At 64.2% G+C, this 225,250-nt stretch carries 209 protein-coding genes, 5 tRNA genes, 1 pseudogene and 1 riboswitch (1 of these 216 running past the window's edge); of the genes and pseudogenes, 56 read left to right on the plus strand and 159 right to left on the minus strand.

All coding sequences use genetic code 11. The features are described from left to right. Positions 1-486, plus strand: the 3' portion of a protein-coding gene (gene prmB, locus AC3RCJ_RS20800; protein WP_492960599.1) for a 50S ribosomal protein L3 N(5)-glutamine methyltransferase. Its footprint begins 405 nt before the window's first position; 486 of the gene's 891 nt are visible here — the last part of the coding sequence; its start codon lies off the left edge, out of view; its stop codon occupies positions 484-486. Between the two features lie 138 nt (positions 487-624). Continuing rightward, positions 625-2,619 (plus strand): ATP-binding cassette domain-containing protein, encoded by a 1,995-nt coding sequence (locus AC3RCJ_RS20805; RefSeq protein ID WP_492960601.1) that lies wholly within the window; start codon positions 625-627, stop codon positions 2,617-2,619. Positions 2,620-2,800: 181 nt separating this feature from the next. Here the strand turns inward: AC3RCJ_RS20805 and AC3RCJ_RS20810 are convergent, their stop codons facing one another. Continuing rightward, a complete protein-coding gene (locus AC3RCJ_RS20810; RefSeq protein ID WP_492960603.1) occupies positions 2,801-3,301 on the minus strand; it encodes a chemotaxis protein CheW in 501 nt (166 codons plus the stop codon). 202 nt (positions 3,302-3,503) lie between these two features. Here AC3RCJ_RS20810 and arfB point away from each other — a divergent pair, with 202 nt between their 5' ends. After that, positions 3,504-3,902 (plus strand): alternative ribosome rescue aminoacyl-tRNA hydrolase ArfB, encoded by a 399-nt coding sequence (arfB, locus tag AC3RCJ_RS20815; protein WP_034749850.1) that lies wholly within the window; start codon positions 3,504-3,506, stop codon positions 3,900-3,902. Here the strand turns inward: arfB and AC3RCJ_RS20820 are convergent, their stop codons facing one another. Further along, positions 3,903-5,762 carry a flagellar assembly protein A gene (locus AC3RCJ_RS20820; RefSeq protein WP_492960605.1) on the minus strand — a complete coding sequence of 620 codons (1,860 nt, stop codon included), beginning with the start codon at positions 5,760-5,762 and terminating at the stop codon, positions 3,903-3,905. It lies immediately after the preceding gene. Positions 5,763-5,921: 159 nt separating this feature from the next. Beyond that, positions 5,922-6,308, minus strand: a complete 387-nt coding sequence (locus tag AC3RCJ_RS20825; protein WP_492960607.1) for a hypothetical protein — start codon at positions 6,306-6,308, stop codon at positions 5,922-5,924. Positions 6,309-6,572: 264 nt separating this feature from the next. Here AC3RCJ_RS20825 and ompR point away from each other — a divergent pair, with 264 nt between their 5' ends. Continuing rightward, complete coding sequence (gene ompR / locus AC3RCJ_RS20830) at positions 6,573-7,274, plus strand: osmolarity response regulator transcription factor OmpR (RefSeq protein ID WP_223278807.1); 702 nt, start codon at positions 6,573-6,575, stop codon at positions 7,272-7,274. A gap of 10 nt (positions 7,275-7,284) precedes the next feature. After that, complete coding sequence (locus tag AC3RCJ_RS20835; RefSeq protein ID WP_492960609.1) at positions 7,285-8,640, plus strand: sensor histidine kinase; 1,356 nt, start codon at positions 7,285-7,287, stop codon at positions 8,638-8,640. Between the two features lie 127 nt (positions 8,641-8,767). On the opposite strand, the gene AC3RCJ_RS20840 is transcribed toward AC3RCJ_RS20835, so the two are convergent. Both AC3RCJ_RS20840 and AC3RCJ_RS20845 read right to left on the minus strand, forming a co-directional pair. Beyond that, on the minus strand, positions 8,768-9,247 hold the full coding sequence (locus AC3RCJ_RS20840; RefSeq protein WP_492960611.1) for an Imm26 family immunity protein: 480 nt from the start codon (positions 9,245-9,247) through the stop codon (positions 8,768-8,770). Positions 9,248-9,340: 93 nt separating this feature from the next. Beyond that, positions 9,341-9,646: a ferritin family protein gene (locus AC3RCJ_RS20845; protein WP_492960613.1), complete on the minus strand. Its 306-nt coding sequence runs from the start codon at positions 9,644-9,646 to the stop codon at positions 9,341-9,343. 152 nt (positions 9,647-9,798) lie between these two features. Between AC3RCJ_RS20845 and AC3RCJ_RS20850 the strand changes: the two genes are divergently transcribed. Further along, complete coding sequence (locus AC3RCJ_RS20850) at positions 9,799-10,956, plus strand: iron-containing alcohol dehydrogenase (protein WP_492960615.1); 1,158 nt, start codon at positions 9,799-9,801, stop codon at positions 10,954-10,956. Positions 10,957-11,034: 78 nt separating this feature from the next. Further along, a riboswitch (TPP riboswitch) is annotated at positions 11,035-11,132 on the plus strand. Between the two features lie 85 nt (positions 11,133-11,217). Then, on the plus strand, positions 11,218-13,395 hold the full coding sequence (locus AC3RCJ_RS20855) for a TonB-dependent siderophore receptor (protein WP_492960617.1): 2,178 nt from the start codon (positions 11,218-11,220) through the stop codon (positions 13,393-13,395). A 110-nt stretch (positions 13,396-13,505) separates the two neighbouring features. On the opposite strand, the gene AC3RCJ_RS20860 is transcribed toward AC3RCJ_RS20855, so the two are convergent. The 3 genes from AC3RCJ_RS20860 to AC3RCJ_RS20870 all read right to left on the minus strand — a co-directional run bounded on the left by AC3RCJ_RS20860 (position 13,506) and on the right by AC3RCJ_RS20870 (position 15,293). Then, positions 13,506-14,063 (minus strand): AAA family ATPase, encoded by a 558-nt coding sequence (locus tag AC3RCJ_RS20860; RefSeq protein WP_492960732.1) that lies wholly within the window; start codon positions 14,061-14,063, stop codon positions 13,506-13,508. Further along, positions 14,063-14,674, minus strand: coding sequence for a nicotinamide riboside transporter PnuC (pnuC, locus tag AC3RCJ_RS20865; protein ID WP_492960619.1), 612 nt, complete (start codon positions 14,672-14,674; stop codon positions 14,063-14,065). The genes AC3RCJ_RS20860 and pnuC overlap by 1 nt, the downstream gene beginning before the upstream one ends. Before the next feature lie 100 nt (positions 14,675-14,774). Further along, entirely contained in the window at positions 14,775-15,293 is a 519-nt protein-coding gene (locus AC3RCJ_RS20870; protein ID WP_492960621.1) for a DUF2867 domain-containing protein, read from the minus strand. A gap of 67 nt (positions 15,294-15,360) precedes the next feature. Between AC3RCJ_RS20870 and AC3RCJ_RS20875 the strand changes: the two genes are divergently transcribed. Beyond that, on the plus strand, positions 15,361-15,993 hold the full coding sequence (locus AC3RCJ_RS20875) for a TetR/AcrR family transcriptional regulator (RefSeq protein WP_492960623.1): 633 nt from the start codon (positions 15,361-15,363) through the stop codon (positions 15,991-15,993). A 154-nt stretch (positions 15,994-16,147) separates the two neighbouring features. Then, the gene (locus AC3RCJ_RS20880; RefSeq protein WP_492960625.1) at positions 16,148-16,900 is read left to right on the plus strand and encodes a substrate-binding periplasmic protein; all 753 of its coding nucleotides are present in this window, start codon (positions 16,148-16,150) and stop codon (positions 16,898-16,900) included. Positions 16,901-17,011: 111 nt separating this feature from the next. Here the strand turns inward: AC3RCJ_RS20880 and AC3RCJ_RS20885 are convergent, their stop codons facing one another. The 12 genes from AC3RCJ_RS20885 to AC3RCJ_RS20940 all read right to left on the minus strand — a co-directional run bounded on the left by AC3RCJ_RS20885 (position 17,012) and on the right by AC3RCJ_RS20940 (position 40,303). Continuing rightward, positions 17,012-19,168 (minus strand): S46 family peptidase, encoded by a 2,157-nt coding sequence (locus tag AC3RCJ_RS20885; RefSeq protein ID WP_492960627.1) that lies wholly within the window; start codon positions 19,166-19,168, stop codon positions 17,012-17,014. 87 nt (positions 19,169-19,255) lie between these two features. Further along, positions 19,256-21,388, minus strand: a complete 2,133-nt coding sequence (locus tag AC3RCJ_RS20890) for a sensor histidine kinase (protein WP_492960629.1) — start codon at positions 21,386-21,388, stop codon at positions 19,256-19,258. Beyond that, the gene (locus AC3RCJ_RS20895; RefSeq protein WP_492960631.1) at positions 21,385-23,979 is read right to left on the minus strand and encodes a chemotaxis protein CheB; all 2,595 of its coding nucleotides are present in this window, start codon (positions 23,977-23,979) and stop codon (positions 21,385-21,387) included. Before AC3RCJ_RS20895 ends, AC3RCJ_RS20890 begins: the two co-directional genes overlap by 4 nt. A 127-nt stretch (positions 23,980-24,106) precedes the next feature. Then, positions 24,107-25,537 (minus strand): efflux transporter outer membrane subunit, encoded by a 1,431-nt coding sequence (locus AC3RCJ_RS20900; protein WP_492960633.1) that lies wholly within the window; start codon positions 25,535-25,537, stop codon positions 24,107-24,109. Continuing rightward, positions 25,534-28,791, minus strand: a complete 3,258-nt coding sequence (locus AC3RCJ_RS20905; protein WP_492960635.1) for an efflux RND transporter permease subunit — start codon at positions 28,789-28,791, stop codon at positions 25,534-25,536. The genes AC3RCJ_RS20900 and AC3RCJ_RS20905 overlap by 4 nt, the downstream gene beginning before the upstream one ends. Next, the gene (locus AC3RCJ_RS20910; RefSeq protein WP_492960637.1) at positions 28,788-31,904 is read right to left on the minus strand and encodes an efflux RND transporter permease subunit; all 3,117 of its coding nucleotides are present in this window, start codon (positions 31,902-31,904) and stop codon (positions 28,788-28,790) included. Before AC3RCJ_RS20910 ends, AC3RCJ_RS20905 begins: the two co-directional genes overlap by 4 nt. Next, positions 31,901-33,256, minus strand: coding sequence for an efflux RND transporter periplasmic adaptor subunit (locus AC3RCJ_RS20915; protein WP_492960639.1), 1,356 nt, complete (start codon positions 33,254-33,256; stop codon positions 31,901-31,903). Before AC3RCJ_RS20915 ends, AC3RCJ_RS20910 begins: the two co-directional genes overlap by 4 nt. 438 nt (positions 33,257-33,694) lie before the next feature. After that, on the minus strand, positions 33,695-34,246 hold the full coding sequence (locus AC3RCJ_RS20920) for a GNAT family N-acetyltransferase (RefSeq protein ID WP_492960641.1): 552 nt from the start codon (positions 34,244-34,246) through the stop codon (positions 33,695-33,697). Positions 34,247-34,302: 56 nt separating this feature from the next. After that, positions 34,303-36,177, minus strand: a complete 1,875-nt coding sequence (sppA, locus tag AC3RCJ_RS20925) for a signal peptide peptidase SppA (protein ID WP_492960643.1) — start codon at positions 36,175-36,177, stop codon at positions 34,303-34,305. Between the two features lie 32 nt (positions 36,178-36,209). Next, complete coding sequence (locus tag AC3RCJ_RS20930; RefSeq protein ID WP_492960645.1) at positions 36,210-37,718, minus strand: sodium:solute symporter; 1,509 nt, start codon at positions 37,716-37,718, stop codon at positions 36,210-36,212. An 81-nt stretch (positions 37,719-37,799) separates the two neighbouring features. After that, positions 37,800-39,017 carry a YeeE/YedE family protein gene (locus AC3RCJ_RS20935; protein WP_492960647.1) on the minus strand — a complete coding sequence of 406 codons (1,218 nt, stop codon included), beginning with the start codon at positions 39,015-39,017 and terminating at the stop codon, positions 37,800-37,802. A 74-nt stretch (positions 39,018-39,091) separates the two neighbouring features. Continuing rightward, a complete protein-coding gene (locus AC3RCJ_RS20940; RefSeq protein WP_492960649.1) occupies positions 39,092-40,303 on the minus strand; it encodes an MFS transporter in 1,212 nt (403 codons plus the stop codon). 144 nt (positions 40,304-40,447) lie between these two features. On the opposite strand from AC3RCJ_RS20940, the gene AC3RCJ_RS20945 reads away from it, so the two are divergent. Further along, a complete protein-coding gene (locus tag AC3RCJ_RS20945) occupies positions 40,448-40,684 on the plus strand; it encodes a DUF3820 family protein (RefSeq protein WP_034749909.1) in 237 nt (78 codons plus the stop codon). Between the two features lie 8 nt (positions 40,685-40,692). Here AC3RCJ_RS20945 and AC3RCJ_RS20950 read toward each other — a convergent pair whose 3' ends face one another. After that, positions 40,693-41,076, minus strand: coding sequence for a glutaredoxin domain-containing protein (locus AC3RCJ_RS20950; RefSeq protein WP_492960651.1), 384 nt, complete (start codon positions 41,074-41,076; stop codon positions 40,693-40,695). A 136-nt stretch (positions 41,077-41,212) separates the two neighbouring features. Here AC3RCJ_RS20950 and AC3RCJ_RS20955 point away from each other — a divergent pair, with 136 nt between their 5' ends. Beyond that, positions 41,213-41,752, plus strand: a complete 540-nt coding sequence (locus AC3RCJ_RS20955; RefSeq protein WP_492960653.1) for a hypothetical protein — start codon at positions 41,213-41,215, stop codon at positions 41,750-41,752. 13 nt (positions 41,753-41,765) lie between these two features. Here AC3RCJ_RS20955 and AC3RCJ_RS20960 read toward each other — a convergent pair whose 3' ends face one another. Together AC3RCJ_RS20960 and AC3RCJ_RS20965 are read right to left on the minus strand one after the other, a co-directional pair. After that, positions 41,766-42,587, minus strand: a complete 822-nt coding sequence (locus AC3RCJ_RS20960; protein ID WP_492960655.1) for an APH(3') family aminoglycoside O-phosphotransferase — start codon at positions 42,585-42,587, stop codon at positions 41,766-41,768. Positions 42,588-42,591: 4 nt separating this feature from the next. Further along, on the minus strand, positions 42,592-43,080 hold the full coding sequence (locus tag AC3RCJ_RS20965; protein WP_492960657.1) for an Lrp/AsnC family transcriptional regulator: 489 nt from the start codon (positions 43,078-43,080) through the stop codon (positions 42,592-42,594). A gap of 77 nt (positions 43,081-43,157) precedes the next feature. On the opposite strand from AC3RCJ_RS20965, the gene AC3RCJ_RS20970 reads away from it, so the two are divergent. Continuing rightward, positions 43,158-44,051, plus strand: a complete 894-nt coding sequence (locus AC3RCJ_RS20970) for an EamA family transporter (RefSeq protein WP_492960659.1) — start codon at positions 43,158-43,160, stop codon at positions 44,049-44,051. Here the strand turns inward: AC3RCJ_RS20970 and AC3RCJ_RS20975 are convergent. Together AC3RCJ_RS20975 and AC3RCJ_RS20980 are read right to left on the minus strand one after the other, a co-directional pair. Beyond that, the gene (locus tag AC3RCJ_RS20975; RefSeq protein WP_492960661.1) at positions 44,032-45,333 is read right to left on the minus strand and encodes an ATP-binding protein; all 1,302 of its coding nucleotides are present in this window, start codon (positions 45,331-45,333) and stop codon (positions 44,032-44,034) included. The genes AC3RCJ_RS20970 and AC3RCJ_RS20975 overlap by 20 nt on opposite strands. Continuing rightward, complete coding sequence (locus AC3RCJ_RS20980; RefSeq protein WP_492960663.1) at positions 45,330-46,007, minus strand: response regulator; 678 nt, start codon at positions 46,005-46,007, stop codon at positions 45,330-45,332. Before AC3RCJ_RS20980 ends, AC3RCJ_RS20975 begins: the two co-directional genes overlap by 4 nt. A 202-nt stretch (positions 46,008-46,209) precedes the next feature. Between AC3RCJ_RS20980 and AC3RCJ_RS20985 the strand changes: the two genes are divergently transcribed. The 3 genes from AC3RCJ_RS20985 to AC3RCJ_RS20995 are packed head-to-tail and all read left to right on the plus strand — an operon-like array spanning position 46,210 to position 48,274. Further along, positions 46,210-46,788 (plus strand): porin family protein, encoded by a 579-nt coding sequence (locus AC3RCJ_RS20985; RefSeq protein WP_492960665.1) that lies wholly within the window; start codon positions 46,210-46,212, stop codon positions 46,786-46,788. 8 nt (positions 46,789-46,796) lie between these two features. Further along, positions 46,797-47,588, plus strand: coding sequence for a MipA/OmpV family protein (locus AC3RCJ_RS20990; protein ID WP_492960667.1), 792 nt, complete (start codon positions 46,797-46,799; stop codon positions 47,586-47,588). Between the two features lie 5 nt (positions 47,589-47,593). Continuing rightward, positions 47,594-48,274: a hypothetical protein gene (locus tag AC3RCJ_RS20995; protein WP_492960669.1), complete on the plus strand. Its 681-nt coding sequence runs from the start codon at positions 47,594-47,596 to the stop codon at positions 48,272-48,274. 12 nt (positions 48,275-48,286) lie between these two features. On the opposite strand, the gene AC3RCJ_RS21000 is transcribed toward AC3RCJ_RS20995, so the two are convergent. Further along, on the minus strand, positions 48,287-49,510 hold the full coding sequence (locus AC3RCJ_RS21000; protein WP_492960670.1) for an MFS transporter: 1,224 nt from the start codon (positions 49,508-49,510) through the stop codon (positions 48,287-48,289). Between the two features lie 98 nt (positions 49,511-49,608). Between AC3RCJ_RS21000 and AC3RCJ_RS21005 the strand changes: the two genes are divergently transcribed. Further along, entirely contained in the window at positions 49,609-50,523 is a 915-nt protein-coding gene (locus AC3RCJ_RS21005) for a LysR family transcriptional regulator (protein WP_492960671.1), read from the plus strand. Here the strand turns inward: AC3RCJ_RS21005 and AC3RCJ_RS21010 are convergent. Together AC3RCJ_RS21010 and AC3RCJ_RS21015 are read right to left on the minus strand one after the other, a co-directional pair. Further along, a complete protein-coding gene (locus AC3RCJ_RS21010) occupies positions 50,520-52,679 on the minus strand; it encodes a putative bifunctional diguanylate cyclase/phosphodiesterase (protein ID WP_492960673.1) in 2,160 nt (719 codons plus the stop codon). The two genes, AC3RCJ_RS21005 and AC3RCJ_RS21010, sit on opposite strands and share 4 nt — an antisense overlap. Before the next feature lie 203 nt (positions 52,680-52,882). Then, positions 52,883-53,806 (minus strand): LysR substrate-binding domain-containing protein, encoded by a 924-nt coding sequence (locus AC3RCJ_RS21015; RefSeq protein ID WP_492960675.1) that lies wholly within the window; start codon positions 53,804-53,806, stop codon positions 52,883-52,885. A 167-nt stretch (positions 53,807-53,973) separates the two neighbouring features. Between AC3RCJ_RS21015 and AC3RCJ_RS21020 the strand changes: the two genes are divergently transcribed. The 4 genes from AC3RCJ_RS21020 to AC3RCJ_RS21035 all read left to right on the plus strand — a co-directional run bounded on the left by AC3RCJ_RS21020 (position 53,974) and on the right by AC3RCJ_RS21035 (position 58,020). Further along, the gene (locus AC3RCJ_RS21020; protein WP_492960677.1) at positions 53,974-54,675 is read left to right on the plus strand and encodes a pirin family protein; all 702 of its coding nucleotides are present in this window, start codon (positions 53,974-53,976) and stop codon (positions 54,673-54,675) included. Positions 54,676-54,918: 243 nt separating this feature from the next. Further along, a complete protein-coding gene (gene ribA / locus AC3RCJ_RS21025) occupies positions 54,919-55,572 on the plus strand; it encodes a GTP cyclohydrolase II (protein ID WP_492960679.1) in 654 nt (217 codons plus the stop codon). A 70-nt stretch (positions 55,573-55,642) separates the two neighbouring features. Continuing rightward, on the plus strand, positions 55,643-57,046 hold the full coding sequence (locus AC3RCJ_RS21030) for a S1 family peptidase (protein ID WP_492960681.1): 1,404 nt from the start codon (positions 55,643-55,645) through the stop codon (positions 57,044-57,046). After that, positions 57,043-58,020 (plus strand): FHA domain-containing protein, encoded by a 978-nt coding sequence (locus AC3RCJ_RS21035; protein WP_492960683.1) that lies wholly within the window; start codon positions 57,043-57,045, stop codon positions 58,018-58,020. The genes AC3RCJ_RS21030 and AC3RCJ_RS21035 overlap by 4 nt, the downstream gene beginning before the upstream one ends. Positions 58,021-58,126: 106 nt before the next feature. Here the strand turns inward: AC3RCJ_RS21035 and AC3RCJ_RS21040 are convergent, their stop codons facing one another. Further along, entirely contained in the window at positions 58,127-58,783 is a 657-nt protein-coding gene (locus AC3RCJ_RS21040; protein WP_492960684.1) for a CCXG family PEP-CTERM protein, read from the minus strand. 503 nt (positions 58,784-59,286) lie between these two features. Between AC3RCJ_RS21040 and AC3RCJ_RS21045 the strand changes: the two genes are divergently transcribed. Continuing rightward, a complete protein-coding gene (locus AC3RCJ_RS21045) occupies positions 59,287-59,616 on the plus strand; it encodes an MmcQ/YjbR family DNA-binding protein (RefSeq protein ID WP_492960686.1) in 330 nt (109 codons plus the stop codon). 17 nt (positions 59,617-59,633) lie between these two features. On the opposite strand, the gene AC3RCJ_RS21050 is transcribed toward AC3RCJ_RS21045, so the two are convergent. After that, the gene (locus AC3RCJ_RS21050) at positions 59,634-60,254 is read right to left on the minus strand and encodes a TetR/AcrR family transcriptional regulator (RefSeq protein WP_492960688.1); all 621 of its coding nucleotides are present in this window, start codon (positions 60,252-60,254) and stop codon (positions 59,634-59,636) included. Positions 60,255-60,344: 90 nt separating this feature from the next. On the opposite strand from AC3RCJ_RS21050, the gene AC3RCJ_RS21055 reads away from it, so the two are divergent. Continuing rightward, positions 60,345-61,559 carry an MFS transporter gene (locus AC3RCJ_RS21055; RefSeq protein ID WP_492960690.1) on the plus strand — a complete coding sequence of 405 codons (1,215 nt, stop codon included), beginning with the start codon at positions 60,345-60,347 and terminating at the stop codon, positions 61,557-61,559. 10 nt (positions 61,560-61,569) lie between these two features. Here AC3RCJ_RS21055 and AC3RCJ_RS21060 read toward each other — a convergent pair whose 3' ends face one another. From AC3RCJ_RS21060 to rpsO, 33 genes are all read right to left on the minus strand, one after another. Beyond that, the gene (locus AC3RCJ_RS21060) at positions 61,570-61,872 is read right to left on the minus strand and encodes a hypothetical protein (RefSeq protein WP_492960692.1); all 303 of its coding nucleotides are present in this window, start codon (positions 61,870-61,872) and stop codon (positions 61,570-61,572) included. 57 nt (positions 61,873-61,929) lie between these two features. Beyond that, a complete protein-coding gene (locus tag AC3RCJ_RS21065; RefSeq protein ID WP_492960694.1) occupies positions 61,930-63,093 on the minus strand; it encodes a PQQ-dependent sugar dehydrogenase in 1,164 nt (387 codons plus the stop codon). Between the two features lie 37 nt (positions 63,094-63,130). Next, positions 63,131-63,631 carry a 2-C-methyl-D-erythritol 2,4-cyclodiphosphate synthase gene (ispF, locus tag AC3RCJ_RS21070; protein ID WP_492960696.1) on the minus strand — a complete coding sequence of 167 codons (501 nt, stop codon included), beginning with the start codon at positions 63,629-63,631 and terminating at the stop codon, positions 63,131-63,133. 16 nt (positions 63,632-63,647) lie between these two features. Continuing rightward, a complete protein-coding gene (gene ispD / locus AC3RCJ_RS21075) occupies positions 63,648-64,361 on the minus strand; it encodes a 2-C-methyl-D-erythritol 4-phosphate cytidylyltransferase (RefSeq protein WP_492960698.1) in 714 nt (237 codons plus the stop codon). A 12-nt stretch (positions 64,362-64,373) separates the two neighbouring features. After that, the gene (locus AC3RCJ_RS21080; protein ID WP_492960700.1) at positions 64,374-65,090 is read right to left on the minus strand and encodes a hypothetical protein; all 717 of its coding nucleotides are present in this window, start codon (positions 65,088-65,090) and stop codon (positions 64,374-64,376) included. Beyond that, positions 65,087-65,644: an NUDIX domain-containing protein gene (locus tag AC3RCJ_RS21085; RefSeq protein ID WP_492960702.1), complete on the minus strand. Its 558-nt coding sequence runs from the start codon at positions 65,642-65,644 to the stop codon at positions 65,087-65,089. The genes AC3RCJ_RS21080 and AC3RCJ_RS21085 overlap by 4 nt, the downstream gene beginning before the upstream one ends. A 75-nt stretch (positions 65,645-65,719) precedes the next feature. Then, a complete protein-coding gene (locus tag AC3RCJ_RS21090) occupies positions 65,720-66,043 on the minus strand; it encodes a DUF2818 family protein (RefSeq protein WP_492960704.1) in 324 nt (107 codons plus the stop codon). A gap of 3 nt (positions 66,044-66,046) precedes the next feature. Continuing rightward, positions 66,047-67,549 (minus strand): NADH-quinone oxidoreductase subunit NuoN, encoded by a 1,503-nt coding sequence (gene nuoN, locus AC3RCJ_RS21095; protein ID WP_492960706.1) that lies wholly within the window; start codon positions 67,547-67,549, stop codon positions 66,047-66,049. Between the two features lie 16 nt (positions 67,550-67,565). After that, entirely contained in the window at positions 67,566-69,065 is a 1,500-nt protein-coding gene (locus AC3RCJ_RS21100; protein WP_492960708.1) for an NADH-quinone oxidoreductase subunit M, read from the minus strand. A gap of 29 nt (positions 69,066-69,094) precedes the next feature. Beyond that, positions 69,095-71,194 carry an NADH-quinone oxidoreductase subunit L gene (gene nuoL, locus AC3RCJ_RS21105; protein WP_034749978.1) on the minus strand — a complete coding sequence of 700 codons (2,100 nt, stop codon included), beginning with the start codon at positions 71,192-71,194 and terminating at the stop codon, positions 69,095-69,097. Positions 71,195-71,240: 46 nt separating this feature from the next. After that, positions 71,241-71,549 carry an NADH-quinone oxidoreductase subunit NuoK gene (nuoK, locus tag AC3RCJ_RS21110; RefSeq protein ID WP_071322789.1) on the minus strand — a complete coding sequence of 103 codons (309 nt, stop codon included), beginning with the start codon at positions 71,547-71,549 and terminating at the stop codon, positions 71,241-71,243. Continuing rightward, complete coding sequence (locus tag AC3RCJ_RS21115) at positions 71,546-72,178, minus strand: NADH-quinone oxidoreductase subunit J (protein WP_071322788.1); 633 nt, start codon at positions 72,176-72,178, stop codon at positions 71,546-71,548. The genes nuoK and AC3RCJ_RS21115 overlap by 4 nt, the downstream gene beginning before the upstream one ends. A 65-nt stretch (positions 72,179-72,243) precedes the next feature. Next, on the minus strand, positions 72,244-72,732 hold the full coding sequence (gene nuoI, locus AC3RCJ_RS21120) for an NADH-quinone oxidoreductase subunit NuoI (protein ID WP_010399726.1): 489 nt from the start codon (positions 72,730-72,732) through the stop codon (positions 72,244-72,246). 14 nt (positions 72,733-72,746) lie between these two features. Beyond that, positions 72,747-73,829, minus strand: a complete 1,083-nt coding sequence (gene nuoH, locus AC3RCJ_RS21125) for an NADH-quinone oxidoreductase subunit NuoH (protein WP_492960711.1) — start codon at positions 73,827-73,829, stop codon at positions 72,747-72,749. Beyond that, on the minus strand, positions 73,829-76,162 hold the full coding sequence (gene nuoG, locus AC3RCJ_RS21130) for an NADH-quinone oxidoreductase subunit NuoG (protein WP_492960713.1): 2,334 nt from the start codon (positions 76,160-76,162) through the stop codon (positions 73,829-73,831). The genes nuoH and nuoG overlap by 1 nt, the downstream gene beginning before the upstream one ends. Positions 76,163-76,184: 22 nt before the next feature. Continuing rightward, positions 76,185-77,480, minus strand: coding sequence for an NADH-quinone oxidoreductase subunit NuoF (nuoF, locus tag AC3RCJ_RS21135; protein WP_010399729.1), 1,296 nt, complete (start codon positions 77,478-77,480; stop codon positions 76,185-76,187). Further along, positions 77,477-77,956: an NADH-quinone oxidoreductase subunit NuoE gene (gene nuoE / locus AC3RCJ_RS21140; protein WP_492960716.1), complete on the minus strand. Its 480-nt coding sequence runs from the start codon at positions 77,954-77,956 to the stop codon at positions 77,477-77,479. The genes nuoF and nuoE overlap by 4 nt, the downstream gene beginning before the upstream one ends. A 12-nt stretch (positions 77,957-77,968) precedes the next feature. Continuing rightward, the gene (locus AC3RCJ_RS21145; RefSeq protein ID WP_010399731.1) at positions 77,969-79,222 is read right to left on the minus strand and encodes an NADH-quinone oxidoreductase subunit D; all 1,254 of its coding nucleotides are present in this window, start codon (positions 79,220-79,222) and stop codon (positions 77,969-77,971) included. After that, positions 79,222-79,815 carry an NADH-quinone oxidoreductase subunit C gene (locus AC3RCJ_RS21150; protein ID WP_492960718.1) on the minus strand — a complete coding sequence of 198 codons (594 nt, stop codon included), beginning with the start codon at positions 79,813-79,815 and terminating at the stop codon, positions 79,222-79,224. Before AC3RCJ_RS21150 ends, AC3RCJ_RS21145 begins: the two co-directional genes overlap by 1 nt. A 17-nt stretch (positions 79,816-79,832) precedes the next feature. Beyond that, positions 79,833-80,309: a NuoB/complex I 20 kDa subunit family protein gene (locus AC3RCJ_RS21155; RefSeq protein ID WP_010399733.1), complete on the minus strand. Its 477-nt coding sequence runs from the start codon at positions 80,307-80,309 to the stop codon at positions 79,833-79,835. 3 nt (positions 80,310-80,312) lie between these two features. Continuing rightward, a complete protein-coding gene (locus tag AC3RCJ_RS21160) occupies positions 80,313-80,672 on the minus strand; it encodes an NADH-quinone oxidoreductase subunit A (protein WP_010399734.1) in 360 nt (119 codons plus the stop codon). A 177-nt stretch (positions 80,673-80,849) separates the two neighbouring features. Further along, positions 80,850-80,934 (minus strand) — tRNA-Leu (locus tag AC3RCJ_RS21165). Between the two features lie 202 nt (positions 80,935-81,136). Next, positions 81,137-81,541, minus strand: coding sequence for a preprotein translocase subunit SecG (gene secG, locus AC3RCJ_RS21170; protein WP_034749996.1), 405 nt, complete (start codon positions 81,539-81,541; stop codon positions 81,137-81,139). A gap of 28 nt (positions 81,542-81,569) precedes the next feature. Further along, positions 81,570-82,319, minus strand: a complete 750-nt coding sequence (gene tpiA, locus AC3RCJ_RS21175; RefSeq protein WP_492960721.1) for a triose-phosphate isomerase — start codon at positions 82,317-82,319, stop codon at positions 81,570-81,572. A 73-nt stretch (positions 82,320-82,392) separates the two neighbouring features. Then, positions 82,393-83,373 carry an NAD(P)H-quinone oxidoreductase gene (locus AC3RCJ_RS21180; protein WP_492960723.1) on the minus strand — a complete coding sequence of 327 codons (981 nt, stop codon included), beginning with the start codon at positions 83,371-83,373 and terminating at the stop codon, positions 82,393-82,395. Between the two features lie 81 nt (positions 83,374-83,454). Further along, complete coding sequence (locus AC3RCJ_RS21185) at positions 83,455-84,063, minus strand: tetratricopeptide repeat protein (RefSeq protein WP_492960733.1); 609 nt, start codon at positions 84,061-84,063, stop codon at positions 83,455-83,457. Positions 84,064-84,132: 69 nt separating this feature from the next. Beyond that, complete coding sequence (locus AC3RCJ_RS21190; RefSeq protein WP_492960725.1) at positions 84,133-84,894, minus strand: GIN domain-containing protein; 762 nt, start codon at positions 84,892-84,894, stop codon at positions 84,133-84,135. Between the two features lie 109 nt (positions 84,895-85,003). Then, positions 85,004-85,213 (minus strand): hypothetical protein, encoded by a 210-nt coding sequence (locus AC3RCJ_RS21195; protein WP_492960727.1) that lies wholly within the window; start codon positions 85,211-85,213, stop codon positions 85,004-85,006. 154 nt (positions 85,214-85,367) lie between these two features. Next, positions 85,368-87,326, minus strand: a complete 1,959-nt coding sequence (locus AC3RCJ_RS21200) for a methyl-accepting chemotaxis protein (RefSeq protein WP_492965116.1) — start codon at positions 87,324-87,326, stop codon at positions 85,368-85,370. A 142-nt stretch (positions 87,327-87,468) separates the two neighbouring features. Next, on the minus strand, positions 87,469-87,765 hold the full coding sequence (locus tag AC3RCJ_RS21205) for a hypothetical protein (RefSeq protein WP_492964977.1): 297 nt from the start codon (positions 87,763-87,765) through the stop codon (positions 87,469-87,471). A 10-nt stretch (positions 87,766-87,775) separates the two neighbouring features. Beyond that, the gene (locus AC3RCJ_RS21210; RefSeq protein ID WP_492964978.1) at positions 87,776-88,471 is read right to left on the minus strand and encodes a hypothetical protein; all 696 of its coding nucleotides are present in this window, start codon (positions 88,469-88,471) and stop codon (positions 87,776-87,778) included. A gap of 223 nt (positions 88,472-88,694) precedes the next feature. Continuing rightward, the gene (pnp, locus tag AC3RCJ_RS21215; protein ID WP_010399742.1) at positions 88,695-90,812 is read right to left on the minus strand and encodes a polyribonucleotide nucleotidyltransferase; all 2,118 of its coding nucleotides are present in this window, start codon (positions 90,810-90,812) and stop codon (positions 88,695-88,697) included. Positions 90,813-91,045: 233 nt separating this feature from the next. After that, entirely contained in the window at positions 91,046-91,315 is a 270-nt protein-coding gene (gene rpsO, locus AC3RCJ_RS21220; RefSeq protein ID WP_010399743.1) for a 30S ribosomal protein S15, read from the minus strand. 186 nt (positions 91,316-91,501) lie between these two features. Between rpsO and bamE the strand changes: the two genes are divergently transcribed. Continuing rightward, positions 91,502-91,999 (plus strand): outer membrane protein assembly factor BamE domain-containing protein, encoded by a 498-nt coding sequence (gene bamE / locus AC3RCJ_RS21225; protein WP_492964979.1) that lies wholly within the window; start codon positions 91,502-91,504, stop codon positions 91,997-91,999. A 142-nt stretch (positions 92,000-92,141) separates the two neighbouring features. On the opposite strand, the gene AC3RCJ_RS21230 is transcribed toward bamE, so the two are convergent. The 9 genes from AC3RCJ_RS21230 to AC3RCJ_RS21270 all read right to left on the minus strand — a co-directional run bounded on the left by AC3RCJ_RS21230 (position 92,142) and on the right by AC3RCJ_RS21270 (position 101,887). Beyond that, positions 92,142-93,686 carry a 2-isopropylmalate synthase gene (locus AC3RCJ_RS21230; RefSeq protein WP_492964980.1) on the minus strand — a complete coding sequence of 515 codons (1,545 nt, stop codon included), beginning with the start codon at positions 93,684-93,686 and terminating at the stop codon, positions 92,142-92,144. A 48-nt stretch (positions 93,687-93,734) separates the two neighbouring features. After that, positions 93,735-94,586 (minus strand): CDP-diacylglycerol--serine O-phosphatidyltransferase, encoded by an 852-nt coding sequence (pssA, locus tag AC3RCJ_RS21235; RefSeq protein ID WP_492964981.1) that lies wholly within the window; start codon positions 94,584-94,586, stop codon positions 93,735-93,737. 158 nt (positions 94,587-94,744) lie between these two features. Further along, on the minus strand, positions 94,745-95,500 hold the full coding sequence (locus AC3RCJ_RS21240) for an SIMPL domain-containing protein (protein ID WP_492964982.1): 756 nt from the start codon (positions 95,498-95,500) through the stop codon (positions 94,745-94,747). A gap of 113 nt (positions 95,501-95,613) precedes the next feature. After that, a complete protein-coding gene (locus AC3RCJ_RS21245; RefSeq protein ID WP_492964983.1) occupies positions 95,614-96,369 on the minus strand; it encodes an SIMPL domain-containing protein in 756 nt (251 codons plus the stop codon). A 205-nt stretch (positions 96,370-96,574) separates the two neighbouring features. Further along, the gene (locus AC3RCJ_RS21250; protein WP_492964984.1) at positions 96,575-97,801 is read right to left on the minus strand and encodes an MFS transporter; all 1,227 of its coding nucleotides are present in this window, start codon (positions 97,799-97,801) and stop codon (positions 96,575-96,577) included. A 191-nt stretch (positions 97,802-97,992) separates the two neighbouring features. Then, entirely contained in the window at positions 97,993-98,403 is a 411-nt protein-coding gene (locus AC3RCJ_RS21255; RefSeq protein WP_492964985.1) for a hypothetical protein, read from the minus strand. Positions 98,404-98,556: 153 nt separating this feature from the next. Then, the gene (ilvC, locus tag AC3RCJ_RS21260) at positions 98,557-99,573 is read right to left on the minus strand and encodes a ketol-acid reductoisomerase (RefSeq protein ID WP_034750044.1); all 1,017 of its coding nucleotides are present in this window, start codon (positions 99,571-99,573) and stop codon (positions 98,557-98,559) included. 68 nt (positions 99,574-99,641) lie between these two features. Further along, the gene (ilvN, locus tag AC3RCJ_RS21265; RefSeq protein ID WP_071076341.1) at positions 99,642-100,133 is read right to left on the minus strand and encodes an acetolactate synthase small subunit; all 492 of its coding nucleotides are present in this window, start codon (positions 100,131-100,133) and stop codon (positions 99,642-99,644) included. A 2-nt stretch (positions 100,134-100,135) separates the two neighbouring features. Then, complete coding sequence (locus AC3RCJ_RS21270) at positions 100,136-101,887, minus strand: acetolactate synthase 3 catalytic subunit (protein ID WP_492964986.1); 1,752 nt, start codon at positions 101,885-101,887, stop codon at positions 100,136-100,138. 497 nt (positions 101,888-102,384) lie between these two features. Between AC3RCJ_RS21270 and AC3RCJ_RS21275 the strand changes: the two genes are divergently transcribed. The 5 genes from AC3RCJ_RS21275 to AC3RCJ_RS21295 all read left to right on the plus strand — a co-directional run bounded on the left by AC3RCJ_RS21275 (position 102,385) and on the right by AC3RCJ_RS21295 (position 105,158). Next, positions 102,385-102,954: an RNA polymerase sigma factor gene (locus AC3RCJ_RS21275; RefSeq protein WP_492964987.1), complete on the plus strand. Its 570-nt coding sequence runs from the start codon at positions 102,385-102,387 to the stop codon at positions 102,952-102,954. Continuing rightward, positions 102,951-103,355, plus strand: coding sequence for a DUF3619 family protein (locus AC3RCJ_RS21280; RefSeq protein ID WP_492964988.1), 405 nt, complete (start codon positions 102,951-102,953; stop codon positions 103,353-103,355). The genes AC3RCJ_RS21275 and AC3RCJ_RS21280 overlap by 4 nt, the downstream gene beginning before the upstream one ends. A gap of 2 nt (positions 103,356-103,357) precedes the next feature. Then, on the plus strand, positions 103,358-104,140 hold the full coding sequence (locus AC3RCJ_RS21285) for a DUF3106 domain-containing protein (RefSeq protein ID WP_492965121.1): 783 nt from the start codon (positions 103,358-103,360) through the stop codon (positions 104,138-104,140). Further along, on the plus strand, positions 104,130-104,666 hold the full coding sequence (locus tag AC3RCJ_RS21290; RefSeq protein WP_492964393.1) for an RDD family protein: 537 nt from the start codon (positions 104,130-104,132) through the stop codon (positions 104,664-104,666). The genes AC3RCJ_RS21285 and AC3RCJ_RS21290 overlap by 11 nt, the downstream gene beginning before the upstream one ends. A 63-nt stretch (positions 104,667-104,729) precedes the next feature. Beyond that, the gene (locus AC3RCJ_RS21295; protein WP_492964394.1) at positions 104,730-105,158 is read left to right on the plus strand and encodes a group III truncated hemoglobin; all 429 of its coding nucleotides are present in this window, start codon (positions 104,730-104,732) and stop codon (positions 105,156-105,158) included. Here AC3RCJ_RS21295 and AC3RCJ_RS21300 read toward each other — a convergent pair. The 12 genes from AC3RCJ_RS21300 to AC3RCJ_RS21355 all read right to left on the minus strand — a co-directional run bounded on the left by AC3RCJ_RS21300 (position 105,155) and on the right by AC3RCJ_RS21355 (position 114,538). Next, the gene (locus AC3RCJ_RS21300) at positions 105,155-105,913 is read right to left on the minus strand and encodes an rRNA pseudouridine synthase (protein WP_492964395.1); all 759 of its coding nucleotides are present in this window, start codon (positions 105,911-105,913) and stop codon (positions 105,155-105,157) included. The genes AC3RCJ_RS21295 and AC3RCJ_RS21300 overlap by 4 nt on opposite strands. Positions 105,914-106,188: 275 nt before the next feature. Then, entirely contained in the window at positions 106,189-107,106 is a 918-nt protein-coding gene (locus AC3RCJ_RS21305; protein ID WP_492964396.1) for a class I SAM-dependent methyltransferase, read from the minus strand. Then, complete coding sequence (gene iscX, locus AC3RCJ_RS21310; protein ID WP_070288776.1) at positions 107,093-107,287, minus strand: Fe-S cluster assembly protein IscX; 195 nt, start codon at positions 107,285-107,287, stop codon at positions 107,093-107,095. The genes AC3RCJ_RS21305 and iscX overlap by 14 nt, the downstream gene beginning before the upstream one ends. A gap of 1 nt (position 107,288) precedes the next feature. Next, positions 107,289-107,630 carry an ISC system 2Fe-2S type ferredoxin gene (gene fdx / locus AC3RCJ_RS21315; protein ID WP_034750070.1) on the minus strand — a complete coding sequence of 114 codons (342 nt, stop codon included), beginning with the start codon at positions 107,628-107,630 and terminating at the stop codon, positions 107,289-107,291. Between the two features lie 67 nt (positions 107,631-107,697). Further along, the gene (hscA, locus tag AC3RCJ_RS21320; RefSeq protein ID WP_492964397.1) at positions 107,698-109,578 is read right to left on the minus strand and encodes a Fe-S protein assembly chaperone HscA; all 1,881 of its coding nucleotides are present in this window, start codon (positions 109,576-109,578) and stop codon (positions 107,698-107,700) included. A 108-nt stretch (positions 109,579-109,686) separates the two neighbouring features. Then, positions 109,687-110,202 carry a Fe-S protein assembly co-chaperone HscB gene (gene hscB / locus AC3RCJ_RS21325; RefSeq protein ID WP_492964398.1) on the minus strand — a complete coding sequence of 172 codons (516 nt, stop codon included), beginning with the start codon at positions 110,200-110,202 and terminating at the stop codon, positions 109,687-109,689. A gap of 64 nt (positions 110,203-110,266) precedes the next feature. Continuing rightward, positions 110,267-110,587, minus strand: a complete 321-nt coding sequence (gene iscA, locus AC3RCJ_RS21330; protein WP_071322760.1) for an iron-sulfur cluster assembly protein IscA — start codon at positions 110,585-110,587, stop codon at positions 110,267-110,269. 51 nt (positions 110,588-110,638) lie between these two features. Beyond that, complete coding sequence (iscU, locus tag AC3RCJ_RS21335) at positions 110,639-111,028, minus strand: Fe-S cluster assembly scaffold IscU (protein ID WP_010399775.1); 390 nt, start codon at positions 111,026-111,028, stop codon at positions 110,639-110,641. Between the two features lie 172 nt (positions 111,029-111,200). Continuing rightward, a complete protein-coding gene (locus AC3RCJ_RS21340) occupies positions 111,201-112,457 on the minus strand; it encodes an IscS subfamily cysteine desulfurase (RefSeq protein WP_492964399.1) in 1,257 nt (418 codons plus the stop codon). Positions 112,458-112,497: 40 nt separating this feature from the next. After that, a complete protein-coding gene (gene iscR, locus AC3RCJ_RS21345; protein WP_034779566.1) occupies positions 112,498-112,974 on the minus strand; it encodes a Fe-S cluster assembly transcriptional regulator IscR in 477 nt (158 codons plus the stop codon). Positions 112,975-113,177: 203 nt separating this feature from the next. Beyond that, positions 113,178-113,729 (minus strand): riboflavin biosynthesis intermediates N-glycosidase, encoded by a 552-nt coding sequence (ybiA, locus tag AC3RCJ_RS21350; protein WP_492964400.1) that lies wholly within the window; start codon positions 113,727-113,729, stop codon positions 113,178-113,180. 32 nt (positions 113,730-113,761) lie between these two features. After that, positions 113,762-114,538, minus strand: a complete 777-nt coding sequence (locus tag AC3RCJ_RS21355) for a uracil-DNA glycosylase family protein (protein ID WP_492964422.1) — start codon at positions 114,536-114,538, stop codon at positions 113,762-113,764. Between the two features lie 297 nt (positions 114,539-114,835). Between AC3RCJ_RS21355 and AC3RCJ_RS21360 the strand changes: the two genes are divergently transcribed. Continuing rightward, complete coding sequence (locus AC3RCJ_RS21360) at positions 114,836-116,557, plus strand: diguanylate cyclase (protein WP_492964401.1); 1,722 nt, start codon at positions 114,836-114,838, stop codon at positions 116,555-116,557. Position 116,558: 1 nt separating this feature from the next. Here AC3RCJ_RS21360 and maiA read toward each other — a convergent pair whose 3' ends face one another. The 3 genes from maiA to AC3RCJ_RS21375 all read right to left on the minus strand — a co-directional run bounded on the left by maiA (position 116,559) and on the right by AC3RCJ_RS21375 (position 118,845). Next, on the minus strand, positions 116,559-117,209 hold the full coding sequence (maiA, locus tag AC3RCJ_RS21365) for a maleylacetoacetate isomerase (protein WP_492964402.1): 651 nt from the start codon (positions 117,207-117,209) through the stop codon (positions 116,559-116,561). A 14-nt stretch (positions 117,210-117,223) separates the two neighbouring features. Further along, a complete protein-coding gene (locus tag AC3RCJ_RS21370) occupies positions 117,224-118,246 on the minus strand; it encodes a fumarylacetoacetate hydrolase family protein (protein WP_492964403.1) in 1,023 nt (340 codons plus the stop codon). A gap of 65 nt (positions 118,247-118,311) precedes the next feature. Beyond that, a complete protein-coding gene (locus tag AC3RCJ_RS21375; RefSeq protein ID WP_492964404.1) occupies positions 118,312-118,845 on the minus strand; it encodes a VOC family protein in 534 nt (177 codons plus the stop codon). Between the two features lie 118 nt (positions 118,846-118,963). On the opposite strand from AC3RCJ_RS21375, the gene AC3RCJ_RS21380 reads away from it, so the two are divergent. Together AC3RCJ_RS21380 and AC3RCJ_RS21385 are read left to right on the plus strand one after the other, a co-directional pair. Next, a complete protein-coding gene (locus AC3RCJ_RS21380; RefSeq protein WP_492964405.1) occupies positions 118,964-119,932 on the plus strand; it encodes a LysR family transcriptional regulator in 969 nt (322 codons plus the stop codon). A 61-nt stretch (positions 119,933-119,993) separates the two neighbouring features. Continuing rightward, positions 119,994-120,596 carry a gamma-glutamylcyclotransferase gene (locus AC3RCJ_RS21385; protein ID WP_492964423.1) on the plus strand — a complete coding sequence of 201 codons (603 nt, stop codon included), beginning with the start codon at positions 119,994-119,996 and terminating at the stop codon, positions 120,594-120,596. 155 nt (positions 120,597-120,751) lie between these two features. Here AC3RCJ_RS21385 and AC3RCJ_RS21390 read toward each other — a convergent pair whose 3' ends face one another. The 12 genes from AC3RCJ_RS21390 to AC3RCJ_RS21445 all read right to left on the minus strand — a co-directional run bounded on the left by AC3RCJ_RS21390 (position 120,752) and on the right by AC3RCJ_RS21445 (position 133,519). Further along, entirely contained in the window at positions 120,752-121,891 is a 1,140-nt protein-coding gene (locus AC3RCJ_RS21390; RefSeq protein ID WP_492964424.1) for a PA0069 family radical SAM protein, read from the minus strand. A gap of 128 nt (positions 121,892-122,019) precedes the next feature. Then, the gene (locus tag AC3RCJ_RS21395; RefSeq protein ID WP_492964406.1) at positions 122,020-122,661 is read right to left on the minus strand and encodes a tRNA-uridine aminocarboxypropyltransferase; all 642 of its coding nucleotides are present in this window, start codon (positions 122,659-122,661) and stop codon (positions 122,020-122,022) included. A 71-nt stretch (positions 122,662-122,732) separates the two neighbouring features. Next, on the minus strand, positions 122,733-124,445 hold the full coding sequence (locus AC3RCJ_RS21400; protein ID WP_492964407.1) for a methyl-accepting chemotaxis protein: 1,713 nt from the start codon (positions 124,443-124,445) through the stop codon (positions 122,733-122,735). 264 nt (positions 124,446-124,709) lie between these two features. Next, on the minus strand, positions 124,710-125,222 hold the full coding sequence (locus AC3RCJ_RS21405) for a lipocalin family protein (RefSeq protein WP_492964408.1): 513 nt from the start codon (positions 125,220-125,222) through the stop codon (positions 124,710-124,712). 21 nt (positions 125,223-125,243) lie between these two features. Further along, entirely contained in the window at positions 125,244-126,050 is an 807-nt protein-coding gene (locus AC3RCJ_RS21410) for a substrate-binding periplasmic protein (RefSeq protein WP_492964409.1), read from the minus strand. A gap of 34 nt (positions 126,051-126,084) precedes the next feature. Then, positions 126,085-127,113 (minus strand): type VI secretion system protein TssA, encoded by a 1,029-nt coding sequence (gene tssA / locus AC3RCJ_RS21415; protein ID WP_492964410.1) that lies wholly within the window; start codon positions 127,111-127,113, stop codon positions 126,085-126,087. Positions 127,114-127,134: 21 nt separating this feature from the next. After that, positions 127,135-129,786 (minus strand): type VI secretion system ATPase TssH, encoded by a 2,652-nt coding sequence (gene tssH, locus AC3RCJ_RS21420; RefSeq protein WP_492964411.1) that lies wholly within the window; start codon positions 129,784-129,786, stop codon positions 127,135-127,137. Continuing rightward, the gene (tssE, locus tag AC3RCJ_RS21425; RefSeq protein WP_492964412.1) at positions 129,783-130,259 is read right to left on the minus strand and encodes a type VI secretion system baseplate subunit TssE; all 477 of its coding nucleotides are present in this window, start codon (positions 130,257-130,259) and stop codon (positions 129,783-129,785) included. The genes tssH and tssE overlap by 4 nt, the downstream gene beginning before the upstream one ends. 64 nt (positions 130,260-130,323) lie before the next feature. Beyond that, complete coding sequence (locus tag AC3RCJ_RS21430; protein ID WP_492964413.1) at positions 130,324-130,815, minus strand: Hcp family type VI secretion system effector; 492 nt, start codon at positions 130,813-130,815, stop codon at positions 130,324-130,326. 35 nt (positions 130,816-130,850) lie between these two features. After that, entirely contained in the window at positions 130,851-132,335 is a 1,485-nt protein-coding gene (gene tssC, locus AC3RCJ_RS21435) for a type VI secretion system contractile sheath large subunit (RefSeq protein WP_492964414.1), read from the minus strand. A 1-nt stretch (position 132,336) separates the two neighbouring features. Continuing rightward, positions 132,337-132,846, minus strand: a complete 510-nt coding sequence (tssB, locus tag AC3RCJ_RS21440; protein WP_492964415.1) for a type VI secretion system contractile sheath small subunit — start codon at positions 132,844-132,846, stop codon at positions 132,337-132,339. A 61-nt stretch (positions 132,847-132,907) separates the two neighbouring features. Continuing rightward, positions 132,908-133,519: a hypothetical protein gene (locus AC3RCJ_RS21445; protein ID WP_492964416.1), complete on the minus strand. Its 612-nt coding sequence runs from the start codon at positions 133,517-133,519 to the stop codon at positions 132,908-132,910. Positions 133,520-133,801: 282 nt separating this feature from the next. Here AC3RCJ_RS21445 and tssJ point away from each other — a divergent pair, with 282 nt between their 5' ends. Genes tssJ through icmH form a run of 3 tightly spaced genes read left to right on the plus strand, consistent with a single transcriptional unit; the run spans position 133,802 to position 136,615 of the window. Then, a complete protein-coding gene (tssJ, locus tag AC3RCJ_RS21450) occupies positions 133,802-134,395 on the plus strand; it encodes a type VI secretion system lipoprotein TssJ (RefSeq protein WP_492964417.1) in 594 nt (197 codons plus the stop codon). Between the two features lie 58 nt (positions 134,396-134,453). Beyond that, positions 134,454-135,836 (plus strand): type VI secretion system baseplate subunit TssK, encoded by a 1,383-nt coding sequence (gene tssK / locus AC3RCJ_RS21455; RefSeq protein ID WP_492964418.1) that lies wholly within the window; start codon positions 134,454-134,456, stop codon positions 135,834-135,836. After that, entirely contained in the window at positions 135,833-136,615 is a 783-nt protein-coding gene (icmH, locus tag AC3RCJ_RS21460) for a type IVB secretion system protein IcmH/DotU (RefSeq protein ID WP_492964419.1), read from the plus strand. The genes tssK and icmH overlap by 4 nt, the downstream gene beginning before the upstream one ends. Positions 136,616-136,629: 14 nt before the next feature. Here icmH and AC3RCJ_RS21465 read toward each other — a convergent pair whose 3' ends face one another. From AC3RCJ_RS21465 to AC3RCJ_RS21480, 4 genes are all read right to left on the minus strand, one after another. Continuing rightward, entirely contained in the window at positions 136,630-137,424 is a 795-nt protein-coding gene (locus AC3RCJ_RS21465; RefSeq protein ID WP_492964420.1) for an OmpA family protein, read from the minus strand. Between the two features lie 9 nt (positions 137,425-137,433). Then, positions 137,434-138,411 (minus strand): type VI secretion system-associated protein TagF, encoded by a 978-nt coding sequence (gene tagF, locus AC3RCJ_RS21470; protein ID WP_492965132.1) that lies wholly within the window; start codon positions 138,409-138,411, stop codon positions 137,434-137,436. Next, positions 138,408-142,199 carry a type VI secretion system membrane subunit TssM gene (gene tssM, locus AC3RCJ_RS21475; protein WP_492965134.1) on the minus strand — a complete coding sequence of 1,264 codons (3,792 nt, stop codon included), beginning with the start codon at positions 142,197-142,199 and terminating at the stop codon, positions 138,408-138,410. The genes tagF and tssM overlap by 4 nt, the downstream gene beginning before the upstream one ends. Positions 142,200-142,436: 237 nt before the next feature. Then, on the minus strand, positions 142,437-143,276 hold the full coding sequence (locus AC3RCJ_RS21480) for a M15 family metallopeptidase (protein WP_492965136.1): 840 nt from the start codon (positions 143,274-143,276) through the stop codon (positions 142,437-142,439). Between the two features lie 136 nt (positions 143,277-143,412). Between AC3RCJ_RS21480 and AC3RCJ_RS21485 the strand changes: the two genes are divergently transcribed. Further along, the gene (locus tag AC3RCJ_RS21485; RefSeq protein ID WP_492965138.1) at positions 143,413-144,087 is read left to right on the plus strand and encodes a hypothetical protein; all 675 of its coding nucleotides are present in this window, start codon (positions 143,413-143,415) and stop codon (positions 144,085-144,087) included. A 54-nt stretch (positions 144,088-144,141) separates the two neighbouring features. Here the strand turns inward: AC3RCJ_RS21485 and AC3RCJ_RS21490 are convergent, their stop codons facing one another. Next, complete coding sequence (locus tag AC3RCJ_RS21490) at positions 144,142-144,933, minus strand: alpha/beta fold hydrolase (RefSeq protein WP_492965028.1); 792 nt, start codon at positions 144,931-144,933, stop codon at positions 144,142-144,144. A gap of 205 nt (positions 144,934-145,138) precedes the next feature. On the opposite strand from AC3RCJ_RS21490, the gene AC3RCJ_RS21495 reads away from it, so the two are divergent. Beyond that, a complete protein-coding gene (locus tag AC3RCJ_RS21495) occupies positions 145,139-145,654 on the plus strand; it encodes a hypothetical protein (protein WP_492965029.1) in 516 nt (171 codons plus the stop codon). Positions 145,655-145,835: 181 nt separating this feature from the next. Here the strand turns inward: AC3RCJ_RS21495 and AC3RCJ_RS21500 are convergent. Together AC3RCJ_RS21500 and AC3RCJ_RS21505 are read right to left on the minus strand one after the other, a co-directional pair. After that, positions 145,836-145,911: transfer RNA gene (locus tag AC3RCJ_RS21500), tRNA-Asn, on the minus strand. A 98-nt stretch (positions 145,912-146,009) separates the two neighbouring features. Further along, on the minus strand, positions 146,010-146,918 hold the full coding sequence (locus AC3RCJ_RS21505; RefSeq protein WP_492965030.1) for a LysR family transcriptional regulator: 909 nt from the start codon (positions 146,916-146,918) through the stop codon (positions 146,010-146,012). A gap of 121 nt (positions 146,919-147,039) precedes the next feature. Here AC3RCJ_RS21505 and gcl point away from each other — a divergent pair, with 121 nt between their 5' ends. From gcl to pyk, 5 genes are all read left to right on the plus strand, one after another. Next, positions 147,040-148,815, plus strand: coding sequence for a glyoxylate carboligase (gene gcl / locus AC3RCJ_RS21510; RefSeq protein ID WP_492965031.1), 1,776 nt, complete (start codon positions 147,040-147,042; stop codon positions 148,813-148,815). A gap of 73 nt (positions 148,816-148,888) precedes the next feature. Next, positions 148,889-149,668 (plus strand): hydroxypyruvate isomerase, encoded by a 780-nt coding sequence (hyi, locus tag AC3RCJ_RS21515; protein WP_492965032.1) that lies wholly within the window; start codon positions 148,889-148,891, stop codon positions 149,666-149,668. 42 nt (positions 149,669-149,710) lie between these two features. Further along, positions 149,711-150,598: a 2-hydroxy-3-oxopropionate reductase gene (glxR, locus tag AC3RCJ_RS21520; protein WP_492965033.1), complete on the plus strand. Its 888-nt coding sequence runs from the start codon at positions 149,711-149,713 to the stop codon at positions 150,596-150,598. A gap of 73 nt (positions 150,599-150,671) precedes the next feature. Next, positions 150,672-151,937 (plus strand): glycerate kinase type-2 family protein, encoded by a 1,266-nt coding sequence (locus tag AC3RCJ_RS21525; RefSeq protein ID WP_492965034.1) that lies wholly within the window; start codon positions 150,672-150,674, stop codon positions 151,935-151,937. 42 nt (positions 151,938-151,979) lie between these two features. Beyond that, positions 151,980-153,419: a pyruvate kinase gene (gene pyk / locus AC3RCJ_RS21530; RefSeq protein ID WP_492965035.1), complete on the plus strand. Its 1,440-nt coding sequence runs from the start codon at positions 151,980-151,982 to the stop codon at positions 153,417-153,419. Between the two features lie 307 nt (positions 153,420-153,726). On the opposite strand, the gene uraD is transcribed toward pyk, so the two are convergent. Continuing rightward, positions 153,727-154,242, minus strand: coding sequence for a 2-oxo-4-hydroxy-4-carboxy-5-ureidoimidazoline decarboxylase (gene uraD / locus AC3RCJ_RS21535; protein ID WP_492965037.1), 516 nt, complete (start codon positions 154,240-154,242; stop codon positions 153,727-153,729). Beyond that, positions 154,239-155,186 (minus strand): allantoinase PuuE, encoded by a 948-nt coding sequence (puuE, locus tag AC3RCJ_RS21540; RefSeq protein WP_492965038.1) that lies wholly within the window; start codon positions 155,184-155,186, stop codon positions 154,239-154,241. The genes uraD and puuE overlap by 4 nt, the downstream gene beginning before the upstream one ends. A 241-nt stretch (positions 155,187-155,427) precedes the next feature. On the opposite strand from puuE, the gene uraH reads away from it, so the two are divergent. The 3 genes from uraH (at position 155,428) to AC3RCJ_RS21555 (ending at position 158,087) form a co-directional block, all read left to right on the plus strand. Beyond that, positions 155,428-155,781 carry a hydroxyisourate hydrolase gene (gene uraH, locus AC3RCJ_RS21545; protein ID WP_492965039.1) on the plus strand — a complete coding sequence of 118 codons (354 nt, stop codon included), beginning with the start codon at positions 155,428-155,430 and terminating at the stop codon, positions 155,779-155,781. A 64-nt stretch (positions 155,782-155,845) separates the two neighbouring features. Next, positions 155,846-157,120 carry a urate hydroxylase PuuD gene (locus AC3RCJ_RS21550; protein ID WP_492965144.1) on the plus strand — a complete coding sequence of 425 codons (1,275 nt, stop codon included), beginning with the start codon at positions 155,846-155,848 and terminating at the stop codon, positions 157,118-157,120. Between the two features lie 259 nt (positions 157,121-157,379). Beyond that, on the plus strand, positions 157,380-158,087 hold the full coding sequence (locus AC3RCJ_RS21555) for a GntR family transcriptional regulator (RefSeq protein WP_492958911.1): 708 nt from the start codon (positions 157,380-157,382) through the stop codon (positions 158,085-158,087). 57 nt (positions 158,088-158,144) lie between these two features. Here the strand turns inward: AC3RCJ_RS21555 and AC3RCJ_RS21560 are convergent, their stop codons facing one another. Together AC3RCJ_RS21560 and AC3RCJ_RS21565 are read right to left on the minus strand one after the other, a co-directional pair. Next, positions 158,145-159,500, minus strand: coding sequence for a nucleobase:cation symporter-2 family protein (locus AC3RCJ_RS21560; protein WP_492958913.1), 1,356 nt, complete (start codon positions 159,498-159,500; stop codon positions 158,145-158,147). Between the two features lie 549 nt (positions 159,501-160,049). Then, positions 160,050-161,351 (minus strand): NCS2 family permease, encoded by a 1,302-nt coding sequence (locus AC3RCJ_RS21565; RefSeq protein ID WP_492958915.1) that lies wholly within the window; start codon positions 161,349-161,351, stop codon positions 160,050-160,052. Positions 161,352-161,587: 236 nt separating this feature from the next. Between AC3RCJ_RS21565 and AC3RCJ_RS21570 the strand changes: the two genes are divergently transcribed. The 3 genes from AC3RCJ_RS21570 (at position 161,588) to AC3RCJ_RS21580 (ending at position 165,016) form a co-directional block, all read left to right on the plus strand. Then, a complete protein-coding gene (locus AC3RCJ_RS21570) occupies positions 161,588-162,862 on the plus strand; it encodes an allantoate amidohydrolase (protein ID WP_492958917.1) in 1,275 nt (424 codons plus the stop codon). Between the two features lie 59 nt (positions 162,863-162,921). Then, positions 162,922-164,559: an HAL/PAL/TAL family ammonia-lyase gene (locus AC3RCJ_RS21575; protein WP_492958919.1), complete on the plus strand. Its 1,638-nt coding sequence runs from the start codon at positions 162,922-162,924 to the stop codon at positions 164,557-164,559. 64 nt (positions 164,560-164,623) lie between these two features. Beyond that, the gene (locus AC3RCJ_RS21580) at positions 164,624-165,016 is read left to right on the plus strand and encodes a nuclear transport factor 2 family protein (RefSeq protein WP_492958921.1); all 393 of its coding nucleotides are present in this window, start codon (positions 164,624-164,626) and stop codon (positions 165,014-165,016) included. A gap of 19 nt (positions 165,017-165,035) precedes the next feature. Here AC3RCJ_RS21580 and AC3RCJ_RS21585 read toward each other — a convergent pair whose 3' ends face one another. The 4 genes from AC3RCJ_RS21585 to AC3RCJ_RS21600 form a co-directional block, all read right to left on the minus strand. Beyond that, positions 165,036-165,434: a GtrA family protein gene (locus tag AC3RCJ_RS21585; protein ID WP_492958923.1), complete on the minus strand. Its 399-nt coding sequence runs from the start codon at positions 165,432-165,434 to the stop codon at positions 165,036-165,038. 151 nt (positions 165,435-165,585) lie between these two features. Continuing rightward, complete coding sequence (locus AC3RCJ_RS21590; RefSeq protein ID WP_492958925.1) at positions 165,586-167,070, minus strand: c-type cytochrome; 1,485 nt, start codon at positions 167,068-167,070, stop codon at positions 165,586-165,588. Beyond that, on the minus strand, positions 167,067-168,725 hold the full coding sequence (locus tag AC3RCJ_RS21595; RefSeq protein WP_492958927.1) for a GMC family oxidoreductase: 1,659 nt from the start codon (positions 168,723-168,725) through the stop codon (positions 167,067-167,069). The genes AC3RCJ_RS21590 and AC3RCJ_RS21595 overlap by 4 nt, the downstream gene beginning before the upstream one ends. Continuing rightward, complete coding sequence (locus AC3RCJ_RS21600; protein ID WP_492958929.1) at positions 168,722-169,372, minus strand: sugar dehydrogenase complex small subunit; 651 nt, start codon at positions 169,370-169,372, stop codon at positions 168,722-168,724. Before AC3RCJ_RS21600 ends, AC3RCJ_RS21595 begins: the two co-directional genes overlap by 4 nt. Before the next feature lie 396 nt (positions 169,373-169,768). Between AC3RCJ_RS21600 and AC3RCJ_RS21605 the strand changes: the two genes are divergently transcribed. Beyond that, positions 169,769-170,464 (plus strand): phage tail protein, encoded by a 696-nt coding sequence (locus AC3RCJ_RS21605; RefSeq protein ID WP_492958931.1) that lies wholly within the window; start codon positions 169,769-169,771, stop codon positions 170,462-170,464. Between the two features lie 340 nt (positions 170,465-170,804). On the opposite strand, the gene AC3RCJ_RS21610 is transcribed toward AC3RCJ_RS21605, so the two are convergent. Next, complete coding sequence (locus AC3RCJ_RS21610) at positions 170,805-171,806, minus strand: SAM-dependent methyltransferase (protein ID WP_492958933.1); 1,002 nt, start codon at positions 171,804-171,806, stop codon at positions 170,805-170,807. Further along, entirely contained in the window at positions 171,803-172,126 is a 324-nt protein-coding gene (locus AC3RCJ_RS21615) for a DUF6916 family protein (RefSeq protein ID WP_492958935.1), read from the minus strand. The genes AC3RCJ_RS21610 and AC3RCJ_RS21615 overlap by 4 nt, the downstream gene beginning before the upstream one ends. Before the next feature lie 107 nt (positions 172,127-172,233). On the opposite strand from AC3RCJ_RS21615, the gene AC3RCJ_RS21620 reads away from it, so the two are divergent. From AC3RCJ_RS21620 to AC3RCJ_RS21630, 3 genes are read left to right on the plus strand one after another with little or no spacing between them, the layout of a single operon-like run. After that, positions 172,234-172,758 carry a GNAT family N-acetyltransferase gene (locus AC3RCJ_RS21620; RefSeq protein WP_492958937.1) on the plus strand — a complete coding sequence of 175 codons (525 nt, stop codon included), beginning with the start codon at positions 172,234-172,236 and terminating at the stop codon, positions 172,756-172,758. Beyond that, the gene (locus AC3RCJ_RS21625) at positions 172,755-173,492 is read left to right on the plus strand and encodes an aspartyl/asparaginyl beta-hydroxylase domain-containing protein (RefSeq protein WP_492958939.1); all 738 of its coding nucleotides are present in this window, start codon (positions 172,755-172,757) and stop codon (positions 173,490-173,492) included. Before AC3RCJ_RS21620 ends, AC3RCJ_RS21625 begins: the two co-directional genes overlap by 4 nt. Further along, on the plus strand, positions 173,489-174,502 hold the full coding sequence (locus AC3RCJ_RS21630) for a hypothetical protein (RefSeq protein ID WP_492958941.1): 1,014 nt from the start codon (positions 173,489-173,491) through the stop codon (positions 174,500-174,502). Before AC3RCJ_RS21625 ends, AC3RCJ_RS21630 begins: the two co-directional genes overlap by 4 nt. Positions 174,503-174,628: 126 nt before the next feature. Here the strand turns inward: AC3RCJ_RS21630 and AC3RCJ_RS21635 are convergent. The 5 genes from AC3RCJ_RS21635 to AC3RCJ_RS21655 form a co-directional block, all read right to left on the minus strand. Next, positions 174,629-174,704, minus strand: a tRNA-Asn gene (locus AC3RCJ_RS21635). Between the two features lie 86 nt (positions 174,705-174,790). Further along, positions 174,791-175,117 carry a Dabb family protein gene (locus tag AC3RCJ_RS21640; RefSeq protein WP_492958943.1) on the minus strand — a complete coding sequence of 109 codons (327 nt, stop codon included), beginning with the start codon at positions 175,115-175,117 and terminating at the stop codon, positions 174,791-174,793. A gap of 123 nt (positions 175,118-175,240) precedes the next feature. Beyond that, positions 175,241-175,316, minus strand: a tRNA-Asn gene (locus AC3RCJ_RS21645). Positions 175,317-175,463: 147 nt separating this feature from the next. Continuing rightward, positions 175,464-175,539 (minus strand) — tRNA-Asn (locus AC3RCJ_RS21650). A gap of 131 nt (positions 175,540-175,670) precedes the next feature. After that, entirely contained in the window at positions 175,671-176,885 is a 1,215-nt protein-coding gene (locus AC3RCJ_RS21655) for an amino acid aminotransferase (RefSeq protein WP_492958945.1), read from the minus strand. 112 nt (positions 176,886-176,997) lie between these two features. Here AC3RCJ_RS21655 and uvrB point away from each other — a divergent pair, with 112 nt between their 5' ends. Then, complete coding sequence (gene uvrB, locus AC3RCJ_RS21660; protein ID WP_492958947.1) at positions 176,998-179,085, plus strand: excinuclease ABC subunit UvrB; 2,088 nt, start codon at positions 176,998-177,000, stop codon at positions 179,083-179,085. Between the two features lie 50 nt (positions 179,086-179,135). Continuing rightward, positions 179,136-179,213 (plus strand): annotated as a pseudogene (locus AC3RCJ_RS21665) (hypothetical protein); the annotation flags it as partial. A 118-nt stretch (positions 179,214-179,331) separates the two neighbouring features. On the opposite strand, the gene AC3RCJ_RS21670 reads toward AC3RCJ_RS21665, so the two are convergent. Then, entirely contained in the window at positions 179,332-179,946 is a 615-nt protein-coding gene (locus AC3RCJ_RS21670; RefSeq protein WP_492959178.1) for a flavin reductase family protein, read from the minus strand. A gap of 203 nt (positions 179,947-180,149) precedes the next feature. Between AC3RCJ_RS21670 and AC3RCJ_RS21675 the strand changes: the two genes are divergently transcribed. Beyond that, on the plus strand, positions 180,150-181,211 hold the full coding sequence (locus tag AC3RCJ_RS21675) for an AI-2E family transporter (RefSeq protein ID WP_492958949.1): 1,062 nt from the start codon (positions 180,150-180,152) through the stop codon (positions 181,209-181,211). 17 nt (positions 181,212-181,228) lie between these two features. On the opposite strand, the gene AC3RCJ_RS21680 is transcribed toward AC3RCJ_RS21675, so the two are convergent. The 19 genes from AC3RCJ_RS21680 to ndk all read right to left on the minus strand — a co-directional run bounded on the left by AC3RCJ_RS21680 (position 181,229) and on the right by ndk (position 199,967). Then, positions 181,229-181,534, minus strand: coding sequence for an NIPSNAP family protein (locus tag AC3RCJ_RS21680; RefSeq protein WP_034789018.1), 306 nt, complete (start codon positions 181,532-181,534; stop codon positions 181,229-181,231). Continuing rightward, complete coding sequence (locus AC3RCJ_RS21685; RefSeq protein WP_492958951.1) at positions 181,531-182,457, minus strand: WD40 repeat domain-containing protein; 927 nt, start codon at positions 182,455-182,457, stop codon at positions 181,531-181,533. The genes AC3RCJ_RS21680 and AC3RCJ_RS21685 overlap by 4 nt, the downstream gene beginning before the upstream one ends. Next, entirely contained in the window at positions 182,454-182,963 is a 510-nt protein-coding gene (locus AC3RCJ_RS21690) for a GNAT family N-acetyltransferase (protein WP_492958953.1), read from the minus strand. The genes AC3RCJ_RS21685 and AC3RCJ_RS21690 overlap by 4 nt, the downstream gene beginning before the upstream one ends. Before the next feature lie 130 nt (positions 182,964-183,093). After that, on the minus strand, positions 183,094-183,639 hold the full coding sequence (locus AC3RCJ_RS21695; RefSeq protein WP_492958955.1) for a phosphoribosyltransferase: 546 nt from the start codon (positions 183,637-183,639) through the stop codon (positions 183,094-183,096). A 66-nt stretch (positions 183,640-183,705) separates the two neighbouring features. Continuing rightward, a complete protein-coding gene (locus AC3RCJ_RS21700) occupies positions 183,706-185,019 on the minus strand; it encodes an adenylosuccinate synthase (RefSeq protein ID WP_492958957.1) in 1,314 nt (437 codons plus the stop codon). Positions 185,020-185,022: 3 nt separating this feature from the next. Next, positions 185,023-186,183, minus strand: coding sequence for an ATP phosphoribosyltransferase regulatory subunit (locus AC3RCJ_RS21705; protein WP_492958959.1), 1,161 nt, complete (start codon positions 186,181-186,183; stop codon positions 185,023-185,025). Between the two features lie 272 nt (positions 186,184-186,455). Next, complete coding sequence (gene hflC / locus AC3RCJ_RS21710) at positions 186,456-187,343, minus strand: protease modulator HflC (RefSeq protein ID WP_492958961.1); 888 nt, start codon at positions 187,341-187,343, stop codon at positions 186,456-186,458. After that, on the minus strand, positions 187,343-188,638 hold the full coding sequence (gene hflK, locus AC3RCJ_RS21715) for an FtsH protease activity modulator HflK (protein ID WP_492958963.1): 1,296 nt from the start codon (positions 188,636-188,638) through the stop codon (positions 187,343-187,345). The genes hflC and hflK overlap by 1 nt, the downstream gene beginning before the upstream one ends. 2 nt (positions 188,639-188,640) lie before the next feature. Next, the gene (hflX, locus tag AC3RCJ_RS21720) at positions 188,641-189,870 is read right to left on the minus strand and encodes a GTPase HflX (RefSeq protein ID WP_492959180.1); all 1,230 of its coding nucleotides are present in this window, start codon (positions 189,868-189,870) and stop codon (positions 188,641-188,643) included. 105 nt (positions 189,871-189,975) lie between these two features. Then, positions 189,976-190,212, minus strand: a complete 237-nt coding sequence (gene hfq, locus AC3RCJ_RS21725; RefSeq protein WP_008450615.1) for an RNA chaperone Hfq — start codon at positions 190,210-190,212, stop codon at positions 189,976-189,978. A gap of 235 nt (positions 190,213-190,447) precedes the next feature. Next, entirely contained in the window at positions 190,448-191,794 is a 1,347-nt protein-coding gene (gene der / locus AC3RCJ_RS21730) for a ribosome biogenesis GTPase Der (protein ID WP_492958965.1), read from the minus strand. A 4-nt stretch (positions 191,795-191,798) separates the two neighbouring features. After that, on the minus strand, positions 191,799-192,944 hold the full coding sequence (gene bamB, locus AC3RCJ_RS21735; RefSeq protein WP_492958967.1) for an outer membrane protein assembly factor BamB: 1,146 nt from the start codon (positions 192,942-192,944) through the stop codon (positions 191,799-191,801). An 81-nt stretch (positions 192,945-193,025) separates the two neighbouring features. Continuing rightward, positions 193,026-193,694, minus strand: coding sequence for a YfgM family protein (locus AC3RCJ_RS21740; protein WP_492958969.1), 669 nt, complete (start codon positions 193,692-193,694; stop codon positions 193,026-193,028). A 54-nt stretch (positions 193,695-193,748) separates the two neighbouring features. Next, positions 193,749-195,110: a histidine--tRNA ligase gene (hisS, locus tag AC3RCJ_RS21745; RefSeq protein ID WP_492958971.1), complete on the minus strand. Its 1,362-nt coding sequence runs from the start codon at positions 195,108-195,110 to the stop codon at positions 193,749-193,751. Positions 195,111-195,161: 51 nt separating this feature from the next. Then, entirely contained in the window at positions 195,162-196,424 is a 1,263-nt protein-coding gene (ispG, locus tag AC3RCJ_RS21750) for a flavodoxin-dependent (E)-4-hydroxy-3-methylbut-2-enyl-diphosphate synthase (protein ID WP_492958973.1), read from the minus strand. A 44-nt stretch (positions 196,425-196,468) separates the two neighbouring features. Continuing rightward, on the minus strand, positions 196,469-197,449 hold the full coding sequence (locus tag AC3RCJ_RS21755) for a helix-turn-helix domain-containing protein (RefSeq protein ID WP_492958975.1): 981 nt from the start codon (positions 197,447-197,449) through the stop codon (positions 196,469-196,471). A gap of 13 nt (positions 197,450-197,462) precedes the next feature. Further along, a complete protein-coding gene (gene pilW / locus AC3RCJ_RS21760) occupies positions 197,463-198,239 on the minus strand; it encodes a type IV pilus biogenesis/stability protein PilW (RefSeq protein WP_492958977.1) in 777 nt (258 codons plus the stop codon). Positions 198,240-198,250: 11 nt separating this feature from the next. After that, positions 198,251-199,426, minus strand: coding sequence for a dual-specificity RNA methyltransferase RlmN (gene rlmN / locus AC3RCJ_RS21765; protein WP_492958979.1), 1,176 nt, complete (start codon positions 199,424-199,426; stop codon positions 198,251-198,253). Positions 199,427-199,550: 124 nt separating this feature from the next. Continuing rightward, positions 199,551-199,967, minus strand: coding sequence for a nucleoside-diphosphate kinase (ndk, locus tag AC3RCJ_RS21770; RefSeq protein ID WP_070223377.1), 417 nt, complete (start codon positions 199,965-199,967; stop codon positions 199,551-199,553). A gap of 221 nt (positions 199,968-200,188) precedes the next feature. Between ndk and AC3RCJ_RS21775 the strand changes: the two genes are divergently transcribed. Beyond that, complete coding sequence (locus tag AC3RCJ_RS21775; protein ID WP_034752039.1) at positions 200,189-200,875, plus strand: Bax inhibitor-1/YccA family protein; 687 nt, start codon at positions 200,189-200,191, stop codon at positions 200,873-200,875. A gap of 165 nt (positions 200,876-201,040) precedes the next feature. Here the strand turns inward: AC3RCJ_RS21775 and AC3RCJ_RS21780 are convergent, their stop codons facing one another. Next, entirely contained in the window at positions 201,041-201,886 is an 846-nt protein-coding gene (locus tag AC3RCJ_RS21780) for a LysR family transcriptional regulator (protein WP_492958982.1), read from the minus strand. Positions 201,887-201,914: 28 nt separating this feature from the next. Beyond that, positions 201,915-203,072, minus strand: coding sequence for a cyclopropane fatty acyl phospholipid synthase (cfa, locus tag AC3RCJ_RS21785; protein WP_492958984.1), 1,158 nt, complete (start codon positions 203,070-203,072; stop codon positions 201,915-201,917). Positions 203,073-203,596: 524 nt separating this feature from the next. Here cfa and AC3RCJ_RS21790 point away from each other — a divergent pair. After that, on the plus strand, positions 203,597-205,057 hold the full coding sequence (locus AC3RCJ_RS21790) for a sigma 54-interacting transcriptional regulator (protein WP_492958986.1): 1,461 nt from the start codon (positions 203,597-203,599) through the stop codon (positions 205,055-205,057). Between the two features lie 10 nt (positions 205,058-205,067). Here AC3RCJ_RS21790 and AC3RCJ_RS21795 read toward each other — a convergent pair whose 3' ends face one another. The 16 genes from AC3RCJ_RS21795 to zapE form a co-directional block, all read right to left on the minus strand. Further along, a complete protein-coding gene (locus AC3RCJ_RS21795) occupies positions 205,068-205,466 on the minus strand; it encodes a hypothetical protein (protein WP_492958988.1) in 399 nt (132 codons plus the stop codon). Between the two features lie 104 nt (positions 205,467-205,570). Next, a complete protein-coding gene (locus AC3RCJ_RS21800) occupies positions 205,571-207,724 on the minus strand; it encodes a protein kinase domain-containing protein (RefSeq protein WP_492958990.1) in 2,154 nt (717 codons plus the stop codon). A 313-nt stretch (positions 207,725-208,037) separates the two neighbouring features. Next, a complete protein-coding gene (locus AC3RCJ_RS21805) occupies positions 208,038-208,409 on the minus strand; it encodes a hypothetical protein (protein ID WP_492958992.1) in 372 nt (123 codons plus the stop codon). Positions 208,410-208,904: 495 nt separating this feature from the next. Further along, a complete protein-coding gene (locus AC3RCJ_RS21810) occupies positions 208,905-209,954 on the minus strand; it encodes a cupin-like domain-containing protein (protein ID WP_492958994.1) in 1,050 nt (349 codons plus the stop codon). A gap of 78 nt (positions 209,955-210,032) precedes the next feature. Further along, positions 210,033-211,973 carry a glycosyl hydrolase family 18 protein gene (locus tag AC3RCJ_RS21815; protein WP_492958996.1) on the minus strand — a complete coding sequence of 647 codons (1,941 nt, stop codon included), beginning with the start codon at positions 211,971-211,973 and terminating at the stop codon, positions 210,033-210,035. A gap of 399 nt (positions 211,974-212,372) precedes the next feature. Further along, positions 212,373-213,716, minus strand: a complete 1,344-nt coding sequence (gene rlmD / locus AC3RCJ_RS21820; RefSeq protein ID WP_492958998.1) for a 23S rRNA (uracil(1939)-C(5))-methyltransferase RlmD — start codon at positions 213,714-213,716, stop codon at positions 212,373-212,375. A gap of 146 nt (positions 213,717-213,862) precedes the next feature. Beyond that, the gene (gene rpoS, locus AC3RCJ_RS21825; protein WP_492959000.1) at positions 213,863-214,894 is read right to left on the minus strand and encodes an RNA polymerase sigma factor RpoS; all 1,032 of its coding nucleotides are present in this window, start codon (positions 214,892-214,894) and stop codon (positions 213,863-213,865) included. 8 nt (positions 214,895-214,902) lie between these two features. Beyond that, positions 214,903-215,820: a peptidoglycan DD-metalloendopeptidase family protein gene (locus tag AC3RCJ_RS21830; protein WP_492959182.1), complete on the minus strand. Its 918-nt coding sequence runs from the start codon at positions 215,818-215,820 to the stop codon at positions 214,903-214,905. A 42-nt stretch (positions 215,821-215,862) separates the two neighbouring features. After that, positions 215,863-216,753, minus strand: a complete 891-nt coding sequence (locus tag AC3RCJ_RS21835) for a protein-L-isoaspartate(D-aspartate) O-methyltransferase (RefSeq protein WP_492959002.1) — start codon at positions 216,751-216,753, stop codon at positions 215,863-215,865. Positions 216,754-216,762: 9 nt separating this feature from the next. Continuing rightward, entirely contained in the window at positions 216,763-217,500 is a 738-nt protein-coding gene (gene surE / locus AC3RCJ_RS21840) for a 5'/3'-nucleotidase SurE (protein WP_492959004.1), read from the minus strand. An 83-nt stretch (positions 217,501-217,583) separates the two neighbouring features. After that, positions 217,584-220,025, minus strand: coding sequence for a tetratricopeptide repeat protein (locus tag AC3RCJ_RS21845; RefSeq protein ID WP_492959006.1), 2,442 nt, complete (start codon positions 220,023-220,025; stop codon positions 217,584-217,586). A 35-nt stretch (positions 220,026-220,060) separates the two neighbouring features. After that, positions 220,061-220,666 carry a toll/interleukin-1 receptor domain-containing protein gene (locus tag AC3RCJ_RS21850; RefSeq protein WP_492959008.1) on the minus strand — a complete coding sequence of 202 codons (606 nt, stop codon included), beginning with the start codon at positions 220,664-220,666 and terminating at the stop codon, positions 220,061-220,063. Between the two features lie 270 nt (positions 220,667-220,936). Continuing rightward, positions 220,937-222,979 (minus strand): DNA repair helicase YoaA, encoded by a 2,043-nt coding sequence (gene yoaA, locus AC3RCJ_RS21855; RefSeq protein ID WP_492959010.1) that lies wholly within the window; start codon positions 222,977-222,979, stop codon positions 220,937-220,939. A 49-nt stretch (positions 222,980-223,028) separates the two neighbouring features. Beyond that, positions 223,029-223,229, minus strand: a complete 201-nt coding sequence (locus AC3RCJ_RS21860) for a YdcH family protein (RefSeq protein WP_492959012.1) — start codon at positions 223,227-223,229, stop codon at positions 223,029-223,031. Positions 223,230-223,377: 148 nt separating this feature from the next. Beyond that, positions 223,378-224,109 (minus strand): hypothetical protein, encoded by a 732-nt coding sequence (locus tag AC3RCJ_RS21865; RefSeq protein WP_492959014.1) that lies wholly within the window; start codon positions 224,107-224,109, stop codon positions 223,378-223,380. 10 nt (positions 224,110-224,119) lie between these two features. Continuing rightward, positions 224,120-225,217, minus strand: coding sequence for a cell division protein ZapE (gene zapE / locus AC3RCJ_RS21870; protein ID WP_492959016.1), 1,098 nt, complete (start codon positions 225,215-225,217; stop codon positions 224,120-224,122). Positions 225,218-225,250 lie beyond the last annotated feature (33 nt).

Consider the following 225,250-nt stretch of genomic DNA (forward strand, 5'->3'; position numbering starts at 1 on the left):
ACCGGTTCGGGCTGCCTTTCCATCATGATGGCCGACGCCTTCCCGAACGCCGCCGTCGACGCCGTGGACATTTCCGCCGACGCCCTGGCCGTGGCCAAGCGCAACGTCGACACGTACAAATTGCAGGACCGCGTGACCCTGATCGAATCGGACCTGTACACCAATGTGCCGGCCAAGAAATATGATTTGATCATCAGCAACCCGCCATACGTGAATTCCGCCTCGATGGGCGCCCTGCCCCAGGAATACCTGGCCGAACCGCAAATCGCCCTCGACGGCGGCAGCGACGGCATGGACCTGGTGCGCAAGATCATCGCCGGCGCGGCCGAGCGCCTGACGGACGACGGCATCCTGATGATTGAAATCGGCAACGAGCGCGCCTATGCGGAAGCGGCCTTCGGCGAGCTGGGCCTGACCTGGCTGACGACGAGCGCCGGCGACGACATGGTATTCCTGCTGACGGCCGAGCAGTTGAAGCTGGTTTGATCGACTTGGTAGGTCGGATTAGCGTAGCGTAATCCGACATGCCTGTGCGGCACCCGTCGGATTACACCCTTCGGGCTAATCCGACCTACACGATGTTTTTACGGCGAGGGGTAAAGCCCAGCCTTCACAAAGAAAAAAATGATACGTTTCCTACAAGTAAGCCTGATGCGCGGCATCAAACCGTTGCTCGAACAAGTCGATGTCACGCTCAATCCGGGCGACAAGATCGGCCTGATCGGCGCCAATGGCGCGGGCAAATCGAGCCTGTTCGCCATGATGCGCGGCGAATTGCACCCTGACCAGGGCGAGATCGATTTCCCGGCCAAGTGGCGCGTGGCTTACGTGGCGCAGGAAACGCCGCCGCTGGACCGTGCCGCGCTCGACTACGCCATCGATGGCGATATCACCCTGCGCAAGCTGGAAGCGGAACTGGCGCGCCTGGAGTCCGAGCCGGCCACGTCGGAAAACGGCATCGCCATCGGCGAGATCTACAGCGCGCTGGCCGATGCCGACGCGTATACCGTGCAGTCGCGCGGCGAGCAATTGCTGCTGGGCCTGGGCTTCACCCTGGACCAGATGCAGCAGCCCGTCGCCAGCTTCTCCGGCGGCTGGCGCATGCGTTTGAACCTGGCGCAAGCGCTGATGTGCCCGTCCGACCTGCTGCTGCTCGATGAACCGACCAACCACTTGGACCTGGACGCCATCATCTGGCTGGAAGACTGGCTCAAGCGCTACGCCGGCACCTTGCTGATCATTTCCCATGACCGCGACTTCCTCGACGAAGTGGTCAACGTGGTCGTGCATATCGACGAGCGCAAGCTGAAGCGCTATTCGGGCAACTATTCGAGCTTCGAGCGCCAGCGCGCGGCGCAGATGATACTGGCCGCCGGCGCGCTGGAAAAGCAGCAGCGCAAGCGTGCCCATCTGGAATCGTTCGTGAACCGCTTCAAGGCGCAAGCCTCGAAGGCGCGCCAGGCGCAAAGCCGCATGAAGGCGCTGGCGAAGATGGAAGAGCTGGCGCCGCTGCGCGCCGCCGCCGAATTCTCGTTCGAATTCCGCGAGCCTTTGAGCGCGCCGAATCCGCTGCTGGTGATGGAAGACGTCGATGCGGGCTACAAGATCGAGAACGACGCCACGGGCGAAATCACGCACAAGACCATCGTCAACGGCATCAAGTTTTCGCTGCAGATCGGCCAGCGCATCGGCTTGCTGGGCCAGAACGGCGCCGGCAAGTCGACCCTGATCAAGACCATCGCGGGCGAACTGATGCCCTTGAGCGGCGACGCCACCATGGGCAAGGGCCTCAACATCGGCTACTTCGCCCAGCACCAGGTGGAAATGCTGCGCCATGACGAATCGCCGCTGTGGCATCTGGCCAAGATCGCCCCGACCGTGCGCGAGCAGGAACTGCGCAACTTCCTGGGCGGCTTCAACTTCCCCGGCAACATGGTCACCGCTTCCATCGCCCCGTTCTCGGGCGGCGAAAAAGCCCGCCTGGCGCTGGCGCTGATCGTCTGGCAGCGTCCGAACCTGCTGCTGCTCGATGAACCGACCAACCACCTGGACCTGGAAACGCGCGAAGCGCTGACGGAAGCGCTGGCCCAGTTCGAAGGCACCTTGGTCGTCGTGTCCCATGATCGCCACTTGCTGCGCGCCACCACGGACGAATTCATCATCGTCGCCGACGGCAAGCTGCAGCCGTTCGACGGCGACCTGGACGACTACAAGGATTGGCTCTTCAAGACCAAGCTGGGCAAGGGCACCGATGTGCTGCCGGCCGCCGGCAAGGCCAACAAGACCGACTTCCCCGTGACATCGTCCGTCCCTGCGCCGGTAGCCGCCCCTGCCGCGCCCGTGCGCGACAAGCGCCAGGAGGCGGAAGACCGCCAGAAGGCGGCCGTCCTGCGCAAGCCGATCGAAAACAAGATCAAGCGCCAGGAAGAGCAGATCGCCAAGCGCAACGCGCAAAAGGCGGAAACGGAAGAAAAGCTGGGCGAACCGACCATCTACGACGCCGCCAACAAGGCCAAGCTCAAGCAATTGCTGGCCGACCAGACCTTCTTCACCAAGGACCTGGCGCAGCTGGAAGCGGAATGGCTCGATCTGCAGGATCAATTAGAGAAGCTCGGCTGATGAAGACACCTGACCACGCCTGCCGCGCGTCGGGATTTGCCGCCTGCGATACTCGCTGACCCGGCGTCCCGCTAGCTTCGTACAGATGCGCTTCTCAGCGACGACGTCCTTCCGCTCGCGACGGTTTTGTCAGGCGTCGGAACTGCAGTGAACAAAAAAACGGCTCGAATGAGCCGTTTTTTTATGCCGCCTGCATGGGGCTGGGGCTGCGGATGGCCATCAGCCGGTCGATGTCGACGAGGATCAGGCGGCGTCCGGCCAGCGTGCCCAGGCCCAGCAGGTAGTCGGCCTCGGCTGGCCCCAGGCCGGGCACGGGCGCGATGTCGCCGGGGGCCAGGCTGACGATATCGGTGACGCCGTCGACCACCATGCCCATCACGCCGCTGCTCAGCTGCAGGATGATCACGTCGGTGGCCGGATCGCTCGCGCCGCGGGCACTGCCGAACGCGGCGCGCATGTCGACGATGGGAATGATCACGCCGCGCGAGACGGCCACGCTTTGCAGCACTTCCCCGTCAGAGGAAAAACGGTCGAGTTCCTTGAGCGGGCGCAACTCGCGCACGCGCGCATAGTCGAGGCCGTATTCGAGGCCGCCCAGCCGGAAGCTCAAGTACGGCGTCAGGGATGGTGCGGTGCCGCGTTCCGCCGTTGCTGCGGCGCCAGGCGTCGTCGTGGACTGCATGATGATCCTTTCATCCGGTAAGCGCTGCCAGGATGCGCAGTGGCGCAAGACTGGAGCCATGCTAACCAGCATCCCCCAGGTGGACGTTGAGGAACATCAATTTTCCCGAAAGACCAGGCCGGCCACGCAACAGCCGCTTGCGCCAGCACAGCGGCGCGCGTCTTCCCTTACAATATCAGCATTGTTTTTCATCAGGCAGGCCATGCAACACCTCGTCAATCCCGCCGAAGTCGAATTCTCCGCCATCCGCGCCCAGGGGCCGGGCGGACAGAACGTCAACAAGGTGTCCAGCGCCATCCACTTGCGCTTCCCCATCGCCGCCTCGTCGCTGCCGGAAGCATACAAGGAGCGCCTGCTGGCCCTGCGCGACAGCCGCATCAGCAAGGATGGCGTGCTGGTGCTCAAGGCGCAGCAATCGCGCAGCCAGGAGCAGAACAAGGAAGAAGCCTTGCGCCGGCTGCAGGAAATCATCGACAGCGTGACCTTCCTGCCCGCCGTGCGCCGCGCCACCAAGCCCACGCGCAGCTCGCAGCGGCGGCGCCTCGACAGCAAGAGCACGCACAGCGTGCTGAAACAGTCGCGCGGCAAGGTCACCGACTGATTACGGTGGCGGCTGGTAGGTCCAGTCCAGGCTGCCCGTGCTGTCCGCAAACACGGGCTGCGTGGCCGGCGTGGCGCTGCGCAGCAGGGCCTTGATCTCCTTGGGCGGCCGGTCGTAGGCCTTGGCCGGTCCCGGCGGCGCCACCATGGCGCGCACCGTCGTCTCGCCATCGACCAGGCGCACCACGCAGCGCGACTGGCCCGCCGTGGCTTGCCGCTCCTGCCGCAGCTGCGCCTCCAGCGCCAGCATCTGCGCCTGCAGGACTTCCGCCTGCTTCACTTCCAGCCGCAGGCGCGCCACTTCCTTGAGCACGGACGCGATGCGCGCGGCCAGCTTGTCGTACGGCGCCTGCTGGAGCGGCTGCAGCACCCGCTCGCCGCGGCGCAGCTGGCCGGCCAGGGTCAGGTAATTGCGCACCTCGGGCAGCTGCGCAATGGTGTCGACTTCCTGCTGCCGCTTGTCCTGCATGCGCGCGTACTGCCTGGCCCGCTCCTGGCAGTCGGCGATCCGCTGCTCCAGGACGCTCAAGTCCGGCACCAGCGCAAACAGCAGCATCTCCACCTGCTTGCGCGGCCCGGCGCTGCCGATGTGGATGTGGCGCGCCGCCACGGCGCAGCCCTCGGCCAGTTCGATGACGAGCTCGTCGGCGATGATTTCACAATTGCTGGCATGCTCGATCACCACGCGCGTGCCGGCGATGACGCAGTTTTCGGCGCGCTGCAGGCGCACTTCGCCGCTGCGCGCCTGCAGCACGGAACCGGATGCCACGCCGGCGACGCGCACGTCGCCGTGCTCGTTGAAGGCGGTGCCGCCGACCAGGTTGCGCTGCAAGCATATCAGCCCGCCATGCGAGTGCAGATGGCCGTACACGTCGCCATGGATGGTGATATCGCTGCCGTCGAGCTGGCGCTGCTCCTGCACGTCGCCATATTCCTCGTACGCGGCGCGCAGCTTCAAATTGCCCGTGGTGCGGCTGCTGACGCCTTCGCGGCTGACGATCTTGTTGCCGATGGAAATCTGGCCCTGCGCGTCGACGTTGACATAGCCATCCTGCGCGGCCACCAGGTAGTCGCCGTCGCTGAAACGCTCGACCAGCGTGCCCGCCCCCGCCACTGTGGCCAGGTCCACGTCCTGCGGCGCGGGCGGCGCCAGCACCGCGCCGCCCAGGTCATGGCCCGGCAAGCCGGGCACGCCAGGCAGCTTGCGCAGCAGGCGCGCATGTTTTTTCACCTGCGGAAAACGGTTCTTAAAGCTCAGCAAGTCAAGCCGGCCATCGGGCCGTTCGCGCGGCGCATCGTCGCGGTGGATGCCCTGCGCAAGCTCGACCAACTGCGCAGCGCGCCCCGGCTGCGGCGCCAGCGCCCGCGCCACCGTGATGCGCTCGGCCTTGCCGCTATCGATGATGGCGCGCACGGCCGTGCTATCGATGCCGTAGCGTACGCCCTTGCCCCACAGGTCGGCCACCAGCTCATCGAAATCGCGGCGGGCCGGCACGCGGCTCTGCGCATCGGCAGGAATGGTTTCAAAGTAAAACTCAGCCACCTCGCCACGGATCTTGACTTGCTTGTACAGCGCGCGCCGCGGCGCCAGGAAAGGGGCGATGCGCGCGGCGATGCGCAGCAGCGCCTCGCCCTTGGGCATGGCCCGGGGCGGCGGCGCATGATACAGGGTCAGCAGGAAGAGAGGGTAGTCGAGGCCGGCAAGCAGCAGGCCCGCCTGGAACAGCTGATCGACGGCCGCGCGCAGTTGCGCGGGCGCCAGGGACAGATCGAAAAACACGCCCTCCTTGCGCTGGACGAGGCCGTGCGGCAAGCCGCCAGCCGGGGCCGCATCAGGAACGGCTGTGTCGTCGTCGCTCACCACTTGCCTCCCCAAGCAAGAAATTCAGAGAATTGCCTCATTGCACCAGAACAATATCACGGGGCGTGGCGGCGTGCCTGATTCGGCAACAAAGTGCCTGCCAAATGCAGACAGGGCCATATCTTGCGAGATGGCCCTGTCCGATGGCGCGCGCGATGCCTAGCGGCGCGGGGGATTCGAGTAAATATCTTGTCCCACTTCATTAATCTGGCGGCGCAGGTCGCGGCGCTCGTCGGGCGTCATGCGGCCCGTGCGGCGCGAGGAATCGGCCCCTTCATTGGCGCGGCGCTGCTCTTCGGCGCGCGTATCGAAACTGCGTGCGTCACGTTGTTCGCGCAGTCGCGTATCATTGCTATTGCTGCGCTGCACCTGTTCATAACGCTGGGTTTGCATTTGCTGCTGCTCGTCGCGGCGCGGCGGCGGCTGGTTTTGACCATATGCCACGCCAGCGGCAAACACGGAGCAAACGGCGAATGCGGACAGCACGGCACGTGCGGATGCTGATGCGCTGGGAGCGGCGTGAATTTTTTGGATAACGATATTCATTGAGTTCCTCTTCCGCGATGCCGTATAAACTTAAAGCTGAATTCCACTGTGGCCCCAGTGTATGATGCTTTACACGGTGCAGTAAGAGTAATTGGGTAAAGTTTGTAACAGTTTGTAATGGGTCGCCATAGCCACTTGCCGACGCCGTGCCAGGCGTTACTATAGCAACTAATATACGATAACACGACACCCTAAATGACCACAACCTCCACCTCCGGCAGCAATACGACAACGCAATCGATCCATGGCCACCAGGCGAAAATCATGGTGGTCGATGACGATGTGCGCCTGCGCGACCTGCTGCGCCGCTACCTGACCGAACAGGGCTTCAATGTGTTTACGGCAGAGAGCGCCACAGCCATGAACAAGCTGTGGCTGCGCGAGCGCTACGACCTGCTGGTGCTCGACCTGATGCTGCCGGGCGAAGACGGCCTGTCCATCTGCCGCCGCCTGCGCGGCGCGGGCGACCAGACGCCGATCATCATGCTGACGGCCAAGGGCGAGGACGTGGACCGCATCGTCGGCCTGGAAATGGGCGCCGACGATTACCTGCCGAAACCGTTCAACCCGCGCGAACTGGTGGCCCGCATCGGCGCCGTGCTGCGCCGCAAGGGCCCCGATGAAATCCCGGGCGCGCCGTCGGAAACGCCGCAAACCTTCGAGTTCGGCGACTTCGTGCTGGACCTGGGCACGCGCACCCTGAAAAAGAATGGCGAGACAGTGCCGCTGACCACGGGCGAGTTTTCCGTGCTGAAAGTGTTTGCCCGCCATGCACGCCAGCCCCTGTCGCGCGAAAAGCTCATGGAACTGGCGCGCGGCCGCGAATACGAAGTCTTCGACCGCAGCCTGGACGTGCAGATTTCGCGCCTGCGCAAGCTGATCGAACCCGACCCGTCGAGCCCGCTGTTCATCCAGACCGTGTGGGGCCTGGGCTACGTCTTCATCCCGGACGGACAGCCGCGCTGATCGCAGCACCATGAAGCTTGTTCCCGATATCAGCCTGGCACGGCTGAAAAGCGGCCTGTTCTGGCGCACCTTTTTGCTGCTCGGCACCTTGACCACGGTCAGCATGATCGCCTGGATCGGCATGATTTCCGTCATCCAGCGCGAACCGCAGGCGCAGCAGATTTCCGCCCAGGTCATTTCCGTCGTCACCATCACGCATGCGGCGCTCACGCATTCGGCGCCCGAACTGCGCCGCGAGCTGCTGTTCGACCTGGTCAGCAACGAAGGCATCCGCATCTTCCCGCTGGAAGAGGATGACCGCATCGAGCCGCCGCCCGACAATTACCTGATGCCCGACATCGAAGCGCTGGTGAAGGCCAAGCTGGGCGAGGACACGCGCTTTTCCGCGCGCGTCAACGGCGTGGCCGGCTTCTGGGTCAGCTTCAAGATCGACGACGACGAATACTGGCTGATGCTGGAACGCGAGCGCCTGCGCGGCCTGACGGGCTTCCAGTGGCTGGGCTGGGCCAGCCTGGTGTCCCTGCTGTCGCTGCTGGGCGCGGCCATCATTTCCAGCCTGATCAATTTACCGCTGTCGCGCCTGACGGCGGCCGCGCGCGACATCGCCAAGGGCAAGCAGCCGGCGCCGCTGCCGGAAAAGGGCCCGATCGAAATCATCGAGGCCAACCGCAGCTTCAACCAGATGGTCGATGACTTGAAACAGGTGGAATCGGACCGCGCCGTGATCCTCGCCGGCATCTCGCACGACTTGCGCACGCCGCTGGCGCGCATGCAGCTGGAAGTGGAAATGGCCAACCTGTCGGACGAGGCGCGTATCGGCATCCAGTCCGATATCGGGCAAATGGACGCCATCATCGGCCAGTTCCTCGACTATGCCAAGCCGACGGAAGCGTCAAGCTTTACCAACGTGGACTTGAGCGGCTTGTTGGCCGACATGGCACGCGAAGCGATGCGCTTGCCGGACGTCAAGCTCAACGCCAGCATCGCCGAAGGCGCGCACGCCATGGGCAACGCCACCGACCTGCGCCGCGTGCTGAACAACCTGATCGAGAATGCGCGCCGCTACGGCAAGACGCCCGGCAGCGACATCACGGAAATCGATATCGCCTGCCAGATCAGGACCAGCCACGGCGCGAAAAAAGTCATCATCGAAGTGCAGGACCATGGCCCCGGCGTGCCGGCGGAAAAGATCGAGCAGATGCTCAAGCCGTTTACCCGGCTCGACACGGCACGCGGCCAGGCCAACGGGGCCGGCCTCGGCCTGGCCATCGTCGACCGCGTGCTGCTGCGCCATGGCGCCGAGCTGCAGGTGCGCAACCGCGAAGGCGGCGGCCTGGCGTTCCAGATCAGCTTGCCGGCAGCCTAGGTCGGAGCGGCGTAGGTCGGCTTAGCGCAAAGCGCGTAAGCCGACACCACCAGCGGCCTTGGCCAACAATGTGTCGGATTACGCGAGGCAAGGCCTCGCTAATCCGACCTACGCCGCCCTACCGCGCTCACGCCGACGCCTGCTCCGACGCCAGCAACTTATTCATCAGCAATTCCGTTGCGCCGTAGCCGTACAGGGAATCGCTTTCCATGCCCGGCGTATCGAAGGGGATCGATTCTTCGCGGTCCAGCTTGGCAGGGTCCGCATCCGCATAGCTGGCGCGCCAGGCACGCTGCAAGGATTCATTGCGGCGGATAAAGGCCGGCATGGGCCACGCGTCGCGGTTCCAGTGGCGGCTGTCGCCCAGCAGCGGCCAGCGCTCGTTGAGCAGGGCCATGTCGCCCGTGCGCAGGCGGCGCACGGCCTGTTCCGGCCGCAGCGCTTCCAGCTCGTCCAGCGTGGGCAGGCTGTCGCGCTTGGGCCCGAACATATACGCCAGCATGATGCGTCCGGCGGGCGCCGTGCGCGCCACCACGCCGACGGCATAGCCGCCGCCCGGCAGGGGCACGGCAAACCAGCTGCCTTCTCGGTATGGTAATGATTTCATTTCTGCAAACTCCCCCAAAATCGTGTTCGGGGCACAGTCTACGCGAAGCAAGGGCCATGTGGCGCATGGTACGCCACAGCAACAAACCAAAAGTTACAATATTTTCTCGTCATAATGATACTGGGCAACAATCGGCCCGGCCTTGAACAGCGCTTCCTTCATTTCCTTGTCCAGGCGCGCATCGCGGCGGCGCATCCATTCGAGCAGCATCGCCACTTCCTTGCGGCTCGTGTCGCCCGCGTGGGCCAGCACGCGGCGCAGTTCCGGGTCCGTGCACGCCTCGAAGCGCTGGCTGTTCAAGTCCAGTGCCTGCAGCGCCGCGATGGCGGCGCCGATGGCGCGGTGCATGTCGAGCGCGGTGGCGGGCAGGTCGGCTTCTTCCAGGGGGAGGTGGGTCATGCGTTTTCCTTCAAGGGGGAGGTAAGAGGTGACAGCGTTGCGCTGCATTCTCCACCGCGCGGACGAAAAGCTCAAGCGTCCACGACACGTTTCCACCCGTTCGGCCATAATCATGGCTCAGCAACAGCCTCAACCTTGGCAGCGGGAGCCCCATGTTCAATTTCGACTTTTACAATCCGACGCAAATCCTCTTCGGCCAGGGCCAGATCGCCGCCATCGCCGGCCTGATCCCGCCGCAGGCGCGGGTCCTGATGACCTACGGCGGCGGCAGCATCAAGCAGAACGGCGTCTACGATGAAGTCCGGGCGGCGCTGGCCGGCCACACGGTGCTGGAATTTGCCGGCATCGAGCCCAATCCCAGCTATGAAACCCTGATGCAGGCCGTGGCCATGGTGAAAAGCGAGCGCATCGATTTCCTGCTGGCCGTCGGCGGCGGCTCCGTGGTCGATGGCACCAAGTTCATCGCCGCCGCCGCCCTGCATGAGGGCGAAGCGTGGGACATCCTGGCGAAAGGCGGCAAGATCATTGACGCCGCCCTGCCCTTCGGCACCGTCCTGACATTGCCGGCCACGGGTTCCGAAATGAATGGCTCGGCCGTGATCACGCGCAAGGCCACGCAGGAAAAGCGCTCGTTCATGAGCCGCAAGGTGTATCCTCAATTTTCCGTGCTGGACCCGTCGAAGACCTTCACCTTGCCGCTGCGCCAGGTGGGCAATGGCGTCGTCGACGCGTTTGCGCATGTGATGGAGCAATATCTGACCTACCCCGTGAACGCCTCCGTGCAGGACCGCTTCGCCGAAGGCATTTTATTGACCTTGATCGAGGAAGGCCCGAAAGCCCTGTCGCAGCCGGACGACTACGACGTGCGCGCCAACGTGATGTGGAGCGCCACCCTGGCCTTGAACGGCCTGATCGGCGTGGGCGTGCCGCAAGACTGGTCCACGCACGCCATCGGCCACGAATTGACGGCCTTGTACGAGCTCGATCATGCGCAGACGCTGGCCATCATCCTGCCCAGCATGCTGCGCGTGCGCAAGCAGGCCAAGCGCGCCAAGCTGCTGCAATATGCGGCCCGCGTGTGGGGCCTCGATGGCGGCGACGAAGACGGCCGCATCGAGGCGGCCATCGCGCGCACGGAATTCTTCTTCCGCCACATGGGCGTCAAGACGCGCCTGGCCGACTACGGCCTGAACCACGCCAGCGTGGACGCCGTCGTGGCCGCCCTGGAAGCGCACGGCATGACGGCGCTGGGCGAACAGCGCGACGTCACGCCCGCCGTCAGCCGCAAGGTGCTGGAACTGAGCCTGTAGCGCAGTTTGCAAATTCGCGCCACAGTGTTGTAAAACGGTCGGCCAGCGGGACAGCTGGCCGTGCTTCATGCTAAGCTGTCATTTCGCTAGGGGTCCTGGAGCAGTCATCCGGGTGAGAGATACCCTTCGTACCTGATCTGGATAATGCCAGCGAAGGAAAGCGCAAAGTACCTCCCTCCTTTGATAGCTCCTGCGTTGGCGCCAGCCGAACAAGCAGCCTGCCGTGCTCTTTCCCGAGACGGCTTGAACCACGAGCAATCTATGTCCACACCGAATTTATCCGCGCATTTTTCCCGTCCTGTATTGACCCTGGCCATCCTGCACGCGTTTGCCGCGCCTGCCCTGGCCGCGCATGACAGCACCGAAGCCGCCGAGCCGCAGGCGCAAAGCATGGCCGAAGTCGTCGTCACGGCCAGCAAGGCGCCGGCTGCCAAGCGCGCCTCCGTGGGCGGTTTTTCCGACGCGCCGCTGCTGCAAACGCCCGCGTCCGTCACCGTCATTTCGCAAAAAGACATGCAGGACTTGCAGATCCGCAATCTCAGCGATGCCGTCAAGCTCGACGCCAGCATCAACGACGCCTACAACGCCGTCGGCTATGCGGAACAGTTTTCCATCCGCGGCTTCAAGCTCGACAACAATTCCAGCTACCGCAAGGATGGCGTGGCCATTCCCGGCGACACACAAATTCCGCTGGAAAACAAGGAACGCATCGAAGTGCTGAAAGGCCTGGCGGGCCTGCAGGCGGGCGTGGCCGCACCGGGCGGCGTGATCGACTTCATCGTCAAGCGCCCGACCAATACGCCATTGCGCACGGTCACCGTGGAAGCGCGCGAGCGGGGCACCCTGTATGGCGCCATCGACCTGGGCGGCCGCCTGGAAGACACGCGCTTCGGCTACCGTGTCAACGTGGCGGCCGAGCGCCTGCGCTCCTACATCAAGGGCGCGGACGGCAACCGCAAGTTCATTTCCGGCGCCTTCGACTGGCAGATTTCGCCGCAGGCGCTGCTGCAGCTCGATGCCGACTACCAGGACAAGGCGCAGGCGACGGCGCCCGGCTTCCAGCTGCTGAACAATAAAACCTTGCCGACCGGCATCAGCGCCGACGCCATGCTCAACCTGCAGCCATGGACGCGCCCCGTGGAAACCGTCACCAGCAATATCGGCCTGCGCTTCCAGTACGCCTTCAATGAGGACTGGCACGCTACCGTGTCGGCCAACCAGCACTCGTTCAAGCGCGACGACTACACGGCCTTCCCGTATGGCTGCAGCGGACAGGACCTGTACCCCGGTTTCTGCGGCAATGGCGACTACGACGTGTATGACTACCGCAGCCTGGGCGAGACGAAAAAACCGCTGAGCGCGCAAGCCATGATCCAGGGCAAGTTCGCCACCGGTTCCCTGCGCCATGACTTCACGGCCGGCGTCTCGACCTTCCGCCGCAAGGACCGCGCCGGCCTGTACGTGTACGACTGGGTGGGCGTGAGCAATATCTACCAGCCACAGATCGTCGGCACGTCGCCCGGCGTCACGGGCCCCGTGCGCCTGGTGCGCAAGGATACGGAAAACTCCGTCTTCGTGCAGGATATCGTCAGCCTGGCGCCGAACTGGAAACTGCATGGCGGCTTGCGCCATATCAATGTCGATGGCTACCAGTATGTGCTCAAGGCCGACACGGAAATCCGCGCCAAGCACGATTTCCTGCTGCCCAACGTCTCGCTCGTCTATACCCCGCTCGACAATGTGTCCGTGTATGCGGCCTATTCGCAGGGCATGGAACATGGCGGCACGGCCGACCGCAAGGCGATGAATGCCAACGAAGAACTGTCGCCGAGCCGCTCGAAGCAGATCGAACTCGGCGCCAAGATGGATGTGACGCCGGACTTCATGCTGGCGGCCAGCCTGTTCCAGATCCGCAAGGGCCTGGAATTCAACCAGCCGCTGGAATTGCAGCCCCAAAAATACAACTTCGTGCGCGAAGGCCAGGCCCAGCACCGTGGCCTGGAATTGTCGGCCCAGGGCAAGGCAACAGCCAACCTGGGCCTGGGCGCCTCCTTGACGGCCCTGAACAGCCAGCAGTCGGGCACGGGCAATGCGGACCTCGACGGCAAGCGCGTGCCCAACGTGCCCGCCTTCAAGGCGGCCGTGCATGCGGACTACGCCGTGCAGCAAGTGGCGGGCCTGAGCGTCAATGGCAGCTGGGAATATGCGGGCAAGAAAGCGTTCGAGTACAACAACACGACCTTCGTGCCGTCCTACCACGTGTTCAACCTGGGCGCCGCCTGGGCCACGCGCATCGCCGGCACGCGCGCCGTGTTGCGCGCCGCCGTCAACAACGTGGCCGACAAGTTCTACTGGCGCGACGTGACGCCGGAGTCCGACGGTTACCTGTATCCGGGCGCCAGCCGCACGTTCAAAGTCTCGGCGCAGTTCGACTTTTAAACACCTAACCAAACCTACTGCGCGTCGCGATTTGCGGCTTCCGATGCTCACTGTGCATTCGCACAGCTCCGCTTCTCGGCCACAACTCGCTACCGCTCGCTACGGTTTTGTTAGGCGTTGTAGGGAAAGGAAATGGCAGGCGCTGCAGCAAGCGCCTGTTGCAGCAAGGGCGCCGCCTGTTCCAGGCGCGCCTCCAGGCTGTCGCGCAGCACGTGGTAGGCGATGCCGCGCGCGTCGAGCGCGTCGAGCAGGTAGCGGTAGATCAGCTGGCGCACGGCTTCTGACTCGCGCTGCAAGCCATCGGCCACCCACGGGCTGTCGGGCGCCGTCACCAGGGTCAAATCATAGTGCGTGGCATCGGCCAGCGCCGCCAGCGGCGCGTCGGCGCCGTGAAAGTAATGACGGCTGTAGACGGCCGTCATCAAGGGCGTCGTGTCGCAAAATAGAAATTGACGGGCCTGCGCGGCAGCCGCGTCTTCACGCTCGACTTGCGTTCGCGCAATACCAAACTGGTCTTCCGCCACGGGCACCCTGCCCTGCGTCTCGACGAATTCCCGTAAATACTCGGGCACCCAGACGGTGCCGTAGCGCTCGGCCAGGGCGGCCGCCAGGGTCGACTTGCCCGACGATTCCGCGCCCAGTATCGCCACGCGCACGCAGCGGCCCATCACTTGAGGACCATCGCATCGGGCGCGGCCGGCGCCGACTTTTTCCACGCCAGCAAGCCGATCGTGGCCATGACGACAAACACGGCATACAGGATGGCCGTCAGGGTCAGGTCCTTGTGCAGGTACAGCCACACATAGAGCACGTCGACGATGATCCAGACGATCCAGTTTTCCAGCTTCTTGCGCGATAACAAAAACTGTCCGACCAGGCTGCCCGCCGTGAGGAAACCGTCCGCATGGGGCACGTCCGTGTCGGTGGAGGTCAGCAGCCAGGCCAGCAGCACGAAGCCCGCCAGCCACGCCAGGGCGCTGCCCAGCCAGCCGCGCATGCCCAGCCGCGTCACGGGCAGGGTGGTGCCGCCGCTGGCCGGATGCAGCCACTGGTACCAGCCCCAGAACGAGACGCTGATGAACAGCAGCTGCAAGGCCATGTCGCCATACAGGCGCGACTCGAAGAAGACGAAACCATAGGCGGCCGAGGAAATGATGGCGAACAGCCAGGCCCAGTGATTCTGGCGGATGTTGAGCGCAACGGTCATCAGTGCCAGGACAAAGGAAATCAGTTCAAGCGGCGTGGTGGCAAAACCCAGCAGGGGAAACGTATCGTTCATGAGATCGGAAAGGGAGGCGGGGGATGAGGCTGGTGGCGCAGTATGCAATACCGGGCATGAATAAGCAAGATTGCCCCTGCCGTCCGCCGCCCTCCCCGCCTCAGGCGAAGCCCGCCCGGGCCGCGCGCGCCAGCGAATGGCGCACGATCAGCTTGTGAAACGGGCGGATCAGCATGATGTAGGCACGCCCCACCCAATTGTGGCAATGCACGACGCTGGAGACGGTCACGCTGCCATGCCGGCCCGCGTCGCGGTTGCGCAGCACGGACAGGCGGAAGTCCAGGTGGCTGTCGTCCTCGCCCAGGATGATCTCGTCGTCGCTGACGGCATAGATGCGGAAGATGCCGATGCGCTTGCCTGGCCGCGCTTCCATCTGCTTTGCCGTCCGGATGCCGAAGCGCGCCACGATGGCGTCGCGCAGCACCATCAGCTTGTGCGCCCAGCCCGGCTGCCTGCCCAGCAGCTGGCGCGCCAGGCTCTGCATGTCCATCTGGCGTGCCTGCGCCGTCGGCAAGTCGACGGCGTAGGCGTCGGCCAGGTTGCTGCCCGGGTACAAGGGGGCGATGCTGGCGCCTGGCGGCAAGTCCACGCTGCGGACGGCAATGTTCATCTCATGCATGTGCTCTCCATGTTTTCAGTGATAACATGCGCATCATACACGACAATGTGAACAGCGATAACATCGAATGACAACAACGAGCACCTATCATCACGGCAACTTGCGCGACACCCTGGTCACCACCGTCATCGCGCAACTGGCGCAGCAGCACGACGCCGCCCTGTCGCTGCGCGAACTGGCGCGCACGGTGGGCGTCTCGGTCGCCGCCGTGTACCGCCACTTCCCCAGCAAGGAAGCCCTGCTGGCCGAGGTGGCGGCGGCCGGCTTCGCCAGCCTGATCGCCAAATGGGAAACGCAGCTGCCACCGCCGGGCAGCTTGCCGGCCGAACAGCGCTTTCAGCTGCTGGGCCAGCAATACATCGAATTCGCCCTGGCCGCGCCCGCCCACTACCGGCTGATGTTCGAGCACCAGGACGTGCGCCAGTTCCCCGCCCTGCAGGAAGCGGCGCAAGCGTGCTTCCAGTACGTGCTGCAGACGGCAGGCGCGGCCGTGCGCGAGGCGGGCCTCGATCCCCGCTGGGACAAGGCCGCCGCCAGCGCCGGCTGGTCGCTGGGCCACGGCTACGTGATGCTGCTGCTCAGTGGCCGCCTGGCCATGGCCGACGGCGGCGACGCGCTGTCGCCAGCCATGGTGCCGCGCTTCTTCCAGTTGCCGGTGGAGGCGCTGCGGCAGGCGCACCAGCAAGCGGAGCGGAATTGATAAAGTCTGGCGGAAGCGGTAAGCGGCCCTTATGCGGCCGCGCGCCGATATCACAAAGATGCTGGGGAATTGATCATCGTGTAAGGCATGAAGGCCGATCGGACATAAAATAGCGGCGGGATCAATTGAATTCAGACATTTAAAAATGATGCACATGAAAGCTGTGAGCCTGTTTGCAGTTGTTGTGACCTGCTTGGCGCTGCCTTGCTACGCCAACAACAATGTGCTCAGGATTGAAACAATTCACGGGCCACCATGGGGATTCATTGGTGGCGACGGCCGCCCCACTGGCATGATGTACGAAATCGGCAATCGCATCGCGGAAGTCGCCGGGCTCAACTACACCAATTCCCTGGTGCCCTACCCCAGAACCGCCGCCGATATGGAAAACGGGAGCGCCGACGTGACCATACGCTTCGGCAACGACCAGATGACGCGCGCCGCCTTGCCGGTAGGCATCGTCGTGTCCATGCCTATCATCCTCGTAGGCCCATCCGGCAAGAACTACGGCAAGCTGAGCGAATTGCACGGCAAGACCGTTGGCGTGGTACGCACCAGCAACTATGTCGAGCAATTCGACACGGACAATTCGATCCGGAAGTATGCCGTCAATGACTATGTCACCATGGCAAAAATGTTGGCGATGCGACGTCTGGACGCGGGAATAGGCTCCAGCCTGGGCCTGTATTACGGCGCCTATATGGCCGGGCTCAAACCGGCAGACATTGGCGTGCCGCTCGTCTTGGGCAGCAACGATTTCATCTTGTTTTTGTCCAAGAAAAATGCAAGGCCGGAAACGATGCAGGCACTCAAGGAAGCGATCAGGAAACTCTCCGCCAGCGGCGAGATTCATCAAATCATGAGCAAGTACAGCAAGTCCTTCAGCATCAATCTGCCAGAGAAATAAACGGCGCCCTTACGGCAGCGCGCCTGGCCCACCGCCCAGGCCCCAGGGCGCACAAAAAAAGCCGCACCGCCAGCGGGGCGGATGCGGCTTTGCGCCAGCGCAAATGGATGCTTACTTCTTCGCGGCTTTGACGACCTTCGGATACTTGATCGTCATTTCCTTGAGCAAATTATCCGCGTGGTCCACTTCCTGCATCACCCACAGCATGTAGCGGATGTCGAGGTGGATGGCGCGCGTGATGGCCGTGTCGAAGTACCAGTCCTTGGTGATCGATTCATACGTGGAATCGAAGTTCAGGCCGATCAGTTCGCCACGCTTGTTCATCACGGCCGAGCCGGAATTGCCGCCCGTGGTGTCCGCGCTGGTCAAAAAGTTGACGGGCACCGTGCCCAGCACCGGATCGCGGAACTGGCCGTAGCGTTTTTCCTTGACGGCATCGAGCAACGCTTGCGGCGCCTCGAACGGGGCCTTGCCCGTGACTTTCTCGACGATGCCTTCCACGGTCGTGAACGGTCCCTTGGTGAGCCCGTCGCGCGGCGAGTACGGCGAGACCGTGCCGTAGGTGACGCGCAAGGTCGAGTTGGCGTCAGGATACACCGGCTTGCCTTGTGTTTTCTTCCAGGCAATCACGGCTTGCATGTATTGCGGAATCACGCGCTCGAGGTTGCCGTCGATTTCCTTGCGGCGCTCTTCCAGCGCCAGCTCCACCGGATGCAGCTTGACGGCCAGTTGCATGAAGGCGTCGTCGGAGCGGGCCACGGCAGCCTGGTCCTTTTCCAGCCAGGCCAGGCGCTTGGCCGTGTCAGCCAGTTGCGTCTGCTGGTACAGGGTCGCCACGGCGCCGGGTGCCGGCAGCAGCGCGTCCAGGCCTTGCGGATGGCTCTTCGCCGCCAGCTGGGCATAACGCTTCAGGCCGGCTTCAAAACGCGCCTGGTCGACCTTGTTGACATACGACTGTTCCAGGCGCGCCAGGCGGGCCTTGATGAAGGCCAGGTCGCGCTGCTGGAAGCCCGATTCGCGCTCGGCATCGGCTTTCTGGCGCTCCAGCGACAGGCGGTAGACGGTGCGCGCGCTTTTCAGCAGATCGCTGTTGGTGGCCACGCTCCAGGCGAACTCTTCTTCGCTGAGGGCCATGTCGCTGGCGATCGCCGCGTCCAGTTCGGCCAGCAGGGTAGGCGACACGTTCGGCTGCTTCGCGTACCAGGCGCGGAACTCGGCATCCTGCACGTCCTTGATGGCGGCGATGTCCTTGCGGGCGAAACCGTCGAGCAGGCCCTGGGTTTTCTTCAGCACGTTGTTGATGCTTTTCACCACGCTGGCGTAGCGCACGGCGGCGGCCGCATCGCCCAGCGTCGCCTCGGCCATCACGGCCAGGTCGGCTTGCAGTTCGGATACTTTCAGCGGGAAGGCCGTATCGCGCGCGAAGCGGATTTCCGCCGGCAGCTTGTAGCGGCTGGTGCGGCCGGGGTAGCCCGCCAGCAAGATGCCGTCGCCGGCTTTCAAGCCTTCGGCCGAGACCACCAGGAAGTCCTTCGATTTATATGGCACGTTGTCGGGCGACGGGTCGGCCGGACGGCCATCCTTGCCCACGTAGGCGCGCAGGAACGAGTAATCGCCCGTGTGGCGCGGCCATTCGTAGTTGTCGATATCGCCGCCGAAGTTGCCGATCTTGTCCGATGGCGCATACACGAGGCGCACGTCGCGTATCATCATCTGGCGGATGCGGTAGTACTCGAGGCCGCGGTGGAAGGCGGGCACGGAGCAGCGGTACATCTTGTCCGTCTCGCATTCGGCGATCAGGTCCTTGATGCGCTTTTCCACGGCTTCGTGGCGCGCGCGGCCGCTCATGTCGGCCGTCAAGCCTTTCAAGACGCGCTCGCTGACGTTTTCCACCTTGTCCGTCACATACACGAGGCTGTTCGGACCGCCCGGCAGCTCTGCAGCGCGCGCCTTGGCCAGGAAGCCGTTGGTGATGTAATTATGTTCCGGCGTGGAATTGCGCTGGATGGCGCCGTAGGCGCAGTGGTGGTTCGTCACCACCAGGCCCGCGTCGGAGACAAAGGCGGCCGAGCAGCCGCCCAGCGACACGATGGCGCTCATCGGGTGCTTGCTCAGGTCGGCCAGTTTTTCCGCGGGGATTTCGATGCCGACCCGTTTCAGTTCGGCTTTCAGCTGTGGCAGCTGGTGTGGTTGCCACTGCCCTTCGTCAGCGTGTGCGCCGGCGAACGCGCCCATCAAGGCGACTGGTAAAACGATTGTCTTGAACAAGATTTGCTCCTCCATAAAAAGCAGGCGAAAGTATAGCCTGTTCAGGAGAGCCGGGTCGGCAAAAATTAACCCATTGCAATTTCCGTATCAGGCGGCCGGCCGCCCCGCCCCCTGCAGGGGAATGTGCAGGGCCAGCCGGCAGCCGGCGCCGGAGGCCGGCAAGCCCACCTCGAACTGCCCGCCCAGCGCCGTCACCCGTTCGGCAATGCCGATCAGGCCAAAGCACTGCTTCTTGCGCTGCTGCAGCGGCGTGATGCCGATGCCATTGTCGCTGATGGCCAGGTACACGGCGCAGGCGTCCGAACTGAGCTCGATCTCGACCGCGCTGGCCTGGGCATGGCGCATGACATTGCTGAGCGCTTCCTGCACGATGCGGAACAGCACGATCTCGACCTGGCTGGCGATGGCGGCGAACAGCGCCTCGTCGCGTATCAGCAGGCGGCAGGCGACGCCGCTGCGCTTGCGGAAGTCGCCCACCTGCCATTCGATGGCCGCCTGCAAGCCCAGGTCGAGCGCCATCGGGCGCAGCTCGTTCATGATGCCGCGCACGCTCTTGATCGTCGTGTCTACATTGCTGAGCACGGCCCCTACCCTGCTGTGCAGGCGCGGGTGGCTGCCTTCCGTGCGCGCGCTGAGCATGGAAATGTCGATGCGCAGCGCCAGCAGGTTTTGCCCCAGCTCGTCGTGGATATCGCGCGAGATGCGCTTGCGCTCGTCTTCCTTGGCCGTCTCCAGGTGCAAGGCCAGCTGGCGCAGCTGGGCGTGCGACTGGCGCAGCGCGCCATCCATCAGCTTGCGTTCCGTGATGTCCGTATGCGCCACCACCACGCGCAGCGGGCCTTCTCCCAGGAAACGGCTGACCCTGGCCTGCGACCAGCGGGAGCCCGAGCGCGTGGCAAATTCATACTCGAGCGCGTAGGCATCGGCATTGCCGGCGATGACGGCACGGATGCCGGCGGCCAGTTCGCGCCCGGCGCTGCGCTGCCAGCGCGGGTCCGTTTCACAAAAATGCAGGTAGTGCACCTGGCTGAGCGCATGGCCGGAAAAGGCCAGGCAAGCCTGGTTCGCATGCACGAGGTGGCCAGCCTGGTCCAGCACCAGCACCCGGTCCGTCAGCGAATCGATGGTGGCGTGGAAAAAGCGTTCCGCGTCGCGCAAGGCTTCCTGCGCCCGCTCGCGCTGCTGCACTTCCAGCTGCAGGTGCTGGTTGGCCCGTACCAGCTCGGCGGTGCGGTCGCTGACGCGCTGGTCCAGCTCGCGATGCAGTTCGCGCAGGGCCGCCTCGGCCAGCTTGCGCTCGGTAATATCGGAAAACACGCCGACGAAATGGCTGGTGGCGCCATCGGGCGTGCGCATGGGCGTGATCGACAGCGATTCGACGAAGCGCTCGCCATTCTTGCGCCGGTTCACCAGTTCGCCATACCAGCTGCCGTCCTGCCGCAGGCTGCGCCACATGGCTTCATAAAACTGCGGCAAGTGCGTGCCGCCGCCGAGGAAGGACGGATCGCGGCCGATCGCCTCTTCCGCCTGGTAGCCGGTAATCGTGGTGAAGGCGGGATTGACGGAAATGATGCGGTTGTCGCTGTCGGTCACCAGCACGCCTTCGCGGATGGTGTCGAGGATGACGAAGGCGCGCCGCAGGGCCGATTCGCGCGCATGCTCGTCGCCCAGGTCCGTCACCAGCATGCGCACGCTGGCACTGCTGGCGTCGACATTGGCTTCGATGCGCACGGCGCCGCCCATGCCGCCGGGCTGCACGCCATGGAACAGCTGCGCCTCGAGCACTTGCCGCGCGCCGCTGGCGAACACGGCATCGAGGAAGCGGCGGAAGCCCGGCTGCGCCTGCGGCGCGATGAACTGCTCGAAACGCCGGCCCAGCAACTGGTCCTTGTCGCGTTGCAGCAAGCCGCAGGCGGCCACGTTGGCGCGCGTGATCACGCCCTCGCGCGCCAGCGAAAAATAGCTGACGGGCGCCTGTTCGTACAACTGCGCGTAACGGTCGCGGCTGCTTTCAAACTCATTCTTCAACTGCTCCAGCTCGGCCAATGCGGCATTCTGCATTTCCAGCTCGATCTGGCTCACCTGCAATTCATGCAGATGGCGCATCACTTCTTCATTCGACAGCGTGGACGCCGCTGGCTGTGCCTGGCCCGCCGCCAGCTGCTCGGCCTGCTCGCGCAAGGTCGCGGACGCGGCGGCGCTGTCGAATGGTTCGTTCATGATGCGCTCTCGCCGGTTTTCCCGTCGTCCAAGGCGCCCGACTGGATCTGGCGCAGCTGGGCTTCGAGCAGCTTCGATTCCGTGATGTTGATGAAGGTCACCACCACGCCATCGATCACGTTTTCAATCGTGCGGTAAGGCATGATGCGCACGTTGTACCAGCGTCCCGTCTTGGTCGGCACTTGCCGCTCGCAAAACACCAGGCTGCGGATCACTTCCAGCGCATCCGTTTCCAGGCCAGGGTAGTCGAGGTCGTTGACGATGTCGCTGAGCGGACGGCGCAAGTCCGTCTGGATCAGCTTATAGATTTGCGTGGCCGGCGCCGTGAAGCGGCGGATGCGCAAGTCGCTGTCGAGGAAGATGGTGGCGATATCGGTGCTGTTGAGCAAATTCTTCATGTCGCTATTGACCAGCGACAAATCATCGACCTTCGATTGCAGCTCGGCATTGACCGTGTACAACTCCTCGTTGAGCGACTGCATCTCTTCCTTCGACGTGGTCAATTCCTCGTTCGTCGATTGCAGCTCTTCATTGGTCGATTGCAGCTCCTCGTTGGCCGACTTCAATTCCTCGCGCGAGGTCTGCATTTCGTCGCGCACGGCCTGGATCTCATTGCGCGCCTGCGCCAGCTGCTGTTCCAGCTCCAGCACCTTGGGGTTCGGCGAACGGCCGCGGCGCGCCTCGGCCACCAGCGGCACGCTGGAAAACGTGACAAACACCATGCCGCGCAAGGATTCCGGCTGGCTCAGGGCTTCGGCGCTCAAGTCCACGCCCAGTGATTGTCCCAGGTGATCCTTGACCACCAGGCCCTTCAGGCGCACCACGCTTTCGCTTTGCAGCGCCTGCTTGATCAGGCCGGCCAGCTCGTAGCGCAAGCCTTCGCGCGCCATGGCGTGGATATTCCAGTTGGCCTTGCCGGCCGCCGGTTCCAGGAAGGCGCCCGTGCGGCCATTGATGTACAGGATGTCGCCATCCTGGTTCAGCAGCGCGGCGGCTGGCGAATATTTTTGGAGCAATAACTGCTCGACATGGGATTGTATCTTTCCGGTCATGCTGACTTCTCTCGTGTCGCTGGGTGTGGGGGGGGATGCCAACGATACCTTGGTAGGAAAATACGTGGGCAGGCGCTGGCGCGCCAGGTTGTCGAGGCGGCGGTACAGCCGGGTCGACGTGGTCAGCGGCGAAAACAGCTCGGAAAAATGACCGGGCGTATCGGCGCTGCCCAGCAGTAAAATGCCATCGCGGTTCAAGGCATAATGAAACAGCGGAATCAGCCGCTGCTGCAGCTTGGCGTTGAGATAGATCAACAGGTTGCGGCAGCACAGGATGTCGAGCTTGGTGAACGGCGGGTCCGAAATGATGTTTTGCTGGGCAAAGATGATGGTGTTGCGGATTTCTTTTTTGACGTAATAGTCATTCTTGTCCGTCAAAAAGAAGCGCTCGAGACGCTCGGCCGACACATCGCTGCTGATGCTGTGAGGAAAGCGCCCCTGGCGCGCGCGGTCGATGGCGTCGGCCGACAGGTCGGTGGCGAAGATCTGCAGGCTGTATTTCGACGGCGGGTTGATGCCGGCCACCACTTCATGGAACACCATGGCCAGCGAATACGCTTCCTCGCCCGTCGAGCAAGCCGGTATCCAGGCCTTGAAGGCGCGGCCTTCGGGATGGGCCGCCAGCATTTGCGGCAAGACCACCATCTTCAGGTACTCCCACACCTTCTGGTCGCGGAAAAAGCTCGTCACGCCGATCAGCAATTCCTTGAACAGCAAGTCGATTTCCGCGGGATTCTGGCGCAGGTAGGGTACATACTCTTCCATCGACGTCATCTGGTACAAGCTCATGCGCCGCTCGATGCGGCGCAGCACCGTGTTGATCTTGTAATCGGTAAAACTGTTGCCCGTGTGCTCGGACAGCAAGGCGACGATTTCCTGCAGGGAATTGCGGCCGTTCGGTTCATGCCCCGGCAAGCTGAGGAAACTGCTGCGGAACAGATAGGTGATGATCTTGTCCGGCATCTTGTCGGGAAAATCGACGAGGTCCACCGCCTCGGCGGAAATCGCGCTTTGCGGCATCATGTCGAACTTGGCCGTATCGGGATGCTGGGCCAGGGTCAGGCCGCCCGCCTGCTTGATCGCCTGCAAGCCGCGCGTGCCATCGCTGCCCATGCCGGAAAAGATCACGCCCACGGCCAGCTCGCCCAGCTCGGCGGCCAGGCTCTCGAAGAAGGCATTGATGGGCAGGCGGTGGCCGCGCTGCTGCATCGGTTCGCTGAGCACGAAGCGGCCCCTGGACAGTCCCAGGTCCGCATTCGACGGGATCACGTAGATATGGTTGGGGCGCAACTCCGACTGATGCGTGATTTCCGCGACGGGAATGCTGGTGGCGCGCTGCAGCAGCTCCGGCAGCATGGCCTTTTGCGTGGGATCAAGGTGCTGGATCACCACGTAGGCGATGCCGCTTTCCTGCGGCACGTTGGCCAGGAAGGCGACGATGGGATCGAGCCCGCCGGCGGAAGCGCCGATGGCCACCACGGGAAAGGCGATGGCGGCCACCTCGGGCACGGAAGCGTTGCTGTGTTTGCTGCGTGTCATCGTTGGCAAGAAAGCAGCCACGGCAAGGCCGTCAGGCTGGAAATTGATAATCTTGCATTCTAGCACTCAAGCTGCGGCTGAAAACCCGAATTTGGCGCAGGTTTTTCAAGCTGCGCCAAGCCGCCCCTTACTGCGCCTGCGGCACATGCCAGCCGCCGCCCAGCGACTGGATCAGGGCCACGGCCGTCGTCTGGCGATCCGCCTGCGCCTGCACCAGCGAACGGCGGGCCGACAGGGCCGTCACCTGCGCCGTCACCACGTCCGTGTAGCCGACCTGGCCCGCGTTGTAGCGGTTCAGCATCTGCTGCTCGACCTGGTCTGCGGCCGACGACGCCTGCTGGCGCAAGGCCAGCTGCTCGGCCAGCGCGCGCGTGGCCGACAACTGGTCTTCCACGGCGCCAAAGGCACTCAATACCGTCTGGCGGTAGCGCGCCACAGCCGCCTCATGCCCCGCCCTGGCCGCGTCCACGCTGGCCGTGGTGGCGCCCGCGTTGAACAGCGTTTGCGCGGCCGACACGCCCAGGGACCACAGGCTCGACGAAGCATTGAACAGGTCGCCCACACGGCTGGCGCCGGAACCATACGATCCCGTCAGGTTCAGGCTCGGGTAATAGGCGGAGCGGGCGATGCCGATCTGCTCGTTGGCCACGGCCACCCTGCGCTCGGCGGCGGCGATGTCGGGGCGGCGCTGCAGCAGGGTCGACGGCACGCCCAGCGGCACCTCGGGCACAGTCAGGGTCCACGGCGCCACGGCCAGGCTGAAGTCGGATGGCGCCTTCCCCAGCAGGATGGCGATCGCGTGTTCGAGCTGGGCGCGCGCGCGCACCTGGCTCGACAAATCGATCTGCGCATTGGCCAGCTGCGTCTGCGCCTGCAGCAGGTCGGACTTGGCGGCGATGCCGGAGTTGAAGCGGTTGCCGGTGATGTCGAGCACGCGCTTGTAGCCGTCGATCGTAGAATTGAGCAGCGCGATCTGCGCATCGCTCTGGCGCAGCGCAAAGTAATTGGTGGCCAGCTCGCCCTGCGCCGACAGGCGCGCCGCGGCCAGGTCGGCCGCGCTGGCGGCCGCGCTGGCGTCGGCACCCGTCACGCCGGCGCGCAGCTTGCCCCACACGTCCGGCTCCCACGAGGCGCCGATGGCGGCCTTGAAGTTGTTGTTCGTCTGCTGCTCGCCGCCGCCACCGGAGCGGGCGCCGCTGCCCGTCAGGTTCACCGTGGGGAACAGCGAGGCGCGCTGTTCGCGCACCAGCGCGCGCGCCTGCTCGTACGAGGCGATGGCGGCGGCCACGTTCTGGTTCGATATGTCGATGCCTTCGGCCAGCTGGTTCAGCTGCGCGTCGCCGAACAGGGTCCACCAGGGACCGCGCTCCAGGGTGTCGGCCGGCGCGGCAGGCTGCCAGCCGGCCGCCTCCTTGAACGCTTGCGGCGCGGCGGCCGTGGGCGTTTCATAGGCGGGGCTGACGGCGCAGCCGGCCAGCAGGAGGAAGGCAGTGGCGGTGGTCAGCGACAGGAGGCGACGTGCCGGAACGGTGGAGGAAATAGCTTGTACTTGCTTCATGATTGTGTGCTCGGGTTATCTGGCCCAGGAATGCGGCTCAATTGCTGCTCGTCGGCGCTGCGCGTGCGCAGCTTGTCGAGCAGGATATAGACCACCGGGGTGGTCAGCAATGTGAGTAACTGGCTGGCAATCAGGCCGCCGATGATGGCGACCCCCAAGGGCTGGCGTAGCTCCGACCCCTCGCCGAAACCGATCGCCAGCGGCAAGGCGCCAAGCGCCGCCGCCAGGGTGGTCATCAGGATGGGGCGGAAACGCAGCAAACATGCCTCGCGCACCGCCTCCACCGCTGTCAGGCCGCGCGAACGCTCGGCCTCCAGCGCGAAGTCGATGATCAATATAGCATTTTTCTTGACGATACCGATCAATAGGAACACGCCGATCAGGGCGATAATGGAAAACTCCATGCGGAACAGCAGCAACGCCAGCACGGCGCCCACCCCCGCCGACGGCAAAGTCGACAGCACGGTGACCGGGTGCACCAGGCTTTCGTACAGAATGCCCAGCACGATATAGATCACCACGATGGCCGCCAGGATCAACAGCGGCTGCTCCTTGTTGCTGTCCTGCGCGCTCTTTGCCGACCCCTGGAAGCTGCCGCGCACATTGACCGGCATGCCGATTTCCGACTCCGCCTGGGCCACGGCCGCCTGCCCGTCGCTGAGCGGATAGCCGTCGGCCAGGTTGAACGACACGGTGGTGGCCAGTTCGCCGCCCTGGTGGTTGATCGAAGTGGCCGTCGCGCTTTCGGCAAAGCTGCTGAACGAGGACAGCGGCACCATGGTCGCCAGGGTGGTGCTCAAGGCCGTGCCGCTGGACGGGTCGCGCGCCGCCGTCGTGTTCGACGTCGCCGCGCCCGTCGCAGCGGTGGTGCTGGCGGTGGTGCTGGCCATCGTGCCGCTCGTGGCGGCGACGGCCGCCGCATTCGACGCCGGCACGTACACGGAGCGCAGCGCTTCCGGGCTTTGCGCATAGCGGGGCGCCACTTCCATGATCACGTGGTACTGGTTCAGCTCATCGTAGATGGTCGCCACCTGGCGCTGGCCGAAGCTGTTGTACAGCGCGTTGTCGATATCCTTGACCTGCACGCCCAGCTGCGTGGCGCGGTCCTTGTCGATGGTGACAAAGGTTTCCACGCCGTTTTCCGCCTGGTCCGTGTCGACGTCGATCAGGGCCGGCTGCAGCTTCATCTGGTCAGCCAGCTTCGCTGCCCATTTTTTCAAATCGGCCTGGTTGTCGCTGATCAGGGTGTACTGGTAGGTCGAATTGCTCGAGCGCCCGCCCATGCGCAAATCCTGCACCGGGTTGAGGAACAGCGAGATGCCCGTCACCTTGGCCAGTTGCGGGCGCAAACGGGCGATCACGGCCTGTCCCTTGTCGGTGCGCTGCGACGCGGGTTTGAGGTCGATGAACATGAAGCCGCCCCCTGCCCTGCCGCCTCCCGTGAAACCCACGACGGTGGCGACGGCGGGATCATCCTTGATGATGTCGACCAGCTGGCGCAACTTGCCCTGCATGGCCTGGAACGAAATGCTCTGGTCGGCGCGCATGCCGCCATTGATCTGGCCCGTGTCCTGCTGCGGGAAGAAGCCCTTGGGGGCGGCCGCGAACAGGTACACGTTCAAGCCGACGACGAAGACGAGGATGGCCATCACCAGCGCGGCGCTGGACAGCGCCCAGTCCAGGCAGTGTTCATACACTTTCAGCATGCGCTCGAAGCCGCGCTCGAACCAGCGCGCCACCGCACCCGGCTTTTTATGCTGCCCGCCGCTTTTCAGCAGCCAGGCGCACATCATCGGCGTGGTGGTCAGTGAAATGACCAGCGAAATCATCACGGCGGCCGACAGGGTGACGGCAAACTCGCGGAACAGCCGCCCCACCTGCCCGCCCATGAACAGCAGCGGGATGAAGACGGCCACCAGCGACAGGCTGATCGACAGCACCGTGAAACCCACTTCGCGCGCGCCCAGCAGGGCCGCCTTGAAGCGGTCCATGCCGGCCTCGATGTGGCGCTGCGTGTTTTCCAGCACCACGATGGCATCATCGACGACAAATCCCGTGGCCACCGTGAGCGCCATCAAGGAAAGGTTATTCAGGCTGAAACCCAGCATGTACATCACGCCGAAGGTGCCCAGCAGCGAGACGATGGTGGCCACGGCCGGGATGATGGTGGCGCGCACGCTGCGCAGGAAGGCGCTGACCACCAGCACGACGAGCACGATGGACAGGATCAGCGTGAATTCGATCTCGTGCAGCGAGGAGCGGATGGAATTGGTGCTGTCGGACGCCACCTGCAGCTTGATGTCGCCGGGCAGCTGCGCCTGCAGTTGCGGCAGCAGCGCGCGCACGCCGTCCACCGTGGCGATGACATTGGCGCCCGGCTGGCGCGTGATCAGCACGATGACGGCCGGGTCGCCGTTGAACAGGCCCAGGGTATTGTTGTTCTCCACCCCGTCCTGCACTTCGGCCACGTCGTCGAGGCGGATGGCGGCGCCGTCGCGCCAGGCCACCACCAGGCTGCGATAGTCGGCGGCGCTGCGCCCGCCCGAGGCCGTGCTGGCGCCCGAATAGATCTGCAGGCTGCGCTCGTCGCCGGAAATCGCCCCCTTGGGCCGGTTGGCGTTGCTGGCCTGGATGGCCGCGCGCACGTCTTCCATCGACACGGCATAGTGATTGAGCTGATACGGCAGCAGTTCCACGCGCACGGCCGGCAGCGAGCCGCCGCCCAGTTCCACGTCGCCCACGCCCTTCACCTGCGCCACCTTTTGCTGCACCAGGTTCGACACGGCATCGTAGATCTGGCCCGGCGTGCGCGTCTTTGACGTCAGCGCCAGGATGATCACGGGCGCGTCGGACGGATTGGCCTTGCGGTAGGTCGGGTTGCTGCGCAGGGTGGCCGGCAAGTCCACGCGCGCGGCGGCAATCGCGGCCTGCACTTCGCGCGCGGCCGAATCGATCTTGCGGTTCAGGTCAAACTGCAGGTTGATGCGCGCCGAGCCCGTGCCCGACGACGACGTCATCTCGTTGACGCCCGAGATCACGCCCAGGCGCCGCTCCAGCGGCGTGGCCACCGAGGTGGCCATGGTCGCGGGGCTGGCGCCGGGCAGGCTGGCGCTGACGGAAATGGTCGGATAATCGACCTGCGGCAGCGGCGAGACGGGCAGCACGAAGAAGGCGCCGATGCCCGCCAGCGCGATGCCGATGGTCAGCAGCACGGTGGCGATGGGCCGCTTGACGAACGGTTCGGACAGGTTCACGCGGCGCTCCCCGCACCGGGTTTATCCAGGCTGACAGCGTTCTTCCCTTTGCCCGCAAAGCGCCGGCCCAGGCGGTCGAAGCCCAGGTAGATGACGGGCGTGGTAAACAGGGTCAGCACCTGGCTGACGATCAGGCCGCCGAAGATGGCCAGGCCCAGCGGACGGCGCAGCTCGGCGCCCTCGCCCCAGCCCAGCATCAGCGGCACGGCCGCGAACAGGGCCGCCAGGGTGGTCATCAGGATCGGGCGGAAACGCAGCAGCGCCGCCTGGTGGATGGCGTCCTGCGGGCTTTTTCCTTCATCGCGCTCGGCCTCGATGGCGAAGTCGATCATCATGATGGCGTTCTTCTTGACGATGCCGATCAAGAGGATGATGCCGATGATGCCGATCACGCCCAGGTCCTGCCCGGAAAGCATCAGCGCCAGCAAGGCGCCCACGCCGGCCGACGGCAGGGTCGACAAAATCGTCAGCGGGTGGATGTAGCTTTCGTACAGCACGCCGAGCACGATGTACACGCAGACGACGGCGGCCAGAATGAGCCACAGCTGGTTCGACAGCGAGTTTTCATACGCACCGGCCGCGCCGAGGAAGGTCAATGTCACCGAAGGCGGCAAGGCGATGTCCTTCGCCGCCTGGCGGATGGCGTCGACGGCGCTGCCCAGGGCCACGCCTTGCGTCGTATCAAAGCCGAGCGTGGTGGCCGGATACTGCGCCACGTGCGTGATCTGCAGCGGCGCCTGTTTTTCGCTGACGCTGGCAAAGGCGGACAACGGCGTCGACTTGCCGGAACCCGTGCGCACCTGCAGGTCCGACAAGTCGGACGGCGTGGTGACGATGCCCGGCTGCGCTTCGAGGATCACGCGGTACTGGTTGGTTTCCGTGAAAATCGTCGAGATGATGCGCTGGCCGAAGGCGTTGTACAGCGCGTCGTCGACGGTGGCCGTGGTGACCGACATGCGCGCGGCGCTGTCGCGGTCGATGGCCACGGTGACGGCGGCGCCCGTGGCGCCCGCATCCGTGACGACGTTGCGCAGCTGCGATTGCTCGCGCATGCGCGCGGCCAGCTTGCCGGCCCACTCGGTGACGGTGGCCGTGTCGGCCCCTTCGAGCGAGACGCGGTACTGCGTCGGGCCCGATTCCGCATCGATGGTCAAGTCCTGCGTCGGCTGCAGATACAGGGTCACGCCGGCCACCCGGGCTACGCGGCCGCGCAGGCGTTCCATGATGTCTTCCTGGCTGTCGCTGCGCGAACGCTTGAGATTGATCAGCATGCTGCCCGTGTGCAGCATGGTATTGTTGGCCGCATCGACGCCGACGAGGGAACTCAAGGTATCGACGTCGGGGTCTTCCAGCAGCGCGCTGGCGGCCGCCTGCTGCAAGGTGGCCATGCGTTCGTACGACACGGCTTGCGAGGTTTCGATACGCGCCTGCAGCTGGCCCGTGTCCTGCGTGGGGAACAGGCCCTTCGGAATCGTGATGTACAAAATCACCGTCAACACCAAGGTGGCCAGGGCGACGAGCAGGGTCAGGCCCTGGCGTTTCAGCACCCACACGAGCGCCAGGTCGTACTGGTGGATCACGCGGTCGAGGAAAGCCTGGATGCGCTGGCCCGTAGCGCTGATTTTTTCATCGGCATGGCTTTTCAGCCAGCGCGCCGACATCATCGGCACCAGGGTCAGCGACACCACGGCGGAAATCAAAATCGTGATGGTCAGGGTCATGGCAAATTCGCGGAACAGGCGGCCCACCACGTCGCCCATGAACAGCAGGGGAATCAGCACGGCGATCAGGGAGACCGTCAGCGAGATGATGGTAAAGCCGATCTGCGAGGCGCCCTTCAGGGCGGCGGCCATCGGCGTTTCGCCCTCCTCGATGTAGCGGGCGATGTTTTCGATCATGACGATGGCGTCATCGACGACAAAGCCGGTGGCAATCGTCAAGGCCATCAAGGAGAGGTTGTTCAGGCTGTAGCCGAGCAGATACATGACGCCGCAGGCGCCGATCAGCGAAATCGGCACGGACAGGCTGGCGATCACGGTGGCGCGCAGGCTGTGCAAAAAGGCGAAGATCACCAGCACCACCAGCAGCACGGACAATAATAGTTCCATTTCCACGTGCTCGACGGAAGCGCGGATGCCCGTGGTGCGGTCGCTCAGTACGTCGAGCTTCATGGCCGCCGGCAGGCTGGCCTGCAGGTCGGGCAGCAGGGCCTTGATGGCGTCCACCGTCTTGATGACGTTGGCGCCAGGCTGGCGCTGCACGTTCAGGATGATGGCCGGCTGCTTGCCCGACCAGGCACCGAGGCGCGTGTTTTCCGCGCTGTCGACGACGTTGGCCACGTCAGCCAGGCGCACGGGCGCGCCGTTTTTATACGTGATGATCAGGCGCTTGTAGTCTTCCGCCGTCACCAGCTGGTCGTTGGCGTTGATCGTAAACGAGCGCGTGGGACCGTCGAAACTGCCCTTGGCGCTGTTGACGTTGGCCCCTGCGATGGCCGTGCGCAGGCTGTCGAGGCCCAGGCCGTACGAGGCCAGCAATTTGGTGTCGCCCTGGATGCGCACGGCGGGACGCTGGCCGCCCGACAGCGAGACCAGGCCCACGCCGTTGACCTGGCTGATCTTCAGCGCCAGGCGCGTGTTGACGATGTTCTGCACCTGCGTCAGCGGCATCGTCTCCGAGGTGATCGCCAGGGTCAGCACGGGCGCGTCGGCCGGGTTGATCTTCGCGTACACGGGCGGCGCCGGCAAGTCGGTCGGCAGCAAGGAACCGCCCGCGTTGATGGCGGCCTGCACTTCCTGCTCGGCCACGTCCAGGGTCTGGCCCAGGGTGAACTGCAGGGTGATGAGGGAAACGCCGGCCGCGCTGGTGGAGCTCATGCGCTGCAAGCCCGACATCTGCCCGAACTGGCGCTCCAGCGGCGCCGTCACGGTCTGCCCCATGACGTCAGGGCTGGCACCCGGGTACAGGGTCTGCACCTGGATGGTGGGGAAATCCACCTGCGGCAAGGCGGCCAGCGGCAGGAACTTGAAGCCGACCAGCCCCGCCAGCACGATGGCCAGCATCAGCAGCGCCGTGGCGACGGGGCGCTGGATGAACGGCGTCGATGGACTCATTGCGCCGCGCCCTTCGCTGGCGCCGTGGCGGGCGCACTGGCCGGCGCGGAGGCCGGTGCGCTGGCCGCGCCGCCACTGCCATCAGGGTGCTGGCGGCGGTGGCGGCGTTCGCCACCGCCGCCAGCGGCGCCGCCAGCGGCCGGCTTGTCGCCCGCCAGCATGACTTTCGCGCCTTCCTTCAGGCGGTCGGCGCCTTCCGTGATGACTTGCTCGCCCGCTTCCAGGCCGGCGCGGATTTCCACCATGTCGGTGGTGGCCTGGCCCCGCGTGACCATGCGCACGGTGACGGTTTTATCGGCCTTGAGCACGTAGACAAAGTCGCCGTTGTTGCTGTGGCGCAGGGCCGTCACGGGCACCAGCACGGCGCCCGTGATATTGCCCAGCTCCAGGCGCACGTTGACGAACTGGCTGGGGAACAGGGCCATCTTGTCATTCGTGTAGCGGGCCTTGGCGCGCACGGTGCCTGTCTGCACGTCGACCTGGTTGTCGAGCGCCGTCAAGCTGCCCTGGTCCAGCGTATGCGTGCGCGTGCGGTCCAGCGCCAGCGCCGCCAGGGCCGTACCGCCATTCAGGCGCTCCTGGATGGTCTGCACCTTATCCTGCGGCACGGAAAACTGCACATCGATGGGCGAGAGCTGCGTCACCACCACCACGCCGCCCGCATCGCTGGTGCTCACCAGGTTGCCGATATCGACCACCTTCAGGCCCGCCCGGCCGCTGATCGGCGACACCACCTTGGTGTAGCCGAGGTTCAGCCGGGCCGTGCCTTCGGCCGCGCGGTCCGTCATGACGGTGCCTTCCAGCTGTTTCACCAGGGCGGCCTGCGTGTCGACGTCCTGGCGCGCGATGGAATCCTGGCCCAGCAGGGTTTGATAGCGCTTCAGGGTCAGGCGCGCGTTTTCCAGCTGCGCCTCGTCGCGCTGGCGCTGGCCCGTGGCCTGCATCAGCGCCATCTCGAACTGCGCCGGGTCGATCTGCGCCACCACCTGGCCCGCCTTGACCATGCCGCCTTCCTTGAATTTCAGCTCCTTCAAGATACCCGACACTTGCGGGCGCACCGTCACGGTCGATGCGGCCGTCACCGTGCCCAGCGCGTCGAGCACCACGGGCAGGTCGGACTTGACGGCCGTGGCCACGCCGACGGTGGTCGACGGCGCGCCGCGGCGCCCGCCAGGCCCGCCCGGGCCACCGGGGCCGCCCGCGCCAGCGCCTCCCTGCGCGCTGGCGCCCGAGTGGGTCAGGTACCAGGCACCGCCGCCCAGCGCGGCCATCACGGCCAGCGCGATGACCGTGCCGACGATTTTCGAGCGGCGGCTGCGCCGGGGGGTATGGGGTGCTGTCTGCGAATCCATCGCTTATCCTTGTAGTGGCCGCTGGCACGGCGAGTGTGTGGCGCCGGCCGAGGTGGAGCACACTCAGGCCGGACGACCGTTTGTCGGGGTTGTTTCGGTACACAGCCGGGGGAGTCAAGAGCTGAAAATCAGCTGAAAAAACATCGCTCCCTGGCGTGAAACGACTCTAGCATAGTCATGTAACTGTTTCATTTCCACTTGAAACAATTACACACAGCCAGACGGACATGGGAGGATCGGGCGGGCCGGCAGGCACGCCGCGCCTGTGATGGAACGGTGGAAAAATCAGGCTTGCGGGGCGTCGCGCCCCGGCGTGCGCCCGGCAGGGGCGACACGCATGCGGATACAAACTCGCTACAAATCTCCCGCCTGCCGCCTTGACCTGGCGCCACGCGGGTGCTCGGGCGGCGCCGCACGGCGGCGATTCTTTACCTGGATTTACAAGGTCATGCCGAGGATGACATCCTGATAGTCGGTGCGGCCCACGCGGAAGGTGCGCCGTCCCACCTGGACAAAGCCGCAGCGCGCATAGAACGCCAGCGCATCGCGGTTTTCCGCATACACGCCCAGCAGCACCCTTCCCGCCCCGCTGGCGCGCGCCTGGCTCAGCGCCGCCTGCATCAGGCGCTGGCCCACGCGCAGGCCCTGGAAACGGTGCAGCAGGTAGATGCGCTTGATTTCCAGGTCGTCCGGGCGCGGGTCCGCCACCGGCAGGCTGGCGGGGCTGAGCACCAGGTAGCCGACGGGCGCGCCGCCGGGCGTGGCTTCGGCCAGCCACAGGCGCATGGCCGGCAGCGCCAGCCAGTCGCGGTACAGCTGCGCGTCGTGCTGGCGCTGGCAATGGGCGAGGATATCGGCGCCATCGAGGATGCCGGCGAACGCTTCAAGAAAAGTCGATTGCCCCACCAGGGCCAGCGCCTGCTCGTCGCCCCTGGCGCAGGGGCGGATGGCGATCGCCGTGTCAGTGCCTGTATTGATGTCGCTTGCCATGCCTTACCCCTTTTGCATGGGGTCGGACCCGGCGGGTCCGACCCCGGCCCTCTGCCTTACTTGCCGCCCAAAGGCACCTCGCACAGGCAGTGCGTGAGCGCCATGAACGGCTTGTGCTCGCGCGTGATGCCCGACAGCCAGGAGAGGTCCTGCGCCATGCCCAGCGCCGCATCGGCCGGCAAGCCCGTCGTGGCCAGGCCCAGTTTCACGTGCTCGCCCAGGCCCAGCGAGGCCATGGCCTTGGAGCCGAACATGCCGATCAGGCGGTCCACATTCGAGGTTTCCTGTTCCATGTAGGTCACGCGGTAGTCGCTGCCCAGCTTGGCGCGCTTGGCGGCCGACGCCAGCGCATCGCCGTAACTGCCGATGCGGTCGACCAGGTTGCGCTCCTTCGCCTGCAAGCCCGTCCAGACGCGGCCCTGCGCCACTGCATCGATCTTTTCCGGCGTGGTCTTGCGCGCCTTGGCGGCCAGGCTGAGGAAATTGCCATACACGTGGTTGATCGAACCCTGGATCACTTGCGCGAAGCGGGGGTCGAGCGGACGCAGGGGGTTGCCCGCGTCGGCCAGCCAGGTGGTCGGCGAGCCGGCCGTGTGGATGCCCAGCTTTTCCACCACCTTGTCGGCCGTCGGCAAAATGGCGAACACGCCGATGGAACCGGTGATGGTGGCCGCGTCGGCGATCACCTCATCGGACGAAGTGCTGATCCAGTAGCCGCCCGAAGCGGCCACGTTGCCCATCGAGACGACCACCGGCTTGCCGGCGGCGCGCGTCAGTTCCAGTTCGCGGCGTATCAGTTCCGAGCCGAAGGCGCTGCCGCCCGGGGAATCGACGCGCAGCACGACGGCCTTGATCGACTTGTCTTCGCGTGCCTGGCGGATCAGGCGCGAGGTGGACAGGCCGCCGATGGCGCCCGGTGGAGCGATGCCGTCGCCGATCTCGCCCGAGGCAATGACCACGCCGATGGCGTCGCCCGTGTGGCTGGGACGCAGGCGCGCCAGGTAGTCGGTGTAGTTAATCTGGCGGAAGTTCGTGCCTTCCGTATTCTTCGCGCCGCGCGCCATCATGAACTGGCGCAGCTCGTCGCGCGTTTTCAGGCCGTCGACCAGCTTGCCATTGAGCGACAGCTTGGCAATGTCGCCGCCGGCGGCCGTCATCAGCGCGGGAAGGTTGTCGATCGTTTGCATGATGGCGCCGGCCGGCAGCTTGCGCGCTTTTTCCACGTCGCCCGTGTAGGTGGCCCACAGGCCGCTGTTCAGGTAGCGGTCCGCCTCGGCCGCCGCTTCGGACGGGCCGTTGGCGATGAAGGGCTCGGCCGCGCTTTTATACGTGCCCACTTTCAGCAGGTTGACCGTCACGCCCACCTTGTCGAGCGCGTCGCGGTAGTAATTGCGGTAGCGGCCAAAGCCTTCCAGCATCACGCCGCCCATCGGGTGCAGGAATACCTCGTCGGCCCTGGCCGCCACCAGGTACTGGCGCTGGTTGTAGCTCGAACCCCAGGCCGTCACCTTCTTGCCCGTGGCGCGGAAACGCTCGACGCCGGCCGCCACTTCGCGCAGCGACGCCAGGCCGCCGCCCTGCAGCTCGTCGAGCAGGATGACCATGGAACCGACATTGCTGTCCTTGGACGCCATGTCAAGCACCGCCAGCACCTCGCGCAGCTGCACGCTTTTCTTGGCTTCGCCGCTGACATTGGCCAGCACCGCTTCGCGCACGCCGCCCGGCGTCTCTTCCACCAGCGGGCCTTGCAGGTCCAGCACCAGGGTGGTCTTTTCCTGCAGCGGCTTGATGCCGCCGCCAAACAGCGCCACCAGGATGGCGATCAGGATCAGCAGGAAAATCAGGTTGAAGACCACGCGGCGCGTGGCATCCAGCGTGCGCCAGAATACGCCAAAACCGCGGCGCAGGGCCGGGAACGGGTTGAGTGACATTGATGCTCCATGAGGTTATTTACCTAAAGAAATCAATATAACTGAAAACGGCCCGTATCGTCTTGTTTTGACAACTGTGCCGCGCCATTGCCGCCCTGCCCTGGCGGCGTGGAAATGAGGAACAGGCCAGCCAGCACCAGGCCACCATTGAGGATCAGCAATTCCAGGCCGATGCGGTAGTGTTCGAACAGCCGCGCCTGCTCCTGCTCGATCAGCGCGCACAGCAGCGGCCCCGCCACGGCCACCAGGGGCACCCAGCGGTCGCGCACGCCGCGCCGGCTGAGCAGGCCGAAGGCGAACAAGCCCAGCAGCGGGCCATAGGTATAGCTGGCCAGTTTCAGGATGACGACGATCATGCTGGGACTATCGATCCACTTGAAGACCATGATCAGGATCAAGAACAGTGCGGAAAAACCGAGGTGCACCTTGCGGCGCCAGCGCACCTGCGCGGCCGCACTCAAGTCCTGCCTGCGCTGCAGACCCAAAATGTCGATGCAAAAGGTGGACGTCAAGGCAGTGAGCGCCCCGTCCACGCTGGGAAACAGGGCGGAAATGAGGGCGATGAAGAAAATCAGCTGTACCACGGCGGGAAAGTGCCCGAGCACCACGGCGGGGAACAATTTATCGCCTGTCGCCGTCACGCCGGCCAGCGGCGCATACAGGTGCAGCAGGCCGCCGAGGAAGAGGAACAGCAGCAGCACGCCGGTCAGCACCACGGTGAGACTCAGCATGTTCTTTTGCGAGTCGCGCAAGGTCCGCACGGAAATGTTCTTTTGCATCATTTCCTGGTCCATGCCCGTCATGGCAATCGTGATGAACATGCCGGCAAGAATGTGCTTCCACACATAGGCGGGGCTGTCCGGGTCGACGGTGAAGATGCGCGTGAGGCCTTGCGCGCGCATGCGCTCGAGGCTGTCGACGAGGGACAGGTCCATGGCGCGTAATAAAAACACGCTGCAGATGACGAGGCCGGCCAGCATGCACGCCGTTTGCAGGGTGTCGGTCCAGACGATGGTCTTCACGCCGCCTTCATACGTGTAGAGCAGGATCAGCAGCAGCACGACGCACGCCGTCAGCCAGAACGGCACGCCCAGGCTGTCGAGGATGGTGGCTTGCAGGATATTGACCACCAGATACAGCCGCGCCGTGGCGCCCAGCAGCCGCGAGACGATGAAAAACGCCGCCCCGCTCTGGTAGGAACGCCGGCCCAGGCGCACTTCCAGGTAGCGGTAGATGGAGGTGAGCTGCAGCCGGTAGTACAGCGGCAGCAAGATGAAGGTGATGGCCAGGTAGCCGAGCACATAGCCGAGCATCAGCTGGATGTAGCCGAAACCGTTGCTGCCCACGGCGCCGGGCACGCTGATGAAGGTCACGCCCGTGAGCGTGGTGCCCACCATGCCGAAGGCCACCAGCATCCAGTTGCTGTCCTTGTTGCCAATAAAAAAACTGTCGTTGGTGGCATGGCGCGAGGTGCGCCATGCCACGCCCAGCAGGATCAAAAAATACGCGAGGACGACGGCAAACAGGATGGCTGGGGACATGGGTATTGCGCTGGCGGCAAAGGGGGACAGGGGCTGCAATATACAACAAAGCGTACAGCAATGCCCCTGGTCAATCAGGCCTCAGCAGCCGGTCGGTTTCACGCGTTCCACTTCCAGGCCGAACCACGGACGCAAGCGCGTGCCGATGACGTTGCCGACGAAAGCGCAGACCAGCCACAGCCAGCCGTGCAGGCTGCCCGAGACGATGCCGCTGAAATAGGCGCCGATATTGCAGCCGTAGGCCAGGCGCGCGCCGTAGCCGAGCAGCAAGCCGCCGACGACGGCGGCGATGATCGAACGGCGCGGGATGCGCCACACGGGCGCGTAGCGGCCGGCCAGGGCCGCGGCCAGCATGGCACCGAGCACGATGCCGATGTCCATCACGGAAGTCTTGTCCTGCGTCAAAGGCGCGGCCAGCGCGGCCGCGTTGGCCTTGGTCGACCAGTAGGCCCAGCTAGCCGTATCGATGCCGACCACGGACGCCGCTTTCGCGCCCCACAGGGCAAACGCGGACGTCACGCCCCACGGCTTGCCCGACAGCGCCAGGGTGATGAAATTGAGCACGACGAGCGCGATGGCGCCCGCCACCAGCGGCCACGGGCCGTGCAGCCAGAGCGACGCCTGCGCCGGGCGCAGGGGCGTGGCGACGAGCTTGCCGTGGCGGCGCTTTTCCACCAGCACCGTGAGGCCGGCGATCAGCGCGAAGACCAGCCAGTTCAGCGCCAGCGCCGGTACCAGGCCCAGCGTCGTGACGAGGGAAATGGGTTGCAGTTGCGGCAACGCCGTCCAGAACGGCATGTGCGCCGTACCGATCACGGAGCCGACGATGAAGGCGGCCAGGGTGATGAGCATGCGCGTGCTGCCCCCGCCGACCGTATATAAGGTGCCGGACGCGCAGCCGCCGCCCAGCTGCATGCCGATGCCGAAGATGAAGGCGCCGAAGATGACGGACGTGCCGGCGGGCGACACCAGCCCGGCGACGGGCGTGCCGAACAGGGTGCCGGCGGACAATGCCGGGAAAAACAGCGCCACGCCCACGGCCAGCATCAGCATTTGCGCGCGCAAGCCGTCGCCGCGGCCATCGGCGATGAAGACGCGCCAGGCGGACGTGAAACCGAAGGCCGCGTGATACAGGGTGATGCCGAGCAAGGCGCCCACCACGTACAGCGCGGACTGCGTGGCGCCCACGGTGTGCGCCAGATACCAGGCGCCCAGCACGATGAGCAGCAGGGCGACGCCCAGCGGTTTCGGATTGATGGCGGCGCGCAGGCGCAGCGGTGACATTGCGGTATCGGACATGGAAGTATGGGCGAGAGAAAGGTAAGCACCATTGTAAGCCCTGCTCTCGTCCGTGCCGGCAACCTGCTTGCAGATTAATGCCCCACCGCATGCATCGATTTCTCGCCACCGCTGCGCGCGGCGATGGGATGCAGGCGGTCCAGCCGGCCGCTCAGGGCTGTCAAGCCGAAGGCGCCCAGCACGACAATGGCGCCGATCCAGCCCGTGTGTACAAGGCCCAGGTGTTCCACGATCAAGCCGCCGCCCCAGGCGCCGCCGGCGATGCCCAGATTAAACGCGGCGATATTCAGGCCCGAGGCCACGTCGACGGCGCGGGGCGTAAAGTGCTCCGCCTGCTGCACCACATACACTTGCAGGCCGGCAACATTGCCGAAGGCCACGGCGCCCCACAGCAGCACGGTGAGGACGACAAGCACCGGGTGCGGTGCCGTGAAGGTCAACAGCAGCAAGACGGCTGCCAGCAGCAAAAAGATCCGTTTCAGGGCGCGCACCGGTCCCATCGTGTCGGCCAGCTTGCCGCCCCAGATATTGCCGAAGGCCACGGACACGCCATACACGAGCATCACCGCGCCCACGGCGCCGGCGCCAAAGCCCGACACTTGCTGCAAGATCGGCGCCAAATAGGTAAAGGCGATGAAGGAGCCGCCATAGCCGACGGCCGTCATCGCGTACACCAGCAGCAGCCGGGGCTGGCCCAGCACCTGCACTTGCTGCAGCAGCGACGCCGGTTTGCCGTGCTTGATGGTCGACGGCACGTACAGCAGGCTGCCGACGAAGGCGACCAGGCCCAGGGCCGAGACGGCCAGGAAGGTTTCGCGCCAGCCGACATGCTGGCCGATGAAGGTACCCAGCGGCACGCCCGTCACCAGGGCCACGGTCAGGCCCGTAAACATGATGGCGATCGCGCTGGCGGCCTTGTCCTTCGGCACCAATGACGTGGCGATGGTCGAGCCGATGGAAAAGAACACGCCGTGCGCCAGCCCCGTCAGGATGCGGGCGATGACGAGGGTTGCGTAGCCGGGCGACTTCCAGGCCAGCAAATTGCCCAGGGTGAACAAGACCATCAGGGACAATAACAAGGTCTTGCGCGGAATCTTGCCCGTCAGGGCAGTGAGCACGGGCGCGCCGACGGCCACGCCCAGCGCATACAGGCTGACCAGCAGGCCGGCCGAGGGCAGGTTGACGCCCAGGTCGGCGGCGATGGTGGGCAGCAGCCCGACGATGACAAACTCGGTGGTTCCGATGGCAAACGCGCTGAGGGTCAGCGCGAGCAAGGCAATGGGCATGGCAAACTCCGATCAATGAGGTTGGCATGCAGTATCGGGGTTTTCTTTGTTCCGAAAAATACGTCATTCGGCAGAAGATAGTTGCGCCAAACTCAACAATTCAGAGGTCTGCTACACTGGCCGCATCAACACGGGATCACCACCATGAATTCAGAAAAACTGGCGCTGCTGGTCACGCGCGAAATGCCATACGGTAAATATCAGGGACGGCTGCTGGCCGACTTGCCGGGCCATTACCTGGGCTGGTTCGCGCGCGAGGGCTTTCCCTCGGGCGAACTGGGCAGTTTAATCGCGCTGATGTACGAACTCGACCACAACGATTTACGCAGCTTGCTCGACCCCTTGCGCACGCGCAAGTCGCCGTGGCGGCCGGGCGAATAAGCCACAGCTTAAATCACGCGCAGCTTCTTCGCCAGCATGGCGCTGAACTCGCCATTTTCCACGATCTTTTGCAGCTCGCTGGCGCCACCGATGAGCACGCCATTGACAAAGACCATGGGGAACGTGGGCCAGCCCGTCCACATTTTCAGCGCATTGCGCCGGTGCCACTGGTTCAGATAACTGCCGTACTGCAGGTACTGGTAGGGCGTGCCCAGCACGTCGAGGATCTTGCGCGCCTTGCGCGGGAACGGGTTGAGCGCCATGCCAACGACGACCACCTGGTGCGCGGCGATGGCTCGCTGCACTTCGCGCACGATGTCCTGGTGCTTGCTGCCGATCAAGGGCCGGGCGGCGGGATGGATCTGGGCTTCGTCGAGGATGGCGCGGGTCATGAAAGTCCTGGGGTCAGTGGCACGTGGCGTGCGGATCACGCATTGTGCCATGCACTTGTGCCACGTGCCATGGCTGGCGTGGGCTACACTGCGCTTCTTCTCCCCTACACGTCAATATATGCAAGCAATCCCTCCCATGGCTGAGTGGCGCCGCACCCGCCGCCTGCTCGGCGCCCTTCTGCTCGCCGCCTGCTCCTGCGGCGCCCTGACCGCCGCCGTTACCGTTACCGATGAGGGGCTTGAAAGCGGCCTGGTCCAGGCGCTGCACCTGAAAAAGGGCACGACGGACAGAGTGGGCACCTCGGGCAAGGCCATCGCCGCCTACGCGCGCGAAGGCTACATCGGCAAGCGCCCCGACCAGCGCTTCGATTACACCGATTACTACCTGCTGAAAAAGCCGGCCAGCTTCATGGGGCATGCACTGGTGCTGATCGAGGAAGAATACATCACGCAATACATCGGCTGCTGCGTCAGCCCCGGCGCGGGCGTCACGCTCAAGGTGCAGGGCAGCACGCAGAAGCTGCAGGCGTTCGCCCGCGCCCAGCGCTGCACCTTGAGCGACCCCGTCGATATCGGGCATGCCCTGAGCGAGGTGGCCATCAAGACCAGGATGCCCAAGGGCCATTACGCGTCCCTGAGCTGCCGCGAGCGCGATGCGCAGAGTGAAGAGCCTTGATGGCGGGCGGCGCTCAAAACAGCTCGTCGAGCAGCAAATGCCATTGCAGCTTGCCTTGATCGATATCAAGGAGCCCATATTGCACAGCAAACCTTTGCTGTAGCGCGGCGTCCAACTCACCGAGAGCACGCCAGGCGATGGCCAGGTCCTGGTAACGGTCGGCAACGCCGGCCCGTCCCACGTCGAGGCAGCCGACGACGGCGCCTTCGTGCAGCAGGATATTTTCCAGCGAGAAGTCGCCATGCGTGACGACGAGGTCGGGCGTGAGCGGCTGGCAATCCTGCAGCGCCGCCCACACCTGTTCCGCCGTCCAGCCTTGGCGCCCGGCATCGAAATCGTCGGCGTCGACGAGGCCCGCATCGATGCGCTGGCGCGCCTGGACCAGCCGCACGGCAGGGCCGGCGTCGAACGGGCAGGCGCTCACGGGCAGCGCATGCAGGCGGCGCAAGAAGGCCGCCAGCGCATCGGCCACGGCGGGGCCCAGCCCGGGATCGGCTTCCAGCACCTCGGACGCCGTCGTGCCCGGCAGCGCCGCCGTCAGCAGCCATGCCCGGTCCGGGTCCGCCACGCTGGCGAACTGGACCACGGCCGGCACGGGCAGCTGCGGCGCCAGCCAGCGCAGGCGCGCCGCTTCATCGGCAAGGTCGGCGGCGGCAGGCCCCCTGCCGTGCTTCAGGAACAGGTCCGGCGCACCGTTCCTGCCCCGCAGGCGGTAGACGGCAGCGTCCGATTCGCCGATGCTGTCGCGCGCCCATCGATATCCGGCCACGGCGGCGCGCAGGCTGGCGGGCATGGCCGCCGTCACGGAGGTTGGCATCTTGTCGGAGGGTCTCATCGCTCTAGCCCAGCGGCACGTGCAAGCCCATCTTGAGGCAGGTCAAGGCCACCGAAGTGCGGTAGCGCCGGATATTGTCGTCGCCGCCGAACAGGCGCTCCGACAGCGCCTCGTATTCGGCCATGCTGCTGGCCGTGATGACCAGCAGGTAATCGGCCTCGCCCGTGATGCCGTAGCACTGCTGGATGGCAGGCTCGGCCATGATACGCGCGCGCATGCCGGCCGTGCGCAGCGGGTGCTCGTCGTGCAGATGCACTTCCACCGTCAGTATCAAAGGACGGCCCAGGCGGCTGGCGTCGAGCACGGCCACCTCGCTGCGGATCACGCCGCTCTCGCGCAGGCGGCGGATGCGCCGCTGCACGGCCGGCGCCGACAAATGCACGGCCTGGGCGATTTCGCGCTGCGAAGTCGTGTTGTCGCGCTGCAAGATATCGAGGATGGCCAGGTCGAAGGCATCGAGATCGGGGGAAGGCGTGAGCGAAAGTTGCGTCATGGAGGTCAAAATGCAGTGCAAATATCGGAGCAGACACAATAAACTTTCACCATTCCGATATCAAGCCTTTTATCTCCATGCCATTACGCCGCTATTCCTCGTTTATTCCCCTGCTGGCCATCCTCGGTTCCGTCACCGCGCTGGGGCTGGGCACCTCGTGGGCCAAGCACAGCCTGTTCCCGCTGGTCGGCGCGCAAGGCACGACGGCCGTGCGCGTGGGCTTTTCCGCCCTGCTGCTGTTGCTGTTCTGGCGCCCGTGGCGCTGGCAGCTGAGCCGCGCGGACGCCCGCACGGTGGCCCTGTATGGCGCGGCGCTGGGCTTGACCAACCTGTGCTTCTACATGGCCTTGCGCACGATCCCCTTCGGCATTGCCGTGGCCATCGAGTTTTCCGGCCCGCTGGCCGTGGCCCTGCTGGCCTCGCGCCGCCCGCTCGACTTCGTCTGGGTGGCCCTGGCCGTGGCGGGACTGGCGCTGCTGCTGCCGCTCGGCCACGACGTCAGCAATCTCGACCCGACGGGCGTGCTGTTCGCGCTGGGCGCCGCCGTCTGCTGGGCCTCGTATATCGTCTTCGGCAAGCGCGCCAGCCACTTGCATGCGGGCCATTCCGTCGCTCTGGGCCTGGCCATGGCCGCGCTGGTGGTCGTGCCCGTGGGCGTGATGCACAGCGGCGCCGCCCTGCTCTCGCCCGTCGTGCTGGGCGTGGGATTAGGGGTCGCGCTCATTTCCAGCGCCATCCCGATCTCGCTGGAAATGGTCGCCCTGAAACGGCTGACGCCGCAAGCCTTCGGCATCATGAGCAGCATGGAACCGGCCGTGGCCGCCATGCTGGCCTATATCCTGCTCGACGAGCGCCTGGGTAGCGGGCAATGGCTGGCGATTGCCATGATCATGGCCGCCTCCATGGGCAGTTCCTATATGGCGCAGCGGCAGAAGCGCGATGCGCGGGCGCTCATGGCCGAATGCAGATAGTGAAGCGGGCGCCGCCCAGCGGCGCATCGTCGACGGCGATGGTGCCGCCGTGCAGCGCGACAGCCCTGGCGGCGATGGCCAGCCCCAAGCCGTGGCCCGCGGCCGCATGGTCCTGCTCGCGCTCCAGGCGGTAGAACGGGGCAAACACCCGTTCGCGCTGGTCGGCGGGAATGCCGGGACCGTCATCCTCGATGACGATGCGCAGCGCCTCGCCGTCGCGCACGGCCGACAGCGCCACGCGCGCGACGGCATATTTGGCCGCATTGCCGAGCAGGTTGCCGACGGCGCGCGCCAGCAGGCGGGGCTCGCCGCGCAGCTCGCCCAGGTCGGCGGCGATGCAAGCGTCCACCTGGCGCGGCAAGGCCGCCGCCAGGCAGCCATGCAGCAGCGGCGCCAGGGGGAAGGACTGGCGCGGCAGCGCCTGCGCATGATCAAGCTGCATCAGGCCCAGCAGCTCATTGACGAGGGTTTTCAATTCCCCGACGTCGGCGCCCATGGCGTCGACGCGCCGCCGCAGGTCGGGCTGGCCGTCCGCATGCCGCGCGGCCAGCAGTTCCAGGCCGAATTCCAGCCGCGCGATCGGCGTGCGCAGCTCGTGCGACACCGACAGCAGCAAATGCTTGCGCGCCTCCAGCAGGGAGCCGATGCGCCCGGCCATGTCGTTGATGCGGCCGGCCAGCGGCGCGATGCTGGAGCCGGGCCGGACCCGCGCCCGCGCGGCCAGGTCGCCCTGTCCGAAATCGTCGGCCATGCGCGACAGCGCCGCCAGGCTGCGGCCGTGCACGCGCGTCCACCAGCCCAGCGGCAGCAGCAGGCACAGGGCGATGACGGCGAAACGGATCGCCTCCATGCGCAGCGCCTGGCCCACGTCGATGGGCAGCTTCTGCGCGTGGAGCACATCGTCCTCGCTGCCGGCATAGCGCGCGCCCGTGGCGTCGACGCGGCGGTAAAAACCCTTGCCGCCCACGTCCATCACCACGGCGCCATGCAGCAGCGGCGCGCGCTGCGCGGCCGGCAGCGCCGCCAGCACGGCGGCCAGCGGCTGCAGCTCCAGCGTGACGTCGGACACTTCGCGCACCTTGTTCAGGCGCGGCAGCCATTCGTCGGCGGGCGCCTGGTCGATGTACTGCTCCAGCAGGAAGATCTGGCCGGCCGCCTGGTCGCGCGCGATATGCTCGAGCGGATCGCCGAACAAGCGGCTGAAGGTGACGTAAATGAGGCCGCTGCCCAGCGCGACGGCCAGCAGCACCAGCAGCGCGAAACGCCAGAACAGGCGGTTCATTCCCAGGCGGAGGGCGTGAGCAGGTAGCCTTCGCCCCACACCGTCTTGATGCGCTCGGCGGCGGCGTCGTCGAACTTGCGGCGCAGGCGCGAGATGCAGTTGTCGATGCTGCGGTCGAGGCCATCGAATTCGATGCCGCGCATCTTGACGAGGATATCGTTGCGCGACATGACCTTGCCCGCGGCGTCGGCCAGGATGGCGAACAGCTTGAATTCGGCGCTGTTCATGGCGATTTCCTGCCCGCGCCAGTGCACGGCGCGGTTCTCGCGCGACACGCGCAGCTGGCCGATGACGATATCGCTGCCGGCAGCCGCGCTGCCGCGCCGCTGCAGCGCGCGCAAACGGGCCAGCAGCACGCGCGGCTGGATCGGCTTGTTCACGTAGTCGTCGGCGCCCTGCTCCAGGCCCGAGACTTCGTCGAAGGTGTCTTCGCGCGCCGTCAGTATCAGGATGGGCACAGCGCTGAGCTGGCGCAGCTGGCGGCACACCACCAGGCCGTCGACGCCGGGCAGGGTCAGGTCGAGTATCACCAGCTCGGGCCGGGTATCGCGAAAGCGCGCCAGGGCCTGGTCGCCGCGCGTGACGACGTCGACCGCATAGTCGTACTGCTCCAGGTATTCCTTGACCAGCGCGGCCAGCCGCGCATCGTCTTCCACCAGCATGACACCTTGCATCGCTCCTCCGCGCCGCCATTTTTGTGGCGTATTGTAGTGGAGCGCGGCGCGCCTGTGGCAAATTCGACAATCCGGTACACATTGCTACACTTTTCATACAAATGCGCCCTACAAATTGCGGACAATTCAAGGACAAACACGGGCGGATTCCGGGACGCGGCTTGCCTAACATGGAAGCTCTTACCTCAACCGGAATCCGAACATGAAAAAATTTGCATGCAGCACCCTGCTCGCCATCGCCGCCACCTCGCTCGTCCACGCCGAAGGCCTGTACGTGGGCGCCAACGTCAGCCCGTCCAGCGACGGCAAGGTCCGGTATGCGGCTGGCGGCGCGACCAGCCAGCGCGACGCCAGCGGCAAGGCGCTGCCGTTCGGCGTCTTCGCCGGCTATGAACTGACGCCGGCCTGGGCGCTGGAAGGCGGCTACCGCGCCAGCGGCGGCGCGACCCGCTTCGACCTCGACCCCGGCTACCAGCTCAGGGTGCGCGCCAGCGCCGCTTATGTGGCGGCGCGCGGCACCTGGCGCCTGGACGAGGACTGGTCGCTGTTCGCCAAGGCCGGCCTGGCGCGCAGCCGCGTCGAATTCACCATCGACGGCAGGAATGCGCCGCCCGCTGAATCGACGAACAAGACGGGCCTGTACGCGAGCGTGGGAGCGGCTTATCAGATCAACAAGGACGTGGCGCTGCAGCTCGAATGGGAGCACGCCCCGACCGTCAGATACGAAGGACTCGACAGCACGATGAACCGCATCGCGCTCGGTGTCCGTTTCGGTTTTTAAAGGATGGCATGCACAAGTTCGCGCCCCGTTTTTCTCCCCGTTGTTCTCCCCGGCTGTTGCTGCCGGCGTTGCTGCCGGCGCTGCTGCTGGCCGGCGGCGCCGACGCGCAGATGATGCCCGACGGGAGCCGGGACATGTACGTGGGCGCGGCTGTCACGGGCAGCTCCGCGACGGACGACGGCGCGCCGCGCGCCGCCGTCCTGCGGCCGCTGCTGCAGGTCCAGTGGAGCAATGGCGTATTCGTCTCGGCCAGCGGCGTGGCGGGCATGCACCTGTCGGCCACGCCGGGCGTGGAATACGGCCCGCTGCTGGCCGCCAGCAATGCGCGCGATCCGGAAGATGGCTGGCGCCTGCGCGGCACGCGGCGCATCAAGGGATCGCCCGACGTGGGCGGCTTCTATGGCTACTACCTGGGCGAGCAGGCGCGCGTCACGTCGAACCTGGTGTACGACACGAGCGCGCGCGGCTGGCGCGCCCAGCTCGCCGTGCAAAAGACCCTGCCATCGCTGGCCGCCCATCATGCGGTGACCGTGTCGGCCGGCGTCTCGCTGGCCAGCGGCGCCGTGATGGAAGAGCGCTACGCCGTCAGCGTTGCCGCCGGGGGCGCGCGCGACTACCGCCCGGCCGGCGGCGTCACCGCCATCGAGGCGGGCGTCAACTGGAACTGGGCCCTGAGCAGCCAGTGGCTGCTCAACAGCGCCGTGACGGGCACGCGGCTGGGCAGCGGGCCGGCCGGCAGTCCCGTCATCGAACGGCGCAACGTCATCACCTGGTCCAGCGGCCTCGGTTACCGGTTTTAAGCGGCATGCGCAAATCCCTGCTACTCGGCCTGGCACTGCTGCCCGCGTTCGCCGGCGCCCAGGAAGGCGGCGACTGGATCGCGTATCGCGACGCCTACCGCCACATGATCTGGTTCGAGAAGTACGGCAAGCCCAAGCAATTGCTGCAGCAGCATCTGCGCCTGCGCGCGCGCGACGCCAGCGTGTCCACGGAGGGCTTGCGCCTGGCCTTGCACGGCAAGGACGCGCAGCTGGCGCTGCCGCTCGATGCGCTGGGCCGCGCCGTGTTCCCGTTTTCCAAGGCCGCCTATGACGACAACGCGGAACTAATTTGGAACCGCAAGCCGGGGCAGATCACGTCAAGCGCCTGGGTCTCCATCGTCACGCGGCCCGACGGCGTGTATGCGGCGGCCGACCTGCGCGCCGCCTGCGAACAATTCCTCGCCTATGCGCGCCACATTGGCGGCGCTGGCGGGAAGCGCTGCGCCGGCGTGCAGTTTGCGTATGCGAGGACGGATGCGGCGCAAGTGCGCTACCAGGGCGGCGATGGCGCGGCAACACCGCTGGCGGCGCAGGAGGGTCCCGCCTTTCCCGGCGACGCCGTGGCCGGTTTCCGTATCTACGCCTACCGTTTCCATGCGCATCCGGACGGCGGCCAGGTCCTCACCGGCGGCACGCCGCTGGCGATTGCCGCCCTGCTCGAATAAGGCAGGCCGCGTTCAGTGCGCGGCCGCCCCCGCCACGTGGGACGCCAGCTTCCTGCGCGCCAGCCAGGCCAGCGGCAGCAGGGCCAGCAACGCTGCCGCCACGCCGGCCCATGGCGACGACGCCATCAGCTGGCGCGAGACCATCAGCGCACCGAGCATGGAGCCGAAGGAAATGCCGAGGTTGAACGAGGAAATGTTCAGGCCCGAGGCGAAATCGACGGCTTGCGGCGTGTAGCGCTCGGCCGTGGCCAGCATGCCCGCCTGCAGGGCGGGCGACAGGCCGAAGGCGAACACGCCCCAGACGAACAGCATCGCCGTCATCAGCCACTGGGACGTGATGGCCAGGGCCACGCCCACTTGCGTCACGGCCAGCAACAGCAGCATCGATCGCAAGGCCTTTTGCCAGCCCAGGTGGCTGGTCAGGTAGCCGCCCGCCAGGTTGCCGGCAAAGGTGGCGACGCCGAACACGATCAGCAAGGCGCTGGCCATGGTGGCGGAAAAACCCGTCACATCCGTCAAGATGGGCGTAATGAACGTGAAGGCGGCAAAGCTGCTGCCAAAGCCGAACGTGGTGACGGCCATCATGGTCAGGATGGGGCCGCTGCCCAGGGCCGCCAGCTGCGTCACGGCCTTGCCGCCCTGGCCTTGCGCTAAACCGGCCGGCAGCCAGCGCGCCATGGCTGCCAGGCCCAGCGCGGCCAGCACGACCACGGCAAAGAACGGCAAGCGCCAGCCCATCAGGTTGCCAAGAAAACTGCCGAGCGGCACGCCGATCACCATGGCCAGCGTCAATCCCGCGAACATCACGGAAATCGCCCTGCCCGCCTGTGCCTTGCTGACCAGGCTGGCGGCCACGGTGGCGCCGATGGCAAAGAAGGTGCCGTGCGCCACGGCCGTGATGACCCGCCCCGCCAGCAACAGTTCGAACGTGTGGGAAAACGCGGCCAGCAAGTTACCGGCGAGAAAAACGCTCATCAACCCCAGCAGGGCCGCCTTGCGCGGCAGGCGCGACATCAATAACACGAGCAGCGGCGTGCCGATGGCCAGCGCCAGCGCATACAGGCTCACGAGCGAGCCGGCCGATTCGATGGAAATGTGCAAATCCTTGGCGATGGCCGGCAGGATGCCGACGACGATGAATTCGGTGACGCCGATGGCAAAGGCGCCGACGGCCAGCGCCAGCACGCCGGGTGGCATCTTGCTGGCGGGCGGGGAAACAGGGGCTGCGGTGGTCATGATTACTCCGGCAAATGGTTCAAGCGGGCCAGTCTATCGGGATAAATACTTTTGATATAGACTCTAATAATCGAAACACCTGTGAAATGGATTCAATAATGGCCAGGCAAGACATCAACCGCGCATTCGAGATGGCCGTGTTCGTGGCCGTGGTGGAAACGGGGGCTTTTTCCGCCGCCGCGCGCCGCCTGGCCTTGACGCCGTCGGCCGTCAGCAAGCTCGTCAATCGTCTGGAAGCGCGGCTCGGCGCCCGCCTGCTGCAGCGCAGCACGCGCCAGCTGCACACGACGCCCGAGGGCGACGCCTTTTTTATCCAGTGCAAGCGCATCCTCGACGATATCGACGGCGCCGAGCGCGAAGCGGCGCAGGGGGCGGCGCCGCGCGGGCGCCTGCGCATCAACTGTTTCGTACCGTTCGGCGTGCGCCATCTGCTGCCCATCCTGCCCGAGTTCGCGCAGCGCTATCCCGACATCGTGCTCGACGTCGTCGTCAGCGACGCCATCGTCGACTTGCTGGAAGACCGCACCGACATCGCCATCCGCACGGGCCAGCTGAAGGCATCGAACCTGGTGGCGCGCAAACTGGGCGAAGACGCGATGGTCGTGGTGGCGTCGCCCGCGTATGCGGCGCGCCACGGCTTGCCCCGTACGCCGCAGGACTTATCCGGGCACAATCTGCTGGCCTTCAACTTCCGCTGCCAGAACGAAACCTGGCCCTTCCTCGACGGGAGCGGAGGAACGTTGCAGGTGGCGCCGCAAGGCAATACCTGCGTCAGCGATGGCGAAAGCATGCGCCAGCTGGTGCTGGCGGGCATGGGCCTGGGACGCTTTTCGCGCCAGCACGTGCAGCGCGACATTGCGCAAGGTCAATTGGTGGAGCTGCTGCAGGACTACAATCCGGGCGACAAGGAGCTCGTGCACGCCGTCTTCGTGGGACCGGGCCTGCAAGTGCCGGCCCGGGTCAGGGTGATGCTCGATTACCTGCTGGAAAAGGTCAAGCTGGGCCTGCCTTAAACGATGGCCTCTTCCAGGCGCAGCCGGCGGCCTTCGCCCAGCATCAGTTCGAACTCGGCCGCCGGCACGGCCGGGCTGAACAGATAGCCTTGCAGCTGGTCGCAGCCCAGTTCGCGCAGGAAGCGCATCTGCTCGGCCGTTTCCACGCCTTCGGCGACGATTTCCTGGCGCAGCTGCTGCGCCATGGTGACGATGGCGCGGGCGATGGCGCAATCGTTTTCCTCGAAGGGCAAGCCGATGACGAAGGAGCGGTCGATTTTCAAGGTGCTGATGGGGAATTTCTTCAGGTAGGCCAGGCTGGAATAGCCGGTGCCGAAGTCGTCCAGCGCCAGCGCCAGGCCCATGGCCACCAGCTCATTCATGATGTCGATCACCTTGTCGGCACCGCGCATCAACAGGCTTTCCGTGATTTCCAGCATGATCTGCTCGGGCCGCACCTGGTAGCGTTCGAGCACGGCCGCTATGCGCGCCGGCAACTGCTCGTCGAACTGGCGCGCCGACAGGTTGACGGCGATGGCCGGCATGTGCAGGCCCCGGTCTTCCCAGCTGCGGATCTGGCGGCAGGCCTCGTCCAGCACCCAGGTGCCCAGCTCTAAAATTAAACTGGTTTCCTCGGCGACAGGGATGAAGACGCCGGGCGAGACCATGCCGCGCATCGGATGCTTCCAGCGCAGCAGGGCTTCCGCGCCCACGATGCGGCCGCTGGCCAGGCTCACTTTCGGCTGGTAATGCAATTCCAGCTCCTTGTCGCCCAAGGCCAAGCGCATTTCGCTTTCCAGGCGCAAATGTTCCTTGGCCCGCCGGTTCATGTCTTCGCGGTAGAACAGGAAGGCCGATTCGATCGTCTGCCCCGCCTTGGCCACGGCCACGTCGGCAAAGCGGAACAGGGCCGGCGCTTCCAGCCCGTCTTCCGGATACACGGTGATGCCGATGCTGGCGCCCACGTGCAGCGCGTGCGCATCGATGGTGATCGGCGCTTCGAGCAGGTTGAGCAGCTTTTGCGCCACGTTCGCCGCATGTTCGCGCTTTTCGATGTGCAGCAGGGCCACGACGAACTTGCTGTTGTCGACGCGCGCCAGGATGTCGGCGTCGCGCAGGGCGCCGCGGAACAGCTGGCCGATGGCGATCACCAGCTGGTCGCCCACTTCATGGCCCAGGGTGTCGCTGATGGAACCGATGCGGCTGATGTCGATGACCATCAGCGCGCCATGCGTGCCCTGCCGCTTCGCTTCGGCCAGGCCCTGGTCCACCAGTTGATTCAGCAGGCAGCGGTTGGGCAAGCCCGTCAGGCTGTCGTAGTTGGCCATGCGCTGCATGCGCGCCTCGGCATCCTTGTGCACGGAAATATCGGAAAACAGGGAAAACACGTGGCTGATTTCGCCAAATTCGTCGCGCACGACGCTGATGGTGACGTCTTGCGGAAACAGTTCGCCATTCTTGCGCTTGCCGATGATCTCGCCGCGCCAGGAGCCGTGGCCACGCATGGCGGCGCGCACCTTGGCGCGGAAATCGGGGTCGTGCACGCCCGAGCGCAGCAGGTCCGGCGTGCGGCCAATGGCTTCGGCCGGCGAATAGCCGGTGATGCGGCTAAACGAGCTGTTGATCGAGACGATGCGCTCTTCCGCATCCGTGATCAGCACGCCCTGCTCGCTGTCTTCGATGATGCGCGCGTGCAACCTCACCTTGTCCACGTCGGACAGCGGTTCGCTCAGCGCGGACAGGCGCACGGCCATGCCGCAGCCCTTGCCCGCCTGGTCATGGATCACGTGGCGGTGCATGCGCAGCCACGTCACCATGCCCGACTTCTTGCGCCGGCGCACATCGGTGGCCACGTCGCCCTGCACGAAATGCAACTCCAGCACGCTCGCCTCGGCGTCGTCTTCCGGGTACAGGAACAGGATGTGCTGGCCCAGCGCCTCGATTTCGGAATAGCCGAACATCTGTTCGGCGCCATGGTTCCAGCCGATCAGGTAGCCGTCAGGGTCGATCTCCAGCAGGGCATCGGCCGGCGCCACGCGCACCACGGGCCGGCTGGCGCCGCGCAGGCGTTCCAGCTCGTCCTGCAGGCGCGCCAGCGTGGCGGCCTGCTGCGGACCGGCCTGTTCACGGGCATCCTGGGCCAGGCGCAGGCACAGCGCGACTTTCGCCTCAAGCACGGAACCCCCGCGCAGTGGCCGGGTCGGTTGGAAATATCAGGGACGCTACAGTCTGTGTAATCATCAAAATCCCGCGATCGGGCATGGAAGTCGGGCCGGAAATACGCTAGCAATACTGTGAATATGGTAACTTAAAAATGTTGGCGTATGTCAACATTTTAAGGCTTGCGCCGAATGGCGGCCCGCCCCGCACCGGGCTGGCGTCAGGCGCGCCCCGGCAGGTGCTGCGCCAGCCGCGCAAACACCGCGGGATCGCGCATGCGCGCCAGCCACCAGCGCAAGGCGGCGCCATCCTCGCCCACCCGCCAGGCCAGGTAGAAGGTTTCCGACGGCTTCGGCTCTTCCACGGCCTTTTCCACCAGCTGGCCGCGGGCGATGGCGGCGCGCGCGCATGGCCCCGGCAGGAAACCGAAGCCCAGCCCCAGCACCTGGTAGTCGAACTTGACCTGCATGTTCGGCACCGTCAGCGCATCCTGTCCCAGCAGCAAGCCCACCGTGCGCGGCGCCATCTGGCGCGCCGAATCGGCCACCACCACGGCGCGGTGCTGCTGCAGGTCGCCGCGCGACAGCGGACCGGGCAGCTGCGCCAGCGGGTGTGCGGGCGCCACGGCAAAGACGAAGTCGAGCATGCCGATCGGCTGCGCGATATAGCCGCCGCCGGCCGGACCGTCGCCGGGCGCGCCGACCAGCAGGTCAACCCTGCGGTCCATCAGCGCTTCCCACGTGCCCGACAGGGTATCCTGCGCCAGCCGCAGCCGCGTCTGCTGCGCCACCTCGTAGAACGCGCACACGTCGCCGGCCAGGGCCACGGCGGAAAACATGGAGTCGATGCCGATGGCCAGCTCCGTTTCCCAGCCCGACGCCACCCGGCGCACGCGGTGCTCGAGGTCCTGCGCCGCCTTCAGCAAATAGCGCCCTTCCTTCAGCAATTCCTGTCCCGCCGCCGTCAGCACGACTTTCGGCCCGTTGCGCTGGAACACCTGCACGCCCAGGTCGTCCTCCAGCTTGGCCACCGTGTAGGAGATGGTCGACGGGACTTTATGCAGCTCCTTGCCGGCCGACGAGAACGAGCCGCGGCGGTCGATGGCGTCGACGATTTGCAAGGCATCCAGGCTCAGTCTTAACATTCGATTTTTTCGATCATAGTGCGGTAGATTTTCCGTTTTTCTTTCTCGCCTGGGCGGCCTATACTTTCTTCATCGTACAGCGCGGGGCGGAAGAGAAGCCAAGGCATAGCGCCAGGCAACGGTCCTTCGAAATTATCGCACATTAACCTTTAGAAACGGAGTCCACCATGTTACAGATTCGTCATAGCGAAGAACGCGGCGCCGCCAACCACGGCTGGCTCAATTCCCACCACAGCTTTTCCTTCGGCAGCTATCACGATGCCAATCACATGGGTTTTGGCCCCTTGCTGGTGATCAATGAAGACCGGGTCACGCCAGGCCAGGGTTTCGGCACGCACGGCCACCGCGACATGGAAATCATTTCCTACGTGCTCGATGGCGCGCTCGAGCACAAGGACAGCATGGGCACCGGTTCCGTGCTGCACTACGGCGACGTGCAGCGCATGAGCGCCGGCAGCGGCGTGCGCCACAGCGAGTTCAACCACTCGAACACGGATGGCTTGCACTTCCTGCAGATCTGGATACAGCCGAACGTGACGGGCATTGCCCCCAGCTATGAAGAGAAGCATTTCTCGCCGGAAAGCAAACGGGGCAAGCTGCGGTTGATCGCCTCGGGCGACGGGCGCCAGGGTTCTGTGCTGATCCACCAGGACGCGGCCCTCTACGCCAGCATCCTGCAGGAAGGCGAGCAAGCCGAACATGCGCTGGACGAGGGCCGCCTCGCCTACGTCCACCTGATCCGCGGCAGCCTGGTGGTCAACGGCACGCCCTTGAAAGCGGGCGACGCGCTGAAATTGACCCAGGAGGCCACGGTGACGCTGACGCAGGCCGAAGATGCCGAAGTGCTGGTCTTCGATCTGCCTCGATAAGGGTCGCTGGCCCTAGCCTTGCACGGCTTGCCGTTGCTGGCGCAACGGGGCTGCGGCAAGGCCAGCCATCTTGTAAAAGACGCATACGGCCGCAATTAGAGCAATAGCACCAGGCATTCCAGCCTTCCAATATCAAGCAGGGGAAATGGTTTCCCCTGCTTTTTGGTATGATGACAGGGCGCGCCGGCACCGGAGTGGTACGGCGCGCCTTTATTTTTGACAATTACCTATATGAGCACAACCATGCAAAGCGGCGCGGACATCCTGGCGACAGGCGAATTGGATTACACGACTTCCTGCGCACTGCCGACGCCGTGGGCCCAGTTCACCCTGCACGCCTTTGTCGAGCACGCCACAGGCAAGGAACACCTGGCCATGGTGCTGGGCGACGTCGGCAACGGCGAACCGGTGCTGGCGCGCGTGCATTCCGAATGCCTGACGGGCGACGTGCTGTTTTCCCAGCGCTGCGACTGCGGCGCCCAGCTCGAAGGCGCGCTCAAGCGCATCGCCGAGGAAGGCCGGGGCATCCTGCTGTATTTGCGCCAGGAAGGGCGCGGCATCGGCCTGATCAACAAGATCCGCGCCTACCGCCTGCAGGAAGCGGGCGCCGACACGGTACAGGCGAACGAGCAACTGGGCTTCAAGGCCGATGCGCGCAACTACAGCTTGTGCAAGCCCATGTTCGCCCAGTTCGGCATCGACAGCCTGCGCTTGATGACGAACAACCCGCGCAAGATCGCGGCCATGGAAGCGCTGGGCATCGCGGTGGCCGAACGCGTGCCGCTGCTGGTCAACCGCAACGCCTTCAACCAGCACTACCTGAATACCAAGCAAAGCAAGCTGGGCCATATGATGACGCCGGTGACGGCGCCCGCGCTGGAAGACGGCGCCCTGTAGTTCCCGGGCGGGCGCGCAGTCGCGCGTCGCCTGGGCGCCAGCGTCGTTCCTGCTCACGCACAAAGGATGCATGAAATTATCTAACTACGCCTGCTTGCTGGCCAGCCTGTGCGCTGCCGCAGGCGCCCACGCGGCCCCGGCCCCTGCGCCCGCCGTGGCCACCACCGCTTCGCCTCCCCCCGCCAAACCGCCGCCGGCCACCGCCGCGCCCGCCGCCACCGACCATGCGGCCCTGCCGCCCCCCTCGTCGGCCGCGCAAAAACTGTACACGGCCGCGCGCGCCGACATCCTGCAAGTGCGCGTGCTGCTGAAAAACGGCCGCACGCAGTCGTCGGTCGGCTCCGGCTTTTTGATCGGCACGGGCGACCTGGTGGTCAGCAACTACCACGTGGTATCGCAATTCGCGCTCGACCCCGACACCTACGTGGGCGAATGGGTCGACACCAGCGGCCAGCGCGGCAATGTCGAATTGCTGGCCGTCGACGTGCTGCACGACCTGGCCGTGCTGCGCGTCAATCGCCACGGCACGGGCTTTTTCAAGATGCCGGAGCAGCTGGCGCCGCTGACCCAGGGCCAGTACCTGTACTCGATGGGCAATCCGCTGGACCTGGGCTTCGCCATTTCCGAAGGCTCGTACAACGGCGTCGTCACGCGCAGCTTTTACGACCAGCTGATGTTCACCGGACCGATCAATTCCGGCATGAGCGGCGGCCCCAGCGTCACGGCGAATGGCGACGTCGCGGGCGTGAACGTGTCGAAACGCCTCGACGGCGAACTCGTCAGTTTTCTCGTGCCGGCCCGCTATGCGCAGCAATTGCTGGCCAAGGTGGCGCAGCAAGGCAAGGCGCCGAAGGACTTCAAGCCGCTGGTGACGGCGCAGCTGCTGGCGCACCAGGAAGTGATGCTGGCGCGCCTGCTCGACACGCCCCTGAGCCTGAAAGCCATGGGCCCGTACCGCGTGCCCGTGCGCGAGTCGGACCAGATGCGCTGCTGGGGCCGTTCCAACGTGAAGGCCGACAAGCCCTACATGATCGACAACACCAGTTGTGCCATGGAATCGGCCATCTTCATTTCCGGCGCCCTGCAGACGGGGCAAGTGTCGATGCGCCATGAATTCCTGCGCAGCAGCGAACTGGGCGCCCTGCGCTTTTCCGGGCTGGCCAGCGCCTCGTTCAAGAATGAAAGCTTCGGCAACTACAAGAGCGCGCACCTGACGGGCCCCCATTGCAGCGAACAGTTCATCAAGAACCAGACCCTGCCGCTGCGCGCCGTGCTGTGCGTGCGCGCCTACCGAAAATTTCCCGGCCTGTACGATTTTGCCCTGCTGGCCGCCAGCACCGATGAGCCACTGATGAACTTGCAAAGCCGCATAGACGCGCGCGGCGTGTCCTACGCCAACGGCATGCGCGCCACGCGCACCTTCCTCGAAGCGCTGTCGCGCGCCCCCTCCGCCAGCGGCGCGCGCCAGCCATGAAAGCGCCCTACTCCATCGAGATCCTCGCCGCCAACGGCGACGTGCAGCAGCGCCAGCGCATCGCCGCCTTGCCGATCCGCCTGGGCCGCGGCTATGACAACGACTTCATCCTCGACGATGCGCATACGGCCGCCGAGCACGCCATCATCGAAGACGATGGCGAAGGCGGCCTGCTGCTGCGCGACCTGGGCAGCCATAACGGCGTGATCCACCGGGGCCGGCGCCAGCTGCAGGTGGCATTGAGCGGCAACAGCATCGTGCGCCTCGGCCACACGCGCCTGCGCGTGCGCGGCGCCGACCATCCCGTGGCGCCCGAGCAGAGCGACACCACCATGCACAACTGGGAAGGCTTGCGCCCCGCCATGGCGGGCCTGGCCATGATCGGCGCCTCGGCCGCCTTCAGCAACTGGCTGGGTGACGCGGAAAGCTTCGACCCGATTTCCTACCTGATGATCGTCGCCTACGCGCTGGCCGGCGGCCTCGTGTGGGCTTCGATCTGGGCCGTGGCAAACCGGCTGTTTGGCCATGTGGCGCGCTTCGGCCGCCACCTGTTCATCATCGGCTGCGGCTTGCTGGCCATGGAGGCATGGGAACTGGCCAGCAGCGTGGTCGCCTACGCGCTGTCGCTGGAAGTGCTGACCCGCTACGGGCGGCACATGTTCATCGTCATTGTATGCTGCATGATCTACTACCATCTGTGCACGATCAACCCCCAGCATCGGCGCCGCTTTGCGCTGGCCAGCGTGGTGCTGGCCATCGTCGGTTCGACCTTGATCCTGCTGAGCAACCTGCAAATCAATGGCCGCCTGTCCGACGAGCTGTACATGTCCGTGATCTATCCGCCCGCCGTGCGCCTGAGCCCGGACCATGCGACGGACGCCTTCTTCAACGATGCCGCCGGCCTGAAGAATGCCGTCGATGCCGAACGGGGCAAGGCCGCCAAGGGCGGCGACGAAGACGACGGCGACGATTAAATCGCGCCCGCAAGCAAAAAGCCCGCCGTGTCTGCAAGGACACGGCGGGCTTTTTGCTTGCTCCGCATTGCGGCGGAGCGCACAGGCGGGAGCTGAAAAACAGGACTTAGAACTTGGCTTCCTGCTTGCGGCGGGCCGTAAAGCCCAGCAAGCCCAGGCCGACCAGCAGCATGGCATAGGTGCTTGGCTCAGGCACGGCCGAGACCAGGCCGTCGCCGGCGCTGAAGCTGGTGAAGTTCTTGCTGCCGATCTTGAACTGGGCTTGCTGGCCGCCGTCGCAGCAGCCTTCCAGGCCATAGATGCTCAGGGTGTGGTTGCCGGCTGCGAGGGAGCTCGAACCGCTGAAGAACTGGCTGCCGTTATTGTAGTTGCCGGCCCACCACATGTCATTGGTCTTGAAATCGAGCGCGACGCCGTCGAGGAACAGCGCGCCGCCCTTGCCGAAGTCGACGCCGCTACGGAAGCTCCAGGTACCCGCGTCGGCCGCGCTGACGCCGAAGTTGATGACCGATTTGAAGGCGATGTTCGAACCGCTGCCGAACAGGCTGCTGTTATTGATATTGTCGTAGCTGGCGATGCTCGTCGAGCCATAGCCGGCGCCCGGCGCGGCCACGGCGGCATTGACGACGGACTGGTAGGCGGCGGCCGAAGTTTGCACGGCGGCGTCGGAAAAGCCGGTCGACAGGGTAATGGTGCTGGCGTTCGCGTGGGCAAAGGCACCGACAGCGATCAGGGACAGGGCGAGTTTAGACAGGTTTTTCATGATGGTATCCAGTAGTTATTCAGGAGGCGTACGGGCGCTTGGGCTGAATCCACGCTGCATTGAGGCGTGTCGGCGAGGCGCTAGAGACTGCGGGAATGAGCGGTCGGTGGCTGGGACTCCCGCGCAGGAGCGCGGACTTGCGGCACAGGCTGTGCGCTGCAAGCATCCTGGAAAGGGGTCGGGTTTCCGGGACAGGGTCAGACGGTTGACGGGTCAGGTAAGACGATGAATCTATTTTAGCCTAATTTTCCTTTAAGAAAAGTATTTTTCTTTTTACCATTAAAGATATTCTTATGGCAATCACGCGCCAGCCTCCCTGTCTACGGCGCGCCACGGGCACATCACGCGGCGCTTGCCCTATGGCATGTCGCAGCGGCGCCACAAGCAGACACGGCAGTGTCGCATGGCGCGCATTTCTTTTCGCATGCCGCCACACCACGCGGCGGGCCAGCATGGCAAAATGCATACATGCTGTTATCCGTCCAATGAGGGAGAAAGAGGAAATGGTCGATCTGGAAGAACTACGCTATCTGGCACTGTCGTTTCCCGATACTACCGAGGAAGAACACCACGACCGTCCAGCGTTCCGCGTGGGCGGAAAGATCTTTGCCACCCTGCCCGATGACGAACACATCAACGTGCTGCTCGATGCGGAAGCGGCGCATATCGCCACCGTCATCACGCCCGCCGGCTGCGAAAAGCTGTGGTGGGGGGAACGGCTGGCGGGCATCACCGTGCGCCTGGCGGACGCCGAACTGGACATGCTGGCGGCGGCCCTGACGGCCGCCTGGCGACGCAAGGCCCCGGACGACCTGGCCAGGACCATCGACTGAGACGGCCGGACGGACCGCTACAGCGGCCAGTTGCGCAGCAGCAGCGCCACCATCTGGTGCAATTGCTCGCGCGAGACGCCGGCCGCGGCCTGGATCGCCATGCCCTGCGACAGGGTCACGACAAAGCGCGCCTGCTGCTCGGGACAGGAATCGGGCGGCAAATCCCCCTCTTCCCTGGCACGCCTTAAACGGTCGCGCAGCTTGATCTCGCCGCGCAGGCGGCGCGCAAACAATTCATCGCGGATGGGCAGCGCATCGTCGCTGCACGCCAGCGCCGCATTGACGCCCATGCAGCCGTGCGGGCCGTCCGGCGTCGTCTGCGCATCGACATATTGCGTCAGCAGCGCCTCGACCACCTGGCGCGCCGTGGGCTGCTCCAGCGCCGCGTCAAAGAACTGCATGCGCGTATCGCTGTAGCGTTCCAGCGCCTTGTGGAACAGTTGCTCCTTGTTGCCGAAGACGGCATACAGGCTGGGCCGGTTCATGCCCATGGCTTTCGTCAATTCCGGCAAGGAACTGCCTTCATAGCCTTTTTCCCAGAAGACCTTCATGGCGCAATCGAGCGCCTCGTCCGCGTCAAAGGTGCGCGGGCGGCCCGTTTTCGCCCTGGCCGTTTCCTCTTTTTTATCTTGTTTCATACCGTTCGGTAAAAAATTATTGACAACACTGTCTGCCTGCCCTGATTATATACCGACCGGTTAAAAACCTCCCGGCTTTTCAGGAACCCTATGCACACACCTTCCAACACCTCTGCCGACGATACCACCGTGGCGCCGTGGCTGGCCGTCTTATCCGTCGGCATCGGCGCCTTCGCCCTCGTCACGTCCGAATTCCTGCCCGTCGGCCTGCTGCCCGCCATGGCGGCCGAGCTGGCCATCAGCAAGGGCCAGGCCGGCCTGATGATCACCACGCCCGGCATCGTGGCCGCGTTTGCCGCCATCTTCGTCACCGTCGGCTCCGGCCGCCTGGACCGCCGCATCGTGCTGCTGTGCCTGACCGCGCTGCTGGTCGTTTCGAACCTGCTGGTGGCGCTGGCGCCCTCCTACGGCTGGGTCCTGCTGGGACGCGCCCTGCTGGGCGTGGGCGTGGGCGGCTTCTGGGCCATCGGCAGCGCCATCGGACCGCGCCTGGTGTCGCTGCGGCATGCGTCGCGCGCCATGTCCATCATCTTCGCCGGCGTGTCGCTGGGCACGGTGGCGGGCGTGCCGGCCGGCGCCCTGGTCGGCGAGCTCGTCGGCTGGCGGGTGGCCTTCGGCGCGGCCAGCGCCATTGCCGTGCTGGTCTTTATCGGCCAGCTCTTGCTGCTGCCCAAGCTGCCGCCGACACAGGCCATCCGCCTGCGCCAGTTGCCGATGATCTTCGGCATCCGCAAGGCCAGGCTGGGCCTGATCGCCACGGCCATGCTGTTCACGGGCCAGTTCGCCGCCTACACGTATATCGCGCCCTTCCTCACGCAAATCTCGCACCTGGCGGCCGGCACGGTCAGCGCCATGCTGCTCGTGTATGGCGCTGCCGGCTTCATCGGCAACCTGGTGGGCGGCTGGGCCGCCGGTCGCTACGAAAGGGCCGCGCTGATGGTGACGGGCGCCGTGCTGGGCCTGTCCACCCTGGCGCTGGCCGCGCTGGGCAGCCATGCGGTGACGGCGATGCTGCTGGTGGCGGTCTGGGGTTTCGGTTTCGGCGCCATGCCGATCTCCGTGCAGACGTGGATGTTCAAGGCGGCACCAGAGCTGATGGAAGGCAGCAGCGCGCTGTTTGTCGCCATCGTGCAAGTGTCGCTGGCGTCGGGCGCCTTGCTCGGCGGCATGGCCGTCGACCGGCTGGGCGTACCGAGCGCGATGGTGGTCGGCGGCGCGTTCGCCCTCGGCTGCGCGCTGACGATCGCGCTGTTCGGCAAGCCGCAGCTTGCCGCCAAGGCCAACGCGCCTTGCGCAGCGTCGTAGCAAACTGCCTTCAGATGCGGCCGCGCCGGAATTCGCCGAGGAATTTTTTGACTTCGGCCGGCGTCATGGGCACATCCGCATCGCCATGATAGGCATATAAAAAGGGCGTGCCGCCCAGGCGGTCCGTCAGCTTGGCAAAGAGTAAAAAGCGGCTGCCCAGCGGATAGCGCTGCAGGTCCACCAGGCGGCGCGAGCACTGCACGGCCAGTTCCGGCGAAAAAGCCTGGCCCGGCACGGGACGGATTTCCACGCGGCCATCGATCGCGCGCGATTCGACGGCAACGTGCCGGTATGCATAAGTATCACGGGCCATGGCGCCACCTTGAATGAAATAAAGGCGCCATCTTAAGCGAAGTGGGCGCCTCGCGTGCTACTGCGCCACGATGCGCAGCAAGCGGCCGTCGTCTTCATCCGTCAGCGCGTACAGGTAGCCGTCCGGCCCCTGGCGCACGTCGCGCACGCGCGCGCCGATGGCCAGGCGGTCCTGCCCCGTCACCTTGCCGTTCGCATCGACGGCGATGCGGCGGATATCCTTGGCCGCCAGGCCGCCGCTGAAGATGCTGCCGCGCCAGGCGGCGATCTTGTCGCCCGTGTAGACGGCCAGCCCCGACGGCGCCGGCGACGGCACCCAGGCCACGCTCGGGTTGAGCATGCCAGGTACTTCATGCTTGCCGACCGGTTCATGCGTCTTGTAGTCGGCGCCATAGCTTTGCAGCGGCCAGCCGTAGTTGCCGCCGGCCACCACCAGGTTCAGCTCGTCGCCGCCGTACGGGCCGTGTTCCGTCGCCCATACGCGGCCGGAAACGGGGTCGAGCGCCAGGCCCTGCACATTGCGGTGGCCGTACGACCAGATTTCCGGCAAGGCCCCCTTGGCAGCGAGCGGATTGCCGGGCGCCGGTTTGCCCTCGTCCGTCAGGCGCAGGATGGAACCCTGGTGCGTGGCCAGGTTTTGCGCCTGTTCGCGCGCCAGGCGGTCGCCTATGCGCAGCGGCGGATTGCCGCCGTCGGCCACACTCATCAGCAAGCTGCCGTCCGGCAGCCACAGCAGGCGCGAACCGAAATGCTGGCCGCCGCTCTTGTCGGTGGCGACCTTGAACAAGGTCACGATGCCCGCCACCTTCTTGCCATCGAACACGCCGCGCACCAGGGTCGTGCGGTTGGCGTCATTCGTGCCCGTCGACACCGTCATGTAGACGCGCTGCTGCGCCTTGCCCGCATCCTGCGGGTGCAGCACGATATCGAGCAAGCCGCCCTGCCCGCCCGTGAATACCTTGGGCATGCCTTCCAGCGCCACGTCGCTGAACGTCTTTCCATTGAGCAAATGCAAGGTGCCCAGCTTGCTGGTGACCAGCGCGCGGCCCTCGCCCAGCCAGGCGATGCCCCACGGCTGGCGCACGCCCTGCGCGACGGTCTCGGCCTTCCAGCCCTGTTTCGCGGCGGGCGGCTCGCCCGTGGCTGGCAGTTCGGCCCAGGCCGATGGCGCGGCGGCACATGCCAGTGCAAGCAAGATCGTGGTGCGGCGTAGCGGTAACATGGTCTCTCCTGTCTAGGGGTGATGCGACGGTGGCTCGTCAGGCGCGCAGCAGCAAGGCGACGGCTTCGGCCGCGATGCCCTCTTCGCGGCCCAGGTAGCCCAGTTTTTCATTCGTCTTGGCCTTGATGTTGACCTGGCCCACGCTCACGCCCAGGTCTGCGGCCACGTTGGCGCACATGGCGCCGATGTGCGGCGCCATCTTCGGGCGCTGGGCGATGATGGTGGCGTCGATATTGCCGATGATATAACCGGTCGCCTGCACGCGGCGCACGGCTTCGCGCAGCAGGGTGCGCGAATCGGCGCCCTTGAATTGCGCGTCCGTGTCGGGGAAATGGCGGCCGATGTCGCCCAGGGCGGCGGCGCCGAAGATGGCGTCCGTAATCGCGTGCAGCAGCACGTCCGCGTCGGAATGGCCAAGCAAGCCCAGGTGATGAGGGATTTTCACGCCGCCGATGATCAGGTCGCGGTGCTCCACCAGCGCGTGGCAGTCATAGCCCTGGCCGATGCGGAATGGGAGGTCGGGAGTCGTTGTGTGCATGCAGTTCTTTCTGGAGTCAAGGATGGGCCAAATACAGTTCGGCCGTGTGTATGTCGCGCGGCAGGGTCACCTTCAGGTTGCGCGGGTGGCCCTCGACCAGTTTCGGCGCCAGGCCCAGCGCTTCGACGGCGCTGGCGTCGTCCGTGATCGCCTGCGGGTCGGGCGCTTCGGACAAGGCCCGGTGCAGCAAGGCATAGCTGAACATTTGCGGCGTCTGCGCCAGCCACAGGCCGTCGCGCGGCACCGTCTGCGCCGACACATGGGCGGGGCCGGCCCGCTTGACGGTATCGACCACGGGCAAGGCCAGCAAGCCGCCGGCCGGATGGTCGCCGACTTCGGTAATCAGCTTGGCGATCAGCGCCGGCGTCAGGCCGGGACGGGCCGCATCGTGCACTAGTACCTGGTCATGGGCGTCTATGCTGTCGTGCAAGGCGTGCAAGCCGTTCAGGATGCTTTCCATGCGCGTGGCGCCGCCGCAGCGCAGCACCGATATACCAAACCCTGCGCCCTGCTCCGGCACGACCGTGTCGATGACGCCATCGTCGGCGCTGACGACGACATAGGTATGCGCGATCAGGGGGCTGGCGAGAAAGGCGTCAAGCGCGTGGCGCAGCATGGGCTTGCCGGCGATGGTTAAATATTGCTTGGGACTGCCCGCCTCCATGCGCGCGCCCACGCCGGCGGCGGGGATCAGCGCAACATAGCGGGGGCGATTCGGTGCTGCTGTCATGCCATTCCTTGTCTAGTTGGTCGGCGCGGCCTTGCCGGCCAGGATATTCTGGATTTCGCCCTTGCACGCCTTGCCCAGGCGCGCATATTCTTGCGGAGAATCAATGGCGGCCTGCAAGGTTTCCACCTTGCGCATTTCCGCCTTGATGTAGGGCAACCAGCCCGTATCGATTTCGCGCGCCAGCGCCGCCTTGGCCGTGCCGCCGGGCGCATACAGGGGCCGCGCCTCGAAGCGTTTGGCCAGCGCCGCGCGCACGGTCTTTTCCACGCGCGGCAAGTGTTCCATATAGGTTTTCATGTGCCGCAGCTCGTGCGCGAGTATCTCATCATACGCGCACGTGCCGGGCGCAAACTCGCTGCCGATATAGATCACCACGGGCGCATACGTGAGGGTCACGGTAATCTGCGGCGCCACGCATTCATAGCCGCTGGCCGGGTCTTGCAGCATGGGGCCGGCCAGGGCGATGGCCACGCGCGAATCGGTCTTCGTCAGGCCCAGCACCCAGGTGTTCGGGCGCGCCATGCCCTTCATCACCGTCAGCGCCTTGTACGGCAGGTGCGTGTCGATGCTGTAGCCATTCTGCTGCGCCGTCAGCACGGACACCGTCTTGCTGATCGTGTCTTCGCAGCGCACCTGGAACGGCGTGCGCGCCTGCGCCTGCGCATCCAGGCTGGCGCAGGCGAGCAGCAGGAGCGGCAGGAAGACGGGCAGGCGCATGCGCAGGATCAAGCCGGTTGCCAGGCGCCGCTGGTAATCTTGTCGAGCCAGAAGATGCCGATGACGGTCTTCACGTCCGTGATCGTGCCATCCCTGACCCAGTCGAGCAGTTGCGGCACGGTGGCCGTAAACGTTTCCAGGAATTCACCCTCGTCGAGCTGGCGTTCGCCGGCCACGAGTCCGCGCGCCAAAAACAGTTCCAGGTGCTCGTCCGAATAGGCGATGGCGTTGTGGATGGTGGAGACGAATTGCCAGTCGCTGGCCGTGTAGCCCGTCTCTTCCAGCAGTTCGCGCTTGGCGCAAGCCAGGTGCGATTCGCCCGCATCGATCTTGCCGGCCGGAAATTCAATGAAGACCCGGTCCAGCGGATAGCGGTACTGGCGCTCCATCAGCACGGTGCCGTCGTCGAGCAGCGGCAGGATGACGACGGCGCCCGGATGCAAAATGAATTCGCGCGCCGTGATCTTGCCGTCCGGCAGCGCAACACGGTCGCGCTGCACGCGCAGGAAGCCGCCCTGGTAGACGAGCTCGCCGTCCACCTTGGTCTCAGTTAAATTCGTATCCATGCGTTCTGTATCCATACGTTGATTATGCTCAATAAAAAAAAACGGCGCCAGAGGCGCCGCTTTCGGTCGATGGGGCTAGCGCCGCTTGCGCAGGTAGCGTCCGACAAAGCCCGGAAAAGCCAGCACCAGGAACAGACAGCCGGTGATGGCATAGAACTCCCACGTCTGAGGAAAACCGTTGCCGATGCGCGCTTCGAGCGCGAACGCCACGGCGCCGACGACGAAGTACAGGATCACCATCTCCAGCAGGCGCAGCGCCAGCGGCTTGCGCCAGCCCTGCTCCGCCTGCGCCGCCTTTTTCAGCGGCACGGCGGCAAACAGTTTCTCGTTCAGGAAAGGCAGGTTGGCGCCCAGGATGCCCAGGGCGATCACCAGCCAGCTCGAGGCGGTGACATCCATCGGTCAGGACGCCAGGGTCTTGGTGATGGCCGTCGCGCAGGCAGCCAGGATACTGTTAGGCATCACACCGAGGGCCAGGACGAACACGCCGTTCAGGGCCAGCACGACGCGCATGTCGCCATGCACGACCAGCGCGTTGCTGTCGCTCGGCTCGTCGAACCACATCATCTTGACGACGCGCAGGTAGTAGAAGGCACCGATCAGCGAGAACAGCACGGCGGCGATGGTCAGCCACAGCTGGCCCGTGGCCAGCACGGAAGCGAGCACCGAGTACTTGGCCATGAAGCCCATCAGCGGCGGCACGCCGGCCAGCGAGAACATGAACAGGGTCATCACCAGCGCGAAGATCGGGCTGCGTTTGCCCAGGCCCTTGAAGTCGGCCAGTTCGTCCGCTTCAAAACCATTACGTGCCAACAACATGATCACGCCGAAAGTGCCCAAGGTGGTGAACACGTAGGTGATGACGTAGTACATCGAGGCGCCGTAGGCGGTGGCTGCGCCAGCCGCGTTCAGGGTGTTGTTCGGCGCATCGACGGTACCGGACAGCAAGCCCAGCAGAACGAAGCCCATTTGCGCGATGGTCGAGTACGCCAGCATGCGCTTCAAATTGGTTTGCGCGATGGCGGTGAAGTTACCGATGGCCAGCGACATCACGGCCAGCACCAGCAGCATTTGCTGCCAGTCATGGGCCATCGGCAGCAAGCCTTCGGCCAGCAAGCGCAGGGTGATGGCGAACGCGGCCAGTTTCGGCGCCGCGCCCAGCAGCAGGGTCACGGCCGTCGGCGAACCTTGATACACGTCAGGCACCCACATGTGGAATGGCACGACGCCCAGTTTGAAGGCCAGGCCGGCTACCAGGAACACCAGGCCGAAGACCATGATGGTGCCGTTGGTCTTGCCGTTTTCCAGCGCCACGCGCAGTTCGCCCAGGTCCAGCGTGCCGGAGGCGCCGTACAGCATCGAGATACCGTACAACATGAAACCGGAAGCCAGTGCGCCCAGGATGAAGTATTTCATGGCCGCTTCCGTGGCCTTGGCATTGTCACGGCGCAGAGCGATCAGCGCGTACAGCGACAGCGACATCAGTTCCAGACCCAGGTAGATGATCAGGAAGTTGTTGGCCGAGATCATGATCATCTGGCCCAGCAGTGCAAACAGGGCCAGCACGTAGAACTCGCCGCCCAGGTTACCCGACAGCATGTTGCGGTCGGTGGCATAGGCACGCGAATAGATCAGGGTCAGCGCCACGGCGCCGTACGAGAACAGCTTCAACAACTGCGACATCGGGTCCGACACGAACATGTTGTGGAAGGTGTAGACGGTGGTGCCCGCGTTGAAGTCGCCCACGGTCAGCAAGGCGCAGCCGGCCAGGGTCAGCAAGGCCAGCGCATAGGTGATCGAACGCTTCGCCGCAGGCAAGAACATATCGATCAGCAAGAGCGCCGACGTGGCGATCAGCAGAAAGATTTCCGCATACAGCGGTACCAGGTTAGGTGCATTAGTCATGTTATCGGTCTTCTATTTAAGGCAACTTGCTGGTGGCGACATGCTGCAGCAGGTCGGCAACCGAAGTTTGCATCGTGTCGGTGAACGGGGCTGGGTACAGACCCATTACGAGCACGGCGATGGCCAGCACGGCAAGCATGAAGAATTCACGTTTGTTGATGTCGGTCAATTCGGCCACGTGCTTGTTCTTGATCTTGCCGAACACCACGCGCTTGGCCATCCACAGCGAGTATGCCGCGCCCCAGATCAGTGCCGTCGCAGCCAGCAGGCCGATCCAGAAGTTGTATTGCACCGCGCCCAGGATCACCATGAACTCGCCGACGAAGCCGGACGTCGCTGGCAGACCGCAGTTGGCCATCGAGAACAGCACGAAGAAAGCGGCAAATTTCGGCATGCGGTTCACGACGCCGCCGTAGTCGGCGATGTTGCGGGTATGCATGCGGTCATACAGCACGCCGATGCACAGGAACATCGCGCCGGAGATGAAGCCGTGCGAGACCATCTGCACGATACCGCCCTGTACCGAGATGTCGTTGAACATGAAGAAGCCCAGGGTGACGAAGCCCATGTGCGCGATCGACGAATAGGCGACCAGTTTTTTCATGTCGGTTTGCACCAGGGCAACCAGACCGATGTAGATGACGGCGATCAGCGACAAGGCGATCATGAAACCCGACAGGTAGTGGCTGGCGTCCGGCGTGATCGGCAGCGAAAAACGCAGGAAGCCGTAGGCGCCCAGTTTCAGCATGATGGCGGCCAGCACGGCGGAACCGCCGGTAGGCGCTTCCACGTGGACGTCCGGCAACCACGTGTGGACCGGGAACATCGGCACCTTGACGGCAAACGCCATCAGGAAGGCCAGGAAGATGAAGATCTGTTCGTTCATCGTCAGCTTGAACGCGTGCCAGGCCAGGATGTCGAAGGTACCCGTCACATTGCGCAGGTAGATGATGGCAACGAGGGTCAGCAGCGAACCGAAGAAGGTGTACAGGAAGAACTTGAACGACGCGTACACGCGGTTCGAACCGCCCCAGATACCGATGATGATGAACATCGGGATCAGGGTTGCTTCAAAGAAGAAGTAGAACAGCAAGCCGTCCAGCGCGCAGAACACGCCGATCATCAGGCCCGACAGGATCAGGAAGGCACCCATGTACTGGGCGATGCGCTTCTCGATCACTTGCCAAGCGGAAATGACGACGATGACCGTGATGAAGGCCGTCAGTGGAATGAACCACAGCGACAGGCCGTCGATACCCAGCGAGTACCAGATATTGAAAGTTTCAATCCACGGTGCTTTTTCGACGAATTGCATGCCGTGTGCGGCGTTGTCGAAATGCTGGATCAGCGGCAAGGTGCACAGCATGCTGAGCACGGCGCCAGCCAGCGACAGCCAGCGGGTAAAGCCCGCTTTGCTGTCACGGCCGAGAGCCAGGACCAGGACGCCGCAAATGATCGGCACCCAGATCGACAGACTCAGGTAAGGAGGTAGTGTAGAAATCGTAGACTGCATCATGGTTCTCAGTATTCTTTTATCAGGTCAGCTTACTTAGCGGGCCAGAATGGCAGGAAATAGATCAGGAAGCCCAGCACGCCCAGGATCATCACGAATGCATAGTGATAGATGTAGCCGGTCTGCAACACTCGCGACAGCGAGGACAGCCAGGCGACGACCTTGGCGCTACCGTTGACCAGCAGGCCATCGATCAGCTTCTTGTCACCGAAGTTCCACAGGCCATTACCCAGCAAGCGGGCACCGCCGGCGAACACGACTTCATTGAACTTGTCCATGTAGTACTTGTTGTCCAGCAGGGTGTGGATCGCGTGGAACTTGGCAAAGAACCAGGCCGGTACGCGCGGGTTGACCATGTAGCAGTAGTAGGCTGCCACCACGCCGGACAATGCCAGCCAGAACGGTGCCGTCGACAGGCCGTGGATGGCCATCGCCATTGCGCCGTGGAATTCATGCGACAACTCTTCCATCGCCGGATGGTTTTCGCCGACGAAGATCACGCCCTTGAAGAAATCGCCATGCAGCATCGGGCCGATCGTCAGGTAACCGATGATCAAGGAAGGAATCGCCAGCATCACCAGCGGGAACCACACGACGAACGGGGATTCATGCGGCTTCTGGCCGGGTTCCAGGCCGTGGTGCGCGTGGTCGTCTTCCTCTTCTTCATGGTGGTCGTCATGTGCATCGCCGTGCGCGCCATGGGCCGCTTTCGGTGCGTGGTGGTCGTCATGACCGTGCGCATGCGCCTGGCCGAAACGTTCCTTGCCGTGGAAGACGAGGAAATACATGCGGAACGAGTAGAAGGCGGTGACGAACACGCCAGCCAGCACGGCGAACTGGGCAAAGCCAGCGCCCCAGATGTGCGTCGCTTCGACGGCTTCGATGATGCTGTCTTTCGAATAGAAACCGGAGAACAGCGGCGTGCCGATCAGGGCCAGCGAACCGACCAGTGAGGTGATCCAGGTGATCGGCATGTACTTGCGCAGGCCGCCCATGTTGCGGATGTCCTGGTCATGGTGCATGCCGATGATGACGGAACCGGCGCCCAGGAACAGCAGTGCCTTGAAGAAGGCGTGCGTCATCAGGTGGAACACGGCCACGGAATACGCGGACGAACCCAGCGCCACGGTCATGTAGCCGAGCTGCGACAGGGTCGAGTAGGCAACGACGCGCTTGATGTCGTTCTGGATGATGCCCAAAAAGCCCATGAACAGCGCCGTGATGGAGCCGATCACCAGGATGAAGGACAGTGCCGTGTCGGACAGTTCGAACAGCGGCGACATGCGCGAGACCATGAAGATACCGGCCGTCACCATCGTCGCGGCGTGGATCAGTGCCGAGATCGGGGTAGGACCTTCCATCGAGTCAGGCAGCCACACGTGCAGCGGGAACTGTGCCGATTTGCCCATCGCGCCGATGAAGAGGCAGATGCAGGCCACGGTCAGCAGGGCCCAGTCGGTACCTGGCAGGCTCAACAGCGCCAGTTCGTCTTTCTTGGCGAACACTTCCTGGTAGTTCATGGTGCCGGCGTAGGCCAGCAGCAAGCCGATACCGAGGATGAAGCCGAAGTCGCCCACGCGGTTGACGAGGAAAGCCTTCATGTTGGCCACGATGGCCGTCGGACGCTGGTACCAGAAACCGATCAAGAGGTAGGAGACCAGGCCCACGGCTTCCCAACCGAAGAACAGTTGCAGGAAGTTGTTGGCCATGACCAGCATCAACATCGAGAACGTGAACAGCGAGATGTAGGCGAAGAAGCGGTTGTAGCCTTCGTCGTCCTTCATGTAGCCGATCGTGTAGATATGCACCATCAGCGAGACGAAGGTGACCACGCACATCATCATCGCCGACAGCGAATCGATCTGGAAGCCCACTTCCATCTTCAGGGTGCCGATCGTCATCCAGTTATAGATCGTGCCATTGAATGTCGCGCCATCCATCACTGCCAGCAATGTCTGCACGGACAGGATGAACGCAATCAGTACGCCCAGGATCGTCGCGGTATGCGACGTCTTGCGTCCGACCAAATTACCCAGGAACTGGGTGCCAAGCAAGCCTGCAATCGCGGCACCGGCCAGCGGCGCCAGCGGTACGGCAAGAAGGAGGTTAGGGTTGAGGAGTTGCCCCGCCATGATGAACCTTAATCGTTATTATTCGAGAGATCGAGTCTGAAAAACATCAGCCTTTGAGGCTGTCCAGGTCTTCGACGTTGATGGTATCCAGATTACGGAACATCACCACCAGAATAGCCAGACCGATAGCCGACTCAGCGGCGGCAACCGTCAGGATGAAGAAAACGAAGATCTGACCGGCCGCGTCACCCAGGTAATGGGAAAACGCGATGAAATTCATATTCACCGCCAGCAGCATCAATTCGATTGCCATCAGCAATACGATGATGTTCTTGCGGTTCAGGAAAATCCCGACGATCGAGATTGCGAACAGGATCGCGCCCAGGACCAAAAAATGTGTGAGCGATAATGTCATGGTGCCTCCTTAACTTCCGGCTCAGCCGCAGGACGCTCGACGACCGCGTCCATCTTGATGATCTTCAGGCGGTCGTTGCGCTTGACGCGCACGGCATCGCCCGGAGCAAAATGCTTGGTATCCTTGCGTTTGCGCAGGGTCAATGCGACTGCGGCAACGATGGCCACCAGCAGCACGACGGCGGCGATCTCGAAGGCAAACACATACTTGGTGTAGATCAGCATGCCCAGTTCCTTGGTGCCGCCCAGGTTGGCGCCAGCCAGCGCCACGCGCGGTTCGAACTCCAGGAAACCGCGCCACAGCACGGCAGCCATTTCCAGCACGATGATCACGCCGACCGTGGCCGCCAATGGCAGGTAACCCCAGAAACCTTCGCGCATGCGGTCGATATTGATATCGAGCATCATGACCACGAAGAGGAACAGCACCATCACGGCGCCGACATACACCAATACCAGCACGATGGCCAGGAATTCAGCTTGCAGCAGCATCCAGATGCCGGCTGCGGAAAAGAAGGACAGTACCAGGAACAGCACTGCGTGGACCGGATTACGGGCCGTGATGACGCGCGTCGCCGCTATGATCAGAATCAGCGAGAAGGCGTAAAACAAAATTGTTTTAAAGTCCATAAAAAACCCAATAGACGTACAGATGAACGAGGGGCGCGCCGCAGCCTGGGGCTACGGCGCATCCATCAGCGATAAGGTGCGTCGGCGGCACGCGCAGCGGCGATGTCATTTTCATAACGATCACCTACGGCCAGCAACATCTCTTTCGTGTAATACAAATCCCCGCGTTTCTCGCCGTGGTATTCCAGGATTTGCGTCTCGACGATCGAATCGACCGGGCAGGACTCTTCGCAGAAACCGCAGAAGATGCACTTGGTCAAGTCAATATCGTAACGCGTGGTGCGGCGCGAACCGTCGTCACGCTGTTCCGATTCGATCGTGATGGCCATCGCCGGGCAAACCGCTTCGCACAGTTTGCAGGCGATGCAACGTTCCTCGCCGTTCGGGTAGCGGCGCAGCGCGTGCAAGCCACGGAAGCGCGGCGAGATCGGTGTCTTCTCTTCCGGGAATTGCACCGTGATCTTGCGCGAAAACATGTACTTGCCTGTCAGCGCCATGCCCTTGATCAGCTCGCCTAACAGGAGGCTGCTGAAAAAATCTTTTACCTTATCCATTCGTATGCACTCTCTTACTTCCAAATATTCCAGGATGTCTGCATCCAGGCAGCGACGAAGACCAGGTAGACCAGCGTCAACGGGATAAACACTTTCCAACCGAGGCGCATGATCTGGTCATAACGGTAGCGTGGGAAAGTACCGCGCACCCAGATGAACACCGACACGATGAAGAAGGTTTTTGCAAACAGCCAGAAGAAGCCGCCGAAACCGCCCCAGAATTCAAGGAAGGCAAACGGTGCGGACCAGCCGCCGAGGAACATGATCGAAGCCAGGGCGCCGATCAGGATCATGTTGGCGTATTCGGCCAGCATGAACATGGCGTAGGCCATGCCCGAGTACTCGACCATGTGGCCGGCCACGATTTCCGACTCGCCTTCGACCACGTCGAACGGATGGCGGTTGGCTTCGGCCAGGCCCGACACCAGGTAGATGACGAACATCGGCAGCAGCGGCAGCCAGTTCCACGACATGAAATTGACGCCCTTGTCGGCGAAGAAGCCGATCTGCTGGCCGCCGACGATGTCGATGAAGTTCAGGCTGCCCGAGACCATCAGCACGATGACCATCACGAAGCCCATCGGGATTTCATACGAAATCATCTGTGCCGAAGCGCGCATGGCGCCCATGAACGAGTACTTCGAGTTCGAGGCCCAGCCGGCGATGATGATGCCGTAGACTTCCATCGAGGTAATCGCCAGCAGCAGCAGCAAGCCCGCGTTGACGTTGGCCAGCACGGCTTCCGGACCGAAAGGCACGACCACCCAGGCGGCCAGGGCCGGCATGATGGTCATGATCGGGCCGATCACGAACAGGCCCTTGGCGGCCTTGGACGGGATGATGATCTCTTTGAACAAGAGTTTCAGCGCATCGGCGATCGGTTGCAGCAAGCCCAAGGGGCCGACGCGGTTCGGGCCGACGCGGATCTGGATCCAGCCGATCAGCTTGCGTTCCCACAAGGTCAGGTAGGCAACCAGGCCCATCAGCGGCAGCAGCACGCACAGGATCTTGATCAGGGTCCAGAAGAACGGCCACGAGCCGCCCAGCAAATCCTGGCCGCTGCTGTTGATGACGTTTACAAATTCAGGCAGAGCCATCAGATTTTCCCCTCTGCTGTTTCAACTGTGATGTCACCGAACATGCCGCCCAGGCCAGCCGTCGAGGCATGCGCCGCCGACACCTTGACCACGTTGGCTGGCAGGCCGGCGTGAATTGCCGCCACCAGGATGGCGCTGCCGGAGCCTTGCGCCACTTTGACCTTGTCGCCTGCCTTGATGCCCAGCTTCTCGGCCAATGCCGGCGACAGGTGCGCTTGCGGCGCGGCGCCATCGACCGTGCGCAGCAGCGGTTCGGAGCGGCGTACCAGCGCGTCGGCGAAGTAGATCGGCACGTCGGCGATGCGTTGCAGCGCTGGCGAAGCCGGTGCATAGCTTGCCGCTTCCGGTGCGTTCTTGGCGATATTGTTCAGCTGTGCCGACAGGTCGGTCACGCCGGCGCCGAACGCTTCGTCGCGGATCGCTTCCGAGGTGTCGTAGTCGAAACCGGCCAGGCCCAGGATGTTGCCCAGCACGCGCAGCACTTTCCAGGCTGGACGGGTTTCCGCCAGCGGTTTCACGGTGCCGTTGAAGCTTTGCGCGCGGCCTTCGCAGTTGACGAAGGTGCCCGAGGTTTCAGCGAACGGGGCGATCGGCAGCAAGACATCGGCGTAATCCATGCCGTGCTTGAAGGCCGACATCGCCACGACCATGTCGGCGCCATCGAGGGCGGCGCGGGCCGCCTGTGGATTGGCGGCATCGAGTTCCGGCTCGGCGTGCAGCAGCACATAGGCTTTCTTCGGCACGGCAAAGGCGGCTTGCACATTGGCGCGCGGCTTGGCGACCAGGTGCGCGCCGACCGTGTTGGCCGCTTCCGTCAGGTAACCAAGCTTGGCGCCCGTCTGTTCGGCGATCCATTGCGCGGCAGCATGCAGTTGCGACGCTTGCGGGTGTTGCGTTGCCGCATTCCCCAGCAGCACGGCGCCATGGTCGCCGGCCATCAGGCTGGCGGCAATCGCCACGGCCACGTCCGAAGCAACAATGGCTTCAAAACCGGCAGGCGCGGCGATTTCTTTCGCTTTAGCAACAGCGACGACCACTTCCGACAAGGCCGCCAGCCAATCGCTCGGTGCGGCGATCATCTTGTTGGCGATGGTGATCAGTTGATCATCGTCGGACGCGTGCAGGATAGCCAGCTTGGCGCCGCCCTTGACGGACGCGCGCAAACGCGTGGCCAGCAATGGGTGATCCTTGCGCAGGAAGGAGCCGATGACGAAGGCGCGCTTGATCTGGCCAAATTCGCTGATCGGCATGCCCAGCCATGGTTTCACGCTCGCGTCGAGCGCGAAGTCGGTCTGGCGCAGGCGGAAGTCGACGTGCTCGGAACCGAGGCCGTGGGCGACTTTTTGCAGCAAGACCAGCTCTTCGACAGTCGAATGCGGCGTTGCCAGCGCGGCAATGGCGTCAGCGCCATGCTCGTGCTTGATATTTTTTAAACCGTGCGCCACGTATTCGAGCGCGGTTTGCCAATCGACTTCTTTCCACTCGTTGCCTTGTTTCAGCATCGGGGAAGTCAGGCGTTCAGCGCTGTCCAGCGCTTCGTACGAGAAACGGTCCTTGTCCGAGATCCAGCACTCGTTGACGGCTTCGTTTTCCAGCGGCAATACGCGCTTGACCTTGCCGGCTTTCACTTGCACGATCAGGTTCGCGCCCAGGCCGTCATGCGGGCTGACCGATTTGCGGCGCGACAGTTCCCACGTACGGGCGCTGTAGCGGAACGGCTTCGAGGTCAGTGCGCCGACCGGGCACAGGTCGATCATGTTGCCCGACAGTTCGGAGTCGACCGTCTGGCCGACAAAGGACACGATTTCCGAGTGTTCGCCGCGGCCGATCATGCCCAGCTCCATCACGCCGGCCACTTCCTGGCCAAAGCGCACGCAGCGGGTGCACTGGATGCAGCGCGACATCTCTTGCATGGAGACCAGCGGACCGGCTTCCTTCGGCGTGACGACGCGCTTGTCTTCCTTGTAGCGCGATTCGCTCTTGCCGTAACCGACGGCCAAGTCTTGCAACTGGCATTCGCCGCCCTGATCGCAGATAGGGCAATCGAGCGGGTGGTTAATCAGCAAGAATTCCATGACCGACTTTTGCGCCTGCACAGCCTTGTCGCTGGCGGAGCGCACGATCATGCCGGCACTGACCGGGGTCGCGCAAGCGGGCAAAGGCTTGGGCGCCTTTTCCACTTCGACCAGGCACATGCGGCAGTTCGCTGCGATCGACAATTTCTTGTGATAGCAGAAGTGCGGAATGTAGGTTCCCAATTTGTTGGCGGCGTCCATCACCATGCTACCAGCAGGGACTTCGACTTTTTTGCCGTCTATTTCGATTTCAACCATGGTGATCGTTACCTGACGCAGCTTAGATATATGCGGGCACTAGGCAATGCTTGTGCTCGATATGATATTCAAATTCTTCACGGAAATTCTTAATGAAGGCCCGTACCGGCATGGCAGCCGCATCGCCCAGCGCGCAAATGGTGCGGCCCTGGATGTTGTCGGCGATCGAGTTGAGCATGTCCAGGTCGTCTGGACGACCCTGCCCCTGCTCGATGCGGTGCACCATGCGGTACATCCAGCCTGTGCCTTCACGGCAAGGCGTACACTGGCCGCACGATTCTTCAAAATAGAAGTAGGACAGGCGCTCCAGCGCCTTCACCATGCAGCGTGTTTCGTCCATCACTATGACGGCGCCCGAACCCAACATCGAACCGGCTTTCGCGATCGAGTCGTAGTCCAGGTCGGTCTGCATCATGATGTCGCCGCGGATCACCGGCGCGGACGAGCCGCCAGGAATCACGGCCTTGATCTTTTTGCCACCGCGCATGCCGCCTGCCAGTTCCAGCAGGGTCGCAAACGGGGTGCCGAGCGGCACTTCGTAGTTGCCCGGTTTTTCCACGTCGCCCGAGATCGAGAAGATCTTCGAACCGCCGTTGTTCGGCTTGCCCATCGCCAGGTATTTCTCTGGACCAATGTTCAGCACGAAAGGCACGGCCGCGAAGGTTTCCGTGTTGTTGATCGTCGTCGGTTTGCCGTACAGGCCGAACGAGGCGGGGAAAGGCGGCTTGAAGCGCGGCTGGCCTTTCTTGCCTTCCAGCGATTCGAGCAGGGCCGTTTCTTCGCCGCAGATGTAGGCGCCATAACCATGGTGCGCATGCAACTGGAACGAGAACTCGCTGCCCATGATCTTGTCACCGAGGAAACCGGCGGCGCGCGCCTCTTCCAGCGCTTCTTCGAAACGCAGGTATTCCTGAAAGATTTCACCGTGAATATAGTTATAACCGACGGTGATGCCCATCGCATAAGCGCCAATGGCCATGCCTTCGATCAGGGCATGGGGATTGTAACGAATGATGTCGCGGTCCTTGAAAGTGCCCGGTTCGCCTTCATCTGTATTGCAGACGAGGTATTTCTGGCCCGGGAACTGGCGCGGCATGAAGCTCCACTTCAAGCCCGTAGGGAAACCCGCGCCGCCACGGCCGCGCAAGGACGAGGCCTTGAGGTCGGCGATGATCTGTTCCGGCGTGATTTTCTCTTCCAGGATACGCCGCAGGGCCGAATAGCCGCCGCGGTTCACATAATCTTGCAAATGCCAGTTCTTGCCATCCAGATCCTTCAGGATCAATGGATCGATATGGCGGTTGTGGAGTGACGTCATTTCTTGAGTTCCTCCAGCATGGCGTCGATTTTCTCGTTCGACATCCAGCTGCACATGGTTTTATTACTGACCAGCAAGACAGGCGCATCGCCGCAAGCACCCATGCACTCGCCTTCAACCAGGGTGAACTGGCCATCAGCGGTGGTTTCGCGGAAATCGATCCCCAGCTTCTGCTTCAGGTACTCGGCTGCGCGCACGCCGCCCGACAGGGCGCATGGCAGGTTGGTGCACACGGTGATCTTGTGCTTGCCCACGGGCTTGACGTTGTACATATTGTAGAACGTGGCAACTTCCTGCACGGCAATGGCCGGCATGCCGATGTAATCGGCCAGTTCCTTCATGGTTTCCGGCGCCAGCCAGCCCAGTTCATCCTGGGCGTGGGCCAGCGCGGCCATGACGGCGGATTGACGCTGGTCGGCCGGGTACTTGGCCAGCTCGCGGTCAACTTTCTTATAACATTGCTCTGATAACAACATACTTTTTGCCTCTTAGCGGTCAATACTGCCGAACACGATATCTTGCGTCCCGATGATGGTCACGGCGTCGGCAAGCATGTGCCCACGCGCCATTTCATCGAGCGACTGCAAGTGGGCGTAGTCTGGCGCGCGCAGTTTCATGCGGTACGGCTTGTTGGCGCCATCGGACACCAGGTACACGCCGAACTCGCCCTTCGGATGTTCCACGGCGCTGTAGGCCTCGCCTGGCGGCACGTGGAAACCTTCCGTGAACAGCTTGAAGTGGTGAATCAAGGACTCCATGTTGGTCTTCATGTCGACGCGGCCCGGAGGCGCCACCTTGCGGTTGCTGGTCATGACAGGACCTTCATTGTTGCGCAGCCACTCCACGCATTGCTTGATGATGCGGTTCGACTGGCGCAGCTCTTCCACGCGGACCAGGTAGCGGTCGTAGCAATCGCCGTTGGTGCCGATAGGAATGTCGAAATCCATCAGGTCGTACACTTCGTACGGCTGTTTCTTGCGCAAGTCCCACTGCACGCCCGAGCCGCGCAGCATGGCGCCCGTAAAGCCCATGGCCAGCGCATCTTCCGGCGAGACCACGCCGATGCCGACGGTCCGTTGCTTCCAGATACGGTTGTCGGTCAGCAACGTTTCGTACTCGTCCACCGAGTTCGGGAAACGGCGCGCGAAGTCTTCGATGAAGTCCAGCAGCGAACCCTGGCGGTTTTCATTCAGCTTGGAAATCGCCTTGGCGTTGCGGATGATCGACGCCTTGTGCTGCGGCATCGCGTCCGGCAGGTCGCGGTACACGCCGCCCGGACGGTAGTAGGCCGCGTGCATGCGCGCGCCCGACACTGCCTCGTAGGCGTCGAACAAGTCTTCGCGGTCGCGGAAGCAATACAGGAACGGGCCCATGGCGCCGACGTCCAGCGCGTGGGTGCCGAGCCACATCAGGTGGTTCAGGATGCGCGTCATCTCGTCGAACATGACGCGGATGTATTGCGCGCGCAGCGGCACTTCCAGGCCCAGCATCTTTTCGATGGCCATCACGTACGCATGTTCATTGCACATCATCGACACATAGTCGAGACGGTCCATGTACGGCACGGATTGCAGGTAGGTCTTCTGTTCGGCCAGCTTTTCGGTGGCGCGGTGCAGCAGGCCGATATGCGGGTCGGCGCGCTGGATGACTTCGCCATCCATCTCCAGCACCAGGCGCAGCACACCGTGCGCGGCCGGATGCTGTGGCCCAAAGTTCAGGGTGTAGTTCTTAATCTCAGCCATTATTTCATCCCGTAATGTTCTTCGCGGATCACGCGCGGCACGTTTTCCCGCGGCTCGATCGTCACGGGCTGGTAAATCACGCGCTTTTGTTCCGGATCGTAACGCATCTCGACATAGCCGGAGACGGGGAAATCCTTGCGGAACGGATGGCCGATGAAACCGTAGTCGGTCAGCAGGCGGCGCAAGTCATTGTGGCCTTCGAAGAGGATGCCCAGCAGGTCGAACGCTTCGCGCTCGTACCAGTTGACGGCGCGCCAGATGCCGACCACGGAGGGCAGCAGCGGCATGTCGTCGTCGGGCGCGAACACGCGCACGCGCACGCGCCAGTTGTGCTTGACCGACAGCAAGTGCGAAACGGCCGCGTAACGCAGGCCATCCCAGCTGCCGTCGCCATAGGTCGAGTAGTCGACGCCGCACAGGTCGAGTAATTGCTCGAAATGCAGGCTCGGATCGTCGCGCAAGGTCTGCATCACGGCCAGGTAGTCCTCGGCCTTGACCTGCAAGGTGACTTCGCCCAGCGCAACCGTCGTGCTAACGCGATCGCCCAGGGCAGTGCCTAGGGCGTTTTGCAATACTTCTAAATGTGTAGTCATAATCTGAAGCGGCCCGGTTAGCGTGCGATCGTGCTGGTACGCTTGATCTTGTTCTGCAACTGCATGATGCCGTACAGCAAGGCTTCAGCGGTCGGTGGACAGCCAGGCACATACACGTCGACGGGCACGATGCGGTCGCAACCGCGCACCACGGAATAGGAGTAATGGTAGTACCCGCCGCCATTGGCGCAGGAACCCATCGAGATGACCCAGCGTGGCTCTGCCATCTGGTCGTAGACCTTGCGCAGGGCCGGCGCCATCTTGTTGCACAGGGTACCGGCAACGATCATGACGTCGGACTGACGCGGCGACGGACGGAACACGACGCCGAAACGGTCCATATCGTAGCGGGCTGCGCCCACATGCATCATTTCGACCGCACAGCAGGCCAGACCGAACGTCATCGGGAACATAGACCCGGTGCGCGCCCAGTTGATCAGCTTGTCGGCCGAGGTGGTGATGAAACCTTCGCTTAATACGCCTTCAATAGCCATGGCTTATTCCCAGTCAAGGGCACCTTTCTTCCAAATGTACCAAAATCCGACCACGAATTCAGCGATGAACACCATCATCGTGACGAAACCGGCCCAGCCCAGGTCGCGCATTGCAACGCCCCACGGGAAAAAGAATGCGGTTTCCAGATCGAACAAAATAAACAGGATTGCGACCAGATAGTAGCGCACATCGAATTTCATGCGCGCGTCTTCGAATGCTTCAAAGCCACATTCGTACGGGGAGAGTTTTGCTGCGTCAGGCTTGTTAGGGCCTAACAGGCGCCCCAGGAGCTGGGGAGCGATACCGACACCGAGGCCGATAATAATGAACAGCAGGACGGGGAAGTAATTTTCGAGGTTCACGATTGATAAGCTTATATTGAACGATCGGTTAAATGAGGACGCTGCGATCATTTGCAGCGTATCTAACGCACGACCCCAATCAAAGCTAAGACCAGGATCGAACGACACATCCTCGTAAAAAAAGCCAGCAACTTTGTACGAGCCATGGCTCGTGCGCCGTTGCTGGCTTCTGATTTCTGGTGCCGACGACGAGACTCGAACTCGTACAGCTTGCGCCACTACCCCCTCAAGATAGCGTGTCTACCAATTTCACCACGTCGGCGGTAAGGCCCGTATTCTACTCTGCTTTGCCGCTAAAGTTAATGCACAAATGCATCAAAACACAGATAAAAACGATAAATTTTTACATCTTCCAGCGCGTCACGATTTTTTCCTGCCGCGCTGCTGAAACATTGAGCAATAATCTGCCCGTAATGAGAATTACTCTCGATGAGGTATCGAGTTACTACTCAGTCAATACCAAATTACTTCGGAATCGCGCCGGCCGGGGTGCTGGCAACCGGTGCCGCCGCCGCCGGAGCGCTGGCTGCCGGGGCTGCCGCAGGCACCGTCGTCGGGATCGCGCCCGCGCCGGTGACCGGCACCGGCTTGACGACCTTGTCCATCACGCCGCCGCCCACCGTGGTGGCGCGCTGGTTGGCCATCAGCGACAGGGCCAGGGTGGCGCCGAAGAAGATCGCGGCGGCGACGCCCGTCGACTTCGACATGAAGTTCGACGAACCCGTCGCACCGAACAGGCTGCCCGAGGCGCCCGAACCGAAGGCGGCACCCATGTCGGCGCCCTTGCCGTGCTGCAGCAACACCAGCGCGATAATCGACAATGCCGAAATAACCTGTACTACCACTACCAGATTGAACATCATGTTCATTGCAATTCCATTCTCAGTTTAAATTAATTCAATCGGCGGCGTGAATAATCGCCAGGAAATCCGCCGCCTTCAATGCCGCTCCACCGATCAGACCGCCATCGATATCCGGCATCGCCATCAATTCTTTTGCGTTCTCCGGCTTCATGCTGCCGCCGTACAGGATCTGCACGCCGGCCGCCGCTACCGCATTCTTTGCCGCCAGCTGGGCGCGCAATACCTGATGCACGTCCTGCGCCATTTGCGGCGTGGCCGTCTTGCCCGTGCCGATGGCCCAGACCGGTTCATAGGCCAGCACCAGCTTCGCCACGTCGTCGGCGGCAATCGCCGCCAGCACGGCGCCCAGCTGCTGCTCCACCACGGCGTTGGTCTGGCCCGCTTCGCGCTGTGCCAGCGTCTCGCCGATGCAGACGATAGGCGTGATGCCGGCCGCCAGCGCGGCCACCGTCTTGGCCGCCACCTGCGCATCGGTCTCGCCATGGTAGGCGCGGCGCTCGGAATGCCCGATCACCACATAGCCGCAGCCGAAATCCTGCAGCATCGCGGCCGAGATTTCGCCCGTGTACGCACCGCTGGCGTGCGCGGAGACATCCTGCGCGCCCCAGCCAAGAGCCGAGCCTGCCAATTGCGCCTGGCACTGCGCCAGATACGGCGCAGGCACGCAGACGGCGCTGGCGGCGCCAGAAGCAGCCAGGCCAGCAACTATTTCAGACAATAACACCGCGTTCGAGGTGCGACTGCCGTTCATTTTCCAATTTCCGACGACGAGTTTGCGACGCATAGTAGCCTAAATTCTTAATAACCCGTCATTCTAACTCCGGCACCGATGCCGGTCAAACAGGCAGTGCCCCGTTTCAGGCAACTTGCAACATGATCTTGCCCACGTGCGTGCTCGCCTCCATCAAGGCATGCGCCTCGCTGGCCTGTTCCAACGGGAAAGTTTGATAGATCACGGGCTTGATCTTGCCCGCCTCGATCAGCGGCCAGACGGTCGTGCGCAGGTGGTGCGCGATGGCCGCCTTGAAGGCCACGGAACGGGGGCGCAAGGTGGAACCGGTCACCGTCAGGCGGCGGCGCAGCAAGGCACCCAGGTCCAGCTCCGCCTTGGTGCCGCCCTGCACGGCGATCAGGCCGATGCGGCCGTCGTCGGCCAGGCAGGCGATTTCGCGCGGCAGGTAGTCGCCGCCCACCATGTCGAGGATGACGTCGACGCCTTTGCCAGCGGTCAATTCCTTGATGACGGCAACGAAATCTTCCGTGCGGTAATTGATGCCCCGTTCGGCGCCGAGCGCCTCGCAGGCGCGCGCCTTCTCGTCGCTGCCGGCCGTGGCGAACACGCGGTGGCCGAGCGCGGCCGCCAATTGAATGGCCGCCACGCCGATGCCGGACGTGCCGCCCTGCACCAATAAGGTTTCGCCGTCGGCCAGCGCGCAGCGGTCAAAGACATTGCTCCACACGGTAAAGAAGTTTTCCGGCAGGGACGCGCCTTCGAGCGCCGTCAAGCCCTTGGGCAAGGGTAGGCACTGGCCGCTCGGAGCCGCGCAGTACTCGGCATAGCCGCCGCCCTGCACCAGCGCGCAGACCAGGTCGCCTTTTTTAAATTCAGTGTTGCTGAAATCGCCGTCGACGACTTCGCCCGCCACTTCCAGGCCCGGCAAGTCGGAGGCGCCGGCCGGCGGCGCATATTTTCCCAGGCGCTGCAGCACGTCGGGGCGATTGATGCCGGCCGCATGCACCTTGATCAGCAGTTCACCCGCCTTGAAGGCGGGAACGGGACGCTCGGCGATCTGCAAAACGTCGGCGGGACCTGGCTGGCTGATGGCAACTGCACGCATGGCGGGACTCTTTCAAGGGAAAACGGCGATTGTACGCCAAGCCGCCGCCCCTTGCAGGCCGTCACGCGAGCCCCGCCCCTGTCAGCCCGCGCCCGTCTTCGACTGGCGCGGCAAGGGCGTGCCGGGCTTCCACTTGGCCGACAGCGCCTGCCCTTCCTCGACCTGCTCATGCGTCATCTTGCGCACCAGGGCGGCGCGCTGGTCGGCCGCATTCGCGTTGCCATTCGCGGCGGCCAGGTTCCACAGCATGTAGGCGATGACCACATCCTGCGGCATGCCGCCCATGTGATAGCGGTACATCAGGCCCAGCACCTGCTGCGCCTCGGCGTGGTTCTGCTCGGCCGCCTTGCGGAACCAGGCGACGGCCTGCTTGTGGTCCTGCAACACGGCATTGCCCGTGTAATACATGGCGCCCACCACGTACTGGGCATCGGCCTTGCCCTGTTCGGCCGCCTTGCGGTGCCAGAACATGGCTTGCTTGTAATCCTGCGGCAAGCCGCGCCCCATGTAGTACATCAGGCCTAGCAAATGCTGGGCATCGGCGTTGCCGGTCTTAGCAAGAGGCAATATTTCCTTGTAGGCCAGCGCATAATTCTTGTTGTTGTAGGCGCTGGCGCCCTCGCTGAAGCCGGCCCGCGCGGGCAGCTGTATGGCGCACAGCATGAGTAGTGTAATGATCAGTTTTTTCATCGGAATGGGATGTAGTCTCACTGCTTTTTCTTATCCAGCCTGGAGAAAGCCAGGCCTGGCTGCGCTTGCTTACTTCCAGCTCACCTTGCCCAGGCCCTCGACGCTGACGTCGCGGTTGGCCGGCTTGCCGTACACCACCACCGAACCGAGTCCGCTCAGGTTCAGCCTCGCATTCGTGTGCGCATTCACCGTAGCATTGCCCAGGCCGCTCAATTCCAGGTTCACGGCATCGGCTTCGAACTGCTGCGCATTGAGGCTGCCCAGGCCGCCCAAGGTGGCTTTCAAGATACGCCCGCGTCCGCCCAGCACCACCGAGCCGGCACCCTGCAGGTCCAGCTCCGCGCGCTCATTGTTGCCGATCCAGAGCTGCATGCTGCCCACGCCGCCCAGGCTGGCATTGAGCTTGCGGTAGTCGCCCACCAGCTTGATGCTGCCCGCCCCTTCCAGCGACAGGGTCAGCTCCTCGCCCGTGAAACCGGTGATATCGGTGCTGCCGAAGCCTTCGGAACTCAATTCGCGCAAGTTCGGCAAGACCAGGTCGGCGCGTATCGATGCCGGGTTGATTTTAAACCCGCGCACCTCGGTTTCGATATGCAGGGTGTCGCCGCTTTGCGCCGTGCTCACGTCGGCGATATAGCGCTTGTCGGCCGTGATGCTCAACGAGGGCACATTGCCCTGGCGGATGCGCACTTCCATCACGCCATCGAGCTTGACCCTCACCACGCGGGCATCGATGGTGCGCATTTCCAGCAAGCGCGTCTCGGCGGCCACGCCGCGCACGAATCCCAGTGTGACCAGCAACAACAGCGCCAGTTCCAGTGTCTTTTTCATGTAGTGCATCCTCGGTATCTTGTTTTTATGTGTCGCGGCGCCCTCGTGGGACTTCCGCGCATTGCTGCTGGCCGCCACTGTAGCAGCGCCGAAAATTGCTGACAATCAATTAAGCGAAACGGGCTTTTTCGGCGGCGCTCAGGCGCTTGGCCTTGACTACCACCACCTGCATGGCGGCCTTGCCGCCTGGTGCGGCCAGGGTGGCCGTGGAGCTGGCCACCTGCAGGGCCGGGGCGGCCGGGGCGATGGCGTAGCAGCCCGTGCCGAGCAGGATGGCGGCGGCAACGGCGATGATTTCCATGTTTTTGGCAACGTTCATTTGAATCTCCTCGGGTGTCTGGCAGTGGGCTTGCGGTATGGTGTCACTATAGCCATACCGCCCCCGGCAGACACGCCGATTGCGACGAACTGCGTTTTTGGCAGGCTGGCCTGACAAAAACGCGGATAAACGCGCAGATCGCTACGCTTGCAGCCTAAAACTCTTCCCATTCGTCGGCGCCGGACTTCGCCGCCTTGACGGGCTTGACGGGCGATAGCGATGGCGGCAGCGCGCGGGCCGGCGCGCGCGGCGCCGGAGCCGCTGGCCGCGCCTGCGGGCGCGCCACCGGCGCGGGCGCGGCGGCAGGGCCGGCATCGCCGAGGCGGAACATGCCGACGGCCTGCGCCAGGTCAACGGCCTGTTCCTGCAGGCTTTCCGCGGCGGCCGCCGCCTGCTCGACCAGGGCGGCGTTCTGCTGCGTCATCGTATCCATGTGCGTGACGGCCGTATTGATCTCGCCGATGCCGGCGCTCTGTTCGCGGCTGGCCACCGTGATCTCGCTCATGATGGCCGTCAGTTGCTGCACCGAGGCCACGACCTGATCCATGGTCTGGCCCGCTTCATTGACCAGGCGACCGCCGGCATCGACTTTTTCCACCGAGTCGCCGATCAATTCCTTGATTTCCTTGGCCGCGCCGGCCGACCTTTGCGCCAGGTTGCGCACCTCGGATGCGACCACGGCAAAGCCCCTGCCCTGCTCGCCCGCGCGCGCCGCTTCCACGGCCGCATTCAGGGCCAGGATATTCGTCTGGAAGGCGATGCCGTCGATCACGCCGATGATGTCGACGATCTTGCGCGAGCTTTCCTGGATGCCGGCCATGGTGCCCACCACCTGCTGCACCACGCGGCCGCCCTTGGCCGCCACTTCCGAGGCGGACACGGCCAGCTCGTTGGCCGCATGCGCGTTTTCCGCATTCTGTTTCACTGTCGAGGTCAGCTCATCCATCGAACTGGCCGTTTCTTCCAGCGCGCCCGCCTGCGCTTCCGTGCGCGACGACAGGTCGGCATTGCCGGCGGCGATGTCGGCCGATTCGCTGCGCACCAGGGTGCTGATGCTGCGGATCTGCACCAGCACGGTGGCGATCTTTTCGACGAACAAGTTAAACGCCTTGGCGATTTGCGCCAGCTCGTCCGTGCCTTCCGCATCGAGGCGGCTGGTCAGGTCGCCGTCGCCGGTGGCGATCGCTTCCATCGCGTCGCGCACCAGGCCCAGGCGGCGCAAGGCGCGCGCCACCAGCACGCTCAAGACTGTGGCGGCCAGAGCCAGCACCAGCAAGGCCGTCAGGGCCGAGGCGCGCAGCATGGAACTCAAGGCCTGCGTCGCTTCCGCGCGGTCCAGCACGGTGGCCAGCAGCCAGTCGCTGCCCGGCACCTTGCTGACGTGCAGGATGCCATCGCGCCCGTCCAGGCGGATGACCGCGCCATCGCCGCTCTTTTCGATATCCACCAGCGCCTGCGGGCTCAGGCCTGGATCGAGTTCGGCCAGCGGCTTCAGGGTCAGCTTGGCGTCGGGGTGGGCGATGATCTTGCCGCCGCCATCGACGAGGAAGGCATAGCTGGCCGCCGTCGGCTTGATCGAGGCGACGTTCTGCACCACCGCGTCCATCATCACGTCGGCCGCCATCACGCCCGTCACGCTGCCCTTGCCGCCCAGCGGCTCGGCGAACGTCACCACCAGCTTGCCCGTGCTGGCGCCGATATACGGCGCCGTGATGATGGGGCCGCCCACTTCGGACGCCAGCTTGTACCACGGGCGGGCCGTGGGATCGTAGTCGGCGGCCCGCTTGCGTTCCTGCGAGAACACGGCGTGCTTGTCGGCAAAGCCGATGTACGCCATGTCGAAGGTGCCCGCCTGCTCGGCCGCCTTCAGGGCCGGCAAGGGATCGGCCGCCGTGGCGCCCTGCTTGAGCGACGCCACCACAGCCTGCTTGGAACGCAGCCATTCGGCAATCGCGGCCGCATGGCTGTGCGACAGCTGCAGCATCTGCGTATCGAGCGCGGCCAGGGTGCTCGAGCGCGTGGTATAGAAATTGGCGATGGCCACGGCCAGCATGGCCAGCACGACGGTGGAAACGGCGATGGCGATCAGCCGCGCCTTAAGGGAGGACAACATGGTGCATCCAATAAAAAAGGGAAATGAAAGGGATGCGCCATCGTCCGGGAATAAGATTTTGTCGTCAAGCAATACTGATAGTTAATTACCGGGAAACAACAATCGTTACATGCAGGCCTGCCAGGCAGGACACAGGAGTATCTTAATTTTCGCCACGCAGCTGACGCAGCACGGGCGAGGCGCCGCCTGTGGCCTCGATCTTGAAACGCGCATACGCCTGCTCCAGCCCGGGAAAGCGGCGCAGGCCGCCCTCGCTGAAGTAGCGCCCGCCCGGTACCTCGCCCCACTCGAGCGGCGCGGCCAGGGTGCCGGCCAGCGCTTGCGCCAGCAGGGGCTGCAGCGCCTGCCGCAGGCCGGCAAGCTCCGCCTCCGCTGGCGCATGGCGCGCCAGCAGCTGCTCGAGCTCGGCGGCCGATGCCTGCAGGCGTTGCTGGTCCATGCTCATGTCCTCAATTCCTGATGGTGCCGATCAGCACGGGGGCCGACCACAGCTTGCGATTCGGCAGCAGATGCTGCAGCGCCCCGCCCTTGCGCCGCACCAGGCCGCCCAATTCCTCGGTGGGCGCGACCTGGCTGACGAATACCTTCACCGTTCCCTGCGGTACGATCTGGTACACATCATACAGCGGCGCCTCGCTTTTCAAGGGCAGGCCGAAACAGTCGGCCAGGCTGGCGCAGTCATTGGGTGTCGCCTGCAATTGCAGGCTGGTGGTGAAATACGGCGAATACGGCGACACGCTCTGGCCGTGCGGCACGATTTTCACCAGCGGCGTGGACGTGGCCTGCAAGGCGGGCACGGTGGCGCCCGAGGCGAGCTGCTCGGCGGCCCGTGCATAGATCGTCTCGGCCGGCGCGCCGGGGTCGGCGGCGCCCAGCTCGCGCAGGAACTGCTGCCCTTCGTCGCCGGCCAGGTAGGCATCGATCGCCTGGCGCTGCAAGCCCACCGTCCTGAAGGTGCTGAGATCATTGATTTCGCGCGCATGCACGGCGCGCAAGGCGTCGAGGTCTTGCGCCGGCATGGCCGTAGAGGCGGCGGCTATCGGAATTGGCAGCGGTACCGGCAGCGGATTGTCGTCGGCCTGCGCCCGGGCGCCGGGGGCAAGCGCGATCAGGAAGGCGGCGGCCAGCCAGTAGGGTTTCAGCATGCTGCATCTCCTTGGAAGTGACGAACGGGGAAGGAACCCGTACGAATCTACAAGGAGGCGCCGACGCGGATGCGAGCTGCATCAAGGTCCGCGCAGACAGGGGCGCGGGCAGGCGCCGGCCTTCGACGCAGCGCAAACAAGACGCAAAAAAACCGCCAGGGCTTGCGCGCTGGCGGTTGGTGAAGATGCGGACCAAGCCGCACTCAGGCTAACTTAGCTCAACTTAAGCGGCTGGCGCTTCGTTGCCTTCGGCAGCTTTCATCGACAGTTTCAGGCGGCCGCGGTCGTCCGTTTCCAGCACCTTGACGCGCACCAGCTGGCCTTCTTTCAGGTAGTCGGCCACGGCGTTGACGCGCTCGTTGGCGATCTGCGAGATGTGCAGCAAGCCGTCCTTGCCTGGCATGACTTGCACGATGGCGCCGAAGTCCAGCAGTTTCAGCACGGTGCCTTCGTAGGTCTTGCCCACTTCGACGGAGGCCGTCAGTTCTTCGATGCGGCGCTTGGCTTCCTGGCCGGCGGCAGCGTCGACGGAAGCGATGGTGACCACGCCTTCGTCGCTGATGTCGATCTGGGTGCCCGTCTCTTCGGTCAGCGCGCGGATCACGGCGCCGCCCTTGCCGATCACGTCACGGATTTTTTCCGGGTTGATCTTGATGGTGATCAGACGCGGTGCGAAATCGGACAGTTCGGTTTTGACGTGCGGCATGGCTTTTTGCATTTCGCCCAGGATGTGCTCGCGGCCTTCCTTGGCTTGCGCCAGTGCCACTTGCATGATTTCCTTGGTGATGCCCATGATCTTGATGTCCATCTGCAGCGCCGTGATACCGTTGCGGGTACCGGCTACCTTGAAGTCCATGTCGCCCAGGTGATCTTCGTCGCCCAGGATGTCGGACAACACGGCAAACTTGCCGCCTTCCTTGATCAGGCCCATGGCGATGCCGGCCACGTGTTCTTTCATCGGCACGCCGGCGTCCATCAGTGCCAGGCAGCCGCCGCACACCGATGCCATCGACGAGGAACCGTTCGATTCCGTGATTTCCGATACCAGGCGCACCGAGTAGCTGAACTCTTCGGCTGCTGGCAGGGCGGCGATCAGCGCGCGCTTGGCCAGGCGGCCGTGGCCGATTTCGCGGCGCTTCGGCGTACCGACGCGGCCCGTTTCGCCGGTGGCGAACGGAGGCATGTTGTAATGCAGCATGAACGAATCGGTGAATTCGCCCATCAGCGCATCGATCTTCTGGCTGTCGCGGGCGGTGCCCAGGGTAGCGACGACCAGCGCCTGCGTTTCGCCGCGCGTAAACAGGGCCGAACCGTGGGTGCGTGGCAGCACGCTGGTGCGGATCGAGATCGGACGCACGGTGCGCGTGTCGCGGCCGTCGATGCGTGGCTCGCCGTCCAGGATCTGCGTGCGCACGATCTTCGCTTCGATGTCGAACAGGATGTTGTTGACTTCAGCGCTGTCGATCGACGCGCCGCCGGCGGCAGCCGCTTCGGCCGACAGGTCGGCGATCACTTCCGACGTTGCCGCCTTCAGCTTGGCCGTGCGCTCTTGCTTGTCCTTGGTTTGATACGCGTCATTGATCTTGGCGTTGGCGAAATGCGCGACGCGGGCGATCAGTGCTTCGTTCTTCGGCGCAGGCGCCCATTCCACTTCCGGCTTGCCGCCGTCGCGCACCAGGTCGTGAATCGCGTCGATGACGACTTTCATCTGGTCGTGGCCGAAGACCACGGCGCCCAGCATGATTTCTTCGGACAGCTGTTTCGCTTCCGATTCGACCATCAGCACGGCCGTTTCGGTACCGGCGACCACCAGGTCCATTTCCGACGTTTTCAGCTGCTGGACGGTCGGGTTCAGGATGTACTGGCCGTTGGCGTAACCGACGCGCGCGGCGCCGATAGGGCCGTTGAAAGGCACGCCCGATACGCACAGGGCGGCCGAGGCGCCGATCATGGCGGCGATGTCCGGATCGATTTCCGGGTTGACCGACAGCACGTGAATGATGACTTGCACTTCATTCAGGTAGCCTTCCGGGAACAGCGGACGGATAGGACGGTCGATCAGACGCGATGTCAGTGTTTCTTTTTCGGAAGGACGGCCTTCGCGCTTGAAAAAACCGCCCGGGATTTTACCGGCAGCATAGGTTTTCTCGACATAATCAACCGTCAAAGGGAAGAAATCCTGGCCTGGCTTGGCATCTTTGCGTGCCACCACCGTTGCCAGAACGACGGTATCTTCGATCGACACCAGCACTGCGCCGGATGCCTGACGTGCGATTTCGCCGGTTTCCAGGGTCACCTGATGTTGACCGTACTGGAAGGTTTTCGTAACTTTGTTAAACATGGGGTATCCCTTTTCTAATTGCCGACAGATTTTCAGGGGCTGTCGTTCACCTCACCACAGGCGGCGTAAAAATGCTGCCTTTACTTATTACCACCTTTACTACATTGCTTCTAAATCAAGTCATCGCCAGAAGGATACGTTACTTAGCGACATAAATCCGGAATTCAAATGACAAAATGCCCGCGTCAGCGAACTGGCGCAGGCATTTCTGTATAAACCTTGTACGGCAAAAATTACTTGCGCAGACCAAGTTTAGCGATCAGGTCGCGATAACGGGTAGCGTCTTTAGCCTTCAGGTAGGACAACAGGCTCTTACGACGGTTGACCATCATGATCAGGCCGCGGCGGGAGTGGTGATCTTTCGAGTGGGCTTTGAAGTGGCCGTTCAGTTCGTTGATGCGAGCTGTCAGCAGTGCAACTTGCACTTCAGGGGAGCCGGTGTCGTTTTGACCACGTGCGTTGTCCGCGATGATAGCGGCTTTGTTGATGTTTTCTACTGTCATGATAAACCTTTCACATGCGGTGCACAGAGTCTGAACCCTATCCACCGTGAACTACGATTATTAAAATACTGGCCCTTAGCTACAAACCAGACGCGCAAGTATATCGGAAAAATGCCCGCCTGTATCCTGTCGTGCGGGCTTTTCTCGGCGCATGATAGGATTTTCCTGCAAATCAGGAGGACAAACATGAAAAACCTGCTCAAATTAGCAACGCCGCTGCTGTTTGCCGTGCTGGCCGGCTGCGCCAGCTGGAACGCTCCGCCGCCGCAGCCGGGCGAGGCCCGCGCCGCCGTGGAAGCGCGCCTGGGCCGTCCGACGAATATCTACCAGCTGCCCACGGGACCGGAACTGGAATACGCGACGGGGCCGTACGGCCAGTACACGTATATGGCCCGCTTCGGCCCCGACGACAGGTTGATTTCTTACGAGCAAGTACTCGACACGCCGGGCTTTGCCCGCATCAAGGTGGGCGTGTCGACACGGCAAGACGTGCTGCAGACGCTGGGCCGTCCGACGGAAACCTCTTACCTGGCCATCCCGAAACTGACCGTCTGGTCCTACCGCTACAAGGAAGCGGGCGTGTGGGATTCCATGATGCATGTGCACTTCGACCACGACGGCATCGTGCGCATGATGATGAACGGCCCCGATCCGGCCAAGGAAGAGCGCCGCTTCTTCTGGTAATACATTACCGGCGCAACAACGCCTGATAAAACCGTAGCGAGCGGAAGAGAGAGGTGGCTAAGAAGCGCAACCGTACTCTAGTACAGTAAGCATCGCAGGCCACCTATATCGACGCGTAGTAGGTTTAATCAGGCGTCCTTCACTAAGGCTGCGGGTCGATACGCTCATCCTTGGCGTGCAGCTTGTTCAGCGCCGACAAATACGCCTTGGCCGAGGCGACGATGATGTCCGGGTCGGCGCCCACGCCGTTGACGATGCGTCCGTCGCGCGACAATCGCATGGTGACTTCGCCCTGCGACTGCGTGCCCGTGCTGATGGCATTGACGGAGAACAAGACCAGTTCCGCGCCGCTGGCGGCCGCGCTTTCGATGGCGTTGACGGTGGCGTCGACCGGGCCGTCGCCGCGCCCTTCGCAGCTGCGCTTTTCTTTGCCGACGAGAAACTCCACGCGCGCATGGGGCACGGCGCCCGTCGTCGATTGCTGCGTCAGCGAAATGAAACGGTAGTGCTCACTCTCCTGCGCCTGCTGTTCCTCGCTGACGAGGGCCATGATATCTTCGTCGAAAATCTCGGATTTCCGGTCGGCCAGCTCCTTGAAGCGGATGAAGGCGGCGTTGACTTCCGCCTCCGAGTCCAGGGCGATGCCCAGCTCCTGCAGGCGCTGCTTGAAGGCGTTGCGGCCCGATAATTTGCCAAGGACGATCTTGTTGGCGGTCCAGCCCACGTCTTCGGCGCGCATGATTTCATAGGTCTCGCGCGCCTTTAAAATGCCGTCCTGGTGGATGCCGGACGCGTGCGCAAAGGCGTTCGCGCCGACGACGGCCTTGTTCGGCTGCACGGCAAAGCCCGTGATCTGCGACACCATTTTCGAGGCGGCCACGATTTGCGTCGTATCAATGCCCACCGTCAAGTTGTAGTACGCGGCGCGCGTGCGCAGCGCCATCACCACCTCTTCCAGCGCCGTATTGCCGGCCCGTTCGCCGAGGCCGTTGACGGTGCACTCGATCTGCCGCGCGCCACCGATCATGACGCCGGCCAGCGAATTGGCCACGGCCAGGCCCAGGTCGTTATGGCAATGCACGGACCAGATGGCCTTATCGGCATTCGGGATGCGTTCGCGCAAGCGCTTGATGGTCGCGCCGAAGATTTCAGGCACGGCGTAGCCCACCGTATCGGGGAAATTGATCGTGGTGGCGCCCTCGGCGATCACGGCTTCGAGCACGCGGCAGAGGAAATCCTCGTCGGAGCGGCTGCCGTCCTCGGGACTGAATTCGATATCGTCCGTGAACTGGCGCGCAAAGCGCACGGCATTCTGCGCCTGCAGCAGCACTTGCTCGGGCGTCATGCGCAGCTTCATCTGCATGTGCAGGGGCGACGTGGCGATGAAGGTGTGGATGCGCTTGCGCTCGGTGGGCGCCAGCGCTTCGGCGGCGCGGGCGATGTCGCGGTCGTTGGCGCGCGACAGCGAGCAGATGGTCGATTCGCGCACGGCGCCGGCAATCGCCCGTATCGACTCGAAATCGCCCTGCGAGGCGGCGGCGAAGCCCGCCTCGATCACGTCGACCTTCATGCGCTCGAGCTGCCTGGCGATGCGCAGCTTTTCCTCGCGCGTCATGGACGCGCCCGGCGACTGCTCGCCGTCGCGCAAGGTGGTGTCAAAGATGATGAGTCGGTTGCTGGCATTCATGGCTGCTCCTCGCTGAGGGAAAGAAGTGGCTGCCGACCCAGGCCGCTGTCAGTGCTCCGGGTCCGTCTGGACTATGCTAACAGGCTTTCCCTTCGCCATGCGCCAGAAAAACACGGCATAGCCCGACAGGCCATAGGCGACAAAGATGGGAAACAGCACTTTCGGCGGGTCGATGGAAATGAGCGCGAAGAACAGTGCCAGCAGGAAGACGACGATGAAAGGCACGGACTTGCGGAAATTCACATCCTTGAAGCTGTAGAACGGCACGTTGGTGACCATCGTCAAGCCGGCGAACAGGGCGATCGTCCACGAGACCCAGGCCAGCTGGTTGCCGGCAAATTCCAGGTCGTTCATCAGCAGGATGAAGCCGGCCACCATGGCGGCGGCGGCAGGGCTGGGCAAGCCCTGGAAGAAGCGCTTGTCGACCACGGCGATATTCGTGTTGAAACGGGCCAGGCGCAGGGCGGCGCCGGCGCAATACACGAAGGCGGCCAGCCAGCCCAGCTTGCCCATGCCGCGCAGCGACCATTCGTAGATCACCAGCGCCGGCGCGGCGCCGAACGACACCATGTCGGACAGGCTGTCGTACTGGGCGCCGAACTCGCTTTGCGTATTCGTCAGGCGCGCGATGCGGCCGTCGAGGCCATCGAGGATCATGGCGATGAAGATGGCCCAGGCCGCGTGTTCGAATTTCTGGTTCATGGCCATGACGATGGCATAGAAGCCGCAAAACAGGGCCGCCGTCGTGAAGGCGTTCGGCAACAGATAGATACCGCGGCGGCGCAAGGTTTTCTTGCCCGTGCCATCGGCCACCGGCTGGCGCACGAATTTGCTGAAGCGGGAAGCTTTGGATGCTGCGGGTGTGCCGTTCTTGCCTCTACGACGGGGGAAGTTTGCCATGTTGTTCCATATCTTGTGTACTGCCGGGTAATCGGTGCCAGGTGGCGCGCGCACGGCCATTACACCATGCGCGCGCCGATCTTGCCATTATAGAGGAGCCGCCGCTAAAGAAAAGTGCGATGGAGCAAGCTTGGCAAGATTGACGGCCATTCACATGATCACTTGAACTTGATTTTGGCAACCAGCCCCATGTTCAAGGTGGTTTCGCCCGGCTCGAAGCTCGGCTCGGCCACCTGGCTGCCGCCATATCCGGCCGCATCGGCGCTCATGGCGCGCGCGCCGGCCAGGTTGGCGCGCTGCGCATAGTTGCCCGAACCTTCGAAATCGATGGTGTCGATCACGGCGTCATTGACGTTGCGGCCCATGGCGCCGGCGATGGCGGCCACGCGCTCATTGAGATTCTTGTAGGCGGCGGCGATGCGCTGGTCGTCGAGCTTGCGGATGGTGGCGGGCGCCAGGCCGAAGTTCAGGCGGTTCAGGGTCAGCACGCCTTGCGCGGCGGAAACGGTTTTCGGCAAGGCGGCCAGGTTGGTCGTCGTTACCTGCAGGTACTGGCCTACGCGCCAGCCGGTCGGCACGCGGGCCTTGGCGATGGCTCCTGGCGGCAGGGGCGCCGTTTCCGGGTACACGGCATACGTGTAGTAGCCCTGGGTCTTCAGCACGGCTTGCGGGTCGGCTTTCTTGACGATGGCCGCGCCCTGGTTCATCTTCTGGTTCACGCGCGAGGCGGCGGCGGCCTTGTCCTTGTCCTGCTCTTCGATGGCCAGGGTGACGGTCACCTGGTCGTTCGCATGCACCACCTCGCCATTCGCGGGCACCACCACGAGGGTGCCGGCGGTGGGCAAGGTCTGGGCGTGTGCGCCCAGGGCAACGGTAGCGGCGGCAGCGGCCAACAGCGATTTCATGACGGTCATGGTGTTCTCCTGAAAAATAATGGGGCAAAAACGACCATGGGGCCAGCAGCCCCATGATTGTTTTAAAACATGCTAACGCGGAAATATTTTCACGCCGGCGAGCTTACTTGGATTTACTTGAACTTGACCTTGCCGACGACGCGCATGTCGAGCGTGGTTTCGCCCGGCTCGAAGCTCGGTTCGGCAACGACGCTGTCTTCGGCCATCTTGGCGCTGCGCATCATCATCGGCGCGGCGGCGGGACGGCTTTCGGTGGCGTAATTGCCGGAACCTTCGAAGTCCACCGTATCGAGCACGGCGTCGGAGACGTTGCGGCCCATGGCGCGGGCGATGGCGGCCACGCGCTCGTTCAGGTTCTTGTACGTGGCGGCGATGCGCTCATCGTCGAGCTTGCGGATGGTTTCCGGCTTCAGGCCGAAATTCAAGCCATTCAGGGTCAGCACGCCTTGCGCCGCCGACACTGTTTTTGGCAAAGTCGCCAGGTTGGCCGTCGTCACTTCCAGGTACTGGCCCACGCGCCAGGCCGTCGGCAAACGCGGCTTGGCCACGGCGCCGGCCGGCAATGGGCGCTCTTCCGGATACACGGGATAGGTGTAGTAGCCATACGATTTCAGGGCGGCGGAAGGGTCGGCCTGCTTGACGATGGCGATGCCCTTGTTCATCTTCTGGTTCACGCGCGAGGCCGCGGCGGCCTTGTCCTTGTCCTGCTCTTCGATGGCCAGGGTGGCAACCACCTGGTCGTTGACATGCTTGACTTCGCCGAATGCGGGTACGACCACCAGGGTGCCGTTGGTCGGCAAAGATTGGGCTTGCGCGCTCAGGGCAACGGTGGCTGCGGCGGCAACAAGGACGGATTTCATCACGGTCATGGGGTACTCCTAGGTAGTTAATATGGCTGACAGCCCGCGAAAGGGGTGCTTTTGCCACCTCTTTCGCCTGAGAAACTTGTCAAACTGTGTAGATTCTAACGCCTCGTTCATTCCTGTGGCGCAAATTAACAAATCGTCACAAAATGCGCTTTCCAGTCACATCTGCTCACATTTCAATACACTGCTATTGAAAATAACAATGTTATTAATGGCCCAGCACCGCGCCGCCGCTGCGCCGGCCCGGCTTGAAACTGTGGCGGTGGGCGCGCCAGGCGATAGTCAATGCCACCAGCAGCAAGGCCAGCATGGCCCACGGGAACGAGGCCGCGCCATAGCCGTCGAGCAGCATGCCGCCCGCCAGGCCGCCGCCCGCGATGGCCACGTTCCAGATGGTCGCCACCATCGCCTGCGCCACATCCATGCCGTCGCCGGCCGCGTCCGCCGACGCCGTCTGCAGCAGGGTGCCCGCGCCGCCAAAGGTGATGCCCCAGATGGCCATGCTGACATAGATCACGACTTGGGAGTCCATCGCCAGGCCCAGTGCCACCATCACGAGGGCAAAGGCGGCGATGCAGCCCAGCACGAGCGGGCGCAGCCAGCGGTCGATCAGCCGGCTGACCAGCCAGATGCCGGCCAAGGAGCCCACGCCATACACGAGCAGCACCAGGTCGACGCGGGGGCGCAGGCCGGACGGCGCCAGGAACGGTGCGATATACGTATATAAAATGTTATGCGCGAGCATCCAGGCGACGATCACGGCCAGGATGGGCCGCACGCCCGGCGTCATGAATACTTGCCGGATGCTCAGGCGTTCGCCCTGCTTTTGCCCCGGATAATCGGGCACGGCCAGCAACACCCACGCGACCAGCACCACGGCCAGGCCGGACATGATGCCAAAGATGCTGCGCCAGCCCAGCACGCCGCCCATCAGGGTGCCCAGCGGCACGCCCAGCGACAGGGCCAACGGTGTACCGATCATGGCGATGGCCATCGCCCTGCCCTGCTGCTCGACGGACACCATGCGGCGCGCGTAGCCGGCCATCAAGCCCCAGGCCAGGCCGGCGGCCATGCCGGTGACGAAGCGCGCGACCAGGGCGACGATATAGTTGGGCGCCAGGGCCGTGGCCGTATTGAAGATCAGAAAGCCGATGATGGCCAGCAGCAAGACATTGCGCCGGCGCCAGGTGCTTGTCAGCGCCGTCAGGGGGATGGCCGTCAATATGGAGCCGATGGCGTAGACGGTGACCAGCTGGCCCGTCATGACTTCGGAAATATTCAGGTCGCGGGCAATCTGCGGCAGCAAGCCGGCGGGCAAGGTTTCCGACAGGAGGGCAAGAAACGCCGTCATGGCCAGGGCCAGCAAGGCCAGGATGGGAATGGAAGAGTCAACGGCAGCCCGCGGGGGCGTCGTGGCGGTGATACGGTCAGTCATAGGGGTCCTTCAGATTGCGCAGACGGCCAATCAGCGAGCGTCTGGCGTGCTACAAAAGCGGTGATGCGCGTTGCGGTCGGCAGATACCGAAACAGATGCAGTCCACAGGAAACTGCAAAGGAAGGGCGGAATTGTAGCGCAAATGCACCAAAAGCGTGCGCGCGAAGAAAGCCGCGTTCAAACAGCCGTGCTCAAGCCGGGGTCATGCAGGCATCATTGGCCGCCTTGCGTGCCGAAAACCAGGCATTCGATTTCGGACTGAACAGGAAGGCACAGGTGACGGCGAACATCAGCGCGCCAGGCAAGACGTTCATCTTCACAGGCAAGGTCGCCAGGCAGAATGCAATGTCGATCACGCCCCATACCAGATACACGGTGCGCGCGCCACGCTGCCTTTGCAGCATGGCCAGCGCCGTCACCAGGGAAAGGCCCAGGCTGAAGAACATCATCGCGTATTGCACCTCGACGGGAATCGCGCCGTGCGCCATCGCGGCCAGCATGGCGGGATCGTTGCGGCCGAGGTATGCCGAGGCCAGCGATGACAGCGAGCCGAGGATCAGAAACCAGCAGCTGAGGGCAACCGAAACGGGACGCTTGAGCACATGAAGATTGCCGACAAGAACTTTAGAAAAAACAAGCATGGTGCTGACGGTATGGTTGATTGGGCCTGATTGTAACGGATGTTGGCGGCCAAACGCCTGCGCAGAAAAAAGCCGGCTTGCGCCGGCTTTTCATTGCGAATGACTAATAAATGCTTAGTTCTTCGACTGGTCAACCATCTTGTTCTTGGCGATCCAAGGCATCATGGCGCGCAGCTTGGCGCCCACTTCTTCGATCTGGTGCTCGGACGTCAGGCGGCGGCGCGAAATCAGGGTCGGTGCGCCGGCCTTGTTTTCCAGGATGAAGCTCTTCGCGTATTCGCCCGTTTGAATGTCTTTCAGGCATTGACGCATCGCATCCTTGGTGGCCGAGGTGACGACTTTAGGGCCGGTCACGTATTCGCCGTATTCGGCGTTGTTCGAGATCGAGTAGTTCATGTTGGCGATGCCGCCTTCATAGATCAGGTCGACGATCAGCTTCAGTTCGTGCAAGCACTCGAAGTAGGCCATTTCCGGCGCGTAGCCCGCTTCCGTCAGGGTTTCGAAGCCGGCCTTGATCAGTTCCACGGCGCCGCCGCACAGCACGGCCTGTTCGCCGAACAAATCGGTTTCGGTTTCTTCACGGAAATTCGTTTCGATGATGCCGGCACGGCCGCCGCCGTTGGCCGAGGCGTACGACAGGGCGATATCGCGGGCGATGCCCGATTTGTCCTGGTACACGGCGATCAGGTGGGGCACGCCGCCACCCTGGGTGTAGGTGGCGCGCACGGTGTGGCCCGGGGCTTTCGGCGCGACCATGATAACGTCCAGGTCGGCGCGTGGCACGACTTGGCCATAATGCACGTTGAAGCCGTGGGCGAAGGCCAGCACGGCGCCCTGCTTGGCGAACGGGGCGATGTTTTCGTTGTAGACCTGGGCGATGTTTTCATCCGGCAGCAAGATCATGATGACGTCGGCCGCTTTCACGGCGTCGTTGACTTCCGCTACTTTCAGGCCAGCTTGCTCGACCTTGGTCCACGAAGCGCCGCCCTTGCGCAGGCCGACGGTGACGTTGACGCCCGAATCGTTCAGGTTTTGCGCGTGCGCATGGCCTTGCGAACCGTAGCCGATGATGGCAACGTTTTTGCCTTTGATCAAGGAGAGGTCAGCGTCTTTGTCGTAAAAAACTTTCATGGTATTTCCTATATATTTGATGATGCGTTGTATGGGGGTGCGGCCGTGGCCGCGTACTGCAACTATTCTTATACTTTGAGGATGCGTTCGCCGCGGCCGATGCCGGAGCCGCCCGTGCGGACGGTTTCCAGGATCGAGGCGCGGTCGATCGAATCGATGAAGGCGTCAAGCTTGACCTTGTTGCCAGTGAGTTCGATCGTGTACGTCTTTTCAGTGACATCGATGATGCGGCCACGGAAGATGTCGGCGGTGCGCTTCATTTCCTCGCGCTCCTTGCCCACGGCACGGACCTTGATCAGCATCAACTCGCGTTCGATATGCTGGCCTTCGGTCAGGTCCACCACCTTGACCACCTCGATGAGGCGGTTCAGGTGCTTGGTGATCTGCTCGATGATATCGTCCGAGCCGCTGGTGACGATGGTCATGCGCGACAGGGTCGAGTCTTCCGTCGGCGCCACGGTCAAGGTTTCGATGTTGTAGCCGCGTGCCGAGAACAGGCCCACCACGCGCGACAGGGCGCCCGCTTCGTTTTCCAGCAAGACAGAAATAATATGGCGCATGATTAGAGATCCTCCGAGCCGAGCATCATTTCGGACAGGCCCTTGCCGGCTTTCACCATCGGCCACACGTTTTCGGACTGGTCGGTAATGAAGTTCATGAATACCAGCCTGTCTTTCATGCCAAACGCCTCTTTCAGGGCGCCGTCGACGTCGCCCGGTTTTTCAATTTTCATGCCCACGTGGCCATACGCTTCGGCCAGCTTCTCGAAGTCGGGCAGCGAATCCATGTACGACTCGGAATAGCGCGAACCGTAATCGATTTCCTGCCACTGGCGCACCATGCCGAGGAAACGGTTGTTGAGCATGATGATCTTCGGCGTCAGGTGATACTGCTTGCACGTGGCGAGCTCCTGGATGCACATCTGGATCGAGCCTTCGCCCGTGATGCAGGCCACGGTGGCGTCCGGATTGGCCATCTGCACGCCCATGGCGTACGGCAAGCCGACGCCCATGGTGCCCAGGCCGCCGGAATTGATCCAGCGGCGCGGCTTGTCGAAGCCATAATATTGTGCGGCCCACATCTGGTGCTGGCCCACGTCGGACGTGATGAAGGCATCGCCCTTGGTGATCTGGAACACTTTCTCGACCACCGATTGCGGCTTGATGACCAGGTCGGACGTTGGATATTTCAGGCATTCGCGGCCACGCCATTCGGCGATCTGCTTCCACCAGTTGCTCAGGGCATTGACGTTCGGCTTGGCTTCGGCCGCGTCCAGTTGCGCGAGGAACTCGATCAGCACGTCCTTGACGTTGCCGACGATGGGGATATCGACCTTGACGCGCTTGGAAATCGACGATGGATCGATGTCCACGTGAATGATCTTGCGCGGATGCGAGGCGAAATGCTTGGGGTTGCCGATCACGCGGTCGTCGAAACGGGCGCCGATGGCGATCAGCACGTCGCAGTTCTGCATCGCCATGTTCGCTTCATAGGTGCCGTGCATGCCGGGCATGCCGACATACTGCTCGCTCGAGGCGCGGTAGCCGCCCAGGCCCATCAAGGTGTTGGTGCACGGGAAACCCAGGCGGTCGACCAGCTTGTTGAGCTCGGGAGCCGCATGCGCCAGGATCACGCCGCCGCCCGTGTAGATCATCGGGCGTTCGGCTTGCAGCAGCAGCTGCACGGCCTTGCGGATCTGGCCCGAATGGCCCTTGTCGACGGGACGGTAGGAACGCATCTCGACTTCCTTCGGATAGTCGAAATGGCATTTGTGCATGCTGATATCCTTGGGGATATCGACCAGCACGGGTCCCGGACGGCCGGTACGGGCGATGAAGAAGGCTTTCTTGATCGTCGCCGCCAGGTCCTTGACATCCTTGACGAGGAAGTTGTGCTTGACGACGGGGCGCGTGATGCCGACCGTGTCGCATTCCTGGAACGCATCCTGGCCGATGGCGTGGCTCGGCACCTGGCCGGAGATCACCACCATGGGAATCGAGTCCATATAGGCGGTCGACAGGCCCGTGACGGCATTCGTGACGCCGGGACCCGACGTGACGATGGCGACACCGACCTTGTTCGAGCTGCGCGAATAGGCATCGGCGGCGTGGATCGCGGCCTGCTCGTGGCGTACCAGGATATGCTGGAATTTGTTTTGCTGGAAGATGGCGTCGTAGATGTAAAGTACGGCTCCGCCCGGATATCCAAAGACGTGCTCGACGCCCTCTTCAGCCAGACAGCGCACGACAATTTCTGCGCCCGTGATCGGTCCTGTTGCGGAACCTGTTGCAGGTCCTTTTGCTTCGGTATTCATGAAACATTCCTTTCAAGGTCCATTGGAGATTGATCGGATGTTCTTTCCTGACGAAGTTCGCTGTGCGCGACAGTGCTCCTGCTTCCCTTTTCATGCGGTCACGCAATTTCTTTGGGCACCCATAGATACCTTACAAAACAACGCTTAACGCAACTCGTTTGGCCGGAGTTTCTGTGGCGCCTGTACGAACCGCTCGCGCTTGTGGCGCGGGTTAGAACAAACTGCCTACAAATGAAAGCGCGTCTTGCCGCGGATGGCCTTGTGTGCCGGTCGCGACCTGACCATAGGGCTTTGGGGTGTTCAAAGCGTCCCATACGTTATCGCGTCGCACCATTATGGTCAAGGAAAATGTCGGCCAAAGTACCTTTTTGCTCACTCCGCATGCAAAAACCATGCGGAAACGCACATTTTTTGCTAGCATGCGCTCAGTTTGCAAAAAGCAGTCCCGCCTCCCTTCAGCCCACAGCACACACAGCCGCTAGTTCGCCCCCTACCGCATGGCAACAGACAAAGAATTATCCGACTTTCTAGAAAATGTCGAGCGGCGCGCTTTCAAGCAGGCCGCCTACGCGGTCCGCAAGGATGAATCGGCGCTCGATATCGTGCAGGATGCGATGATCAAGCTGGCCGAGAAATATGGCGACAAGCCAGCCGCCGAACTGCCGATGCTGTTCCAGCGCATCTTGCAGAACACCATACTTGACTATTTCCGCCGCGAAAAGGTGCGCAACACCTGGGTCAGCCTGTTTTCAGGCATGAAGCCATCGGGCGACGAGCATGAAGATTTTGATATACTTGACACGTATGAATCGGAACAGGGCTCGAGCGCCGCAGAATCTTCGGCCGATCAGGTCGAACGCGCGCAAATCCTTGATTTGATTGATGAAGAGGTACAAAAACTGCCGGCACGTCAACGCGAAGCCTTCCTCATGCGTTATTGGCAGGACATGGATGTGGCTGAAACAGCGGAAGCGATGGGTTGCTCCGAAGGCAGCGTGAAAACACATTGCTCTAGAGCTACCCACACGCTCGCCGAATCGCTGAAAGCCAAGGGAATAAAACTATGAACACCGACGATCTCAATTTCGCTTACAAAGTGCGCCATGCACTGAACGAAAAACTCGACGACCTGCCCGCATCGACCACCGATCGCCTGGCAGCGGCACGCAAGCTGGCCCTGGCGCGCAAGAAGGCCGACGCGCCTGCGGCCGTCGCCGTGCGCAAGGACGTGTTCGCCGGCATCGCCAGCAGCCTGTTCGTCGAGCCGCTGTCGTGGCTGGGCCGCATGAGCGTCATCCTGCCCCTGCTGCTGCTGGTGGGCGGCCTGGTGGGCATCTACCAGTTTGAGCAAGAACAACATGTTGCCGAACTGGCCGAAATCGATGCCGCCGTGCTGTCGGATGAACTGCCGCTGTCGGCCTATATGGACCATGGCTTCAATGCCTACCTGACGAAACGCGAGCAATAAGCATGGCACGCTCAAGCGTACGCAACGGCTGGCTGGCCGCCGGCATCGGCCTGGGCGCCTGCGCCGTGGCTGGCGCATCCTGGGTGGGTGCCCAGCAGCACGCGGCGCCACCAGCGGCCGCGCCTGCGGCCAAGGCGGGCGAGCCCGCCGCCCGGCCCCCTGCCCCCCACGCCGGCAACAAGGCTGGCGCGCCGCAAAATACGGACAAATTGCAGTGGAATAAACTCTCGCGCGCGCAGCAGGAAGCCTTGCTGCCCCTGGCCGGCGAATGGAACACGCTCGAGGCGCTGCGCAAGCAGAAATGGCTCGATATCGCCAACCGCTACGCCTCGATGAAAGCGGATGAACAGGCGCGCGTGCATGAGCGCATGCGCGAATGGATCAAGCTGACGCCAGAGCAACGCCGCATGGTGCGCGAAAACTATACGCGCACCAAGAAAATCGACCCCGGCCAGAAATCGGCGCAATGGGAACAATACCAGCAGCTGCCGGAAGATCAAAAGAAAAAACTGGCCGCCGAGCCCGTGCCGAAAAAACCGCTGGGCAAGGTGCCGGCGATTAATGCGAACTCGGCCAAGCCGGCCGTGATCATGGCTCCCGCCACGCCAGCGGCCAGCGCGCTGCCAGCGCCGGCGGCCACCAGCCCGCTGGCACCGGCCGTGCCGTCCGCGGCGGCGCCAGCTGCGGTGCCGGCGCCAGCGCCTGGCGCCACCGCGCTGCCAAACGCCGTGCCCGTCACGCCACCCACGCCGCCTGTCACCACCCCAGCAAACAATGTCAAATAGCACGCCCGCCACCAGCAACACCTCCCTCCCGACAATCAAGCGCCGCCTGATCTCCATGGTGTACGAGTCGCTGCTGGCCCTGGCCGTGCTCTTTTTACCCTTCCTGCTGTTCGAACTGGCCGTGCAGGGCGCGCACACGCCGCTGACGGAGCACATGCGCCAGTGCCTGGCCTTCCTCGTCATGGGTGCGTATTTCATCCACCAGTGGAGCCGCGAAGGCCAGACCCTGGCCATGAAGACGTGGCGCCTGAAAGTCGTGCTGCCCGGCCACGCCCACGTGCCGCTGCGCGTGGCCGCCTGCCGCTACATCCTGGCATGGATGTGGCTGCTGCCGGCCCTGCTGCTGTCGTATGCGCTGGACTTGCAACACTGGGCAGCGCTGGGCGCCATCGGCGCGGGCGTCCTCGCCTGGTCGGCCACGGCCCTGTTCACTGGCAATCGCCAGTTCCTGCACGACAAGCTGCTGGGCACGCAGATCGTGCAATTGCCGGCGCCGGCGAAGAAATCCAGGAAGGCCGCCGCCTGAGTTTTGACGCGGCTTGACCTGGGTCATTGATGCGCCGCAGGGGCTCTGCGATCATGGCGTGCCATGAATAATACAGCCCCCCTCCCCCATACGCGCTTCGCCAAATACCGCGCGGAAGTCTGCAGCGAAGACGACGTCAAGCAGCTCGTGCACACCTTTTACGCGGCCGCGCGCGACGACGCCATGCTCGGCCCCATCTTTGCCGCCGAGGTCAAGGATTGGGACGCCCACCTGGCGACCCTGGTCGATTTCTGGTCAGGCTTGCTGCGCGGCACCATGCGCTACCACGGCAAGCCGCTGGCGCAGCATGCGAACATGGAAAACCTGACGCCATGCATGTTCCGCCGCTGGCTGACCCTGTTCTTCGCCACGACCGAGGGCATGGGCAACCCGGCCCTGCAGGAAAAGGCCGATGCCATCGCCTTGAATATTGCCGAACGGCTATGGAAAAGCTTTGCGGAAAGCCACGCCATCGTGGCGCCGCAGCTTTAGAACCGCTCGTAGCCTTGCAGGTAGCGCCATTGGCCTGACGGCATGGCGCCCATCGGGATGCGGCCGATGCGCAAGCGCTTCATGCTGACGACGTCCAGGCCCACCATCTTGCACATGTGGGCGATCTGGCCCGGCTGCACGTTTTTCAGGGCGAAACGCAAGCGCGTCTCGTTCTGCCAGCTGACCTTGATCGGCGGCAAAGGCTTGCCATTGAAGGGCAGGCCGTGATTGAGCAGCGCCAGGCCATTTTCGGCGATATCGCCCGCCACTTCCACGATGAATTCCTGCTCCACCGTTTTCGCTTCATCGACCAGCTTGCGCGCCACGCGGAAATCCTGCGTAAACACCAGCAGGCCGGACGCCATGGTCTCGAGCGGATTGGTGATGCTCAGGCCGATCAAATGGCGTTTCAGGAAGCGCGTGACGGAGCTGGGCGCCACATTTTCCGGCGTGAAAATTTCTTCGGGACGCAGGCAACCGAGGGCTGGCTTGCCTTCCGCGCCCACGCCGCCGTTGATGCCGGCCGGCTTGTGCAGCAAGATCGTCACGGGCGGCATTTCTTCCAGCGTGGCGTTCGGCAACAGCACCACGGTCTGGTTGTCGGCCACGCGCGCGCCCGATTCCTCCACCAGCACGCCATCGACCGTGACCCAGCCACCCTCGATGTACAGCTCGGCCTCGCGGCGCGAACAGGGCACGTCTTCAGACAGGCGCTTGGCCAGGCGGACGGTGGGCATTTCGAGTGGTGTGGTCATGGGGAGGCGCAAAAAGCAAGGGAGGAGAAAGCCGGTATTGTAACCGACCCGCTCCTCCCCTCTTGTTGACGTTGTTGCTGATTGCCCGGTGATTGTCGGATTACGCTGCTGATTGTCGGATTACGCTGCTGATTGTCGGATTACGCTGCTGATTGTCGGATTACGCTGCGCTAATCCGACCTACCCGACCTACCCGACCTACACGACCTACCCGAGCTGCGCGGCGGTGGAGGGTTTGGTAGGTTGGATTAGCGGCTTGCCGCGTAATCCAACAATCAGGCCGTGGCCTTGGCCAATTCCTCGGCAAAGAAGCGGTGGCCCATCTCTTCCAGGCCCAGGGTCTGCAGCACTTCCTGCAGGCGCTCGGTGGGGCGCTGGCGCGGCAGGTTTTTGTAGCTGGCGATGATCAGTTCATTCTTCATCGAATGCTCCCAACCCACCAGTTCCGTCACGCTGACCTGGTAGCCGTGCGCTTCGAGCTGCAAACAGCGCAGCACGTTGGTGATCTGGCTGCCGAACTCGCGCGTGTGCAGCGGGTGGCGCCACAATTCCGTCAAGACATTCTTGCCCAGGCTCTTGCCCTTGTTCTTCTTCAAGACGGAAGCGACTTCCGCTTGGCAACATGGCACCAGCACCATGAATTTCGCCTTTTTCTTCAGGGCGAAGTGGATCGCATCGTCGGTGGCCGTGTTGCACGCGTGCAAGGCCGTGACGATGTCGATCTGCTGCGGCAGCAAGGTCGATTCCGTCGATTCGGCCACGGACAGCGGCAAAAACGACATGCCGGGGAACTTGAATTTCTTCGCCAGCTCTTGCGAGCGCTGCACCAGCTCTTCGCGCGTCTCGATGCCGTAGATGTGCGAACCGTCGTTGCCATTCTTGAAGAACAGGTCGTACAGGATGAAACCGAGGTAGGACTTGCCGGCGCCGTGGTCGACCAAGGACACGCCGGGATGGTCCAGCTGCACTTCGCGCAGCAGCGGCTCGATGAATTGCGTCAGGTGGTACACCTGCTTGAGCTTGCGGCGGCTGTCCTGGTTCATCTTGCCGTCGCGCGTCAGGATGTGCAATTCCTGCAGCAAGGCGACCGACTGGCCATCCTTGATCTCGGGCATGTTGCTGGCGGCCGTGATGACGTCTTTCGGCGCAACGGCTGCGGTGGCGGCGGCTGCCGCGCCCTTAGCGCGCTTCATCGATCCACGCCATCTGTATCGCTTCGAGCACTTTTTCGCCGCCGCGCGTGTGGTCATCGTCGAAGCCGTCCAGTTCCACCACCCAGTTGTGCAGGTCGGTGAAACGCACGGTCAGCGGGTCGATGTCCGGATGCGCGTCGAACAGCGCCTCGGCGATCGCGTGTATGTCGGACCATTTCATGTTAGTGGCTGCCTTCGCTGACCTGGTTGATCGTGTATTTCGGGATTTCGACGACGAGGTCGGCCTCGGCCACGATGGACTGGCACGACAGGCGCGACACGGCTTCCAGGCCCCAGGCCTTGTCCAGCATGTCTTCTTCCAGTTCCGTCGCTTCGTTCAAGGATTCGATGCCTTCGCGCACCAGCACGTGGCACGTAGTGCAGGCGCACGATTTTTCGCAGGCGTGCTCGATGTCGATGTCGTTTTCCAGCAGGATGTCGCAGATGGACTTGCCGGCCGGTGCTTCGATGACGGCGCCGTCCGGGCAAAGCTTGGCGTGCGGCAGGATAACGATTTGTGGCATGGTTTCTTCTTTCAGTCTGTCATTCGGAGCGCGGCCGCAATATCGGCGGCGCGCTGTTCAATTGGTTTTATACGACCTGATCCAGCGACTTGCCTTTCAGAGCAGTGCGCACGCTGCGGTCCATGCGGCGCGAGGCGAAATCCTCGGTACCGTCGGCCAGCGCCTCGATCGCCAGCTTCAAGGCCTGGTGGTCGATGGCGCCGCTTTGCGATTGCGCAATGGCGTCGCGCACCTTGTTCATCAAGCCATCCACGGCGGCGCGCTCGGCGTCGTCGAGCAAGCCGCCGTCTTCGTCCAGCGCCGACTGCGTGGCCAGCAGGATGCGTTCCGCTTCCACCTGCTCTTCGCGCAGCGCGCGCGCCACCATGTCGGTGTCGGCCGAGGTGTAGGAATCCTGCAGCATGCGGGCGATGTCGTCGTCGCCCAGGCCGTAGGCCGGCTTGACGCTGATCGACGCTTCCACGCCCGAGCGCAGTTCGCGCGCCGAGACGGACAGCAAGCCGTCCGCATCGACCTGGTAGGTGATGCGGATGCGCGCGGCGCCCGCCACCATCGGCGGAATGCCGCGCAATTCAAAACGCGCCAAGGAGCGGCAATCGCTGACCAGTTCGCGCTCGCCCTGCAGCACGTGCACGGCCAGGGCCGTCTGGCCATCTTTAAATGTCGTGAATTCCTGGGCTCTGGCGCACGGGATCGTCGAATTGCGCGGGATGATCTTTTCCACCAGGCCGCCCATGGTTTCGATACCGAGCGACAGCGGGATCACGTCCAGCAGCAGCCAGTCGTCGCCGGCGGCGCGGTTGCCGGCCAGCAAGTTCGCCTGGATGGCCGCGCCCAGCGCCACCACTTTATCGGGGTCGATATTCGCGTGCGGCGTCGTGTGGAAGAATTCGCTCACGGCGCGCTGCACGTGCGGCATGCGCGTGGCGCCGCCCACCATCACCACGCCGTCGACATCGTCCGCATCCACGTTCGCGTCGCGCAGGGCTTTCTTGATGGCGTTCATGGTCTTGGCCACCAGGTGCTGCGTCATGGCGGCAAAGTCGGCAGCCGTGATGCGCAGGTGGATTTCTTCGCCCGAGTTCAGCTTGGCGTCTATCGTCGTTTCCGACTTGGTCGACAGCAATTCCTTGATTTCACGCGCCTTCACCAGCAAAATCGCCGTGTCTTCGTCCGACAGCGGCGCCAGCTTGGCGTGCTCGCTGATCCAGCAGAACAGGCGGCGGTCGAAATCGTCGCCGCCCAAGGCCGAGTCGCCGCCCGTGGACAGCACTTCGAAGACGCCCTTGCTCAGTTTCAGGATGGAAATGTCGAAGGTGCCGCCGCCCAGGTCGTACACGGCGTACACGCCTTCGGAGGCGTTATCGAGGCCATACGCGATGGCGGCGGCCGTCGGCTCGCTCAACAGGCGCAAGACATTGATGCCGGCCAATTGCGCCGCATCTTTCGTCGCCTGGCGCTGCGCGTCGTCAAAGTAGGCGGGCACGGTGATCACGGCGCCCACCAGGTCGTCGCCCAGGGAATCCTCGGCGCGCTGGCGCAAGGTGGCGAGGATTTGCGCCGACACCTCGACCGGGCTTTTCACGCCGGCCACGGTTTTCAGCTGCACCATGCCAGGCGTGTCCTGGAAGTCGTACGGCAGGTTTTCCGCGTAGGCGATGTCGGCCAGGCCACGTCCCATGAAGCGCTTGACGGATACGATGGTGTTCTTCGGATCGGTGGTCTGCGCGGCCAGGGCCTTGTAGCCGATGTTCGCATGGCCGTTCGGCAGGTAGCGCACGACGGACGGCAGCAGGGAGCGCCCGTCCTCGTCGTTGAGCACCTCGGGAATGCTGTTGCGCACGGTGGCGACCAGGGAATTGGTGGTGCCCAGATCGATGCCGACGGCCAGGCGGTGCTGGTGCGGCGCGGTCGACATGCCTGGTTCGGAAATTTGCAGAAGTGCCATTGTATTCGTGCCTCGATTAATTTATTGCATGATGCAGCTGATGCCTGTCGCGCATTATAAGACGCGCGCCGGACTGGCGCTTGGCACGCGGGTCAAGCTATCCGGCGATCAAACCTCAATCGCCTCATAGGCAAAGCGGACTTCCTCGCCGAATTTGTCGAGGAACATCAGGGCGCGCACGCTTTGCGCGGCATGCACATAGTCGCCACCATCGAGCTGGGCGGCCACCTGGGCCAGCAGGGCCTTGCGTTCGCCGCGCAGCTGGCGGTCCAGGGCGTCGAGCGCGTCGGCATCCTTGGCCGCGCGCGCGTCGCCCAGTTCCTCGCGCCACTCCATCTGCTGCATCAGGAAGCTGACGGGCATGGCCGTGTTCGACTCCGTCTGCAGATCGACGCCATTGAGCTCGCACAGGTATTGCGCGCGCTTTTGCGGGCTTTTCAGGGTTTGATAGGCTTCATTGGCGCGCGTGGCCCATTGCATCGCCACGCGCTTTTCGGCGCTGCTGGCGTTGATGAAGCGGTCCGGGTGGACCTTGCCCTGCACGTCGCGGTAAGCCGCGTCGAGCGCGCTCATGTCGAGCGTGAACCGGGCCGGCAACTGGAAGAGTTCGAAGTGGTTTTGCATAGTGTCGGTGGTCGCTGTGCCTCAATCGATGAGTACAGCGCACCGACCGGGGTCTTGCCAGCTTTTAAATTCTAAAGCTCTCGCCGCAGCCGCAGGCGTCTTTTTCGTTCGGATTGTGGAACTTGAAGCCTTCGTTCAAGCCTTCGCGCGCGAAATCGAGTTCCGTGCCGTCGATATAGGGCAGGCTTTTCGGGTCGACGAAGACTTTCACGCCGTGCGACTCGAAGACGCTGTCTTCGGCCGCCGCCTCATCCACATATTCGAGCTTGTAGGCCAGGCCCGAGCAACCCGTGGTGCGCACGCCAAAGCGCAAGCCCACGCCCTTGCCGCGCCGTTCGATATAACGGTTGATGTGTTTCGCCGCTTTTTCGGTCAGTGTGATCATGTATTTCTCCGCAACTGCCCCGGCCTTGCGGCTGGGGCGGGCTGCCAACGTTTAAGCTGCTACAGGATGGCGGGTCTGGTAATCCAGCACTGCCGCCTTGATGGCGTCTTCCGCCAGGATGGAGCAGTGGATCTTCACTGGCGGCAGGGCCAGTTCTTCGGCGATCTGCGTGTTCTTGATGGCCAGCGCCTGGTCCAGGGTCTTGCCTTTGACCCATTCCGTCACCAGCGAGCTCGACGCGATGGCCGAACCGCAGCCGTAGGTCTTGAATTTCGCATCTTCGATCAGGCCATCGGCGCCGACCTTGATCTGCAGTTTCATCACGTCGCCGCAGGCGGGCGCGCCCACCATGCCGGTGCCGATGGTGTCATCACCCTTGTCGAAAGCGCCCACGTTGCGCGGGTTTTCGTAGTGATCGAGTACTTTGTCCGAGTAAGCCATTTTGATGCTCCTTAAATATTCTTGCCGGCCCCGTGAGGGGCCAGGATTAATAAAGTGCCTGAAAAACCGTAGCGAGCGGCAGTGAGTTGTGGCCGAGAAGCGGAACTGTGCTGTAGCACAGTGAGCATCGCAGGCCGCAAATCGCGACGCGCAGCAGGTTTGGCAGGTGCTTTTAGTGGGCCGCCCATTGAATCGAATTGATGTCGATTCCGTCCTTGAACATGTCCCACAACGGCGACAGTTCGCGCAATTTGTGTACTTTCGATTTCAGCAGGTTCACGGCGAAGTCGATATCTTCCTCGGTCGAGAAGCGGCCGATGGTGAAGCGGATCGAGCTGTGCGCCAGTTCGTCGCTGCGGCCCAGGGCGCGCAGCACGTACGATGGCTCCAGGCTGGCCGAGGTGCAGGCCGAACCGGACGACACGGCGATATCCTTGATCGCCATGATCAGCGACTCGCCTTCGACGTAGTTGAAGCTGACGTTCAGGTTGTGCGGCACGCGGTGGTCCATGTCGCCGTTGATGTAGACTTCTTCGATCTCCTGCAGGCCCTTGGCCAGGCGGTCGCGCAAGGCCTGGATGCGGCCGATTTCGCTGTCCATTTCTTCCTTGGCGATGCGGAAGCTCTCGCCCATGCCGACGATCTGGTGCGTCGGCAGGGTGCCCGAGCGCAGGCCGCGCTCATGGCCGCCGCCGTGCATCTGCGCTTCCAGGCGCACGCGCGGCTTGCGGCACACATACAGGGCGCCCACGCCTTTCGGGCCGTAGGTTTTATGCGCCGTGAAGGTCATCAGGTCGACCTTGGTCTTTTGCAGGTCGATGACGACCTTGCCCGTCGCCTGCGCGGCGTCGCAATGGAAGATGATGCCTTTCGAGCGGCAGAACACGCCGATCTCGTCGATCGGCTGGATCACGCCGATTTCGTTGTTCACCAGCATCACCGACACGAGGATGGTGTCCGGGCGCACGGCCGCGGCCAGCTGCTCGACGGTGATCAGGCCGTTGTCCTGCGGTTCCAGGTAGGTCGCTTCGAAGCCGATGCGTTCCAGTTCGCGCACCGTGTCGAGCACCGATTTATGCTCGGTCTTGACCGTGATGATGTGCTTGCCCTTGGTCTTGTAGAACTGTGCCGCGCCCTTGATGGCCAGGTTGTTGCTTTCCGTCGCGCCGGAGGTCCAGATGATTTCGCGCGGATCGGCGTTCACCAGGGCCGCCACGTGGCCGCGTGCCTCTTCCACGGCTTTTTCCGCCGTCCAGCCATACATGTGGCTGCGCGAGGCCGGATTGCCGAACTGCTCGCGCAGGTAGGGAATCATCTTGTCGGCGACGCGTGGATCGATCGGCGTGGTGGCCGAGTAATCCATGTAGATCGGGAAATGCGGTGCGGTTTCAAAGTGCACTTGGCCTACGTTTTTTTCTGGGGCGTTCATCAATAACTCCTGCAATCAGCAACTTGGTATTTTGTTATGTTCAACCGAGGGCGGCGTGGTTACGGTGCATCACCATCACGCTTTGCTCGGCAATCTTTTGTCTCTGCTGGTCGACCAGGTCCTGCAAGGACACAGAATCCAGATAATCGACCATTTTTTCGTTGAGCGTGGACCACAATTCATGCGTCATGCAGCGCGCCCCCGTGGCCGCGTCGGCGCCGTGGCAATGTTCCTTGCCGCCGCACTGCGTCGCGTCCAGCGGCTCGTCGACGGCGATGATGATGTCGGCCACCGTCACCTTGTCGGCACGGCGCGCCAGGCTGTAGCCGCCGCCCGGGCCACGGATCGATTCGACGATCTCATGCCGGCGCAGCTTGCCGAACAGCTGCTCCAGGTAGGACAGGGAAATCGACTGGCGCTGGCTGATGCCGGACAAGGTGACCGGACCTTTACCCTGGCGCAGGGCAAGATCGATCATCGCAGTCACGGCAAAACGGCCTTTTGTAGTCAGACGCATACATCCTCGGTTCAACTAGTTTAAAATATTGCGGTTTTTCAACTTCTCAAACCCCGAGTAGTTGAATGATTTAGTCAAGTATAACAAATTCGGCGGGGTTTGTCAGAGCGCCCCTCGATGACCACAGGGCTGGCAGGGGCATGGCCGGCCGCGCCGGGCGCGGCGGCATCAGGAAAACAACAATCTGGAAATCGCAGGCGTACTCAGCCCCGTAAAGCGGTACGTACTTTCATCAGTTCAAACCCCAGCAGGTTCAAGCCGTCCCAGCGGGAGGGATCGCCGATGCGCGGATTGTCCGACGCCAGGCCCACGCCCCAGATGCGGTCGACGGGGCTGGCTTCGACGATGACGCGCTCGCCCGTGCCCAGCAAGAACTTGCGCAGCGCCGGCTTTTGCGAGAACTTGGCAAAGTTGCCATCGAAAACGATGCCGGCGCGCGCCGCTTCCCACACTCTGGCGTCAAAATTGGCCACTTCGCGCCCCAGCTTCTTCACTTCCGACGGCCGCCCGGCCGCCACGATGCGCGCCTGCACCGAGGTATCGCCAAACAGGGCCGCCTTCTGCGCCATCATGTAGTGCTCGGCCGTCGCATACGTGACGCCGGCCAGGCTGAACGGCGACGGGAACCACTGGCTCAGGCAGCTCTTGTCGGGCACCTGCGGCTGGGCCGGCGTGTGGCCCCAGAAATACAGATAGTCGGGCACGCCGCCGCCGGCGATCCAGGCCTTCAATTCTTCCACATTACTGATTTGCATATTCCTCGCACTTCCGCCAGACAGGCGCCAATTCAAACACGCAGCAACTGCATGGGGCCGAACAGGGCCTGCATCGCATTGTTGCCAATAAAAGACAGATTATACGGATGTTCGGCCGTCACCTGCGGCAGGCGGGCGGCCACCGGCAGGCGCTTGACTTGCTCGGCGATCTTTCCCCACAGCACTAGCTGCGGCCGCGCGCCCTCCTGCCGCGCCAGCGCTTCCAGCACCACCTGCAGGAAAGGCAGCCAGCCGCGCGCATCCTGGGCCGGCGGCACGTGATGGCGGAAGACCAGCGCCGCGTTGAGCAACAGGAAGCCCTGCTCCGTCATCTTGCGCTGCAGGTCGGGCAAGGTCTGGATGACGCCGCTGCCGGCTTGCTGCGCGGCGGCGGCCACGGGCGCCAGCGCCGCGCCGCTCGTGGCATCGGCGTGCAATTGCCCGTCCGCCACCAGCAGCATCTTCATGAAGTTGCGCAGGGACGTGGCGCGGTTGACCGGCTTCGACAGGCCGGCCGCCGACCACAGGCTGCCGACGGCGCCATCCATGAAGCACACGCCCGTGGCGCTGTCGGCGCGCGGATACGGCCCTTCCCCCACCAGCACGTAGCGCACCTGCGCCAGCGGCAAGGCAAAGGCGGCGAACAGCCGGCCCTGCGTGGGCAGGTAATCGTCGGCCGCCAGCGCCGGCAGGTAGGCGGGATCGGCCGCCATCACGGCATCGAGGCCGCGCAGCAGGATGGGACACCAGGAAGCATGCGCCAGCGACAGGGCATCGAGAAGGCTGGCAGGAACAGGAGCAACGGTCATGGGAGGCATGGTGAATTGACGCAAAGGTAAATTGTAGCGCACCGGCAGGCGGGTCTTGCTGAAGGCCGACGGTTTCCATGCCTTAAAGCAATACCAATACCACAACACCATTGGTAAAAATTACAGCGTGCATGCGCCAATGCAAGCCAGCAGTGCTAGACTGGTTTTCCTGAAACTTGAGCTACAACAAGAAATAGTGCTTGCTGGATTCTCCAATCCGTCAACACTCATTACTTCCAGGCAAGTTCCAAACACACTGCCTCATCCATGCCTTGCTTATACCGCCACCATCTCCGCTTGCGCGACACGGCACGCCCGCCCTGGCTGGGCATGCTGCTATGGCTGTGCGGCGCCCTGCTCGCTCCGGCGCAGGCGCAAACGGCCGCGCCGCCCGAATTCGCGCGCCAGGCGCCGCGCCAGGTCCTCGTGCTGTATTCGCTGGGCAGCGATGCCTCCTCGCAGTGGCAAACGCTGATCCGCAAGGGCATGAGCGAGGAACTGGCCAGGCAGAACTGGAACATCGCGCCCGGCATGTATGAAGAGCGCCTCGATTCCGTGCGCGTGGGCGAGCAGCCCGCCGTGGCCGGGCTGGAAGCTTATCTGCGCACCAAATACGCGGCCGTGCGCCTGGACGCCATCATTACGGAAAACTACCTGGCGGCCCAGTTCCTGAGCCAGCATCCGACGCTGTTCCCCGGCGTGCCGCGCTACTATGTGAACCAGGGGCGGCAGGACTGGACACCCACCGATGGCGCCAATCTCGATGTGCGCCACGATTTCGGCAAGGCCATCGCCGTCATGCCGCAAATGCTGCCCACGCTACGCCATATCGCCGTGGTGGGCGACGGCAGCGCGCGCGGCCAGGCCTGGATCGCCGCCATCCGCGCCGCCGTCGCCCCCTACCGGGGGCGCATCGAAGTGGACTTCTGGGATCACCTGAGCCAGGAAGAGCTGCGGCGGCGCATCGAGGCGCTGGGCGAAGGCAGCGCCGTCTACCTGCTGCCCGTCTACCGCGACGTGCTGGGCCAGCGCACCACGCCGCCGGCCGTGGCGCAGGACCTCGCCTCGCGCAGCGCCGTGCCCATTTTCACCAGCGTGGAATCGCTGATACTGCCCGGCGTGGTGGGCGGCTATGTCATCAGCGGGGAAAGCGTGGGACGCACCATCGCGCGCATCCTGCAGGGCCGCGCGCCCGACCCGGACGGCATGCAGGCCTATATCTTCGACGACAACGCGATCCGGCGCTTCGGCTTGCGCCACGTGCCTGACGATGCGCGCATCCTGAACCGGCCACAGGGACTATGGGCCCAGTATCACTGGCAGATCATCGCCGGCCTGTCGCTGATCGTGCTGCAGGGCGCGCTGATCACGGCCCTGATGCTGGCCTTGCGCAGCCGGCGCGCCACCCTGGCAACCCTCAATGAAGAACGCAAGCAGCTCGAGGAACGGGTCCTGCGGCGCACGCTGGAACTGCTGGTGGCCAATTCCAGGCTGGAGCAGCAGGCCACGACGGACCCGCTGACGGGCCTGGGCAACCGCCGCATGATGACCTTGCGCCTGGGCGAAGAGCTCGAGCGCGCCCAGCGCTTCAGCCACACGCTGTCGCTGCTGATGATCGATATCGACCATTTCAAGCGCATCAACGACCGCCATGGGCACGACGCGGGCGACCGCGCCATCGTCGCCGTGGCGCAGGTATTGCACAGCATTACGCGGGGCATGGATACGGCGGCGCGCTTCGGCGGCGAGGAATTCGTGCTGCTGATGCCGGAAACGCCGCTGCAGGTGGCGCTGGAAGCGGCGGAGCGCCTGCGCATGGCGGTGGCCGGCCTGCGCGTGGAATGCGACGATGGCCAGCTGGCGAACCTGACCATCAGCATCGGCGTGACATCGAGCACGCCGCAAGCCATCCCGACAAACCGGCTGGGGCCGGACAGCCTGACCGACCTGCTGATCCGCGCCGACCAGGCCCTGTACCGCGCCAAGCATGGCGGACGGGACAGGGTTGAGTGGAGCTGAACTATTGCGCGTCCGGCTGCCGCGACGGATGCGCGGCGGCAAACGCGGGCAGGCCGGCGCAATGCGCATGGATGCGCGCAATGCGCGGATACGGCGCCAGCTCGATGCCGAAGCGCTGCGCGTTGAACACTTGCGGCACCAGGCAGCAGTCGGCCATCGTCGGGCTGTCGCCATGGCAGAACAGGCCCGTACCGGCCGGATCGCCCTGCGCCAGCAGCGCCTCCACGGCCGCCAGTCCCTCGGCCATCCAGTGGCGGTACCATTCCTGCTTGACCTCGTCGGACAGGCCCAGCGTGTTTTTCAGGTACTTCAGCACGCGCAGGTTGGTCAGCGGATGGGCGTCGCAGGCGATCGCCAGCGCCAGCGCGCGCACCCTGGCGCGTCCCGGCGCATCGGGCGGCAGCAGCGGCGCGGCCGCATGCGTCTCGTCGAGGTACTCGAGGATGGCCAGCGACTGCGTCAGGATGGTGCCGTCGTCGTCCAGCGCCGGCACCAGGGCCGACGGGTTGACGGCGCGGTAGGCCGGCTGCAGCTGCTGGCCGCCATCCTGCAGCAGGTGCACGGGGATGCTGTCGTAGGCGATGCCCTTCAGGTGGAGGGCGATGCGCACGCGGTAGGCGGCCGAACTGCGAAAGTAGGTGTACAGCTTCATCGGGCGCCCTCCCCTCAGGCGCGGCCGGCGTACAGGGCCACGCTCTGCTCGATGCTGCCGAAGATGCTGGCGCCGGCCGCGTCGCGCATCTCGATGCGCACCGTGTCGCCGAACTTCAGGTAGGCCGTCTTCGGCGCGCCGTGTTCGATGGTTTCATACATGCGCACTTCGGCCAGGCAGCAGTAGCCGACGCCGCCGTTCGCTATGCTCGAACCGAACAGGTTGCCCTGCTTGTTCGACACGGTGCCCGAGCCGACGATGCTGCCGGCGCCCAGTTCGCGCGTTTTGGCCGCATGCGCGACGAGCTGCGCAAAATTGAAGGTCATGTCTTCGCCCGCATTTGGTTTACCGAAGGGCTGGCCGTTCAGGTCCACCAGCAGCGGCAGGTGCAGCTTGCTGTCAGCCCAGGCGGCACCCAGCTCGTCGGGTGTGACGGCGACGGGCGAAAACGCGCTGGCCGCCTTCGACTGGAAGAAGCCGAAACCCTTGGCCAGTTCGCCCGGGATCAGGTTGCGCAGCGAGACATCGTTGACCAGCATCACCAGGCGGATGGCTCGCGCCGCGTCGGCCGCGCCGGCGCCCATGGCGACGTCGCCCGTGACGACGGCCACTTCCGCCTCCAGGTCGATGCCCCACTCTTCCGACAGGGCGAAGATCGGGTCGCGCGGACCGATGAAACTGTCCGAGCCGCCCTGGTACATCAGCGGGTCCGTGTAGAACGAGGCCGGCACCTCGGCGTTGCGCGCCTTGCGCACCAGTTCCACGTGGTTGATGTAGGCGGAACCGTCGGCCCACTGGTAAGCGCGCGGCAGCGGCGAATGGCACAGCGCCGCATCAAACGGCTGGGCGTCCGGCGCCTGGCCCGCGTTCAGGGCGGCATACGCCTGCTCCAGTTTCGGCGCCACGGCGTCCCAGTCGTCGAGCGCCGCCTGCAGGGTGGGGGCGATGGCGGCCACGCGCTGGTACTGGCGCAGGTCGCGGCTGACGAGGACCAGGGCGCCGTCGCGGCTGCCGTTCTTCAGGGTTGCGAGTTTCATGGGGTATGTTCCTTGTTAGGCGTAGTGTTCAGATGGTGTCGGTCTGCGGTGTCAATCTGCCGCGGTCACGCTTCGGCCGGTGCGTGCATCCAGGCGGCGTGCTTGGGCGCGCGGCGCGTCTGCGACCATTCTTCCAGCATTTCCCATTTGACGGCGTCCAGCTTGGCCATCATCTCCAGCGTGCCCACGTTGGCCGCCAGCTCCAGGCGGTGGCCGTTCGGGTCGAAGAAGTAAATCGACTGGAAGATCGCGTGGTTGACGGGGCCCAGCACCTCGATGCCGGCGGCCACCAGGCGCTCCTTGGCGGCCAGCAGCTCTTCCATGCTGGCCACTTCCAGCGCCAGGTGCTGCACCCAGGCCGGGGTATTGCGGTCGCGGTCCATCGGCGGCTGCGTCGGCAGTTCAAAAAAAGCCAGCACATTGCCCTGGCCCGCGTCGAGGAAGACGTGCATGTACGGGTCCGGCGCCTTGGTCGACGGCACCAGGTCCTCGGCGATGGCGAGGACGAACGCCATGTTCAAATGCTTGACGTACCATTCGACGGTCTGCTTGGCGTCGATGCAACGGTAGGCGACGTGGTGGATTTGCTTGATCTTCATGCTGTTGTCTCCGATGGATGGCGCCTCAGGGCGCGATGGCTGGCTCTTTTTCACCATTAGAATCGAGTTCCAGCTATCATACAAACAATATTTAACCATTGATTTATCGGATTATCTTATGAGTCCCAGCCTGCGCCAGATGCGCGCCTTCGTTGCGCTTGCCAAGACCGGCAGTTTTACGCTGGCGGCCGAATACCTGCACGTGACGCAATCGGCCTTGAGCGGCTTGATCAAGGAACTCGAAAGCGTGCTGGGCGTGCGCGTGGTCGAGCGCAGCACGCGCAAGACGCAGCTGTCCGAGATCGGCCGCGAACTGTATCCGCTGTTTGAAAAGATGCTCGAGGACCTGGACGGCGCCATGGCCGGCATCGCCCAGCGCAAGGCCCTCAAGACAGGCATGGTGCGCGTCGCCGCGCCGCAGATGATGGCCTGCACGCTGCTGCCGGAAGTCATTGCCGCCTACCGCCAGGCGCATCCGGACGTGCAGCTGCGCCTGGTCGACTGCCCCGTGGAAAACGTGTCGGCGCGCGTGTTCAGTGGCGAAGTCGATTTCGGCATCGGCCCCGAGCGGGACCCGACGGCGGAAATCGCCGCCCAGGTACTGTTCGAAATGCCCTTCGTGCTGGTCTTTCCAGAGCAGCACCCGCTGCAGCGGAAAGAGCGGGTCACCTGGGCCGACGTCGCCGATTATCCGTTCATCTCGCTGCAGGGCCAGTTCACGGAGCGCCTGCTGCGCGACATGCACGGCAGCTTGCGCGACCTGTCGCTCCATCCCTACAACGAGGTGACCTTCATGACGACGGCGCTGGCCATGGTCAGCGCCAATCTGGGCATCACGGCCTGCCTGCCGTATGCGGAACCGATGGTCAAGCTGTACCGGCTGCAGATGCGCACCCTGCACGAGCCGGAACTGACGCGCCGCTTCTTCGCCTACACCAAGACGGGGCGTTCGCTGTCGCCGGCGGCGCACAGCTTCATGGCCTTCCTGTTCCGCTTCGTCGAGACGCACGAGTGGAACGTGGGAGCGCGCGGCGGCGCGGCACGCGACGCGCTGCCGGCGGGCGGCCCGTCGGGCGCCGCCTTATAATGGCGCATCGCCCCTAGCCGCCTACGCCATGACCCTGCCCGACCAGAACCCGCTCTCGCCCATCGACGCCGCCACCATCGCCATCAACCAGCGCATGAACAAATTCGACGGCCATGAACAGGTGTGGCTGTTCGGCTACGGCTCGCTGATCTACAAGGCCGATTTCCCGTACATCGCGCGCCGCCCCGCCAGCATCGCAGGCTGGACGCGGCGCTTCTGGCAGGGGTCGCACGACCACCGCGGCACGCCGCTGGCGCCGGGGCGGGTCGCCACCATCGTGCCGCAGGCGGGTGCCGTGTGCGACGGCATGGCCTATCTGATCACGCCCGAAGTCTTCGCCCACCTCGACCACCGCGAAAAGAACGGCTACCTGCGCCTGGCCACCGACATCACCTTCGACGACGGCAGCAAGGTCGAAGGCCTGGTGTACATCGCCAACGAGGAAAACGCCGCCTTCCTGGGCGCCGCCCCGGAACTCGACATCGCGCGCCAGATCGCCCGATCAAACGGCCCCAGCGGCCCGAACAGCGAATACCTGCTGCACCTGGCCAGCGCCCTGCGCGAACTGGGCAAGAGCGACCCGCATGTCTTTGCCATCGAGCAACATCTGGCCCAGCTCCAGGCACCTGGCCAGGACAGCGCCGCAGCACCCTCCGGCGCCTGAGGCAGCCGGAGCCCAGCCCCTGCCGCCGCGTTTCCCGACGGCGGCGCGCCACTTCCCGCGAGCGCCGGCATTGCCCGCCACCCGCAGGCCAGCATCGCCCGCATCGCAACCCATGGGCGCAAGCGTCGCGGCCTCAGCGCTGACGACGGTTGAATTTAAAACAGATCCAGCTGCCCCGCCTGGCCCTTTTTTGCTGTCGCGCCCAGCGGCGGCACCACCAGCGGGCGGCGGAACTGCGTGCTGTCGAGCTGCTTGAAGCGGCCGCCCTTGCCATGCAGGCCCAGGCGGTGCACGGCCTTGTCAAAACGCTGGTGTATGAGGTCAGCCCACACCCCTTCGCCGCGCATGCGCGCGCCAAAGCTGCTGTCGTAATCCTTGCCACCACGCATTTCGCGCACGCGGTTCATCACGCGCTGGGCACGCTCAGGAAAATGCGCCTCCAGCCATTGCTGGAACAAGGGGCTCACTTCCCACGGCAGGCGCAGCACCACGTAATGGGCATGGATGGCGCCCGCGTCGCGCACGGCTTCGAGCAGTTGCTCGATTTCCGGTTCCGTGACGAACGGGATGATGGGCGCGATGCTCACGCCCACGGGAATGCCCGCCTCGGTCAGCGCGCGTATCGTGCGCAGGCGCCGGGCCGGGGCGGCCGCGCGCGGCTCCAGCGTGCGCGCGATGGCCGGGTCGAGCGTGGTGACGGTGACGGCCACGGCAGCCAGGCGCCTGGCCGCCATCGGCGCCAGGATATCGATATCGCGCTCGATCAGCGACGATTTGGTGATCAGCGCCACGGGGTGGTCGCATTCATGCAGCACTTCGAGCACGCGCCGCGTCAGCTGCCGCTCGCGCTCGCACGGCTGATACGCGTCCGTGTTGACGCCCAGCGCGATCGGTTCGGCCACATACGACGGCCTGGCCAGCTCGCGCCGCAGCAGTTCGGGCGCGTTCACCTTGGCATAGATGCGGCTTTCGAAATCGAGCCCCGGCGACAGGCCCAGGTAGCTGTGCGTGGGGCGGGCAAAGCAATAGATGCAGCCGTGTTCGCAGCCCCGGTACGGGTTCAGGGAAACGCCGAACGGCAAATCGGGCGAGGCATTGCGCGTGAGGATGGTGCGCGCCTGCTCGTCGCTGACCTGCGTCTTCCAGGCGCCGCCGTCTTCCGCTGCCGCCCCGTCCTCGCCAGCCACGCCCCAGCCATCGTCGAAGCCGGCCCGCGCGTGCACGTCATAGCGGCCCTGCAGGTTGGACACGGCGCCGCGTCCCTTGCGCGCCTTCAGCGATTGCGGCGGCAGCATGGCTTGCCCGGCGAAGCTGTCATCGTGTTCTGGAATGATTGCTTTCATGAACGGCCCCATCAACTGTATATACGTACAGTATACTATGCCGCTGCCAGGGCAAGATCAAGGGCTGCCGTGACGTGAATTCAAGCTTTTTCACCTTTCGGCATGACATAACTCAACTGTTGCGCGACAAAACCGTCAAAAGCCGTGATCAAGGGAGCGAAACGCTCCGCGCCCTGTTCCAGCTGCATCAAGGCATAGCACGTCGCTTCCAGGGTCGACAGCTGGTCCGGCGCATGCGCCTTGCGGATCAGGTAATGGGACGCGGGCGTGTCGCGCAGGGGCAGGCGCGGCAATTGTTGCAACAGGGGATGCAGGTACAGCATCTTGCGGCTCTTGCGCCAGGTGGCGTCGAGCACCACCAGCCGCAATTGGGCGGGATCGAGCAAGGTGGCGGGGTCGAGCGCAGGCGGCGGCGCGATGCCCAGCGAACGGTCGCCCGGCGTATCCGGGTACAGCAGCACATTGTGCTTGCCGGCCAGCAGCGCGGCCAGCGTATCGGGCGCGAAATGCTCGCCCGTCAGCAGGCGGCTGTTGGGCAGGCTCAGGTGCAGCAAGCGGGCGCTGCCCTTGGCGTTATGGACTTCCAGCGGATGCTGCAGGAGCAGCACCTCCACGGCGTGGGCAACGGGGGCGATCCAGCGGCAAATGCAGCTGGCTTCGGCGCGCAGGCAGGCGGGACAGCGCTTGCGCCGGGACGGTTCGGGGGGATTGCTGCTACTCATGGCAAGGCGCATTCGGGGGAGTCTTCAAGCGGCGATTGTAGCGCCCGCGCCATGCCAGGGGGAAGCCGCGCTTAAAACTCTTCCCATTCGTCTGCGCCGGACGCCACTGGCGCCTTCGGCGCAGGCGCGCGCACCGCGGCCGCCTGCGCCGCCTTGGCGGGCGCGGCAACGGCCTTGGCCGGCGCGCGCCGCGCCGCCGGTTTCACCGTGGCTGCGGCGGCGCGGGCAGGCAGGTACGGTTGCGCCGCATCAAGCTTGAACACGCCCACCACGTCGGCCAGCCTGGCGGCCTGTTCCTGCATGGATTCGGCCGCCGCGGCCGCCTCTTCCACCAGTGCCGCGTTCTGCTGCGTGACCTGATCCATCTGGCCGATGGCCCGGTTGACCTGCTCGATGCCGGCGCGCTGCTCGTCGCTGGCGTCGGTGATCTGGTTCATGATCTGCGTCACATGGCTGATGCTTTGCACGATCTCGTCCATGGTGCGGCCCGCCTTGTCCACCAGTTGCGACCCGGCCTCGACCTTCTGCACGGAATCGTCGATCAAACCCTTGATTTCCTTGGCCGCCGCCGCCGAGCGCTGCGCCAGGCTGCGCACTTCGGACGCCACCACGGCAAAGCCGCGGCCCTGTTCGCCAGCCCTGGCCGCCTCGACGGCCGCGTTCAAGGCCAGGATATTCGTCTGGAAGGCGATGGCATCGATCACGCTGATGATGTCGACGATCTTGCGCGAGGAATCGTTGATCGAGCCCATGGTATTGACCACTTCCGACACCACCGCGCCGCCCTTGCTGGCGATCTGCGACGCATCGATGGCCAGCTGGTTGGCGCTGCGCGCGTTGTCGGCATTGAGCTTCACGGTGGACGTCAGCTCTTCCATGGAAGAAGCCGTCTCTTCCAGCGAACCGGCCTGCTCTTCCGTGCGCGATGACAGGTCCAGGTTGCCGGCGGCAATTTCGCTCGACGCCGTGCTGATCGACTCGGTGCCCGAGCGCACCTGGCCCACGATGCTGACCAGCTTGTCGTTCATGTTTTTCAGCGCATGCATCAGTTGTCCCGTTTCATCGCGGCTGTCCACCACGATATGGCTGGTCAGGTCGCCTGCGGAAACGGCTTCCGCCACCTCGACGGCGCGCGTGATGGGACGCGTGATCGAGCGCGTGATCCAGTAGGCGCAGGCGATGCCCAGCAAGATGGCGACTGCGCCCAGCGAGATTTGCAGCAAACGGCCGTTTTCATAGCGCGAGCGGATGTGCGCGGCCGCTTCATCGAGCAATCTGGCTTCCAGCACGGCCAGCTTTTTCAGCGACGCCAGGTAAATGTCGCGCTTGACGGCCATGTCGCCTTCGTACAGGCGCTTGCCCGTTTCCAGGTCGCCCGCATTCTTGGCCTTGAACACATTTTTGCGCACTTCCGTATAGGCTTTGCGCGTACTCAGCACTTCCTGGTACAGCGCTTGCTCCTCGGCGTTCAGCTCGCTCTTGCCGATAGCGTCCTGGATTTCCGTGGCGCGCGCCGACGAGACCGCCATTTCCTGTTCAAACTGCTTCTGGTGTTCGGGATCGCCCACTTTCCAGGCGGCCGCCGTGCGCGCCGCATTGACCTCGATGACCTTGGTCCATTCGCCGATCAGGCGTTCATTGCGCACCTTGACATTGACCAGTGCATCGGTTTCCTTGCTGGCGCTTTGCATCTGCACGATGCCCACCACGGTGAGACTGGTCAACAGGAGCAGGACGGCGGCAAAAGCGCCACCGAGACGTACGCCGATCTTGAGGTTTTTCATTGCGTGATTCCTATCTGAAGAAAACAATGCACAGACGCCACGAAACCGACTTACTGCCAGGTATCAATATAGCAGGCATCTGCCGTGCGGCAATCACGAGCGGCGACGCAACGCTACCCAGGTCGCCAGAATGGCAGCGCGCCGCAGCGCACCACTTTGGAGCAGATTGTGAGTGAATCAGGATGGTATTGCAAGAAATAACATGCAGAAAAGCAACAATTACAAGGTGCTATGCCAGCACGAACGGGCGGCAGACAAGCAGCGTCAATTTTGCTTCACATAGATCAATTTTGACGTATCGAAACCCAACCCACGGGCTTTTTCGATCAGGCGCTGCTGCAATGCGGGATCCATGGTGGGCGTGCGCGACAGCAACCACAAGTACGACTTGTCGGGGCCGCTGATCATGGAGTAGCTGTAATCTTGTTGGTCCAAATCAAAAACGATGTAGGAACCATAGAAGGGGCCGAAAAACGACACTTTCAGATAGCCCACGTCTTTCTTGTCGACGAAATACGCCTTGCCTTCCGCTTCCTTCCACTTCGTGTCCGCATCCTTGTAGCCGCGGTTGAGCACTTTCAGGCCGCCATCCTGGCGCAGGCTGTAGTCGGCCGTCACATGGCTCAGTCCCCGTTCGAACGAGTGGTCGAGGCGCGCGATCTCATACCACTTCCCCAGATAGCGGGTCGTGTCGAAGTTGCTGACGGGGACGATGTTATCGGGCCGGCCGACACAGCCGGCCAGCACGAGCACACACAGGAACAGCAGTTTTTTCATGGTCTTCTCCAGAGGGTGAAATCAAGGCGGCAATGCACGGTCGACGATGCGGCGGATCGCGCCACTGGCTTGCATGCGCACGATGGCGGCATTGAATTGTTCGATAAAGTCATCACGGTACGGATACGCGGCCGGCTGACGCTGCGTGAAGCCCACGTGGCCCTGCTGGCCGGCCAGCTGCGCCGTCTCACGGATGGCCTGCAGCGGCGCCTGCGCCTGGCCGTCGCGGCGCAGGCGCTGCAATTCCCACTGCGCCGACAGGCGGTCGCTCAGATAGCAATCGATGCGCCCGCGCATCAGCTTGAGCAGGTTGCTGCGCGTGCCCTTGGCCGGCTCGAGCGCCACGTGCAGCGCGCGCAAGGCGGCCATCAGGGATGGATCGCCGGCGATGAAACCGGCGTTCATGCCAATGTGCAAGCCGCCGTAATCGGCCGGCCATTGCTCCAGCTTGCGCCGCGAGACGACATCCTGGTTGCAGAACACGACCATTTGCTCCATCAGCAGGGGCACGGAATAGCGCACGTACGGCCGTTCGCTGCGCCAGGAATAGGGCGGATACAGGGCAAACGCCTCGCCCGTCTGCAGCATCAGCACGCCCCGTTTCCATGGCACCGGACGCAGCTGTGCCTGGTATTGCGGCATCGCCTGCAGCGCCTCGCGCACGATCTCCGTGTAAATGCCTTTCAACTGCCCCTGTTCGACATAGGAATACGGCGGATAATCATCGTCGCCGTAGATCACCACGGGCTGCGGCGCCTGCGCCCGCGCGCAGGCTGCGGCAAGGACGGACAGGCACAGCACGGCGTGCATCAGGGGCGTCTTCATCATGCTGCCAGATTAGCATGAAACGCCGCCGGCAAAATCAGTCGTGCGCGCCGCCCGTGCCCAGCATCTCGTCGAGCTGCGCCAGCGTGCCCTGGTCCTTGACGACGGCGCGCAGCCACAGGTGCAGCGGCAGTTCGCCCCAGCTGGCCGCCTTGTCGGCCAGGTAGGCGACGGGACTGTGCGGCTCCGTGCGGCGGAAGAAGTCGGCCACCTGGCGCAGCTGGGCCAGCGCCTGCTGCCGCTGCACGATGGCGCCGCCGGGGCCGGACGCCGGCGCCGCGCCCGGCAAGGCATCGGCAAAGTCCGCGTCGGGCGCCAGCGGCGCGATGAAATGGATGACGTCTTCCAGCGCATCGCGGGCGGCGCGGAAACTCGGCCCGTCGGCACCGACGCGCGCATCGATGCAGCGCTCCAGCGCCAGCAGCGACTGCATGCAGTACTGCGCATCGGCCAGCAGGCCGTCGGAAAACGCGCGCGGATTTTTCTGCCGCGCCGCCTCCATCTGCGCCAGGGCCGGCGCCGCGTCGCGGCGCGCATCGCTCCAGCCCTGCTCCGATCCGTCCTGCGCCTGGCTGGCGGCCGCGCGCTGGCGCGCCGCATCGAAATCCTGCAGTGAAAACCGGCCGTCGGCGCCGTCCGTGAGCGGTATCTCGCGCAGCAGTTGCGGCGTGCGCGCCAGCAGCCAGTACAGGTTGCCGATGCGCTGTTCATGGTCGCCCTCTTCCGCCAGCGGGTACAGGCCGTCCCAGTAGCGCTCGCACAGGCCCGCCAGCAGCGCGTAAGCATCGCCCAGGCCCCTGAAATGCCGCGTCCTGGCCTGCGCCTCGGCCAGCCACACGGCGATGCGCAGATCCTTGCTGCGCGACGCGATCAGCTGCTCGCAGCGCGTCGCCACGAACGGCCAGTCGGCCTCCTTCAGCGCCACCACCCACTCGCCCTGGTCGAGGCTGGGATCGTCGTGCTGGCGCGCGCGCGCGATGGCGTCGAGCTCCTGGCTGAAGGTGATGTCCTCGCCGCACGGCTGCACGGCGCTGACCGGTTGTAGCAACTGCTCGAGATGGAACATGGCGTTCTCCGACGGGTGGCATTACTTGATCGCGTATTTGAACTGCCCCTGCCGGTTCGCGCCGACGCGGATGCTGGCCACGGCTTCCCCGGCCGCCATGCGCGCCAGCACCGCTTCGGCGATCTCGGGCAGCACGCTGCCGTTGAGGATATGGTCGACATTGCGCGCGCCCGAATCGACTTCCGTGCAGCGCGCCAGCACCGCCTCGACCAGCGCCGCGTCGTGGCTGAATTGCGCCTGGTGGTTGCGCGCGATGCGCTGGCCGATGCGCGCCAGCTTCAGGCCGATGATCTGCGCCAGCACGGCGTCGCTCAAGGGGTAGAAGGGCAGCACTGCCAGGCGCCCCAGGAAGGCCGGCTTGAAGTGGCGCGCCAGTTGCGGGCGCACCAGTTCCTCCAGCGCGGCGGGGCTCGGCATGGCGTCGGCCGGCTGGTTCAGGCAGGCCGCCATCATGGCGCCCGAGCCCAGGTTCGAGGTGGCGATGATGATGGTGTTCCTGAAATCGACTTCGCGCCCCTCCGCATCGTCGAGCACGCCCTTGTCGAACACCTGGAAGAACAGTTCCAGCACGTCGGGATGGGCTTTTTCCGCCTCGTCGAGCAGCACCACGCTGTAGGGCTGGCGCCGCACGGCCTCCGTCAGCACGCCGCCCTCGCCATAGCCGACATAGCCGGGCGGCGACCCCTTCAGGCCCGCCACGCTGTGCGCTTCCTGGTACTCGCTCATGTTCAGGGTGATCAGCTTGCGCTCGCCGCCGTACAGCAAGTCGGCCAGCGCCAGCGCCATCTCCGTCTTGCCCGTGCCGGACGGTCCCGTGAACAGGAAGACGGCTTGCGGCTTGTCCGGGTCGTCCAGGTTGGCGCGCGCCGTGCGCACGCGCTGCGCCACCGCGTCGACGACATGATCCTGTCCCAGCACCCGCTCGCGCAACGCGCCGCCCAGCCCCAGCACCGTGCGGATCTCGTCCTTGAGCATTTTCCCCAGCGGGATGCCGGTCCAGCCGGCGACGATGCCGGCCACCGCCTGCGCATCGACTTCCAGCGGCGTCAGCGGCGCCTCGCCCTGCAGCGCCGCCAGCTCCTCTTTCAGCGCCAGCAGGGTTGCCGCGCCGCCCTCGCCCGGGCGTTCTTCCCGCAACTGCGCGCGCAAGGCGCCGATCTGCGCCACCAGCGCCTTTTCGCGCTCCCAGCGCTGCGCCAGGGCGGCGATCCGCGCCTGCGCCTGTTCCTCCTCGCGCCGCAGCTGGGCCAGGCGCGCCGCGCCGGCCTTGTCCGCCGCTTCGCCGTCGGCCGCCTCGCGGGCCAGCGCGGCGATTTCCGCGGCGATGCGCTCGTGCAGGCGGCTGGCGTTTTCCAGCTGCGCCGGCGTGGCGCTCTGGCCCAGCGCCACCTGGGCGCAGGCCGTATCGAGCACGCTGATGGCCTTGTCGGGCAGCTGGCGGCCGCTGATGTAGCGGTGCGACAGGCGCACCGCTTCGACTATGGCGGCGTCGCGCACGCGGATGCCGAAATGGCGCTCCATCAGCGGCGCCATGGCGCGCAGCATGGCGCAGGCGATGTCCTCGCCCGGCTCTTCCACCTTGACCACCTGGAAGCGCCGCGCCAGGGCCGCATCCTTTTCAAAATACTTCTTGTACTCGCTCCAGGTGGTGGCGGCGATGGTGCGCAGGGCGCCGCGCGCCAGCGCCGGTTTCAGCAGGTTGGCCGCATCGTTCTGCCCCGCCTGGCCGCCGGCGCCTATCATGGTGTGCGCCTCGTCGATGAAGAGGATGACGGGATGCGGGCTTTGCGTCACTTCATCGATGACGTTCTTCAGGCGGCTTTCGAACTCGCCCTTCACGCTGGCGCCGGCCTGCAGCAAGCCCATGTCGAGCGCGTGGATGCGCGCGCCCTGCAGCACCTGGGGCACGTCGCCGGCGGCGATGCGCAGGGCCAGGCCTTCCACCACGGCCGTCTTGCCCACGCCCGCCTCGCCCGTGAGTATCGGATTGTTCTGGCGGCGGCGCAGCAGGATGTCGACGGCCTGGCGTATCTCCGCCTCGCGGCCGATCACGGGATCGAGCTTGCCGTCGCGCGCCAGCTGCGTCAGGTCGGTGGTGAACTGCTCCAGCGCGGGCGTCTTCGGCGCCAGGACGGTGGCGGCGTCGGCGCCGTCGCCGGCCGGCGCCTCGGCGCACGCCGGCATTGCCGCGTTTTCCTCTTGCGAGCCGGCTGTCAGCTTGTCGGGATGATGCTTCAGCTGTTCCATGCTGAAGCGCGCGAACAGCTTCGAGCCGCGGTATGCCAGCTGCGACAGTTCCGGTTCCGTCAGCAGCGCCAGCAGCAGATGCCGGCTGCGGATGGGTCCTGGCCGCGCCGTATCGAGCGAAGCGATCAGCCACGCGTGTTCGAACAGCAGCGGCAGGTGCGGCGAAAACACGGGCGTGCGCGCGCTGCCCGTGCGGAAATTGCCGATCTCGCGGCGCAGGTCCGCTTCCAGCGCCGCCAGGCTGATGTCGCTGCGCCGCGCGATAACGACGAAATCGCTGCGCTCCTGCTCCAGCAAGGCCAGGAACAGGTGCTCGATATCGACTTCATACTGGCCCAGCCCCACGCAGATGCCGGCGGCGCGCGTGGCGGCCGCGCGGGCCGTGTCATTGAGTTTGGCGATCAGGGTTTTCAGGTTGTGGCTCATGCGGCGGCTCCCTTGCGGTTGATCGAATAGCGCAGCGACGACGGCTGCAGCACGGCGTCGAAATTGACCGCCTCGCAGGCGGGATATACGGCCAGCGTGGCGCTGATGACGAAGCTGACGCGGTTGATCGCGCCCGCCTCGCGTTCCAGCCGCGCGCGCACGTTGCGCAGGCGCGGTTCGTGGCGTTCGATGGCCGCCTTCAGCGCAGCGCAGATGCGCGCGCGGTCATCGCTGCTGGACAGGCACATGCCGGCAAAGTCGATGAGGCCATAATTGACGATGGAGGCCGCGCATTCCGGGTAGGCGTCGAGCGCGCCGGCAGGCAAGGCCACGCGCGTGTTGAGCAATTCCTCGAGATCGCGCGCCACCGCGTCCTTCAGCTGTTCCAGCGACAGGCGCGCCACCGCGCCCGCGCCGGAGGGCGGCGCTTCCCCCATCAGCCGGTCGAACAATCCCGGCACATAACTGTCCATGCGCGCTCCTGAAAAATCGGCGGCAGGCGATGGCGCATTGCCGCCGCCTGCCGCGCAAGCCGCATCAGGCGATGCGGTTCGCGGCCAGGTCCCAGCCGCCCGAGGTATTGCCGCCGGCGCCGCCGGTCACCTTTTGCTGCGTGTATTTCCACTTCACTTTCGAGAACTTGAAGCCCACATGTTCGCCCAGGATGTCGCCTTCTTCCACGTTCGGCGTGACGGCGCCGATCAGCACGTTCTCGATCTCGATTTCAAAGTACTTGACGCGTTCGCCCTGGCCATCGGCGCGCATGAATTCGAAGCGCGCCTTGGGGATGGTCTTGCCGGCCGAGCAGGTCTGCAGCAGCACCGGCGAAGACAGGTCGGCCAGCTTCGAGATGACGATGTCCTTGTGCTCGCAGCGTTCGGCCGTATGCCCGCCGCCCGTCGATGCGGTGGCGGACTTCGGCTGCTCCACGCTCCAGCTGACGGATTTGCACTCGATCCAGTCCTTGTGCTTGTCATCGGTCGATTCGCCCTTGATGCCGTCTATCTGCAGATATACATCGATTGCCATGGTGTGCTCCTGTGGTTGAAAGATGATCGGATGGGTCAGCTATTGGTCGACTTCGGCAACTCCGCGACCAGTCGGAGCGAAACGGATAATTCATCGAGCTGGAAGTGCGGCCGCAGGAAGGACACGGCGCGGTACACGCCGGGGCGGCCCGGCACTTCATGCACCTGCACCGACGCCTCGCGCAGCGGGAACTGCGCCTTCTGTTCCTGGCTGGCGTTATCGTCGAGCAGCACATAGGTCATCAGCCAGCGGTTCAGGAATTCCTCCACGTTGGCGGCGGCGGCAAAGCTGCCGATCTTGTCGCGCATCATGGCCTTCATGTAGTGGGCGATGCGCGAGACGGCAAAGATGTACTGCAGCTGCGAAGACAGCACCGCGTTCGCATTGGCCGCATCGCTGTTGTACTTGCGGCTCTTCTGCGTCGACTGGGCACCGAAGAAGGCGGCATACGCCGTGTTCTTGCAGTGCACCAGCGAGATGAAGCCCAGGTCCGACAATTCCTTTTCGCGGCGGTCGGTGATGGCCACTTCGGCCGGGCATTTCAGCGCCACGTCGCCCTCGTCCGTCTTGAAGGTATGCGTGGGCAGGTCGTCCACCAGGCCGCCGCCTTCGACGCCGCGGATGGCGGCGCACCAGCCATAGTCGGCAAAGGCGCGCGTGAGCTTGCTGCCAAACGCATACGCGGCATTGCACCACAGGTATTTTTGATGGTCGCTGCCGTCGACTTCCTCGATGAAATTGAAGCCTTCCACGGTGGTGCCGTCGACCGGATTGAAGGGCAGGCGGCCCAGGAAGCGCGGCAGGGTCAGGCCCACGTAGCGCGCGTCCTCGGATTCGCGGAAGGCCTTCCATTTGGCGTACTCGATGGTGTCGAACACCTTGGCCAGGTCGCGCGGCTTGCCCAGGTCGCCGTAGCTTTCCAGGCCGAACAGCTCCGGCGCGGCCGAGGCGATGAAGGGCGCATGCGCGGCGGCGGCGATGTGCGACATCTGCTCGACGAAATACATGTCTTCCGGCTGGCGCGAGATGGCGAAGTCGCCCAGCAGCGCGGCAAACGGCGCGCCGCCGAAGGTGCCGAATTCCTCTTCGTAGATCTTCTTGAACATGCTGCTCTGGTCGAACTCCAGCGCCGACTGGAAGTCCTTCACCAGCTCGCGCTTGGTGGCGTTGAACATGCGGATCTGCAGGCGCGTGCCGGTATCCGAATTGCCGACCAGGTAATGCAGGCCGGTCCAGCTTTGTTCCAGCTGCTGGAACGGCGCCGTGTGCATCACTTCGCTGAGCTGCGCGGAAATCAGGCTGTCGATTTCCGCCACGCGCGCGTCGAGCGTGGCCGACAGGCTGTGCGACATCAGCACCGTGCCGTCCAGCACTTGCGCCACCAGTTCCGAGATCAGGTCGCGCGCGCGCGCATGTTCGGCGCCGGACTTGGCCACCCGGCTCTGTTCGACGATCTGGTCCAGCAAGTCGTTCGTGGCCGCCGCCGGCGCGACCGCATTCATTTCTGCCTGGGCGTTCATCTCAATCCTCCTGGACAGGGCGCAGCGGTTGCAGGGCAGCCAGGCTGTCGGTGTTGTTGAGCACTTCCGTCAGCAGGTCTTCCAGCTTGTCGTTGCCCGCCAGCTTGTTGCGCAAGTCGGCCAGCTTGGTGCGCGCTTCGAGCAGCTTGCGCAGCGGCTCGACCTGGCGCACCACCGATTCGGGACGGAAGTCGTCCATCGAGCGAAAGTGCAGCTCGACGGGGAAGGTGCCGTCCTCGCCGCCGAGGCGGTTGCGCACGTTGAAGCGCGCCGCCGGCGCCACGCTGCCCAGCACCTCGTCGAAATTGTCGCTGTCGATGGCGACGAACTTGCGGTCCTTCAGGCGTTTTTTTTCGCTGTCCGGGTTGCCGCCAAAGTCGCCCAGCACGCCGACCACGAAGGGCAACTCCTTGTTCTCGATCGCGTCGCCGATCTCGACGTCATAGGTCATCTGCACGCGCGGCGCGCGTACCTTTTGCAGGCGCTTCTGGACACTGTCGGACTTGGCCATGTGGTTTTCCTTCGCAAAATGGTGGGTGGCGCCACGCCGGCGCCAGGCTGGCGGCAAGCGCTTATTTCAGGCCGCTGAAGGGATCGGCCGCGCCGCCCTGCGGCGCGCTGGCCTTGGCTGCCGGCGCGCCGGAACCGGCGCCGCGCTTGCCGGCGGCGGGACGCCTGGCTGGCGGCACCAGCACTTCCTCGCCGATGCTGGCGCGCAGCAGCTTGGCCAGCTCCTGCGCTTCCGAACGCAGCGAGCCGTTCAGGTTGTTTTGCCGCGACAGGTCGGCCAGCGCCTTGCCCGACAGGCGCAGCCCGCTGACGGCGACGATGCTGTTGGCGACCTTGTCGTCGGGATCGCGCTCCAGCGCCTCGAGCGCATGGCCGATGGCGTCGCCGTACTGGCCACGGTCGAATGCCATCTGCGCCAGCTGCAGCCACGGCGCCTTGTCGGCCGGGTAGCTGCCGCCGCCGCCCTTGAGCAGGCTCACGGCGCGCTCGTACTGGCCGCCCCGCGCGGCGGCATCGGCGTCACTCATGACTTGCGCCAGGGTCGGCGCCGGCGTCGGCTTGGCGGGTGCTTTTTCCGGCGTGGCGCAGGCGGACAGCACGAGGGCGGCGGCAAGGCCGGCGATACGCGGCAGGATGCGCGCTGACTGCGGGGACAACTGGGGGGCTGGCTTCATCTCGGCACTCCTTCACGTGGAGGACGCTACCGCTAGGAAAGATGGGCGGCGCCTTGGTGGAGGCCATTATTGACTGCAGACATTTTTACCAAATTGAGATTAATCAGCAAAGAAGAAGTTCCATTTCAACCTGGCGGCAACCTCTGGAAAAGCTGATCTGGCGCAGGAATGCCACCGATCGATGGCAGCATTTGCGCCAGCGCAAGCAGGACGCTCGGGCATGCGTTTAAATGGCTGCAACACTTTCTTCCAATCATGCTCTTTTGCGAAGGCTGAACCAGCATGCATGTTGCCGCCCTGCTCCGCCTGCGATCATGCGCCACCGCGCTGTGCCTTGTGCTCCTGCCGCCGCTGGCCGGCTGCGCCGGCGGCGCCATCGGCACGCTTGCCAACGCGGCGCTGCAGATGACGGGCATGGCCAGGCCGCCGCCGGCGCTGCCCGAAGCGCAGCAGCCGCCGCGCAGCATCCAGATCCGCCTGCACGCCGGCAGCCGCCTGAATGCCGATCCGCAGGGCCGGCCGCTGGCGCTGGTGGCGCGCATCTACAAGCTGCGCCAGAGCGCCGCCTTCGAGCAGGCGCCGTACGACAGCTTCCTCGATGCGCAAAAGGAAAAGGCGGCGCTGGGGCCCGACCTGATGGAAGTCAAGGAGGTGCTGCTGGTGCCGGGCCAGCGCTACGAAGTGCTGGAAAAAGTCAGCAAGGAAGCGTATTTCATCGGCGTGGTGGCCCTGTTCCGCGCGCCCGCCGCGCAGCGCTGGCGCGCCACCTTCGCCGCCGCCGATGCGGAACGCGGCGGCATCACCGTCGGCCTGCATGCCTGCGCGCTGAGCGTGGGCGGCGGCGTGGCAGCGCAGTCGGCGCCGCGCTGCCAGTAATCCAATGATCAACCGGCTTCGGCGCCTGCCGTCGCGGCATACACTCGAGGAGAACACGATGGGCATGGCAGCGAAAGTCCTGTGGGGAGAAGGCCTGTTCTTGCGGCCGCAGCATTTCCAGCGCCAGGATCAATACCACGAAGCGCGGCTGCACCGCACGGCCAGCGCCCTGCATCCCTATCTGTGGGGCGTGGCGCACATGGAATGGGACCTGGCGGCGCTCAGGACGGGGACCCTGCGCCTGCACGCGCTGTCGGCGATTTTCCGCGATGGCGAAGTGTTCGACGCGGCGGGCGACGGCGCGCCCGGCAGCGATGCCCTGCCCCCGCCCGTCGACCTGCAGGCGTTGCCGCCGGCGGTGCAGGAAGTGACGTATTACGCGGCCCTGCCGATCCTGAACCGCGAAGGCATGAACTACACGGCGCAGCAGCAAGGAGCGGGCGCGCCGGCCGGCACGCCGCCGTCCACCCGCTATGTGCACGCCATGCGCGCCACGCCCGACCTGTACACCGAATCGGCCGTGGCCGACGTGGCCTACCTGAAAAAGACCGTGCGCCTGATTCCCGACAGCGAGGCGCGCGGCTCCTACGACTGCCTGCCGCTGATCGCGCTGCGGCGCACCGTGTCGGGCGGTTTCGAGCCGGTGCCGTCGTTCATGGCGCCCAGCCTGGCGATCACCGGCGCGCCGCGCCTGCAAGGCCTGCTCGAGCACCTGCTCGACGCGCTGCAGGCCAAGGCGGGCGCGCTGCATGGCCACCACCGCGAACCGAGCCGCAACGTGATCGAGTTCCGCTCGGGAGACGTCTCCTCGTTCTGGCTGCTGCACACGGTGAGCACGGCGGCCGCCGTGCTGATGCACTATGTGCGCCATCCGGCCCTGCATCCGGAACGCCTGTACGAGGCGCTGCTGGCGCTGGCGGGCGGCCTGCTCAGCTACTCGCGGCACTACACGCTGGCCAGCCTGCCCGCGTACGACCATGCGCAGCCCGGCGCCTGCTTTGACGCCATCGACGCCATCATCCGCGAGCTGCTCGACACGGTCATCTCGTCCAAGTATTTTTCCATCGCCCTGCTCGAAGACAAGCCGTCCTACCACCTGGGCAAGCTCGATTCGGGCAAGATCGACCAGCACACCACCCTGTACCTGGCCATCCGCGCCGCCATGCCCGCCATCGAGCTGGTGGAGGTGGTGCCGCTGCGCGTGAAAGTCGGTGCGCCGGACGACGTGGAAAAATGCGTGCTGTCGGCCATGCCCGGGGCAAAGCTGTCGCACGCGCCGCAGGTGCCGGCCGCCATTCCCGTGCGTCCCGACACCTATTATTTTGCGATTGAAAACCGCGGCGTGCTGTACGAACAGATGCTCAAGGCGCAGTCGATTGCCGTGTACGTGCCGGCCGGCATACGCGACCTGCAGCTGGAACTGATCGCGGTGACGGCATGAGCCAGCTGATCGAACGGCGCGCGGCGCCATCGCTGCTGGGAGCAAAGGGAGCGGCGCCGGGCGGCGGCGGCCGCACCGGCAGCGTGCTGCTGGACCTGATGCATGAGGGTTTCTACATGCTGTTCCTGCTGAAGAACGGCGCGGCGCCCGGCGACGAACAGGGGTTCATGGAACGCATCACGGCCTTCCTCGACGAATTCGCGCGCGAAGCGACAAAGATACGCGCCGATGGCGACGATATCGAGGCGGCCAAGTACGCATTTTGCGCGGCGGTCGATGAAATCATCCTCGCCTCGCCCTTCGCCATCCGCAAGCAATGGGAGCGCCGCCCGCTGCAGCTGCTGATCTTTGGCGACCAGCTGGCGGGCGAACACTTCTTCGACCGTCTCGACGCGCTGCGCGGCAAGGGCGCCATGCGCGTGCAGGCGCTGCAAGTGTTCCACATGTGCCTGCTGCTGGGATTCCAGGGCAAGTATGCGATCGATGGCGGCGAAAAGCTCAGCTACCTGACCGGCCGCCTGGGCGACGAGATCGCCCACATCAAGGGCAGGAGCCGCGGCTTCGCGCCGCGCGCGGAACGCCCCGACCAGGTGGTCAACAAGCGCCGCAGCGACGTGCCGTTGTGGGTCTTGTCCAGCGTCTTCGCCGTGCTGGCCATGGCCGCCTATCTGGGCCTGCGCTCGCACCTGACGCGCGGCACGCAGGCCACGCTGGCCGCCTATGCGGATCTGGTCAAGCTGGCGCCACGGCCGGCGCACCTGACCATCACGCTGCCCTGATCACTGCGCGCTGCTCATTGCGCGATTCTGAACTCGATGCGCCGGTTCCTCGCCCGGCCGTCGGGCGTGGCATTGCCGGCCACGGGACGGTCAGGTCCCTGGCCGGAAGCGAGCACCAGCGCCGGGTCGATGCCCCGGGTGGCCAGGTAGCTGCGCACGGCCTCGGCGCGCGCCTGGCTCAGCGACAGGTTGCTGGCGCGCAGTCCCGTGTTGTCCGTATGGCCGATCACCTCCACCTTGCGTCCCTTGAGCTTGTGCATGACGGCCGCCATTTCGTCGAGGATGGCCAGGCCGGCCGGCGTGATGCTTGCCTGGCCGCTGTCGAATTCGACGATGCGCTTGTCCAGCGCCGCATCGAGCATGCCCTGTTCGGCCTCGGCCGCCTTGACGCGCAAGCCATTGTTGACGACATACGTGGGATTGAGGCTGGTGGCGATGTCGCTGGCGATCTGCTGGCGCTGCGCCTCGTTGGCCACCTCGCCGCGCACGCTGACGTTGTTGCCATCGATGCTGATCTGCCCCCGTGAAATGAGCTTCAGGTTGGGCGCGATCAGTTTTTGCACGTGCGCGTGCCAGTTCGCGGGCACGGCCACGTTGCCGATGGCGATCTGGTCGACCACCCGCTCGGCGCCGTACAGCTCGCGCAGGCGCGCCAGCACGGCCGCCTTGCCCGCTTCGTCGGCGACGGTGCCCGTGACGAGGATCTGCCCCGGCATGGGCGAAGCGGGCGCCGGCGCCTGGGCGTGGGCAAGCAGGGGCGCGCCGAGCAGAGGCGCGGCGAGCAGCGTCAGGAGCATCCGTGGTTTCATCGCAGTCCTTCAGGCAAAGGTATCCGTAAACATGGCGCAGGCGGAATGCAGCGACAGCCGCTCCTGCCGCAGGCAGGCCGACAATTGCTGCAGGGCCGGCTGCTGCGCCAGCTGTTCCTCGACCCAGTCGAGCTGGTCGAACACGACCAGGCGTTCGCAGGCCGCCTGCGGCTCGATCAGCGCGCGCAAGCCATGCGGATCGGCGCCGCAAAAGCCGATCACCAGTACCGGCGCATCATCGAGATGGGCGAAGTACAGCGCCAGCTCGAAATCGGCCTGGCGCAGGAATGGCGCCACCAGGTACAGCCACAGGCTGGCCACCAGCTCGCGCCGGGCCGCATCGCGCGGCAAGGGCAGCACCAGGCTTTTTTCCAGGCGCGGCCGGCCGCTGCGGCGCACCGGCTGCAGCAGCAGGCCCAGTCCAAGCAGCAGTTCGCGCACCGTCACGGGAAACGCGGGCGAGGACAGCATCGCCTGCAGGTCCTGCACCGTCTGCGCCTGCAGGAAGGCGGAAAACTGCCGCGCATGGCTGGCGGCGGGATCGATGTCCACCACGCTGCCGGCCAGCGCCTGCAACGCTGGCGCCGGTTCGCCGCTGGCCAGGATGCCTTGCGACAGCTGCTCGCAACGCGCCCACACGGGCGCCAGCACCAGCGGGCTGCAGGCGATGAAGGTGGCGGCGTCGTCCACTTCCAGCGCGCCCATGGCCATGAAGGGAAAGCGCCGGTGCGACTGGTCGCTGCTCGCTTCCAGGCGCCCGGCGATGGCGCGCCGGCTGCGCGTGCCGACAAAGGCAAAGCGCAGCGGCGGCAAGGCGTCGTAGTTGAGCTTCCAGCGCGGCTCCACGGTCAGCGCGGTCATCACCTGCGCCAGCCAGTCGTCGAGCAGCTGCACCAGCGCGTGGTTATCGCACGCCTTGATGAAGTCGCCGCGCGCGGGAATCTTGCCAAAGTAGCCCAGGCGCACCTGTTGCGACGCGCGCATCATGGCGCCACCCCGGCGGCGGCGATGGCCGCGGCCGCCGCCGGCGCGGCCGGCGCGCCGACGATGGTCTCGGGCAGCTTCATGCCGCGAAAGCCCTGCTCCTGCGGCGCCGCGTCGGCGCCGGCCCCCGTCGTTTCGGCGCTGCTGGTGATTTTCAGGTCCAGCGCCACGGCCACCTCGCCTCGCGTCCAGCGCAATTCGAACACGCCGCCGTCCTTGCGCTTCTTGCTGGCCGCGTCGATCATGCGTTTCAGGCCGAACTGGCCCGGCTCATTGAACAATTCCACCGTACGTCCATCGAAGGTGACGGCGCTGATGCGGGCGCCGGACGGCCCCTGCGTGCCGGGATGGACCATGTTCGTCCACTGCGCCGGCGTGTTGCGGTAGCGTAGCTGCTGGCCGTCGATCTCCACCGTGTATTCCAGCGTGCCGGGCGCCGGCGACGGCTGGATCTGGAACACGGTTTGCGCCGCGCTGGAGGTGGCCGCCACGCCGCCCGCGCCCAGCGGCGCGATCCAGCCGGGAAAGCGCGCCACCACCTGCGGCGCCAGGCTGATGCCCATGTCGGCCCAGGTGCGCGGCGCCAGCACGTCGCCGCGCCGCACCACCAACGGTCCCATGGAAGTGGTGACGAATTTCGCCACCAGCCCTTCCGGGCCGAAGAACTGGCCGATTTCCAGGTTGCTCGCCTCGATACGCGCCGCAGGCGCGAACGGATACTTGTGCGCCAGCGACTTCTGGAACGGCTCATATACCTGCGCCGCCCAGGTCTTGTTCACCTCCAGCTCGGCCGGCGCGACGATGACGGCAAAGGTCTGCATCAAGGGCCGCACGAGGATGGGGCGGATGGCCTGCTTTTGCGCGTCGCTCATCCCGGTGAGCATCTGCTCGTCGACCAGTTTCAGCGCATCGGCCAGCTCGGAGCCGCTGCCTTCCAGTGTCTGCTGCATGAACTGCTTGGCGCCCGGGCCGGCGTCGCCCTGGTTCTTCAGCTGGTTCAGGCGGCTGCGCAGTTTCGACAGCGCCTCGAGGTAGGCGCGCATCAGCGACGCCTCGTTTTCCTTGCTGGCCACCAGCTTGCCCACGCCGGCAAATTCGCGCCCCACCGGTCCCATCGGCTTGTCCAGGCGGGCCGGATCGAGCCGCGCATCGAGCCCCGCGTTCGACGTCAGCGGCGACGGCGCGCGGCGCAGCACGGTTTCCTTGAACCAGGCGACGATGCCCCGCTCGGCCTTGCGCAGCTCGGCATTCCGCAAGGCCGGATTGTCCCACGACGTCTGCTGGTAGATGGTCGTCAGCAGCTTGGCGATGGGCGACGATTGCGGATCGCCGAGGCGGTTCATGGCCTGCACCGCGCCATCGAAGCCGCGCAGGTCCGCGATGGCCACGCCCTGGACGAATTTTTGCCACTCGCGCGCGTAATCGGCCTTGTACAGGGCCACCAGGTTTTTCTCGATCTGTTCCGGGCTGCCTTCCAGCGTCAGGTCGTCGGTGGAGGCGCTTTTCAGCACCCAGTCCGCGCTTTGCAGTTCGCGGTTGGCGGCGTCGCGAAACGCCCCTTCGACGAATTGTTCCCAGGCCTGGCGCGTGTAGGCGCCGGACACCGCGTGGCTGCCGGCCAGCAGCGCCTGGTCCTGTTCGCCGACGATGCGCGCCACCGTCATGCCGGGAAAGCGCGTCGACGCGCGCGCGCGGATGTCCGCATACACGCGCTCGCGCGCCGGCATGCCGCGCACCACGCGGCGCAGGTTTTCGCGCGCCTGGTCGACCAGGGCCAGCTTCTGTTCGATGCGCGGCCAGGACGGGTCGTTGACCTGCGCCAGGTAAAACGTCAGCAGCCGTTCGGCGCTGCGTATCATCTGCTCGCGCGGCATGGCGCCCCGGTTTGCCTCCAGCCAGCCGCGCCAGAAGCGCGTCATCTGGTCGTTCAGGTGGCTGCTTTCCGCATGCGTCTTGTCGGCCAGCATCAGATAGGTTTTCAGCGCGTTGTAGGCGTCCTCCACGTTCGTCGGCGAGGCGGCCTGGTATTGGTAGCCGCGCGCCGCCGTCGCCGGCGCGGCGGCCGGCGTCTGCGGCGTGCGTGCCACGGGCTGCAATTGATCGGCGCTGGCGTTCGTTTCCGCCAGCAGGCCTTCCAGGCCGGCCACCACGGGTTCGAGCATGACATGGCGGGCGCCGGCGAAATACTCTTCGCGCAGCTTGCGTTCCAGCAGCTCGCCCTGGTACAGGCCCATGCGCAAGGACCAGGGCCGCCGCGTGCGCCAGGCGTCCAGCTGCTCGATGCGGTCCTGCAGGATGTCCAGCGCTTCCAGCCGCGACTGCAGGTCCAGCCGCTGCGCCTGCAGCCGCACCACCTTGTTCAGGTCGGCCTCGACATTGGCCACCAGCTGCCGGTTGCCCAGGTAGGACCAGCTCCAGCCGCCCAGGCAGGCGCCCAGGGTCAAGGTGGCCGCGAAGAAGACGGCATACTTGAAGCGCACCTTGGCGCGGCTCGCATAGTGGGCCACCAGATGCTTGTCGGCAAAAATCACCTTGCGAAACAGGTCGAGCAGGAAATAGCCGTGCTGGCGCGCGCGGCCCGGCGGCGCGGCCGGTGCTGGCGCGCTGGCCAGGTCGAAACGGCGCGCCACCTGCTGCGAGGAGGCACTGACCGGCTCGCCTTCCTGCAGCGCGCTGGTCAGGTAAAAGCCGCGGAACACGGGCTGGAACTGGAACGGATTTTCCTCGAACAGGGTGGCGATAAAGGCGCGCAAGGCCGGCTTGATGGCGGCAAATTCCAGCGGAAACGTAAACACCCCGGGCGCCATGTTCCTGCGCTGCCGGTGCGCCATGTTCGCCAGGCTCAGCTCCGTCAAGCCATCGTGCAGTTCATCGAAGCTCTGGTCGAAAAAAGCCAGCAGGTCCGCCGTCGGCAGCTTGCGCCGGTACGCCATCGTGGCGCCCCAGACCCGTTCGCGTTCGCTGCGCTCGGACTCGGCGAAGAATTCCGTGAAGCCGGCGATCAGGTCCGCCTTGGTAAAGACGATGTACAGCGGGGCGAACACTTCCAGCCGCTCGATCACATCCTGCACGCGCTTGCGCAGGCTGCGCGCCAGTTGCATGCCAACATCGGGGTTGCCGCCCAGTTCGGCGATGCTGACGGCGATGATGATGCCGTTGATGGGCGCCTTGCGCCGGTATTTTTTCAGCAGGTCCAGAAAGCCGAACCATTCGCCGCGGTGCTCGTCGACCACCGCGTAGCGGCCGGCCGTGTCGAGCACGATGCCATCCGTGGTAAAGAACCAGTCGCAGTTGCGGGTGCCGCCCACGCCTTGCACGATCTTGCCGTCGGCGAAGGGAAACTGCAGTCCGGAATGCAGGATGGCGCTGCTCTTGCCGGCGGCCGGGTTGCCGATGATCATGTACCACGGCAATTCATACAGGGCGGCGGCACCCGACTTGATGCCCAGCTTGGAACCCTTGATCGTTTCGATGGCGGCCAGCATCCCCGTGCGCACGGCGTCGAGTTCGCCGTGCTGCTCGCAGGCAGCCGTGGCCGCCTGCGCGGCGGCGATCTCGGCCTGGTTGAGGATGGCCTGGCCCAGCGCCTGCGCGTCGCGGCGCGCGCGGCGCCGGCGCAGCAGCCGCACGGCCAGCCAGGCCAGGAAGGCCAGCAGCAGCAAGGCCAGCACCCAGACCAGCGCCACTTCCAGCGCGTCGGCGCCCAGGTAGAGGAACACGGCCAGCGCCACGAAGCCGAGGATGGTGAGGTGGCGGCTATCGCTCAGGAAATACCAAATTCGTCGCAGCATGGTGAGCCCCGGTTGAGGTCGGCAAAACAGGAATGGCGGCGCCGCCGTGACGCCAGCGGAGCAAGTCAATCCTGACAGCAATAAAGCGGCGCTTTGTTGACAAATGACAAGTATCGGGCGGCCCTGAAAAACACCGGAGGCGCCGCCGTTGACGCTGCGCAAGCATGCATGCACCTGTCAGGCGGCGGCCGCCGCACGGCGATAGAATGGCTGGCGCCGCCACGGCTTGCCAGGTGCTTACTTTCCCAGCACGCCGGGCTGGCGCAATTCCGTATGGCCGAAATCCATCATGGTCCAGCGCCCGCCCCAGCGCAGGCCGACGGATTCGGCCGTCACGCCATACAGGCGGTAGCCGCGCATGGCCCAGGCATTTTTTTCAGAGATGATGAGCTTTCCTTCATGCATGAACGCGCAATCGGCGGCCAGGCCGTACTGGTGATAGCTCTGAAACGCCCTGGCATTGGTCACGTTCGGGCCGGCGGCGGCCAGCAGGTTCTGGCGCGCGGGACTGCGGTAGCCTTCGAGCAGGACCATGTCGTAGCCATGCACCTGTTTCATGATTTTGAAGACCAGCAGCAGGCGTTGCGCATAGTCCGGGTCGAGCAGCTGCCAGTTGCGGCTGGCGCCCCCCAGCAGCGGACGCCACTGCGTCACTTCCGCGCTGGAAAACAGCAGCGGCGGCAGGGTCGGCGGCGGCACCAGCTGTTCGCCCCTGAGCAGGTCGCTGACCTGGTCGTTGACCGCATGCTGGCGGTCGGCATAGCCGCGCAGGACGATGCGGTCGCTGGAGAACCAGGCCAGCAGCGGCGGCACGGCGACCAGCAGGGCGCCGGCCAGCGACAGCCAGCGGTGGCGCGACAGCAGCAGCCAGCCCTGCGCCAGGCCGGAACCCGCATGCCGCTGCAGGCGCCGCCATTGCGCGCCGCCGCCACGGTTCAAATGCCGCGCGCGCCGCTGCACGCGCCAGCCCAGGTTGACCACCGTGTGCAGCAGCGTGGCGCGGCCTGCGGGAAACAGCAGCAGCCAGCAGGCAAGGCAGGCGAGCAGGAAGTACATCAGGACCAGGGCGACGAACATGAAGCGCTCCTTGATGGCATCGGGGGATCGCGGAATCAACGGCCGGCAGGCTGCGGCATTGCTCGGCGGTATCGTCAGATCGTATGCGCGCGCGCGCCGCATGGGCGCGGTTTACATCAAGTCCGGAGGTGATATTTTGTCTGCATCGAACAACACGGGCGGCCACGGGCGCGGTCCCGACCTGCTGGACAAGGCAGCGGCGGCGGCCGACGGCAACCGCATCCTGTCCCAGCTGGAGCATGGCGTCACGCCGGCCGCCCCGCCGGCCCGGCGCTGGCACCCCGGCCGGCGGCATCTGCGGGGCGGCCTCCTGTGCTTGCTGCTCGCCACTGGCGCGCTCCTGCTGCTGCGCGAGCACGCCGCTTTGCCCGAGCCTGCCGCGGCGCCCCCCGCCAAGCCGGCCACGGCAGGCATGCCGCCGCCGGCCGCACCAGCCCCCGTGCCGCCAGCACGGCCGGGCGCGACGGCGGCCACCATCGTCAATGAGGCGGGGCCGGCCGATGCGTCGCCGGCGCAGGCCGTGCCGGCGCCGCAACGCCGGGCGGCGACGCGCGCACCGGCGCCCAAGCCCGCCGTGGCGCCTGCGGGCGACGGCGACGTCGCGCTGCTGACGGCCATGGTCGCGCATGCGCACCGGCAAGAGGGTGCGGCCAGCCGCACGGACGCGGCGCGCGACGTGGTGCTGCGCAAGACGGAAGAAGAAACGGCCAGCTTGCTGCAGCGCTGCAGGCAGCTGGGCCTGATCGAGGGCATGCTGTGCCGCTCGCGCATCTGCTCGGACCGCTGGGACAGCGACCCCGCCTGCCACTGAGCGGCATTCAGGCGCGCGCGGGCACCTCGTCCGGCTTGCGGGCCAGGTGCGCGCTCAAGACAGCCTCGGCGGGTGTGCCGCCTCCATGCGGCCATGCAAAAATCCCTCCATCAGCGCCAGCAATGCCTGAGGCTGTTCCTGGTGCGGCGTGTGGCCGCACTGTTCCACCATGGCCGGCACGGCATTCAGTGCCCGCGCCACGATGGCATCGACCTGGGCCGCGCTGCCATACCGGTCTTCGCTGCCCTGCACCACCAGCGCCGCGCATTCGATGGACGGCAGCAGGTATTCGATATTCCAGAACTGGAAACCATAGCTGAGCCACGTCTCGGACCAGGCCTTGAAGATGGCCTGCGTTTTCTCTCCGTGGTACCGCGCCAGCGCGCGCAGCTTGCCGGCGCCAAACGCCGCATCGGCCTCGCGGATGCCGTCCAGCGTCACGTCTTCGACGAACACGTGGGCCGCCTCGGTGATGATGCCGCGCAGGCGGCATGGTTGCTGGGCCGCATGGATCAGGGCGATGCTGCCGCCATCGGAGTGGCCGATAAGGAAATAGTCTTGCCCGGGAATCAGCGCAGTGAGCACTTGCTGCAGCTCGCGCAAGGCATAGTCGTGCAGGTAATGGAGCTGGCGCCGCGCGGCCAGCGGCGAGGACTGTCCATAGCCGAGACGGTCGTACAACAGGCCGCGGCAGCCGGTGGCCTGGCATAGCAGGGCTGGAAAATCTTTCCACATCGCACAGCAACCGAGTCCCTCGTGCAGGAATACCAGCCAGGGTTTGGCCGGATCTCCGTCGATCAGCTCGTAATAAATATCGTCTTCGGCGCTCAGGTTCAGTATCGGCATAGGCTAGGCGGGAAACAGGTTCTGGATCGGCAGGACACGCCTGCCTATTGTGCCATCGTCCGCCCGCTTGCGCGCGCCGGCGATGGAAAATAGCCTGTGGGAAAAGACCTCGACCGGCGCTCGCAGCAAGTTTGCGCCAGCACAAATCTTCCCCGTCTTTCCATTCGGGTAAAGCACTTTTCGCCATCGTCCGCGCCTAGAATAAATGACCGCTCACGCTCAGGGCCGGTGGCTACCTTATCAGCCAGGACGCGGCACCAGCAGCCGCGGCAACAGATGGGGCGTGCAGCCGCACGACGACAGGTGTGGCGTCCAAACTATCGATCAGGAGTACATCATGGAAATGAAAGTAGAAGACAGGACCGGCAGCAATCTGGCCGAAAACATCAGCGATGCGCCTGTCCAGCAGGAAAGCAAAAGTGCAAAAGGCGCAGCCGCCCAGGACCTGAACCTGAGCCCAGCCGCCTTCACCACGTATTACACGTGGCGCGCCAACGGTGTTTTCCACGCGGTAAATTTCGTCAATGCCAACGTGAAAGCCAATTCGCGCGTGTTCCTCAATATCAGCGAATACAGCACCGACGCCCAGCACCGTTTCATTGGTGCCGCGCGCATGGCGGTGTACAACATCGCCCCGTACAACGGTGGCTTCCTGGCCTGGGTCGAAATTTCCTGGGGCAGCCCGCTGAATATCCGCTTCGACGTCTTTGTCGATCCCTGACACAGGGATGAGCGGCACGTCATTGCCACCAGCTTATCCGCAGGCAGGCATGGCGTGACGTATCCGGCAAGCGCGGCACATCGGCGCGTGCGCGGGATACCGATCATGCACGGCGGTTTTGTGCTCGCACAAAACAAAAAGGGCCACGTGTCGCCACGTGGCCCCTTGCTACTACTTGTTCTGGCTCCCCGACCTGGACTCGAACCAGGGACCTGCGGATTAACAGTCCGTCGCTCTACCAACTGAGCTATCAGGGAAAGGAGGCCGTATTATATAGGGCAATTTTTCACATGTCCAGCCACCCGCTCAATAAATCCCGGCCACTTCGGCCAGGCCCGCCTGCTGCGCGCCCTGGCTAGCCTTGCATCCAGTAACCGGGTTGCGCATACAAGGCCTTGAGCCTGTCGACAAAAAAACGCACCTTGGCCGGCAGGTGGCGCTGCTGCGGGTAGACGGCCATGATGTTGTAGTCGGGCAGCGCAAAATCGTCGAGTACCGTCACCAGCTCGCCGCTGGCCAGTTGCGCCTCGATTTCCCAGGTCGAGCGCCAGGCCAGGCCCAACCCTTCGCTGGCCCAGCGGTGCAGCAATTCACCGTCATTGCAATCGAGATCACCCTCGACGCGCATCGTCACCGGCTTGCCATTCAGCTGGAAATACCAGCCACGCTGCTGGCCCCCTTGCAGGTTGAAGGCCAGGCAGTTGTGCTGCGCCAGGTCGTCCAGCTGCGTCGGCACGCCATGGCGGCGCAGGTAGTCGGGCGTGGCGCACACCACGCGGCGGTTGTCGGCCAGCTTGACGGCGACAAAATTGGGATCGATGGCGCCGCCGATGCGGATGCTGACGTCATAGCCTTCGCGCACCAGGTCCACCACGCGGTCCGTCAGGTTGAAGGAAATCCTCACGTCCGGATGCTGGGCCAGGAAGGCGGGCGCGTGCGGCGCCACGTGCATGCGGCCATACGCGGCCGGCGCCGATACCACCAGGTGGCCGGTCGCCTTGTGGCGCCCCTGCGAAATGATCTTTTCGGCGCTGTCCAGGTCTGACAGCAGGGTCTTGCAATGGTCGAGGAACACCGTGCCCTCCTCCGTCAGGGCCAGGCGCCGCGTGCTGCGGTGCAGCAGCTTGACCCCCAGGCGCTTTTCCAGCGCGTCGATGCGCCGCCCCAGCATCACGGGCGTGATGTTCTGCCCGAGCGCGGCGCGCGCCAGGCTGCCATGCTCGACCGCGTCGACCAATGCCTCGATCTGTTTCAGCTTATCCATACGCCCTTTCATTGCATACCTGAGGTATCGAATCATACGATGTTTTGTCATCTTATCAAACCTCATGTTTCGCCTTACGATGTCCTTCACTGTGTTGTGCATTCACCTGAGGAGACGGATCGTGGCAAAAATGACGGCGGCGGAAGCGGCAATCTACGTGTTGGAAAAGGAAGGACTGACCCAGGCATTCGGCATCCCGGGCGCGGCCATCAATCCCTTCTATGCCGCCATGCAGCGGCGCGGCACGCTCAAGCACATCCTTGCCCGTCACGTCGAGGGCGCCGCGCACATGGCCGAAGGCTATACGCGCGCCGCGCCGGGCAATATCGGCGTGTGCATCGGCACCTCGGGGCCGGCCGGCACCGACATGATCACGGGCCTGTACTCGGCCCAGGCCGACTCCATCCCCATCCTCTGCATCACCGGCCAGGCTCCCCGCGCACGCCTGTACAAGGAAGACTTCCAGGCGGTCGACATCGAATCCATTGCCAAACCCGTCACCAAGTGGGCCGTCACCGTGCGCGAACCGGCACTCGTGCCGCGCGTGTTCCAGCAGGCCTGCCACCTGATGCGCTCGGGCCGGCCTGGCCCCGTGCTGATCGACCTGCCGTTCGACGTCCAGATGGGCGAGATCGAATTCGACCCCGACACCTATGAGCCGCTGCCCGTGTACCAGCCGCGCGCCAGCCGCGCCCAGGTGGAAAAGGCGCTGGCGATGCTGAATGCGGCCGAACGCCCGCTGCTGACGGCCGGCGGCGGCATCATCAACGCCAACGCCTCCGCACTGCTGGTGGAATTTGCCGACATCACGGGCGTGCCGGTCATCCCCACGCTGATGGGCTGGGGCAGCATCCCCGACGACCATCCGCTGATGGTGGGCATGGTCGGCTTGCAGACCAGCCACCGCTACGGCAACGCCAGCATGCTGGCGTCGGACTTCGCCATGGGCATCGGCAACCGCTGGGCGAACCGCCACACGGGTTCCGTCGACGTGTTCACCAAAGGGCGCACCTTCGTGCACATCGATATCGAGCCGACCCAGATCGGCCGCGTCTTCGGCCCCGACTACGGCATAGTCTCGGATGCCGGCGCCGCCCTGCAGCTGCTGGTGGAAGTGGCCAGGGAATGGCAGGCGGCCGGCACCCTGAAGGACCGTTCCGCCTGGGTGGCGGAGTGCCAGGAACGCAAGCGCACCCTGCAGCGCCGCACGCACTACGACAACGTGCCCGTCAAGCCGCAGCGCGTGTACGAAGAGATGAACAAGGTGTTTGGCCGCCGCACGCGCTACGTCACCACCATCGGCCTGTCGCAGATCGCGGCGGCCCAGTTCCTGCACGTGTACGAGCCGCGCAACTGGATCAACTGCGGCCAGGCCGGGCCGCTGGGCTGGACCATTCCCGCCGCGCTGGGCGTGGTGGCGGCCGATCCCACGCGTGAAGTAGTGGGCATATCGGGCGACTACGACTTCCAGTTCATGATCGAGGAACTGGCCGTGGGCGCGCAGTTCAAGCTGCCCTATCTGCACATCGTCGTCAACAACTCCTACCTGGGGCTGATCCGCCAGGCGCAGCGCGGCTTCGACATGGATTATTGCGTGCAACTGGCCTTCGACAACATCAACGCGCCCGAACTCGAAGGCTATGGCGTCGACCATGTCGCCGTCGCCGAAGGTCTCGGCTGCAAGGCCATCCGCGTCACCACGCCCGACGCGATCGGCCCGGCCATCGAGCAGGCGCGTGCCTTCATGCGCGAGCACAGCGTGCCGGTGATCGTCGAGATCATCCTGGAACGCGTGACGAACATCTCGATGGGCACGGAAATCAACGCCGTCAACGAGTTCGAGGACCTGGCGCGCGACAGGCTGGACGCGCCCACCGCCATTTCCATGCTCGACTAAAAGCCGGCAGCAGATGTAGGCATTCACCGGGACAGGCGCCAAGCACGTCCCTCAACAACATAAAGGAGACACCATGAGCAAACTGGCAGCAAACCTGACGATGCTGTTTACCGAATTGCCGTTTCTCGAGCGCTTCGCGGCGGCCCGGCACGCCGGTTTCGACGCCGTCGAATTCCTCTTCCCCTACAGCTACTCGGTGGAGCAGATCGCCCAGCAACTCAAGACGCACGCGCTGACGCTGGTGCTGCACAACCTGCCGGCCGGCGACTGGGCGGCGGGCGAACGGGGCATCGCCTGCCATCCGGCGCGCGTGTCGGAATTTCGCGCCGGCGTGGCCGATGCCATCCGCTACGCCAGCGCGCTGGGCGTGCGCCAGGTGAACTGCCTGGCGGGCATCGCGCCGCAGGACGCCAGCGCCGAGCAAGCCCGGCAGACCCTGGTGGACAACCTGCGCTTTGCCGCTGCGGCACTGCAGGAAAGCGGCATCCGCCTGCTGATCGAACCGATCAACACCTTCGACATTCCCGGCTTCTTCCTGTCCGGCACGCAGCAGGCCCTGGACCTGATCGCGGCGAGCGGCTCGGACAACATCTTCATCCAGTACGACATCTATCACATGCAGCGCATGGAAGGCGAGCTGTCCGCCACCCTGCGCGCGAACCTGGCGCGCATCGGGCATATCCAGCTGGCCGACAATCCGGGCCGCGGCGAGCCAGGCACGGGAGAGATCAACTACCGCCACCTGTTCCAGATGCTCGACGAAATCGGCTACGCCGGCTGGATCGGCTGCGAATACAAGCCGAAGTCCGGCACGCTGGAAGGACTGGGATGGCGCGCGGCACACGCTCTGTGACACATCCACTACGCATCACCACTTTATCTGAGGAGCATCAACATGGCAAAAATCGGATTCATCGGCCTTGGCATCATGGGCGCGCCCATGGCACTGAACCTGCAAAAGGGCGACCACAAGCTGTACCTGAACGACCATAAGAACCCGCCCTTCGCGCTGATCGACGGCGGCGCCACGGTGTGCACCTCGGGCGCCGAAGTGGCCAAGCGGGCCGACATCATCTTCATCATGGTACCCGACACGCCGCACGTGGAAGCGGTGCTGTTCGGCGAAGACGGCGTGGCTGCCGGCCTCGCGCCGGGCAAGATCGTGGTCGACATGAGCTCGATCTCGCCCATCGCCACGAAGGACTTCGCCAGGCGCATCAACGCCCTCAAGTGCGACTATCTCGACGCCCCCGTCTCGGGCGGCGAAGTGGGCGCCAAGGCGGCCTCGCTGAGCATCATGGCGGGCGGGCCGCAAGCGGCCTTCGACGCGGTACTGCCGCTGTTCCATCTGCTGGGCAAGAACATCACGCTGGTCGGCGGCAACGGCGACGGCCAGACCACCAAGGTGGCCAACCAGATCATCGTCGCGCTCAACATCCAGGCCGTCGCCGAGGCGCTGCTGTTCGCCTCCAAGGCGGGCGCCGATCCGGCCAGGGTGCGCCAGGCACTGATGGGCGGCTTCGCCGCCTCGCGCATCCTGGAAGTGCATGGCGAACGCATGGTCAAGCGCACTTTCGATCCGGGCTTCCGCATCGAACTGCACCAGAAGGACCTGAACCTGGCGCTGCAGGGCGCCAAGGCCCTGGGCGTATCGCTGCCCAACACCGCCACCGCGCAGGAACTGATGAACGCCTGCGCCGCCAACGGCATGGGCGGCATGGATCATTCGGCGCTGTGCCGCGCGATCGAGATCATGTCCAACCACCAGATCGCGCAAGCCTGAGGGCAGCAGCGCGCGCATCTCGGGCGGCACGGCGCAGCGCCGTGCCGCCCTTCACCACAAGGAACCGCAGACGATGACTCCCACCTATCCAAAACAATTCCTGCGCAGCCTGTACGACAGCGCCGTCGACGCCGTCAGCGCCGCGCACTGCCTGCCCGCTTTCCTGCCCGAGCCGCCGAAGGGACGCACCATCGTCATCGGCGCCGGCAAGGGCGCGGCCGCCATGGCGCAGGTGGTCGAGCGACACTGGCAGGGGGAACTGACAGGCCTGGTGGTGACGCGCTACGGCCACGGCGCCGCGTGCCGCAAGATCGAGGTGATCGAGGCGGCCCACCCCGTGCCCGACGCCGCCGGCCAGGATGCCGCGCGGCGCATCCTCGACCTGGTGCACGGCCTGGGCCCCGACGACCTGGTGATCTGCCTGATCACGGGCGGCGGCTCGGCACTGCTGTCGCTGCCGGCACCCGGCATCAGCCTGGAGCAGAAGCAGGCGCTGAACAAGGCCCTCTTGCGCAGCGGTGCCGCCATCGATGAAATGAACTGCGTGCGCAAGCACCTGTCGGCCATCAAGGGCGGCCGCCTGGGCCTGGCCTGCGCGCCGGCGCGCGTGGTGACCCTGCTCATTTCGGACGTCCCAGGTGACAACCCGGCCACCATCGCCAGCGGCCCCACCCTGCCGGACGACACCAGTTGCGAACAGGCGCTGGCCATCCTGAGGAAATATGCAATCGAGGTGCCGGCGAACATCGAGGAACACCTGCGCAGCGGCGCGGGCGACACGCCGCCGGCCGGCGACGCGCGCTTCGCCAGCAATGAACACTACATCATCGCCACCGCACAGGATGCGCTGGAAGCGGCGGCGGCCAAGGCGCGCGCGGCCGGCGTCACAGCCTACATCCTGTCCGACAGCATCGAGGGCGAGGCGCGCGACGTCGGCATCGTGCACGCCGCCCTGGCGCGCCACGTGACGCAGCGCGGCCAGCCTTTCCAGGCGCCGTGCGTGATACTTTCGGGCGGCGAAACGACCGTCACCGTGCGCGGCACGGGGCGCGGCGGGCGCAACGTGGAATTCTTGCTCAGCCTTGCCGTCACGCTCGACGGCCATCCCGGCATCCACGCGCTGGCCTGCGACACGGACGGCATCGATGGCTCGGAGGACAACGCCGGCGCCCTGTACGGCCCGGATACGGCACAGCGCGCACGCGCGCTGGACCTCAACGCGCGCCAGTACCTGGCCAACAACGACGGCTACGGCTACTTCGCGGCGCTCGATGACCTGATCGTCAGCGGCCCCACGCGCACCAACGTCAATGATTTCCGCGCCATCCTGATCCTGTAAGCCCACCGATACACTGTACCCTACCGATTGGAACCGTTTCTTATGCGCCGTCAACGCCAAGCAAAAATCGTCGCCACCCTCGGCCCCGCCAGCACCGACAAGGCCACCATCCTGGCCCTGTTCCAGGCCGGCGCCGATGTCTTCCGCTTCAACTTCAGCCACGGCAGCCATGCCGACCACCAGGCCCGCTACGACATCGTGCGCGCCATCGAACAGGAAACGGGCCGGCCCATCGCCGTGCTGGCAGACCTGCAGGGACCGAAGCTGCGCATCGGCCAGTTCGAGGATGGCAGGATCACCCTGCGCGCAGGCCAGGAATTCACGCTCGACAGCGACCCGGCTCCCGGCAACGGCACGCGCGTGCGCCTGCCGCATCCGGAACTGTTCGCCGTCATCCAGGCAGGCCAGTGCCTGCTGCTCGACGACGGCAAGCTGCGCCTGGAAGTGACCGCCAGCGATGCAACGTCGATCCGCACGCGCGTCGTGAATGGCGGCGTGCTGTCCGACCGCAAGGGCGTCAACGTGCCCGACGCCGTGCTGCCGATTCCCGCGCTGACGCAGAAGGACCGGCAAGACCTGGCATTCGCGCTGGACATGGGCGCCGACTGGATCGCCCTGTCCTTCGTGCAGCGCCCCGAGGACGTGCTCGAGGCACGCGCCCTCGTCGACGGCCGCGCCGGCGTGCTGGCCAAGCTGGAAAAGCCGGCCGCGCTGCACCAGCTCGACGCCATCGTCGCCGTCTCCGACGCCGTCATGGTGGCGCGCGGCGACCTGGGCGTGGAACTGCCGCCGGAACAGGTGCCGGGCGCGCAAAAGCGCATCCTGCGCAGCTGCCGCGCGCACGGCGTGCCCATCATCGTCGCCACGCAGATGCTCGAATCGATGATCACGGCGCCCGTGCCGACGCGCGCCGAGGCCTCCGACGTGGCCAGCGCGATCTATGACGGCACCGACGCCGTGATGCTGTCGGCCGAATCGGCCAGCGGCGCCTATCCCGTGGCCGCCGTGGAGATCATGGACCGCATCATCCGCGAGGTGGAAAAAGATCCGCTGTACCGCAACCTGATCGATGCGCAGAACGTGGCGCCGCTGCCGAACCGGGGCGATGCCATCTGCTCGGCCCTGCGCAGCGTGACGCAGATCGTCGGCGCCGTGGCCACCGTGACCTTCACCATGTCGGGCCACACCAGCACGCGCGCGGCGCGCGAGCGGCCGTCCGTGCCCATCATCAGCATCACGCCGCGCCTGGGCACGGCGCGGCGGCTGGCGCTGGTGTGGGGCGTGCATAGCACCGTCAGCAGCGATGTCGGCAATGCCGAGGAAATGGTGGGCGTGGCCTGCCGCGCGGCTGCCGACGAAGGCTATGCCAGGGCCGGCGAGCAGATCGCCATCACGGCCGGCGTGCCGTTTGGCGAACCGGGCAGCACCAATCTGCTGCGCCTCGCGGAAATCTGGCCGCGCCAGGGCAGCCTGCGCGCATGACGGTGGCTTGAGGCGGGCCAGCCTGGCCCTGCTCGAAGCCATCGGGCAGGTCTACTTCCAGGGCGCGCCGGCCACCGGCGCGGCCATCCTGTGCTGCATGTTCCGCGCCAGCCCCGCCATGGGGCTGGGCTGCGTGCTCGGTGGCGCCGGTGCGCTGCTGACCGTGCGCATGCCGCGCGGCGCGCCAGGAAGCAGGCATGGGCGTGAACTGCGTGCCCGTCGTCCCGGGATGGCGCGCCAGCGGCATCGCCTGGCCCGTGCGCTCGGCGCGCCGTTTGCAAAAGACGCGCCCCGCCGCACCCGGCTCTCAGCTCACCAGCGCCCCGAGGCGAAAGCCGCCGATGCGGATGATCTGCTCGATGCAGGCGCGCGCCTCCGCCTCGCGCGCATTGTCCAGGCGCTCGGCGAAATGGCGCAGGATGCTGTGGCGGTCATGGCCCTTGACGGCGATGACGAAAGGGAAGCCGAACTTGTCGTTGTAGCGCCGGTTCAGCTCCTGCAGCTGCGCAAACTCTTCGGGGCTGCAGCGGTCCAGGCCCGCGCCCTGCTGCTCGCGCGTCGATTCCTGCGTCAGTTCGCCGCGCACGGCCGCCTTGCCCGCCAACTCCGGGTGGGCCTGTATCAGCTTCAGGCGCTCCGCTTCGGAGGCGCTTTGCACCACGCCAGCCATGGTGTCGCGCAGCATCTCCAGGCTGGGAAACGGGCGCTGGGCGGCGGCCCGCTCGGCCACCCACGGCGAATGCTCGTAAATGGCGCCCAGGGCGTGGGTGAATTCTGCCGCGTTCATGTTGTTCAGGGCGGCCAGGGTATAGGTGATGGTCATGCGGTTTTCCGGTAAGGGTGGGTGGCGATCCAGTGATCGGCGATATCGATGCGGCGGCAGATCCACACATGCTCGTGCGACTGCACATGGTCGAGAAAGCGCTGCAGCGCGCGGAAGCGGCCGGGGCGGCCCAGCAGGCGGCAATGCATGCCGACGGAAAGCATCTTGGGGGCGTTCCCGTCCTGCGGGTCACCTTCCGCGTACAGCACGTCGAAGCTGTCCTTCAGGTACTGGTAGAACTGCTCGCCCGAGTTGTAGCCCTGCGGCGTGGCAAAGCGCATGTCGTTGGTGTCGAGCGCATACGGCACCACCAGCCGCGGCACGCTGGCGCCATCGGGCGTGCGCACCTCCGTCCAGAACGGCAAATCGTCGGCATAGCAGTCGGAATCGTAAGTGAAGCCGCCATGCTCGGCCACCAACTGGCGCGTATGCGGGGAATCGCGGCCCGTGTACCAGCCGCGCGGCGCCTGGCCCGTCAGCTCGCGGTGGATGGCGACGGCCGTGCGCATGTGCTCGCGCTCGGTGGCGATGTCCATGTCCTGGTAATGAATCCAGCGCCAGCCGTGGCAGGCGATTTCATGGCCCAATTCGCCGAAAGCGGCCGTCAGCTCGGGATGGCGCTGCAAGGCCATGGCCACGCCGAAGACGGTGAGCGGCAAGTTGCGCCGCTCGAATTCGCGCAGCAGCCGCCACACGCCGGCGCGCGAGCCGTATTCGTAGATGGACTCCATCGACATGTGGCGCGCCGGGTAGGCGCTGGCGCCGACGATCTCGGAAAGGAACTGTTCCGAACCGGCGTCGCCGTGCAGCACGCAGTTCTCGCCTCCCTCTTCATAGTTCAGGACAAACTGCAGCGCGATGCGCGCCTGGCCCGGCCAGGCGGCGTGCGGCGGATGGCGGCCGTAGCCGGCCATGTCGCGCGGATAGTGCGGTGAATTCTGCATAGACGCTCAATCGAATCGGTGAATGGAAGCCTGCCGGACGGTGCGCCGCCAGGTGTGGTTTTTTGCCTGTCATGGCGCGCGAAAAGGCGCGAATCCAGGTTGACAAGGATGCCCACGCCACATAATATTGTCAACACTTATTGTATACAAAAATAGATAAGAAGACTGCCGGATGCGCATTGCGCGCCGCGCGGTTCCCACCACGGCGGCATGCAGATGACCGCCTCACCTTGGAGACTTTATGGGCCGCTTGACCACTCACGTCCTCGACACCGCGCACGGCAAGGCCGCCAGCGGCGTCGGGATATCGCTGTACCGCATCGGCGACGCAAAACGCCACCCCGTGCGCGACACCGCCACCAACGCCGACGGGCGCTGCGATGCGGCGCTGCTGGAGGGCGACGCGCTGCTGGCCGGCGTGTATGAGCTCGACTTCCATGTCGGCGCCTATTACGCCCGCCTCGGCGTCGCGCTGCCGGTGCCGAACTTCCTCGACGTCGTCACGGTGCGCTTCGGCGTGGCCGATGCGCACGCCCACTATCACGTGCCGCTGACCGTCACGCCATGGAGCTACGCCACCTATCGCGGCAGCTGAACGCCGCCTGCGCCACCCACACCGATGAACAACCGTCGTACATAACAAGGAAAGAGACAGGCGTATGGAAGGGTATATACTGGATTGGGCCAACTTGCTGCTGCGTTGGCTGCATGTGATCGTCGCCATTGCGTGGATCGGATCATCGTTTTATTTTGTCTGGCTTGACAACAGCCTGCGCAAGCCCAAGGACCCGCAACTGGCGGCCAAGGGCGTGGGCGGCGAACTGTGGGCCGTGCACGGCGGGGGCTTCTACAACCCGCAGAAATACCTGGGCGCCCCGGGCGACCTGCCCGATGAACTGCACTGGTTTTACTGGGAATCGTACAGCACCTGGCTGTCCGGCTTCGGCCTGTTCTCGGTGCTGTACCTGTTCAACCCGCGCATCTACCTGATCGACCCGTCGGTGGCGGCGCTGTCGCCGCAGGTGGCCGTGGCGGCCGCGCTGGGCTTCCTCGTCGTCGGCTGGCTGGTGTACGATGGCCTGTGCCGGGTACTGCGCAAGCGCGAGCAGTTGCTGGCCGCATTGGTGGTGCTGTTCGTCGTCGCCGCAGCCTGGGGCGCCTGCCATCTGTTCGCCGGACGCGCCGCCTTCCTGATCGTCGGAGCCATGATCGCCACCATCATGAGTGCCAACGTGTTCTTCTGGATCATCCCCGGCCAGCGCACCACGGTCGCCTCGATGAAGGCCGGCATGCCCGTCGACGCCATCCACGGCCAGCGTGCCAAGCAGCGCAGCGTGCACAACACCTATTTCACCCTGCCCGTGCTGCTGGCCATGCTGTCGAACCATTACAGCATGACCTACAGCCATCCGCACAACTGGCTGGTGCTGGTGGCGCTGATGGTGGCCGGGGTGCTGATACGCCAGTTCTTCATCATGCGCCACAAGGGCGTCAACAACCTGGTCTTCCCGAGCGTGGCCGTGGCGCTGCTGGTGGGCGTGATCGCCTGGGTGGCGCCGCCAGCGGCAACACCGGCACCCGCGCCGGCCGTCAGCGCCAGCGCAACGCCAGCCGCTTCCGCCGCCGCTACGCCCGCGCCGGCCGAAACGGCGGCCAGCCACGCTGCGCAAGCGCCCGCGCCCGCCGTCGCCGGCATCGCCGCCGTGCAGCACATCATGCAGGAGCGCTGCATCCAGTGCCACGCCGCCAAGCCCAGCATGATGCCGACGGCCGCCAAGGGCCTGATGTTCGAGACCTCCGAGCAGATCGCCACGCATGCGCAGCTGATCTACCAGCAGGTGGTGCTGCAAAAGGCCATGCCGCTGGCGAACATGACCAAGATGACGGACGAGGAGCGCAACATCATCGCCGCCTGGCACCAGAACGCCCAATAACGCCCGCCAGTACCCGCCGTCCGGCCGCCGCATGGCGCGCGCGGGCGGCGCCTTCCCCAAAAAACGGAATGGGCCGCGGCCTGCGCGGCCTGCCGGCAACACCATCCCACGCATGCTCCTGCCCTGCGCGCCATGCGCCGCATGGCGCAGAATTCCGCACCCATGTATGATTGCGCCATTAGCACCGGATCTAGCGCCGTGGCGGAATACCCTTCCAGCCGCGGCGATCCGCATTACCAAGGCTCGACATCCCAACTCTATGACCAACTCACTCGCAGCATCGGTTGACAAGCCCATTAGCGGCGACAGCTCGAACGAGATCGCCAACCATATCGCCGCCGCCATCACCGCGCGCAAACTGCCGCCCGGCACCAAGCTGCGCGAAGAAGCGCTGTGCCGGCTGTATAGCGTCAGCCGCACGAAGATCCGCGCCGCCCTGCTGATCCTGTCCAAGGATAAGCTGATCAACATGGTGCCCGACAAGGGGGCCTTCGTCAGCCAGCCCAGCGAAACGGAATCGCGCGACATCTTCGCCGCGCGACGCCTGATCGAAGCGGCGCTGGCGCGCGAATTCGTCGCCAAGGCCCGGCCGGCCGACTATAAAATGCTGGAAAAGCACCTGAAGATCGAGCGCAGCGTGCTGGGAGAAAACCCCAAGGTGCGTTCGCAATTGCTGGGCGATTTCCACGTGCTGCTGGCCACTGTCGTCGGCAACCACGTGCTCAAGGAAATCGTGCATGAACTGGTCAGCCGCAGTTCGCTGATCACCATGCTGTACCAGTCCGACCGCGATGCGGTGTGCTCGTCGGACGAGCATATCAAGTTCCTCGAGGCGGCGAGGGCCGGCGATGCCGACCTTGCGGCGCGCCTGATGGTCGAGCACCTGAGCCACGTGGAGGCGGCGCTGAAGTTCGACGGCAGTGCCAGCGAAGGTAAGAAGGACCTCGTCACCGCCCTGCTGATGTAAAAAAACGGCCTTCGATGAAGGCCGTTTTTCATGGTGCGGAAACCCGCTTGTTGCTCCCTATTGCGCCGTTTCCAGCTCCTTCGTCACGAACGCCTGCGGCACATCTTCCTCGTCGTCGTTCATCTCGACGGGGCGTTCGGGCAGGACCAGGTTCAGCATAATGGCCATCAGCGCGCCGACCGTGATGCCGGAGCCGAAGATCTCCTGGACGAACTCGGGCAGTTGCAGCAGCAGTTGCGGACGCACCGTCACGGCCAGGCCGCAACCGATCGACACGGCCATGATGATGCTGTTGCGCTTGTTATGCTCGACATGGCTGAGCAATTGCACGCCGGCCGAGATAATCATGGCAAACATCATCAGCCCCGCCCCGCCCAGCACCGGCTGCGGGATGGTCACGACGATGGCGCCGAGCACCGGGAACAGGCCGGCCGTCAGCATCATGAGGCCCGTCAGCGCCACCACGTGGCGGCTGGCCACGCCCGTCAGCGAGACCACACCGACGTTTTGCGCAAAGGTCGATACGGGCGGGCTGCACATCAGCGAGGCAAAGGCCGAGCCCAGGCCGTCGCACAGGATGCCCCGCTTGAGCGTGCTGCCGCGGACCTTGGTCTGCGTGGCGGCGCCCAGGGCCATGAAACTGCCCGTCGTTTCCACCATCGCCACCAGATAGGCCACGCCCATGGCCAGCACGCCGCCCACGGGGAAGGTCATGCCGTAGTACAGCGGATACGGCAGCGCAAAAATCTGCGCCTGCTGGACGTGCGAGAAATCGATGCGGCCCATGAACAAACACAGCAGGTAGCCGATGAACATGCCGATCACCACGGCGGCGGCCGACACCAGCCCCTTGCCGAACTGTACCAGCGCGATCACCGTCAGCAGGACGAACAGGGCGATGCCCAGGTTGGCGGGTGAGCCGTAGTTGGCAGTCGGCCCGAAGCCGCCGGCCGCCCAGTCGACGGCGATCGGCACCAGCGACAGGCCGATCATGGTCACCACCACGCCCGTGACGGCGTGCGGGAAGAGCTTGCGGATCTGCGGCATGAAAAAGCTGCCGGCGATCATGACCAGCGAGCCCAGCAGCGAAGAGCCGAGGATGCCCGGCACGCCGTGCTGCAGGCCGACGCTGATGGCCGCGCCAACGAAAGCGAAGCTGGTGCCCATCACGCACGGCAGGCGGATGCCCACCGGGCCGATGCCCTTGCACTGGATGAAGGTCACCACGCCCGAGCCGAGCATGGCGGCATTGACGAGGGCGACGATCTGGTCGGCAGGCAGCCGCAGCGCGCCTCCCACCACCAGCGGCACGGCGATGATGCCACCCAGCGCGGCCAGCAAATGCTGGGCGGCAAGCAGCACCATCGTCAGGAGCGGAGGGCGATCCTCCACCTTGAACAGCAACTCATTCATAATCGTTTGTCTCCATTTTTATGGTATGTGGGCGCTTCTTGCTGCGTACTGCGTCCGCGCGGCCGGCCCTGGTCCGCGCGGGGAAACTGCTCAGGTAATCAATGCTGCCCGCTGGCGCGCGGCGGGGATGGCCCGTCGCCTGGCAGTGTCCGGGCGCCAGGGCGGCCGATGGCCGGGTACGCGGGATAGGCGATCCAGTCGGTGAAAGCACGGACAGTCGCGCCGCCAGCGGTAGGGCGGCAAGCGGCGGCGGCAGGACCAATGTCGCGGGCGGAAGCTGGCTGGTGAGGCATGGGTCTCTCTCCATTGAGCGCATCGCGTCGCTTCGATGTCGACGTTTTTTATGGGTATATGCGGGTTACAACTGCAACGATGATGCCGAGGTCAAAATATATTGTCAACTAAAATTGTATACATTTTTATACAAGACGAGAATCTGTAAGCATCCGTCGCCCGCGCGCCACGGCCGGCGCCGCAGCGCCGCTGCCATGAAAAAACGGCCGCGACGCAGAGCGTGGCGGCCGTTTCCGGGCAAGCGCGGGAGTGTGGCTAATCCGCGCCCAGGTAGATGAACTTGAAGAGGAAAATGGCGGCGATGATGTAGGCCACGGCCGAGACCTGGCGCCCTTTGCCTGTGAGCAATTTAAGTACGGCGTAGGTGATGAAACCGAAGGCGACGCCGCTGGCCACCGAATAGGTAAACGGCATCATCAGCGCCGTGATGGCGGCCGGGATGCTTTCCGTGCTGTCATCCCAGTCGATATAGGTCAGTTCGCGCAGCATCAGGCAGGCCACGTACAGCAGCGCGGGCGCCGTCGCGTAGGGCGGCACGGTGTGCGCCAGCGGGGCGAAGAACAGGCTGCCCAAAAACAGCAGCGCGACGGCCACCGCCGTCAGACCCGTGCGGCCGCCCGCCTGCACCCCGGCGGCGCTCTCGACGAAGGCGGTGGTGCTTGACGTGCCCAGGCAGGCGCCGGCGGCAATCGCCGTACTGTCGGCCAGCAAGGCCTTGTTCATGCGCTCCATCTTACCGTTTTTCAACAAACCGGCACGGTTGGCCACGCCCATCAGGGTGCCCGTCGCATCAAACAGTTCCACCAGGAAAAACACCAGCACCACGTTGACGATGCCGATCGACAGCGCGCCCATGATGTCGAGCTTGAACAGGGTCGGCTCGATGGCGGGCGGCGTCGAGACGATGCCGTTGAACTGGTTGCCGCCGAAAAAGAAGCTGGCGATGGTGATGGTGAGGATGCCGATCAGGATGGCGCCCGGCACTTTCAGGCGGTCCAGCGCGACGATGATGAAGAAGCCGACGATGGCCAGGATAGGCGCCGCCTGGTGCAAGTCGCCCAGGGCGATGATGGTGGCGGGATTCGACACCACCACGCCGGCGCTTTTCAGCGAAATGATGGCCAGGAACAAGCCGATACCGACCGTGATGGCCGTGCGCAGCGCGGGCGGGATGCTGTTGATGATCATCTCGCGTATCTTGAACAGGCTCACGAGGATGAACAGGCAGCCGGAAATGAAGACGGCGCCCAGCGCCACTTCCCAGCTCATGCCCATGCCCTTCACGACCGCATACGAGAAATACGCGTTCAAGCCCATGCCGGGCGCCAGCGCGATCGGATAGTTCGCGTACAGGCCCATGATCAGGGTGCCGATGGCGGCGGCCAGGCAGGTGGCGACAAAGACGGAGTCCTTCGGCATGCCGGCGTCGCCGAGGATGGTCGGGTTGACGAAGATGATGTACGCCATCGTCAGGAAGGTCGTCAGGCCGGCCAGCAACTCAGTGCGAACGTTGCTGCCATTTTCCTTCAGTTTGAAATAGCGCTCCAGGAATTGCATTGTTACTCCCTTGTTGGTGTTCGACGCCAGCGTATGTTGGCAGCATGCCAAACTTTCCTGTTGGAAGGCCCAGGGCGCCGCAACAGATGGCATGGCGCCATCGACGAATAGTTGTTTTTTGGCACTAACCGAGGCGTCGTAAAGCTGCGCATTTTACGCTATCCCAACAGATCGAAAATTGTATACAATAATCGAATACCGTTTTATACTTTTCAGACAATAACAAAGGAGGCGCAATGAGGCATCAAGAGCAGGCGAACGCGCAGGAGAGCCGGCAGCCGCCGTCTTGCGGCGCAACCATCATGCAATGGGCGGCGGAACTGGCGCGCCACAGCGAATCGCCCGAGTGGCTGACGCGCACCTACCTGACGGACGCGCACCACGGCGCGGCCGCCCAGCTGGCGCAATGGATGCGGCAGGCCGGCATGCAGGTGCGCCGCGACGCTGCCGGCAACGTCATCGGCCGCTACGAGGGCAGCACGCCGCAGGCCCCCGCCCTGCTGACCGGGTCGCACTTCGACACCGTGCGCAACGGCGGCCATTACGACGGCAACCTGGGCGTCATCCTGCCCATCGCCTGCGTGGCCCGCTGGCATGCCCAGGGCAAGCGTTTCCCCTTCGCCATCGAGGTCATCGGCTTCGCCGAAGAGGAAGGCGTGCGCTTCAAGGCTACCCTGCTGGGCAGCCGCGCCATCGCCGGCACCTTCGACACGGCCGTGCTGGACAAGCGCGACGAACAGAACCTGTCCATGCGCGAGGTGATGGCCGCCGCCGGCTTCGACGCCCAGGCCCTGCATGCGGCCGCATTCGACCGCGCGCAGGTGCTGGCCTATCTGGAAGTGCATATCGAGCAGGGCCCGGTGCTGCTCGACGCAGACTTGCCGGTGGGGGTCGTCAGCGCCATCTCGGGTGCCTCGCGCTTCCTCGTGCATGTCACGGGCCTGGCCGGCCACGCCGGCACGGTGCCCATGGGCCTGCGCCGCGACGCGGCCATGGCCGCCGCCGAAATTGGCCTGTACATCGAGCGCCGCTGCTCCGGCATCGCCGGCCTGGTGGGCACCGTGGGCCAGTTCAACGTGCCCAATGGCGCCGCCAACGTGGTGCCGGGCAATGCCATTTTCACCATCGACATCCGCGCCGGGAACGATGCCGTGCGCCTGGCCGCCGTGCGCGACGTGCTGGCCGAACTGGAGGCGGTGGCCGAGCGGCGCCAGGTGCAGGTGAGCGCCAGCCGCACCCACGAGGCCGAGAGCGTGCCCTGCGCGCCCTGGCTGCAGCAGCAGCTGGGCGACGCCATCGGGGACCTCGGCTTGCCGCTGCGGGTGCTGCCCTCGGGCGCCGGCCACGACGCCATGGCGATCGCCGCGCTGACCGAGGTGGCCATGCTGTTCGTCCGCTGCGGCAATGGCGGCATCAGCCATCACCCTGACGAAAGCATGACGGCGCAGGACGCCGACACGGCCGCCGAGGTGTTTACCCGCTTCGTCGAACGCTTCACGCCCTGCGCATGAGCGCAGCGCTTGCCACTACAACGCTTGTCACCACCACTCTCGCCACTGACTGGAACACCATGACCACCATACCGCACACCACCCTGATCGACGGCTTCAACCTGACGGCCGCGCAAGTCATCGCCATCGCGCGCAACCCCGGCATCAAGGTCGGCCTGGCGCAATCGTCGCGCGACGCCCTGAAGGAAAGCCGCGACTACATCGAAGCGACCTGGATGCACGACGAGGCGCCGATGATGTACAGCTTCAATACGGGCGTCGGCCTGCTGAAGGACACGCGCGTAAAGGTCGAAAACATCGCCCTGTTCCAGACGCAGCTGATCCGCGCCCATGCCGCTGCCATGGGCGAGCCGTTTCCGGAAGACGTCAGCCGCGCCACCATGCTGCTGCGCGCCAACGCCTTCGCCTCGAACTATTCGGCGCCGCGCGTGGAAGTGGTCGACCGCCTGCTGGAATTCGTCAACGCCGGCATCCACCCCATCATGCCGCAAAAAGGCTCGGTTGGCGCCTCCGGCGACCTGGCGCCACTGGCCTACCTGGCCGCCGCCATCGCCGGCTTCGACGAAGCCGAGGTGATGTACCAGGGCCAGCGCATGCCAGCCACGCAAGCCATCGCCGCCGCCGGCATCAGCCCCGTCAAGTTCGACCTGCAGGCCAAGGACGCCTCGGCCCTGATCAACGGCTGCACCGTGTCGCTGGCGGTGGCCGTGCTGGCCGCCCACGATGCGCGCAACCTGCTGTCGGACGCCTGTCTGTCGCTGGGATTGACCCTGGAAGCCATGCGCGCCGAGATGGCGGCCTTCGATCCGCGCATCCACCGTGCGCGCCCGCATGCGGGCCAGATCAAGACGGCGGCCATCATGCGCCATCTGCTGCAGGGCTCCACGCGCACCAGCCACGCGGCGCGCGCGGTGCAGTTCCCCGGCGAGCTGCGCCGCACCGACATCGAGTACACGGCGCGCATCCAGGACGTCTACTCGCTGCGCTGCTCGCCGCAGGTGTACGGCCCCGTGTTCGATGCGCTCGACTACATCGACACCATCGTCATCAAGGAAATCAACTCGGCCACCGACAACCCGCTGATCTTCGGCAAGGATGGCGGCGGCTTTGAAATCATTTCGGGCGGTAATTTCCACGGCCAGTACCTGGCGCAGGCGATGGACTTGCTGGCCATGGCGGTGACGGACCTGGGCAGCATCTGCGAGCGCCGCGTGGCGCGTCTGATCGACCCCACCCTCTCGTGGGGTCTGCCGCGCAACCTGATGAGCGGCATCGCCGGCGTCAACACGGGCTACCCGGTGGTGCAATGCTCGCTCAGTTCGCTGGTGATGGAAAACCGTACGCTGTGCATGCCGGGCAGCGTCGATTCGATCCCGGCCAAGGGCAACAGCGAGGATCATGTATCGAATTCCACGTGGTGCGCGCGCAAGGCGGCCACTGTAGTTGCCAACACGCAATACATTATCGGCGTGGAAATGCTGCTGGCGGCGCAGGCCCTGAGCATGACGCACGCCCTGCTGCCCGGTTTCGTCCTCGGCCAGGGCACGCAGGCGGCCTATGACGAAGTACGGCGCCAGATTCCCGCCTGCCTCGATGGCGACCGCTGGTTCCACGACGATATCGTCGTGGCCCAGTCCTTCGTCACCACGGGCTCGGTGCGCCGCGCCGTCGAAGACAAGATAGGCGCATTTGTCTGAGTCCGCCCTGCCATTACGGCCAAGCTGCGGGGCAGCCGCCCCGCATGACCCTCACGGAGACTACATGAGCCATTTACCATCGGGCCTGAGCGCAGCGCAAACGGCCGCGCTGCTGCCCATCGAACATTACCTGAAGGCGCACATCACGGGCCAGGCCGAATACGTGCACATGGCCTTCCATGCCGACGCGCGCATCGTGTCCTTCCGCGACGGCGTGCTGCATTCGCTCAGCGTCAACGAATTCAGCGCCCGCTTCCAGGGCCAGCCGGCCGCCGACGAGGCGCAACGCAAGCGCAGCATCACGCATTGCGCCATCGCCGGCAATGCCGGCAGCGCCACGGTGCTGCTGGAATATCCGGAAGTGACGTTTACCGACTACATGAATTTGCTGTGCATCGACGGAGTGTGGAAGATCAGCAACAAAACCTTCAGCGCCGCCCTGCCCCCGGCCGCTTGAGCGCCGTGCCGGCCCGCGCCTATTTCGGCGCGGGTGCCGGCTTGAAGGCCCACCAGCGGCTGCCGGCAAAATTCCACAGCAATCCGACGGCCGTCGCCAGCAGCTGCGCCAGCCAGTAATGCCATCCCGCCTGGTGCACCAGCAACCACATCAGCCCCGTATTGATGCACCAGCCTATGCCCAGCAAGGTGAAATACTTGCTGGCCGCCTCGCCATGCCCTTTGTCGCTTTTAAACGTGAAAAAGTAATTGAGGAGGTAGTTGACGACGGAACCCATGAGGTAGCCGAGGCCGGACGCGACGGCGGCACTCATGCCGGCAAACTCCACGCCGCACCACAGCACGGCATACTGGACGACCGTGCCGGAAGCGCCGACGGCGGCGAAACGCAAAAATTGGTGATGCAAGGAATGAGACATTGTCAATTTTCAAATGAGGCGAAAGCAATCGCCAGGATCGGGCCAGAATAAAAAATGGCTACGATTGCTCGTAACCATTTTTCAGCCTGCATTTTACTGCAAGTTGCGCCCAACGTTCATATTCGCCGCCGATACTCCACGACTCCCGCGCTTATGCCTTGCGTTGACGACGCCGGCGCAGCCATACAAACAGCGCGATCAACAGCAGGATGCCTGCGATGCCGCCCGGCAGCATGAACGGTTGTGCCCGCGCCAGGAAGGGTTTCTCGCCGCCGCTGCGCGCCTGCGCCACGTAGGCGGGCGTCACCGTCACGTCCGGGTTGCCGTACTGCTTCAGCACGTAATTGGCGATCGAAGCGATCTGCTCATCCGTCAACGGTTGCACGTAGGAACGCTTGTCGAAACGGGGCATGAACGCTTCATGCTCTTCCCCCTCGATCTTGCGCTCGACGCCGAACAGGATGGCCGACACCAGGTTGGCCGGCGTGCTGCCGCCCGTCGCCGTGTTGTGGAACAGGGCCGGATAGCTTTGCCCCGTGCTGCCGGCGCCGCTGGCCGAATGGCAGCTGGCGCAATAGCCGGAAAACAGCACCGCGCCGCTGTTGAGCGAATGGTGCTCGGTGGCAGCGGCCATGCCGCGCAGCGCCGCTTCCTCGCTGGCGGCGCTGCCATGGCTGAACGCCGCCTTGGTCTGCCCCGGCGCGCGCACGGGCGGCACCGTGCGCAGCCAAGCGACGATGGCGGCCACGTCGTCGTCGCGCAAGAATTGCAGGCTGTTCTGGATGGCTTCGGCCATGCCGCCCGCCGCCTGCCCCTTGCCTTCCACGTGGCCCGTCTTCAGGTAGGCCGTCAGTTCCGCATCCGTCCAGGCGCCGATGCCGCTGACCTTGTCGGACGTGATGTTGGGCGCATGCCAGGAACCGAGCGTGGCGCCCGCCAGGGTCTGGCTGCCGATTTCCGCCATCAGCGCGTTGCGCGGCGTGTGGCAGGCGCTGCAGTGCGCCAGGCCTTCGGCCAGGTAGGCGCCGCGGTTGATCTGCGCGCTCCTGGCCGGATCGGGCACAAAGCGTTTATTGTCGAGGAACAAAGTATTCCAGCCCAGCATGGACAGCCGCACATTGAACGGGAATGGCAGGGCCGTCTGGCGCGCCGGCTCATCGACAGGCTGGACGGCCCGCATGAAGTAATAATACAGGTCGCCCACGTCCGCATCCGTCAGCTGCGCATAGCTGGTGTAGGGCATGGCCGGGTACAGATGGCTGCCGTCGGCGCGCACGCCTGCGCGCAGCGCGCGGGCAAAGTCCGCTTCGCTGTAATGCCCGATGCCGCCTTGTTTCGACGGCGTGATATTCGTCGCATAAATCGTGCCCAGCGGCGTATCGATGGCGTAGCCGCCCGCATACGGCTTGCCGCCGGCTGCCGTATGGCAAGCCATGCAGTCGGCCGCGATGGCCAGGTAGCGGCCCCGCTCCAGCCGCGCATCGGGCTTGGCGGCTGTGCTTGCGGCCGGCGCGGCCGGACGGTCCGGCGTCAGGGTGACGGGCGGCGCAGAGGCGGGCATAGAAGCAGGCACAACGGCAACAGCGCTACCAGCCAGCAAGGCCAGGCCGAGGGCGAAGGACAGGCGGCGCATCATGCGGCCTCCCTTGCCAGGGTGCGGGCGATGTCGTCGGCCGCGCGCAAACCGAGCGCGGCCATGCTGAGGGTCGTGTTGACGACGCTGGCCGACGGCATGGCGCCGCCGCCCGGCAGCCACAGGTTGGCGTGATCGTGGGCGCGGCAATTGCCGTCGACGACGGAGTCGGCACGATTCGAACCCATGATCACGCCGCCCATGATGTGGTTGTTCGCGTTCAGGCTGCTGGTGATGTTAAATTCCACGGCGCCGAACAGCTTGCCGATGTGCTCGAGCTGCGCATGCGCGGCCTTCGCGCCATCGCGCACGTAATCGCCCACGTCATAGTAGATGTCGGGACAGGCCAGGCCCAGCGGGTCCTTGCGCGTCTTGCTCAATGTCAAACGGTTGTGCGCTTCGGGCAAGGGCTCCAGGCTGATCGACAGGTCCACGCCAAACGCGGCGCGGCGGCGGATCTCGTCGTCGAGGTCCTTGCCCACCAGGCCCAGCTTCAGGGATTGCTGCGTCGCCGGTCCGACCCTGGTGATATTGTTCAGGATCATCTTGTTGGCCGAATACTGCGCGCGGAAGGCGCCATCGCGCGGGCCCACCAGGCAGCTGCTCTGCGCGGGGCCACGGCCCGTCCAGATCGGTTCATTGGCGAGGAAGGTACAGTGGAAACCCGAGTGGTCCATCATGTTGCGGCCGACCTGGTCCGAACTGTTGGCGATGCCGTTCGGATTGTTGCGGTTCGCCGCCAGCAACAGCAACCGCGGCGTTTCGATACCGTTGCAGGCGATGACGAAGGCCTTGCCCGTCGCCATGTGCGACTGTTTCTTGGCGTCATACCAGTGCACGGCCGTCACGCGGTTGTTCTGGTCCGTGTCGATGCGGTAGACGACGGCCTCGGCCAGCACGCCAGCGCCCTTCAGCTCGGCACGTTCCACGTGATGGATGCCGTTGTACATGGCGCCGATCGGGCAGATCGGCTGGCAATTGTTATTGCCGCAGCACGTGGGACGCCCCTGCCATGGACGCGTCGAGCGTCCTTGCGGAATCGGCACGGAGCGGTAGCCGTGCGGGTTGACCACTTCGGCGAAGCGCTTGTCGCCATAGCCCCAGGGCACCATGTCCATCGGGTACGGCGCGCTGCGCTCGCTGGGCGACTGCAGTGCCGGATCGTTGGGGCCGGCCACGCCCATTTCCTGCTCGGCGCGACAATAGTAGGGTTCCAGTTCATCGTAGGAAATGGCCCAGTCGCGCCCGACGCCGTAATCGCTCTTCATGCGCATGTCGGACGGCAAATGGCGCCAGCACGACGCGGCCCAGTGCCAGGTCGTGCCGCCCACCGTGCGCAGATAGCCCTGCTGGAAACTGCTGCCGCTGGGGCCGGACAGTTCCACATAGTTATTCTTTGGAAAATACAGGGGCGCGGGCGCATTGTCCGCCTGCGGATACAAGCCCTGGAAGTCCGAGCCGACGCGGTTCTCGAACGGCATGTTGCGCCAGTTTTCCACGGCCTGCCCCCGCTCGATGCGCAGGCCCGCCTCGAGCATGATCACGGAAAAGCCTTGCGCGGCCAGCTGGTCGGCCATCATGGCGCCAACCACGCCCGTGCCGACGATGACGACATCGGCGACGACGTCGCCATTACTCTTGAATTGGGGAGATTTCATTTTGCTTGCTTGCCTTTCGGTTCGGGAGTGCCTGTCGTGGCCGGGGCCGGCACAGGCTTGGGCGCCACGGGCGCGGAGACGCGCACGGCCGGCGGCGCCTTCAGCCACCACAGGGGGCCGTAGTTGCAATACGTGGGCACGACCTGGCCATCGGCCACCGTGCGGTACATCAAGGCTTCCGCATAGGCGACGACGACGGACTTCGTGCCCTGCTCGGGGTGGCCGGTGACGGTGCCCGTGTACCAGGCCGCCACGATGGCCAGCGCCAGCTCGCGCAAGCCGGCGTCGGTGGCGGCGGCCAGCAGGGCCTGCGCTTCCAGGCCGGGCGCCACCAGCGCGCCCAGGCGCGGCAAGTGCTCGGCAAAGCCGGGCACGTTCGTGCGCATGGCTTGCTCGATGCGCGCCGCCGTTTCGGCACGTAAATCGTGGTGGCCCGTGATCGCCTGCGACAAGGTATAAAACAGCATGCTGCCGGGCGCCGGTCCGGCCAGCGGCGCCGTAGCCGGCGCGGCCATGGCGGCCGACAAGGGATTGCTCCAGAAGCCGGCCTGGGCCAGCAAGGCCGCCAGGCCGATCAGGGCGTGGCGGCGCGTGATGCGTGGAGTGGAAAGAGGTGATGCAGATGCTTCGCTGCCTGGATGCTTCATGAGACTCCCGCAAGACTTGTTGTTTTGTTGACTTGGATGATTGCGTTAAATCGCATTTGCTCAAATGCAATTTACCTCGTCATTATCCTACATAAATAAATTGTTTGCCGATGTAGTATTCCTACGGAAGCGCCAGTGAGAGGCAAATCGGCGGCCAGGCCGCGGAGTGGCCGCGAACCGGATGGGCTGGGATGGGAAGGCGGCGGCTTGCGGAAATTGCGGGATTTTGGCCGCCGTTGCAGATTGAACGGAATAACGCTGTATTTACAACTTCAGGATGAATTTTGCATAAAAGTAAATTAATATAAACGCGCTGCATTGGGAAATTCCTGCGCCGTCATAAAAATAGCGCCGGGAGAATAACGCTACTAACACCATACTTGAAAGGCATTCATCATGGATATGTTTATAGGCACGATCATTGGCGTCGGATTCAACTTCGCCCCGCGGGGCTGGATGACGTGCAGCGGGCAGTTATTAGCCATCAGTACAAACAGTGCCTTGTTTGCCTTGCTGGGCACGCAATATGGCGGCGACGGCGTTAGCACCTTCGGCCTGCCGGACCTGCGCGGCCGGGTAGCCGTCGGCGCCAACCTCGGCGCAACGGACCGCATCACGGCCGTCAACGGCACTTCGGGCGGCGCCACCAGCGGCGCGGTGACAGGTACCGGCACGGGCACCGTGACAGGCACGCTGAGCGTCGCCAATTTGCCTGCCCACAACCATACGGCCAGCTTCACGCCATCGGGCGGCGGCGGCACCAGCGTGGCAATCAAGGTCAGCACCGACCTGGCGACGACAGCGTCCCCCAGCAACAGCAGCTACCTGGCGGTCGGCAAATCATCGGGCGCGCAGACACCCTTCCTGTATCGCCCCGATATCGGCAGCGGCAGCACCACGCTGGCCAACGACATGGCGACCGCCAGCGGCGGCGGCTCCGGCGGCACGGTAACCGTCAACAATACGGGCAGCGGCACCGCACTGGCATTGCCCGCGACCGTCAACGTCACGGGCAATGCCGCGACCACGCCGCCATTCCAGGGCTTGCTGTATATTATTTGCGTCGAAGGATTTTTCCCGAGCCGCAATTAATTAAATAGTATTTATTTTTTATAAATAACATGAAAAAGTGCGCCTGCCGCACTTTTTTTTATGCTTGCGCAGGCCGGCAAGATAAATCCGCCGCGCCGCCAACTACGTAAAGCGCACCCGACTATAATATTTCGCTGCATTCAAGCAAACACCGCCTGGCTGAGCGGATCGCATAGGATCCGGGCCGGATTTGATAATCAGCGGGGTTTTCCTGCCGGCAGGAAGAACGGCTTGCGCTCACAACCGCGCCGAAGCTGGGCGACACCGGCAGCGAAGGTACGCCCCGAGCACAGGCAAGGCCGGCGCGCCCTTGCCGCTAACTAAGCCGCCCGCCCGCCGCTCAGGCGCTGCCGGCGATACGCCAGGCGCTGCCGGCGATACGCCAGGCCAGCCCCGGCTCGCGGCCGAGCCGGTAGCTAAAATCGAGCACCTCGCCGCCCGCCAGGGCGGGCTTGCCCGGCAAGGGCAAGGGCAGGTTCAGGCTGCAATCATAGTCGCCCAGCAGCACGTCGCCATACACGCGGATACGCGTCAGCAGCCGTGGCGCCTGCGCCAGCACGGACGGCAGGCGGATGCTGGCGCCAGGCAGGCTGCCGCCCTCCTCCGCTTCGCCCTGCCAGGCCATGATGGTTTGCGCATTCAGGGCAAACACGCTGCCCCATTCGACGCAAGCCTCGCCGGGTGCGCGCCGCGGCAAGCCCAGGTGCACGCTGACGGCGCTGGGCAACAACGCGGCGGCAGGCGCCTGCACGTGCAGGTTGCGCAGGATGGCCACCTGCGGCTCCTTGCCCAGTGCCGCATTCATGGTTTCGCTGATGATCACCTGCGGCATGGCGTCCGCGGGAATGCGGTAAACGGCCGCATCGGCGCACAGGAAGGCGCAGACATGGTCCGCCTGGCCGAGCTGCCCGACCAGGCCGCGCGCGTAGTCGAGCGTCTGCGCGTGCACGTCCATCAGGGTGAACTGGACTTGGCCGGCGTCCAGCAGCGCCATCGCCGGCAGCGCCAGCAGGGCAAAGGGGCCGCAGCCCGCATACAGCACGCGCACGGGCCTGTCCTCGCGCAAGCGCTGCGTCACCGCCAGCACCAGTGCGCGCATGAAGGCGGCGCTGCGCAGCGGCTCGCGCGCGCACAAGGCCGCCTGCATGGGCGAAATGGCCCAGCCGCTGGCAAGAAAACTCTCGCCCTCCGTCAGCCGCTCGAGGCCTTCCATCGACAGGCCGCAGTGGCGCTCGGCCAGGCGCCGCAGGCGCTCCATTTCACCGATCAGGCTTGCCAGCGGCCGCTGCGGGTCGGCGATCGCGCGCGCAATCGCGGCCAGTTCGGCCCGCGCACCGTTCACGAAAAACTCACCTGGTAACGCTGCCTGCCCGCGTCCTCCGCCCTCGCGGGAAAGGCGGCGGCGATCGGCCACAGATACCATTCCAGGCGCCCCAGGCGCGCATGCTCGAGCACAAAATACCCCTCTTCCAGCAGCGGCAGTGCCGGGCCGCCCAGTATCAGCGACAGCGGCGTGCGAAACGACGGCGGCAAGCCGCGTCGCGGCAATTCCAGCGCTTCGTCGAGGACCAGGGTCACGGGGCCGCCCGAGGTGTGGGCGATAAAGTCGCTATGCAGGCAAGGCAGCAGCTGGTCGAGCGTGATCATCGGCGCGATATTCATTTCGGCATCCTGTAATGATTGCAAGTGGGCGCAAAAATAGGCAGCATAGCAAATAGCCGCCGTACAGTTAAGCATATCCCTCCGTCACCCGACATATTGGAGCATAGGTGCACACCATACCGCCGTTTCCCGACCTGCCCCTCGCCGCGCTGCCGGCGCCCTACCGGCTGCGCGACATGCGCGCTGGCGACGCAGGCGACGACGCCTTCGCCTGCGCGCTGTACAGTTCCACGCGCGACGACTTGCGCCTGCTGCCCGGGCCACCCGCCCTGGCCGAGCAGCTGATCGCCATGCAGTGGCGCGCCCAGGTGCTCGGCTATCGCCAGAGCTATCCGCACGCGTTTTACCTGGTGCTGGAGCACGACGGCGCGCCCGTCGGCAGGCTGGTGCTTGACCAGGATGGCGATGCGCTGCGCCTGGTCGATATCGCCATCCTGCCCGGGGAGCGGGGCCGGGGCGCGGGCAGCGCCGCGCTGCGCGGCCTGCAGGCGCTGGCGGGCGCGCGTCGTCTGCATCTCGCGCTGGGCGTCAGCAAGAGCAATGCGGCCGCACGCAGGCTCTACCGGCGCCTGGGATTCGAGCTGCGCGCGGAAGATGAGCTGCAAGAACAGCTGGCCTGGAGCCCCGCATGAGTCCCGCCACCGGCCGCGCCGCCGCTGCGCCCAGCACCTGGCTGCGCCTGCCGCTGGCATTCGACGTGGCGCGCATGCAGCGCGAATGCGATCAGTTCGCCGCCAGCGACTGGATCAGCCATTTCAATACGGGCGCCTATGAAAACGGCTGGAGCTGCCTGCCGCTACGCTCGGCCGGCGGTGACGCGCGCCATATCATGCCGCTCGACGGCGCGCCCTACCGCGCCACGCCGCACCTGGCGCGCTGCCCGTATCTGCGCGAAGTCCTCGCCCGCTTCCAGTGCGACACCAGCGCTGTGCGCCTGATGGCGCTGGCGCCGGGCGCCGCCATCCGGGCGCACCGCGACGCGGGCACGGCGCTGATGGATGGCCTGACGCGCATCCATATCCCCATCCATACCTCGCCGCAAGTGTGCTTCAGCATCGATGGCGACACGGTGCACTTTACGGCCGGGCATGCCTGGTACATGGATGCCAGCTGCCTGCACGCCGTGCACAACCGGGGCGCGGCGCCGCGCATCCACCTGGTCGTCGACTGCATCACCAACGGTTGGCTGACCGCCTTGTTCGCCGACGCGGGCTTCGTGCCGAAAGCGGCCGCCAAATATGGCGACCCCAGCATCAACGACGGCAATGTGCACGCGGTGATCGCGCGGCTGCGCGAAGCCGGTACGCCCGTCACGCTGGCGCTGGCAGGCGAACTGGCCAGGCTGGCCGGCACGGTGGCGGCATGAGCGCCGCGCCTGGCCTGGCGCGACAGGAGCGCCTGCTGGCCAGGGGAGAAACGGTGGCCTGGCACGACGGCATGGACTTGCGCCACTGGTATCCCTTGTACGTCGAGCGCGATGCGCGGACGGGCGCGGCGTCCGTCTGCTGGCGCGACCTGGGCCGGCTGCGCTTCACCGACTCGTTCTTCGTCAACACCCTGGCGCGCCAGCCGCGCGAAGAGCGCCGCGTCTGCCACACGCCGGCGGCGGCGCTGGCCGGACTGGCCGGCGGCCTGCCGCCCGACGCCTTCATCTTCCATGTCTCGCGCTGCGGTTCGACCCTGCTGACCCAGCTGCTCGCCTCGCTGCCGCGCTGCGTTGTGATGTCCGAGCCGCCCGTGATCGACTCGCTGCTGCGCCTGCATCACGACCAGGCCGGTAGCGGCGGCCTCGATACCATCGCCCTGCTGCGCCAGGCCATGCTGGCGCTGGGCCAGCGCCGCTGCGGCGATGAAACGCATTTTTTCATCAAGTTCGATTGCTGGCATATCCACAGCCTGGCCCTGCTGCAGCAGGCGTTTCCGCAGACGCCTTGCCTGTTCCTCTACCGCGAGCCGCAGGCCGTGCTCGCCTCACACCAGCGCCAGCGCGGCCCGCAGATGGTGCCCGGCATGCTGCACCCTGCCCTGCTGCCGCTGCCGGCCCACCAGTTGGGCGCGGGCGACCTCGATGGCTATGCGGGCCTCGTGCTGGCCAGCCTGTTCGCCGCCGCACAGGCACACGCGGCGGCAAACCGCCTGGTCCTGCTCGACTACCGGCAATTGCCGGGCGTCGTGTTCAGCGACTTGCTGGCGCGTTTCGGCATCGACCCCACGCCGAAGCAGCTGCAGGCGATGCGCGAGCGCAGCGGCGTGCATGCGAAATATGGCACGGCATTCCACGGCGACAGGCAGCCGGAGCCAGCCGGCAGGCTGTCTGCCATCGCAGAACAGATACAGCCCCGCTACCAGGCACTGGAAGCGCTGCGCCTGGCATAAGACAGGTTCGCTGCGCGCCGCTGCCTTGCCGTCGGGCCGGAGCCGGAACTGCCGGCCAGCGCCAGGCGGCGCCCCAATGCAAAAAGCCCAACCGGTAAAGGCTGGGCTTTTTGCTGCTGCATGTTCTGGCTCCCCGACCTGGACTCGAACCAGGGACCTGCGGATTAACAGTCCGTCGCTCTACCAACTGAGCTATCAGGGAAAAGAGGCCGCATTCTATAGGGCAAATTTCAAGATGTCCAGATTTGCGCGGAAAAATATTGATCGGCTCTTGCCGCCCAGCCCGGCTCAGCCCGGATTTTCCTGGGGCTGATAGTCAAATACCAGCACCCGCCCCAGCCACGGCTTGAGGAGTTCGACAAAGGCCAGGTGCGCGGGGTGGCCCAGATACACGTCGCGCGCGCCGGCATTCTCGAACGTCAGGGTAAAACAATCGGTGAAACCGTCGTCGAGGCCTTCCGGACTCACGTTCGGCCCCCATTCGAACTGGCGCACGCCGGGAATGCGGTGCTTGAGCTGGGAAAATTCATGGACGAGCTCAGCATGCCGGGCTGGCGTAATGCCATCAAGAAAATCACACAGGACGATATGGCGCAAGGCGGCGGAACAGGTCATGGCGAAAGCTTTCCTATTGGGAAGCCTTCAGGATAGCGCAAAATCCGGCATTGCACCGGAAAGCCAGGCGCATGCAGGGAAAAACAAAAAAGGCCGCGTTTTTCAACGCGGCCTTCCGAATTCTGGCTCCCCGACCTGGACTCGAACCAGGGACCTGCGGATTAACAGTCCGTCGCTCTACCAACTGAGCTATCAGGGAAAAGAGGCCGCATTATATAGGGCAAACTTCAGGCTGTCTAGATTCACATAGGAAATAACCATCGCGCTCCGCCAGCGCAGGCCGGCTACTCAGGAGCGCAGCGGAAAACAAAAAAGGCCACGTTTTTCAACGTGGCCTTCCGAATTCTGGCTCCCCGACCTGGACTCGAACCAGGGACCTGCGGATTAACAGTCCGTCGCTCTACCAACTGAGCTATCAGGGAAAAGAGGCAATATTATATGTCGTCTATTCCGCATTTGCAAGACTCATGCCACATCTCGCCGAACACGGCCATTGCCGACCTTCTACCGCCATCAGCGCCGCACTTGCATGCAGCGCCGAAGAAGCAAGATCTTAAAGCACTTTGGCGATCGCGTCAATAACGATGTCGATGTTGCGCGAATTCAATGCTGCCACGCAGATACGGCCCGTGTCGACGGCGTAGATCGATTGCTCGCGCAGGGACGCCACTTGTTCCTTGCTCAGGCCCGAGTACGAGAACATGCCAATCTGCTGGCGCACGAATTCGAAGTCGTGCTCCGGCGCCTTGGCTTTCAGCTTTTCCACGAAGGCATTGCGCATTTCGCGGATGCGCACGCGCATGCCGGCCAGTTCTTCTTCCCACAGCTGGCGCAGTTCCGGCGTGGCCAGGACGGTGGCAACCACCTTGCCGCCGTGCACGGGCGGGTTCGAGTAGTTGGTGCGCACGACACGCTTCAGCTGCGACAGCAGACGGGCCGCTTCGTCGGCGCTGGCAGCGACGACGCTCAGGGCACCCACGCGCTCGCCGTACAGCGAGAACGATTTCGAGAACGAGTTCGACACCAGCAGCGGGCCGCCCGCGTCGGCAAAGCGGCGCACCACGGCGCCGTCTTCGGCGATGCCGTTGGCGAAGCCCTGATAGGCCATGTCCAGGAACGGCACCAGGCCGCGCGACGTGACGACGGCGATGATCTGGTCCCACTGGGCCACGCTCAGGTCGGCTCCGGTCGGGTTGTGGCAGCAGGCGTGCAGCACGACGATGGAGCCTGCCGGCATGGCGTTCAGGCTGGCCAGCATGCCGTCGAAGTTCACGCCATGGGTGGCGGCATCGTAGTACGCGTAGTTATTCACGACGAAACCGGCGTTCTCGAACAGCGCGCGGTGGTTTTCCCAGCTCGGGTCGCTGATATAGACTTGCGCGCCCGGCGCGAAGCGCTGCAGGAAATCGGCGCCGATTTTCAGCGCGCCCGTGCCGCCGATGGCTTGCACGGTGACGGCGCGGCGCTCTTGAATTACGGCGCTGTCGGCGCCAAATACGAGTTCTTGCACCGCCTTGTCGTAGGCAGCGAGGCCTTCGATCGGCAGATAGGTGCGTGGGGCGGCCTGTTCGATCAGGATGGCTTCCGCCTTGCGTACGCAAGCTAACAGAGGCACCTTGCCGTTGTCGTCATAATAGACGCCAACGCCCAGATTGATTTTGGCGGGATTCTGGTCCGCGTTAAATGCTTCGGTGATGCCCAGGATCGGGTCGCGTGGGGCCATCTCGATGGCGCTAAACAGACTGGCAGAAACAGTTGGGTTCGTCATGATAAGATTGGATTCGATTGGAAGCAGGTTCACAGCGGAGTTGTAGACAGCGCCCCGAAATACAACGCCAGGGCCGCCAGCAGAGCACTATTCTAACAAAGGTCTGATTCACATGCCCGAATTATCTACCGCCAGCGAGGCGGAAAGCGCAATTATCTCTTTCCCGGATTCCCCCTTCAAGCTGCACCAGCCCTTCCCTCCGGCCGGCGATCAGCCGGCGGCGATCGCCCAGCTGTCAGAGGGCATTGCCGACGGACTGGCCTTCCAGACCCTGCTCGGCGTGACCGGTTCGGGCAAGACCTATACCATGGCCAACGTCATCGCGCGCATGGGCCGGCCCGCCATCGTCTTCGCGCCGAACAAGACGCTGGCGGCGCAGCTGTACAGCGAGTTCCGTGACTTTTTCCCGCAGAACGCGGTCGAATACTTCGTCAGTTACTACGATTACTACCAGCCCGAAGCCTATGTGCCGCAGCGCGACCTGTTCATCGAAAAGGACTCGTCGATCAACGAACATATCGAGCAGATGCGCCTGTCGTGCACCAAGTCGCTGATGGAGCGGCGCGACGTCATCATCGTCGCCACCGTCTCGGCCATCTACGGCATCGGCAATCCGAACGAATACCACCAGATGATCCTGACGTTGCGCGTAAAAGACAGGGTCGCCCAGCGCGACGTCATCGCGCGCCTGATCCAGATGCAGTACACGCGCAACGAGGTCGATTTTGGCCGCGGCACCTTCCGCGTGCGCGGCGACACCATCGACATCTTCCCCGCCGAGCATGCGGAGCTGGCCGTGCGCCTGGAAATGTTCGACGACGAGATCGAATCGATCCAGCTGTTCGACCCGCTGACGGGCCGCGTCCGGCAAAAGATCCCCCGCTTCACCGTGTACCCGGGCTCGCACTACGTGACGCCCCGCTCCACCGTGCTGCGCGCCGTCGAAACCATCAAGGACGAGCTGCGCGAGCGCCTCGAGTTCTTCCGCAAGGAAAACAAGCTGATCGAGGAGCAGCGGCTCGAGCAGCGCACGCGCTTCGACCTGGAAATGATGGCGGAAATCGGTTTCACCAAGGGCATCGAGAACTACTCGCGCCACCTGTCCGGCGCCTTGCCGGGCGAACCGCCGCCGACCCTGGTCGACTACCTGCCGGCGGACGCCCTGATGTTCCTCGACGAGTCGCACGTGCTGACGGGCCAGCTGAGCGCCATGTACAACGGCGACCGCTCGCGCAAGACGAATTTGGTCGACTACGGCTTCCGCCTGCCGTCGGCGCTCGACAACCGGCCCTTGAAGTTCGAGGAATTCGAACAGAAGATGCGCCAGACCGTGTTCGTCTCGGCCACGCCGGCCGAATACGAAAAGAACCATTCCGACCAGGTGGTCGAACAGGTCGTGCGCCCGACTGGCCTGGTCGACCCGCAGATCATCGTGCGCCCCGCCAGCACGCAGGTGGACGACCTGATGTCGGAAATCGTCGAGCGCATCAAGAAGGACGAGCGCGTGCTGGTGACCACACTCACCAAGCGCATGTCCGAGCAATTGACGGAATACCTGGGCGACCACGGCATCAAGGTGCGCTACCTGCACAGCGATATCGAGACGGTGGAACGCGTGGAAATCCTGCGCGACCTGCGCCTGGGCACCTTCGACGTGCTGGTGGGGATCAACCTGCTGCGCGAGGGACTGGACTTGCCGGAAGTGTCGCTGGTCGCCATCCTCGACGCGGACAAGGAAGGCTTCTTGCGCTCCGAGCGCAGCCTGATCCAGACCATCGGCCGCGCCGCGCGCAACCTGAACGGCACGGCGATTCTGTACGGCGACCGCATCACGGACTCCATGCGCCGCGCCATCGACGAGACGGAACGCCGCCGCGCCAAGCAGATCGCCTTCAATACGGCCAACAACATCATCCCGATCGGCGTCAAAAAATCGATCCGCGAGATGATCGACGGCGTCTACAGCCCGCAGGAAGCGCGCGAAACCCTGCAAGTGGCGCAGGAAGCGGCCAAGTTCGAGGCCATGAGCGAGAAACAGGTCAGCAAGGAAATCAAGCGCCTGGAAAAACTGATGGTGGACCACGCCAAGAACCTCGAGTTCGAAAAGGCGGCGCAGGTGCGCGACCAGCTGCACATCCTCAAGCAGCAGCTGTTCGGCGCACCGGGCACCGACAATGTGGCGTCGATACTGGGCAAATAAACGGCTGGCCGGGCCAGGGCCAGGACTACGTGGGCGTGCCGCCGAAATGGGTGATCCAGCGCTACCGCCTGCAGGAAGCGATCTGGCGCCTGGCGCAGCCCGACGCCCCCGATCTGGCCAGCCTGGCGCATGCACTGGGCTTTTTTGACCAGGCCCATTTCAGCCGCAGCTTTACGGAACTGGTGGCAGTACGCCGCTCGACTATCGCCGCTCGCAGCTGGCGACAGTCGCTTAGCCGGCCGCGTACTATGGCCAGGCGGGCCGGCGCATGCGAAACAGGCTATCTGGCCCGATCTCGAAATAATCGGCCGGCCCGCCACCGCGCAATATCGGCGCGGCGGCGGCCGTGTCGTACACGCCGTCGCTCAACAGATGGCGCGCGATGTGCACGCCCACTACTTCGCCCAGCACCAGCCAGCTGCCGACACTGTCGCCATTGACGCCTTGCAGCTCGATGATCTGCGTGCACCGGCATTCGAAGGAGACGGGGCTTTCGGCCACGCGCGGCACCGTGACGATGCGCGAGGCGGCCGGCGTGAGACCGGCCAGCGCGAATTCGTCGACCTCGGGCGGCGCCGGGGCGCAACTGGCGTTCATCGCCTCGGCCAGCGGGCGGGTCGCGAGGTTCCACACGAATTCGCCCGTCTGTTCGATATTGCGCAAGGTATCCTTGCGGCCGATGCTGGAAAAGCCGATCAGCGGCGGCGTGTAATTGAAAGCATTGAAAAAGCTGTAAGGCGCCAGATTGAGCACGCCCTCGCCGCTGCGCGAGGCGATCCAGCCGATCGGACGCGGCCCGACAATCGCGTTGAAGGGATCGTGCGGCAAGCCGTGGCCCTGTGCGGGTTCATAAAAGTGCATGTGATCGGCCACGTGGATTCCTGAAGTGAAAGGCGCCCGGGATGGAACGCCTGGCGCGACAGCTTACTGGAATGGCCGCCACCGCGTTGTCAGTCCGTCGTCGCCAGGTGCGCTTGCGCACGCAGCGCGACAATTGTATGGCGCGCCGCAGCACGCCTCGCTTATGATGGGCCAACTCAACCCTTGTCATTGCGCCACCACCCATGCATACCCTCACACTGCACCAGAAAGTGTTCCTGCTCCTCTTGAGCATCGTCACCATCGGCTTTGGCTGGATACTGGCGCCGTATGCGGGCGCCATCTTCTGGGGCGTCATCCTGGCGATCCTGTTCGCGCCCGTGTACCGCTGGCTGCTGCGCAAAACCAGGGGCCGCGCCGGCCTGGCGTCGCTGCTGACCTTGCTGCTAATCGTCGTCATCGTGATCCTGCCTCTGTCTCTCATTTCCGTGTCGCTCGTGAACCAGGCGGCCAGCGTCGTGGAGATGGTACGTTCGGGTGAAATCACGGTCGCCATGTTCTTCAATAAGATCATGGCAGTCCTGCCGCAATGGCTGATCAATTTGCTCGACCGCTTCAATCTGACCAGCCTGGCCAGCCTGCAGGACAAGCTGGCCGAGGGCGCCACCCAGGTGAGCCAGGTGGTGGCAGTAAAAGCCATCAATGTGGGCCTGTACACCTTCGAATTTCTCACCAGCCTGTGCATCATGCTGTACTTGCTGTTTTTCCTCATGCGCGATGGTTCCACCCTGTCGGCCCGCATCAAGAACGCCGTGCCGCTGAGCCGCAAGTACAAGCAGCGCCTGTTCACCAATTTCACCACGGTGATCCGCGCCACCGTGAAAGGCAACATTCTCGTGGCGATCGCCCAGGGCGCCCTCGGCGGCCTGGCGTTCTGGTTCCTCGACGTGCCTGCACCCCTGCTGTGGGCGGTGCTGATGGCCTTCCTGTCGCTGCTGCCCGCCGTCGGCGCCGCCCTCGTCTGGGCGCCCGTGGCCGCCTACTTCCTGGCCACGGGCGCCATCTGGCAAGGCGCGGGCCTGGCCGCCTTCGGCGTCTTCGTCATCGGCCTGGTCGACAACGTATTGCGCCCTGTCCTCGTGGGCAAGGACACCAAGATGCCCGACTACGTCGTACTCCTGTCCACCGTGGGCGGCATGGCACTGTTTGGCCTGAACGGCTTTGTCATCGGCCCCGTGGTGGCGGCCCTGTTCATCGCCTCGTGGGACCTGTTCGTCTCGGCCAGCGAGTTCCAGGCCGAGGATTGAGGCGTGACGAATCGCAGTCAACCAAACACGGGCCGGAAAAAACTGCGCTCATAGCTGACGATGCAGCGCGTCTCCTCGGCGTAGCGGAAGGCGGCCTGGCACTCGGCGTCCTGCATCGAGTCGCTGCGGTATTGCTCGTACAGGGCCAGGCTGGGAAACGAGAACATGGCCAGGGCCACATTGCTGGCCCCTTCGGACGGTAAAAAATAGCCGTGATGCTGGCCGCCGAAGCGTTCGACCAGCGGTATCCACAGCTTGCCGTAGGCTTCGAATTCCCGCAATTTATACGGGTCGATGATGTAGCGCAAATAACAGGTGATCATGCGGTTTCCTCGTGAATGTTCAACTCCATCAGCATGCCAGATTCCCAGGAGCCGATGGCGGCCAGCGGCGAAGCAGGCAAGAAGTCCAGCGCGCAGGGATACGTAAAATCTTCCTGCGCCAGGACGCTTAACCCGGGCCAGGCGTAAAACAGCAGCTTGCCCTTGCCGATGCGTCCCAGCGCGCTGCCGTCGGGCAGCCAGCGCAAGGCATTGCCCGTGCCGCCCCCGGCCTCCACGGTTACCCTGGCCAGCTGGCGGCCATCGGCCAGCGCGTACATCGACAGATACTCCTCGCCGCCCGCGTGATGCAGCGCGGCCAGCGACTCGCCGTCCGGCGACGCCGCGCACGACATCAGGCCTGGCAGCGACAGCACCACGCGCCCGCCTCGCGCCTGCAAGGGCCAGTCCCATACGCTGCAGTAATCGGGTGGCTGCACCTGCCCTTCCGCCACCGATTTGACGCCATGCAGTAGCAGCAAGCGCCGCCCGCCATCGATGGCGTGGATTGCGCGCAGCATCTCGCCCGCATGCGCCTGCGTGAACAGCAGCTCGCCTGTTGCCGCCGCGCGTATCCGCAAGCACCCATCCCAGCCGCCGTCGGCCAGATACTGCCCGCACGGCGACCATGCGGGGCCGCAGCCTTCGCCATCCTTTTTATTCTGGAAATTCAGCAGCAGTTGTCCCGCCTGGGCATCCACCACGGCCAGCTGGCCCGTCGTGCTCTTAATGGCGAGCAGGCTGCCGTCGGGCGAGAAGGCCATGCTGGAACAATGCGCGATGAATTTGCCGCGCCACAGTTTCTGGCGTGCCGCCACGTCCCACAGGACCAGGTCGCGCCCCAGCACGGCCAGGCGCGTGCCGTCCGGCGAAAACTGCACGCCGTAGGCGCAGCCCAGCTTCAAGGGCTTGGCCGCTGCCGTCATGGACGCGCCAGCCGGTACACCACGCTATCGATATCGTAATGGCGCTCCATGCCCACGTATTGCATGCCCAGGCGCGTCATGACCTTGATCGAGGCAGCATTGTCGGGATGGGCCACGGCCACCACTGCGGGCGCGCCGACGACGTCGAACGCATGCGCGACGATGGCCGCTGCCGCCTCGCTGGCGTAGCCCTGGCCCCAGCTGGTACGCGCCAGGCGCCAGCCGATTTCAAGGGGATTGGCCCTGTCGCCGCCGAGGTGCTGCAGGCAGGCCATGCCCACCAGCGCACCATCGTCGAGGCGTATCAGCGCCCACCACGAATAGCCCCACTCTGCCCAGCGGCCCATGGTGCGGGCGATGGCCGCGCGCGTCACCTCTTCCGTCTCGGGCTGGCCCGCATTCAGGTAGGTCATCACTTCGGGGTCCGTGTTGAGCGTGCGCATGCGCTCATAATGGTCGGTGGTCAGCGGCTCCAGGCGCAGGCGCGCCGTGTGTAAAATCGTCATCTCGGCATCTCCAGGTGAAAGCGATCCATTCTCGTCGCCCCTGAATCGCATTCTAACCGCACCGCCATGAAAAAAGCCGCACCTGAAATAACAGTTGCGGCTTCGTATGCGGTGCTGACGTTGCGGACAATTACTTGGCCGTTTCGCCCTTCTTGATCCATGCCGCCAGCTGGTGCGGGCGCAGGCCGTCGTAGTCTTCGAAAGGCTGGTGGATCCAAGGATTGTGCGGCAGTTCATCGAGGAAGTAATCGGGACGCACGACGGAGCAGCCCTTGAGCCAGATCACGGCCGACTTGACTTCAGTCACGTCCGGGAAATTGTCCTTCAGGTGGCGCGTGACCTTGTCCAGGGTGACGCCGGAATCGGCCAGGTCGTCGACCAGCAGGATGCGGCCGGCCAGCGGGCCTTTGGTCATGGTCATGTACTTGGCGATATCGAGGTCGCCGCGCACGGTGCCTGCGTCTTCGCGGTAGGAGCTGGTCGACAGGATCGCCAGCGGCAAATCAAAAATGCGCGAGAATACGTCGCCGGGGCGCACGCCGCCGCGCGCCAGGCACAATACCTGGTCAAATTTCCAGCCCGATTCGTAGACTTTCAGCGCCAGGCGCTCGATCAGGCGGTGATACTCTTCCCAGTTGACCCAGAGATGTTGATCGTTCGATTGTGGGGTAGTCATGATAGTGGAATCTTATTATTAGCGTGATTAAAAAAATCCGCCTTGCGGCGGATTGTGTCCAGCAGCTTACTCGAATGGGTGGCGCAGCACGATCGTTTCTTCACGATCCGGACCGGTCGAAACCATGTCCACCGGTACGCCGACCAGTTCTTCGATGCGCTTGATGTAAGCGCGCGCCGTTGCCGGCAAGGCCGCCAGCGATTTCGCGCCGACGGTGCTTTCCGTCCAGCCCGGCATCTCTTCGTACACGGGCACGCAACGGGCGGCTTCTTCAGCGCCCGACGGGAAGATGTCCGTGGCCACGCCGTCGATGGTGTAGCCGGTGCACAGTTTCAGCGTTTCGATACCGTCCAGTACATCCAGCTTGGTCAGGCACATGCCCGTCACGCCGTTGATCTGCACGGAACGACGCAGCAAGGCGGCATCGAACCAGCCGCAGCGGCGGGCACGGCCCGTCACGGTGCCGAATTCATGGCCGACTTGCGCCAGGTGGTGGCCCACGCCCGCATCCGTTGGCAGTTCCGAAGGGAACGGGCCGGAGCCGACGCGCGTCGTGTAGGCCTTGGTGATGCCCATGATGTAGTGCAGCATGCCCGGGCCCACGCCCGAACCGGCGGCGGCATTGCCGGCCACGCAGTTCGACGAAGTGACGAACGGGTAGGTGCCGTGGTCGACGTCGAGCAGGGAACCCTGCGCGCCTTCGAACAGCAGGTTCGCGCCGGCCTTGTGCGCCTTGTACAGCGCGCTCGACACGTCGGTGACCATCGGACGCAGGCGCGGCACATAGGCCAGCGCATCGTCGAGGGTCTTCTGATAGTCGACTTTCGGCGCCTTCAGGTAGTGCTCCAGCACGAAGTTGTGGTAGTCGAGGTTTTCGGCCAGCTTTTCGGCAAAGCGCTTCTCGTTGAGCAGGTCGGCGATACGGATCGCGCGGCGCGCCACCTTGTCTTCGTAGGCCGGGCCGATGCCCTTGCCGGTGGTGCCGATCTTCGCATCGCCACGCTTGACTTCACGCGCCAGGTCGATCGCGGTGTGGTAAGGCAGGATGACCGGTGCGGCGTCCGACACTTTCAGGCGCGAGGCGACTTCAACGCCGACAGCTTCGAGCTTGTCGATTTCGCGCAGCACGTCCGGCACGGAAACGACCACGCCGTTACCGATGTAGCAGGCGACGCCTGGACGCATGATGCCCGACGGGATCAGCTGCAGCGCGGTTTTGACGCCGCCGATGACCAGCGTGTGGCCTGCATTGTGGCCGCCCTGGAAGCGCACCACACCCTGGGCGTGATCGGTCAACCAGTCGACGATCTTGCCTTTACCTTCATCGCCCCATTGGGTGCCGATGACAACGACGTTCTTTGCCATAATTTTCTTTGACATCACTCAACCTAAGTTTTTAAGAATCCAGCTACTACCATTATCGGCAAGTACCAGCGCGCGATCGCACTCGAACTCGTCTTGTTCATTACTGTGACCCGGCATGCTCTGGATCACGACCTCGCCCGCCTTGCGCAACTCGGCGATTTTTTCCTTCAATTCTGGCGCGCTGCCCCACGGCGCGCGGATCGAGTGCTTGCGTTCCGCGGTCGGCAACAGGCGCGCCAGTTCGCGCAAATCGAGCGAGAAGCCGGTCGCGGGACGAGCCCGGCCGAACGCTTCGCCGACGTGGTCATAACGGCCGCCGCGCGCAACCGCGTTCGGCAAGCCAGGTACATACAGCGCAAACATCGCGCCGCTTTCATATTGGTAGCCGCGCAGGTCGGCCAGGTCGATCGCCACTTCGGCGCGACCCAAAGCAGAACCGGCCAGCGCGGCCAGCTCGGCCAGCGCCTTGAGCACGCCCGGCAGCGGCGGCAGCACTTCGCGCGCCCGCGCCAGCACGTCGATGTCGCCGTACAGGTTGGGCAAGGCCAGCAGCGCCTCGCGCGTGACGGCATCGTAGGCGGCGGTCAGCGCGCGCAGTCCTGGCGCATCCTTGGCGCGCAGCAGGCTGTACAGCGCTGCCTCGTCGCGTCCGGCGGCGGCATCCTGCGCAATGATAGCGCGCAACAGGCCGACGTGCGACAAATCCAGGCGCACGCTGTCGAAACCGGCCAGTGCCAGCGAGGCGAGCGCCAGTTCCTGGATCTCGGCGTCCGCTTCCAGGCCGGCGTGGCCATAGATTTCGGCGCCGATCTGCAGCGGCTCGCGGGTGGCGTGCAGGCCCGACGGACGGGTATGCAGCACGCTGCCGGCGTAGCACAGGCGGGTGACGGTGGCACGGTTGAGCAGGTGCGCGTCGATGCGCGCCACTTGCGTGGTCATGTCGGCGCGCAGGCCGAGCATGCGGCCCGACAGCTGGTCGACCAGTTTGAACGTGCGCAGGTCGGTATCCTTGCCAGCGCCGGTCATCAGCGATTCCAGATACTCGAGCAGCGGCGGCATGACCAGTTCATATCCGTACAGACGGAAATTATCCAGCATGAGGCGGCGCAGCTCTTCGATCTTGCGCGCTTCCGACGGCAGAACATCGGCAATATTTTCGGGCAAAAGCCAATTCGGCATGAGGGAGCGAGATACGGAAGAAAGTTGAAAAATGCATCATGCGAGGCAGCGGCAGGCGCGCCAGGCAAGAGGCCGAACCTGATATTTTACGCGAAAACATGGCCCTTTAGGGATAAGTTCGCCGAATCGCCACAGCACAAGGCGAAAAACACCTCATTTTACGCCTTCCCGCCAGGCCATGGCGGGCACAAAAAAACAGGGCCGGCGTTCAAGCCGGCCCTGCTCACGCCCGCCCCGCCCTGTCGGGCGCGGCGAACAACCATGCTGCTCGCTTACTTCTTGGCCGCGCCGGCCGCGCCGCCGCCCTTGAAGTACTTGAAGAACTCCGAGCTAGGATCGACGACCATCACGTCGCCCTTGTCCTTGAAGCTGGCGCGGTAGGCTTCCAGGCTGCGGTAGAACTTGTAGAACTCCGGATTCTTGCCGAATGCCTCCGCATAGATCTGCGACGCCTTGGCATCACCCTCGCCGCGGATCTTCTCGGCTTCGCGATACGCCTCGGCCAGGATCACCGTGCGCTGCTTGTCGGCATCGGCGCGGATCTTCTCGGAGTCGGCCGAACCGGTCGAACGCAGCTCATTGGCCACGCGCACGCGCTCGGACTTCATGCGCTCGTACACGGAGTTGTTGATCTGCTCGACATAATCGACGCGCTTCAGGCGCACGTCGACGATGCCCACGCCGATGGCCTCGGCCTCGGCCGCCACCTTGGCCTTGATCGCCTGCATCACCTTGCCACGCTCACCCGAGATCACTTCGCGCACGGTGCGCTTGGTGATTTCATCGTTCAGCGCGGCCTTGACGATCTGCGACATGCGGTTGCGGGCGCGGCTTTCATCGCCGCCGAAGCTGCGGAAATAGGTCTTCGGATTGACGATGCGCCACTTCACATACGCGTCGACGAGGATGTTCTTCTTCTCGGCCGTGATGAAGCGTTCGGGCTCCGGCGTGTCCAGGGTCAGGATGCGCTTGTCCAGGTAGATGACGTTCTGGAATGGCGGCGGCAGCTTGAAATACAGGCCAGGTTCGCTGATGACTTCCTTGACTTCACCCAGCGCGAAGACGACCGCGTATTTACGCTGGTCGACCACGAACACGGTCGAGGACAAGAGCATGATCGCGATAAAGCCCGCGATCAGGGCGGCGACGATACGGTTCATTAGCGGCTCTCCCGTTCACGCGAAGAGCGGCTGTCGCGACGCGAATTGACTTCTACTGTCTGCATGGCTTCCTGTGGCATTACGGTATTGGCTGCGGGTGCGGCCGCTGCGGCGCGCGCTGCCGCGGCCGAGGCGTCCGACGCCGCCTGCTGGGCGATCAACTTGTCGAGCGGCAGATACAGCAGATTGCTGCCCGTCTTGGCGTCGACCATGACCTTGCTGGCGCTGCTGAACACTTGCTGCATCGTTTCCAGGTACATGCGGTCGCGCGTGACGGCCGGCGCCTTCTGGTATTCGACCAGCACCTGCTTGAAGCGGGACGCGTTACCTTCGGAGTTCTCGGTCACCATGGCCCGGTAGGCCTCGGCTTCCTGCAGCAGGCGGAATGCCGCACCGCGCGCTTTTGGAATGACGTCATTGGCGTAGGCCTGGCCTTCATTCTTCTGGCGTTCGCGATCCTGGCCTGCCTTGACGGCATCGTCGAAGGCGGCTTGCACCTGCTCCGGCGGCTGCACGGCCTGCATCGTCACATTGTTAATCAACACGCCAGCCTTGTAACCATCAAGAATCTGCTGCATCAATTTCTGCGTGTCAAAGGCCACTTTTTCGCGGCCTTCATACAGCACGAAGTCCATCTTGCTGCGGCCGACCACTTCGCGGATCGCCGTTTCGGCGACCTGGCGCAGGGTGTCTTCCTGGTCGCGCAGGCTGAACAGCCATTCCACCGGATCTTTCAAGGTGTACTGCACCGCGAACTGGATGTCGATGATGTTTTCATCGTCCGTCAGCATCAGCGACTCGCTGGCCTGCTTGTTGCGCAGCGACTGGCGGTAACCCACTTCCACCGTGCGCACCTGCGACACGTTGACGGTTTCATCGGTCTGGAACGGATACGGCCAGCGCCAGTTGAGACCGGCCGGCGCCGTGCGCGTGTATTGGCCAAACGTCAGCACCACGCCGCTCTGGCCCTCTTGCACGATGAAGGCACCGCTGGCGAGCCAGATGAAGACGGCGATCACGCCGACCACGCCGGCGGTGATGCCGGCGCCCTTCATGTCGGGGCGCGGGCCGTTGCCGCCGTTGTTGTTATTGCCGCCGTTATCGGGACGGTTCTTCTGTCCGAAAAACGCGTTCAGGCGCTGATTGAAATCGCGCCACAACTGGTCGAGATCCGGTGGTCCTTCGCCGGGCTTTTTGCCTTCTTGGGCTTTCTTGCCGTCGTCCTTGCGATTGCCCCAGCGGGGATCGTTCAGGGACAACTTCAAGCCTGTTTTTTTGAGTAGGGAGACAAGCATAACTATCGTGTTCCGACTTTGGAGTGGGTGGGGAACCTATCGTCCTGGTCAGGCTCTTCGGCCTGGTCCGGGGCGGCGTCATCGTGCTGGCCATACTGATCGTCGAGCAGATCATCGTGCAGCAGCGCTTCGCCGTTCTGATAGAGGTGAGCCGAGCCCGGCGCTTTCTTGGCCATCTCGACAATTGCATCGCGCAGCAGGTCGAGCCCGCTGCCCTTCTGCGCACTGACGAAGACGCGACTGATCGTAGCATATTCGTCGCGCTCCACCGAAGGCTCCAGCCCGGCCGCATCGATCTTGTTCCACACGAGGATTTGCGGAATATGATCGGCGCCGATCTCTTTCAAGACCAGGTTGACCTGTTCGATCTGCTCCATGCGCACCGGCGACGCAGCGTCGACGACATGCAGCAGCAGATCGGCATGGATGGTTTCTTCGAGCGTGGCGCGAAAAGCCGCCACCAGCTGGTGCGGCAATTCGCGCACGAAGCCGACCGTGTCCGAAATGACCACGTTGCCCACGTCCTGCCCCAGGTAAACCCGGCGCGAAGTCGTGTCCAGGGTGGCGAACAGCTGGTCGGCCACATACACGCCGGCCTTGGTCACGGCATTGAACAGGGTCGACTTGCCGGCATTGGTATAGCCGACCAGGGACACCGAGAATGTGTGATTGCGCCCGCGCGCGCGGCGCTGCGTTTCGCGCTGCTTGTGCAGTTTTTCCAGGCGCGCGCGCAAGGCCTTGACACGGTCGCCGATCAGCCGGCGGTCGGTCTCGAGCTGTGTTTCGCCCGGACCGCGCAAGCCGATGCCGCCCTTTTGCCGCTCAAGGTGGGTCCAGCCGCGGATCAGGCGCGTGGCCAGATGCTGCAACTGGGCCAGCTCGACCTGCAGCTTGCCCTCGTGGCTCTTGGCGCGCTGCGCAAAGATGTCGAGGATCAGGCTGGTACGGTCGAGTACGCGCACGTTCAGGCGCTTTTCCAGATTGCGCTGCTGGGCAGGCGACAGGGCGTGGTTGAAGATGACGATTTCCAGGCCATCGTTGACGACGACGTCGCCAATTTCGTCGGCCTTGCCGCTGCCGACAAAATACGCCGAATCCGGGCTGGAACGCTTGGCCGTGATGGTGGAAATCGGGTCCGCGCCAGCGGAACGCGACAACAGCATCAATTCCTCCATGCTGGCGGCGAAGTCGCTGTGACCGAAGTCAACCCCGACTAGTGCCGCGCGCATGATGGGAACAGGCAAGTTGACGCGGGTGCCGATGCAAACGCATCAGCACCGCAGGCGCGGACAGGAGCGTGGAAGGGTGAGAGGCGCAGGGCCTTCAAGCTCAACGCTTTACTCCGCTTCAGATTCAATATTGAGATTGACGGCACGGGCCGGCACCACTGTCGAGATGGCATGCTTGTACACCATCTGCGTGACCGTATTGCGCAGCAATACGACATATTGATCGAACGATTCGATATGGCCCTGCAATTTAATGCCATTGACCAGATAAATCGAGACAGGAACATGCTCTTTGCGTAATGCATTGAGGAATGGGTCTTGTAACAGTTGCCCTTTGTTGCTCATAACAGCTCCGTGATGTTGTTGTATTTAAGAATTGGAGGCGACTCGCTTGATTTCAAGTGCTCACACAGCATTCTCTTCGAGAGAATGATGCGTCGCAGCTACTGTAACCTGTTTTCGCGATCGCTGTCGCGCATGGTGCATTAACACTTTATTATTTCCGCGCAAATGGCCATTATTATTTGCCATCGGCGCCGCATTATCGGTGCGGCGCCTTAATTCGCGCTTAATCGACTATTTACTTGCTCGGCGTTCTGGCAAACGGATTTTTACCCGTGCGCAGTTCGATGCGCAATGGCGTGCCGACCAGCGCAAAGGTATCGCGGAAATGCTTTTCCAGATAGCGCTTGTACGGGTCGCCCACGGCGTCGAGCGCGTTACCGTGTATCACGATCACAGGCGGGTTCATGCCGCCCTGGTGCGCATAGCGCAGCTTCGGACGGATGGAGCCCTTGCGGCGCGGTTCCTGCTTCTCCACGGCCTCGATCAGGGCGCGCGTCAGCTTCGGCGTCGACAGGTCGCACATGGCGGCCGCATACGCGGCGTTGAGCGACTTCATCAGTGGGGCGATGTTGGTGCCCTTCAGCGCCGAAATGAAATGCATCTGCGCGAACGACAGGAAATCGAGCTTGCGGTCGATATCGATCTTGATCTCGTCGCGTTCGTGCGATTGCAGGCCATCCCATTTGTTCACGGCCACCACCAGCGCGCGGCCCGATTCCAGGATGAAGCCGGCGATATGCGCGTCTTGCTCGGAAATATCCTGCTGCGCGTCGAGCATCAGCACCACCACGTTGGCTTCGGAAATCGACTGCAGCGTCTTGACCACCGAAAACTTCTCGATCGCCTCGAACACCTTGCCGCGGCGGCGGATACCGGCCGTGTCGATCAAGGTGTATTGCTGGCCATCGCGTTCGAACGGAATCTCGATCGAGTCGCGCGTCGTGCCCGGCATGTCGAAGGCGATCACGCGCTCTTCGCCCAGCAGCGTATTGATGAGGGTCGACTTGCCCACGTTCGGACGGCCAACCAGCGCGATCTTGATGCCGCGGTCCGTCTTTTCCAGCTCTTCCGGCTCATCCGGACGCTGCGCGAACGCCATGTCCAGCATGACTTCGACGAGGTCGTTGACGCCGTCGCCGTGCGCCGAGGAGATCGCATACGGATCGCCCATGCCCAATTCATAGAATTCGGACACGACGGCCGTGTAGCGCATGCCTTCGCTCTTGTTGACCACCAGCAAGACCGGGCGCCCGCTCTTGCGCAGGAAGTCGACGATGGTCTTGTCATGCGGCGTCAGGCCTTGGCGGCCGTCCACGATGAACACCACCACGTCGGCCTCGGCCACGGCCTGCTTGGTCTGCAGTGCCATCTGGTGCATGATGCCTTCCTTGGCCACGGGTTCGAAACCACCCGTATCGATGACCAGGAAGGGACGTTCGCCGACACGGCCTTCGCCATAGTGACGATCGCGCGTCAACCCAGGCAAATCCGCCACCAGCGCATCGCGCGAGCGGGTCAGACGATTGAATAAAGTCGATTTCCCAACATTGGGTCGACCTACTAGTGCAATTACCGGCTTCATTGTATTACTCGACCGCGAGAGCGGTCACTGTCCCTGATTGGGTTTGAAAAATCAAATTCGAACCGGCGACGACGGGAGCCGAAACAATCGGGCTGCCGTCGGTGCTGACCCGACCTATTAAAGCGCCATCTTCCCGTGACAGGAAGTGGATATAACCCTGATAGTCGCCGACGGCGACGCTGCGGCCGTAGGAGGCTGGCGTCGACAGGCGGCGGCGCGCCAGCGCATCATTCTTCCAGGCACTCTGCCCGCCTTCGCGGCTGAACGCCACGACGGCGCCCTGGTCATCGGCGGTGAACACGAAACGCTGGTCGACGGCCACGCCCACATCGGACGAGATCGGCTTGCCCCAGCGCGGCACGCCCGTGGCGGCATCGAAGCAGCCCGCCTTACCCTGGTAGGTGACGGTGCACACGTCGCCTTCAAACACGACCGGCGTGCCGGCGATGTCGGACACGCGTTCCAGCTCGGTGGCGCCGCGCGGCTCGCTGACGACAATCTCCCAGCGTACCACACCGGTGGCCGCCGTCAGCGCCAGCAGCTTGCCGCCCGGCTGGGCCGCATACACGGTAGAGCCGCCCAGCACCATGCCCGGCGCATTGCGCAAGGTCAATGCCGGCGTCGTGCGCTGCACCACCCACTTGCGCTCGCCCGTCTTGGCATCGAAGCCGACGATGCGGTTGTCCACGCTGCGCACCACCACCACGCCCTGGCCGACGACGGGCGCCGTCAGCACTTCGCTCGAGGCCTGTGCCTTCCACAACTGCTTGCCATCGGCGTCGAACGCCAGCACGGCGCCCTTGGCGGCACCCACGGCCACCACGCTGCCATCGCTGCCGGCACTCGAGGTGATATCGCTGCCGGCCTTGACGCGCCATGTTTCACGGCCGGTGGCCGCATCGAGGCGCGCCAGCGCGCCATCGGCGTTGACTACGTACAGGCTGCCGGCAGCCAGCGCCGGCGTGAACGCATACACGCCCGACTTGCCGATCGCATACTTCCAGACATCGCGCACGGCGATGCTCGATTTTAACTCGACCAGCTTGGCCGGCTCGACTTTCGGGTCTTTCGACGCAAACGGATTCCAGGACGAGCAACCGGCCATCAAGGCCAACAGGCTTGCCGCTACCAGCTTTTCAGTGACACGCATAAGTGTTATCCAACCTTTTTCTTGTACTTGTAGGGGTAAGGCGCGCGGCGCCAGGGCCGCACGACAGAACCGGAACGGCTATCAGGCGGCCGCTTGCTCAGCCTTGGCCTTGTCTTCCGGCACCGTACCGCCTATCGCCTCCAGTTTGACCTGGATCAATTGACGGCCTGGATTGTTCTTGTCCGTCGCCGCCAACGCGGCCAGGTAGGCGGTGCGGGCATCGGCCAGCTTGTTTTGCGCCACCAGGATGTCGCCCTTGCGGTCGGCCACGGCACCGGCAAATTGCGGCACCGTGTCCGAGGCCAGCACCTTCAGCGCCTCATCGTAGGATTTCTCATCGAGCAAGACACCAGCCAGGCGCAGCTTGGCGATGGCCTTGTATTCTTCCGTACCATGCTCGGCCACCCATTGCAGCTGGGTCTTGGCCGTTTTCAGGTCATTCGCATCGAACGCCACCTTGGCCGCGGCCAGGGCGCTCATCTGCGCATACGCCGTGCCGCTGAAACGCGACTGCATGTCGCCGGCCGCGCGCATCACCTTGGCCGTATCCTTGGCGGCGATGGCGTTTTGCAGTTCGTCGTACAACTGGCCCGCTTGCGCCGCCTGCGTGCGCTGGTAGTACTGCCAGCCAGCCCAGCCGCTATAGCCTGCCAGCGCCACGATCAGGACCCAGGAGGTCAGATTGCCATTGCGCTGCCACCAGGCCTTGAGGGTTGCCAGTTGTTCTTGTTCTTCGTGATCGTATGCCATGGGTCGTCAGTTTGAATGAGTAGTTGATCGAGGGTAGTACGGTCTTGCTGCAAATCAATGGTGGTGATGCACGTGGCCGCCAGGACCGTGGTCGTGGCCGCAATCGTGGTCGCCGATGATCTGGTCCACCACGTAATCGACGACATCGTCGAACGGCACCGTGTTCTGCTGCGCGCCCGCATCGGCTTCGCGCATGGCTTTCACCGTGGCCACATTGTTGGCGATTTCATCGTCGCCCAGGATCACGGCAAACGCCGCGCCGCTGGCGTCGGCTTTTTTCATTTGCGTCTTGAAGCTGCCGCCGCCGTTGCTCGCTGCGCAATGTAGCACAACGTCCAGGCCCGCATCGCGAATCCGCTCGGCCAGCACGAACGCTTGCAAACCGGCCTGCTCGCCCTGGTGCACCAGATACACGTCGCACTGGGCCGGGGCTTCCGGCTCGGCCGCATCCTTCATCAGCAGCACCAGGCGCTCGACGCCCATGCCGAAACCGACGGCGGGCGTCGATTTGCCGCCGAACATTTCCACCATGCCATCATAGCGACCACCGGCGCAGACCGTGCCTTGCGCGCCCAGCTTGTCGCTGACCCACTCGAACACCGTGCGGTTGTAGTAATCGAGGCCGCGCACCAGGCGTGGATTGATGGTGAACGGAATATTGTTGTGGTTCAATATCTTCTGCACGCCGTGGAAGTGCGCCAGCGATTCCTCGCCCAGGTAGTCGAGCAGCTTCGGCGCGCCATTGACCAGGTCCTGCATGGCAGGGTTCTTGGTGTCGAGGATGCGCAGCGGATTGCTGTGCAGGCGGCGCTTGGCTTCTTCGTCGAGCAGCTCGCTGTGGCCTTCCAGGTAGGCGATCAGGTCGGCGCGGTGGCGCAGGCGCTCGGCCGCGTCGCCGATCGAGTTCAGTTCCAGGCGGATGCCTTCCAGGCCCAGATCGTCCCACAGGCGGCGCGACAGCATGATGATCTCGGCGTCGATGTCCGGACCCGTGAAACCGATGGCTTCCACGCCGAACTGGTGGAACTGGCGATAGCGGCCTTTCTGCGGGCGCTCGTGGCGGAACATCTGGCCCTTGTACCACAGGCGCTTCGGACCTTCGTAGACGAGGTTGTGCTCGACCACGGCGCGCACCACGCCGGCCGTGCCTTCCGGGCGCAGGGTCAGGTTGTCGCCGTTCATCGAATCGGTGAACGAATACATTTCCTTTTCCACGATATCGGTCACGGCGCCGATGGCGCGCGCGAACAATTTCGTTTCTTCCACGATCGGCGTGCGGATCTGCTGGAAGCCGTAGCTTTGCAGCACCGACTGCGCCGTGTTTTCAAACAATTCCCACAGCGGGGCGTCGGCGGGCAGGATATCGTTCATGCCTTTGACGGCGGTGATCTTGTCGAGCTTTTTATTTTCGGACATAGTGTTCTCTTTAACTTGATTGTCGGATTACGCGCGTAGCGCTAATCCGACCTACGCTGCTGCGCCATAATGGCTTTTAACATAATTGAGGACGATGTCCTGGAATTCCTCGACGATGCGTTCGCCGCGCAGGGTGACGACTTTCTCGCCGTCGACAAACACGGGCGCGGCCGGCGATTCGCCCGTGCCGGGCAGGCTGATGCCGATATTCGCATGCTTCGATTCGCCGGGACCATTGACGATGCAACCCATCACGGCCACGTTCATCGCTTCCACGCCCGGATACGATTTCTTCCATTCCGGCATCTGCTCGCGCAGATACGTCTGGATGTTGTCGGCCAACTCCTGGAAGGTGGTCGACGTCGTGCGGCCGCAACCGGGGCAGGCGATGACCATGGGCGCGAACTTGCGCAAGCCCATGGTTTGCAGGATTTCCTGGCCGACGATGACTTCGCGCGTGCGGTCGCCGCCCGGTTCGGGCGTGAGCGAGATGCGGATGGTGTCGCCAATGCCCTCCTGCAGCAGCACGGACAGGGCCGCCGTCGAAGCGACGATGCCCTTGCTGCCCATGCCCGCTTCCGTCAGGCCCAGGTGCAGCGGATAGTCGCAGCGCCGGGCCAGTTCGCGGTACACGGCGATCAAATCTTGCACACCAGAAACTTTGCACGACAGGATGATCTTGTCGCGGCCCAGGCCCAGTTCCTCGGCGCGCACGGCGTTTTCAATCGCCGACGTCACCAAGGCCTCGTACATGACGGCTTGCGCCGGCCATGGGTCGGCGCGGCCCGCGTTTTCATCCATGATGCGCGCCAGCAAGGCTTGATCCAGGCTGCCCCAGTTCACGCCGATGCGCACCGGCTTGTCGTACTTGCAAGCCGCTTCGATCATCTGCGCAAATTGCGTGTCGCGCTTGGCGCCCTTGCCCACGTTGCCCGGATTGATGCGGTACTTCGACAGCGCGCGCGCGCAATCGGGATAATCGTTCAGCAGGGTATGGCCGTTGTAGTGGAAATCGCCCACCAGCGGCACGTCGATGTCCATCTTGTCGAGCTGCTCGCGGATGTAGGGCACGGCCGCGGCCGCTTCCGGTCGGTCCACCGTCAGGCGCACCAGTTCCGAGCCGGCACGCGCCAGCTCCTTGATCTGGATCGCCGTGCCGATGGCATCGGCCGTATCCGTATTCGTCATCGACTGCACCACCACGGGGGCGTCGCCGCCCACCCAGATCTGGCGCTGGCCGTGCGCGATCAGCACCTTGCGGCTGTCGCGCCGATCGGAAGGGCCGGAGCCGATCGCTGTTTTCGAGGTCGCCATAATATTGTCTTGTGAGTTTGCTTGCTTGAACTGCTGGTTTAACGTTACTTGATGCTCACGCGCGAGATCGTACCACCCTGCACGGTCGGCAAGTCCAGTTTCGTGCCGCGCAGGGTTGCCTGCACGACACCCGGCTTGCCCACCACCAAGGTGGCGGGGCCCGTGATATCGAACGTTTCCGTGCTGCCCGCCTTGACCATGCGCGAAATCAGCGGCGTGGCGCCAGGGCGGCGAATCTCGACCCAGGAATCCTGCTCCACCTTCAGCACCAGCGCATTCGCGCCCACGGCAGGGGCAGCGGCAGCGGCGGGCGGCGTGACGGCGGCCGGCGTCGCTGTCGCCGGCGCTGGAACGGCGGCTGGCGGCACGGCGGCGGCCGGCGCCGAAGCGACGTTGGCGGCGGGCGCCCCCGTCTGCGTATCGCTGCCTGGCGGTGGCGGCACGGAAATGAGCGGCACGGATGGCGACTGCACGGGCGTCAAGTCCTGGCCCGGCTTGATCAGGGTCGTTTCCACGGGGCCCACTTCCGCATGCACCGTTTCCTTCTCGGTGTGCGAGGACAGCAGGCTGGCCGGCACATAGCCCAGCTTGTACGCACCGAAGGCGGCGGCCACGACGACGGCCACGGCGCCGGCGATCCAGAGGGTGCTCTGGTTCGACGAGCGCTGTGTCATCGACGGGAAGCGCGATTCCGAGAACGTGGCGGAAATTTCACGGCGCACGGGCGCGGCCGGATCTTGCGCCGGCGCCGGATGCACTTCGATCATGGCCACCAGCGGCGCCGCGTCAAGCTTGACCACCTTGGCATAGGCGCGCACGAAACCGCGCACCACGGCCAGGTTCGGCAAGGCCGCCATGTCGCCCTCTTCCAGCGCGATCACCTGGCGCGGCGCCAGCTTGAGCTGGTCCGCCACCTGCTCCACGGGCCAGCCCAGCGCTTCACGCTGCGCCTTCAACTGTGCACCGGCCAGCGCGAGATTGCCCTGGGGCTGCTGCTGAGGCGTTTCTGCCCACTCTGAATTCATTGGTATCCCTGTTTCACTCATCAAACGCCCCACTTTGATAAGCAGCATATTCGGGCGAGCCGGAATGGTGGTTGCGCAAATGCGCTCCCAGGCCAGCTTCCGCACCCGCATCCCCGAGCTTATGCTGCACCTTGATCCCGAGCCACAGCACATCGGCCGTCTGGCTCTCCATTGTCGCTACTTTACCGAGCCGCTCGAGATACTGAGCCGCTTGCCGGTAGTCTTGCTGTTGGTAATACACGCGCACCAGGCCGGCATAGGTCATTGCCGCACCAGGTGCGATGCGCTCCGCCTTGAGCCAGTAGTTGGCGGCGCGCGGGTAATCTTTCATGAGCAGGCTGCACGCCGCCGCATTATGCAGCGCAAGTTCAGGCGTGCCATAGGCGGCATCTTGCAATGCGGCATCAAAATACGCCAGCGACTGCGCCGCGCGTCCGGTCTGGCACAGAAGCAGGCCATAATTATTGCTCAACTCGGGATTGTGGGGCGCCAGGCGCAATGCGTAAAGAAAATCTTTTTCAGCAGCCACAGGTTGGTGCAGGGCGGCAAAAATCAGGGCGCGCATGCCGCGCACCTGGACGTTGTCCGGCACCAGCTGCACCGCCTGCTCCGCTTCGGCCAAAGCCACCACAAACTGGTCCTGCATATAATAGGCGCTGGCCAGCTGCAAGCGCAAGGCGGCGCGCTGCTCGACAGACGCGGCTTGCTCCTTGTCCGCGGTGGAAGCACAGCCGGCCAGCAGCACGCCCAGGCTGACAACAGCCGCGGCAAGTACGCCAGGATAAGCCATGCTTCCCCGCATCAGGAGCGGATCTCCACGATCTTGCCGAAATTGGCGCCGAACTTCTGTTGATATTCCGTCATTTTTTCCATGCGTTCCTGCACCCGCGTGCGGTCCTTGACTTCGCCGGCCAGCTGGCCGCAGGCCGCATCGATATCGTCGCCGCGCGTCTTGCGCACGGTGGTGATGATGCCGCCATCCATCAGCACCTGGGCAAACGCCTTGATGCGCGGGTTTTTCGAGCGGAACAGTCCAGACTCGGGAAACGGGTTGAACGGAATCAGGTTGAACTTGCAGTTCACGCCGAACTCGCGGTCTTGCACCAGCGCCAGCAGTTCACGCGCGTGCTCGTCGCTGTCGTTGACGCCGTCGAGCATGCAGTATTCAAACGTGATGAAATCGCGCGGGGCGAATTCCAGGTAGCGCTTGCAGGCCGCCATCAATTCCTTCAGCGGGTATTTCTTGTTCAGTGGAATCAGCCCGTCGCGCAAGGCATCGTTCGAGGCGTGCAGCGAGACGGCCAGGGCCACCGGCACTTCCTGCGACAACTTGTCCATCATCGGCACCACGCCCGAGGTCGACAAGGTTACGCGGCGGCGCGACAGGCCGTAGGCGTTGTCGTCAAGCATCAATTTCAGGGCCGTGACGGTCGGCTCGAAGTTCAGCAGGGGCTCGCCCATGCCCATCATCACCACGTTGGTGATCTGGCGCTCGCCTTTCGGGCCCGGTTCGATGCCCTTGGTGCGGCGCAATTCGAATTCCGCCATCCACAGCTGGCCGATGATTTCGCCAACACTGAGGTTGCGGTTGAAGCCTTGCTTGCCGGTCGAGCAGAAACGGCAGTTCACGGCGCAGCCGGCCTGGGTCGAGATGCACAGGGTGCCGCGGTTGTCTTCCGGGATGAACACGGTTTCCACGGCATTGCCATTGCCCACGTCGACGAGCCACTTGCGCGTGCCATCCGTCGACGTGTGGTCGCTGATGATGGCCGGGGCGCGCACTTCGGCGCGCGTGGCCAGCTTGTCGCGCAGCGACTTGGCCAGGTCCGTCATGGCGTCGAATTCGGAGGCGCCGAACTGGTGTATCCAACGTTGCAATTGTTTCGCACGAAACGGTTTCTCTCCCAACTCGGCGCAGTAAGCGATGAGTTGCGCGGGATCGAGGTCCAGCAAGTTGGTGAGGGTCGTCGTATTCATGATCTTGTCTATTCTAAAAATCCGTCCCCGCGCGCATCAGGGGCAAAGCACCACAGCGCAGCGGGAACAGGGGGTGATAAGTTATTTCACAGATAACGCCAGGAAATAACGTTATCTAAGGCAATTAAGCCTTCAGTTCTGGGAAGAAGTAAGCGATTTCCACTTTAGCAGCTTCGACAGCGTCGGAACCGTGTACGGCGTTGGCGTCGATCGAATCGGCGAAATCGGCGCGGATCGTGCCTTTTTCTGCTTTCTTCGGATCGGTCGCGCCCATCAGGTCACGGTGGGCCAGAACGGCGTTTTCGCCTTCCAGGGCCTGGATCATGACGGGACCGGAAACCATGAAGTCGACCAGATCCTTGAAGAAGCCGCGCTCTTTGTGCGCTGCGTAGAAGCCTTCAGCTTGTTCGCGCGACAGTTGGGTCATGCGTGCTGCAACGATTTTCAGGCCAGCGTTTTCAAAACGGGTGTAGATTTGACCGATTACGTTTTTTGCAACTGCGTCTGGTTTGATGATCGACAGGGTGCGTTCGATTGCCATGTGTGAAAACTCCAATAAAAAGAAAGGTTTAAAACGGTAAATTGATAACTCAATCAACCTTTGATTTTACCATACTCCACCCCATATCACCCAAGCAGGCCGCAGACCTCTTCCTGCCTTGCTTATGTTTAATTAAATCTTAAGCTGGTTTTTTTGTAAAAACCGGGGTCCATGCTATCCTTGGGCATAGTAGTAATTTGAATTGACAACACGGAGGCACTATGAATCAGAACATGCAACGCACCTTTGACCTGTCGGGGGGCATGCAGCAAGTCCGCCATCAGGTCTTGCGCAACACTTACTGGCTGCTGGCACTGTCCATGATACCGACCGTGCTGGGCGCCTTCATCGGCGTGCAAATGCACCTGCCGATGCTGACCGGCGGCATGGGCTTCATCATCTTCATGGCCGTCGCATTCGGCTTCATGTACGCGATCGAGAAGACCAAGAACTCGGGCCTGGGCGTCGCTGTCCTGCTCGGCTTTACCTTCTTCATGGGCCTGATGCTCACGCCTATCCTGACGCGCACGCTCGGCTATTCGAACGGCGGCATGCTGATCATGACGGCGTTCGGCGGCACGGCCACCATCCTGGCCGTGATGGCAACGATCGCCACGGTATCGAAGCGCGACTTCTCGGCCATGGGCAAATGGCTGTTCGCCGGCGTGATCGTGCTGATCCTGGCATCGGTGGCGAACATCTTCCTGGGCCTGTCGGCACTGTCGATCGTGATCTCCATGGTCGCCATCGCCATCTTCTCGGCCTACATCCTGTATGACGTGCAGCAAATCATCAACGGCGGCGAGACCAACTACATCTCGGCCACCCTGCGCATCTACCTGGACGTGTACAACATCTTCACCAGCCTGCTTTCACTTTTAGGTTTCGCTGGCGGCAGCCGCGACTAAGCGCTAACGCAAAAACGCCCAGGGCGGCGTTGTAGTGCCTCGCCGTACAAGTCGTACTGCCTTCGGCACCGCGCCTTGCCCTGAACGTTTTATGCACTGCGCTTATGCGCCAGGACATGAAAATAAAAGCCGACCTGCGGGTCGGCTTTTTTACGCCTGTCGAAGCTACTTGATCTTCTCCGCCACCGCCAGCAGGCAGGCGCGGGCGCGGTCCAGGGTCGGGTTGTCGCGCTGGGCCGCATACACGGAATAGGCGGAATGCGAGAATTCGGGCGCATCGCGCACGCGGTACAAGAGGCCCGCATCGAGATAGGGTTGCGCGCTGCCGATACGGAAGTAGCTGGCGCCGCCCACTTCCAGCAGGTACACGAGGGCCAGCGGCCCCAGCGAGATCGACACGGGCGGGCTGCTCAGCTCCGGGTAGGCCGCCTGGTGATTCGCCGCGAAGCTGGGGCCCCAGTCCACATACACGTACGTATCGGCATGCATCTGCCCATCCGCGCGCGTGGTCACCATCACCAGCTTTTCCTCGGCCAGCAATTCGCTGGCCAGGCCCGGGCGCTGCGGCGGGTTGTACAGCACGGCCAGGTCGAGCGAGCCGTCGTGCACGGCGTCGAGCAGGCGCGCAGGACTGTCGACTTCGGCGCGCAAGGCGATCTCGGAGCAGTCGCGGCTCATGCATATCAGCCAGTCGCCGAGCAGCGGCTGCCACAAGCTCAGTTCGCAGCCGATGCTGACGGCGTCATCGCGCCCCGGCGGCAAGGCCACCTGGTGGCGCGCCCGCTCCCACACCTGCACCATGGTGGCCGCGTGGCGCATGAAGCGCTCGCCGGCCGGCGTCAGCCGCGCGCCCGCCTTGTTGCGCACGAATAGCTGGCGCCCCAGTTGCTGCTCCAGCGTGCGGATGCGGGCGCTGACGGCCGTCTGCGTCACGTGCATGCGTTCGGCCGCCATGATGAAGCTGCCGCAGGAGGCCACTTCCAGGAAGGTGCGCGCTTGATTGATATCCATCAAGCCATGATATCAGCAGACGCACATCTCAACTGACACGCTCGTAGCCACCGAGCACGCCCTGCTTCGACAAGACCCATTGCCACAGCTGCAAGTCGCGCGCGCGGAAGGCGCCCGCGCAGGACAGCAGATAATACGACCACATGCGGTGAAAGCGCTCGCCCAGCTGGGCGGCAAAGCGCGGCCACGCCCGCTCAACATTCGCATGCCAGGCCATCAGGGTCTTGTCGTAGTCGGCGCCGAAGTTGTGCAAGTCTTCGGCGACAAACAGATCGTCGATGGCGTCGCCGATCTGGCCGATGGACGGCAAGTCGCCATTCGGGAAGATGTATTTGTCGATCCACGGGTCGCACGTGGAATGGCGTTTATTTTTGCCGATCGTGTGCAGCAGGAACAGGCCGTCGTCTTCCAGGCAGCGGTGCGCCACTTCCATGAAAGTGCGGTGGTTTTTATGGCCCACGTGCTCGAACATGCCGACGCTGACGATGCGGTCGAATTTTTCATTGGTGTCGCGGTAATCCTGCAGGCGGAAGTCCAGGTGCTCGCCGCCCGGCATGCCGCGCGCGTAGGCGGCCTGCTCCTTGGAAATCGTCACGCCCACGCATTGCACCTGGTATTTTTCCGCCGCATAGCGCATGAAACTGCCCCAGCCGCAGCCGATGTCGAGCACGCGCATGCCCGGCTCCAGGCGCAGCTTGCGGCAGATCAAATCGAGCTTGGCTTCCTGCGCCTCGGCCAGGTTACTGGCATCCTTCCAGTAGCCGCAGGTATAGGTCATGCGCGGATCGAGCATGGCCGCATAGAAGACGTTGCCCAGGTCATAGTGCTCCTTGCCCACCATCCAGGCGCGGCGCTCCGTCTGCAGGTTGAACAGGCGCGCGTACAGGGCGTGGAAGGCCAGGCGCATGGGGCGCACGTCGTCGGCCACCCTGGCGCGCAGCAAATGGCAAAAGAATTCATCGAGCTGCTGCGCATCCCAGTCGCCATCCATATAGGCTTCGCCCAGGCCCAGGTTGCCGCTGGCAAAAGCCCGTTCCGGCACGCCCGGTTTGCGCAGCTGCATGTCCCAGGCGGCGCGGCCATTCAGGTCGATGCCGGCCCTGGCCAGCAGTTCGGCCGCTTCGCGGGTCAGCCGCGTGTCGAGCTGAAGTCCGGCGCTCCCTGCCGCTGTGTGTTGCAACTGCATTGCTGCTTGTGTCGTTTGCTGCGTGTTCATGCCCTGCCGCCTCCAGATGGTTGTCGGTGCTGGCGCACGCCGGCAAGTCCCCTCAGAGGCCCGGCGGCACACCAGCCATAAAATTATCCGCCCGCCATGGCCATCTGGATAATGAAACATCATGGTCATTCATATCAAAAATTTTGCATTGAAATGATTTGAATCAATTATTTTATAGAAACACTTCTGCAAGCCTCCTGTCCAGCCTCATGCCAGCCCGCCCAGCGTGAACGGCAATCATGTTAACATTTTGAAAATACGCGCATAGGCGCGCTGACGTTGGTCAGAAGCAGGATTTTCCAGGCTTGCACGCATGCTGCCGGCGGAATTGCCGGCAGTGTTGGCGCCAAGACGGGTGGCCGCCGTGTAAAATGAGTGCTCTTCGCATGCCAATTGCTGCGGGCCTTGAGATGTTCCTTTAACCAAGCGACGGCGAGCGGTCGCTGTCACCAGAGGACCGCGTGGAACTTAGCGACTGCACTTTGACTTCACCAATGTCTGCGGCGATCCAGGCGGATGCTCCCCTGCTGTGCCTGACCATAGTCTGGCATCCCGACATCAGCCGCATCGGCGAGCAGTGCCTGGCGACAAATGCCGCACTGGGACTGTCCCGCTACCTGCCGCTGTTCCAGCATCCGGGACAGGCGTCCACTGCGCTCGGCTACAGCGGCATTTCGCGCGAAAGTGTCGTGCTCGTGCGCGGCGAGCAGGACTGCGTGGAAATTCACCCGCCAGCCAGCCGCATGGCAGTCGAGCTCAATGGCGTACAGATTCGCCAGGTGGTGACATTGAGCCATGAGCAGATCTCGGCCGGTGCGATCCTCGGCCTGGGCCGGGCGGTCATCCTGTGCCTTCATTGGATGCGGGGCCTGCCCAGACACAATCCCTTGCCCGGCCTGCTAGGCGTGGGCGATGCCGCCATCCGCATGCGCGAATTGATTCGGCAAGTGGCCGTCACCGATGACGCCGTCCTGCTGCTGGGCGAAACCGGCACCGGCAAGGAGGTCGTGGCGCGCGCCATCCATGCCTGCAGCACGCGCGCCGACCGCGCCCTGGTCACTGTCAATATGGCGGCACTGAACGAGTCGCTTGCGGTAGCCGAATTGTTTGGCGCGGCGCGCGGGGCCTACACGGGCGCTCTCGGGACGCGCGGCGGCGTGTTTTCCGAAGCGAGCCAGGCCACCTTGTTTCTCGATGAAATTGGCAACACGCCTGCGGCCGTGCAACCGATGCTACTGCGCGTACTGGAAACAGGCGACTACCGTCCGCTCGGCGCGCCGTCGGATCTGCAATCGAGCGCGCGCCTGATCGCGGCCACCGACCAGGACCTGTATGCAGCATCGTTCAACCAGGCGTTGCTGCGCCGCCTGGAAAGCTTCGTAATCCACTTGCCGCCCTTGCGCGAACGGCGTGAGGATATTGGCGTCCTGCTGTTACACCTGCTGGGCGGGCATGCGGACGAGTTAATGTTTCCCCCGCAGTTGGCCAGCAAATTCGCCAACTACGACTGGCCGGGAAATATACGCCAGCTACGCCATATGGCCAGGCGGTGCAGGCTGGCCCTGCAGGCTGGCGAACACCCCGATTTCGACAGCTTTCTCGATGAGCGGCCAGGACGAGTGACGTCGAGCACCTCCCGCGATGCTGCACTGCCGCCGCCGGCACCACGCAAGAAAAAACTGTCCGAGCTGAGCGACGAAGACGTGCTCGGCGCACTGGACAGCAACCATTGGCATATCCAGGGAGCGGCGCGCCAACTGGGCATTTCCCGTCCGTCGATGTACATGCTGATCGAAGCGCATGCGCAGATCCGTACGCCAGAGCAGATACCGCCTGCGGAAATACGGGCGGCTGTGGCCAGGAGCAACGGCCGCCTCGAAACCTGTGCCGCCCTTCTGCAGACCCCGAGCGAGGCACTGCGCAGGTATCTGCGCAAACTCGGCCCGGGCCCGTGACGCGCGGCGCCTAGCCACCATCCCCGACTTGAAATTCGGGATCGGGCAATGTGTAGGTCTGCTTGTCCTTGGCCGTCAGCACGGCGCCGAAACTCCAGATGCCGTTTGCATGCACGGTTTCCGTATATCGTTCGCCAGCGTGCCACACAAAGCATGCCTTGGAGCCATCGCCGAGAGGCGATGCCGTGGGGGCGCTCACCACTGTAAAATCGACCTGCACCGACGCCATCGAGGCCGCATCGGCATCCGGCCCCAGAATGCGGATATTGATCTTGTCGCCCTGAGAAAAATGCAGTGTCTTCATCTTCTTTCCTGACGGAACATACCTCGCCTCGACCTTGGCACTGCCACCCAACAGCCCTTGAAAAATCAGATCGTACTTATGCCGTGCATCGGTGAGTGTCATCATATTCTCCAGAAGATACGAAAGTTTGCGGCGCAACAAAGGAAACCCAGGCATGCGCCGATAAGCCCGGCGCGGGCGTATTCAGAAATGGAAGAGCACCCTGGCAGTCATCGCCCGACATAGCGAGGATCACGGCGCAGGTCCACAAGGTCAGGCTCGCTGTCGATCGCTTTCTCTGGCAAGCCATACTTCCTGGCGAGCAGAAGCTCCTCGATGGCACGGCTGCGATTGCCCGTCAGCTCGAGCACCAGGCCGGCGCGAAAATGGACGTCCATGCTCCTGGGTGCCAGCTGCAAGGCGTGTTGCGTGAATGCCCGGGCACCGGCGCCGTCACCGGCGCGCGCGGCGTACAGTCCCATCCGTGACACAAGTACGACGTCGTCGGGCGCGCGTGCAAGGCGCAGGGCCAACAGCTGGCGCGCCTTTGCATAGGCCCGCGCGGCTTCGTTTGCGCGGCCGGGCAGCCACAGCAGCGCATCGGCCAGGTTGGCCCAGGCCAGGTAATTGCCGGGATTGCCCCTGCCGGGCGACACGGCATCCTCGAACGCCGCGGCGGCTCCTGGATAGTCGCCACGGGCGAACAGCGCGGTCCCCAGGTTTCCATACAACCAGGCATTGGGCCGCACCTGCAAGCCTTGCTGCAGAACCGCCAGAGCCTCGTCGCTGCGGCCCTGGCGGTGCAAGGTAGCGCTCAGGTTAGCGTAGGCAAAAACAGCGTCTGGCTGCAGGCGCAAGCTGCGCCGGAACGCCCGTTCGGCGGCGCCGAAGTCGCCCTGTTCAAAATACGTCTGGCCCATCAGGTCCGCGAACGAGCGCTCCTGCGGATACCGGGTCAATCCGCGCTCTGCGCCTGACCTGGCCTCATCATAGCGGCGCAGGCGGATCAAGGCCTTCACCTTGCCCAGCATGGCAAACAGATTATTCGGATCAAGCGCGAGAGCTTGCTCCAGCGCAAGCAGCGCAGGCTCGCTCCTGGCGTCACGTTCGAGTGCAATGCCATACGCCGCATGTGCAAGCGCAAGCCGGGCATCGAGCTTGAGCGCTTGCTGCGCGCCCGCCAGCGCTTTTCCCAGCCATACCTCATCCTGTCCATCGCTCTGGTGGCGGCGGCTGTACATGATGGACATGCCTGCGACGGCAGCCGCACTGTCGGGATCACGCGCCAGCACTCGCTCGAAATGTTCGCTCGCCTCGGCCAGCTTGCCGGGGCGGTCATACAGGCGAAGAGCATCCAGGCCCTGCGCAATTTCCCCAGCGGCGGAATAGCTGCCCAGCGAGAACGGCACGCGATACTCATGACTGCGCCAATACACGGCGCCGCCGGCGAGCAGCGCGGCGGCCAGCAGCGTGGCGACGAGGGCAAACAGCCAACGGCCAGGCACTCTGCGGCGCGGCGCACGCAATGCGCTGCCATCCGGCTCCGACGCCAGCGCCAGCGCCAGCGCGGCCAGCACGGCCGACATGTCCTGCAATCGCTTGCTCCTGTCACGTGCCGTCATTGCCAGTATCAGCCGTCGCAGCGACGGCCTCAGATCGTCGGGATAATCCCAGTGCTGCGACGTGCTTTGCATGACAGTGGCCGCCAGCACCAGGCCATGCTGGCCGGCGAAAGGGCGCGCGCCTGTCAGCAATTCGTACAACATGACGCCCAGAGCGTACACGTCGCTGGCCACGCTACTGCCTGAACCGGTCAGCATCTCGGGGGCCATGTAGGCGATCGTCCCCTGCGGATCGGTTTGCACCAGCGACGTTGTGGCGCCGTCGCTGCGAGAAGCCAGGCCGAAGTCCAGTATCCTGATCATTCCTGCCTCGTCCTGCATGACGTTGGACGGCTTGAGGTCACCATGCACCAAGTGCATCTGATGCGCCTCGCACATTGCCTTCGCGATCTGCGTCACGATTTCCAACGCGATGCCGGCAGCGGGGCGTCCGGATGCGAGCAGTTGCTTGAGCGTCCGGCCCCGCACTAGTTCCATCACTATCGATTGACTATCCTCGTCCTCTTCGATCGCGTATATTTTCACGAATGCGGCATGCTGAACCGACGCCGCCATCCGCGCTTCGTTGGCCAGGCTGGCCGCCCCAGGCAAGGAAGCGCTATGTTTGAGCCGCTTCAAAGCGACTTTTCGACCCAATTTACTATCCCAGGCTTCGAAAACCTGGCCGTAGCCCCCCTCTCCCAAGGCTGCGCAGATGTGGTAATGCTTGAAGGACTGCTCGATGGGCAAAGGCGCTGGCGTCAGGGGGGAGTCTGCAGGCATGGAATCAGATGCTTTATTAGCTAATATGCAAACTTAATCGTAAGCAATTCTAGCACCTGCATCGCCGTTGCAATGGCATTTTTCTCCAGTTCGATCCGCGTGGGCGGTGCACCAGCCCGTTTCAGTTATTTTTTCATTTTTAACAACAAAAATCGTCCGGAGGCGATGGGATCGAGCACGCCTGCCGCAGCCATGCATCATGCCGTCCGGTGGCCAGGGACGAGCACGACGCATGAGTACGGAGCCGGCATCGGCAGGCCGGGCTGCGCGGAATGCCAGCACGGCTGCCTGGCCTCCACGTCTGCGGCGCTGTTTAGCAACTGCCCCAGATTATGCCGCTCCAGAGAGCACTACCATTAAATGAGACGGTAGCCTTCAAGCCCTTGAAAAATGGCGGCGACCACTTGCTGCCGCAAGTGGCCATGCACACCGACACGGTGGCGTCAGCGGGTATCGGCAATCCCACGCTGAAGCAGATATCGCCGATGAGAGGGAACTTCACGCAGATCCTGCCGTTGTCATATTTCGCCGACACGCAGGCGCTGATTTGCAGAGCCGTGGTGGTGGAATCGACTTGAAAGACGTTAGCGGCCTGTAACAGGTTGTCAGACGGCATCAGGGCCGCAGGGTTTTTCGTCAGGTCTTCCACCAGATGTTCGCTGCAAGGACATTTTTGATCAGTCATGATAATTTTCCAGGTTGGTTTTTGGATGCAAAACGCGCGTCAGATTTTCTCCATCAGCCTGACCGGACACCGGCGCCTTACGCCAGGTGATCGGCCAGCAAAGTCGCCGCTACGCCAAGACGACTTACCGCCATGTTTCGCAAGATGTGTGCCAGAAAGAAATGCCCAAAAACGCCAGGAAAATGTGCTGCCAGGTGTAAAAATGCGGCGCGATTTTACACGGCACTGCATTTGCTTACATGGCAATTGACACGCTGCGCGACAGGCCGTGTCCACGCCAACGACGCTGCAGGCCGGCGCGCCGGCGACCGTGCAGTGAACTCTTCCCGCTACCGCATGGGCAATGAAACCCATGGGCGATCCATCAAGGCGGCGCCCAGGGCATTCATCAATCATGGACGGAGAAGCAACTGCCCACGCGTAGCGCTGCATGGCATGAAAAAAGCCGCCTGTCCGGCGGCTGTTCCCTGCATGCGCGCAGCATGGGTGCGACGATCAAAAGTCGTGGTTCGGCGGATATTTGCTGTAGAAATCGTTATCCCATTTGAAATTGGTGAAGGCCACCGTCATCGATACGTCGAGCGCCTCGACGAAATGCCAGCAGCCGACCGGCAGGAACAGGATTTCGCCGGGCGCCAGCACGCATTCGCGCACCTGCACGCCGGCCATCAACGGATAGCGCTGCAGGTCGATGGCGCGCCCGTCGACGGGCGTGAAACAGTGGCGCTGGTTGTACACGCGCGCCACTTCGCAGGCGGCCATGATGCGCAGGCGCTTGCGCCCTTGGACTTGCGCCATGAAGTTGTTCGTCAGGTCGTGGTGGAACGGCGTCACCGTGCCGGCCGGGCCGAACCATAAAAACCCCGTCGGGCCGCCACGCTGTTCCAGATACTCGGGCAGCTGGCCGATATCGTCCCACAGCTCGCGCAGCGCCTGCCGGTTGTGCGAATCGTTGTTCGCCGTCATATAGAAATCGTTGGTCGCGCCGCTGCCCTCGACCAGGCTGGCGTACTCGCCGAAGGCCATCTTGCGCTTGTGCGCCACGCTGTTCATTTCATACTGCGCGTCCGCTTCGCGGCCGAACTGCACTTCCACTTCGCGCTGCGCGAAATGGTCGCGGAAGTAGGCCGGGCTCCATTTTCGGATCGCCGGCCAGTCGTCCAGCATGCCGGTGATGATGACGGGCTGGTTGGTGGAATAGTATTCGTCGAGGAATTCCTGCGCGGAAAGCCTCTCGCGGCGCGGAATCTCGGGGGAACGCAGCTGGTTCAGCTTGCGCTGGATGTCGATCACCCAGTCGCGCTTGGCCAGGCGATTCGACAGGCGCACGGCGCCGGCCAGATACGGACTGTGCAGCGCAAGTTCGATTTCGCGGCGCGCCAGGGCTTCCGCGATGCCGGCCTGTTGCAGCACCGGCATCAGCGCCGACGGGTGGCTGCCCAGCATGAGGTTTTCCGCTATCCAGCTGCGCCACTCGCGGCTCAGCTCCTGTTCCTGCTGCAGCTCCCGCTGCTTGTTGACTCCGAATGTCGATACCGCCGCCATCGCCCGTCTCCTGTGTTTTTTTATGACTAAACGGCCGGACAGCATGGCTATCCGGCCGCGTCTTACGCTACATCAACATTACCGCACCTTCCACACCTCGGTCGCCAGCACGCCGTTCGCGTCGCCATCGAGTTCCCACGAGAACACGCCGCGCAAGCCCTGGTCCTTCACGTACTTGACCTTGGTGCCGATGACGGTCGGATCGTCATAGCTCCACCACTGGCCGCCCGCCCCCGTGTACAGGTACAGCTGCTTGGTCACCGGATGGTAGTAGCGCGTGCCGGCCTTGCCAACGAGCACCTTATAGTCTTCGATGCCCGACTCATAGGTGCCTGGTGCCGTGCCCGTGGCTGCCTGGTACAGGCCATCGCCGTTCGGTCCCGGCGCCACGCCCGTCCAGCCACGGCCATAGAACGGTATGCCCAGCAGCAGCTTGTCGCGCGGCACGCCGGCGGCAATCATGTACTGCACCGCCTTGTCGCCCACGTATTCGCGCGCCATGCCCGTCGACGGATCGGCAGGGTCGGCAAACAGCTGGGCGTTGAAGTTGGTGCTCGTTTCCCAGCCGCCGTGGAAGTCGTACGTCATCAGGTTGATCCAGTCCATGTACTGCGAGTACAGGGCCGGTTCCGTGTTGTCGATCTTGTCCTTGCCGGCGCCGACAGCGGCCGTCAGCAGGTAGCGCTTGCCGTTGGCGGCGCCGAGCGCATCGAGCTGGCTGCGGAATTCCGCCATCAGCAAGGTGAAATTGCGCTTGTCGTTGGGGCTGACCGTGTTGTACGGCTGGCCGCCGCCGACCGGGTATTCCCAGTCGATGTCGATACCGTCAAAGATGTTGGCCGCCGCCCCCGCGCCGCCGCGCCCGCCCTGTACCGGCAGGTTGCCCTTGATGTAGATATCGATGCAGGAACGCACCATCTGCTTGCGCAGCGCGTCGGTGGCCGAGCCGACGGAGAAGTTCTTCGACCAGCTCCAGCCGCCCAGGGAAATGAACAATTTCAGGTTCGGGTGCGCCGCCTTCAGTTTTTTCAGCTGCAGGAAGTTGCCCGACAACGGTGCGTCCCACGGAATGGCCTGGCCATCGACGGTGCGCTTCGGCGTGCGGATGTAGTCGGCCTCGGCATCGCCGCCCGTGCCCGCGTCCGGCGAATTCGGATTCGTCGCGCCCGGCTCGGCCTTGGTGATCATGCCGCATTCATAGCCGCCGTTTTTCGGATAGATGTTGCCGAAGGCGTAGTTGATGAAGGTCAGCTTGTCGGCCACGCCGCTCGTGTGCACGTTCGCCACTTCATAGTCGCGGCCGTACACGCCCCATTGGGCGAAATAGGAACCGACTTCGCGGCCCGTGGGCGTGGGCGTGGGCGTTGGTGTCGGCGTTGGTGTCGGCGTTGGTGTCGGCGTTGGCGTTGGCGTCGGCGTTGGCGTCGGCGTTGGCGTTGGTGTCGGTGTCGGTGTCGGTGTCGGCGTGATGCTGCACAGCTCCTGGCTGGTCCATGGCTTGCCCGTGCCGGCGGCGCCGCTGTTGGTCGAGGGGTTGTCGCCCTGCGTCCAGTAATTGGCGCGGTAATTGGTGCCGGCAAAGCTGACGATGGCGCCCGCGCTGTAGGCGGTGCCCGAAGCCCAGGCCAGCGCACAGGTGCTGCCCGTTGGCGTCGGTGTTGGTGTCGGGGTGGGTGTCGGGGTGGGATTCGGTGTCGGTGTCGGTGTCGGGGTAGGCGTAGGAGTCGGGGTAGGGGTCGGCGTTGGCGTGGTGCCGCCGTCGCAGCTGCCGCCGGCGCTCCACAGGCTCGGCGTGGCGACGGGATTCCAACCCGAGCCCACGTGATCGGTCTGCGTCACCAGGGCCGTGTAGTTGGCACCCAGGTAAGTGACCACCGTGCCCGCGTTGTACGTGCCGCCCTCTTGCCACGGGATGCAAGCGACCGTGCTGACCGCCAGCAGTTGCGAACCGGCCGGCGCACCGGCTTCGCCACCGCCACCGCACGCGGCCAGCACACCGCCGCTGGCCAGGCATGCCATGATGTTCCTGATCGTTTTTCTGAGTATTAAATTTTCCACGTTGTCTCCTGTTCAGGTTTGCGGAAATACCACTCTGCTTCGATGAATAGCTACCCTGTGATCTTGTTTTTGCAGTTGCAAGAACAGCATGCTGCTGAAAAAAAAGGCGGTCAAGTGGTTTTAAAGTGGCATCAAACAACGTAATACCACTTCGATCAGAATGCGCTGGAGCATATGCGGACGGCGTGTTGTCCTACTGGAGGGTGGAAAAACTGCAGGGGGAGAAGGCGGAAAAGCACTGAATCGAAAAAAAACAGACCAGTTTTATAATACGATGTAAGTGGTATTGCGCTGGCGCGCTGCCTGGCCGCGCAAGGCAATGGCGGGTGCCTGTCTGGCCACCCGCCCTGGTGCAACAACTTATTGAGGCAAATCAAAGACCGCCATGGATTCGACGTGGGAAGTGTGCGGGAACATGTTCACCACGCCTGCCTTGCTCAGTACGTAGCCCGCTTCCAGCGCCAGGATGCCAGCGTCGCGCGCCAGGGTCGACGGGCTGCAGGACACGTAGACGATGCGCTTGGGCAGCAGGTCCGGGCGCACTTGCGACAGGCCGACCAGCGCCTGGCACAGGGCCATGGCGCCATCGCGCGGCGGGTCGATCAGCATGCGGTCGAACTTGTCCAGCGCGATCAGGTCGTCCGTCGTCACTTCGAACAGGTTGCGCGTCGAAAACGAGGTTTTCTCCGCCAGGCCGTTGGCCAGCGCATTTTCCAGCGCCCGCTCCGTCAGGGTGGTGCTGCCTTCGATGCCCACCACGGCGCTGCCCTGGGTGGCCAGCGGCAAGGTGAAATTACCGAGGCCGCAGAACAGGTCGGCCACGCGGTCTTGCGGCTGCACTTCCAGCAGGCGCAGGGCCTTCGACACGAGCACGCGGTTGATGTGGTGGTTCACTTGCGTAAAATCAACTGGCTTGAACGGCATCTTGACGCCGAATTCCGGCAGCATATAATGCAGTTGCTTGTCCAGCGGATAGAACGGCACGGCCGTTTCCGGGCCTTTGACTTGCAGCCACCATTGCACGCCGTACTCGTCGGCAAAGGCCTTCAGCTTCGTTTCATCGTCCGCCGTCAACGGCGCCATGATGCGCAAGACCATGGCGGTGACGTCTTCGCCGACGGCCAGTTCGATCTGCGGCATCTGGTCGAAGATGGACAGCGAAGCAATCAATCCACGCAGCGGCAGCAGCATGGCGGAGATGTGCGGCGGCAGGATTTCGCAGCTATCCATGTCGGCGACAAACGCCGATTTCTTTTCATGGAAGCCCACCAGCACGGCGTCTTTCTTCTTGACGTGGCGCACCGACAGGCGCGCGCGGTAGCGGTAGCCCCAGGTCGGGCCATACATGGGGCGCATGATGCTTTGCGGACGCACCTTGCCGATGTGCCACAGATTGTCTTCCAGCACGCGCTGCTTGATCGCCACCTGGGCCGACGGCTCCAGGTGCTGCATCGAGCAGCCGCCGCAATTGTCGAAATGCTTGCACTTGGGCGTCACGCGCATCGACGATTCGCGGTGCAGCGCCGTCATGCGGGCCATTTCCCAGTTTTTCTTTTTCTTGAACGTCACAAAGCTGACGCGCTCGCCCGGCAAGGCGCCTTCGACAAACACGACCTTGCCCGGCGAGCCGTCTTCGTTCTCGATATGGCCAACGCCACGGGCGTCCATGTCGAGCGATTTGATTTCGATGATATTTTCTTGCATAGCGATCAATAGGTAAGAGTGGGCCAGGACGCAGGGCCGCGCTGAAACTTGAAAGAATGGGGGAAAGTCAGGCGCCGCGAGCGGGGCGTATGATAGCAGATGCGCACTGGCTTCAGCCCGCGGCGCAGCCGAACCGATTCAGCGGGCTACAAAAGGGAGTCGCGCACGACGCCGCGCGCCGCCATGGCCCGTTTGAGCTTGATCAAGGCTTCCTGCTGGATCTGGCGCACGCGCTCGCGCGTCACGCCCATTTCCTCGGCCAGGGTTTCCAGCGTGGCGGGATCGTCGTTGTCGAGGCCGAAACGGCGCATGATGACCACGCGCTGCTTGTCGGGCAGCTTGGTCAGCCAGTCGCGCACCAGCACCGTCATTTCATGGTGTTCGGCGCGCGCGTCGGGACTGTCTTCGGCGGCGCCGGGCAGCATGTCCATCAGCGATGATTGCGGGTCGTTGTCGAGCGGCGCATCGAGCGAGGTGGCGTGCTCGGACAGGGCCAGGATGTCCTGTACCTCTTCCACGGGACGACCCACCAGGTGGGCGATGTCTTCCGCGGTGGCATCCTTGCCGTCGTGGTGCTGGGCTTCCAGGTGATACTTGCCGCGCAGAATTTGATTCAGTTCGCGCACCATGTGCACGGGCAATCGCACGGTGCGGGCCTGGTTCATGATGGCGCGCTCGATGCTCTGGCGTATCCACCAGGTCGCGTAGGTGGAGAAACGGAAACCGCGTTCGGGCTCGAACTTGTCGATGGCCCGCATCAGGCCGATGTTGCCCTCTTCTATCATGTCGAGCAGGACGACGCCACGGTTGATGTAATGCTTGGCGATCGACACGACCAGGCGCAGGTTGTGCTCGATCATGGTTTGACGCGCTTCGAAGTTGCCCTGCTTGGCCAGGGTGGCGTAATGCACCTCTTGCGCCGCCGTCAGCAGGGGCCGCGTGCCGATCTGGTTCAGATAGTGCTGCGTGGTATCGGTCGACAGCTCGGCCGCCAGCACTTTCTTCAACTCATCGACACTTTCCACCAGCACCGCCGCGCTGGCCACTTCGGCGCCCTCGCCCGCCTCGACGGCGTCAATGCCGTCGAGTTCGCCGACATCGTCAGTGACTACCTCGTCCGCCGCGTCTTCCGGCGGTTCCGGTTCATCGTCCAGCTGATCGTGCGGCGCGTGTGTCATTGCTTTACCTAACGGTTAGGCAGGAATTTCGAAGGATCGACAGGCTTGCCTTGCTGGCGGATTTCAAAGTGCAGCTTCACCCGGTCGGCATCGGAGTCGCCCATTTCGGCGATGGCCTGGCCCTTGTTGACGCTCTGCCCTTCCTTCACCAGTATGCTGCGGTTATGCGCGTAGGCGGACAACAGGCTATTACTGTGCTTCACGATAACAAGATTACCATAACCGCGGATTCCGCTCCCGGCATACATGACTTTTCCGGCGCCGGCAGCCACAACTTGCTGGCCCGCCTTGCCGGCGATATCGACGCCCTTGTTCTTGCCCTCGTCAAAAGTACCGATGACCTTGCCTTCGGATGGCCACATCCAGCTGATTTTCTCGTCACCGGCGGCCTGCGCGGCAGGAGCGGCAGCAACGGATGCGGATGCGGCAGCGGCCGCCGGAGCAGGTGCCGGCGCGGGCTTGGCTTCGACAACGCCGCCGTCGGCGCGCAGCTCGGCCAGGGTGGCATCGGAATATGCGCGCTTCTCGCCGCGGGGACCGGTTTTCTTCGGCACGACGGGAGCGGCAGGACGCACTTCCGTCACGGGCGGCATGACGATGGCCGACGTTTGCGCGCCGCCCGACTCTCCGTTCGGCGGCAACACGCGCAGCACCTGGTCGACCTTGATGTCGTTCGGGTTGCTCAAGTCATTCCATGCCACCAGGTCGCGGTAATTCTGCCCGTGTTCCAGCGCGATGCGCAACAGCGTGTCGCCACGCTTGACCGTATAAAAGGCGGGATCGCGGTCGCGGGGATCGCTGGCCGCCGCACTGTTGCCCGACGGCTGGCGCTCCACGACGGGCGCCTGCACGCCGGTCGTGCCGCAGCCGCTGAGGAGGGCGGCCAAGGCCAGGCCGCATAGAAGTATGTTACTTTTCTTAATCATTCGCATGTATGTGTATGTCCTGCTTGCTATCTGATCCGGAGATCATATGGTGCCCGGGCGCAAAGGCACGAAATGGCAGTCTTCCAGGGTCTGGCTGGTCCATTCCATTTTCCCCACCCGGGTAATGAGTTGTAAATGCTGCAATTTGGCGCCTACTGGCGCAACCAGGCGCCCGCCCAGCGTCAGTTGCTCCAACAGCGCTTGCGGGACTTCCAGGCCGGCTGCGGCAAGGATGATCCCGTCAAAGGGCGCCGCCTGCGGCAGGCCAAGCATACCATCTCCGTACTGCAAGCGCAGATTTGCCACGCGCAGCGGCCGCAAATTGGCCTTCGCCAGCTCGTGCAGCGGCCGGATGCGTTCGATCGAATAGACCTCTTTCGCCACCAGCGACAGCACCGTCGCCTGGTAGCCGCAGCCGGTGCCGATTTCCAGCACGCGCTGCAGGCTGCCGCCATTGCGCATCACCTCGATCATGCGCGCGACGATATACGGCTGGGAAATGGTCTGGTGATGGCCGATGGGCAGCGAGGCGTCGATATACGCCTGCGACGCCAGCGCCTCGTCCATGAACATGTGGCGCGGCACGGCCTGCATGGCATCGAGCACCACCGCGTCCTTGACGCCCTGCTTCGCGATCCTGGCCACCATGGCGCGCCGCACGGCCTCCGATACCAGCGGGTTTTGCCGCGGCGGCGCGGCCGCCGCCGGCTGCGCCCGCTCATTGGCGATCGCCTGCGCGCGCGACGGCGCGATGGGCGGCATCGCGCCATGCTGCGGCACGCCGCCCCTGGCCGCGTTTTGCGCCGCATTCTGCGTGGCCGTCTGCGGCGTGGCGATCCTCGACTGCGCCAGCGACTGCCCCCCGCCCTGCCTGGCGGGCTTGCCGGCCAGCGAATCGAGGGTAAGGGGGAAGGTGCGCGGCTTATCGGTCATAGTCAGCGGTCATGCCAGGCCTTGGGCCAGGGCATCGAGTTGAGTGGTATGCGTCAGGTCGATCTGCAGCGGCGTGATCGAGACTTGTCCTTGCTGGATCGCGTAAAAATCCGTGCCGGGACCGCCTTCCTTGGCAGCGCCGGCCGGACCGATCCAGAAGATTTCACGTCCGCGCGGGTCCAGCGCGCGGATCACCGGCTCGGCCGAGTGGCGCTTGCCCAGCCGCGTGGCCACCACGCCTTGCAATTGCTCGTATGGAATGGCCGGGATGTTCACGTTCAACAGGTACGGTTTCTGCAAGGCGTCAAACTGGCGCTCGACGATTTCCCTCGCCACGCGGGCGGCCGCATCCAGGTTGGCCCAGCCAAACTCGGACTGCGAAAAGGCGATGGCCGGAATGCCGAACAGATAGCCTTCCGTGGCAGCGGCCACGGTGCCCGAATACAGCGTGTCATCGCCCATGTTGGGGCCGTTGTTAATGCCGGACACGACCAGGTCCGGCCGCTCGATCAGCATGCCCGTCAGCGCCACGTGCACGCAATCGGTGGGCGTGCCATTGACATAATAAAAACCGTTGGCAGCCTTGTGCACGGACAGGGGCCGGTCCAGCGACAGCGAATTGGACGCGCCCGAACGGTTGCTGTCGGGCGCCACCACCACGATCTCGGCGATGGACGCGAGCGCATCGGCCAGCGCCGCCAGGCCCGGCGCCAGGTAGCCGTCGTCGTTACTGATAAGAATTCTCATAACGAGATTTTACCTGAAGCAACGCCAACACTGCGCGCACCATACGGTGATCGGACGCATTTTTTATGCGTGCGCCAAGTCGCTCAGCGCTGCTCGATGCGCGCTTCGGACAACTCCCCTTCCAGCGCCTGCACCTCGTCTTCCTGCAAGGCCAGCAAGGCATTCAAGTCGCCTTGCAATTTGTACATTCTTTTGAGCTGGGCCATGCCGCGCTTGCGCAGCTTGCCCGGCACGCCAGGACGCAGCAGGCACGCTTTCAGGTGTTCGGCCAACTCGCCCGCCTGCTGATACTGTTCGCGCTCTATCATGCCTTGCAACATGGCGATCATGCTGGCCAGGGTTTCCGGCTCCGTGGCCTCGCCCAGCGTGGCGCGGCCGGCCAGGATGGTTTCCTGCAGCTGGCGCGCATCGTCGAGCACGCTATCCGCATGCGCGTGTCCCTTGCCGGGCGACGCGGGCGCATTCAGGAGCCGGTCACTTCCGCTGAGCACGGCATCTTCCAGCAGCCGCGCCGCCTCGCTATCGCCCTGCTGCTGCAAGGTGCCGGCCAGCTGCTTCTTGCTGTGCAAGGTATCGAGGTGGTCTTCGCCCAGCAGCCGCGCATGCACTTCCAGGACCTGCTCCTGCACGCTGCGGGCCGCCTCGAGTTCGCCGCGCCGCAGCAGCGCCTCGGCCAGCTTGCGCTGGCTCTGCAGGGTTTCCGGGTGATCCAGTCCCCGCGTGCGCTCGCGCGCGGCCACCTGGTCTTCGTGCAGCTGGCGTGCGCCCGCCCAGTCGCCCTGCCCCGCCACGATGTCGGCCAGCAGGTCGCGCGTGGCCAGGGTCGCCGCATGGTCGCTGCCCAGGCGCCGCTCCTGTGCCTGCAGCACGGCATCGAACAGGCGCCGGGCGTCCTCCAGCTCGCCCTCGCGCCCCAGTACCTGCGCCAGGGCCAGTTTGCTATGCAGGGTGTCGCCATGCTCGGCGCCGAACAGGCGCTCGCGCGCCGCCACCACCCGCGACAGCAGTTGCCTTGCCTGCGCCAGCCGCCCCATATGCAGCAGGGTGGCGGCCTGGCCATCCATCGCGCCCAGGGTCATCGGATGTTCCTGCCCCAGCAGGCGGGCATAGCAGGACTGCACCGTCTCCTGCAACTGCAGCGCAGCAACGAGTTCGCCCTGCTGCGCCAGGGTTTGCGCCAGGCACGCCCTGGCGGCCAGGGTGTCCGGATGCTCGGCGCCCTGCAGGCGGTCGCGCACGTCGACCACGTCTTCTTCCAGGAAACGCGCCTCGTCGAGCTTGCCAAGCTGGCGCAGCAGGCGCGCCATGCCGCTCTTGCCTTGCAGGCTGTCGGGATGCTCTTCGCCCAGCAGGCGCACGCGGATTTCCACGCTTTGCCGGAAGGCGTCGAGCGCTTGCGCGGCACGCCCTTCCTTCCGGTACAACTCGCCCAGCCGGGCCAGGTCGCGCGCCAGCGGCAGGGCCACGGCGCGGCCCGGTTCCAGCTGCAGCGCCTGGCGCGCCTCGCCTATCGCCGCCAGCAAGGCGATTTCGCGGCTCGATTGCCAGGGAAAATAGCCGCCCGTCAGCCAGTGCAGGAAGGCTTCGAAGGTGCGCGTCAGTGAAAAGCGGTCGCCGCCCTGGTCGATGCGCACGGCCAGCTGCTCGCCATAGGCGAAGGTCTTGGTCTGCTGCAGCTGCACTTCATCGAAATAACTGTCCAGGGCGATCTGCGGCAAGCCGTACGAGGCGCGCAGCAGCCGCTCGAACATGGGCTGGAAGCCGGCGATGCCCTTGTGCACATCGCCGCGCCGCCATTCGGCGCGCTGTGCGCCATCGCCCATCTCGATGCGCGAGGGCAGCGGATACACGAGCAGCGGTCGCTGCTCGTCTTCGTGGCTGCGGCGGTACTCGATGGCCCGCGTGACCAGGCCGTCGACGCCCTCCAGGCTTTGCCGGTTCGGCGTGAACACCACCACCAGTTTTTTCGGCAGCAAGGTGGTGCAGATGCCGGCGCTGTCCGTGCGCCCCGTGCGCGAATCGACCAGCACGTAACGGAAATGGCGCGCCAGGGTATCGGCAAAGCAGCGGAACAGGGCCGGGCAGGCATCGAACAATTGATCCCAGCGCATCTGCGCCAGGCGTTCGCTGTAGCTGGCGTCGAAGCGCCCCGCGCGCATCAGGTACAACGGGCTGCCCTGGTCGACGCGCACCACGTACTGCTGCCAGTCGATGGCATCGAGCACGCGCTGCGCCAGGGCCACGTCGTCGCGCCCGCCGTCGCGCTCGAGGCTGATGCGCTCGAGCTGCTGGCGGCATGCCTCGAAGAATTCCAGCACGCCCGGGCGTTCCTCGTGCTGCTCGAAATAATGGTGCAGGCCCGGCGCTTCCATGTCCCAGTCCAGCATCAGCACGGGCACGCTGGCGTTTTCGCGGCGCGCCAGCAGCACGGCGATATTCGACAGCGCCATGGTGCGGCCCGTGCCGCCCTTGTAGGAATAGAAGGTGACGACTTCGCCAGGGGCGCTCAAAGGCGGTAGGGACAAGCGTTGGCATTCCATGACAGGACCTTTTACGTGGATTAACGTGGAAAGTGGGGAGGCGGAACGGCGCGCCATTCCGGCGGAATATCAGGCAAGACGAAACGGCTGCAATCGTGGCCCGGCGGTGTCGAACGCTTGAGCAGGTGATAGTGCGTGGCAATGCGCTGCACGATGCGTTCGATATCGGGCAGGTATTGCGGATTCGACTTCAGGTCGCCGCTGGCCAGCGTGTAGCCGGAAAAATCGACATACAGCCCGCCGCCCGTGATTTGCGGCGGCAAACCGTCGGGATGGCGGGTCATGATGATGGGAATGGTGATATGGCTGGGCAAGTCGTACCAGGTGCGGCGCTCCTGCTCGATCAGTTGCATGGCGGCAAATTCGCGCCGCGTGTAGCCATGCGCTTCGTATTTGGGCGTGTACAGCACGATCATGCAGACGCTCTGGCACATGGCGCGCGCCACGCGGCCGTCGAGATCGTCGCCACCCCCCAGTTGTTCGCTATCGATGAACAGCACTTCCTCGCGGTCGAGATGCGGCTCCAGATAGCACGCCAGCGCCTCGATGAGGTCATTCTTGAACTTGTTCATGAACGCATACTGGCCGTGTGCATAGCTTAAGAAACAGCCGTAGCGGATATCCATGGCATCCCCCTGTTTCCTCGTGCAGCCCCCGCCATCACCGCGCCCCGCTCGCGCAAGGCATGAGCTCACTGTAAACCGCTGGGCAACAGCCTGTTTGCGCTGGCACAAACAAGCGTCTGGCGTCCTGGACATCAGAAAAATGCCAGAAAATGGCGCAATCACGCCATTTCCTGGCATGGCGACCGCACACGAAGGCACCGCGCGCACAGCGCTGGCAGCTGGATACCAAAAGGAAATAAGCCGGCGCGCGGATGGCGCCGGCGGCAAACGCTAGGCGCCCTTGGCGGGCAGGTTGCGGAAGAACTCGACCACTTCGGCAGTGTCGCGCGTGCGCTTGAATGGCGGCAGGCTTTGCCAGATGCGCTTGCCATACGGCTTGGAAATGAGGCGCGGATCGCAGATCATCAGCACGCCGCGGTCACCCTCGTCGCGGATCAGGCGGCCGGCGCCCTGCTTCAGGTTGATGATGGCTTCCGGCAGCGAGTGATGCATGAAGCCATTCTTGCCCTGCTTCTCCATGACCTCGATGCGCGCGGCCAGCACGGGGTCGTCCGGCGGCGCGAACGGCAGCTTGTCGATGATCACCAGCGACAAGGCATCGCCGCGCACATCGACGCCTTCCCAGAAACTCTGACTGCCGATCAGCACGCCATTCCCGGCGGCGCGGAACTGGTCGAGCAATTCCGTGCGGCCCTTGTCGCCCTGCACGAACAGGGGGAAATTCAAGCCCCGCTGCTTGAATTCGTCGGCCAGGCGTTCGGCGGCCCGCTTGACGGCGCGCAAGGTGGTGCACAGGAAGAAGGTGCGCCCGCCCGCCGCCTCGATGATGGGCAGGGCGCAATCGATGACGGCGTCCGTGTAGCCGAGGGAATTCGGTTGCGGCAGGTTTTGCGGCACGAACAGCAGACCCTGCTGGCCATAGTCGAACGGGCTCGGCCAGGTGTGCGACGGTTCGCCCGTCAAGCCCATCTGTTCCGAAAAATGCTTGAAGTCGTTTTTCACGGCCAGGGTGGCCGAGGTGAAGATCCAGCTGCGCGGCGTGCCTTCGCGCTGATTGTTGAAGATGGGCGCGATCGACAATGGCGTTTTATGCAATTGCAGGGAGCTGGAAAATGCTTCCACCCAGAACACGGCTTCCTCGCCGGCCGCCACTTTCGCCTTCGGATCGAACTTCCAGCCGCTCAGCTGCTGCGCCAGCTCGACGCCGCGCACGCGGCACTGCTCCAGGGTTTCCGCCCGTTCCGCCTGGGTTTCCAGCACGGCCACCATGCCATCGAGCTCATCCTTGAGAGTCTCCAGCGCGGGGAAGAAGTCGCTCGACGGGGCGATCTGCGGCAGGGACAGGCGCACGATATCCTGCGGGAACGTCAGGCGCAGGTCGCGCGCGGCCTTTTCCACCACGGTGACGGTCTTGGCCCAGTCGATGCCGCGCGCATGCGCGAGGCCCTCGGCCAGCACGTCGCGGCACAGCTCCAGGATTTGCGAGGTGGACACCGTGTTACCGAAGAACAAGGTCGCCGTATCGGGCAGCTGGTGCGCCTCATCGAAGATGATGGTATTGGCCGAGGGCAGCAATTCGGCCACGCCCGTGTCCTTCAGGGCCACGTCGGCAAAGAACAGATGGTGGTTGACCACCACCACGTCGGCCTGCTGGGCTTCCTTGCGGGCCTTCATGACGAAGCAATCCTGGTAATACTGGCACTCGGCGCCCATGCAGGTGTCGCGCGTGGACGTCACCAGGTTCCAGATCATGGCGTTTTCCGGCACCTTGGCCAGCTCCGCCTTGTCGCCGGAGCTGGTCATCTTGATGAAGCGCGAGATTTCGCGCAGATGGCCCACGTCGTCGCGCGACGTCATGCGGCCGTTCTGCAAGGTGCGCTCCAGGTGATAGTGGCAGACGTAGTTCGAGCGGCCCTTCAGCAAGGCCACGGAAACGGGCGCCTGCAGCGCCGCGCGCACGGTGGGAATGTCGCGCAGGAACAATTGATCCTGCAAGTTTTTCGTGCCCGTGGAAACGATGGTCTTGCCGCCCCACATCAGGGCCGGCACCAGGTAGGCAAAGGTCTTGCCCGTGCCCGTGCCCGCCTCGGCGATCAGGGTCGTCTGGCTGTCGATGGCATGCGCGATGGCCTTGGCCATCTCGGTTTGCGAACGGCGCGGCTTGTAGCTGCCCACGGCGGGACCGAGCGGGCCACCGGCGCCAAACAGGCGCTCGATGTCGGCATCGTGCTTGCCCGGTTCAGCCTGGGGTTCGGCTGGCGCCGCCAGTGGCAGGTCATCTGCACTTGCAGGCGATAAATTGTGATCGGTCAAAATATACTTAAAGTTATGGCTGGGCCAGGCTGGACGCTACTGGCGCCCCTCAGGCCGGAACATCGGGCACCAATTGCATTTTCAGCAAGGTGATGTGATCCTTCAATTGCAATTTGCGTTTTTTCAGCCGGCGCAATTGCAGCTCGTCATGATGACCATCGAGTGTCAGCAACTCGATCACCGCATCGAGGTCACGGTGTTCCACGTCGAGTTCAATCAGGCGCCGCTGTATATGCTGTGCATCGCTCATGTGTTGCGTTCCAGGCAATGTTGAAAACGGCCGTGCGCAGCGTATGCGCGCGGCCATCTGCGCCGGGATGACCGGCAAAGACGTAGTTTAACCTGCCGCGCGCGATAGGGCACGCCATTTCAGATGGCGCTGCGCTGGCGCGGCGGATTTACTTGACCGGCACCGACGCGGCGGAGGCGGCGCCGGCCGCCGCGCTGGCGGCAGCGGCTGCCTTGGCCGCCTTGGCGTCCGCTTCGGCCTGGCGCTCGGCCAGGCGCTGCGCCACGCGCTTCTGCCGCGCAACCGCTTCAGCCTGCTTGCGCGCAAAGTCCGCTTCACGCGCGGCGCGGCGCGGCGCATCGGCAGCGTCCTGGGCCGCCTGCTTCTTCAGCTGCGCCGCATGCTCGGCTTCGCGTTCGGCCAGGCTCTTGCCCGCCGGCTTGTCCGCTGCCGGCTCTGGCGCCACCACCTTCACGGGCTTGGGCGCGGCGGCGGCGCGCTGGGCCGCGTCCGCGCGCGCATCTTCCTGCGTCCTGGCCAGGTCGAGATCGCGCAGGCGCACGGATTCGGCGCGCTTGAAGTGGTTCGCCTCGGCTTCGATGGCGCGCAGGCGCACCAGGGTCAGACGGCGCTTTTCCTTGGCCTTGTCGAGGCAGCTATTCACGAAGAACCTGGCATAGCATTCCAGCTCGCGCGCGGCAAATTCGCTTTCGGCCGCCGCGCGTTCGCTGGCTGCCTGCTTGAGCTTGGCATCCGCCTCCTCGACCGACAAGGTGGCGGGCACCTGCGGCGCGCCGACCATCTCGGCGGCCGTCTGGCCCTGGTGCGCGCAGGCGGACAGCGCCAGGCCCAGGCCCAGGGCCACAGCCAGCTTGAATATCGTATTTGCCATCATCTTCATTATCTCTGCCTCAAACGATCGCGTCGGCCGCGCCGCGCTGTTCTTTTTCCATGTATTCACGCGATTGCATTTCAATGATGCGCGATACCGTACGGTGAAACTCGTTGGCCAGCATGCCATTCGTGTACAGCTGCTCCGGCACCACTTCGGCCGACATGATCAGCTTGACCTTTTGATCATAAAACACGTCGATCAGCCAGGTGAAGCGGCGCGCCTCGGACGACTGCGCCGCCGACATGGCCGGTATCCCGGACAATATCACTGTATGGAAGCGGCTGGCGATTTCCAGGTAATCATTTTGCGAACGGGGCCCGCCGCACAGGGTGGCGAAATCGAACCAGATGATGCCGCCGGCGCGGCGCAGGCAATGGATTTCGCGGCTCTCGATGCGGATGCGCGCGTCTTCGTCGGCCGTCTCGGCGATGCGCGTGTAGGCGTCGCGCAGGGCCTGGTCGGTGGCAGCGCCCAGCGGCGTATAGTAGCTTTCCACCTGCTCCAGCGCGCGGCCGCGGTAATCGACGCCGGCGTCGACGTTCATCACGTCGAGCTTGGCCTTGAGCAGCGCGATGGTCGGCAGCATGCGGTCGCGGTGCAGGCCGTCCGGATACAGCAGGTCCGGGTCGTAATTCGAGGTCATGATGAAGGACACGCCGTTGTCGAACAGGGCCGACAGCAGGTTGTACAGGATCATCGCGTCGGCGATGTCCGAGACGTGGAATTCATCGAAGCAGATCAGGCGGTATTTCTTGGCGATGCGCTTGGCGACGTCGTCGAGCGGGTCGGCCACGCCCTTCAGTTCGTCGAGCTGCTGGTGCACGCCGCGCATGAATTCATGGAAGTGCAGTCGCGTCTTGCGCACCACCGGCACGACCGAATAGAAGCTATCCATCAGGAACGACTTGCCGCGCCCCACCCCACCCCACATGTACACGCCTTTCGGCACGGCGGGACGGTTGATCAGGCGCTTGAAGGTGCTCGAACGCTGGCCCTTGTAGGCCACCCATTCGTCATAGCACAGCTGCAGGCGGTCGACGGCGCGCCGCTGGGCGGCATCGGCCTTGAAATCGCGCTTCTGCAACGCGTGCTGGTAAAACTCTTCAACGTTCATGGGATTCGCTTTAACGCACAGGGGCGCCGGCGG

The organism is Janthinobacterium sp. GW822-FHT07H11 (assembly GCF_058798615.1).

Excerpts from the sequence above, each read along its gene's own strand:
- AC3RCJ_RS20805 (WP_492960601.1), top strand. The coding sequence starts at position 625 with ATGATACGTTTCCTACAAGTAAGCCTGATGCGCGGCATCAAACCGTTG.
- AC3RCJ_RS20810 (WP_492960603.1), bottom strand. The coding sequence starts at position 3,301 with ATGCAGTCCACGACGACGCCTGGCGCCGCAGCAACGGCGGAACGCGGC.
- arfB (WP_034749850.1), top strand. The coding sequence starts at position 3,504 with ATGCAACACCTCGTCAATCCCGCCGAAGTCGAATTCTCCGCCATCCGC.
- AC3RCJ_RS20825 (WP_492960607.1), bottom strand. The coding sequence starts at position 6,308 with ATGAATATCGTTATCCAAAAAATTCACGCCGCTCCCAGCGCATCAGCA.
- ompR (WP_223278807.1), top strand. The coding sequence starts at position 6,573 with ATGGTGGTCGATGACGATGTGCGCCTGCGCGACCTGCTGCGCCGCTAC.
- AC3RCJ_RS20835 (WP_492960609.1), top strand. The coding sequence starts at position 7,285 with ATGAAGCTTGTTCCCGATATCAGCCTGGCACGGCTGAAAAGCGGCCTG.
- AC3RCJ_RS20840 (WP_492960611.1), bottom strand. The coding sequence starts at position 9,247 with ATGAAATCATTACCATACCGAGAAGGCAGCTGGTTTGCCGTGCCCCTG.
- AC3RCJ_RS20845 (WP_492960613.1), bottom strand. The coding sequence starts at position 9,646 with ATGACCCACCTCCCCCTGGAAGAAGCCGACCTGCCCGCCACCGCGCTC.
- AC3RCJ_RS20850 (WP_492960615.1), top strand. The coding sequence starts at position 9,799 with ATGTTCAATTTCGACTTTTACAATCCGACGCAAATCCTCTTCGGCCAG.
- AC3RCJ_RS20855 (WP_492960617.1), top strand. The coding sequence starts at position 11,218 with ATGTCCACACCGAATTTATCCGCGCATTTTTCCCGTCCTGTATTGACC.
- AC3RCJ_RS20860 (WP_492960732.1), bottom strand. The coding sequence starts at position 14,063 with ATGGGCCGCTGCGTGCGCGTGGCGATACTGGGCGCGGAATCGTCGGGC.
- pnuC (WP_492960619.1), bottom strand. The coding sequence starts at position 14,674 with ATGAACGATACGTTTCCCCTGCTGGGTTTTGCCACCACGCCGCTTGAA.
- AC3RCJ_RS20870 (WP_492960621.1), bottom strand. The coding sequence starts at position 15,293 with ATGCATGAGATGAACATTGCCGTCCGCAGCGTGGACTTGCCGCCAGGC.
- AC3RCJ_RS20875 (WP_492960623.1), top strand. The coding sequence starts at position 15,361 with ATGACAACAACGAGCACCTATCATCACGGCAACTTGCGCGACACCCTG.
- AC3RCJ_RS20880 (WP_492960625.1), top strand. The coding sequence starts at position 16,148 with ATGAAAGCTGTGAGCCTGTTTGCAGTTGTTGTGACCTGCTTGGCGCTG.
- AC3RCJ_RS20890 (WP_492960629.1), bottom strand. The coding sequence starts at position 21,388 with ATGAACGAACCATTCGACAGCGCCGCCGCGTCCGCGACCTTGCGCGAG.
- AC3RCJ_RS20895 (WP_492960631.1), bottom strand. The coding sequence starts at position 23,979 with ATGACACGCAGCAAACACAGCAACGCTTCCGTGCCCGAGGTGGCCGCC.
- AC3RCJ_RS20900 (WP_492960633.1), bottom strand. The coding sequence starts at position 25,537 with ATGAAGCAAGTACAAGCTATTTCCTCCACCGTTCCGGCACGTCGCCTC.
- AC3RCJ_RS20910 (WP_492960637.1), bottom strand. The coding sequence starts at position 31,904 with ATGAGTCCATCGACGCCGTTCATCCAGCGCCCCGTCGCCACGGCGCTG.
- AC3RCJ_RS20915 (WP_492960639.1), bottom strand. The coding sequence starts at position 33,256 with ATGGATTCGCAGACAGCACCCCATACCCCCCGGCGCAGCCGCCGCTCG.
- AC3RCJ_RS20920 (WP_492960641.1), bottom strand. The coding sequence starts at position 34,246 with ATGGCAAGCGACATCAATACAGGCACTGACACGGCGATCGCCATCCGC.
- sppA (WP_492960643.1), bottom strand. The coding sequence starts at position 36,177 with ATGTCACTCAACCCGTTCCCGGCCCTGCGCCGCGGTTTTGGCGTATTC.
- AC3RCJ_RS20930 (WP_492960645.1), bottom strand. The coding sequence starts at position 37,718 with ATGTCCCCAGCCATCCTGTTTGCCGTCGTCCTCGCGTATTTTTTGATC.
- AC3RCJ_RS20935 (WP_492960647.1), bottom strand. The coding sequence starts at position 39,017 with ATGTCCGATACCGCAATGTCACCGCTGCGCCTGCGCGCCGCCATCAAT.
- AC3RCJ_RS20940 (WP_492960649.1), bottom strand. The coding sequence starts at position 40,303 with ATGCCCATTGCCTTGCTCGCGCTGACCCTCAGCGCGTTTGCCATCGGA.
- AC3RCJ_RS20945 (WP_034749909.1), top strand. The coding sequence starts at position 40,448 with ATGAATTCAGAAAAACTGGCGCTGCTGGTCACGCGCGAAATGCCATAC.
- AC3RCJ_RS20950 (WP_492960651.1), bottom strand. The coding sequence starts at position 41,076 with ATGACCCGCGCCATCCTCGACGAAGCCCAGATCCATCCCGCCGCCCGG.
- AC3RCJ_RS20955 (WP_492960653.1), top strand. The coding sequence starts at position 41,213 with ATGGCTGAGTGGCGCCGCACCCGCCGCCTGCTCGGCGCCCTTCTGCTC.
- AC3RCJ_RS20960 (WP_492960655.1), bottom strand. The coding sequence starts at position 42,587 with ATGAGACCCTCCGACAAGATGCCAACCTCCGTGACGGCGGCCATGCCC.
- AC3RCJ_RS20965 (WP_492960657.1), bottom strand. The coding sequence starts at position 43,080 with ATGACGCAACTTTCGCTCACGCCTTCCCCCGATCTCGATGCCTTCGAC.
- AC3RCJ_RS20970 (WP_492960659.1), top strand. The coding sequence starts at position 43,158 with ATGCCATTACGCCGCTATTCCTCGTTTATTCCCCTGCTGGCCATCCTC.
- AC3RCJ_RS20975 (WP_492960661.1), bottom strand. The coding sequence starts at position 45,333 with ATGAACCGCCTGTTCTGGCGTTTCGCGCTGCTGGTGCTGCTGGCCGTC.
- AC3RCJ_RS20980 (WP_492960663.1), bottom strand. The coding sequence starts at position 46,007 with ATGCAAGGTGTCATGCTGGTGGAAGACGATGCGCGGCTGGCCGCGCTG.
- AC3RCJ_RS20985 (WP_492960665.1), top strand. The coding sequence starts at position 46,210 with ATGAAAAAATTTGCATGCAGCACCCTGCTCGCCATCGCCGCCACCTCG.
- AC3RCJ_RS20990 (WP_492960667.1), top strand. The coding sequence starts at position 46,797 with ATGCACAAGTTCGCGCCCCGTTTTTCTCCCCGTTGTTCTCCCCGGCTG.
- AC3RCJ_RS20995 (WP_492960669.1), top strand. The coding sequence starts at position 47,594 with ATGCGCAAATCCCTGCTACTCGGCCTGGCACTGCTGCCCGCGTTCGCC.
- AC3RCJ_RS21000 (WP_492960670.1), bottom strand. The coding sequence starts at position 49,510 with ATGACCACCGCAGCCCCTGTTTCCCCGCCCGCCAGCAAGATGCCACCC.
- AC3RCJ_RS21005 (WP_492960671.1), top strand. The coding sequence starts at position 49,609 with ATGGCCAGGCAAGACATCAACCGCGCATTCGAGATGGCCGTGTTCGTG.
- AC3RCJ_RS21015 (WP_492960675.1), bottom strand. The coding sequence starts at position 53,806 with ATGTTAAGACTGAGCCTGGATGCCTTGCAAATCGTCGACGCCATCGAC.
- AC3RCJ_RS21020 (WP_492960677.1), top strand. The coding sequence starts at position 53,974 with ATGTTACAGATTCGTCATAGCGAAGAACGCGGCGCCGCCAACCACGGC.
- ribA (WP_492960679.1), top strand. The coding sequence starts at position 54,919 with ATGCAAAGCGGCGCGGACATCCTGGCGACAGGCGAATTGGATTACACG.
- AC3RCJ_RS21030 (WP_492960681.1), top strand. The coding sequence starts at position 55,643 with ATGAAATTATCTAACTACGCCTGCTTGCTGGCCAGCCTGTGCGCTGCC.
- AC3RCJ_RS21035 (WP_492960683.1), top strand. The coding sequence starts at position 57,043 with ATGAAAGCGCCCTACTCCATCGAGATCCTCGCCGCCAACGGCGACGTG.
- AC3RCJ_RS21040 (WP_492960684.1), bottom strand. The coding sequence starts at position 58,783 with ATGAAAAACCTGTCTAAACTCGCCCTGTCCCTGATCGCTGTCGGTGCC.
- AC3RCJ_RS21045 (WP_492960686.1), top strand. The coding sequence starts at position 59,287 with ATGGTCGATCTGGAAGAACTACGCTATCTGGCACTGTCGTTTCCCGAT.
- AC3RCJ_RS21050 (WP_492960688.1), bottom strand. The coding sequence starts at position 60,254 with ATGAAACAAGATAAAAAAGAGGAAACGGCCAGGGCGAAAACGGGCCGC.
- AC3RCJ_RS21055 (WP_492960690.1), top strand. The coding sequence starts at position 60,345 with ATGCACACACCTTCCAACACCTCTGCCGACGATACCACCGTGGCGCCG.
- AC3RCJ_RS21060 (WP_492960692.1), bottom strand. The coding sequence starts at position 61,872 with ATGGCCCGTGATACTTATGCATACCGGCACGTTGCCGTCGAATCGCGC.
- AC3RCJ_RS21065 (WP_492960694.1), bottom strand. The coding sequence starts at position 63,093 with ATGTTACCGCTACGCCGCACCACGATCTTGCTTGCACTGGCATGTGCC.
- ispF (WP_492960696.1), bottom strand. The coding sequence starts at position 63,631 with ATGCACACAACGACTCCCGACCTCCCATTCCGCATCGGCCAGGGCTAT.
- ispD (WP_492960698.1), bottom strand. The coding sequence starts at position 64,361 with ATGACAGCAGCACCGAATCGCCCCCGCTATGTTGCGCTGATCCCCGCC.
- AC3RCJ_RS21085 (WP_492960702.1), bottom strand. The coding sequence starts at position 65,644 with ATGGATACGAATTTAACTGAGACCAAGGTGGACGGCGAGCTCGTCTAC.
- AC3RCJ_RS21090 (WP_492960704.1), bottom strand. The coding sequence starts at position 66,043 with ATGGATGTCACCGCCTCGAGCTGGCTGGTGATCGCCCTGGGCATCCTG.
- nuoN (WP_492960706.1), bottom strand. The coding sequence starts at position 67,549 with ATGACTAATGCACCTAACCTGGTACCGCTGTATGCGGAAATCTTTCTG.
- AC3RCJ_RS21100 (WP_492960708.1), bottom strand. The coding sequence starts at position 69,065 with ATGATGCAGTCTACGATTTCTACACTACCTCCTTACCTGAGTCTGTCG.
- nuoL (WP_034749978.1), bottom strand. The coding sequence starts at position 71,194 with ATGGCGGGGCAACTCCTCAACCCTAACCTCCTTCTTGCCGTACCGCTG.
- nuoK (WP_071322789.1), bottom strand. The coding sequence starts at position 71,549 with ATGACATTATCGCTCACACATTTTTTGGTCCTGGGCGCGATCCTGTTC.
- AC3RCJ_RS21115 (WP_071322788.1), bottom strand. The coding sequence starts at position 72,178 with ATGGACTTTAAAACAATTTTGTTTTACGCCTTCTCGCTGATTCTGATC.
- nuoI (WP_010399726.1), bottom strand. The coding sequence starts at position 72,732 with ATGGATAAGGTAAAAGATTTTTTCAGCAGCCTCCTGTTAGGCGAGCTG.
- nuoH (WP_492960711.1), bottom strand. The coding sequence starts at position 73,829 with ATGGCTCTGCCTGAATTTGTAAACGTCATCAACAGCAGCGGCCAGGAT.
- nuoG (WP_492960713.1), bottom strand. The coding sequence starts at position 76,162 with ATGGTTGAAATCGAAATAGACGGCAAAAAAGTCGAAGTCCCTGCTGGT.
- nuoF (WP_010399729.1), bottom strand. The coding sequence starts at position 77,480 with ATGACGTCACTCCACAACCGCCATATCGATCCATTGATCCTGAAGGAT.
- nuoE (WP_492960716.1), bottom strand. The coding sequence starts at position 77,956 with ATGTTGTTATCAGAGCAATGTTATAAGAAAGTTGACCGCGAGCTGGCC.
- AC3RCJ_RS21145 (WP_010399731.1), bottom strand. The coding sequence starts at position 79,222 with ATGGCTGAGATTAAGAACTACACCCTGAACTTTGGGCCACAGCATCCG.
- AC3RCJ_RS21150 (WP_492960718.1), bottom strand. The coding sequence starts at position 79,815 with ATGACTACACATTTAGAAGTATTGCAAAACGCCCTAGGCACTGCCCTG.
- AC3RCJ_RS21155 (WP_010399733.1), bottom strand. The coding sequence starts at position 80,309 with ATGGCTATTGAAGGCGTATTAAGCGAAGGTTTCATCACCACCTCGGCC.
- secG (WP_034749996.1), bottom strand. The coding sequence starts at position 81,541 with ATGAACATGATGTTCAATCTGGTAGTGGTAGTACAGGTTATTTCGGCA.
- tpiA (WP_492960721.1), bottom strand. The coding sequence starts at position 82,319 with ATGCGTCGCAAACTCGTCGTCGGAAATTGGAAAATGAACGGCAGTCGC.
- AC3RCJ_RS21180 (WP_492960723.1), bottom strand. The coding sequence starts at position 83,373 with ATGCGTGCAGTTGCCATCAGCCAGCCAGGTCCCGCCGACGTTTTGCAG.
- AC3RCJ_RS21185 (WP_492960733.1), bottom strand. The coding sequence starts at position 84,063 with ATGAAAAAACTGATCATTACACTACTCATGCTGTGCGCCATACAGCTG.
- AC3RCJ_RS21190 (WP_492960725.1), bottom strand. The coding sequence starts at position 84,894 with ATGAAAAAGACACTGGAACTGGCGCTGTTGTTGCTGGTCACACTGGGA.
- AC3RCJ_RS21195 (WP_492960727.1), bottom strand. The coding sequence starts at position 85,213 with ATGAACGTTGCCAAAAACATGGAAATCATCGCCGTTGCCGCCGCCATC.
- AC3RCJ_RS21200 (WP_492965116.1), bottom strand. The coding sequence starts at position 87,326 with ATGTTGTCCTCCCTTAAGGCGCGGCTGATCGCCATCGCCGTTTCCACC.
- AC3RCJ_RS21205 (WP_492964977.1), bottom strand. The coding sequence starts at position 87,765 with ATGGACCAGCAACGCCTGCAGGCATCGGCCGCCGAGCTCGAGCAGCTG.
- AC3RCJ_RS21210 (WP_492964978.1), bottom strand. The coding sequence starts at position 88,471 with ATGCTGAAACCCTACTGGCTGGCCGCCGCCTTCCTGATCGCGCTTGCC.
- pnp (WP_010399742.1), bottom strand. The coding sequence starts at position 90,812 with ATGTTTAACAAAGTTACGAAAACCTTCCAGTACGGTCAACATCAGGTG.
- rpsO (WP_010399743.1), bottom strand. The coding sequence starts at position 91,315 with ATGACAGTAGAAAACATCAACAAAGCCGCTATCATCGCGGACAACGCA.
- bamE (WP_492964979.1), top strand. The coding sequence starts at position 91,502 with ATGAAAAACCTGCTCAAATTAGCAACGCCGCTGCTGTTTGCCGTGCTG.
- AC3RCJ_RS21230 (WP_492964980.1), bottom strand. The coding sequence starts at position 93,686 with ATGAATGCCAGCAACCGACTCATCATCTTTGACACCACCTTGCGCGAC.
- pssA (WP_492964981.1), bottom strand. The coding sequence starts at position 94,586 with ATGGCAAACTTCCCCCGTCGTAGAGGCAAGAACGGCACACCCGCAGCA.
- AC3RCJ_RS21240 (WP_492964982.1), bottom strand. The coding sequence starts at position 95,500 with ATGACCGTCATGAAATCGCTGTTGGCCGCTGCCGCCGCTACCGTTGCC.
- AC3RCJ_RS21245 (WP_492964983.1), bottom strand. The coding sequence starts at position 96,369 with ATGACCGTGATGAAATCCGTCCTTGTTGCCGCCGCAGCCACCGTTGCC.
- AC3RCJ_RS21250 (WP_492964984.1), bottom strand. The coding sequence starts at position 97,801 with ATGACTGACCGTATCACCGCCACGACGCCCCCGCGGGCTGCCGTTGAC.
- ilvC (WP_034750044.1), bottom strand. The coding sequence starts at position 99,573 with ATGAAAGTTTTTTACGACAAAGACGCTGACCTCTCCTTGATCAAAGGC.
- ilvN (WP_071076341.1), bottom strand. The coding sequence starts at position 100,133 with ATGCGCCATATTATTTCTGTCTTGCTGGAAAACGAAGCGGGCGCCCTG.
- AC3RCJ_RS21270 (WP_492964986.1), bottom strand. The coding sequence starts at position 101,887 with ATGAATACCGAAGCAAAAGGACCTGCAACAGGTTCCGCAACAGGACCG.
- AC3RCJ_RS21275 (WP_492964987.1), top strand. The coding sequence starts at position 102,385 with ATGGCAACAGACAAAGAATTATCCGACTTTCTAGAAAATGTCGAGCGG.
- AC3RCJ_RS21280 (WP_492964988.1), top strand. The coding sequence starts at position 102,951 with ATGAACACCGACGATCTCAATTTCGCTTACAAAGTGCGCCATGCACTG.
- AC3RCJ_RS21285 (WP_492965121.1), top strand. The coding sequence starts at position 103,358 with ATGGCACGCTCAAGCGTACGCAACGGCTGGCTGGCCGCCGGCATCGGC.
- AC3RCJ_RS21290 (WP_492964393.1), top strand. The coding sequence starts at position 104,130 with ATGTCAAATAGCACGCCCGCCACCAGCAACACCTCCCTCCCGACAATC.
- AC3RCJ_RS21295 (WP_492964394.1), top strand. The coding sequence starts at position 104,730 with ATGAATAATACAGCCCCCCTCCCCCATACGCGCTTCGCCAAATACCGC.
- AC3RCJ_RS21300 (WP_492964395.1), bottom strand. The coding sequence starts at position 105,913 with ATGACCACACCACTCGAAATGCCCACCGTCCGCCTGGCCAAGCGCCTG.
- AC3RCJ_RS21305 (WP_492964396.1), bottom strand. The coding sequence starts at position 107,106 with ATGAAGCGCGCTAAGGGCGCGGCAGCCGCCGCCACCGCAGCCGTTGCG.
- iscX (WP_070288776.1), bottom strand. The coding sequence starts at position 107,287 with ATGAAATGGTCCGACATACACGCGATCGCCGAGGCGCTGTTCGACGCG.
- fdx (WP_034750070.1), bottom strand. The coding sequence starts at position 107,630 with ATGCCACAAATCGTTATCCTGCCGCACGCCAAGCTTTGCCCGGACGGC.
- hscA (WP_492964397.1), bottom strand. The coding sequence starts at position 109,578 with ATGGCACTTCTGCAAATTTCCGAACCAGGCATGTCGACCGCGCCGCAC.
- hscB (WP_492964398.1), bottom strand. The coding sequence starts at position 110,202 with ATGCAAAACCACTTCGAACTCTTCCAGTTGCCGGCCCGGTTCACGCTC.
- iscA (WP_071322760.1), bottom strand. The coding sequence starts at position 110,587 with ATGATCACACTGACCGAAAAAGCGGCGAAACACATCAACCGTTATATC.
- iscU (WP_010399775.1), bottom strand. The coding sequence starts at position 111,028 with ATGGCTTACTCGGACAAAGTACTCGATCACTACGAAAACCCGCGCAAC.
- AC3RCJ_RS21340 (WP_492964399.1), bottom strand. The coding sequence starts at position 112,457 with ATGAACGCCCCAGAAAAAAACGTAGGCCAAGTGCACTTTGAAACCGCA.
- iscR (WP_034779566.1), bottom strand. The coding sequence starts at position 112,974 with ATGCGTCTGACTACAAAAGGCCGTTTTGCCGTGACTGCGATGATCGAT.
- ybiA (WP_492964400.1), bottom strand. The coding sequence starts at position 113,729 with ATGCAAATCAGTAATGTGGAAGAATTGAAGGCCTGGATCGCCGGCGGC.
- AC3RCJ_RS21355 (WP_492964422.1), bottom strand. The coding sequence starts at position 114,538 with ATGACCGTTGCTCCTGTTCCTGCCAGCCTTCTCGATGCCCTGTCGCTG.
- maiA (WP_492964402.1), bottom strand. The coding sequence starts at position 117,209 with ATGAAGCTGTACACCTACTTTCGCAGTTCGGCCGCCTACCGCGTGCGC.
- AC3RCJ_RS21370 (WP_492964403.1), bottom strand. The coding sequence starts at position 118,246 with ATGAAACTCGCAACCCTGAAGAACGGCAGCCGCGACGGCGCCCTGGTC.
- AC3RCJ_RS21375 (WP_492964404.1), bottom strand. The coding sequence starts at position 118,845 with ATGAAGATCAAGCAAATCCACCACGTCGCCTACCGTTGCATCGACGCC.
- AC3RCJ_RS21380 (WP_492964405.1), top strand. The coding sequence starts at position 118,964 with ATGAGTCCCAGCCTGCGCCAGATGCGCGCCTTCGTTGCGCTTGCCAAG.
- AC3RCJ_RS21390 (WP_492964424.1), bottom strand. The coding sequence starts at position 121,891 with ATGCTGCCGCCGCAATCGCTGAAGGCGCGCAAGGGACGCGGCGCCGTG.
- AC3RCJ_RS21395 (WP_492964406.1), bottom strand. The coding sequence starts at position 122,661 with ATGAGTAGCAGCAATCCCCCCGAACCGTCCCGGCGCAAGCGCTGTCCC.
- AC3RCJ_RS21400 (WP_492964407.1), bottom strand. The coding sequence starts at position 124,445 with ATGAAAAACCTCAAGATCGGCGTACGTCTCGGTGGCGCTTTTGCCGCC.
- AC3RCJ_RS21405 (WP_492964408.1), bottom strand. The coding sequence starts at position 125,222 with ATGAAAAAACTGCTGTTCCTGTGTGTGCTCGTGCTGGCCGGCTGTGTC.
- AC3RCJ_RS21410 (WP_492964409.1), bottom strand. The coding sequence starts at position 126,050 with ATGATGAAGACGCCCCTGATGCACGCCGTGCTGTGCCTGTCCGTCCTT.
- tssA (WP_492964410.1), bottom strand. The coding sequence starts at position 127,113 with ATGTTCCATCTCGAGCAGTTGCTACAACCGGTCAGCGCCGTGCAGCCG.
- tssH (WP_492964411.1), bottom strand. The coding sequence starts at position 129,786 with ATGAGCCACAACCTGAAAACCCTGATCGCCAAACTCAATGACACGGCC.
- tssE (WP_492964412.1), bottom strand. The coding sequence starts at position 130,259 with ATGGACAGTTATGTGCCGGGATTGTTCGACCGGCTGATGGGGGAAGCG.
- AC3RCJ_RS21430 (WP_492964413.1), bottom strand. The coding sequence starts at position 130,815 with ATGGCAATCGATGTATATCTGCAGATAGACGGCATCAAGGGCGAATCG.
- tssC (WP_492964414.1), bottom strand. The coding sequence starts at position 132,335 with ATGAACGCCCAGGCAGAAATGAATGCGGTCGCGCCGGCGGCGGCCACG.
- tssB (WP_492964415.1), bottom strand. The coding sequence starts at position 132,846 with ATGGCCAAGTCCGACAGTGTCCAGAAGCGCCTGCAAAAGGTACGCGCG.
- AC3RCJ_RS21445 (WP_492964416.1), bottom strand. The coding sequence starts at position 133,519 with ATGAAGCCAGCCCCCCAGTTGTCCCCGCAGTCAGCGCGCATCCTGCCG.
- tssJ (WP_492964417.1), top strand. The coding sequence starts at position 133,802 with ATGCATGTTGCCGCCCTGCTCCGCCTGCGATCATGCGCCACCGCGCTG.
- tssK (WP_492964418.1), top strand. The coding sequence starts at position 134,454 with ATGGGCATGGCAGCGAAAGTCCTGTGGGGAGAAGGCCTGTTCTTGCGG.
- icmH (WP_492964419.1), top strand. The coding sequence starts at position 135,833 with ATGAGCCAGCTGATCGAACGGCGCGCGGCGCCATCGCTGCTGGGAGCA.
- AC3RCJ_RS21465 (WP_492964420.1), bottom strand. The coding sequence starts at position 137,424 with ATGAAACCACGGATGCTCCTGACGCTGCTCGCCGCGCCTCTGCTCGGC.
- tagF (WP_492965132.1), bottom strand. The coding sequence starts at position 138,411 with ATGATGCGCGCGTCGCAACAGGTGCGCCTGGGCTACTTTGGCAAGATT.
- tssM (WP_492965134.1), bottom strand. The coding sequence starts at position 142,199 with ATGCTGCGACGAATTTGGTATTTCCTGAGCGATAGCCGCCACCTCACC.
- AC3RCJ_RS21480 (WP_492965136.1), bottom strand. The coding sequence starts at position 143,276 with ATGTTCGTCGCCCTGGTCCTGATGTACTTCCTGCTCGCCTGCCTTGCC.
- AC3RCJ_RS21490 (WP_492965028.1), bottom strand. The coding sequence starts at position 144,933 with ATGCCGATACTGAACCTGAGCGCCGAAGACGATATTTATTACGAGCTG.
- AC3RCJ_RS21495 (WP_492965029.1), top strand. The coding sequence starts at position 145,139 with ATGACCGCTCACGCTCAGGGCCGGTGGCTACCTTATCAGCCAGGACGC.
- AC3RCJ_RS21505 (WP_492965030.1), bottom strand. The coding sequence starts at position 146,918 with ATGGATAAGCTGAAACAGATCGAGGCATTGGTCGACGCGGTCGAGCAT.
- hyi (WP_492965032.1), top strand. The coding sequence starts at position 148,889 with ATGAGCAAACTGGCAGCAAACCTGACGATGCTGTTTACCGAATTGCCG.
- glxR (WP_492965033.1), top strand. The coding sequence starts at position 149,711 with ATGGCAAAAATCGGATTCATCGGCCTTGGCATCATGGGCGCGCCCATG.
- AC3RCJ_RS21525 (WP_492965034.1), top strand. The coding sequence starts at position 150,672 with ATGACTCCCACCTATCCAAAACAATTCCTGCGCAGCCTGTACGACAGC.
- pyk (WP_492965035.1), top strand. The coding sequence starts at position 151,980 with ATGCGCCGTCAACGCCAAGCAAAAATCGTCGCCACCCTCGGCCCCGCC.
- uraD (WP_492965037.1), bottom strand. The coding sequence starts at position 154,242 with ATGACCATCACCTATACCCTGGCCGCCCTGAACAACATGAACGCGGCA.
- puuE (WP_492965038.1), bottom strand. The coding sequence starts at position 155,186 with ATGCAGAATTCACCGCACTATCCGCGCGACATGGCCGGCTACGGCCGC.
- uraH (WP_492965039.1), top strand. The coding sequence starts at position 155,428 with ATGGGCCGCTTGACCACTCACGTCCTCGACACCGCGCACGGCAAGGCC.
- AC3RCJ_RS21550 (WP_492965144.1), top strand. The coding sequence starts at position 155,846 with ATGGAAGGGTATATACTGGATTGGGCCAACTTGCTGCTGCGTTGGCTG.
- AC3RCJ_RS21555 (WP_492958911.1), top strand. The coding sequence starts at position 157,380 with ATGACCAACTCACTCGCAGCATCGGTTGACAAGCCCATTAGCGGCGAC.
- AC3RCJ_RS21560 (WP_492958913.1), bottom strand. The coding sequence starts at position 159,500 with ATGAATGAGTTGCTGTTCAAGGTGGAGGATCGCCCTCCGCTCCTGACG.
- AC3RCJ_RS21565 (WP_492958915.1), bottom strand. The coding sequence starts at position 161,351 with ATGCAATTCCTGGAGCGCTATTTCAAACTGAAGGAAAATGGCAGCAAC.
- AC3RCJ_RS21570 (WP_492958917.1), top strand. The coding sequence starts at position 161,588 with ATGAGGCATCAAGAGCAGGCGAACGCGCAGGAGAGCCGGCAGCCGCCG.
- AC3RCJ_RS21575 (WP_492958919.1), top strand. The coding sequence starts at position 162,922 with ATGACCACCATACCGCACACCACCCTGATCGACGGCTTCAACCTGACG.
- AC3RCJ_RS21580 (WP_492958921.1), top strand. The coding sequence starts at position 164,624 with ATGAGCCATTTACCATCGGGCCTGAGCGCAGCGCAAACGGCCGCGCTG.
- AC3RCJ_RS21585 (WP_492958923.1), bottom strand. The coding sequence starts at position 165,434 with ATGTCTCATTCCTTGCATCACCAATTTTTGCGTTTCGCCGCCGTCGGC.
- AC3RCJ_RS21590 (WP_492958925.1), bottom strand. The coding sequence starts at position 167,070 with ATGATGCGCCGCCTGTCCTTCGCCCTCGGCCTGGCCTTGCTGGCTGGT.
- AC3RCJ_RS21595 (WP_492958927.1), bottom strand. The coding sequence starts at position 168,725 with ATGAAATCTCCCCAATTCAAGAGTAATGGCGACGTCGTCGCCGATGTC.
- AC3RCJ_RS21600 (WP_492958929.1), bottom strand. The coding sequence starts at position 169,372 with ATGAAGCATCCAGGCAGCGAAGCATCTGCATCACCTCTTTCCACTCCA.
- AC3RCJ_RS21605 (WP_492958931.1), top strand. The coding sequence starts at position 169,769 with ATGGATATGTTTATAGGCACGATCATTGGCGTCGGATTCAACTTCGCC.
- AC3RCJ_RS21615 (WP_492958935.1), bottom strand. The coding sequence starts at position 172,126 with ATGAATATCGCGCCGATGATCACGCTCGACCAGCTGCTGCCTTGCCTG.
- AC3RCJ_RS21625 (WP_492958939.1), top strand. The coding sequence starts at position 172,755 with ATGAGTCCCGCCACCGGCCGCGCCGCCGCTGCGCCCAGCACCTGGCTG.
- AC3RCJ_RS21630 (WP_492958941.1), top strand. The coding sequence starts at position 173,489 with ATGAGCGCCGCGCCTGGCCTGGCGCGACAGGAGCGCCTGCTGGCCAGG.
- AC3RCJ_RS21640 (WP_492958943.1), bottom strand. The coding sequence starts at position 175,117 with ATGACCTGTTCCGCCGCCTTGCGCCATATCGTCCTGTGTGATTTTCTT.
- AC3RCJ_RS21655 (WP_492958945.1), bottom strand. The coding sequence starts at position 176,885 with ATGACGAACCCAACTGTTTCTGCCAGTCTGTTTAGCGCCATCGAGATG.
- uvrB (WP_492958947.1), top strand. The coding sequence starts at position 176,998 with ATGCCCGAATTATCTACCGCCAGCGAGGCGGAAAGCGCAATTATCTCT.
- AC3RCJ_RS21670 (WP_492959178.1), bottom strand. The coding sequence starts at position 179,946 with ATGCACTTTTATGAACCCGCACAGGGCCACGGCTTGCCGCACGATCCC.
- AC3RCJ_RS21675 (WP_492958949.1), top strand. The coding sequence starts at position 180,150 with ATGCATACCCTCACACTGCACCAGAAAGTGTTCCTGCTCCTCTTGAGC.
- AC3RCJ_RS21680 (WP_034789018.1), bottom strand. The coding sequence starts at position 181,534 with ATGATCACCTGTTATTTGCGCTACATCATCGACCCGTATAAATTGCGG.
- AC3RCJ_RS21685 (WP_492958951.1), bottom strand. The coding sequence starts at position 182,457 with ATGACGGCAGCGGCCAAGCCCTTGAAGCTGGGCTGCGCCTACGGCGTG.
- AC3RCJ_RS21690 (WP_492958953.1), bottom strand. The coding sequence starts at position 182,963 with ATGACGATTTTACACACGGCGCGCCTGCGCCTGGAGCCGCTGACCACC.
- AC3RCJ_RS21695 (WP_492958955.1), bottom strand. The coding sequence starts at position 183,639 with ATGACTACCCCACAATCGAACGATCAACATCTCTGGGTCAACTGGGAA.
- AC3RCJ_RS21700 (WP_492958957.1), bottom strand. The coding sequence starts at position 185,019 with ATGTCAAAGAAAATTATGGCAAAGAACGTCGTTGTCATCGGCACCCAA.
- AC3RCJ_RS21705 (WP_492958959.1), bottom strand. The coding sequence starts at position 186,183 with ATGCCGAATTGGCTTTTGCCCGAAAATATTGCCGATGTTCTGCCGTCG.
- hflC (WP_492958961.1), bottom strand. The coding sequence starts at position 187,343 with ATGAACCGTATCGTCGCCGCCCTGATCGCGGGCTTTATCGCGATCATG.
- hflK (WP_492958963.1), bottom strand. The coding sequence starts at position 188,638 with ATGCTTGTCTCCCTACTCAAAAAAACAGGCTTGAAGTTGTCCCTGAAC.
- hfq (WP_008450615.1), bottom strand. The coding sequence starts at position 190,212 with ATGAGCAACAAAGGGCAACTGTTACAAGACCCATTCCTCAATGCATTA.
- der (WP_492958965.1), bottom strand. The coding sequence starts at position 191,794 with ATGAAGCCGGTAATTGCACTAGTAGGTCGACCCAATGTTGGGAAATCG.
- bamB (WP_492958967.1), bottom strand. The coding sequence starts at position 192,944 with ATGCGTGTCACTGAAAAGCTGGTAGCGGCAAGCCTGTTGGCCTTGATG.
- AC3RCJ_RS21740 (WP_492958969.1), bottom strand. The coding sequence starts at position 193,694 with ATGGCATACGATCACGAAGAACAAGAACAACTGGCAACCCTCAAGGCC.
- hisS (WP_492958971.1), bottom strand. The coding sequence starts at position 195,110 with ATGTCCGAAAATAAAAAGCTCGACAAGATCACCGCCGTCAAAGGCATG.
- ispG (WP_492958973.1), bottom strand. The coding sequence starts at position 196,424 with ATGGCGACCTCGAAAACAGCGATCGGCTCCGGCCCTTCCGATCGGCGC.
- AC3RCJ_RS21755 (WP_492958975.1), bottom strand. The coding sequence starts at position 197,449 with ATGAATTCAGAGTGGGCAGAAACGCCTCAGCAGCAGCCCCAGGGCAAT.
- pilW (WP_492958977.1), bottom strand. The coding sequence starts at position 198,239 with ATGGCTTATCCTGGCGTACTTGCCGCGGCTGTTGTCAGCCTGGGCGTG.
- rlmN (WP_492958979.1), bottom strand. The coding sequence starts at position 199,426 with ATGAATACGACGACCCTCACCAACTTGCTGGACCTCGATCCCGCGCAA.
- ndk (WP_070223377.1), bottom strand. The coding sequence starts at position 199,967 with ATGGCAATCGAACGCACCCTGTCGATCATCAAACCAGACGCAGTTGCA.
- AC3RCJ_RS21775 (WP_034752039.1), top strand. The coding sequence starts at position 200,189 with ATGAATCAGAACATGCAACGCACCTTTGACCTGTCGGGGGGCATGCAG.
- AC3RCJ_RS21780 (WP_492958982.1), bottom strand. The coding sequence starts at position 201,886 with ATGGATATCAATCAAGCGCGCACCTTCCTGGAAGTGGCCTCCTGCGGC.
- cfa (WP_492958984.1), bottom strand. The coding sequence starts at position 203,072 with ATGCAGTTGCAACACACAGCGGCAGGGAGCGCCGGACTTCAGCTCGAC.
- AC3RCJ_RS21790 (WP_492958986.1), top strand. The coding sequence starts at position 203,597 with ATGTCTGCGGCGATCCAGGCGGATGCTCCCCTGCTGTGCCTGACCATA.
- AC3RCJ_RS21795 (WP_492958988.1), bottom strand. The coding sequence starts at position 205,466 with ATGATGACACTCACCGATGCACGGCATAAGTACGATCTGATTTTTCAA.
- AC3RCJ_RS21800 (WP_492958990.1), bottom strand. The coding sequence starts at position 207,724 with ATGCCTGCAGACTCCCCCCTGACGCCAGCGCCTTTGCCCATCGAGCAG.
- AC3RCJ_RS21805 (WP_492958992.1), bottom strand. The coding sequence starts at position 208,409 with ATGACTGATCAAAAATGTCCTTGCAGCGAACATCTGGTGGAAGACCTG.
- AC3RCJ_RS21810 (WP_492958994.1), bottom strand. The coding sequence starts at position 209,954 with ATGGCGGCGGTATCGACATTCGGAGTCAACAAGCAGCGGGAGCTGCAG.
- AC3RCJ_RS21815 (WP_492958996.1), bottom strand. The coding sequence starts at position 211,973 with ATGGCATGCCTGGCCAGCGGCGGTGTGCTGGCCGCGTGCGGTGGCGGT.
- rlmD (WP_492958998.1), bottom strand. The coding sequence starts at position 213,716 with ATGCAAGAAAATATCATCGAAATCAAATCGCTCGACATGGACGCCCGT.
- rpoS (WP_492959000.1), bottom strand. The coding sequence starts at position 214,894 with ATGACACACGCGCCGCACGATCAGCTGGACGATGAACCGGAACCGCCG.
- AC3RCJ_RS21830 (WP_492959182.1), bottom strand. The coding sequence starts at position 215,820 with ATGATTAAGAAAAGTAACATACTTCTATGCGGCCTGGCCTTGGCCGCC.
- AC3RCJ_RS21835 (WP_492959002.1), bottom strand. The coding sequence starts at position 216,753 with ATGACCGATAAGCCGCGCACCTTCCCCCTTACCCTCGATTCGCTGGCC.
- surE (WP_492959004.1), bottom strand. The coding sequence starts at position 217,500 with ATGAGAATTCTTATCAGTAACGACGACGGCTACCTGGCGCCGGGCCTG.
- AC3RCJ_RS21850 (WP_492959008.1), bottom strand. The coding sequence starts at position 220,666 with ATGGATATCCGCTACGGCTGTTTCTTAAGCTATGCACACGGCCAGTAT.
- AC3RCJ_RS21860 (WP_492959012.1), bottom strand. The coding sequence starts at position 223,229 with ATGAGCGATGCACAGCATATACAGCGGCGCCTGATTGAACTCGACGTG.
- AC3RCJ_RS21865 (WP_492959014.1), bottom strand. The coding sequence starts at position 224,109 with ATGAAGATGATGGCAAATACGATATTCAAGCTGGCTGTGGCCCTGGGC.
- zapE (WP_492959016.1), bottom strand. The coding sequence starts at position 225,217 with ATGAACGTTGAAGAGTTTTACCAGCACGCGTTGCAGAAGCGCGATTTC.